This window comes from Emticicia agri (assembly GCF_004168285.1).
GTDB classification, from domain to species: Bacteria; Bacteroidota; Bacteroidia; order Cytophagales; family Spirosomataceae; genus Emticicia; species Emticicia agri.
In genome coordinates this window covers 1-230,686 of the sequence record NZ_SEWF01000004.1, presented here as the reverse complement: position 1 = coordinate 230,686, position 230,686 = coordinate 1, and the positions used below count along the sequence as shown (strand labels likewise).

Annotated in this window: 186 protein-coding genes and 2 tRNA genes (1 of these 188 cut by a window edge); 118 read left to right on the top strand and 70 right to left on the bottom strand. The window is 40.0% G+C overall.

Annotated elements, in window-relative coordinates:
* Positions 1–2,152: the 5' portion of an ELWxxDGT repeat protein gene (locus EWM59_RS04185; protein WP_130019691.1), read on the bottom strand. It extends 1,823 nt beyond the left edge of the window; the window shows 2,152 of its 3,975 coding nt (coding positions 1–2,152); its start codon is at positions 2,150–2,152; its stop codon lies beyond the left edge, outside the window.
* Between the two features lie 781 nt (positions 2,153–2,933).
* Here EWM59_RS04185 and EWM59_RS04180 point away from each other — a divergent pair.
* Together EWM59_RS04180 and EWM59_RS27540 are read left to right on the top strand one after the other, a co-directional pair.
* A tRNA-Arg gene (locus EWM59_RS04180) sits at positions 2,934–3,007 on the top strand.
* A 16-nt stretch (positions 3,008–3,023) separates the two neighbouring features.
* Positions 3,024–3,126, top strand: a tRNA-Arg gene (locus EWM59_RS27540).
* 73 nt (positions 3,127–3,199) lie between these two features.
* Here the strand turns inward: EWM59_RS27540 and EWM59_RS04175 are convergent.
* Complete coding sequence (locus EWM59_RS04175) at positions 3,200–3,760, bottom strand: dihydrofolate reductase family protein (protein WP_130019690.1); 561 nt, start codon at positions 3,758–3,760, stop codon at positions 3,200–3,202.
* Between the two features lie 64 nt (positions 3,761–3,824).
* The gene (locus tag EWM59_RS04170; protein ID WP_130019689.1) at positions 3,825–4,331 is read right to left on the bottom strand and encodes a VOC family protein; all 507 of its coding nucleotides are present in this window, start codon (positions 4,329–4,331) and stop codon (positions 3,825–3,827) included.
* Positions 4,332–4,548: 217 nt separating this feature from the next.
* On the opposite strand from EWM59_RS04170, the gene EWM59_RS04165 reads away from it, so the two are divergent.
* The 6 genes from EWM59_RS04165 (at position 4,549) to EWM59_RS04140 (ending at position 8,542) form a co-directional block, all read left to right on the top strand.
* Complete coding sequence (locus EWM59_RS04165; RefSeq protein ID WP_130019688.1) at positions 4,549–5,058, top strand: SRPBCC family protein; 510 nt, start codon at positions 4,549–4,551, stop codon at positions 5,056–5,058.
* Between the two features lie 201 nt (positions 5,059–5,259).
* A complete protein-coding gene (locus EWM59_RS04160; RefSeq protein ID WP_229239272.1) occupies positions 5,260–6,297 on the top strand; it encodes a proline iminopeptidase-family hydrolase in 1,038 nt (345 codons plus the stop codon).
* Positions 6,298–6,506: 209 nt separating this feature from the next.
* Positions 6,507–6,827: an ArsR/SmtB family transcription factor gene (locus EWM59_RS04155; RefSeq protein WP_130019687.1), complete on the top strand. Its 321-nt coding sequence runs from the start codon at positions 6,507–6,509 to the stop codon at positions 6,825–6,827.
* Position 6,828: 1 nt separating this feature from the next.
* Positions 6,829–7,296: an SRPBCC family protein gene (locus tag EWM59_RS04150; RefSeq protein ID WP_130019686.1), complete on the top strand. Its 468-nt coding sequence runs from the start codon at positions 6,829–6,831 to the stop codon at positions 7,294–7,296.
* Positions 7,297–7,306: 10 nt separating this feature from the next.
* Positions 7,307–7,684: a DoxX family protein gene (locus EWM59_RS04145; protein WP_130019685.1), complete on the top strand. Its 378-nt coding sequence runs from the start codon at positions 7,307–7,309 to the stop codon at positions 7,682–7,684.
* Positions 7,685–7,972: 288 nt separating this feature from the next.
* Positions 7,973–8,542, top strand: a complete 570-nt coding sequence (locus EWM59_RS04140; protein WP_130019684.1) for a DUF4256 domain-containing protein — start codon at positions 7,973–7,975, stop codon at positions 8,540–8,542.
* 217 nt (positions 8,543–8,759) lie between these two features.
* On the opposite strand, the gene katG is transcribed toward EWM59_RS04140, so the two are convergent.
* Positions 8,760–11,036, bottom strand: coding sequence for a catalase/peroxidase HPI (gene katG / locus EWM59_RS04135; protein WP_130019683.1), 2,277 nt, complete (start codon positions 11,034–11,036; stop codon positions 8,760–8,762).
* 513 nt (positions 11,037–11,549) lie between these two features.
* Here katG and EWM59_RS04130 point away from each other — a divergent pair.
* The 4 genes from EWM59_RS04130 (at position 11,550) to EWM59_RS04115 (ending at position 14,101) form a co-directional block, all read left to right on the top strand.
* The gene (locus EWM59_RS04130; protein ID WP_130019682.1) at positions 11,550–12,884 is read left to right on the top strand and encodes a serine hydrolase domain-containing protein; all 1,335 of its coding nucleotides are present in this window, start codon (positions 11,550–11,552) and stop codon (positions 12,882–12,884) included.
* Between the two features lie 84 nt (positions 12,885–12,968).
* A complete protein-coding gene (locus tag EWM59_RS04125; RefSeq protein ID WP_130019681.1) occupies positions 12,969–13,307 on the top strand; it encodes a potassium transporter KefB in 339 nt (112 codons plus the stop codon).
* Positions 13,308–13,364: 57 nt separating this feature from the next.
* Positions 13,365–13,571: a hypothetical protein gene (locus EWM59_RS04120; protein ID WP_130019680.1), complete on the top strand. Its 207-nt coding sequence runs from the start codon at positions 13,365–13,367 to the stop codon at positions 13,569–13,571.
* Positions 13,572–13,762: 191 nt separating this feature from the next.
* The gene (locus EWM59_RS04115) at positions 13,763–14,101 is read left to right on the top strand and encodes a potassium transporter KefB (RefSeq protein ID WP_130019679.1); all 339 of its coding nucleotides are present in this window, start codon (positions 13,763–13,765) and stop codon (positions 14,099–14,101) included.
* Between the two features lie 108 nt (positions 14,102–14,209).
* On the opposite strand, the gene EWM59_RS04110 is transcribed toward EWM59_RS04115, so the two are convergent.
* The 3 genes from EWM59_RS04110 to EWM59_RS04100 all read right to left on the bottom strand — a co-directional run bounded on the left by EWM59_RS04110 (position 14,210) and on the right by EWM59_RS04100 (position 18,824).
* Positions 14,210–14,620: a hypothetical protein gene (locus tag EWM59_RS04110; protein WP_130019678.1), complete on the bottom strand. Its 411-nt coding sequence runs from the start codon at positions 14,618–14,620 to the stop codon at positions 14,210–14,212.
* 44 nt (positions 14,621–14,664) lie between these two features.
* Positions 14,665–18,180: a DEAD/DEAH box helicase gene (locus EWM59_RS04105; RefSeq protein WP_130019677.1), complete on the bottom strand. Its 3,516-nt coding sequence runs from the start codon at positions 18,178–18,180 to the stop codon at positions 14,665–14,667.
* Positions 18,181–18,278: 98 nt separating this feature from the next.
* On the bottom strand, positions 18,279–18,824 hold the full coding sequence (locus EWM59_RS04100; RefSeq protein WP_130019676.1) for a DNA-3-methyladenine glycosylase I: 546 nt from the start codon (positions 18,822–18,824) through the stop codon (positions 18,279–18,281).
* A gap of 273 nt (positions 18,825–19,097) precedes the next feature.
* Between EWM59_RS04100 and lepB the strand changes: the two genes are divergently transcribed.
* Both lepB and EWM59_RS04090 read left to right on the top strand, forming a co-directional pair.
* Positions 19,098–20,258 carry a signal peptidase I gene (lepB, locus tag EWM59_RS04095; RefSeq protein WP_130019675.1) on the top strand — a complete coding sequence of 387 codons (1,161 nt, stop codon included), beginning with the start codon at positions 19,098–19,100 and terminating at the stop codon, positions 20,256–20,258.
* Between the two features lie 474 nt (positions 20,259–20,732).
* Positions 20,733–21,464: a hypothetical protein gene (locus EWM59_RS04090; RefSeq protein ID WP_130019674.1), complete on the top strand. Its 732-nt coding sequence runs from the start codon at positions 20,733–20,735 to the stop codon at positions 21,462–21,464.
* An 87-nt stretch (positions 21,465–21,551) separates the two neighbouring features.
* Here the strand turns inward: EWM59_RS04090 and EWM59_RS04085 are convergent, their stop codons facing one another.
* Positions 21,552–22,244, bottom strand: a complete 693-nt coding sequence (locus tag EWM59_RS04085) for an NUDIX hydrolase (RefSeq protein WP_130019673.1) — start codon at positions 22,242–22,244, stop codon at positions 21,552–21,554.
* A 169-nt stretch (positions 22,245–22,413) separates the two neighbouring features.
* On the opposite strand from EWM59_RS04085, the gene EWM59_RS04080 reads away from it, so the two are divergent.
* The 8 genes from EWM59_RS04080 (at position 22,414) to EWM59_RS04045 (ending at position 33,301) form a co-directional block, all read left to right on the top strand.
* Positions 22,414–24,003: a carboxylesterase/lipase family protein gene (locus EWM59_RS04080; RefSeq protein ID WP_130019672.1), complete on the top strand. Its 1,590-nt coding sequence runs from the start codon at positions 22,414–22,416 to the stop codon at positions 24,001–24,003.
* A 194-nt stretch (positions 24,004–24,197) separates the two neighbouring features.
* Positions 24,198–25,799, top strand: a complete 1,602-nt coding sequence (locus EWM59_RS04075; RefSeq protein WP_130019671.1) for a carboxylesterase/lipase family protein — start codon at positions 24,198–24,200, stop codon at positions 25,797–25,799.
* A 306-nt stretch (positions 25,800–26,105) separates the two neighbouring features.
* Positions 26,106–28,079 (top strand): alpha/beta hydrolase domain-containing protein, encoded by a 1,974-nt coding sequence (locus EWM59_RS04070; RefSeq protein ID WP_130019670.1) that lies wholly within the window; start codon positions 26,106–26,108, stop codon positions 28,077–28,079.
* 88 nt (positions 28,080–28,167) lie between these two features.
* On the top strand, positions 28,168–29,463 hold the full coding sequence (locus EWM59_RS04065) for a CitMHS family transporter (RefSeq protein WP_130019669.1): 1,296 nt from the start codon (positions 28,168–28,170) through the stop codon (positions 29,461–29,463).
* Positions 29,464–29,473: 10 nt separating this feature from the next.
* Entirely contained in the window at positions 29,474–30,796 is a 1,323-nt protein-coding gene (locus tag EWM59_RS04060; protein WP_130019668.1) for an acyclic terpene utilization AtuA family protein, read from the top strand.
* 126 nt (positions 30,797–30,922) lie between these two features.
* Positions 30,923–31,222 carry an AtuA-related protein gene (locus EWM59_RS04055; RefSeq protein ID WP_130019667.1) on the top strand — a complete coding sequence of 100 codons (300 nt, stop codon included), beginning with the start codon at positions 30,923–30,925 and terminating at the stop codon, positions 31,220–31,222.
* 62 nt (positions 31,223–31,284) lie between these two features.
* Positions 31,285–32,634: an AAA family ATPase gene (locus EWM59_RS04050; RefSeq protein WP_130019666.1), complete on the top strand. Its 1,350-nt coding sequence runs from the start codon at positions 31,285–31,287 to the stop codon at positions 32,632–32,634.
* Between the two features lie 4 nt (positions 32,635–32,638).
* Positions 32,639–33,301, top strand: a complete 663-nt coding sequence (locus tag EWM59_RS04045) for a hypothetical protein (RefSeq protein WP_130019665.1) — start codon at positions 32,639–32,641, stop codon at positions 33,299–33,301.
* Between the two features lie 6 nt (positions 33,302–33,307).
* On the opposite strand, the gene EWM59_RS04040 is transcribed toward EWM59_RS04045, so the two are convergent.
* A complete protein-coding gene (locus tag EWM59_RS04040; protein ID WP_130019664.1) occupies positions 33,308–34,261 on the bottom strand; it encodes an aldo/keto reductase in 954 nt (317 codons plus the stop codon).
* Positions 34,262–34,555: 294 nt separating this feature from the next.
* On the opposite strand from EWM59_RS04040, the gene EWM59_RS04035 reads away from it, so the two are divergent.
* From EWM59_RS04035 to EWM59_RS03965, 15 genes are all read left to right on the top strand, one after another.
* Positions 34,556–35,089 carry a dihydrofolate reductase family protein gene (locus tag EWM59_RS04035; RefSeq protein ID WP_130019663.1) on the top strand — a complete coding sequence of 178 codons (534 nt, stop codon included), beginning with the start codon at positions 34,556–34,558 and terminating at the stop codon, positions 35,087–35,089.
* Between the two features lie 438 nt (positions 35,090–35,527).
* Positions 35,528–36,073 (top strand): RNA polymerase sigma factor, encoded by a 546-nt coding sequence (locus EWM59_RS04030; RefSeq protein WP_130019700.1) that lies wholly within the window; start codon positions 35,528–35,530, stop codon positions 36,071–36,073.
* On the top strand, positions 36,048–36,905 hold the full coding sequence (locus EWM59_RS04025; protein WP_130019662.1) for a HEAT repeat domain-containing protein: 858 nt from the start codon (positions 36,048–36,050) through the stop codon (positions 36,903–36,905). The genes EWM59_RS04030 and EWM59_RS04025 overlap by 26 nt, the downstream gene beginning before the upstream one ends.
* A 17-nt stretch (positions 36,906–36,922) precedes the next feature.
* Complete coding sequence (locus tag EWM59_RS04020) at positions 36,923–37,789, top strand: DUF4097 family beta strand repeat-containing protein (protein WP_130019661.1); 867 nt, start codon at positions 36,923–36,925, stop codon at positions 37,787–37,789.
* A 2-nt stretch (positions 37,790–37,791) separates the two neighbouring features.
* On the top strand, positions 37,792–38,622 hold the full coding sequence (locus EWM59_RS04015; RefSeq protein WP_130019660.1) for a DUF4097 family beta strand repeat-containing protein: 831 nt from the start codon (positions 37,792–37,794) through the stop codon (positions 38,620–38,622).
* A gap of 246 nt (positions 38,623–38,868) precedes the next feature.
* Positions 38,869–40,287, top strand: coding sequence for a serine hydrolase domain-containing protein (locus tag EWM59_RS04010; RefSeq protein ID WP_130019659.1), 1,419 nt, complete (start codon positions 38,869–38,871; stop codon positions 40,285–40,287).
* A gap of 77 nt (positions 40,288–40,364) precedes the next feature.
* Positions 40,365–40,853, top strand: coding sequence for a CAP domain-containing protein (locus EWM59_RS04005; RefSeq protein WP_229239271.1), 489 nt, complete (start codon positions 40,365–40,367; stop codon positions 40,851–40,853).
* A 306-nt stretch (positions 40,854–41,159) separates the two neighbouring features.
* A complete protein-coding gene (locus EWM59_RS04000) occupies positions 41,160–42,089 on the top strand; it encodes a sugar phosphate isomerase/epimerase family protein (RefSeq protein ID WP_130019658.1) in 930 nt (309 codons plus the stop codon).
* 142 nt (positions 42,090–42,231) lie between these two features.
* Positions 42,232–43,086: a sugar phosphate isomerase/epimerase family protein gene (locus EWM59_RS03995; RefSeq protein ID WP_130019657.1), complete on the top strand. Its 855-nt coding sequence runs from the start codon at positions 42,232–42,234 to the stop codon at positions 43,084–43,086.
* A gap of 12 nt (positions 43,087–43,098) precedes the next feature.
* Entirely contained in the window at positions 43,099–44,484 is a 1,386-nt protein-coding gene (locus EWM59_RS03990; protein WP_130019656.1) for a glycoside hydrolase family 88 protein, read from the top strand.
* Between the two features lie 19 nt (positions 44,485–44,503).
* Positions 44,504–45,955, top strand: a complete 1,452-nt coding sequence (locus EWM59_RS03985; protein ID WP_130019655.1) for an oxidoreductase — start codon at positions 44,504–44,506, stop codon at positions 45,953–45,955.
* Positions 45,952–46,722 (top strand): 3-ketoacyl-ACP reductase, encoded by a 771-nt coding sequence (locus EWM59_RS03980; RefSeq protein WP_130019654.1) that lies wholly within the window; start codon positions 45,952–45,954, stop codon positions 46,720–46,722. The genes EWM59_RS03985 and EWM59_RS03980 overlap by 4 nt, the downstream gene beginning before the upstream one ends.
* A 283-nt stretch (positions 46,723–47,005) precedes the next feature.
* Positions 47,006–48,304 (top strand): Gfo/Idh/MocA family protein, encoded by a 1,299-nt coding sequence (locus EWM59_RS03975; RefSeq protein ID WP_130019653.1) that lies wholly within the window; start codon positions 47,006–47,008, stop codon positions 48,302–48,304.
* 95 nt (positions 48,305–48,399) lie between these two features.
* Positions 48,400–49,638, top strand: a complete 1,239-nt coding sequence (locus tag EWM59_RS03970; protein ID WP_130019652.1) for an MFS transporter — start codon at positions 48,400–48,402, stop codon at positions 49,636–49,638.
* A 232-nt stretch (positions 49,639–49,870) separates the two neighbouring features.
* Positions 49,871–50,215 carry a hypothetical protein gene (locus tag EWM59_RS03965; RefSeq protein WP_130019651.1) on the top strand — a complete coding sequence of 115 codons (345 nt, stop codon included), beginning with the start codon at positions 49,871–49,873 and terminating at the stop codon, positions 50,213–50,215.
* A gap of 24 nt (positions 50,216–50,239) precedes the next feature.
* On the opposite strand, the gene EWM59_RS03960 is transcribed toward EWM59_RS03965, so the two are convergent.
* Positions 50,240–51,430, bottom strand: coding sequence for a PD-(D/E)XK nuclease family protein (locus tag EWM59_RS03960; RefSeq protein WP_130019650.1), 1,191 nt, complete (start codon positions 51,428–51,430; stop codon positions 50,240–50,242).
* Positions 51,431–51,513: 83 nt separating this feature from the next.
* On the bottom strand, positions 51,514–53,994 hold the full coding sequence (locus EWM59_RS03955; protein WP_207219936.1) for a DUF5916 domain-containing protein: 2,481 nt from the start codon (positions 53,992–53,994) through the stop codon (positions 51,514–51,516).
* Between the two features lie 344 nt (positions 53,995–54,338).
* Between EWM59_RS03955 and EWM59_RS03950 the strand changes: the two genes are divergently transcribed.
* Both EWM59_RS03950 and EWM59_RS03945 read left to right on the top strand, forming a co-directional pair.
* Positions 54,339–54,914, top strand: a complete 576-nt coding sequence (locus tag EWM59_RS03950; RefSeq protein ID WP_130019649.1) for an SMI1/KNR4 family protein — start codon at positions 54,339–54,341, stop codon at positions 54,912–54,914.
* Between the two features lie 181 nt (positions 54,915–55,095).
* The gene (locus tag EWM59_RS03945) at positions 55,096–55,494 is read left to right on the top strand and encodes a hypothetical protein (protein ID WP_130019648.1); all 399 of its coding nucleotides are present in this window, start codon (positions 55,096–55,098) and stop codon (positions 55,492–55,494) included.
* A 273-nt stretch (positions 55,495–55,767) separates the two neighbouring features.
* On the opposite strand, the gene EWM59_RS03940 is transcribed toward EWM59_RS03945, so the two are convergent.
* The 3 genes from EWM59_RS03940 to EWM59_RS03930 all read right to left on the bottom strand — a co-directional run bounded on the left by EWM59_RS03940 (position 55,768) and on the right by EWM59_RS03930 (position 61,573).
* The gene (locus EWM59_RS03940) at positions 55,768–58,212 is read right to left on the bottom strand and encodes a glutaminase family protein (protein WP_130019647.1); all 2,445 of its coding nucleotides are present in this window, start codon (positions 58,210–58,212) and stop codon (positions 55,768–55,770) included.
* A gap of 172 nt (positions 58,213–58,384) precedes the next feature.
* A complete protein-coding gene (locus EWM59_RS03935) occupies positions 58,385–60,649 on the bottom strand; it encodes a carbohydrate binding family 9 domain-containing protein (protein ID WP_130019646.1) in 2,265 nt (754 codons plus the stop codon).
* Between the two features lie 93 nt (positions 60,650–60,742).
* Complete coding sequence (locus tag EWM59_RS03930; RefSeq protein ID WP_130019645.1) at positions 60,743–61,573, bottom strand: LytR/AlgR family response regulator transcription factor; 831 nt, start codon at positions 61,571–61,573, stop codon at positions 60,743–60,745.
* 423 nt (positions 61,574–61,996) lie between these two features.
* On the opposite strand from EWM59_RS03930, the gene EWM59_RS03925 reads away from it, so the two are divergent.
* Positions 61,997–65,491 carry a 3-coathanger stack domain-containing protein gene (locus EWM59_RS03925; protein WP_130019644.1) on the top strand — a complete coding sequence of 1,165 codons (3,495 nt, stop codon included), beginning with the start codon at positions 61,997–61,999 and terminating at the stop codon, positions 65,489–65,491.
* Positions 65,492–65,760: 269 nt separating this feature from the next.
* Here EWM59_RS03925 and EWM59_RS03920 read toward each other — a convergent pair whose 3' ends face one another.
* Positions 65,761–66,315: a hypothetical protein gene (locus EWM59_RS03920; RefSeq protein WP_130019643.1), complete on the bottom strand. Its 555-nt coding sequence runs from the start codon at positions 66,313–66,315 to the stop codon at positions 65,761–65,763.
* A gap of 219 nt (positions 66,316–66,534) precedes the next feature.
* Between EWM59_RS03920 and EWM59_RS03915 the strand changes: the two genes are divergently transcribed.
* From EWM59_RS03915 to EWM59_RS03905, 3 genes are all read left to right on the top strand, one after another.
* A complete protein-coding gene (locus EWM59_RS03915) occupies positions 66,535–68,088 on the top strand; it encodes a serine hydrolase (protein WP_130019642.1) in 1,554 nt (517 codons plus the stop codon).
* Between the two features lie 73 nt (positions 68,089–68,161).
* Positions 68,162–69,001 (top strand): maleylpyruvate isomerase N-terminal domain-containing protein, encoded by an 840-nt coding sequence (locus tag EWM59_RS03910; protein WP_130019641.1) that lies wholly within the window; start codon positions 68,162–68,164, stop codon positions 68,999–69,001.
* A gap of 149 nt (positions 69,002–69,150) precedes the next feature.
* Positions 69,151–70,686 (top strand): M28 family metallopeptidase, encoded by a 1,536-nt coding sequence (locus EWM59_RS03905; protein ID WP_130019640.1) that lies wholly within the window; start codon positions 69,151–69,153, stop codon positions 70,684–70,686.
* A 258-nt stretch (positions 70,687–70,944) separates the two neighbouring features.
* Here the strand turns inward: EWM59_RS03905 and EWM59_RS03900 are convergent, their stop codons facing one another.
* Complete coding sequence (locus tag EWM59_RS03900) at positions 70,945–73,578, bottom strand: cation-translocating P-type ATPase (RefSeq protein ID WP_130019639.1); 2,634 nt, start codon at positions 73,576–73,578, stop codon at positions 70,945–70,947.
* Between the two features lie 354 nt (positions 73,579–73,932).
* Here EWM59_RS03900 and EWM59_RS03895 point away from each other — a divergent pair, with 354 nt between their 5' ends.
* A complete protein-coding gene (locus EWM59_RS03895; protein ID WP_130019638.1) occupies positions 73,933–74,127 on the top strand; it encodes a hypothetical protein in 195 nt (64 codons plus the stop codon).
* A 220-nt stretch (positions 74,128–74,347) separates the two neighbouring features.
* On the opposite strand, the gene EWM59_RS03890 is transcribed toward EWM59_RS03895, so the two are convergent.
* The gene (locus EWM59_RS03890; RefSeq protein ID WP_130019637.1) at positions 74,348–77,059 is read right to left on the bottom strand and encodes an alpha-L-rhamnosidase; all 2,712 of its coding nucleotides are present in this window, start codon (positions 77,057–77,059) and stop codon (positions 74,348–74,350) included.
* A 101-nt stretch (positions 77,060–77,160) separates the two neighbouring features.
* On the opposite strand from EWM59_RS03890, the gene EWM59_RS03885 reads away from it, so the two are divergent.
* Positions 77,161–77,799: a LuxR C-terminal-related transcriptional regulator gene (locus EWM59_RS03885; RefSeq protein ID WP_130019636.1), complete on the top strand. Its 639-nt coding sequence runs from the start codon at positions 77,161–77,163 to the stop codon at positions 77,797–77,799.
* On the opposite strand, the gene EWM59_RS03880 is transcribed toward EWM59_RS03885, so the two are convergent.
* Positions 77,778–79,685, bottom strand: a complete 1,908-nt coding sequence (locus EWM59_RS03880; RefSeq protein WP_130019635.1) for a sensor histidine kinase — start codon at positions 79,683–79,685, stop codon at positions 77,778–77,780. The genes EWM59_RS03885 and EWM59_RS03880 overlap by 22 nt on opposite strands.
* 125 nt (positions 79,686–79,810) lie before the next feature.
* Here EWM59_RS03880 and EWM59_RS03875 point away from each other — a divergent pair, with 125 nt between their 5' ends.
* Both EWM59_RS03875 and EWM59_RS03870 read left to right on the top strand, forming a co-directional pair.
* Complete coding sequence (locus EWM59_RS03875; RefSeq protein ID WP_130019634.1) at positions 79,811–80,716, top strand: DUF6588 family protein; 906 nt, start codon at positions 79,811–79,813, stop codon at positions 80,714–80,716.
* On the top strand, positions 80,713–81,339 hold the full coding sequence (locus EWM59_RS03870; RefSeq protein WP_130019633.1) for a hypothetical protein: 627 nt from the start codon (positions 80,713–80,715) through the stop codon (positions 81,337–81,339). Before EWM59_RS03875 ends, EWM59_RS03870 begins: the two co-directional genes overlap by 4 nt.
* A gap of 73 nt (positions 81,340–81,412) precedes the next feature.
* Here EWM59_RS03870 and EWM59_RS03865 read toward each other — a convergent pair whose 3' ends face one another.
* The 10 genes from EWM59_RS03865 to EWM59_RS03820 all read right to left on the bottom strand — a co-directional run bounded on the left by EWM59_RS03865 (position 81,413) and on the right by EWM59_RS03820 (position 93,440).
* Positions 81,413–83,143 (bottom strand): ATP-binding protein, encoded by a 1,731-nt coding sequence (locus EWM59_RS03865; RefSeq protein WP_130019632.1) that lies wholly within the window; start codon positions 83,141–83,143, stop codon positions 81,413–81,415.
* Positions 83,144–83,252: 109 nt separating this feature from the next.
* A complete protein-coding gene (locus EWM59_RS03860; RefSeq protein ID WP_130019698.1) occupies positions 83,253–84,386 on the bottom strand; it encodes a universal stress protein in 1,134 nt (377 codons plus the stop codon).
* Positions 84,387–84,517: 131 nt separating this feature from the next.
* A complete protein-coding gene (locus EWM59_RS03855) occupies positions 84,518–85,576 on the bottom strand; it encodes a porin (protein ID WP_130019631.1) in 1,059 nt (352 codons plus the stop codon).
* A gap of 138 nt (positions 85,577–85,714) precedes the next feature.
* A complete protein-coding gene (locus EWM59_RS03850) occupies positions 85,715–86,275 on the bottom strand; it encodes a K(+)-transporting ATPase subunit C (protein WP_130019630.1) in 561 nt (186 codons plus the stop codon).
* 7 nt (positions 86,276–86,282) lie between these two features.
* The gene (gene kdpB / locus EWM59_RS03845; protein WP_130019629.1) at positions 86,283–88,325 is read right to left on the bottom strand and encodes a potassium-transporting ATPase subunit KdpB; all 2,043 of its coding nucleotides are present in this window, start codon (positions 88,323–88,325) and stop codon (positions 86,283–86,285) included.
* Between the two features lie 8 nt (positions 88,326–88,333).
* Complete coding sequence (gene kdpA / locus EWM59_RS03840; RefSeq protein ID WP_130019628.1) at positions 88,334–90,061, bottom strand: potassium-transporting ATPase subunit KdpA; 1,728 nt, start codon at positions 90,059–90,061, stop codon at positions 88,334–88,336.
* Between the two features lie 5 nt (positions 90,062–90,066).
* Positions 90,067–90,144, bottom strand: coding sequence for a K(+)-transporting ATPase subunit F (kdpF, locus tag EWM59_RS03835; RefSeq protein ID WP_130019697.1), 78 nt, complete (start codon positions 90,142–90,144; stop codon positions 90,067–90,069).
* Positions 90,145–90,563: 419 nt separating this feature from the next.
* On the bottom strand, positions 90,564–91,901 hold the full coding sequence (locus EWM59_RS03830) for a sigma-54-dependent transcriptional regulator (RefSeq protein WP_130019627.1): 1,338 nt from the start codon (positions 91,899–91,901) through the stop codon (positions 90,564–90,566).
* Between the two features lie 18 nt (positions 91,902–91,919).
* Positions 91,920–92,669 (bottom strand): ThuA domain-containing protein, encoded by a 750-nt coding sequence (locus EWM59_RS03825; protein ID WP_130019626.1) that lies wholly within the window; start codon positions 92,667–92,669, stop codon positions 91,920–91,922.
* Positions 92,670–92,675: 6 nt separating this feature from the next.
* A complete protein-coding gene (locus EWM59_RS03820; protein WP_130019625.1) occupies positions 92,676–93,440 on the bottom strand; it encodes a ThuA domain-containing protein in 765 nt (254 codons plus the stop codon).
* A 143-nt stretch (positions 93,441–93,583) separates the two neighbouring features.
* Between EWM59_RS03820 and EWM59_RS03815 the strand changes: the two genes are divergently transcribed.
* The 8 genes from EWM59_RS03815 to EWM59_RS03780 all read left to right on the top strand — a co-directional run bounded on the left by EWM59_RS03815 (position 93,584) and on the right by EWM59_RS03780 (position 107,169).
* Positions 93,584–94,585, top strand: a complete 1,002-nt coding sequence (locus tag EWM59_RS03815; RefSeq protein WP_130019624.1) for a YitT family protein — start codon at positions 93,584–93,586, stop codon at positions 94,583–94,585.
* Between the two features lie 65 nt (positions 94,586–94,650).
* A complete protein-coding gene (locus tag EWM59_RS03810; RefSeq protein ID WP_130019623.1) occupies positions 94,651–95,169 on the top strand; it encodes a gamma carbonic anhydrase family protein in 519 nt (172 codons plus the stop codon).
* Between the two features lie 153 nt (positions 95,170–95,322).
* The gene (locus EWM59_RS03805; protein WP_130019622.1) at positions 95,323–95,898 is read left to right on the top strand and encodes an RNA polymerase sigma-70 factor; all 576 of its coding nucleotides are present in this window, start codon (positions 95,323–95,325) and stop codon (positions 95,896–95,898) included.
* A gap of 357 nt (positions 95,899–96,255) precedes the next feature.
* On the top strand, positions 96,256–97,323 hold the full coding sequence (locus EWM59_RS03800) for a FecR family protein (RefSeq protein ID WP_130019621.1): 1,068 nt from the start codon (positions 96,256–96,258) through the stop codon (positions 97,321–97,323).
* Positions 97,324–97,670: 347 nt separating this feature from the next.
* A complete protein-coding gene (locus EWM59_RS03795) occupies positions 97,671–101,132 on the top strand; it encodes a SusC/RagA family TonB-linked outer membrane protein (RefSeq protein ID WP_229239270.1) in 3,462 nt (1,153 codons plus the stop codon).
* A gap of 36 nt (positions 101,133–101,168) precedes the next feature.
* Positions 101,169–102,806, top strand: coding sequence for a RagB/SusD family nutrient uptake outer membrane protein (locus EWM59_RS03790; protein WP_130019620.1), 1,638 nt, complete (start codon positions 101,169–101,171; stop codon positions 102,804–102,806).
* A 445-nt stretch (positions 102,807–103,251) separates the two neighbouring features.
* Positions 103,252–105,114: a heparinase II/III domain-containing protein gene (locus tag EWM59_RS03785; RefSeq protein ID WP_130019619.1), complete on the top strand. Its 1,863-nt coding sequence runs from the start codon at positions 103,252–103,254 to the stop codon at positions 105,112–105,114.
* Between the two features lie 120 nt (positions 105,115–105,234).
* On the top strand, positions 105,235–107,169 hold the full coding sequence (locus EWM59_RS03780) for a heparinase II/III domain-containing protein (RefSeq protein WP_130019618.1): 1,935 nt from the start codon (positions 105,235–105,237) through the stop codon (positions 107,167–107,169).
* Between the two features lie 211 nt (positions 107,170–107,380).
* On the opposite strand, the gene EWM59_RS03775 is transcribed toward EWM59_RS03780, so the two are convergent.
* A complete protein-coding gene (locus EWM59_RS03775; protein WP_130019617.1) occupies positions 107,381–108,538 on the bottom strand; it encodes an MFS transporter in 1,158 nt (385 codons plus the stop codon).
* 545 nt (positions 108,539–109,083) lie between these two features.
* Here EWM59_RS03775 and EWM59_RS03770 point away from each other — a divergent pair.
* The 10 genes from EWM59_RS03770 to EWM59_RS03725 all read left to right on the top strand — a co-directional run bounded on the left by EWM59_RS03770 (position 109,084) and on the right by EWM59_RS03725 (position 126,243).
* Positions 109,084–109,641, top strand: coding sequence for an RNA polymerase sigma factor (locus EWM59_RS03770; RefSeq protein WP_130019616.1), 558 nt, complete (start codon positions 109,084–109,086; stop codon positions 109,639–109,641).
* Between the two features lie 42 nt (positions 109,642–109,683).
* Positions 109,684–110,706 carry a FecR family protein gene (locus EWM59_RS03765; protein ID WP_130019615.1) on the top strand — a complete coding sequence of 341 codons (1,023 nt, stop codon included), beginning with the start codon at positions 109,684–109,686 and terminating at the stop codon, positions 110,704–110,706.
* A 568-nt stretch (positions 110,707–111,274) separates the two neighbouring features.
* Positions 111,275–114,385, top strand: a complete 3,111-nt coding sequence (locus EWM59_RS03760) for a SusC/RagA family TonB-linked outer membrane protein (RefSeq protein WP_207219938.1) — start codon at positions 111,275–111,277, stop codon at positions 114,383–114,385.
* A gap of 20 nt (positions 114,386–114,405) precedes the next feature.
* Positions 114,406–116,289 (top strand): RagB/SusD family nutrient uptake outer membrane protein, encoded by a 1,884-nt coding sequence (locus EWM59_RS03755; RefSeq protein ID WP_130019613.1) that lies wholly within the window; start codon positions 114,406–114,408, stop codon positions 116,287–116,289.
* An 86-nt stretch (positions 116,290–116,375) separates the two neighbouring features.
* Positions 116,376–119,783, top strand: a complete 3,408-nt coding sequence (locus tag EWM59_RS03750; RefSeq protein WP_130019612.1) for a VCBS repeat-containing protein — start codon at positions 116,376–116,378, stop codon at positions 119,781–119,783.
* Positions 119,784–119,846: 63 nt separating this feature from the next.
* Complete coding sequence (locus tag EWM59_RS03745; protein ID WP_229239269.1) at positions 119,847–121,148, top strand: vanadium-dependent haloperoxidase; 1,302 nt, start codon at positions 119,847–119,849, stop codon at positions 121,146–121,148.
* Between the two features lie 115 nt (positions 121,149–121,263).
* Positions 121,264–122,976, top strand: coding sequence for a GMC oxidoreductase (locus EWM59_RS03740; RefSeq protein ID WP_130019611.1), 1,713 nt, complete (start codon positions 121,264–121,266; stop codon positions 122,974–122,976).
* Positions 122,977–123,014: 38 nt separating this feature from the next.
* Positions 123,015–124,055 carry a glycoside hydrolase family 2 TIM barrel-domain containing protein gene (locus tag EWM59_RS03735; RefSeq protein WP_130019610.1) on the top strand — a complete coding sequence of 347 codons (1,041 nt, stop codon included), beginning with the start codon at positions 123,015–123,017 and terminating at the stop codon, positions 124,053–124,055.
* A gap of 150 nt (positions 124,056–124,205) precedes the next feature.
* Positions 124,206–125,678, top strand: coding sequence for an arylsulfatase (locus EWM59_RS03730; RefSeq protein ID WP_130019609.1), 1,473 nt, complete (start codon positions 124,206–124,208; stop codon positions 125,676–125,678).
* 253 nt (positions 125,679–125,931) lie between these two features.
* Positions 125,932–126,243 carry a LytR/AlgR family response regulator transcription factor gene (locus EWM59_RS03725; RefSeq protein WP_130019608.1) on the top strand — a complete coding sequence of 104 codons (312 nt, stop codon included), beginning with the start codon at positions 125,932–125,934 and terminating at the stop codon, positions 126,241–126,243.
* Positions 126,244–126,537: 294 nt separating this feature from the next.
* Here EWM59_RS03725 and EWM59_RS03720 read toward each other — a convergent pair whose 3' ends face one another.
* Both EWM59_RS03720 and EWM59_RS03715 read right to left on the bottom strand, forming a co-directional pair.
* Entirely contained in the window at positions 126,538–127,335 is a 798-nt protein-coding gene (locus tag EWM59_RS03720) for a LuxR C-terminal-related transcriptional regulator (RefSeq protein WP_130019607.1), read from the bottom strand.
* 32 nt (positions 127,336–127,367) lie between these two features.
* The gene (locus EWM59_RS03715; protein ID WP_130019606.1) at positions 127,368–128,153 is read right to left on the bottom strand and encodes a helix-turn-helix transcriptional regulator; all 786 of its coding nucleotides are present in this window, start codon (positions 128,151–128,153) and stop codon (positions 127,368–127,370) included.
* Positions 128,154–128,573: 420 nt separating this feature from the next.
* Between EWM59_RS03715 and EWM59_RS03710 the strand changes: the two genes are divergently transcribed.
* The 3 genes from EWM59_RS03710 (at position 128,574) to EWM59_RS03700 (ending at position 131,827) form a co-directional block, all read left to right on the top strand.
* Positions 128,574–128,900 (top strand): LytR/AlgR family response regulator transcription factor, encoded by a 327-nt coding sequence (locus tag EWM59_RS03710; protein ID WP_130019605.1) that lies wholly within the window; start codon positions 128,574–128,576, stop codon positions 128,898–128,900.
* A 229-nt stretch (positions 128,901–129,129) separates the two neighbouring features.
* Entirely contained in the window at positions 129,130–130,821 is a 1,692-nt protein-coding gene (locus tag EWM59_RS03705; protein ID WP_130019604.1) for a S8 family peptidase, read from the top strand.
* Between the two features lie 19 nt (positions 130,822–130,840).
* Positions 130,841–131,827: a hypothetical protein gene (locus EWM59_RS03700; protein WP_130019603.1), complete on the top strand. Its 987-nt coding sequence runs from the start codon at positions 130,841–130,843 to the stop codon at positions 131,825–131,827.
* A gap of 160 nt (positions 131,828–131,987) precedes the next feature.
* Here EWM59_RS03700 and EWM59_RS03695 read toward each other — a convergent pair whose 3' ends face one another.
* The 4 genes from EWM59_RS03695 to EWM59_RS03680 form a co-directional block, all read right to left on the bottom strand.
* A complete protein-coding gene (locus EWM59_RS03695) occupies positions 131,988–132,635 on the bottom strand; it encodes a DedA family protein (protein WP_130019602.1) in 648 nt (215 codons plus the stop codon).
* A 34-nt stretch (positions 132,636–132,669) separates the two neighbouring features.
* Positions 132,670–133,122 (bottom strand): VOC family protein, encoded by a 453-nt coding sequence (locus EWM59_RS03690; RefSeq protein ID WP_130019601.1) that lies wholly within the window; start codon positions 133,120–133,122, stop codon positions 132,670–132,672.
* Between the two features lie 87 nt (positions 133,123–133,209).
* On the bottom strand, positions 133,210–135,084 hold the full coding sequence (locus EWM59_RS03685) for an ABC-F family ATP-binding cassette domain-containing protein (RefSeq protein ID WP_130019600.1): 1,875 nt from the start codon (positions 135,082–135,084) through the stop codon (positions 133,210–133,212).
* Positions 135,085–135,135: 51 nt separating this feature from the next.
* Complete coding sequence (locus EWM59_RS03680; RefSeq protein WP_130019599.1) at positions 135,136–135,429, bottom strand: hypothetical protein; 294 nt, start codon at positions 135,427–135,429, stop codon at positions 135,136–135,138.
* A 362-nt stretch (positions 135,430–135,791) separates the two neighbouring features.
* Between EWM59_RS03680 and EWM59_RS03675 the strand changes: the two genes are divergently transcribed.
* The gene (locus tag EWM59_RS03675) at positions 135,792–136,391 is read left to right on the top strand and encodes a porin family protein (protein ID WP_130019598.1); all 600 of its coding nucleotides are present in this window, start codon (positions 135,792–135,794) and stop codon (positions 136,389–136,391) included.
* A gap of 233 nt (positions 136,392–136,624) precedes the next feature.
* Here the strand turns inward: EWM59_RS03675 and hemJ are convergent, their stop codons facing one another.
* A complete protein-coding gene (gene hemJ / locus EWM59_RS03670; protein ID WP_130019597.1) occupies positions 136,625–137,167 on the bottom strand; it encodes a protoporphyrinogen oxidase HemJ in 543 nt (180 codons plus the stop codon).
* A gap of 90 nt (positions 137,168–137,257) precedes the next feature.
* Between hemJ and EWM59_RS03665 the strand changes: the two genes are divergently transcribed.
* The 7 genes from EWM59_RS03665 to EWM59_RS03635 all read left to right on the top strand — a co-directional run bounded on the left by EWM59_RS03665 (position 137,258) and on the right by EWM59_RS03635 (position 144,580).
* On the top strand, positions 137,258–139,132 hold the full coding sequence (locus tag EWM59_RS03665) for an OmpA family protein (RefSeq protein WP_130019596.1): 1,875 nt from the start codon (positions 137,258–137,260) through the stop codon (positions 139,130–139,132).
* Positions 139,133–139,419: 287 nt separating this feature from the next.
* Complete coding sequence (gene trxB, locus EWM59_RS03660; RefSeq protein ID WP_130019595.1) at positions 139,420–140,361, top strand: thioredoxin-disulfide reductase; 942 nt, start codon at positions 139,420–139,422, stop codon at positions 140,359–140,361.
* A gap of 91 nt (positions 140,362–140,452) precedes the next feature.
* On the top strand, positions 140,453–141,574 hold the full coding sequence (locus EWM59_RS03655; RefSeq protein WP_130019594.1) for a M23 family metallopeptidase: 1,122 nt from the start codon (positions 140,453–140,455) through the stop codon (positions 141,572–141,574).
* A 195-nt stretch (positions 141,575–141,769) separates the two neighbouring features.
* The gene (gene bshB1 / locus EWM59_RS03650) at positions 141,770–142,489 is read left to right on the top strand and encodes a bacillithiol biosynthesis deacetylase BshB1 (protein WP_130019593.1); all 720 of its coding nucleotides are present in this window, start codon (positions 141,770–141,772) and stop codon (positions 142,487–142,489) included.
* 32 nt (positions 142,490–142,521) lie between these two features.
* Positions 142,522–143,382, top strand: a complete 861-nt coding sequence (locus tag EWM59_RS03645; RefSeq protein ID WP_130019592.1) for a motility associated factor glycosyltransferase family protein — start codon at positions 142,522–142,524, stop codon at positions 143,380–143,382.
* A 151-nt stretch (positions 143,383–143,533) separates the two neighbouring features.
* A complete protein-coding gene (locus EWM59_RS03640; RefSeq protein WP_130019591.1) occupies positions 143,534–144,004 on the top strand; it encodes an RDD family protein in 471 nt (156 codons plus the stop codon).
* 174 nt (positions 144,005–144,178) lie between these two features.
* Positions 144,179–144,580, top strand: coding sequence for a DUF2752 domain-containing protein (locus EWM59_RS03635; protein ID WP_130019590.1), 402 nt, complete (start codon positions 144,179–144,181; stop codon positions 144,578–144,580).
* Between the two features lie 128 nt (positions 144,581–144,708).
* On the opposite strand, the gene EWM59_RS03630 is transcribed toward EWM59_RS03635, so the two are convergent.
* From EWM59_RS03630 to EWM59_RS03620, 3 genes are all read right to left on the bottom strand, one after another.
* Positions 144,709–146,985, bottom strand: coding sequence for an NADP-dependent malic enzyme (locus EWM59_RS03630; protein WP_130019589.1), 2,277 nt, complete (start codon positions 146,983–146,985; stop codon positions 144,709–144,711).
* 119 nt (positions 146,986–147,104) lie between these two features.
* The gene (locus tag EWM59_RS03625) at positions 147,105–148,415 is read right to left on the bottom strand and encodes a cation:dicarboxylate symporter family transporter (protein WP_130019588.1); all 1,311 of its coding nucleotides are present in this window, start codon (positions 148,413–148,415) and stop codon (positions 147,105–147,107) included.
* A 12-nt stretch (positions 148,416–148,427) separates the two neighbouring features.
* Positions 148,428–148,919 (bottom strand): YybH family protein, encoded by a 492-nt coding sequence (locus EWM59_RS03620; RefSeq protein ID WP_130019587.1) that lies wholly within the window; start codon positions 148,917–148,919, stop codon positions 148,428–148,430.
* Between the two features lie 276 nt (positions 148,920–149,195).
* Between EWM59_RS03620 and EWM59_RS03615 the strand changes: the two genes are divergently transcribed.
* The 8 genes from EWM59_RS03615 (at position 149,196) to EWM59_RS03580 (ending at position 156,305) form a co-directional block, all read left to right on the top strand.
* The gene (locus EWM59_RS03615) at positions 149,196–151,028 is read left to right on the top strand and encodes an ABC transporter ATP-binding protein (protein ID WP_130019586.1); all 1,833 of its coding nucleotides are present in this window, start codon (positions 149,196–149,198) and stop codon (positions 151,026–151,028) included.
* Between the two features lie 111 nt (positions 151,029–151,139).
* A complete protein-coding gene (locus tag EWM59_RS03610; RefSeq protein ID WP_130019585.1) occupies positions 151,140–152,207 on the top strand; it encodes an AAA family ATPase in 1,068 nt (355 codons plus the stop codon).
* A 5-nt stretch (positions 152,208–152,212) separates the two neighbouring features.
* Positions 152,213–152,869 (top strand): DUF4276 family protein, encoded by a 657-nt coding sequence (locus EWM59_RS03605; RefSeq protein ID WP_130019584.1) that lies wholly within the window; start codon positions 152,213–152,215, stop codon positions 152,867–152,869.
* 28 nt (positions 152,870–152,897) lie between these two features.
* Positions 152,898–153,371 carry a YdeI/OmpD-associated family protein gene (locus tag EWM59_RS03600; protein WP_130019583.1) on the top strand — a complete coding sequence of 158 codons (474 nt, stop codon included), beginning with the start codon at positions 152,898–152,900 and terminating at the stop codon, positions 153,369–153,371.
* Complete coding sequence (locus EWM59_RS03595; protein WP_130019582.1) at positions 153,368–153,724, top strand: VOC family protein; 357 nt, start codon at positions 153,368–153,370, stop codon at positions 153,722–153,724. Before EWM59_RS03600 ends, EWM59_RS03595 begins: the two co-directional genes overlap by 4 nt.
* 122 nt (positions 153,725–153,846) lie before the next feature.
* The gene (locus EWM59_RS03590) at positions 153,847–154,524 is read left to right on the top strand and encodes a hypothetical protein (protein WP_130019581.1); all 678 of its coding nucleotides are present in this window, start codon (positions 153,847–153,849) and stop codon (positions 154,522–154,524) included.
* Between the two features lie 236 nt (positions 154,525–154,760).
* Complete coding sequence (locus tag EWM59_RS03585) at positions 154,761–155,441, top strand: hypothetical protein (protein ID WP_130019580.1); 681 nt, start codon at positions 154,761–154,763, stop codon at positions 155,439–155,441.
* A 183-nt stretch (positions 155,442–155,624) separates the two neighbouring features.
* Positions 155,625–156,305, top strand: coding sequence for a hypothetical protein (locus tag EWM59_RS03580; RefSeq protein ID WP_130019579.1), 681 nt, complete (start codon positions 155,625–155,627; stop codon positions 156,303–156,305).
* A 28-nt stretch (positions 156,306–156,333) separates the two neighbouring features.
* Here the strand turns inward: EWM59_RS03580 and recQ are convergent, their stop codons facing one another.
* A complete protein-coding gene (recQ, locus tag EWM59_RS03575) occupies positions 156,334–158,475 on the bottom strand; it encodes a DNA helicase RecQ (protein WP_130019578.1) in 2,142 nt (713 codons plus the stop codon).
* 139 nt (positions 158,476–158,614) lie between these two features.
* Between recQ and EWM59_RS03570 the strand changes: the two genes are divergently transcribed.
* The 22 genes from EWM59_RS03570 (at position 158,615) to EWM59_RS03465 (ending at position 183,593) form a co-directional block, all read left to right on the top strand.
* A complete protein-coding gene (locus tag EWM59_RS03570) occupies positions 158,615–160,231 on the top strand; it encodes a M28 family peptidase (RefSeq protein WP_130019577.1) in 1,617 nt (538 codons plus the stop codon).
* A 371-nt stretch (positions 160,232–160,602) separates the two neighbouring features.
* Positions 160,603–161,430 (top strand): MotA/TolQ/ExbB proton channel family protein, encoded by an 828-nt coding sequence (locus tag EWM59_RS03565; protein ID WP_130019576.1) that lies wholly within the window; start codon positions 160,603–160,605, stop codon positions 161,428–161,430.
* A gap of 55 nt (positions 161,431–161,485) precedes the next feature.
* Positions 161,486–162,091, top strand: a complete 606-nt coding sequence (locus EWM59_RS03560; protein WP_130019575.1) for an ExbD/TolR family protein — start codon at positions 161,486–161,488, stop codon at positions 162,089–162,091.
* A gap of 33 nt (positions 162,092–162,124) precedes the next feature.
* Positions 162,125–162,676, top strand: a complete 552-nt coding sequence (locus EWM59_RS03555) for an ExbD/TolR family protein (RefSeq protein WP_130019574.1) — start codon at positions 162,125–162,127, stop codon at positions 162,674–162,676.
* Between the two features lie 27 nt (positions 162,677–162,703).
* Positions 162,704–163,531, top strand: a complete 828-nt coding sequence (locus EWM59_RS03550; protein ID WP_130019573.1) for an energy transducer TonB — start codon at positions 162,704–162,706, stop codon at positions 163,529–163,531.
* A 2-nt stretch (positions 163,532–163,533) separates the two neighbouring features.
* Complete coding sequence (locus EWM59_RS03545) at positions 163,534–163,776, top strand: hypothetical protein (protein WP_207219935.1); 243 nt, start codon at positions 163,534–163,536, stop codon at positions 163,774–163,776.
* A 149-nt stretch (positions 163,777–163,925) separates the two neighbouring features.
* On the top strand, positions 163,926–164,816 hold the full coding sequence (locus EWM59_RS03540) for a PstS family phosphate ABC transporter substrate-binding protein (RefSeq protein ID WP_130019572.1): 891 nt from the start codon (positions 163,926–163,928) through the stop codon (positions 164,814–164,816).
* Between the two features lie 314 nt (positions 164,817–165,130).
* Complete coding sequence (locus EWM59_RS03535; RefSeq protein WP_130019571.1) at positions 165,131–166,798, top strand: tetratricopeptide repeat protein; 1,668 nt, start codon at positions 165,131–165,133, stop codon at positions 166,796–166,798.
* Positions 166,799–166,979: 181 nt separating this feature from the next.
* The gene (locus tag EWM59_RS03530; protein ID WP_130019570.1) at positions 166,980–167,558 is read left to right on the top strand and encodes an adenylate kinase; all 579 of its coding nucleotides are present in this window, start codon (positions 166,980–166,982) and stop codon (positions 167,556–167,558) included.
* A 189-nt stretch (positions 167,559–167,747) separates the two neighbouring features.
* Positions 167,748–168,743: a GTPase ObgE gene (gene obgE, locus EWM59_RS03525; protein WP_130019569.1), complete on the top strand. Its 996-nt coding sequence runs from the start codon at positions 167,748–167,750 to the stop codon at positions 168,741–168,743.
* Positions 168,744–169,048: 305 nt separating this feature from the next.
* The gene (locus EWM59_RS03520; protein ID WP_130019568.1) at positions 169,049–171,766 is read left to right on the top strand and encodes a sialate O-acetylesterase; all 2,718 of its coding nucleotides are present in this window, start codon (positions 169,049–169,051) and stop codon (positions 171,764–171,766) included.
* Positions 171,767–171,879: 113 nt separating this feature from the next.
* Positions 171,880–174,828 carry a T9SS type A sorting domain-containing protein gene (locus tag EWM59_RS03515; protein WP_130019567.1) on the top strand — a complete coding sequence of 983 codons (2,949 nt, stop codon included), beginning with the start codon at positions 171,880–171,882 and terminating at the stop codon, positions 174,826–174,828.
* A gap of 155 nt (positions 174,829–174,983) precedes the next feature.
* Complete coding sequence (locus EWM59_RS03510; protein WP_130019693.1) at positions 174,984–175,361, top strand: NADH-quinone oxidoreductase subunit A; 378 nt, start codon at positions 174,984–174,986, stop codon at positions 175,359–175,361.
* A 252-nt stretch (positions 175,362–175,613) separates the two neighbouring features.
* Positions 175,614–176,156 carry an NADH-quinone oxidoreductase subunit B gene (locus tag EWM59_RS03505; protein WP_130019566.1) on the top strand — a complete coding sequence of 181 codons (543 nt, stop codon included), beginning with the start codon at positions 175,614–175,616 and terminating at the stop codon, positions 176,154–176,156.
* Between the two features lie 113 nt (positions 176,157–176,269).
* Positions 176,270–176,770: an NADH-quinone oxidoreductase subunit C gene (locus tag EWM59_RS03500; protein WP_130019565.1), complete on the top strand. Its 501-nt coding sequence runs from the start codon at positions 176,270–176,272 to the stop codon at positions 176,768–176,770.
* A gap of 159 nt (positions 176,771–176,929) precedes the next feature.
* On the top strand, positions 176,930–178,168 hold the full coding sequence (gene nuoD / locus EWM59_RS03495; protein WP_130019564.1) for an NADH dehydrogenase (quinone) subunit D: 1,239 nt from the start codon (positions 176,930–176,932) through the stop codon (positions 178,166–178,168).
* Positions 178,169–178,183: 15 nt separating this feature from the next.
* Positions 178,184–178,681, top strand: a complete 498-nt coding sequence (locus EWM59_RS03490) for an NADH-quinone oxidoreductase subunit NuoE family protein (protein ID WP_130019563.1) — start codon at positions 178,184–178,186, stop codon at positions 178,679–178,681.
* Between the two features lie 62 nt (positions 178,682–178,743).
* A complete protein-coding gene (gene nuoF / locus EWM59_RS03485; RefSeq protein WP_130019562.1) occupies positions 178,744–180,078 on the top strand; it encodes an NADH-quinone oxidoreductase subunit NuoF in 1,335 nt (444 codons plus the stop codon).
* Positions 180,079–180,114: 36 nt separating this feature from the next.
* Positions 180,115–181,209, top strand: coding sequence for an NADH-quinone oxidoreductase subunit G (locus EWM59_RS03480; RefSeq protein WP_130019561.1), 1,095 nt, complete (start codon positions 180,115–180,117; stop codon positions 181,207–181,209).
* Between the two features lie 10 nt (positions 181,210–181,219).
* Entirely contained in the window at positions 181,220–182,401 is a 1,182-nt protein-coding gene (gene nuoH / locus EWM59_RS03475; protein ID WP_130019560.1) for an NADH-quinone oxidoreductase subunit NuoH, read from the top strand.
* A gap of 59 nt (positions 182,402–182,460) precedes the next feature.
* Entirely contained in the window at positions 182,461–183,015 is a 555-nt protein-coding gene (locus tag EWM59_RS03470) for a 4Fe-4S binding protein (protein ID WP_130019559.1), read from the top strand.
* A 32-nt stretch (positions 183,016–183,047) separates the two neighbouring features.
* On the top strand, positions 183,048–183,593 hold the full coding sequence (locus tag EWM59_RS03465; protein WP_130019558.1) for an NADH-quinone oxidoreductase subunit J family protein: 546 nt from the start codon (positions 183,048–183,050) through the stop codon (positions 183,591–183,593).
* A 117-nt stretch (positions 183,594–183,710) separates the two neighbouring features.
* Here the strand turns inward: EWM59_RS03465 and EWM59_RS03460 are convergent, their stop codons facing one another.
* Positions 183,711–184,091, bottom strand: a complete 381-nt coding sequence (locus EWM59_RS03460) for a hypothetical protein (RefSeq protein WP_130019557.1) — start codon at positions 184,089–184,091, stop codon at positions 183,711–183,713.
* A gap of 206 nt (positions 184,092–184,297) precedes the next feature.
* Between EWM59_RS03460 and ade the strand changes: the two genes are divergently transcribed.
* Positions 184,298–185,944 (top strand): adenine deaminase, encoded by a 1,647-nt coding sequence (gene ade, locus EWM59_RS03455; protein WP_130019556.1) that lies wholly within the window; start codon positions 184,298–184,300, stop codon positions 185,942–185,944.
* A 140-nt stretch (positions 185,945–186,084) separates the two neighbouring features.
* Here the strand turns inward: ade and EWM59_RS03450 are convergent, their stop codons facing one another.
* From EWM59_RS03450 to EWM59_RS03425, 6 genes are all read right to left on the bottom strand, one after another.
* Positions 186,085–187,032: a threonine ammonia-lyase gene (locus tag EWM59_RS03450; protein WP_130019555.1), complete on the bottom strand. Its 948-nt coding sequence runs from the start codon at positions 187,030–187,032 to the stop codon at positions 186,085–186,087.
* A gap of 17 nt (positions 187,033–187,049) precedes the next feature.
* Positions 187,050–187,490: a DinB family protein gene (locus EWM59_RS03445; protein ID WP_130019554.1), complete on the bottom strand. Its 441-nt coding sequence runs from the start codon at positions 187,488–187,490 to the stop codon at positions 187,050–187,052.
* Between the two features lies 1 nt (position 187,491).
* Positions 187,492–189,039, bottom strand: a complete 1,548-nt coding sequence (locus EWM59_RS03440; protein WP_130019553.1) for a putative maltokinase — start codon at positions 189,037–189,039, stop codon at positions 187,492–187,494.
* Between the two features lie 239 nt (positions 189,040–189,278).
* The gene (gene dapF / locus EWM59_RS03435; RefSeq protein ID WP_130019552.1) at positions 189,279–190,055 is read right to left on the bottom strand and encodes a diaminopimelate epimerase; all 777 of its coding nucleotides are present in this window, start codon (positions 190,053–190,055) and stop codon (positions 189,279–189,281) included.
* Positions 190,056–190,259: 204 nt separating this feature from the next.
* Positions 190,260–190,613, bottom strand: coding sequence for a 50S ribosomal protein L19 (gene rplS, locus EWM59_RS03430; protein WP_130019551.1), 354 nt, complete (start codon positions 190,611–190,613; stop codon positions 190,260–190,262).
* 256 nt (positions 190,614–190,869) lie between these two features.
* On the bottom strand, positions 190,870–191,919 hold the full coding sequence (locus tag EWM59_RS03425) for a VOC family protein (RefSeq protein WP_130019550.1): 1,050 nt from the start codon (positions 191,917–191,919) through the stop codon (positions 190,870–190,872).
* Between the two features lie 224 nt (positions 191,920–192,143).
* Between EWM59_RS03425 and EWM59_RS03420 the strand changes: the two genes are divergently transcribed.
* The gene (locus tag EWM59_RS03420; protein WP_130019549.1) at positions 192,144–193,661 is read left to right on the top strand and encodes an NAD(P)H-hydrate dehydratase; all 1,518 of its coding nucleotides are present in this window, start codon (positions 192,144–192,146) and stop codon (positions 193,659–193,661) included.
* Positions 193,662–193,749: 88 nt separating this feature from the next.
* On the opposite strand, the gene EWM59_RS03415 is transcribed toward EWM59_RS03420, so the two are convergent.
* Positions 193,750–195,021, bottom strand: a complete 1,272-nt coding sequence (locus tag EWM59_RS03415) for an OmpA family protein (RefSeq protein WP_165372093.1) — start codon at positions 195,019–195,021, stop codon at positions 193,750–193,752.
* A gap of 167 nt (positions 195,022–195,188) precedes the next feature.
* Here EWM59_RS03415 and EWM59_RS03410 point away from each other — a divergent pair, with 167 nt between their 5' ends.
* Complete coding sequence (locus EWM59_RS03410; RefSeq protein ID WP_130019547.1) at positions 195,189–195,680, top strand: peptide deformylase; 492 nt, start codon at positions 195,189–195,191, stop codon at positions 195,678–195,680.
* Positions 195,681–195,762: 82 nt separating this feature from the next.
* Positions 195,763–195,942 carry a hypothetical protein gene (locus EWM59_RS03405; protein ID WP_130019546.1) on the top strand — a complete coding sequence of 60 codons (180 nt, stop codon included), beginning with the start codon at positions 195,763–195,765 and terminating at the stop codon, positions 195,940–195,942.
* 110 nt (positions 195,943–196,052) lie between these two features.
* On the opposite strand, the gene EWM59_RS03400 is transcribed toward EWM59_RS03405, so the two are convergent.
* From EWM59_RS03400 to EWM59_RS03370, 7 genes are all read right to left on the bottom strand, one after another.
* Complete coding sequence (locus tag EWM59_RS03400; RefSeq protein WP_130019545.1) at positions 196,053–196,955, bottom strand: flavin reductase family protein; 903 nt, start codon at positions 196,953–196,955, stop codon at positions 196,053–196,055.
* Between the two features lie 6 nt (positions 196,956–196,961).
* The gene (locus EWM59_RS03395) at positions 196,962–198,128 is read right to left on the bottom strand and encodes a cation:proton antiporter (RefSeq protein WP_130019544.1); all 1,167 of its coding nucleotides are present in this window, start codon (positions 198,126–198,128) and stop codon (positions 196,962–196,964) included.
* 61 nt (positions 198,129–198,189) lie between these two features.
* On the bottom strand, positions 198,190–199,416 hold the full coding sequence (gene fahA / locus EWM59_RS03390) for a fumarylacetoacetase (protein WP_130019543.1): 1,227 nt from the start codon (positions 199,414–199,416) through the stop codon (positions 198,190–198,192).
* 32 nt (positions 199,417–199,448) lie between these two features.
* The gene (locus tag EWM59_RS03385; RefSeq protein ID WP_130019542.1) at positions 199,449–199,880 is read right to left on the bottom strand and encodes a MarR family winged helix-turn-helix transcriptional regulator; all 432 of its coding nucleotides are present in this window, start codon (positions 199,878–199,880) and stop codon (positions 199,449–199,451) included.
* 158 nt (positions 199,881–200,038) lie between these two features.
* Complete coding sequence (gene phhA, locus EWM59_RS03380) at positions 200,039–200,770, bottom strand: phenylalanine 4-monooxygenase (RefSeq protein WP_130019692.1); 732 nt, start codon at positions 200,768–200,770, stop codon at positions 200,039–200,041.
* A gap of 16 nt (positions 200,771–200,786) precedes the next feature.
* Positions 200,787–201,917 (bottom strand): 4-hydroxyphenylpyruvate dioxygenase, encoded by a 1,131-nt coding sequence (gene hppD, locus EWM59_RS03375; protein ID WP_130019541.1) that lies wholly within the window; start codon positions 201,915–201,917, stop codon positions 200,787–200,789.
* A 27-nt stretch (positions 201,918–201,944) separates the two neighbouring features.
* A complete protein-coding gene (locus EWM59_RS03370; protein WP_130019540.1) occupies positions 201,945–203,105 on the bottom strand; it encodes a homogentisate 1,2-dioxygenase in 1,161 nt (386 codons plus the stop codon).
* Between the two features lie 272 nt (positions 203,106–203,377).
* Here EWM59_RS03370 and EWM59_RS03365 point away from each other — a divergent pair, with 272 nt between their 5' ends.
* Positions 203,378–203,620: a hypothetical protein gene (locus tag EWM59_RS03365; protein ID WP_130019539.1), complete on the top strand. Its 243-nt coding sequence runs from the start codon at positions 203,378–203,380 to the stop codon at positions 203,618–203,620.
* 11 nt (positions 203,621–203,631) lie between these two features.
* The gene (locus EWM59_RS03360; protein WP_130019538.1) at positions 203,632–204,231 is read left to right on the top strand and encodes a class I SAM-dependent methyltransferase; all 600 of its coding nucleotides are present in this window, start codon (positions 203,632–203,634) and stop codon (positions 204,229–204,231) included.
* 98 nt (positions 204,232–204,329) lie between these two features.
* On the opposite strand, the gene acs is transcribed toward EWM59_RS03360, so the two are convergent.
* The 12 genes from acs to EWM59_RS03305 form a co-directional block, all read right to left on the bottom strand.
* Positions 204,330–206,231: an acetate--CoA ligase gene (acs, locus tag EWM59_RS03355; RefSeq protein WP_130019537.1), complete on the bottom strand. Its 1,902-nt coding sequence runs from the start codon at positions 206,229–206,231 to the stop codon at positions 204,330–204,332.
* A 215-nt stretch (positions 206,232–206,446) separates the two neighbouring features.
* The gene (locus tag EWM59_RS03350; protein WP_130019536.1) at positions 206,447–207,499 is read right to left on the bottom strand and encodes an acyltransferase; all 1,053 of its coding nucleotides are present in this window, start codon (positions 207,497–207,499) and stop codon (positions 206,447–206,449) included.
* On the bottom strand, positions 207,496–207,729 hold the full coding sequence (locus EWM59_RS03345; RefSeq protein WP_130019535.1) for a DUF6814 family protein: 234 nt from the start codon (positions 207,727–207,729) through the stop codon (positions 207,496–207,498). Before EWM59_RS03345 ends, EWM59_RS03350 begins: the two co-directional genes overlap by 4 nt.
* A gap of 13 nt (positions 207,730–207,742) precedes the next feature.
* Positions 207,743–209,305, bottom strand: coding sequence for an MFS transporter (locus EWM59_RS03340; RefSeq protein ID WP_130019534.1), 1,563 nt, complete (start codon positions 209,303–209,305; stop codon positions 207,743–207,745).
* A gap of 250 nt (positions 209,306–209,555) precedes the next feature.
* On the bottom strand, positions 209,556–209,978 hold the full coding sequence (locus EWM59_RS03335) for an IS1/IS1595 family N-terminal zinc-binding domain-containing protein (RefSeq protein WP_130019533.1): 423 nt from the start codon (positions 209,976–209,978) through the stop codon (positions 209,556–209,558).
* 734 nt (positions 209,979–210,712) lie between these two features.
* Positions 210,713–212,032 carry a hypothetical protein gene (locus EWM59_RS03330; RefSeq protein WP_130019532.1) on the bottom strand — a complete coding sequence of 440 codons (1,320 nt, stop codon included), beginning with the start codon at positions 212,030–212,032 and terminating at the stop codon, positions 210,713–210,715.
* Positions 212,033–212,162: 130 nt separating this feature from the next.
* On the bottom strand, positions 212,163–212,837 hold the full coding sequence (locus EWM59_RS03325) for a carbonic anhydrase (RefSeq protein ID WP_130019531.1): 675 nt from the start codon (positions 212,835–212,837) through the stop codon (positions 212,163–212,165).
* On the bottom strand, positions 212,803–214,386 hold the full coding sequence (locus EWM59_RS03320; RefSeq protein ID WP_130019530.1) for a SulP family inorganic anion transporter: 1,584 nt from the start codon (positions 214,384–214,386) through the stop codon (positions 212,803–212,805). The genes EWM59_RS03325 and EWM59_RS03320 overlap by 35 nt, the downstream gene beginning before the upstream one ends.
* 191 nt (positions 214,387–214,577) lie before the next feature.
* Positions 214,578–214,883 (bottom strand): hypothetical protein, encoded by a 306-nt coding sequence (locus tag EWM59_RS27535; RefSeq protein WP_165372092.1) that lies wholly within the window; start codon positions 214,881–214,883, stop codon positions 214,578–214,580.
* A 160-nt stretch (positions 214,884–215,043) separates the two neighbouring features.
* On the bottom strand, positions 215,044–215,262 hold the full coding sequence (locus EWM59_RS03315; RefSeq protein WP_130019529.1) for a hypothetical protein: 219 nt from the start codon (positions 215,260–215,262) through the stop codon (positions 215,044–215,046).
* Between the two features lie 9 nt (positions 215,263–215,271).
* Entirely contained in the window at positions 215,272–215,583 is a 312-nt protein-coding gene (locus EWM59_RS03310) for a hypothetical protein (protein WP_130019528.1), read from the bottom strand.
* A gap of 34 nt (positions 215,584–215,617) precedes the next feature.
* Positions 215,618–217,078: an alpha/beta hydrolase gene (locus tag EWM59_RS03305; protein WP_165372091.1), complete on the bottom strand. Its 1,461-nt coding sequence runs from the start codon at positions 217,076–217,078 to the stop codon at positions 215,618–215,620.
* Between the two features lie 279 nt (positions 217,079–217,357).
* Between EWM59_RS03305 and EWM59_RS03300 the strand changes: the two genes are divergently transcribed.
* The 6 genes from EWM59_RS03300 to EWM59_RS03275 all read left to right on the top strand — a co-directional run bounded on the left by EWM59_RS03300 (position 217,358) and on the right by EWM59_RS03275 (position 227,211).
* The gene (locus tag EWM59_RS03300; protein ID WP_130019526.1) at positions 217,358–218,548 is read left to right on the top strand and encodes a THUMP-like domain-containing protein; all 1,191 of its coding nucleotides are present in this window, start codon (positions 217,358–217,360) and stop codon (positions 218,546–218,548) included.
* Positions 218,549–218,767: 219 nt separating this feature from the next.
* Positions 218,768–219,439 carry a hypothetical protein gene (locus tag EWM59_RS03295; RefSeq protein ID WP_130019525.1) on the top strand — a complete coding sequence of 224 codons (672 nt, stop codon included), beginning with the start codon at positions 218,768–218,770 and terminating at the stop codon, positions 219,437–219,439.
* A 3-nt stretch (positions 219,440–219,442) separates the two neighbouring features.
* Positions 219,443–220,039, top strand: coding sequence for a MiaE family protein (locus tag EWM59_RS03290; RefSeq protein ID WP_130019524.1), 597 nt, complete (start codon positions 219,443–219,445; stop codon positions 220,037–220,039).
* Positions 220,040–220,200: 161 nt separating this feature from the next.
* Positions 220,201–222,873, top strand: coding sequence for an MGH1-like glycoside hydrolase domain-containing protein (locus EWM59_RS03285; RefSeq protein WP_130019523.1), 2,673 nt, complete (start codon positions 220,201–220,203; stop codon positions 222,871–222,873).
* Between the two features lie 386 nt (positions 222,874–223,259).
* The gene (gene amaB / locus EWM59_RS03280; protein WP_130019522.1) at positions 223,260–224,786 is read left to right on the top strand and encodes an L-piperidine-6-carboxylate dehydrogenase; all 1,527 of its coding nucleotides are present in this window, start codon (positions 223,260–223,262) and stop codon (positions 224,784–224,786) included.
* A 361-nt stretch (positions 224,787–225,147) separates the two neighbouring features.
* The gene (locus tag EWM59_RS03275) at positions 225,148–227,211 is read left to right on the top strand and encodes an LruC domain-containing protein (RefSeq protein WP_130019521.1); all 2,064 of its coding nucleotides are present in this window, start codon (positions 225,148–225,150) and stop codon (positions 227,209–227,211) included.
* Between the two features lie 65 nt (positions 227,212–227,276).
* Here EWM59_RS03275 and EWM59_RS03270 read toward each other — a convergent pair whose 3' ends face one another.
* From EWM59_RS03270 to EWM59_RS03260, 3 genes are all read right to left on the bottom strand, one after another.
* On the bottom strand, positions 227,277–228,596 hold the full coding sequence (locus EWM59_RS03270; protein ID WP_130019520.1) for a hypothetical protein: 1,320 nt from the start codon (positions 228,594–228,596) through the stop codon (positions 227,277–227,279).
* Between the two features lie 200 nt (positions 228,597–228,796).
* Positions 228,797–229,378: a hypothetical protein gene (locus EWM59_RS03265; RefSeq protein ID WP_130019519.1), complete on the bottom strand. Its 582-nt coding sequence runs from the start codon at positions 229,376–229,378 to the stop codon at positions 228,797–228,799.
* Positions 229,379–229,492: 114 nt separating this feature from the next.
* Positions 229,493–230,605 carry an IS4 family transposase gene (locus EWM59_RS03260; protein ID WP_130019099.1) on the bottom strand — a complete coding sequence of 371 codons (1,113 nt, stop codon included), beginning with the start codon at positions 230,603–230,605 and terminating at the stop codon, positions 229,493–229,495.
* Between the last annotated feature and the right edge of the window lie 81 nt (positions 230,606–230,686).

Sequence of the window (230,686 nt, the reverse complement as noted above, 5' to 3'; positions counted from 1 at the left end):
CTATGTACCAGGTAATGGTTCCGACAGCACAAGTGGCAGTAAGTATAACAGGTGTTCCACTGCAAACAGCCGTGGCACTGACAGCCACACCTGTAGGCTCTGTAACTGTAAGACTATTGATGAAAAACCCACCGAATCCGGTAGTGGCAAAACTGACTTCCCAACGGTTAGCCGTACTATTCCATACAATATCTGTATCTTCAGGATTAATCGAATGGATGCTACCATTGTAAGTACCAGGCAGGCCTGTTCCATCAGATGAGTAACCCCTTCGTCTTTCAATCAATAAATTGCCAATGCCTGAGGCATCGCTGCTATTAACCGGAAGTTTAAAGGTATAGGCTGAAGTGGCTGCATTGTAGGCATCAAATTCAGCCTGGGTGAAGTACAGCGTTACAGTACCAGTAAGTGTAGTATCAGCAGATTCTGGTTTAATTTCATAATGGCGTTTCACATAAGTGGCCGGTGTGGTCGGCTCAATCCAGACAGCAGTTTCAATGTTTCCGTTTACAGGATTTGTGCCCGTTGCATTGACTTTGCTGATAAGATTATTGAATATATCACAATTGCAGGTTGTGGTGGTGTTATGAACCTGAGAATTAAACGTACTTGTTTTGTTTGTTTTGCTCACAGCAGGATTTGTATCGATACAGTTTCCAATACTCCAGAGCTCATTGCCATACGAAACGTTGTCTGCCACGCCACTGGCAGTGAAATATAGTTTACCATTGATATTAACAAACTGATTGGGCATGGAACTCGGAAGCCCCGAATTAATATCCTTCAGTAGTTTGGTACCAGCTGTTGTGCCATCACTTCTCCATAATTCAGAGCCAAGGGAACTGTCATTTACAGCCAAATACAACTGGCCATTGCCGCTGTCTGAGTCTTTAGTCAGCAATTCTATGCCCGGATAAAAATCTTTAATCATGACCGTTCCGGACAGGGTGCCATCTGTTTTCCACAAAGCTACCCCACCATTATATTCAGCCGTAAAATATAAAATATTATTCAGGATTGTCAGATAAGCCGGATTTGAGCCTGTGCTTCCATCAAAAATGTCTTTTACAATTGTTGTTCCGGTACTATCGCTTTTCCATAATTCACGGCCACTGGCAGGGTCATAAGCCACAAAGTACAAAGCCTTTTTGAAGACCGTAAAATCTGAGAGGTCTGCGCCGCCCGTACCTACATTTATATCTTTTACCAATACTGTACCAGGCCCTGTACCATCGGTTTTCCATAGTTCAAAACCATGCTCATTGTCATCAGCAATAAAATACAAATCATTATTCATAACCGTAAAACCTGATAATTCTGTGCCAGTAGTAGTACCTATATCTTTTAGCAGACTTGTACCTGTGCTATCGCTTTTCCACAATTCATAACCATGCACGCCGTCATCAGCCGCAAAATACAAAGCCTTTTTGAAAACGAATAAACCAGATGGGTTAGAGCCAGCGCCAGGTATTGAATTAATGTTTTCTACCAGCACTGTACCGGGCGCTGTGCCATTTGTTTTCCATAATTCATATCCATACTGATTATCAGTGGCAGAAAAATATAAAGTATTATTTAAAATCGTAAAACCATTAATGTTTGAATCTCCATTAGAATTAATATCTTTCAATAGTTGGGTGCCTGATGGCGTGCCATCACTTTTCCATAATTCAGCCCCATTTACCCCATCATTGGCTCTAAAGTAGATATTGCCCTCATAAACACTAGGACTGAATATATCTGCATCACCGGAAGGATTAATATCTTTTACCATATAGGTGCCGGTTGGTGTGCCATCGCTTCTCCATAATTCGCTCCCATTTGTTCCATTATTGGCTCTGAAATACACAATGCCATTATTTTGTAATAGAATTGTAATCTGAGAACCACTACTTCCCGGAAAAATATCTTTTATCAGTACAGTCCCGGTTTCAGTACCGTCAGATTTCCATAACTCTTCTCCATAATTTACTGTTTCAGCAGTAAAAAATAGCGTTCCATTTACATTTATCTGATTATTGATATTGGAAACAGCAGAACCTTCAAGAATGTCTTTAACCAGATAAGGTACCTGAGCAACAGTAAGGTGAGTAGCGAGCAGACAAAAGGCAACAGCAAGGCTTTTAGATAAGCGGGATAGAGGTTTTATCATCGGAGGATAGAATAGGTTTACAAAGACGGATATTAAAATCTAATTTTGTCCCATAAGGGTACTTATATAGTTTTACAGCTAAAATCAGCCCTAAAGATAATTAATTTCAGCACTATTTCATTCAATAAAAACTCTTATTTTTCTTTGGAAGAAGAATAATTTTTTTCAATAATAGAATTTATATCGAATAAGAGTTTATAGCATATGAATTTGAAAAAGCAGGCCGTATTCAATCAATTTTTAAGCAATTTACTCCGTAGATAAAATACAATTAGCTTATAATCAACACCTATTTAAAATCATCGGTTAGAGTAAATTTGAAATCTAGCTACTAAAATCTTATTCGATATAAACTCTCATAACAGCATCTTAATTTTTGTTATTAGATACGGATACACTATAATAAAATCCTTATTCTTATACTATATTAAAAGATCAGGAAAAGCATTAAGCTTCTATTTCCAAAGGAGTTGACAACAGTTTTACTATTATTCCTGATAGAGCGAGTTACCATATAAGATGCTAAAAGCCCTAGGTAAATCCTGTGCAGATAAAAAAACACTTACAAGAAAAATATAAGTGCTTGATTATCAGGTGCCCCCGGAGGGGCTCGAACTATCGACCCATTGATTAAGAGTCAATTGCTATATGAGGTTCATAGGTTCGAATCCTGCCGGGTTCACAATAAGCTCATGCAAAATTCATATTTTTTTTTAACGAGTTTTGAATCATAAAATGAAACTACTATATTTGCACCCACATTCGGGAAAACAACCGAAACGGATCCGTAGCTCAGCTGGATAGAGCAACAGATTTCTAATCTGTGGGTCGCAGGTTCGAATCCTGCCGGGTTCACAAGCCTTCTTATTGAGAAGGCTTTTTTTATGCCCAAAAGCAACAGATTTCTAATCTGTGGGTCGCAGACGGTCGGCCGCAGAACGTCTGCCGCTGCCGTTCGAATCCTGTCGGGTTCACAAAAGAGGTAGTCAAAATCAAATATGACTACCTCTTTTATTTGATAAATATTTCTAATCTGTTCCTCCAATCTCATTCCTTCACATACCGAAGCACAACACAGCCCGATGGGAAAACCTTTGATTCAATCAGATTTAATTGTAATGTCTCAGGTAAGCTCATGGTATCAAACAAACGTCTTCCTTCTCCGGCAACGAGTGGCTGAACAACCACAATAAATTCATCAACTAAACCGGATTCTACCAGTTGAGAAGGCAAATCAACCCCACCTAATAAAATATTCCCTCCTTCTTCCTGTTTTAATCGGCTGATTTCTGCTTGTGGGCTGGTGCGGACAATGGTCGTTTTTTCTCCATAGGCTTCCTGCAAGGTATGCGAAAAGACCACAATTTTGCCAACAGAATCAAATGCCTTGGCAAAATCGTTCATTTCTTGGGTGTCTCCTGACTGATTTTTTGCCATATCAGGCCAGAAAGGAACCATCAATTCATAGGTTTTACGACCATACACGAGTACGTCGGCCTCCTGCATGAGTTGGGCAAAAAATACATGGACATCTTCACCGCCTGTCTGTTTGGTGTGGTCGCAACAACCATCTATAGAAATATTTATTCCAAAAATTACTTTTCTCATATAGTTTCGAAGTTTTGATTTTCTTTCAATTGATAATTTTTAAAGTGTTGGGGGGTGATGCCTATCAGCCTTTTGTCATTTGCTCAATGGCAGCCCAGCCCTTTGGCGTAACACCCATAATTTCGGTGGCAACCCCTAATTTCTGATAGGTATCAAAAAATAGCATACGGGCAATCGGATGATCAACTTCACTGATAACTTCAAAGCCTTTTTCATGCAGACTACTCACCACTTGCTCAAAACTACTGATTGGTAAACGGTAAGCAAGGTGCTGTGTGCCACCTGTGGGATATTTAGCCAGATAATCGTGAAACATACTTTGGCCTGAAAGCGGCTGAATGAGCTCAACAAAAGTATGGCCGTTATAGGTTTGTGTAGTCAGCCAGTCGGCTTCTACAACCTTACCATAATAGCTCATGTTCAAATCCTGTGCTTTGATATATTCGGGCGGAGGGAATCCGGTTATGCCTAAAGTACCCGAAAGGAGTTTTACTGCGGCATCAATATCTGGAACTACCCAGCCAATCTGGGCAAGTTCAAGTCCGGCTGTGGGATTGTTATTGGTAGGCATATGTGTGTATTGAGTGTATATACAAAACTAAAACGCATGCCAAACTTATACAAGGGGCATTTGCGCCAACCTGAAGGTAATTTGAGACGCATTTTATAGCCTTACCTGACTGATTGCCTATAATATTCCACAAACCAATAGGGAATGATTACAGTGGTATAGTTTTTTGATCAGCTAATACAACAAGACCTTATTGTTAAACTAAAAACTTAAGAAAATGACAAAGGACTTAATATTTGACTTTACGGTAAATGAAGAAAATAATACCGTGAGTGTACAACGTGAATTTCCGGCAAATCTTGAGACAGTTTGGGATGCCTGGACAAAAGCCGGAATTCTGGATCAATGGTGGGCACCACAGCCCTGGCGTGCACAAACTAAACATTTTAATTTCAGCGAAGGAGGCATGTGGCTCTACGCCATGATTGGCCCTGAAAACGAAAAGCACTGGAGTAAAGCAGAATACGATAAAATTAAAGAGAAAAGATTTATTTCGTGGTCAGATGCCTTCTGTGATGAAGACGGAAAAGAAAACCCTGAAATGCCTCATTCTTTCTGGACAATTATTTTTAGCGAAGAAAACGGGCATGGAATGGTTGATGTTACCGTTCAGTACGAAAGTTCAGCAGATATGGAAGGGCAGTTGAATATGGGCTTTAAAGAAGGCTTTACGATGGGATTGGATAACCTCGAAGAAATGTTGAAGGAAAAAGATCCTCAATTTTAATAAAGGAAAACTACTTATAAGTCGCCAGTCATTGGCGACTTTTTTGTTTAAATAGCTATCTGAATATTACTTAGTGAATATGTATTGTTATATGTGTATAGCTGTTCCGGCACGCCTATATTGATATTTGAATAACCTATTCTTTGCAATGATTGTAGTGGTTTTTTATATATTTGTATCATTCAACCAAACGCTACCACTATGATAAAAAAACTCCTGTTTCTTACCTTATTTGTTTGTATGGCAGTTTATTTAAGCAGTTGCCAGAATCATACCTCAACGCAGGATCATATCTTAACGCAATATTTTAAAGATACTACTTCTGGTATTAAATCGGGGGGTATTCAGATGGTTACAATTAATAGCCCTAAAGGGAACTTTAAGGTCTGGACAAAGAGAATTGGCAATAACCCAAGCATTAAACTATTGGTACTTAATGGCGGGCCGGGTGGTACCCATGAATACTTTGAGTGTATGGAGAGCTTTTTGCCTGTTGAGGGTATCGAACTGATTTACTACGACCAATTAGGGTGCGGAAATTCTGATAACCCCAAAGATACAACTTTCTGGCAATTGCCCCGCTTCGTAGAGGAATTAGAACAGGTACGGCAGGCATTAAAATTAGACAATACCAATTTTTATCTCTTGGGCCATTCGTGGGGGGGTATCTTAGCAATGGAATACTCGCTGAAATATCAGCAACACATCAAAGGACTGATTATCTCAAATATGATGAGCAGTTGCCCCGATTATGGCAAATATGCAGACAGTGTACTGGCTCCGCAGTTCGACCCGAAAATACTTGCCCGTATCCGTGAGATAGAAGCGAAAAAAGATTTTACAAACCCTGAATATATGGAGTTACTGATGCCCAATTTCTATGCCAAACACATCTGCCGGATGCCGGTTGACCAATGGCCGGAGCCCGTAACACGAACATTCGGCAAGATGAATAATTCGCTGTATGTAACCATGCAAGGGCCAAGCGAGTTTGGGATAGGAGGGAATCTGGCAAACTGGGACCGTAAAGCCCAACTGAAAAATATTACGGTGCCTACATTGGTGATTGGTGCCAAGCATGATACGATGGACCCTAACCACATGCAATGGATGAGTACACAGGTGCAGAATGGTAGTTACCTTCTCTGCCCTAATGGCAGCCACATGGCTATGTGGGACGACCAGAAAACTTATATGGAAGGACTTATTAAATTCCTGAAGGCGACAAGCGACGGATAGAAAAAAGTGTCTTTGTAGGTCATCTGGGTTTCTGATACAGCTTAGGTCAAAAAGCCTTCTCAGAAATGAGAGGGCTTTTTAATTTTCTTTATAACCAAGAGAACAAAATTAACTGATTCCAGAAAAATCAATAAAACTTCAAAAAAAACTGCTGAAAAATTTGCGTAGTTAAATGGCTACATATATATTTGTAGTCAAATGACTACATAATGAATTTAAGACGAGACGTTTTTCAGGCAATAGCAGACCCCACACGCAGGGCTATTATTTTATTAGTGGCTTCGCAGTCTATGACCGCAGGAGCCATAGCCGCTAACTTTGATACAGCAAGACCTACGGTATCGAAACATTTACAGATACTTACCGAGTGCGAACTGCTTCAGCAGCAGCCAAATGGCAGAGAAATGTATTATCATATTAATCCTGAAAAAATGAATGAGATAGCTGACTTTATTGAGGCGTTCCGCAAGCTATGGGATGACCGATTCAACAAACTGGAATCTATCATGAAAAAATATAAAAACAGCTAATATGGAACGAAAAACAAAAATACAGGCTGAAGATGGCAAACAGGAACTAACCATTACAAGGGAGTTCGATTTGCCTTTAGCGTTACTTTTCAGAGCTTATGTAGAACCCGAAATTGTGGAACAATGGATGGGAACAAAAGTGCTGAAATTAGAAAATAAAAAGCATGGCAGCTGGCAGTTTCAGACCAGCGATGCGCAGGGAAATGTGCTATTAAGGTCAGGAGGGGTAATTCATGATTTTGTTCCGGATAGTAGAATTGTGCGGACATTTGAAATGGAGAATACTCCTTTTGATGTTCAGCTCGAATTTCTGGATTTTGAGAAACTCACCGACGATACCTGTAAACTCACCATGCACGTGGTGTATAAATCGGTTGCCATGCGTGACCAGATGCTGAAATTGCCCTTTTCGCAGGGTATCAATATGGCGCATAACCGTTTACAAAATGTAGTAAGTAAACTAATCTAATCAACATCTCATGACAAAAACACAAAAAATTACCTATTGGGTTGCCACCGTCTGGTTGGCGTTAGGAATGGCCTCAACCGGAGGCGTTCAGCTTATTCATCTGAAAGAAGAAACAGAGATGATGAACCGCCTCGGGTATCCTGTATATTTTTTGACACTATTGGGCATCTGGAAATTGCTGGGTGTAATAGCCGTGCTTGTTCCTAAGTTTGCATTGGTAAAAGAATGGGCTTATGCAGGTTTTTTCTTTGCCATGTCAGGGGCAGTGTATTCTCACATTGCTGTTGGCGATACTGCTAAAGAGCTTTTCGGACCGTTGTTATTAATTGTCCTGACTGCGGTCTCGTGGTATTTCAGACCAGCCGACAGAAAACTTAGCCCTCAATAAAATGAATCCTAAAGTTGATTTCTTTTTTTATGAATTCATGCCAGTACAAACAATTATAAGAGTATGTTTAAATTTTGTTTTTCTGACCGCGCGGCGGCCGCCGAAAGAATAAGATTTTTTAGTTAGGCAAGGCGTATTTTGCAGATGTAGCCATCGGACCGCCGAAGCGGCAGCTACATCGAAAAAATGCAACGCAGCATAACTGAAAAAGCGGACGCCGCGCGGATATTCTTGTAGGTCGAACAATAATTTTTAAACATACTCTAAACCATTCAACACAATAAACTGATGAAAAATACGAATAAACAGGAGCTATCAACAGAAGAGCAGGAAGAATTACTGAAAACTTTGAAAACCCGTTTTGAGAAAAACATGAAACGCCATGCAGGTATTGAATGGATGAAAGTACAGGCAAAACTGGAAGGCAATACAGAAAAACTCTATTCTATCAATGAAATGGAAATGACCGAAGGAGAGCCGGACGTAATTGGCTATGATGAAAAGACCGGAGAATATCTTTTTTGTGATTGCTCGCCCGAAAGCCCCAAAGGACGCAGAAGTATTTGTTATGACCATACAGCATTGCAGGCAAGAAAAGAACATAAACCGGCAGATAGTGCTATGAACATGGCAGCCGATATGGGCATTGATTTGCTGACAGAAGAACAGTATAAGGCTTTACAGGAACTCGGAAGTTTTGATTTAAAAACATCAAGTTGGATACAAACCCCTGCTGAAATCAGAAAATTAGGTGGTGCCCTCTTTTGTGACCGTCGGTATAATCACATATTTACCTATCATAACGGCGCCGATTCGTACTATTCTGCCAGAGGATTCAGAGGTATGTTGAGGGTTTGAGTTGGTGGGAGGAGTTAAATAAAAGGAGGTTGTCTCAAAAGTTTACCAAGCCAAATATTATTTGGTAAAAAATTCTCCTCACCCTCTAAATCTCCCTCTCCCACGGGAGAGGGAGACTTTTAGCCCCTCTCCTTTTCCAGGAGAGGGGTTGGGGTGAGGGTCTTTTCCAAACAATATTTGGTGCAATTTCCTTTTGAGACACCATTCTGATTCCTTATCAAGCTAAATCAAATCTGTCAAGATTCATTACTTTGGTCCATGCGGCTACAAAGTCTTTCACAAATTTTTCCTGTGCATCAGCACTTCCGTAAACTTCGGCAATGGCTCTTAGTTCTGAGTTAGAACCAAATACTAAATCTGCACGGGTTGCTGTCCATTTTTTCTCTCCGGTGGCACGGTCGGTGCCTTCATACAATTCTCTGTCTTGCGATGCCGCTTTCCATGCAGTACTCATGTCGAGCAGATTGACAAAGAAATCGTTACTAAGCACACCAGGGCGAGAAGTAAAAATACCATGCTGAGAACCATCAAAATTAGTATTCAAGGCACGCATACCACCTACTAATACCGTTAATTCAGGCGCAGTTAAAGTAAGCAATTGCGCTTTGTCTATCAATAATTCTTCGGTCGAAACACGAATCTGTGATTTGCGGTAATTGCGGAAACCATCAGCTAATGGTTCTAAATACCCTACTGATTCCACATCTGTTTCTTCCTGCGAAGCGTCCATACGTCCGGCAGTAAACGGAACCGTGATTTCCTGTCCGGCATCTTTGGCTGCTTTTTCAATACCTGCGGCACCTGCCAGCACAATCAGGTCGGCTATCGACACTTTTTTGCCATCGGCCTGTGCACCGTTAAATTCTTTCTGAATAGCTTCTAATATGCCCAATACTTTTTGTAACTGTGTCGGGTTATTGACACGCCAGTATCTTTGCGGAGCCAGACGAACACGGGCACCATTAGCACCTCCACGTTTGTCAGACCCACGGAAAGTAGAAGCTGATGCCCACGCCGTAGATACCAGTTCTGAAACGCTCAACCCTGATTCAAGTATTTTGGCTTTCAAAGAAGCCACATCGGCATCGTCTACCAATACGTGGTCAACCGCAGGAATCGGGTCTTGCCATAGCAATACTTCTTCTGGTACATCAGGACCCAGGTAACGGGCACGAGGACCCATATCACGGTGAGTTAATTTAAACCAGGCACGGGCAAAGGCATCGGCAAAGGCATCAGGGTTTTCAAGAAAACGTCTTGATATTTTTTCGTAAACCGGGTCGAATCTTAACGCTAAGTCGGTGGTAAGCATGGTTGGTAAATGCTTTTTGGCACCATCATACGCATCAGGTATAATGCTATCTGCATTTTTGGCTACCCATTGGTGCGCACCTGCCGGACTCTTGGTGAGTTCCCACTCAAAACCGAAAAGGTTTTCAAAGAAATTATTACTCCATTGAGTTGGCGTAGTGGTCCAGATTACTTCAAGCCCACTGGTAATGGTATCAGCACCTACACCAGAACCATAGCTGTTTTTCCATCCAAAGCCCTGCAATTCAACATCGGCAGCCTCCGGCTCTTTGCCTACGTGCGACGACGGAGCAGCACCATGCGTTTTACCAAAGGTATGTCCACCGGCTATCAGGGCAACGGTTTCTTCATCATTCATGGCCATACGCCCAAAAGTATCACGAATGTCTCTGGCAGCCGCAATAGGGTCAGGGTTTCCGTCCGGGCCTTCAGGGTTTACATAAATCAAACCCATCTGTACGGCTGCCAATGGTTTTTCTAAATTACGGGTATGCATATCTCCATCAGCATTATCATCTGACGATACTACGCCGTGCTCTTTCGGTACACCATCTGAACCATGCGCATAACGCAAATCACCGCCTAACCAGGTTCTTTCTGAGCCCCAGTACACATCTTCGTCCGGCTCCCATGCATCGGCACGCCCACCTGCAAAACCAAAGGTTTTAAAGCCCATTGATTCTAAAGCGATATTACCTGTAAGAATCATTAAATCTGCCCATGAAATTTTACGGCCATATTTCTGTTTGATAGGCCACAGTAAACGGCGGGCTTTGTCAAGGCTTACGTTATCAGGCCAGCTATTCAGCGGAGCAAAACGTTGTTGCCCAGAGCCACCACCTCCACGGCCATCAGTTACCCGATACGTACCTGCACTATGCCAGGCCATACGGATAAACAAAGGGCCATAATGCCCGAAATCGGCAGGCCACCAGTCTTGAGAGTCTGTCATCAACGCATGAAGGTCTTGTTTTACTGCTTCAAGGTCAAGGCTTTTAAAGGCTTCGGCATAGTCAAAATCGGCCTCCATCGGATTTGATTTTGAAGAGTGCTGGCGCAGAATATTCAGTTTAAGCTGATTAGGCCACCAGTCACGGTTTCTGGTGCCGCCACCACCCGTATTGCTTGTCATGGTACCGTTATGAAACGGACACTTGCTGATATCGCCTGATTCTTTTTCCATTTTTCGTAAGAAAGTTTATAGATTTTGTGAATACTTAAGTTGTACTAAAAGTCTGAGGGTGTAAAGGTATAATCTTAGGTATAATAATCAAAATCGAATAATTCTATAGTTTGATAGATGAAATCTATATTTAAGACCCCTCTTATGATTAACGACAGATTTGTAAAGGTATATTTACTTCAGATGTATTCTTATGACTATACGCATGAAGGCATCTATAATAATTCTGACTCAAGATTTTAACAGCAAATAATTGAAAAACTAAATCTTTAAAATAAAGCAGTAGAGACAAATTGAAAATAGTTGAAAATTTTTTCTCAAATTACTTTTAAATACAAAGTACTTTCAATTACCTTTGTCCTGTCATTCAACAGATAGGAGAGTAAGCGGAATAAAAGAGAGAAGGAAAGCAGAGAGAAAAACAGATTTCAGACCCAAAGCATTCATATAAAAAAGCATTACAGTACTTTAAATAAAGCTCAAACGCTGCCTGTCAGCAGTTTATCTCAAATTATGAAAAAGCTATTTTTTACCATTTCTCTGACCATGCTACTTTGCAACCTGACCTACGGGCAGTCGTTCGACAAAGCAAAACTCGACCAGTTTTTTGACCGTCTTGCCGAAAAAAACAAGGCTATGGGTACTTTCGTGATTGCTAAAAATGGCGAAGTACAATATAGCAAGGCTATTGGCTACAGCCACATTAATGGCAATGAAAAGAAACCTTCAAGCCTTCATACACGGTATAGAATTGGTTCGATAACCAAAATGTTCACGGCTGCGGTGCTTATTCAGCTTGTGGAAGAAGGAAAACTAAAACTCACCGATACTATTGATAAATTTTTTCCACAGATTCCCAATGCCCAGAAAATTACCATTCTGCAGATACTCAGGCATCGCAGTGGTATTCCGAATATCAAGCGTGAACAGAATGCAAAGGAAAATGTGAATACAACACCGATGACCAAAGAAGAAATGCTTGCGCTCATCACCAAAGCCACGCCTGATTTTGAACCGGGTACTAAACATGTGTACAGTAATTCGGCTTATCTGGTTTTAGGACTTATTCTGGAAAAGGTAACGGGCAAACCCTATGCAACCCTTGTTGAAGAAAGAATCTTTTCAAAAATCGGTCTAAAAGATACTTACATCGCTACCGGAAATATTGATGCCAGCAAAAATGAAGCACTTACTTACATGAACCTTGGGGGCGAATGGAAACCGGTAGCCGAAACTCATCCGAGTATTTTATTCAGTGCAGGAGCTATTATCTCTACACCAGTCGACATGGCAAAATTCATTCAGGCATTGTTCGATGGTAAAATAGTATCCAATGAGAGTCTTGAACAGATGAAAACCATTGTAGATGGCGATGGCTTGGGCATGGAGCCTTTCACCTTTGCCGGAAAGACTTTCTATGGACATACAGGCGGTGCCGACAACTATGGCGCATGGCTGGCTTATCTACCCGAAGAAAAACTGGTGGTGGCCTACGCTACTAATGCTAAGGTTTATCCGGTAGGCAATATCATGAACGGAGCAACAGATATTTATTACAATAAACCATTTCAGATTCCTGCGCTCGAATCAGTCTCAGTCAGCCGTGAAATACTTGAAAAATATGCCGGAGTATATGCAACACCGGAAGCCCCTGTGAAATTTACCGTTACTACAGACGGCACTACTTTGTTCTTTCAACCACCCAACTCAACCGCTGTGGCGCTTGAAGCCGTAACACAGGAAAAATTTCAGATTGAGGGGGCGGTAGTAGTAGAATTTGACCTTGCCAAAAAGCAGATGACAGTAAAACGCCGTAACGGAGAAAGAGTTTTTACAAAAGAAAATTAAGTAAAACGGATTGTTAATCCGTTGCGTTTAAAGTTCGATTTAAGTACTGGAAAATTTACAAATCAAATATAAACTTACAACATTATGACAGCGAAAAACAATTTAACAGCACAGCCATCTAATTCGGCTTTATTAATCAAACGGGTATTAACTGGAGCCGCAATCGGTTTGGCCTTAATTGCGCTATTTATATTACCCATTAAAACACCACATCCTGAATGGGGACCGTATTGGATGGTAAGACCCTTTATTGTTACACCATTGGCTGGTGCATTGGCCGGGTTATGCAACCATTTGCTCGATTTTCTTCGTAACCAGGGTGGGTCAAAAAAGATATTGGCTAATGTTTTAATGGTTATTATTTACCTGATTGGTCTCTGGATGGGCATGGTAGCAGGGCTTGACGGTACTTTATGGGATTAATCACTGTGTCAATAAATGATATAAATCAATGGTTCAATCTTTAAAAAAAATACAATTATGAAAAACATGGCAGGTAAAATCACAGGATTTATTATCGGAATGGCCGGGTTTCTGTTTCTGTTCAAAATATTAGTTATCGACAGAACATCGCCTGATGACGAACTGGCACCCGGTGCAGTAGTTATTATTTCGGTTATCAGCGGTTTGTTATTTGGGTTTGTAGGTAATCTAATACAGAACTACTTCAGAAAAAGCAGAGTTTGATGCCTACAAATATTCAATAGAGTTTAAAGACAATCAACCAGATAAAAACATGTATACTACTATACAATTTTAATAATAGGACTAAACAGGAACGCTTAGTTAATTTTTCACTTTAACAAATTGTGTAACATTGTGACTTTTGTGTACATCGTGGCAAAATTGTATAGTAATATAAAAAACATTATAAAATTATGACAGCGAAAAACAATTTATCAGCACAGAATTTTAATACCCCATTGTTAATCAGGCGCGTACTCATTGGTACTGCTATCGGGTTGGCCGTAATACTTTTTTTTGTATTAAGAGTAAATCCGAATCATCCTGACTGGGGACAATACTGGTTAGTTCAACCCTTAATTGTTACCCCTTTGGCAGGAGCGGCCGCAGGTGTATGTAATCATTTTCTTGATTTTCTTCGTGTTCAGGGAAGCACCCAAAAAATAATAGCCAATATACTGGCAGTGCTTATCTATTTAGTAGGTTTATGGATGGGCATTGTTTTAGGTTTGCATGGCACTATGTGGAATTAATGCGGTGGTTCTGTAGTTTAAATCCAGTCGTATCAGCTCTTTCAGCAATGGGAGGGCTTTTTTTGTTAGTTAACTATGGGAAATTTCTAAAAATAAAAAGGTTGTTTATCAAGTACTGGCTGATAATAACTGGTAGGTCTTATATTCAATAATAGACAAACATACAATCACCACAATTTCTAAAAGAAAATAAGAAATACCCAAAACAGTCAGGTTTCCGTAAAAATAACAAACCAAACCAAGAGTGAGGCAAGAGTAAAAGATATTGGCAAAAACAATGAGTTTTAAGAAAAGCCGATAATGGTTTGTGATGAAAAAATAACAGGCAAAAGAATAACACATATACACCAAACCGATTGCTGCTAACACATAAACTATGTGCCTAGGCATGGCAAAGTATGCCTCAAAATTTGCCAGAATAGTAGCTAAGATAAGTGTAGTTAAAAAGCCTCCGACACTGTCTATCAGAAAAATCTTTTTAGGTATGGCAGATAGTTTTGCAGCCAGTAGTTCAAACATACTATTTATAGTTAAGGCATAAACTTCACTCAATCAGAAACAAATTATCCGTTCATCTTAAACAAATCCTTGATTTCCTTATTACTCAGGTTGCCTATCCAGCTTTCGCCTGTGGCAACTGTCATGTCGGCAAGGGCTTTCTTGGCTTGAATCATTTCATTGATGCGCTCTTCAAAGGTATTTTTAGTAATAAGCCTATGCACCATGACATTACTTTTTTGTCCGATACGGTAAGCCCTATCGGTAGCTTGTGCCTCCACAGCCGGATTCCACCACAAGTCATAATGAATGACATGGTTGGCAGCAGTCAGGTTTAAGCCTGTTCCGGCTGCTTTTAAAGATAGTACAAAGATTTTATCGGCATGGTTGGTCTGAAATGCCTCAACCATTTCTTTTCTTTCTTTGATGGTATTGCCTCCATGATAAAACAGGGGTCTTTCAGCATACCGTTCTTCAATAAAATGTCTGAGCATTTTACCCATTTCAGTAAACTGACTAAAAATCAGCACCTTTTCATTGCTTTCAACAATGCTGTCGAGTTTATCAAAAAGAAGGGCTAATTTGCCACTTTGTGAAGAATCCCACTGCTTGTTTTTTAAGAATTGTGCCGGATGATTACAGATTTGTTTCAACGCCAGAATCATCTGTAATACCAGACCCTGACGCACAAACAAGCCTTTTTTATCTGAATCATCAATCATCTCAATTTCTTTCATGGCTTCTTCCACCGTCTTTTCATAAAGGCTTGCCTGCTCTCTGGCCAAGGTGGCAAAACTGTCAATCTCTATTTTATCCGGTAAATCGCTGATAATGGTTTTATCTGTTTTCAGGCGGCGCATCATAAACGGAGCCGTCACTTTTTTCAGGGTTTCGGCTACATCGGTATCATTATAAACCTCAATAGGCATACCATAGGTTTCCTGAAACTCTTTCTGATTGCCCAGTAAACCACGGTTACTAAAATCTATAATGCTCCAGAATTCGCTCAGACGGTTTTCAATGGGTGTTCCGCTCATGGCAATAAAACTGTCGGCACCAATACTTTTAATGGCTTTTGCCTGCGCAGTATCCTGATTTTTTATGTGCTGTGCTTCGTCTATGACTAACGAATGCCACGACTGTTTTTTCAGCAGGGTTGCTTCGGTTCGGGCAATGCCATAAGACGTAAGCAAGATGTCAAAGTTCTCTCCGATTTTCCGGTTAGTGCCATGAAAAACCTGAACCTTTAGCATAGGGGCAAATTTCTCTATCTCGGCCTGCCAGTTAGTCAGCAATCCGGTTGGCGCAACCACCAGTACTTTTTTCCCATCAAGCAAGCCTTCTTCCTTGTATTTCAGCAAAGTCGTAATTACCTGTAAGGTTTTACCAAGACCCATATCGTCGGCAATTACAGAGCCAAACCCAATCTGTGCATTTCTATACATCCAGGCAAATCCTCTTTCCTGATAAGGTCGCAGGTTGGCGTTTATATGTTTAGGCAATGGCACTTCTTTTACCTCTGATAATTCTTTGATTAAAGCACTTACCTCGTCTGTCAGGCTTATTTTAGCCCCATAATACTCTCCACTTAAAGCTACACGCAGCAGTTCAAAAGCAGATAACTCTTTATCGGCATTGAAATGTTTGTAGAGTTTTTCAAGGTCTTCTTTGCCGGCATAGACATACTGCGATTTGTATTTGATTAAGGTGTCTGATTTTTTCAGCAGTTTTTTAAATTCTTCCTGACTCATGAAAGTATCTCCGATTGCTACCTGCCAGTCAAAATCGAGTAACTGGTCTAACCGCAGGAATGACCTGCCTTTTTTCGCTTTCAGTTGCAGGCTTACCTTAGGTTTCAACAATTCTTTCAGCGACTTTGGCAATAGTATATCAATAGCTAACAGCTCAATAACCGGAATCATTTTCAGCAAAAAAGGCGTAAAAACCTCATTTTCCATGAGGATAGGTTGTTCGCCCTGACTATTAATATACGCATCAAGCCCCTTTATAAATGGGCTGAGTTGGGTAATTCCCTGTAAGATTTCAAACCGATGCTTGTCGAATTTTTTAAGTGTCAGAATCTGGTGCAGAGATACTGCTCCGTCCCACAATTTATCGGTAGAGTCAACATTGATACTAACCCTGAAACGGTCGCCGTTGGTTTCTTCAACTACGAGTTGAAGTTTATAATTACCCGATGATAAATAATATTTTTGCAGCCATGCCTGTATTCCCCCACTCAAAGCCTCCTCGCCAGGTTTTCTGAAATCATACCTTTTTCGTTTAAAGAAAAGATTTATGTATAAATCGTCAGGGATTTTATCAACCAGAACCGAGATTAAATCGGTGATAAAAACAGAAAGCAGATTGAGAGAAAGGTTTTTGCTGATACCTTTTTCGTTGGTTTTATCCTGCCATACAAAAATATCAGGCGGGGTAATGTGTTCGACTTTTTCTATCAATGTCCGAACCTCTTTGTTAAGCATGGCAGGCAACCAGCGTATCAGGTATTGCTTGTCAGACAGTTGTAGAATCTGCGGCACTACTGCTCCATTACTTATCAGATGCAGCGCCAGTTGAAAATACGTATGAAGCGCAGCTACAGATGGCTGGTAGTCAGGAATCTTGTTAGCCGGAATCTGCGAAAGGGGTGTCAACAACTGATAAAAAATAAAAGCATGATTGTTGAATAGTGCTTTAGGCTGATGGTCGGTATCAATCCTGATTTCAATACGGGTATGCTTGTCAATGGCAAGTGGTGAGGCTGTTCTGAAATGGCGAATCAAGTCGTCCATTTCCAGTTTACCTTGCAATAGTTTCTGGGCATTTTTAATGGCATACCCTAAATTAACTCTGTATTTTTCTTTAAAATCAGTTTTTTCGGTATAAAATACGGGATTATCTGAAAGCAGTGTCAGCAAAGGCTCATGCACAGATGGAATGGTGCTGTAGGCAAGTTTCTGATACGCATTTTCAGCATTGAAAACAGGTTTCTTTGCTTTTTTTACATTTTTATCAAAATACAGGCTTTCAAGTGTAGAGATGGCTACATTGTCTTTCGAAACAAAATTGCCGAGTTTATTCATTTCGGCAAGCAAATCCATGCCATGCAACTCAAATATAACAAAAGGGTTATTGTCTATTTCAACACTCGTTTTAAAGATAACAGCCGCCAGATGCTTACACGGAACAGCCGAGTCAGGACAACTGCACTGCATTTTTAGGTCAGACCATTGTCTCGGAAAAACCTTTAACCCTAATCGTTCGGCAATAGCCAATACTTCAGGGTCTAATTCACGATTGAGTAGTTTTGAGATAATAACAGGTCTTAGAGCCAGTTGCTCCATGAAAGACCGCCGTTGCAAATCAGTAAAAGGTGGCAGAACAATAGCTATGTTGTAAGGCTTTGGGCGACTACCCTGTACTTTGGCAAAAATCTGGTTATCAACCAGTTCAATTTTTTTAACTGAACCATTGCGGGCATACGTGCTACCCCGTGGAATCCGGTTGCCATAATCAATATTTTTTAAAGAGTTAAGCCATTGCTGTCCCCACCAGGTTTTTCCGAATGTCTGCGCCATACTGAAATGCTAAATGCCCTTATTTTGAGAAAGGTTTTATCGATAATAATGGGGCGCAAATTACCAATTTTTCAGCGTAGGGCAAATCATCATTCGCTTTATGTACTCCAGAGCGGCTTCTCTGCTAAAATCTTTTCATGAACAGGGCAGGAGGCGGTATGGGCACCCGGCAGATAGCCGATGCTCATCAGGAACTCGTTCACTATTTCGCCGCCTGTGAATCTGAAAGTTTTCTTAAACAGTTTTACCCATTCATCTTTGCTGCGGGGATGGTTGGCTTCCAGCCATTTTTCAAACGAGCCGTGCGATTGCTGTAAGGTCAGAATGGTTCTGGCGTTTTCAATAGCGGCATTGATTTTCAATCGGTTTCTGATAATTCCGGCATCAGCCATCAGTCTTTCACGGTCGGCTTCGGTGTAATTAGCTACCATTTCAATATTGAAATTATCGTAGGCAGACCTGAAAGACTGTTCTTTACGTAGAATGGTCTCCCAACTCAAACCTGCCTGATTGATTTCTAATATCAATCTGCCAAAAAGCTCGTTATCATCATGTATCGGGAATCCGTAGTGATTGTCGTGGTAGTTTTTATGTAATTCTTTCTGCGCACCACTCATGCGCTCAATCGCAAAGCAATAAGACATTTGTGTATAAGGTTTTAGCAGGCAAAAATAGACAGAATAATAGCATGATAGCTACACAAAATGTGGAGAATTATTGACATCCGCCCCATCAGGTCCAGAAACCTTTGTACCATTTGGTTTCTTAATGATTGCTTTATCCTTAAAAACGCATTGTTATTCTACAGTAGAGTTGTTATTGAATGGTTAAATATCAGCCCGTTAATAATATTTTCTGCGCAACTAAACCATTCAGAAGGTTGGCTGTCAAAGCCAGACAATCTTATTTAAAAGCGAATGACCGACAAGACCTCTACCGCAGAAATTCCAAAACCGCCTGTAAAAGCACCCAAAAAGAAAACCCCATTCAGAGAGTGGCTCGACTCCGTTGTGTTTGCCGTAGTGGCTGCCTCGCTCATCAGATGGCTGTTATTTGAACCTTACACCATTCCAAGTGGCTCAATGGAAGGTACCTTGCTGACCGGAGACTACATTTTTGTAAGTAAATTTCATTACGGCACCCGTACCCCAAAAACCATTTTACAAGTTCCGCTTACCCATCAGAAAATCTGGTTTACAGAAATTCCTTCTTTTCTTGACTGGATTCAGTTACCCCAATACCGCTTACCCGGTTTTACCAAACCCAAAAATGGCGATGTAATTGTTTTCAATTATCCGGGTTGCCCCGAGAGGCCTGATGAATTTGGCGGTTATGATAAGTATCCTGTTGATTTGCGAACCAACTATATCAAGCGTTGTATCGGTACGCCCGGTGATGCTGTTGAAATGCTGGAAGGTCAGGCCTATGTAAATGGAAAGGTTTTCAGTAATACTGCCGGAATGCAGATGGAGTACGAAATTGAAACCAATACACAGGTAAACGATAAGGTCTTTCAGAAATACGGCATTACCGAATTTGGTCAGGAGATAAGCGCAGAAGATAAAACCATTTATCTGGTAAAAGCCACCGAACAAGCTGTAAAAGACATGAAAGGACTGGACTTTGTGAAGAACATCAGTCCGTTGGTGCAAGCCAAAGCAGATACTACTAATCCCAACTACAATACTTTTCCTTATAACTCACGCCTGTTCCCATACAATCGTGACAATTTCGGGCCTATCATAGTGCCGAAAGCAGGTGTTACGATTCAGTTAGATGAAAAAAATATTGCCATGTATAAGGGCATCATTACAACGTTCGACGGTAACGATGATGCCAAATACCTCAACGGGCAGATTGTGCTCAATGGCAAACCTATTACTTCTTATACCTTTAAGCAGAATTATTATTTCATGATGGGCGATAACCGTCATGGCTCTGACGACTCCCGTTTCTGGGGCTTTGTACCCGAAGACCACATTGTAGGCAAAGCAGTTTTTGTCTGGATGTCGATTGACAAAGATGGTACTTTTCTGAATAAAATCAGATGGAAGCATTTGTTTAGCATTATTCGTTAGTCAGAAAATTTCACAAGTGTGTTTCAAAGTGGATTGAAACACACTTGAGAAATATAATCTCTTATCGTTCGGCTGAATATATATCCGTAACGGAGTTATCAGTCGTTGTGTCAGTCGGGGGCGCCCAGCCGGGGGCGCCCAGCCGTTCTCTGAACGGTATCTTCTAACTAAACCTGATTTTGACCGAATTATAGCTAATGTCTCATCAGCTTTTTTGATGACAATTTTAGGAAATTTCCATGATTATAATCGTTTTTTACCGTTCTTTTACTGCATCTAAGAAAATTAATTTGTTTAAATGTTTACTTTTACGTATAAAGAACGACTAACACTACGATTGATAACCCAAGAGATAGTTAACAGATCCAAAGCCACAATCCCTCTTCCAAAATTATCTCTTTTGCCTTATTCTGTAATAAAGAATAGAATTATAAAAAATACTTTTAGAACATTAACTGCCAAACAACATATACTATGCTAAAAAGAATACTCATTGTTTCATTAATTGCCATTTCCTGCACAGAAGAAGTAGAACCTTTAACTATTTCTGACATTGAAGTAGAACTACATCATGACGAAAGCCATCAGTTTAATCTGAAAAGAGGAACAGCACTGGTAGATGCCACAGAAATTGAATGGTCTTCAGGGCATGAAAAAATTGGAAAAATTGATGCAAAAGGTAAGTATAGAGCCCGCAAAGTCGGCCTTAGCCATGTAACCGGTATCTCAAAAGGGCAGATATTACAGGCGAGCATTAATGTTATTCCGTATAGTGATATACTCACTGAACCTATTGCTGAATTTGGGGCAAGTAAGGAGTTTGTGAAATCAAAAGAGAGAAGAAAATTCTATAAACAACTGGATAACAACACAATTGCTTACGAAGGCGAAAATGAGGCTATCAGAACGGTATTATATAGTTTTGAAAATAACAAATTAGAGGCCGTAACTGTAGTTTTTACTTCGAATACTGCTGTGGCAGGAGAGGTAGGAACATTTTATAGAGAACGCTATCCTGAGTTTAAGATTAAAGACCCTTATGTTTTTTGTTTTGATGATGATAAAGTCAAAGTAGTTGTTCTTTCAGTAGTTTCAGGAGTCGGCCTGTCTGCTATATATATTCCTTATACAACCAATCTGCGAGTAGATAATACAGCAGATATTTTTAAGGGAACTAAATCAAGAATTTCTCTTTTAGATAAATGATATTAACTCGATAGCAGTATTGTTCGATTGAATCTTAATATATTCAGCCGAACATTAACTGATAGCTTCATTACAAATTACCCGCACTCACTGCTTAAAACTATACAGATAAGGGGCTTTGTGGGCTTTGCCTGAGTACTGTTTATCGTGGCGTTGCAGAAAATTAAGACTCAGCATTTTACGCTGGAAAGTAGTTCTTCTCAGTTTCTCACCTAAAATTGCCTCATACACTTTTTGCAGTTCGTTCATCGTAAACAGGGGAGGTAAAAGATTCACACCCACCAGTTTACGTTCAAGGTTATCTCGCAGGGTTTGCAAGGCTTTTTCTACTATTAATCTATGGTCTTGCATTAAGGGAGGCAATTTGTCAAGTGCATACCAGTCGCACGAATCCGAGAGGGCATCGGGTGTAGGTACCACTTTATCATAATTGATTAAAGCATAATAAGCTATTGAAATAAAACGGTCAAGCATCCAGTGATTTTCGGGTACGCTATAACCATTGGCTTCTAAAATAGTTTTCATTACTCCGGATTGGTAACGAGCCACATCGCCGAACGTATAAAACTGCTCTAAATAGATATTATCTAAGCCTGTTCTTTCTTTCAATCCTCTTCTCACGGCGGCATTCAGGTCTTCATCCATCTTCACAAAGCCACCGGGCAAGGCAAATAAACCTGTATTATGGTATTTCATAATCAGAATTTTAAGTTGATTACCCGAGAAACCAAAAATAACCGAGTCGTAGGCAATATGAGGCAAATATCTTTTTTCTTCCACTTCCCTGAGGTGCGTTTAAATCCGGTGCAAATATAAATTTTTCAAAAATAAGTATGATTATTTCAAAAAACCAATTATTATTGTCACAAATTGAGACAATAACTAAATTTTATCAAAAAAATGAAAAAAATATGCTATTTGATTAGCCTTTTTTTTTGCGTGTAACCTCATGGCACAAGCACAGAACAACAATGCGTTTGCCGTTCAGACCACTATAGAAAACGGTATAATTGAAGGAAATTACGATACTAAAACGGGTATTCAGACCTATTTCGGAGTCCCGTTTGCCAAACCACCCGTAGGAAATTTAAGATGGAAAGCCCCTCAACCTGTTGATAACTGGAAAGGCGTAAAAGAAACCAAAAAATTTGCTGCAAGACCTATGCAGACTGTAGTTTTCGGCGACATGAATTCCCGTTCGAATGGTGTGAGTGAAGATTGTCTTTACCTCAATGTATGGACGCCAGCCAAACGCAATACCAAAGACCTGCCTGTATTAGTGTATTTTTTTGGAGGTGGATTTGTAGCAGGAGATGCCTCTGAGCCACGTTATGATGGCGAAGCAATGGCGAAAAAAGGAATTGTGGCCGTTACGGTAAATTATCGTTTAAATATCTTCGGCTTCTTTGCGCACCCCGAATTAAGTGCCGAAGCGCCTTACAAAGCCTCAGGCAACTATGGCTTATTAGACCAGGCTGCTGCCTTGAAATGGGTACAGAAAAATATTGCTGCTTTTGGCGGAGACCCAAAGAAAGTAACTATTGCCGGAGAGTCAGCAGGTTCTATCTCTGTAAGTGCGCAAATGGCATCGCCGTTATCAAGAGGATTGATATCAGGCGCCATTGGTGAAAGTGGTGCGGGTATCAATCCGACCTTAGCTCCTGTACCGTTAGCCGAAGCTGAAAAAGTAGGGGCAGAATTTGCTAAAAATGCAGGGTATCCGACACTGGCAAAACTAAGAGCCTTAAGCACCCGTGAAGTGTATGAGATTTATAACGAATCAAAAAGATTTGGTTTCCCGACTGTGATTGACGGATATTTCTATCCTAAAACAATCCCTCAGATTTTTGCAGCCAAAGAGCAGGCACAAGTACCCTTGTTATTAGGCTGGAACTCAGCCGAAATTCCGGGAGCAGCTTTTATGTTCGGCCCCAACTTTAAAGACGACGCTTATATAGCCCGTGTGAAAAAAGAGTATCCGAACGATTATGAAGAAGTATTAAAACTCTACCCGCATGGCTCAGAAAAAGAAATTGAGTTGTCGGCTACGGCCTTAGCTTCCGACCGTTTTATTGCTTATAGTACCTGGAAATGGTTCGACCTGCACCGTAACAACAGCAGTCAGCCTGTGTACAGATATTTATACAGCAAACTTCGTCCGCCGTTGGTTGACCAATCTTTGGCATCAGGTTTAGCAGGTGGTACTGTGCGAAAAGATGGAAATACGCCTAAAATGCCTGAACCAGTGGGAGCTCCGCATGCCTGCGAAATTGAGTATTGCATGGGCAATCTGCATCTGATTAAAGAGTATGCCTGGACAGCAGACGATTACAAAGTATCGGAAACTATGCTGAACTATTTTGCCAATTTTATCAAAACAGGAAATCCGAATGGCGCAAAATTACCTGACTGGCCAGCCGCTAAAGCAGGTGATGCCACCCCTCCGGTGATGATTCTGAACACAGAATCGAAAGCAGAAAACGCCAAAGACGACGCCCGATACCTGTTTTTAGACAAGGCTTATGGGAATAATAAATAACGAATGATTGTCTTGAACTCTGATTTAACTGATTGACCTGATTTCACTGATATATTCATTGAATTAACTTTATCCTATGATAGCATGTTTCTTGATTAATCAGTTTAATCATCAAATCAGTTAAATCAAAGTTCAGACAATCAATCATTCACTCATTCAAAATATCAATATCTATCCCAATCTATCCTTATTCAATGAAAAAAATCATCTTATCGCTTTTAGCATTCTGCTTTGTGGCAAATGCTTCGGCACAATTACTAACCGGAGAAGACGTAGCCGTAACTAATACCGATGCAGGTAAAGTGCGTGGCTATGTGCATAATAGCATCTATACCTATAAGGGTATTCCGTATGCAGAAGCCAAACGTTTCGAGTCTCCGCAAAAACCTAAACCGTGGAATGGGGTTCGCAGTTCAATGACGTATGGCCCTGTAGCCCCATTAATGACCCCCACTACTACCGTGCAGGACGAATCAGAGTTTGTATTCCATCACGACTGGGGTTATACCAGCGAAGATTGTATGCGCCTGAATGTTTGGACTCCGGGTATCAACGACGGGAAAAAAAGACCCGTATTATTCTGGATTCATGGCGGTGGTTTCACCGCAGGTTCATCGCAGGAGTTACCTTCTTATGACGGCGAGAATCTGTCAAAAAAAGGTGATGTGGTAGTCGTATCTATTAATCACCGTCTGAATATCTTAGGCTATCTTGATTTATCAGCCTATGGCGATAAATATAAACAGTCGGCTAACCTGAGTATTGTTGATATGGTGGCGGCTTTGGAATGGGTAAAAACCAATATCACCAACTTTGGCGGAGACCCTAATAATGTGATGATTTTCGGACAATCGGGTGGGGGAGCCAAAGTAAATACTTTAATGGCTGCGCCATCAGCTAAAGGTTTATTCCATAAAGCTGTTAATCAGAGTGGTGCATTCCGTACTACCCTTTTAGAGAAATCAGATACCCAGTTGATTGGAGCAGAGGTATTAAAAGCCCTGAACATAGAGCCGGGACAAATTGATAATATTCAGAAAGTGCCTTATGCTGAACTGGTAGCTGCAGGTAACAAAGCTCTGAAAATTGTAGGTGATAAAATGAAAGCTGAAGGAAAATCAACAGGTGCATTTGGTGTAAGCTGGGGCCCGAGCCGTGATGGTACTTTTTTGCCTTATCAGTTTACTGACCCTCAGGCTGTTGAATTATCTAAAAACATTCCGTTGCTGATTGGTACCGTGAAAAACGAATTCATGGCTTCTTTATTCAGTAATATGAGCAATGCTACTGAAGACAAAGTAAACGGCTTTTTGAAAAACAGATATAAAGATAAAACAGATGCGTATATAGCCGCAGTAAAGAAAGCGTTTCCGAAAGATACCAAACCTTCTGATTTGATGGATGTGGATTTGATGTTCCGTCCGGGTGCGGTTACACAGGCTAAAGCCAAATCTACTGCAGGTGGTGCGCCTGTGTATATGTATCTGTTCTCGTGGCAGTCTCCGGTATTAGGTGGTAAATACAAAGCCATGCACTGTATGGAACTCCCGTTTGTGTTTAACAATATTGCCCGTTGCGAAGAAATGACAGGAGGAGGCAAAGAGGCACAGGCATTGGCTGATAAAATGAGTCAGGCATGGATAAACTTTGCCAGAACAGGCAATCCGAATGCCAACGGACTACCAAAATGGGAGCCATACACAGTAGAAAAAGGAGCAACTATGTTCTTTGATAACACCAGTACCATCCGTTACCACCACGATAAAGAATTATTAGAGGTAGTAGCGCAGCCGTAATCGTCTTGAACTGTGATTTAACTGATTTAATGATTGAACTGATTTGCTGTTTTCATTAATGAAAACATAATTATTCTCAATTGATAATCAGCGAAATCATTTAATCAGTTAAATCACAGTTCAAGAATAATTCGCAATTAAACATGTTTCATACGCTTGGTTGATTAAATATGATTGATAGGATTCTGTCGGTTAATATTTTGGTTTCTTATTTTCAGCAGATATATTCGCTGATTCATTCTTTAATAACTCTCTGCTAATAGTATTGGTCAGAGAGTTATTTGTTCAAAACTATTTTACCTGACCATGAAAAAAACACTACTGCTTCTATTTTTCCTAAGTCTTTGGGCATTTACCAGCGAAGCCCGTATTATCAGAATTGTGATTGATAAAACCGAACTCTATGCTAATGGCAGGCAGTTTGGGAGTGTAGGCCAATACCAACGCTTGACAGGCAGAGCTTTTGGAGAAGTGAATCCGGCGGATACACATAATACCATCATTCAGGATATTGCGCTGGCACCTCGCAACGAAAGAGGAATGGTAGAGTATGAAATGGAATTTATCATGCTGAAACCCCTTGATTTAAACAAGAGTAATCATCTGCTTTTTTATAATGTGCCCAACCGGGGTAATGTATTTGGAGCAGATACTACCTTAATGAAAAGAGGCTATATATATCTGTGGAGTGGCTGGCAAGGAGATATTTTTGGCGATAATAAACTCAAAATTAAGGTACCTGTGGCTACCGAAAACGGCAAAGAGATTATAGGGAAACTCCATGCCGAACTGATAGTGAGTGAAAATACGCCCACACAAAACCTGAGCGGAGGAGCATTCAGCGCCCAGTTTCATAAGGCTTACGAAACGGTTTCTTTAGACAATGCTACTGCTACACTAACGAGACGCATTCATGCGGCTGACGAACCTGAAAGAGTCCCCAATACAGACTGGGCTTTTGCCGATTGTACCAAAGAGGCTTTTCCGGGTAAACCCAGCACTACCCAGATTTCGGTAAAAGGTGGGTTTGACCCCAACTATATTTATGAATTAGATTATACAGCCAAAAATCCTTTGGTTTTGGGTTTAGGTTTTGCCGCCACCCGAGACATAGTCTCGTTTTTCAGATATGCGCAACAGGCTGATAACCTGTTAATGAATCAAACTAAAGCTGCCATAGGGGTTGGGGTATCGCAATGTGGCAATTACCTGCGCAGTTTTCTGCATTTAGGCTTCAATGCCGACGAAGACAACAAACCTGTTTTTGAGGGAGTAAATGTACACATCGGCCCGAGAAGAATTACTTTAAACGTACGTTTCGGCCGTCCGGGTGGGGGGGGAATGCAGCACGAAGAGATATTTTTCCCGGGCAATGAGCCTCCTTTTACATGGTCTAATACCTTAGACCCGCTTTCGGGTATTGAGGGCGGTATGCTCGATGCTTGTCAGCAACAGGGCTTTCTGCCTAAAATCATGCACACGCTAAGCTCAACCGAATACTGGCAATCTCGTATGTCTTTGCGTACAACCGATGTGTATGGTTCAAAAGACCTTTCGGTACCGGATAATGTAAGAATCTATCTTTTTTCGGGTACCCAGCATACTCCTGCATTCAACACCAATGTTAATAAAATGACAGGCTTTATGGGTAACTCCAATTCCTATACTGATGTCTGGAGAGCCTTGCAGATAGCCTTAGAAAAATGGGTACTGGAAGGCACTAAACCCCCTAAAAGTATGTATCCCACCGTCAGGAGCAAAACATTAGCTAAGGCCCATGAAATAGGCTGGCAAACGATGTTCAATGTACCTTTCAGAGGATTAGTAAACGGATTGAAGGTAAGAGATTTCGGCCCGCAATTCGATGAAAAAATGATGACTGGTATTATTGGTGAAAACCCAACGGTGAAAAAAGATAAGTCGTACACGGTTTTGGTGCCTAAAGTCGATGAAGATAATAACGAAACAGGAGGACTGGAAACACTCACCCTGAGAGTGCCATTGGGTACTTACACAGGCTGGAGCCTGCGCAAAGCAGGGTATGGCGAAGGAGACCTGGCCGTTTTAGAGGGTATGTATATCCCATTTGCTAAAACAAGAGCCGAAAGACTGGTAAACAGCGATACCCGACTATCATTGGAAGAACGCTATCAGTCGCATGAGAATTATGTAAAGAAAGTTAAGAAAGCGGCTAAAAAAATGGTCAAACAACGACTGATGCTACCGGAAGATGCAGAAAGAGAAATCAGAAAAGCAGAGAATATGACGAATTTGTTTTGATGAACTTCTGCAAGTGGCTTCGACCGTGCGACGTCCGCTTGCAGAAGCCTGTAAAATCTATTCATTAACCTAATCTATACCCCATTGTATGCTTGCCCTATTAGGATTTGCCACCATTGTTGTTTTCTTGTTTCTTATCATTACCAAGCGATTATCTGTTATCACTGCTTTGGTGATTGTACCTATTATATTCGGCTTATTAGCAGGCTTTAATCCGAAAGAATTAGGCGAAATGATGCTGGCAGGTATCAAACAGGTAGCACCCACAGGCATTCTGCTCATGTTTGCTGTATTGTATTTTGCCACCATGCTCGATGCAGGACTTTTCGACCCCGTAATTGCTTTTATCATCCGCTCCGTAAAAGGCGACCCCTTAAAGGTGATTCTCGGAACGGCTATTCTTACCATGATTGTGCATTTAGATGGCGATGGTACCGCAACATTTATGATAGTCCTGTCAGCATTTCTGCCCATCTACAAACAACTCAAAATCAATCGGCTGATACTTTCCGGTATAGTCGCTTTGAGTGTGGGTCCTTTGCATCTGGTGCCTTGGTCGGGTACTTCGGCGAGAGCTATTTCTACCCTTAAATCAGATGCCGTGCATCTATTCAACCCGAATATTCCGGCCATTGCGGGCGGCATTGTATGGGTGCTGTTTGTGGCGTATATTTTTGGTAAAAGAGAACGCAAACGTCTGGGCATACTCGATTTTCAATATAACCATCAGGAAAACCTGAGTGAAGCACAACGAGAATTAAGACGGCCAAAACTGATATGGGTGAACGCCATTATGACCCTTGCTCTCATTGTTACGCTCATGAAAGGCTGGATTCCTGCGCCTGCTTTATTTGTCATTGCCAGTATGATTGCCCTGTTGGTTAATTACTTTAAATTAGCCGACCAGCAAAAAGTACTCAAAAGTCACGGAACCAATATCTTTATGGTATCAAGCATGATATTTGCCGCAGGTATTTTTTCAGGAATCCTGACAGGCTCAAAAATGATTGAGGCGATGGCTACTACACTCGTTTCGTTTATCCCCGAGAACCATGCAAGCTGGTTGCCCACGCTGACAGCCCTTACCAGTATGCCTGCCAGTATGCTTTTTACACCCGATGCCTATTATTTTGGTGTAGTACCTATTCTGAGTCAGACAGCTACCCAATTCGGCATAGACCCTTTAGAAATCGGTCGTGCGGCTTTACTCGGACAAATGACCGTAGGTTTTCCGTTAAGCCCGCTTACGGCTTCTACCTTTTTGCTCATAGGCTTATCAGAAGTTGATTTGGGCGAGCACCAGAAGTTTGTGTTTAAATGGGCTTGGGGTACTACCATTGTAATGACAATTGTGGCACTATTAACAGGTTCATTGCATATTTAAACCGATAGCTATGAAACAGAAAATAAGAATAGGTTGTGGGGCAGGTTTTTCAGGCGATAGGCTCGAACCTGCCATTGTATTGGCCGAAAAAGGCAATTTAGATTACCTGATATTAGAGTGTCTGGCCGAGCGCACCATTGCCTTAGCCCAGAAACGCAGATTGCAAGACCCCACCAAAGGCTATGACCCCTTGTTGGAACGAAGAATTGAAAGCCTTTTACCTCTATTAATCAAGAACAATATACGCCTTATTACCAATATGGGCGCAGCTAATCCGGTAGCCGGAGCGAAGAAAATCATAGAAATTGCCCGAAAACAAGGCGTAATTGTAAGCGTAGCCGCTGTGTATGGCGATGATGTTTTTACGCATCTTTCACCCGATACTGAGGCTATTGAAACCGGAAAACCTTTACAACAAAGCGGAGAATTGATTTCGGCCAATGCGTATCTGGGTGTAGAAGGTATTTTATCAGCTTTACAGGCAGATGCACAAATTATAATTACAGGACGTGTAGCTGACCCGTCGTTGTTTTTAGCTCCTATGATACATGAATTTGGCTGGACGAATAATGATTATGATTTAATGGGCAAAGGAACGGTGATAGGGCATTTGCTTGAATGTGCAGGACATATTACAGGCGGCTATTTTGCCGACCCGGTAAAAAAGCCTGTAGCAGATATGGATAAACTCGGGCACCCATTTGCTGACGTGTTTGAAGATGGTTCGGCCATTATCAGTAAGGTAGAGGGTACAGGTGGGGTAGTAAATCTGCAAACAGCCAAAGAACAATTGTTGTACGAAGTCATTAATCCGCACGAATATTACACGCCTGATGTGATAGCAGATTTTACGACGGTCTTTCTGAAAGAAACAGGAGAAAATCAGGTATTAGTTACGGGAGGAACGGGTAAAACCAAACCGCAGACCTATAAAGTAAGTGTAGGTTACAAAGCCTTTTATCTGGGTGAAGGAGAAATAGCCTACGCAGGTGCCTCAGCTTTGGCACGTGCACAGTTGGCAGGCGAAATCATAGAAAAACGTCTGAAACCCCAATTCCCTGATTTAAGAATTGATTACATCGGTAGCAACGCCATTCACCGGACTAACTTTGGAGATACCTCAACCCCTTATGAAATCCGACTGCGGGTAGCGGGCAAAGCCACAAACGCAGCAGATGTCGCTATCATAGGCGAAGAAGTAGAAGCCCTCTACACCAACGGCCCGGCCGGAGGCGGAGGCGTAAGAAAGTATGTAAATGAGGTAATTGGCATCGTTTCAACCTTAATAGACCGCCAAAACATCCAACCCCAAATCCAGATTTTTGAATCGTAGCTATAAAGAAAGAAGTAATTTGAATAAATCATTGTGCGACAGCCATTCATTCACTAATTCGCTAATTCACCATTCACAATTAATCACTCATTCACTAATTTACCATTCGCTAATTCGCAATTATCCATGAAGCTCTACGAAATAGCCCATAGCCGTGCCGGAGACAAAGGCAATACACTCACACTCTCATTGATTCCGTATGATGAATCAGATTATCCAATGCTTTGTTCTGCCGTAACGGCTGATAGCGTTAAACAGCATTTATCCGCAATTGTCTCAGGCGAAATCATCAGATACGAGTTGCCTAACATAGCTTCTTTACTTTTTGTCTGCCAGCATGCTCTTTTAGGAGGCGTTACTACTTCATTGGCTATAGATACGCATGGCAAGGCTTTGAGTTATGCGTTGTTGGAAATGGAGGTATAAGAAATTGCAAGGATGATTTCTATTCATTAGGTTTGCATAAAAGAGCATTTTCATTTAAAGATATGAAGATTACTAAAATAGAAATAAAAGACTTTCATCAATTTAAAGATTTCTCTATTGATTTAACTTATCCAAAAGGGCATGAGAAAGAAGGGCAACCATTGGATAAGGTCTGTTTCATTGGGCAAAGTGGGACTGGGAAGACAACTTTGCTAGAGTTGGTACCAAAATTTTTATGTTTTTATGAAACCAATCTCCTAGAAAAGATTGGAGAGGATAGTATAAAGGATAAAATTTCTTTTAATATTTTATTTGGTCTTTCGAATGAATACTCTTCAAATTTGAAATTTACACTTTCAAAAGCTAAGTTATTTATTAGGAATTGGACTGAAGTAAAGCTTAATAATGTAGAGTATACATTAAACCGAGAAATTTGGGATATTTTTCAAGACGATTGGCAAAATAAAACTTCCACTAAACTTATTTATTTCCCCGCGAATTTAAATTATAATTTGGATATAGAAAGTGAAGAAGAATTAGAAGAAAAAGAGATAATAGATTTTAGCCAGGATAAAATTTCAACAGTTTGGAATATTATTTTAGAAAAAATTCAAGGCTATCAAGAGCAAGAACTAAAAATTAGACAAGATATTTCAAAAGTTGTTGAAAAATCTTCCAGTGATATAAAAGCAATTCAAAAGGCGTTAAAAAAATTAGAAAGTTGGAAAGCAAATGAGTTTAACCCAATTCAAGATATTGCGGATAAATGCCTTAATCCATTACTAGCGCACTATAAACTGAAAGTAAAAACAGAATTAGATTTTAAAACTAAGGAAGATATTGGCTTTATTAAGATAGAAGATTTTACAAATAACGAAATTCCTCATGGATTATGGAGTACAGGTACTAAACAAGTAGTATTAAGTGCGTTACCACTATATCTACTCAAGCCAAAGCATACAGTTATTTTATTTGATGAACCCGAGCGTTCTTTATATCCAGATTTGCAAAGAACCATTATAGATTATTATTCTACTTTAACTGAGGACTGTCAATTCTTTTATTCTACTCACTCACCTATTATTGCTTCCAGTTTTGAGCCTTGGGAAATTGTTGAATTGAAATTTAATAGTGATGGAAAAGTTTACAGAGAACTCTATTATGAAGGAGAAAATCATGTAGATAATTATAAATGGAACCCTAAGTACATGCGTTGGGATGATATACTACAACGGATTTTTGATTTAGAGGATGATGGTTCGCCTGAGAGAAAGACTAAGTTAAATGAATTGGCTACTTTAAATGTAAAATATAATAAGCTAAAAAAACAAGGAAAAGAACAAGAGCCGGAAACATTAGAAATCATTGAAGCAATTAGTAAACTTTCAAAAGAACTTTCTAAATGGGATTAGGCAAATGCAAAAGATAGACAAGAGTTATGATTCTATTTTTTCAACTAAATATAAAGAGTGGGTTGATAATTTAGAGAAAAAAAATAAAAAACACCCTGATTCCAGAACTTATTATGATGATATAGTTATGGAGTTGCACAGATGCCAGAAAGGAGTTTGCGCCTATACAGAAATCCCAATCTGCATTCCCGAATTATATCAACAAGAAAACTGGCAAGATGGAAAGTATGATATTTCATCAAAAGAGTATAAAAGAACCGACCATTTTGGAGAATTAGAACATTTTAACCCCGATTTGAAAGAAAACCAATATTGGCTTTGGGACAATCTTTTTATGATTCACTCTACCATCAATAGCAGGAAGTCAGACAAAACTGTTATTACCTATTTAAAACCTGATTTAACAGATTATTCTCCCGAAAAATATTTTGAGTATGATGATGTAACGCATCGTTTTGTTCCAAATACCGATATTGAAGATGAAACGCAGATAAAAGAAATTCAATACATGATTGATGAAGTTCTCTATCTCAATCATGGCGTGGTAAGAAAAGAACGTGAGAACTTCATCAAAGAAATATTACAAAAAATCAAGTTCAATCAAACATACATAGTAGATAGATTCTTTACTGCTACCAGTTGGTGTTTAGAAGAGATTGAGCAATAAATGCTCTCACTCATCCCAAAGATTCGCTAAAGTATAATCACTACCCTCCAGACACCAGAAATCGCCTTTGATGAAGCGGTAATGCTTGTCTAAGGCATCCATTCTTTCCATTTGCCCGGCTGAAAGGACTATATCTGCTGCTTCTAAATTGTCTTTCAAACGAGTAGGGTTCACCGATTTCGGAATAACCGAGGTACCTCTGTTGACTGCCCATGCCAGCATCACCTGTGCAGGCGAACAGCCTTTTTCCTGAGCAATGTTCAGAATCGTTTTGTTTTCAAACAGTTTAGGCTCATTGGGTGAAACCCGACTGGCCGGGCGGTCAGCCGAACCTAACGGACAAAAACCTGTAATAGCTATATTATTCTGTTTTGTAAACTCTACCAATGCTTTTTGCTGATGGAAAGGCTGTAATTCTACCTGCAAGGCTTCCGGTAAAACGCCCGTTTCATCTCTTAACTGACTGATTTTCTTGCTGCTGAAATTAGAAACGCCAATATGTCTAACTAAACCTTTCTCTTTCAAGGCAATCATCGCCTGCCATGTTTCACTCAATGGAAGCTCATTCAGGCTAATTAAATCCTCCGCTTTTTGCGGATAATTAACTCCATATATCAGTGCTACAGGCCAATGAATAAGGTACAAGTCGAGATAATCTAATTGCAGATTTTTTAAAGAGGCTTCCAATGCAGGTTGCGCATCTTCTGTGCGGTGGCGGTTATTCCAGAGTTTAGAGGTAATCCAGAGGTCTTCTCTTTTTACCTCATTATTTTTAATGGCATCATGAATAGCTTGCCCTATATCGTCTTCATTGCCATACATAAAGGCACAGTCAAAATGTCTGTAACCAATCTCAATGGCTGTTCTGATAGTCTGATAAATTTCTCCTTTGGCCGATTTCCAGGTGCCAAGTCCCAAAGCAGGCATTAAATCACCATTACTGAATTGCAGATACCTCATTAGATTTGGTTAGGTTTAGATTTTTGCGAAAATACAGAAAAAGTTCCCTTTTTTCCATACCTTTGTCTCAACAAATCTCGCATAGAGCCAATCATGGTAACAATCGCCTGAGTTTGTCGAAACAGACAAACCTCTTACAACTCTTCAATTTTTTAGCATAAAAGAGCAAAAACCTCTTTTAGCTCAATTAATCATTTATCAAATAAATACCCTTTTTTCGACTATAATGAGTCTTACTTTATTGTAGACTTTGTGTAGTTATTCCCCTTTAGGGGTTAGGGGTGGTTTTAGCTTATGAAAAAAATAACATATTATGTAGCAGTATCCGCAGATGGCTTTATCTCCGGACTCAATGACGATATTTCAGGTTTCGTTCAGCAAGGCGAAGGTGTCAATCAGTATTTCAAAGACCTACAAAGTTTTGACACCGTAATTATGGGTCGGAATACCTACGAGTTTGGCTATAAATACGGTATGGAACCCGGCCAGCCGGCTTATCCGAACATGAAACACTTCATTTTTTCGGATTCGCTGAAATTGGAGAATCCTCACCCGGATGTAAAGGTGCTGAATCGTGATTTGAAACACATCGAAGCCCTGAAAGCCGAATCAGGAACGGATATTTATCTATGCGGTGGCGGAGCATTTGCCGGATGGCTATTAGATAATCAACTGATTGATGTGCTGAAAATCAAAGCCAATCCCTTGATTTTAGGCGAAGGGGTAAGGCTTTTTGGTTCTTCCAAAACACAAGTACAACTCAACCGTATTGACTTACAAAGCTATGATAATAGCTTGCAGGTGGTTACTTATGAGGTTAGTTATTAGTTTAGCAAAACAGTAAGGGCGATACATAGGTGTCGTCCTTATTTAAAAATAAAATCACAACTAAAAATTGTAACCTTAAAACATCATTTCCTGTTTGAGTACGATTAAAAAACGTGGAAAAAAACACTGATATAGGGAAGGATTTGTCAGTTTTTTAATTGTACGAGTTTAAATGATGCCTGCTTTTTTGTTTACTTTTTTTCAGGTAAAAAAAGTAAAGACCCGCCAACGTGGCATTTTGAAGAAATATATTTATGGCAATTAAATATAATTTCTGCATCTAATTAGTTAGTTATCAGTTAATTATATTAACTTCAATAAAATTTTATATTTTTTTTCAAAATTCTCTGTAACCTTCTTTCCATTACGCGGTTTCCACTTCGAATTTGATAACCAACATACATTCTTAAACGTGTGAATACACAAGATAATCTACTAATGCTCCAGGTAAAGGCCGGCGACCTCGATAAAATGGGTCTGCTGTTTGAGCGGTATCACCGCCCTTTGTTTGGGTTTCTGTATCACATGACAGGCGATACCCAGACAAGCGAAGACCTGGTGCAGAATGTATTTTATCGGATGTTGAAATACAGACATACTTTTACGGCAGAGGGCGAGTTTCATACCTGGATGTATCATCTGGCACGCAATGTAATCAATGATTCGTACAGACAGAACAAACATTCTATGCAGCATTATGCCATCGAAAATTATGCTGAAAGAGTAGGCGGAGGCTTAACAGCCGATGAGGAACTGGAAAAAAAACAGGAAACAGAAATGTTGCAACGGGCCATAGATAAACTAAGCCCCGAACATAAAGAAGTGCTCATTATGAGTAGATATCAGGAATTGAAGTACGAAGAAATAGCAGCGATTCTGAATACTACCGAGGGAGCCATAAAAGTAAGAGTACACCGTGCCATGAATGAATTAAAAAAACACTTTTTAAAAATTGAAAATGGAAGCAAAGCTCATGAATTGTGAACACGCCAGTGAAATGATGGTAGATTGGTTGAATAACCAGATGCCTGCATCGGAGAGGGCAGCTTTTGAAGTCCACTTAAACGAGTGCCCCGATTGCCAGAAAGAATTAAAGACTACCCGTCAGCTTTGGGAAGTAATGGGAAACGTAGCCTTATCTGTACCCAAACCAAGCGATAACCTGCCGATTCAGTTTTATACCATGCTTGAAACCTTTAAGGGAGCCGAGAACAAGAAAGTAAAGAAAACGGCTTTCTGGGATGATTTGAAATACAGATTGGAATCGTTTTTTACGCCAAAATTGTTGTTAAGAGTCTCTTATAGTATGTGTCTGCTTCTGATTGGTTTAGGCGGAGGCTATTTACTGAGCAGACAGCAAACGCCGGATTACCAGGGGCAGATAAAAGAATTATCTACGCAGGTTCAGGAAATGAATGAGAAGATGATGCTGACTTTATTGGAGAAAGAGAATTCTTCTGCAACCGAACGTATGAAAGCCGTAAGTTATTCAAAGGATATTGAGAGTGTTGATGGAAAAGTACTTGAAGCCCTGCTTAGCACACTGAACAATGATGAAAACGTAAACGTACGTTTAGTTACTTTAGAAGCATTGGCTCAAATGGCCGATAACCCGAAAGTAAGAGAGGGACTGGTGCAGTCTATCTTAAAACAGGATACCCCACTGGTGCAAGCCGCTTTGGCTGATGTAATGGTGAAACTGGAAGAAAAACGTTCTATTAAGCCATTGCAGCGATTGTTGGAAAAAGATGATACCGATGTCATAGTTAAAACCAAAATCAAGGAAACGCTCAAGGCTTTATCTTACAGAGTATAAAATAAATAGACAAAATTATGAAACAGTTGTTAATCCTACTTTTAGCAGGAGTGGTGTTCGCTTGTGCCCCTGCTACGGCTCAGAAGCCGGAATTTAAAGAACACATCAGTAAACAATTCGACCTGAAAAAGCCAGCAAGCCAGACAGTACTGGCCGTCCGCAACATTGATGGATTCATCAAAATAGAGAGTTATTCGGGCAGTAAAGTAATGGTTGAAATTGATAAGACCATTTCGGGCAAAACACAGGAGATTGTAGAGCAGGGCAAAGAAGAGTTTAAATTAGAGTTTGAAGAAACAGGCGATAGTATTCTCATTTATATTGAAGAACCCTGGTACACAAGACCGCATGAAGAAAAAAGAAACCGCAACTGGAACCGCAGAATTGAGTATCGGGCTAACCTGAATTTTACAGTAAAAGTGCCGGCCGATATTAATCTCTATGTGTCAACGGTCAATAACGGAGATATTGATGTGAAAAATGTAACAGGGTCTATTAAAGCGAATAATGTGAATGGGGGTATTGAATTAGTGAATGCCAAAGGAGCTACCGATGTGCATACCATTAACGGCGATGTAACCATCAATTACTTGGCAAGTCCTCCTGAAAAATCGTCTTATTATACCCTCAATGGCAATATCCGTGTAACTTATCCGGCTTCTTTCTCAGGCGATTTGCAGTTCAAGAGTTTTAATGGTGAATTCTTTACAGATTTCCCTGATACGCAATTACTGGCACCTGAAGTTACCAAAAATATAGAGCATAAAGGCGATGGAACTGTTTATAAGCTCGACAAAAAGTCTTCAATCCGCATAGGTAATGGAGGCAGAAAATTCAAATTCGAAACGTTCAACGGAAACATTTATATTAAAAAACAATCGTAACAATGAAAAATAGTAAAGCAATTATCGCAGTCTTAGTGCTTATGACCATTAGTATAATCACCCCAGCATTTGCGCAGAACGAAATCAAAGAACAACTGGTGGTGCCACTAAGCGACCCGGCCAAATCGGGAACATTACATGTAGGATTAATTAACGGGTCTATCAAAGTAACAGGATATGCCGGAAAAGAGGTGGTGATTGATGCCGAAACCACTCCGGTTACTAATAGAAAAGAGAGAGTTGACGAGTCGGCTTCAGGCATGAAACGCATCACGCCACGGGGTGGTCTTGAATTATCAGCCGAAGAGAAAAATAACAAGGTAAATGTAAATTCGAGCAGCCACCGCCAACCTGTTAATTTATCTATCAAGGTTCCTCAACAATTCTCTTTAAAAGTAAGCACGGTCAATCATGGTGATATTGTGATTGAGAATGTAACCGGAGAACTGGAAATTAATAATGTGAATGGTGATATTACCATGACCAACGTAGCAGGTTCGGCCGTTGCCAATACAGTAAATGGTGTCATAAAAGCCAATTTTAAAACAGTTACCGACTCGCCAATGGCTTTTACAACCCTGAATGGCAACATAGATATTACTTTCCCGACTACGGTTAAGATGAATGCAAAAGTAAAATCGGATCGTGGTGAAGTATACAGCGATTTTGATATGGATATTGACAAATCAGCTCCTAAAGGTGTACGCAGTAACCAGAATGGCATGTACAAAGTAAGTATCGACGAGTGGATTCAAGGCAAAGTAAATGGTGGCGGTAGCGAAGTTATGATGAAAAATATGCACGGAAATATCTATATCCGTAAAGCGAAATAATACAGCGTCAAGCTGCTCTTTACAAAATTATGAAAAAGCACAATCCGGCATTAACTATGCCGGATTGACTATTACAAAGATTTTTTATTGGTTTATGTCTGCACAACTTATTTTATTAAACGCAAATTAAATCCTACCCATTCAGTATTCTCAAAGCTGTGTCTAACTTTGTGAATCAGATTTTAACCTAAACACAGAACCGCTGTTCAGATTACCTTCTATCAGACATTGTTCAGTTACCCGAAAATGAGAAAAATACTAATCATTCTTACTGCTGTTGCAGGCATTGGTCTAAGTGCCCTGGCTCAGAAAATACCCAGCAAAAGCAAACAGATTAATACTTTTATTTCTACTATCAGCAGAAACGGACAGTTTTCGGGCGGATTACTGGTGGTAGAGAAAGGGAGACTTATTTATAAAAAAGCCTTTGGTTATGCCAACCGCCAGACCAAAGAACTGTTTACCACCGAAACCCCATGCTATATAGGGTCGGTAAGTAAACAATTTACGGCAATGGGTATCATGCTTTTGCAGGAATGTGGAAAATTAGACTATACCCAATCCATCCGCACTTATTTTCCGCAGTTGCCTGAGTTTATGCAGCCTGTTACCATCTTACATTTATTACATCATACCTCAGGACTGGCATTATTCGGCGATTTTCCGGATATGAACGAAAAAGATGTTTTTAATATATTGCTCAAACAACCAAGCCTGCATTTTGCTCCCGGCGAAAAATTTGAATACTGCAACGCCGGATACACCTTATTAGGGATGCTTATAGAAAAAGTATCGGGCGAAACCCTCAACGATTTTCTGACACAGCATGTGTTTATTCCTTCAGGTATGAAAAACACCTATGTAAACAGTGCGTCCTTACGGAATAAAAAACGGGCGGTTGGCTATTACCTGTTTGGCGATGAATATAACTACGATACTTTTATAGGCGGTGCGGCTTCGGTAGTGTCCACCATAGACGACCTCTATCAATGGGATAAAATGCTCTATGCGCCGTCAATTATTTCGAAAAAAACCTTAGACAGGGCATTTCAGGCAGATAAGTTAAAGAACGACGATGAAATGTATGGAAAAAAAGCCTACGGTTTCGGCTGGTTTGTGTCAGAAAAAAACGGCAAAAAAATCATACAGCATGATGGAGGTTTTGGTGGCTTCCGTTCTTATATCGAACGTCAGCCTGAGCAGTACAATACCATACTGTTTATCAGTAATGTGCGTCATTCCATCACCGGAGAATTACGTGAAGGTATCAACAATATTTTAGAAGGGAAGCCATACAGGATTCCGAAAAACTCGTGGGCTAATAAAATTATAGAAGAGTCCAACACGCTTGGCATGACACAGGCTATTGCCAATTATAAGCAAATCAAAGATACAAAAGACAATAACCGTTTTTATTTCAGCGAAAGCGAATTTAACTCTCTGGGTTATTATCTGCTCAATAACAAGCGTCTGAAAGATGCCATTCAGTTTTTTACACTTAATGCAGAAGAACATCCCAAATCGTCTAATGCCTTTGATAGTTTAGGAGAAGCCCATATGATAGCAGGCAATAAAGAATCGGCCATCAGCAATTATAAAATTTCATTGCAGCTAAACCCCCTCAATGACAATGCAAAGCAGATGATTGAGAAACTGAGCAAATAGGTACTGAACAAAACTTCCCATCAGACAATAATTTTACCCTGTTGTAACGTTAATATCCGAAATTAATCAGGGGAAAAGTGAAAACTAAACGTATGTTATTTATCAGGTTAATGGTTATTTTGTTAATAACCTATACCATGCCTGCCTGTGCGCAAAGTAATACTTCTGACGAAGATTTTACTGCAATGGAGCAATCAATTCTGGAAGAAGTGAATGCTTACCGGGCAACTAAAAAACTGAAACCTATGCAGATGATGCCGCTGATTACGGAAGCAGCTATGAAGCATAGCAAAGACATGGGTAGGGGTAGAGTTCCGTTTGGGCATGACGGCTTCGACGACCGTATGGATAAAATTATGCGCAAGATTGATAAAGCCAATGCCTGTGCCGAAAATGTGGCTTTTGGCAAATTTACAGCAAAAGAAGTGGTAAAAAGATGGATACAAAGCCCCGGCCACCGGAAGAATATTGAGGGTAATTATAACCTGACAGGTATAGGGGTTGTAAGAGGAAAAGACGGCTATCCTTATTTCACCCAGATATTCATCAATCAACGGGCTATTTGATATTATTATGCTTCACCAATAAACGTCCTTATGTATCACGATTTTTCAAATCGTTTTCCGGTATAATGCGTAGCTATCCAAGTTTGATGATAACGATAAAATCCTGCCGAATTTTGACGATTTAAAAAATCATCATACAAATTTTTGAGAATAGTTATTTTTCTAACCTTAATAATATTCATTATAGCTTGTCATTGCGATAAATCCCTGCCGGAAACGGTGGGGATTTTTTTGTTGTGCGTATTTCTTTTAATTTTTCAGCCTTTAAATTGTACTTCTATCAGAATTATTTTACTAATTTTAAGCATGAACAGACGACATTTTATAGGTACAGCTATAACTGGTAGTATTTTAGCAAAAAATAATATTGTTTTTGCAAAACCAGCCAATGAGATGAAAATCAGCGTATTTTCAAAAACTCTCCATTGGATTCCTGACTACAATAAACTGGCCGAAACCGTAGCCGGAATCGGTTTCGATGGCATTGACCTGACGGTTCGCCCTGACGGACATGTACTGCCTGAGCGGGTAGCAGACGACCTGCCAAAGGTTGTTGAAGCCTGTAAAAAGGCGAATATAAGTGTACCCATGATAGTAACCAATATACTGGAAGCCAACCCGATTACTGAACTGGTATTGAAAACGGCTTCATCGTTGGGTATCAAACACTACCGGATGGGTTGGTATGGCTTCGACCTTAAAAAAGATATTCTGACTCAGGTAGCTGCCTTTGAAGAGAAAATGAAAGGAGTAGCAGCCCTGAACAAAAAATACAATATTTCAGGCGAATACCAGAATCACGCAGGTTTGTTTTTAGGCGCTACTGTCTGGGATTTTGAGCCTATCCTCAAAAGAATCAATTCGCCTTTATTGGGTTGCCAGTATGATGTGCACCATGCCACACACGAAAGTGAGACCTCTTGGGAAATTGGTTTCAGAATCATAGAGCCTTATATCAAATCAATAGCCATTAAAGATTTCAGAAGAGTTTTAAAAGATGGTAAACTCCAGAAAGAAGGCTGTCCGCTTGGACAAGGTGTAGTCAATTATGGCAAGTATCTGGCCTTATTAAAGCAATATAATATTTCGGTACCTGTTACCATGCACTTTGAATATAAATTAGGCGGTGCAGAAAACGGTGCCAAAACCATTACAATTGACCCTAAAGAAGTTACAACAGCCATGAAAAAAGACCTGACTGTCTTCAAAGGCTGGCTGAAAGATACTGGTTTGTAAACACATTTACCCCACTCCCTAAATCCCTCTCCGCGCGGCGGTCGCCCCAACAGTGGGGAGAGGGACTTCTAATTCCCTCTCCACTGTTGGGGAGGGTTAGGGTGGGGTTCAAGATATATTCAACCCCCAAAAAACCTCTGCTATGAATAAACTACTTTATTCTGTACTCTTGCTTGTTGTCAGTTTTAGCCCCCTGATGGCGCAAAAAAGTAAACTAATTTTCCCTGACAAACCCGGTATGGTTTCTTATACCTATCGCAAAAGTCTGGCAAAAGATGCGGCTGCTACTTTAGATACTATCAAAAATCTCGGCATTACCGATATGGAATTTTCAAGCCTGTTTGGTAAAACAGCGCAGGAAATGCGTCAGCTTTTAGATGTCCGAGGCATTAAATGTTCTTCTTATGGAGTAGGCTATCCTGATTTGCAGAATAAAATGGCCGAGGTAGCACAAAATGCTAAAACTTTAGGCGCCTCGTTTGTTCGGGTAGCCTGGATACCTCATCAGGGAGATTTTACGCTCGCAATGGCACAAAAAACAGTTGAAAATTTCAACAAATTTGGCAAAATTCTGAAAGACGAACATGGGCTTACTTTCTGCTATCATAATCATGGCTACGAGTTTCAACCACACGAAAACGGCACTTTGTTCGATTACATCGTTCAGAATACTGACCCTAAGTATGTGAGTTTTGAAATGGATATATTGTGGACTTTCTTTCCGGGTCAGGATCCCGCTGCCTTACTCAATAAATATGGCAATCGGTTTAAACTGATGCACCTGAAAGACCTGAAAAAAGGGGTTCAAGGCAATATGTCAGGCGGTACATCGCCTGAAAATGATGTGCCTCTTGGAACTGGGCAGTTAGATATACCTGCTATTCTGATAGCGGCCAAAAAAGCCGGAGTAGAACACTATTACATAGAAGACGAAAGTTCGAACATTGCCACACAGGTACCACAAACCATTGCCTACTTAAAAAATCTGAAAAAATAAAAATTAGCCCTGATGATTCGTATTAATTACCAACTCAAACCTACCGACTTAGCTGATAAACTGAAAAGATTCTGGGAACTTTCGGGTGAGAAAATTTCCTCAATCGAACAAAACTATGATGTTGCCAAAGGCTCACCCGTTTTTACGGCTGCCGGAAAATACACCACCCGGGGCTGGACAGAATGGACACAAGGTTTTCAGTTTGGTTCAGCCATCTTACAATTTGATGCCACAGGCGAAACTAAATTTTTAGAAATGGGTCGTCAGAAAACCGTAGAAGTAATGGCTCCGCATATCAGCCATATAGGCGTACACGACCACGGTTTCAATAATGTAAGTACCTATGGTAATTTGTTGCGGTTGATGCAGGAAGGTAAAATTGAACCCAATAAATGGGAAAAGAATTTTTACGAATTAGCACTGAAAATATCAGGATCCGTACAGGCAAGCCGTTGGACACCCATTAAAACAGGGGGATTTATTCATTCATTCAACGGGCCTCATTCCTTGTTTGTCGATACCATCCGCTCGTGTAGGGCTTTGATGCTGAGTTATAAATTAGGTCATGTTTTTCAGGCAGAAGGCGATGCAAAAATCAGTTTGCTTGAAAGATCCTTAGCACATATCAAAGCTACTGCCGACTATTCGGTGTTTTATGGAGAAGGTCGTGATTCTTACGACATCTGGGGGCGAACAGCTCACGAGAGCATCTTCAATACCAAAGACGGCAATTTCCGTTGTCCTAATTCTCAACAAGGTTATACAGGTTTTACTACCTGGACACGTGGTTTAGCCTGGGCTATCTGTGGTTTCCCCGAGGAATTAGAGTTTTTAAGCATTTTAAAAGATGAAGAATTAGAGCCATATGGCGGACGGATAGTGATTGAAAACTATATGTTGCGGGCTGCCCGTGCCACCTGCGATTTTTATATTGAACATACGCCTGTTGATGGCGTACCTTACTGGGATACAGGGGCACCCAATCTGCATAAATTAGGTGATTACCTGAGCAAACCTGCCAATCCTTACAATGAGTATGAGCCTGTTGACAGTTCGGCTGCTGCCATTGCCGCACAGGGGCTTCTGCGATTGGGCAGATACCTGATAAATAAAGGAGAAACAGAAGCCGGAGAAAAATACTGGCAAACTGGCTTAACGGTATTGGATGCCATTTTTCAGGAACCGTATCTGAGTACCAGTCCAACCCATCAGGGTATTTTGTTGCACTCAATCTATCACCAGCCCAATGGTTGGGATTATGTGCCTGCGGGTAGCCCGATTGCCTATGGAGAATCGAGCATGTGGGGCGATTACCATGCCCGTGAAGTAGCACTTTATTTACAGAAAATTATCGACAACGACACCTATTATACTTTTTACAACTGTTTAGACAGATAAAAAATTTACGACATACACTATGAGTGCCAAGTTTAAACCAAAATATACACGGGTAGCACAATTAAAAACTGCCGCAGATTTAAGAAAATATCTGGAAGACGGGCAGGTAGATTTAGGTTTTGATGATGAACTAACAGATGCCGCAGAATCGCCGTTTGCAGAAAAATTAACTTTAAAATCGGGTAAACTGATTGGAAATCGTTTCTGTATTCTTCCGATGGAAGGATGGGATGGCACAGAAGACGGCAAACCCAGTGAATACACCAAACGCCGCTGGGAAAATTTTGCGATTAGCGGTGCTAAATTATTATGGGGTTGCGAGGCAGCGGCGGTACGGCATGACGGGCGTGCAAACCCCAATCAGTTATTAATCAGCGAAGAGAATCTTGCGGCTTTTGAAGAACTCTACCAGTTGGTAATGAGCAAACATGCCGAGAAATTTGGTAATATTGATGATTTGGTGGTAGGCTTGCAACTCACACACTCAGGCAGATTCTGCAAACCCAATAGCCATACCAAATTTGAGTCGAAAATCCTTTATAATCATCCGATATTAGATGCCAAATACCATTTAGGTGAGAATTACCCCTTGATGACCGATGATGAGATTGATGCACTGGTAGAAGATTTTGTAAAAGCGGCTGTTCTGGCACAAAAAGCAGGTTTCCATTTTGTTGATTTAAAACATTGTCATGGGTATTTAGGGCATGAGTTCCTGAGTTCGTTTAACCGTGAAGGAAAATATGGCGGTAGTTTTGAAAACCGTACCCGATTCCTGAGAAACATTGTAGAAGGCATCAAAAGAGAAGCACCGGGTTTAGAAATGGGTATCCGCCTGAGTGCGTTCGACTGGGTACCATTCAAAAAAGACAGCGAAGGACAAGGCGAACCTGATTATTCGTCAGGTGAAAAATACAATTATGCCTTTGGCGGTACAGGACAAGGTACTACCATTGATTTGGAAGAACCTAAAGCTTTTTTAGCCTTAGCACAGGAATTAGGTATTCAGTTAATCTGCATTACTGTAGGGAGTCCTTACTATAATCCGCACCTGATGCGTCCGGCAACTTTTCCGCCTTCTGATGGATATTATCCGCCGGAAGAGCCTTTTTTAGGTGTTGCCAGACAAATCAATGTAACACATGAGCTAAAACAGGCATTTCCAGAACTGGTAATTGTAGGCTCGGCTTATTCTTATTTGCAGGAGTGGTTACCGAATGTAGGGCAGTATGTACTCAGAAACAACATGGCCGATTTTGTAGGTTTAGGCCGTATGGTATTGTCTTACCCAACCTTGCCCGACGATGTGCTGAACAACCGACCCATGCAACGCAAATTGATTTGCCGCACGTTTTCTGATTGCACAACTGCCCCAAGAAACGGCCTGATTTCAGGTTGTTTCCCCTTAGACCCTTTGTATAAAAATTTAGATATAGCAGATAAATTAAAAGAAATAAAAGAGAATCAGTGAGAAAAGTAGCGTTCATTACAGGCGGTAGCAGAGGAATAGGCCTGGGCATTGCCGAACATCTGGCAAAGGCAGGATTCAATCTGGCTATTAACGGAATGCGCCCTGAAGAGGCTGTAAAAGATGTAATGATAAGTTTGTCGAGAATGGGGGCAGAGGTAATTTATTGTCAGGGCGATATAGCTTCAACCCAGGACCGACAGGCAATGTTAGAAAAGATAAAGGCCCATTTCGGGCACTTGCACGTATTAGTAAATAATGCCGGAGTAGCCCCTAAGGAACGGAATGATATTTTAGCAGCCACCGAAGAAAGTTTTGACTATGTGATGTCAACCAATCTGAAAGGTACCTACTTTCTGACACAGGCAGTTGCCAACTGGATGATAGCGCAAAAAGCGAATGATTTTACATTCGGGAGTTGTATCATCAATGTTTCGTCTATTTCAGCCACGATTGCTTCTGTAAACCGGGGGGAGTATTGCATATCAAAAGCCGGATTAAGTATGGCAACCCAGTTGTTCGCCGTTCGTTTGGGAGAATACAACATTCCGGTATATGAAGTACGCCCCGGTGTCATAAAAACCGATATGACCGCAGGAGTAACCGCCAAATATGACCAACTGATTGAAAATGGTTTGTGTGTGCAAAAGCGGTGGGGTTTCCCTGATGATATAGGCAAGGCGGTAACAGCATTAGCCAAAGGAGATTTTCCATACTCCACCGGGCAGGTAATCATGGTAGATGGCGGCATGACATTGGGGAGGCTTTGAGGATTTAGTGAATGAGCGATTTAGTGAATGAGTGATTAGTTTTGAACTTTGATTTAGCTGATTTATGGATTAAACTGATTTGAAACTAACTAATTACAAAATGTTGTGTCAGCCAAATCAGGTTAATCAGGTAAATCAAAGTTCAGACAAAATAATCAGTGCAATCATTTCAATCAGTTAAAACGGTCCGCCGTCGCGGCACAGTTCAAGACTAATCACTCAATCGCTCATTCACACAATCACTCAATAAATTTTACTTTTCAACCTTTTAACTTTTTATACTATGAAAAATTTTTCCAGACGAGACGTGCTCAAGACAGCCCTTCCGGGGTCTTTGGCGGTCATGTCTTTGCCAACTATCATTCCCTCGACGGCTTTCGGCGCTAACGACAGGCTTCGGGTGGCTGTAATCGGTATTAACGGCCGTGGCAAAGACCATATCTCAGGTTTCATGAAGCAGGAAAATGTAGAAGTAGCCACCCTCTGCGATGTTGACAAAGTAGTATTGCAGGAAAGAGCGACTGACTTTGAGAAAAAATACTCGAAGAAAGTACAGATGGAGCAGGATTTAAGAAAGGTGTATGAAGACAAAACCATTGATGCCGTAAGTATTGCTACCCCCAACCACTGGCATGCACTGGCAGCTATCTGGGCGTGTCAGGCTGGAAAAGATGTGTATGTAGAAAAACCTGCCTGTCATAACCTGTACGAAGGCCGCAAACTGGTTGAAGCGGCCACCAAATATAACCGCATTGTACAGCATGGCGTGCAGTTAAGAAGTTCTGCCGCTATTCAGGAAGCTATCAAGCATTTAAGAGATGGCCTTATCGGAAAAGTATATATGGCGCGTGGTACGGTGTATAAATGGAGACCGGATATTGGCAACCTCGGCCCATCGCCTGTACCCGAAGGTTTAGACTGGGATTTGTGGCAAGGCCCCGCTCAGGTTAGAGAATTCAGCAAAAACTATGTACATTATAACTGGCACTGGTTCTGGGATTATGGTAATGGCGACATCGGGAATCAGGGGGTTCATGAAACCGACCTTGCCATGTGGGGGCTTGATGTAGGTTTGCCGGAAGAAATTACCTCGGCAGGTGGTAAATACCTTTGGAACGACTGTAAAGAAACGCCTGAGGTATTAACTTCAACCTATAATTATCCGAAACAAGGCAAAGTGATTCAGTTTGAAGTACGTCCGTGGATGACCAATAAAGAAGATGGGGTAGAAGTAGGAAATATTTTCTATGGCGACAAAGGCTATATGGTTATCAACGGGTATAACGACTATAAAACTTTCTTGGGCAGAAACCGTGAACCCGGCCCTGCAAGAAATGCCGGAGGCGACCACTACAAAAACTTTTTAGAGGCAGTAAGAGCCAAAAATAAAGCCTTACTGAATGGCCCAATTGAAACCGGACATCTGGCTGCCAGCATTGCGCACTTGGGAAATATTGCCTATCGCTTAGGCAGAACGCTGAAATTTGATCCTAAAACAGAAACTTTCCCGGGTGATAAGGAAGCCAATGCGATGTTAAGCCGCAAATACCGTGCACCTTACCTGATTCCTAATAAGGTGTAAATTCCTTTCTGTATCTATCTTTAACCTCGTGCCAACTCCTCTCCTACAGTGGAGAAGAGTTGCCACGAGGTTTCAACCATCTATAAAACCTATTCATGACCAATTCTACGTCTAACTCGCAAAATACACTTAAACAACTTTTACAATTGCCTGTAATGGTAGCCGCCCTGGGTTATCTGGTAGATATGTATGACCTCTTTCTTTTTAATATTGTAAGAGTTCCCAGCCTGAAAGAGTTAGGTTTTGAAGGCAAACAATTATTTGACGAAGGAGCTATGCTCATTAATACACAAATGGCCGGACTCCTCATCGGGGGTGTTATCTGGGGGGTGATGGGCGATAAAAGAGGACGCTTATCAGTACTTTTCGGGTCAATTATTATTTATTCGCTTGCCAATATTGCCAATGGCTTTGTCAATACCTTACCCCAGTATGCCGTTTGTCGCTTTATAGCAGGCGTGGGTCTGGCAGGAGAGTTAGGCGCAGGCGTTACACTGGTAACAGAAATATTACCACGACAGATAAGAGGTTACGGAACCACTATAGTCGCAACGCTGGGTCTGGTTGGGGCCATAGCCGCCTTTTTTGTGGCCGACCTTTTTGACTGGCGTGTGTCTTATTATGTAGGTGGCGGTATGGGATTATTATTATTGATTCTACGGGTGAACATCTTTGAATCTAAAATATTTGTGGATGCCAAAAACAAACATATTGCACGGGGAAATCTGTTGATGCTGTTTACTAACAAAACCCGTTTTTTTAAATACCTGATGTCGATACTGATAGGTTTGCCTATCTGGTTTGTGGTGGGTATCCTCATTACCTTCTCACCCGAATTTGCCAAAGCGGCCGGAATTGCCGAACCTATCAATGCAGGTAAAGCAGTTATGATTACCTTTACCGGACAGGTTTTTGGCGATATTGCCAGTGGTTTTTTAAGCCAGTATCTGCAAAGCCGCAAAAAGGTGATTCTGTTGTTTATTCTGCTTTCATTGACTTTTGTGCTGGTATATTTGTTGGTGCCTGTCAGCAGTTCATTCAGTTTTTATTTAATATGTGCCTTTTTGGGGTTCTGCAATGGCTACTGGACACTCTTTATTACCATTGCTGCCGAATTGTTTGGTACAAACCTGCGTGCTACTGTAGCTACCACTGTGCCTAACTTTGTACGTGGCGCTACTATTCCTCTACTGGCACTCTTCAAATTTCTGGAACCTGATATGGGTGTGATGTATGCGGCTTTAGTGATAGGTGTCTGTACTTCAGCTATTGCATTGATAGCACTCTGGAACATTGATGAAACCTTTACGAAAGAAATGGATTATGTGGAGTAGGTTGGTGAAAATGTTGGAGGAGAACTAACTGACAACCATATTCTTCTTTTCAATTCAATACGGAATTTTAACAATCTATCCTTTATAAATGAGTGCCTGACCAACTTTAATTGAAAAAAGGTCAGGCATTCGTTTGCTTGTCTGAAATGCAGGGCTAAATTTGTTGTAGTTTAAGAAACTGATTTTATTGATAACTTATCAGTAAAATGAATGACTAAGTCCGGTTTAGCTAATGAAAAAGATTGTATTACTGATAACGTTGTTGCTGATGGGAGGTGCATTGAGCGCACAGGAGAAAAAAAAGAAACTCTTTGTAGCAGAAAAAGTGAATTATGATGCCAAAACTGCCAAAGAAAACAAAGAAACTGAAGATGAACTGAAAGATGAAATGACCAATTTTCTGGGTTTTGGTTTCAGGTTATCTATCACCAATATGGAAGAAAAATTAGAGGACAGAAAAGACAAAAAGAAAGTAGGTTTACGTTTTCAGATAGGTTTTCAGATGCCTCGTTTCATTAAAACAGACCCTCCACAAAAACTCTTCAAAGCCGGTATGGATGTGGGGATAGTGAAGTAGTAGATACTATTTCACTATTTGAAATTAAGAAATTATGGTTTTATTAATTTTTTGTAATTCTAAAATTTCATCTCTTAATGGTAACCAATCTTTTACGAAAATATTCTTGAAATAATTTTCGAAATCATTTAAATCATTAAAGGTTACATTATAAACTTTTGAGCCTATTTTTCTCCATATATTTCTATCATTACTACCACTCGAAGTCTTTACAGAAATACTTGAACTTTGGGCAAGCTCTAAGTATTTTTTTAATTCAACTTCTGAGAGAGATTTCCAATGATTTACAGCACTGTTATTTTGTTGAATCCATAAATCAATTGTAAAAGTTTTTCCATAAACTATATCTTCAAGATATATCCACCAACCTATTGAAGAAGCTTCTATTCCAAACACAGATGTTTTTTTTGCAGAACTTCTTTTTGTCATAAGGTCAAAGTGTAAACTTAAAGCTACTTGTTCAATAGTCTTATTCAAATAAAGTAAAAAATTGTTATACTCCTCAAAGAGTTGTTTTACCTTATTTCCATTGTTGAAAAAAAAATCTATATGTTTTTCTATCTCTAATTCCATTTGCTGATTTCTATAAAAAGATTGAAGATTTCTAATAAAGTCTTTAAATATTGCAATCTGACGCTCCGATACAGATAAAAGGTAATTTAAACTTTGTCTCGTAACCTCATTTAAAAGTTCATTATGAGTAATACAAACATATTTATTATTTTGTAGCTTAATTGACTTTAATGTTAACACAACACCTATTTTATTTCCACATTTAACAAAATCATAGTAATCATTTAAATCATTATAAACATCTGCATACATTTTATTTTCAATTATTATTGCAGATTTACTTTCATCAAAATTATCTCTAAAATTAGGTTTATCATTCTCTTCTCCTTCGAGTAAAAGTATGTCAATGAGATTACCTTTATTTGTTCTTACTTCTCTATGGGAAGTAAATAATCTATTATTAAAATCAAAGCCTTCATTTTTTGCATACTTTTGATTAATCAAATTAAGGAGCGAAGTAATAAATAAATCTTCAAATCCATGTGGTTGAGATAAGTCAAAATAATAATGATAAAAATTGCTAATAACAATTTCATAATGAGGAAAACCAGCAATTTCGAAAAAAGTAGGTTCTTCAATTTTTTTAGTCTTATTTAGCTCACTCCATTGAATTAGATTTTCAAAGTCTTTCCAATCTATCATTTATAATAAACAATTTGTAAATTATTGGTCAGTTATTTTAATGGGATTCCTGATTTAATATTCAGTATTTTTCTACAAAAATCCTACACTTTTCTCTTCAATTTCTTCAATTGCAGATAATCTAAAAAGTAAATTACTTTTAAAGAGAAATTATTGTTTTGCTCGGTCTGAAGGGTGTTCTGTAAATTATCTAAATAATTGTTGGTAGCCAGATTAGAGTCCATAATACTGGCTTCTTTCCATACAATATTCAGGAAACTACCCGGAGCAAACTGCCAGGTATATACCATGTCAATATTAAAGAAATTTACATTCCGGTTCAGGTTCTCTGTTACATCAGTTTTGGGCTTCAATGTACCATCATTATTAAGCGTGAAAAACGATCTTGTTTTTACCACACTGGCATAGTGTCTGGCTCTGAAAGTCAACCCCATTTTATTGGTAAAGTTATATTTCAGAAATAACACATGGTCAATAGAATTTACGTTTCTGAGTGCAAACAATGGCGTATTATTGGCTAACAAAGTAGAAAAACCAAGTCCGGTTGGTCTGCCCTGATACTCAACCGAATGTCTGATTGAGAACTTACTGTTGAATCGGTACTGATGTGAGAAAAACACATCCATGCCATTCACATTATAGAAATTCAGAAATACCCGCTCTGCTATCTGTGCATTAACCGAATATTTTTTGGCATAATTACTTTCTATCCAGGCACCTGCCATAATACTGGTACCCCTTTTAAATACTTTTCCTGCTATGCGTGGCTCATAGAAATCATTTTGTTTAGGTGTAAAATTGGTAAATATCCCGAACCAGTGCAGTTTTTTCATCTGGGCATTAAGATTTATATTGATATTGGCTTGCTGGTATTTGGTTTGAATATCGCCAATAGGAGAGTAAAGCGAACTAAGAGTCGCATTGAAATTATAGAACAATCGGTTGTACCATTTTTTAGGCTCGGTATAGCGATAGCCAACATACAAATTATGGTCAATGAAATTGTTATTGGTAAAGTACCCTAAATCATTGCTGGTATATTTGGTATCTGTCAGGTTCTGGCCGATACTGAAATTAAAACGCCCACTGCTTTTGGCAAATCCAAACGAGTGGCTGTATCCGGTGGTATGTTTTTTATCGGGTATCTTATAAGTCAGGTTGCTGATAGCTACGCTGCCCGTCCAGTTATAAGTATTCTTTTTATCGAAAAAACTAAACAATCCCGAACTTACATTGGCATTGTAGTTATTGTTTCCCCGCAGTACACTTGTATTCACAAAACTCACGCTTGAATTGTGTTTCAGGGTCTGGTCAAGTACTAAAATATTGTAGTTGGTAGTGGGGTCAGTTTCAACTTTTCGTGTTTCTCCGGTCTCTGTATTTTCAATAATCGCATATTGCGGACGTGTAATGGCATTCAGAATCCCGATACCCAGACCGCCTTTCATACGTCCCGAAATCTTGGAGGCATTGATTAATTTTGATTCTGTCGGATTTGAAACCACTCTTTCTTCGGGTTTCAAATCGGTATAGGCGAGTCCTGAGTTAATAGGAGCCCCACCAATGCGCCGAGAATAAAACAGATTCCCTTTATTAAATAACTCGGTACCTTCTGTGAAAAAGTTACGGTTTTCGTTAAACTTTACCTCAAAAGGCGTCAGGTTCAGTACCCGGTTATCGCTCTGCACCTGTCCGAAATCAGGAATCAAAGTTGCATCTAAGGTAAAAGCCTGACTTAAACCCAATTTTAAATCTAATCCACCCGAAATCTGGTTAGTCCAGTTTTTCTGGTCGGCCTGATTCACAGGGAAATGATTGGCATAGACTGAAAAATAGGGGGATAATTGCAAACGGATAGGGGGTTTTATATCGGCAATACCTGTCCACAAGCCCTCTTGAGTAAGAAATCCATTCACATTGGGGTCAATGGCACTCCACGTATTCTGCTGCTCGGTTTTACGTCTCCGCCGTGTTACATTTACCCCCCAGTCCTGTATTTTATCTTTACTGAACCTGATAGCCGAATAGGGGAGGAATATCTCAAACGACCAGCCTTTGTCGTGAATAATCACGGCACTTTGCCACACGGCATTCCAGCTAAAATCTTCACCACCATTGTCGCTATTGGTGTTCGAGGTCATTTTGGCATCCCATTGTTCGCCTAATGGGGTAATAAAATACTCAAAGCCGTTGAGTTTATCATTGTAGGTATCAAATATAATCCCGATGTAATCATTGGCTCCAAAACCATCACGACCTACCAGTTCTTTCGAAATACTATCCAAGCTGCGTTCATAACAGGTGCCGCCAAAATAAATTCCGGCATCGTCATACATCAGATAGGTCTCTGTACGGTTTGCATAATCCTCTTTCCGACCTATTACCGGACGAAATTCTGTGTAATCATCCAACAGGGAAGCATCTTGCCAGGCGGGTTCATTCAGTCGGCCGTCAATGGCCACAGGTTTGTTGGTTCGTTTGGCTTCCAACCGCTTGGGTACAATCTGGGCGTAGAGGGAGGTATAACCGACAAAGGTTAAAGTCAGTAGTAATAGCTTTTTCATAAAGATTAATCATACGTTCAAATCCACTGCAAATTTATAGTAATTTGCAGCAGCCCACCATTAAAATATGTTAAATGGTGGATTTTTATATTTATCAAGAGAAGTAATAGCGATGAAAAGACACAGGAAAAATGAAGATGTTGCATAGGACGGATTTTTTTTGAATGCAAGAAAAGAAGGGGGTCGGCTGAATTTTACCCATACCTGAGTTATCTGTCGCAGTGTAATAGTTTCTCTGAACGGCAAAAAAACTATTCAAAATAATTAGTTTTATATAATTGCTGCCCAAAAAACGGCTGACACATCAACTATATCACTATTAAGGCTTAGATTTAGGTAAGAAAATGCCGTTCAGAGAACGGCTGATACAACAAGATTTTAGTGGCGTAGGATTTGCAGAAAATAATCATTTTGGGCATAACAAGATTAACCCAAATAGTTTCTTACGTATTAAAACTTATTATAATATGAAAGGTATTGAACTATTTATTAAAAGAGAATCCCCAATAGATTTGTCAGTATTTGATAACATTGAGAAACATTTACAATGTAGTTTACCATATGATTTTAAACTTTTCATGTCAGAGTATTTGCCTGAACCTCAAATGGATGAAGTGTCATTATTGATAATTTTGTTGCCTCGTAAAGTTGATGGTAGAGAATATGCCCATTTTTATGGTTTAACTACGATAGAATTTATCTCTAACTATGATAGATTTTCTATTCAAGAGCCTTTGGATAGCTTTCTTTTCGTTGGCATTTCTATTCCTGAAGGCGGAATTTATTTAAAACTTGAAGGTGAAGATAAAGGAAGTGTATATTATTTTGATTTTAGCGTTTATGATTTAGAAGAAGAATCAACTAAAATCGCCAGTAATTTTATTGAATTTATAGAATCAATAGAATTTGAACCTAGTTGAAGATATTAAATTTTTCTTATTTAGAAACTATTTATAAAAGCATTGCAAATGCGACTTGCCCGTTCTTAGAACGGCATTAATTTAAATTATGTATCACGATTTTCGTAATGACGAACCATGAAGATCTTGATACAAGCCCTTGTCCGGCTAAATCATTTAGCAATTAAACAATCATAATATTATGATAAAATTGGAATCAATTAAAAATGAAATACTATCAATAGGAGACATTAATTCTTTTTGTATAAAGGCTCAAATAGAGGTTTATACACGAGAAGACGGGAGTGGAATTAGAGGACAATGCTTTGATAGTGAAGGAAAAAAAATCTCTTCCTTAAATGTGTCTAAGTTAAGATTGGAGTTTGATAGGTTAGTTTCAGAATGGAATGCTTTAACTTCCTCAAACGATAACAAATGGAATAAGGCTGAACTTTCAATATATAGAAATGGGAATTACGAGGTTACGACTTGGTGGGATACAGAAATCTTTGTACGGTACAGAAGATTAGGTTTTAACCTTTGGTTTTATACCTATGAGCTTATAATGATAAAGAAGGATGTTGTTCTGAGTCATTATTAGGATAAGTATTTTCTCAAAAAAAGAAATTAATAAAAAATGTTCAAAACCCTGGAGTGTCTGGCATTCTTTAAAGTATGTATCACGATTTTTAAATCGTTTTCTTTTGACGATTTGAAAAATCGTGATACAAGAACCAGGAGTTTCCGCCGTTCTCAGAACGGCCTAACGTTTCTAATGACTAATTGTTCTTACAATTTAGTCGAAATTAGAGAATGCCTGTTGCCTCTTGAATGGGTGTTCCAGATATTAGCCCAATAAGCATTTCCCTCACCATCACTTCCCTTTCAACTTATCCTCCAAAACCTTCATAAAATATCCGCCTACTACACTTCTTGCCTGAAAGCCGACCTGTTTTCCGGTGGTGGTTTCATGCCAGTCGCTTATGGGTACTCTTGACGTAGTTTGTGTAGCGTAGATGTACATAGGGGCTACAAGGGCGTTAAAATCCTGTGATCTGCTTGCCAGTACCGCCGTCCAGATTATCCAGTCCGATTTGGTATAGGTTTTACGGCTGTCTAAGGGTAAGCCAAAAGCATTTTGTTTGGTCAGGTAATAAGCTATTTCTTTTTCATACACTTCTTTCGGGAATAAATTCATTTTCAGGAGCTTATCCCAAATCAGGTTATACTTCTGGCTCCAGGTGCCTTTATCATTAAAAGTGAGTGCATAATGGTCGCCATCGGCCGCTAATTCCATCCATTTTTTTACCATGTCTTTGGTCAGGGCACGGTATTTCTCTGCCGTTTGTTTTTCGCCTAATTGTTCTGCCAACTGCACATAGCCACCTAAAGCCACAATCGCTTTTACAGAAAGGTTGGCATTACGGGCTAAATGACCTGCAAAATCATCGGTACATAATTGCAAGGCAGGGTCAAAACCCTCTTTGCTCAGGTAGTCGGCCCAGATAGATAGGGTTTTCCAGTGTTTTTTCGCATACAAGGCATTGCCTTCTATCTTGGCTAAGGCGGCTGTCAGGGCAAGCATATTGCCACATTCTTCTACGGGCATATCTTCTCCGTATGTTTGCCCGTTGGCTATCGGATAAGTACCCAAATCGTGTGCGGCAAAAGGTTTGGGCCATTTCCCGCTTTCGCTATAATAGAAAATACCATTCATCATCCCTTTCAGTAAGGCAGGATTATAAGCCAGGAATAGGGGTGCAGATGGATAGGTAATATCAACGGTATTGATAGAGCCATTGCTAAAATTCTCTTTTGATAAGAACAATAACTCTCCCGATGGACTTTTTACGAGTTTATGAGCCGCAAGACTCTGGCGATAGGCTAATTCGCACAGACGGGCGTATTCTTCTCCTCCGGCCTTAAAGGCATCGTTATAAATCATCTGGTTAAGTGCCTCACATTTTTTGATAGTAACCGGATAATCTTTTAATGCCTGAGCCAGTTGCCCTTCGATGGTCGCACCTTTGGTGAGTCTCCACCAAGGAGAAAGATTCGTCTGAAAATACTGTACCGACTGAATATCGTCGTAGCCAATCAGAAAAAGCTGCTCTTTTACTGTATTGCCTACTTTACCTGTATTCACCAACGTATTCAGCATCAGATGTTTGCCACCTAAATTTGTATTCGATACATACCCGAAAGTATCATCGGTGCTTTTGGTAATAGATTGTATCAGGTTGCCTTTAGGTACTGCTATGTACATATAACCCCAGTCAATCCGCACATCATCGCCTTTCAGTTTCAGAATATTCTGCGAAGTGGTACCTGCTTTTAATATATCCAGCCCGTTGGCTGAGTATTTGGTAGCTTTTACTTCTTGTGCCGGAGTGTTGGTTGCAATATCGGTTGATGCCCCTAAAAATATCCGTACATCGTGCAGCAGATTATCAGTCGCTTTCATTTTGGCACTGATATAAGAGACCGGACGAGCCAGTATATTCAAATCATTAATCAATAGCGGAGAGGTGAATGTAAGCGTGAGGTCAATTTTGCCGCAGGTAAAATTATAAATGGTTTGTGTAGCATTGAGTTTCAGCGAATTCTGCACGGCCATCTGTAATTTCGGATTCGGTTTTTCAATCACTTTTTCTACAATTCCGGCGTCTAAAATAGCCCCACCCACATTGTTAATCACATGTATTGCCAATAGGTTTTCTCCGGTTTTCAGTTTGCTTCTGGCAGCATCTGGTATGGGTACATAAATATATTTATTAGTCCAGCCTTTTACTTTATAAACCTGTTCGCCATTCAGATATACTTCTACATCATCGTCGTGGTTCAGTTTCAAGTACAATGCCTCAGAATTCAGGTTTTTCAGTGTAAATTTTCTTCTTACCCATATATCTTTGGTATTCCATTGGGTTTTTGCCATAGTGGGATTATTGCCAAACGGTGCTATGCCTTTCTGCCATTGGCTATCGTTCAGGTCTGGGTTCATCCAGTTATCTCCCGGATTGGTTTCTGTATAGACCGCCTCATAATTCAGTTCGTCTCCGGCAGGAGCAATGGTTTCGTAGTTATCGCCTTTTTTGCCTAAAAAATGATAAATCATACCATCAACCTCAACCATTCCGATTAATGAATGGTCGGCACCTGTCCAGTGTTTGGTAGGAGAGGCAGTAAGTTCATCGGTTGTTGACCAGATACTGAAATAAGGGTCGTGTGTAATGAGTGGATAAGCGGGGGCTTTACTGTTTTGCCCGAAAAGCAGGTGGAAATTGAAAAATACAAGTACGCCAATAAATGTGGTTTTCATGATTAAAAGGTTAAATAAGAGTAGTCGCCGGGCGACGAATGAGATGAGCAGGCAATTTATAAAAAATACGGGGTTTTGGCTAATGTGGCAAATAGTTTTGTGGAATGGCAGTTGTGTAGGGGTTCAGAATTCTGAACCCCTACATAATTGCTAAATATAGAGTCATCTGATATTACCGCTTCAAAGGCAAAAAGGTATAGTAGTATTTTATCAGCAAAACCTGTTGTTCTGACCGTGGTCGGGCAAGGGATTCATTAAAATAGTTTCGTTCCGAAAAGAAGTTTTCGTTCCATACCAGGTATAAGTCATGTCCGTCGGCAAAATTATAACGTAGCCGGGCATTATTGAAAAACCGCTTTTCATTGCTATTGTATTGAATATTGAAACTGGCAGAAAAATGTAAATCAAAGGCATAATTGACTGATAGTTTTGCCAGATGAATAGGATAGTAGGTATTTTCTTTCGTAAAACGCAGATAAGTAAAGCTATAATTAGCTTTGAGGTCTAAGTGTTTGCCCAGGTTGAGGGTGGGGCTGAGGCTTGTATAAAACTGTTTGCCCTGATAAAAATACCCTTCAGACAGGGTAACAGGCATATTGAAATTTTTATAAACAGGCGGTGTGAAAATTAACCACAGACTGGGTGCATGGTAGCTGCCTGATTGAATAATAAGCCCGTTGCCAAAGTTAAGCGGTGTAGCCAGGTATTCATAATTATTGGCCAATTGCAGACTATACCGCATACCCTTGATAGTATTGCCACGCCAACCAATTCCTGTCTCCATGCTTTCCAGTTTGCCGCTTTGTGCATTCCAGTAGGCCAATATTCTGGCAAGTGTGATGCTCTGATACTGAAAAATGGCTTTTTTGTTTCGGGCAAAGATGCCATACGACAAAATGCCGTTGACATGATGAAAATCAGAGCGGTCGAGAAATCCTACTTTAGGGTCAAAATTCTTGCCCGAATAAGTATAACCTGCCGAGTAGTAGAGGCGGTCGGTTTTGCGTAACTCCCAGTTGACCGAAAAACGGGAAGCATCACCCCGCAGAGGCGTTGATACACCCGGCATCACATCAATAGAATTGGCGAAAGCTGTTTTGAGGTAATAATTGCCTTTAGTGTTGATGATGGCATCAAAACCCACCTGAAAATTCTGATTCAGGCTACTGATACGTGAAGTGATAATGGTACCAATAAAACTCCGGTTATTCAATACCTTCCTGCGCAGACGAAACACACCAAAATTCTCGGTCGGGAATCTGAACAAACTATCAATATTGGTTGGTACCGACTGGATATTTATCAGACCAATATCGGTTTTGGCGTCTAATTTGCCTGTCAGCCTCACTCCACCGTAAACAGGTGTCAGCCTGCCGTTATTAATGCCAATCCGTCGGCTGTAAAATACCTGTGCAGTACCACCCAGCCCCACTTCAAACAACCCTGCCTGCTCCTGAAAGAAAAGCCTTTTCTCGGGAAAAAACAAACTGAACCGACTCAGATTTACCTGTTGGTTATCGGCTTCTGCCTGCGAAAAATCAGGATTGACAGATACATCTAAAGTCAGGTAAGATGAAATACCAATTTTGGCATCAAGACCTGCCTGAAAACTGTTTTTAATGACAGGACTAACGGTGTTGTTATTCAACTGATAACTCCGCTCACGCCCTGCCGAAACATAAGGCGTAAGCAAAAAGAGCTTTGATGCAGGAAGTTTCTCCAGCAAAACAGGTTGTTTAACAGAAGGACGCTCGATATAATCGGCTGTATTTCGGGGAATCGCCGGAAACTGGTGGTATTCCTGCTTATACTGAATGGCTCTTGTGAAACTGACAGCCATTTTTACATAACCATTCGTATCTTGTTTATAACGCAGGTTATAGAGTGGAATCCTGATTTCAAAAAACCAGCCATCCTTGTTAATCTTGGTTTTAGCTTCCCAAATCATGTTCAGTGCCGGGTTAAAGGTCGAGTTCCCTAATTCAATAGCATCGTTAGAGGTGGCCATATCAAAACGGCTTCCTAACGGATAAACAGAGAAAACCAACGCATTCTGCCTGTCAAAACGGCTGTCAAACTGTATACTCACCCAATCGTCTCCCCGATACCCGTCTCTCACTAAGTTCCGGGCTACAATGGTCGTAGAATCTTTGGTAAAGCATCGGCCACTTATATACAGGTAGCGCTCGTCGTAGGTGAGTCTGATGTCGGTTTGCTCGGTAGGTGTTACACCCCACACAGGTTCAAAGGCAATGTAAGGCAAAGGTGCAATACTGCTCCAGGCAGGTTCATCAGGTGAGCCGTCTAAAGTGATTTTTCCTGATAAGCGTTCAATCAGCAAAGGGGCTTTGCTTAAATAGGTAGTATCCTGCGAAAAAACGGAGAGATAGGGGAGTAATAGCAAACACGAAAGACCTGAAATTTTTTTGCGAATCATAATTTTGGTTTTTGTCGCAAAAAACTTCAGAAACTTCTCATTCTACAAAAGCAACAAGGCAAGCTGCGAAAAAACAAGGGCAAAATGAGGTGCCTACTGGAGGTTTGTCCCGTTATTGAACTGGGCTTTATAATGGCGGCTCATTTTCAGTTCTTCACCATTGTCTAAAGAGACAACTGCATCTCCTGACGAAAGACTTCTGATTTTTTTGATGTATGTTTTATTGACAATGGTAGAGCGGTAAATGCGGCCAAATAATTCGGGGTCTAATTGAGTCTCTATTGATTTAAGTGATTGGTAACTGATAAATTTACCCATTTGGGTTTTGAACTCAATGGTATTATCATCGGCTTCGATTGCATAAATTTTCTCAACCGGAATGAGTGTAGTAAGGGTGCCGTTTTTAACAGAAACGTTTTTCAGATAATTTATCTGAGCAGTAGCAAGGTTCTTGTCTGGCTCAGGAGTAGTCTTTTTATTCAAATTAGTAAAATATACGCAGCCAACAATGAGTGAAAAACTCAGTACTGACATCAAAATATTATTCTGCAACACCAAAGGAGGAATAAAATCCAGCTTGAGGCAATCATAAAAAGTGCCTATTATGCCCACCCATGCCAGCACTACCAAAGCCTGATTCAGACAAACGACTGTTGCGCCAAAAATTACCATTTTACGCCAGTTTGTCTGGAAAAGTGCTACCCGTTCAATCATAAATGGAAATGCTCCCATCCAGAATAAGGCGTTGGTGCAAAAAATGATGACTAACTTTAAATAACAGAGGTGGCACGAGGCAAAATCGAAAAGATAGGTAAGCAATACCGACAGCGTATTCAGCAGAAAGATGGCTTTCAGTGCGGTGCGGTACAGTTTATTGCCCGAAAGTAGCGTATAATGTGGCGCAAAAGCAGTAAGTGTTTTCATAAAAACAGGTCTTTTTCTGGTTGGCAAAAATACATAATTAAAATAGCTGTACGCTTACCGTTCATACTATTTCATTTATAATTACAATTTTATCCGAAACTCCTTGCTTAGGTGTCAGTTTTTTGCCTAATTTTGACAAAGAAGCTGTTTAAACCGTTTCTATACTTATAACTTTGCTCGCAAATAAGAGATTTCTATTTTCTGCACTCAACCATCTATCTGTTGTCATGTCAAACTGCAGATACTTATTGTGTAAAGTGTGTTTTTAATTAAGTCAGGTACAATTCCAAAGAAAATCAATGCCGGAGACGCAAGTCTTGTGCCTTTGGTATATTTAAACTATCAAACTGCTTCATAACTGATTTCTATTTTTTTACAATCATTGTAAAACTCTATATTTTTACACCTAATATTACCTTGCTTATGAAAAATCTTTACCAGCCACTCTATCAGAAAATCTTATTTTTTTGTAGTCTGCTGCTTATTAGTCAATTAACTTTTGCCCAGACACCTGCACCAACAGCAGTAACGCCCAACCAGGTAGTATGCCACAATACCGCCATGAGCTTAACGGCTACTTGTTCTAAAGGTATGACTAAATGGTACAATGCCTCAGATGTTTTTCTGGCCAACGTAGCCTATAATTATAATGCCACTCAAACGGCCACTTATACCGTAAAATGTGTATATAATGCAGTGCCGAGTACAGGTGTCCCGGTAACTATTACAGTCAATAAACCCTATAATGTAACACGGGAGCAATCTTTATGCCATTGCAATGAACTTGATCTAAGGGCAAGCTGTCCGAGTGGTGATGTAATCTGGTACGGAACAGATACCACCACGCCTTTGGCCTCTGCAAACACTTTTCATATTGCGCCTTCAGTTACCACTACCTACAATGTGCAATGTGTAGATGAGGCGGCTGATATACCCTGTGTGAGCCCGTTTGAAGAGGTTACAATTCATGTCTATTCTACCTTAGACGACGCCCCAACGGGGGTAACCACCAGTCCGGAGGTTTGTTTAGGTGGTAGCCTCACTTTAGATGGTAGCTGTACAGGCACAGCACAACCTTTCTATTTTCTGAGTGACGGGGTTACTGAAATAGACCCTAACCTCACAAACCTGACCACCAGTGCCACTTATAAAGTAAGATGCGAAAGCCTTGATTTTTGTCCGAGTGGTTTTACAGATATTAATGTTTCTGTGGTTGCAACCACCCCACCTATCATTGATTTGCCAACCATTACTACCTTCTGCAAAGGCTTGCCCACTGTTTTCAGTGCTTCTTGCGATAGCGGATTTGAGTCTGTCTGGTACGAGAATGATGAGGTTACTCGCCTGATAGGCGATGTATCAGTATCATACCCTCTGGTGATATTTACCCCCAGTGCATCGGGTACTTATAAAGTCAGATGTGAACCACTATCAAGCGGTTGCAACAGCACCTTTGAGAGTGTAACCATTATCCTGACTTCTGATATTACCCAACAGCCTGCCTCGGTATTGGCTTGTTTGGGCGATAAGGCTGCTTTTGGTGTTCAGGTAACCGGAACCCCGACTTTTCAGTGGCAGAAAAAGCAGGACAACGGCACTTTTATGGATATAACCACCATAGCTTCGGCAACAACTGATACACTTAAAATTGACAGCACTACCATTGCTGATCGTGGTATTTACCGATGTCATGTTATTGGAAGCTGTGATTTTTATACCGAAGAAGTTTTCCTTTCATTCCCTCAGACAATCATCAGCAAAAATAAATTAGTACCAACCAATGTTACCATTTTAGATGAGTTTGGCAATGCCTCTGCTGTATCTGATAGTCTGGCGGTTGTAGGGGCTTGGGCTAAAGCAGCTGACCAGGGGATGGCTTTTATTTACAGACTCAACCCCAACGGTAAATGGTCGCAGGAGGCACAGCTTAGTCCGGCAGACCTTACGCCCCATGACCTTTTTGGGGCAGCAGTAGCTATTTCGGGCGATACCGTTTTTGTAACGGCACCGGGTCAGGATAGCGATATGGGCGCAGTCTATATATTTGCACAGGAAACAGATGGTTCCTGGATTCAGTTAGATAAGATTACCTCGCCTAATGGATTATCCGATGACTATTTTGGAGGTTCTATCTCGGTTTCTCATGGCCAAATGGCTGTTGGTGCCGATGGCTGGGAGTCGGTGTTTATTTTCAAAAGAGACGAAATGGGCGTTTGGAATTTAGAAAATGAAATTTTCGAGAATGTGGCTACATACTATGGCTATTCGGTTGGGCTTTCCGGCAGAACCTTGGTAGTAGGTGCACCCGAAGAAGGTTCTTCCGGAGAGGGGGCTATTTTCATTTATGAGAAAGATGATTTTGATATATGGCAGCGAAAAGGACAATATACGCCTGACGATTTATCAAGCGGTGCCGCTTTTGGTTTTGCTGCGGCTATCAGCGGTAATACAATTATTGCTTCGGGCTATGTAGACCCTACCGGAGAAAGCGTAGTGCAGGTATTTGAAAGAGATGTGGTAGGCAACTGGTTTCCGAAAACCAAACTCAGTTCGCCCAGCGTAAGCGATGAAGCAGGACTGGGCTTCTCATTAGCTATTCTCGACAATGTGGCGGTCATAGGCGCACCCGGAAATTTTGTGGGTAAAGGTGCCGTTGTAGTCTTTGAAAAAAATACTGCCGGCAACTGGGTTGAGAAAAAAACGATTATTCCGACCGGACTGGTAGTAGGAGACTTGTTCGGCACCTCAGTAGCTATCAGTAAAACTACCATACTGGGTTGTGCTTCGTTTTTATCATCTCCTTTCCCACCTGAATTGAGCAAAGGGGGCGCTTATTTCTATCAACGATTCACCTATCCGGTTCCGGTAATAGCAACGGCTACTCAGGCAGCCGCAGTTTGCCCTACCTTGAAAGGTACTTTCAACCTGACAGGTATCCCAAGTGTGGACCCTTATACCATTACCTATAAAGTTGATTCGACAGGCACAGAAAAGACAGCCATCGTAACGCCGGATTCGCTGGGTAATGCTTCATTCACAGAAACCCTCGTATGGGCTAATAATGAAAGACATATCTTTATCACCAAAATAAAGAATAATACTACCAATTGCCAGCATGTAATTAATGTACCTGCGGCCATTACCCTGAAAGCACCTACCGAGATTACCGACCCTCCGGTGCTGCAAACCGTTTGTGTAGGAGAAACCGCTGTCTTTATGACCGAAGCAACCGGAGAAGGGATACTGACATTCCAGTGGCAACGACAGGCACCTGCTACAAGTGGCTTTAGTACTCCGCTCAATAACGGATTTTCGGATATTTCAGTACTGACACTGCCCAACAGACCTTTGTCAGACAACGGTGCCAGATACAGGGTGAAAGTAACAGGCGAGTGCGGTGTGGCTACCTCAATAGAAGCCGTGTTGACTGTATTGCCTAAAGCAGTTGCCAGTATCTCAACCGGGGGGCCTATCTGCTCAGGAACAGCCGGAAGTCTGATATTTATCGGCACACCTCATGCGCAGGTATTTTATCAGTCAAATGGAACAACGGCCTCTACTATCCTCGATGCCAATGGCGAATCTGTGGTTAGCTCAGGCGTTCTGACAGAAGAAACATCGTTTACATTGGTGAGTATCAATATTGGTGGTAAATGTGATCAGGTAATAGCAGGAACTGCTAAAATTGAAATACTGGCTTCGGGTACAAATCCTCCATTGGTGCTCGTGAGTCCTACCCATGATGTATTGGCCAATGGTGTGCAGACCCATACGGCAGAAACCATTCAGGCTTCCAATAAAATAGAATCAACCGGAAAAACCACTAATATCGGTAACAAATATGTATTAATGAAACCGGGCTTTGAAGCCAAGCAAGGCAGTACCTTTACGGCTAAAATCACAGGTGCTTGTATATAGGGTTGAACAGATATAGAATAGAGGGCGTCTCAAAAGAAAACCGCAAAAAATATTATTTGGCGCAGCCTCTCCGCGCGGCGTCCGCTCTAAATCTCCCTCTCCTGGAAAAGGAGCGGACGTCGCATGGAGGGAGACTTTTAGCCCCTCTCCCGTGGGAGAGGGGTTGGGGCGGCCGCCGCGCGGTGAGGAAAAATTCCAAACGGTTCGCCGTAGCGATATTATTTGGTGTGAAAAACTTTTGAGACGCCCTCTTTTTCTATGAAAGGGCCTTATTCCACAAGTACAAACGATTCAATTTCTACTTCTAAAGGAAATCTGAGCTTGTTCAGAAATGCTACATAGGGTTTTCTGTACCAGTCAAGATGGCTTTTAAATACCGTTATACTGACTTTTTTATCGAGGTTAACAGGTGTTTTTTTATAATAACTATCTGGCGTATATTCCCGGAAAGAAGCTCTGATTTCAGAGTCATAAGATTTAAACGAAATATCAGGATATTCTTTCAGTTCAAATTGAACATATCTGTAGCTATTATGTACTGCCGATATTTCCCCTTCTACGGTAATCTTCTCTGATGAATTGTTCCGGACAGTATTTACATAGAGTAGTGTAAAAATGAATATAGAAATCAGGATGCTGAAAGTATATAGAAAATACCTTTTGCCTATATAATCATCAAGGAATTTACTGATACCAATCATGAAAAAGAAGCCCATTACTAACGATAACCATTCACCCCTTAAAATCACAAACCCATAAATCAACAAAAGCACCAATATCATAAAAATCAGGGGAATCAAGGCATTTTTACGTCTTCTTCTCATAGGGTTTCAGGTTGGGGTTATTGATTTGACTAAATAATATTAGTGAATTATACAATGGACAATTAAATGATTAATTTACAGATTCTCTGTGAGTTCTTTTAGCGCAATATGAAAATCTTTAGCCTTTACCCTCATTTGCTTGCTATTTAGCCTGTTTTCGATAATCTTTGTCATTAAAGATAATGCACTTCTCAAAAACCTTCAAACGCTTTGTTTTTTATGAAAAGACCTCAACTACTCCTGACACTTTTTTTATCCTTGTTTGTCTGTCTCAGCAACAGTCAGGCGCAGGTAATTACTTCAGCCGAAATTGATAACCTTGTTGAAAGAACCCTTAAAACTTTTGATGTACCGGGCATTGCGGTAGCAGTAGTAAAAGATGGCAAGGTGATTCATGCCAAGGGTTATGGGGTACGGTCGCTCAATACCAAACAGAAAGTAGATGAAAATACTTTATTTGGCATTGCTTCCAATAGCAAGGCATTTACTTCTGCCGCATTAGGGATGCTGGTTGACGAAAAGAAACTGAAATGGGACGACAAAGTCCGTGATTTTATTCCGGAGTTTAAGCTATATGACCCTTTCGTAACTGAAGAGTTTACGATTAAAGATCTGCTTACACACAGAAGTGGTTTAGGTTTGGGTGCCGGAGACCTCATGTTCTGGCCTGATTCTAATAATTTCAGTAAAAAAGACATTATTCATAACCTGCGCTATCTGAAACCTGTGTCGAGTTTCAGAACCAAGTATGATTACGATAACCTGTTGTATATAGTAGCCGGAGAAGTAGTAAAACGGGCATCAGGCATGGAATGGGAAGATTTTATTGAGCAACGCATCATTCAGCCTTTAGGCATGACACAAACGGCTACTTCGTTCCGCCGATTAAAAGATAAATCGAATGTAATTGACCCGCACGCACCTGTTGATGGGGTAGTAAAAGTAATCAGAAGAGACTGGAGCGAGGTGGCCAATGCAGCAGGTGGGTTGTATAGTAATATTACGGATATGAGTAAATGGATAATTATGCAGATGGATAACGGGAAATACGGCAACGGCAAACAATTATTCAGCGAAGAAGCACACGACGAAATGTGGACACCACAGACCATTCTTCCGGTACGGGGTACAAATTCATATAATACACATTTTTCAAGCTATGGGCTGGGCTGGGGACTGAGCGATGTGAAAGGCTATAAACAAGCTACGCATACAGGTGGGCTGGCTGGTATTGTAACGCAGGTAACGCTGATACCCGAAATGAAATTAGGTATTATTGTTTTTACGAATCAACAGCAAGGAGCGGCTTTTGTTACTATTACCAATACCATTAAAGACAGTTATCTGGGTGTAAAGGGGATTGACAGACTCAAAGAAAACAGCGATAGAGTAGCACAAGGACTGGCCAATGCCAAAAAAATTACTGACGGAATCTGGAAAGATATTGAGGCTCAGCAAAAAAGTGCTGTAAAGGCAGACAACAGTCTGTTTACAGGTACTTATCATGATAAATGGTTTGGTGATGTAGAAATTGCCATGAAAAACAGCAAATTATGGTTTACCTCTAAACGCTCACACCTACTGAATGGCGAAATGTTCCCGTACAAAGGCAATATCTATATTGTGAAATGGGTTGACCGTAGCCTTGATGCCGATGCCTATGTAATGTTTGACCTCGATAATAATGGCAAAGGTTCAGGATTCAGAATGAAAGCCATTTCTCCCCTTACTGATTTCAGCTTCGATTTTCAGGACTTAGATTTTTCGAGATAGAATAGAACATCTACATAATTTGTACCCATGTAGGGGTTCGAAATTTTGAACCCCCACTGAATCTATTTACGACATGACTCCTTTAGCACCCATTTTTATTACTGACTTATTCTATAAAGTTGATGAAAAACTGATAGAGGTTTTACAATCGCTATCAGACGAGGATTGGAATAAACGAACCATTGCGCCACTCTGGACAGTAAAAGACATAGCCGTTCACTTGTTAGATATCAATATCCGTACGCTTTCTATGGCAAGAGACGGGTATTTTGGGGTTCAGCCTGAAAACATTCATTCGTATCAGGATTTAATCAATTATCTGAATAAACTCAATGCCGATTGGGTAATAGCCATGAAAAGAATGAGCCCGAAAGTTTTAACAGAATTATTAACCTCTACCGGAAAACAATTCTGCGATTATATAAGTACGCTGAATCCTTTCGATAAGGCTATCTTTTCAGTAGCGTGGGCAGGTGAAGAAGAATCTGAAACATGGTTTCATGTGGCTCGGGAATATACCGAAAAGTGGCATCATCAACAGCAAATCAGACTGGCTGTGGGCAAGGAAAACGAACTTTATACCAAAGAATTTTACTGGCCACATCTTGAAACCTCCATGCGGGCCTTGCCCCACCATTACCGCAATGAAACAGGGAGCGAAGGCGATATGATTCAGTTTGAAGTAACTGGAGACGGTGGGGGAGTATGGAACCTGTATCATAATGGCAACCAATGGCTTTTAGTACAGGAAAATGCGGTTGAACCACTGTGCCAAGTAACCATTAATGGTGACATTGCCTGGCGATTGCTTTCCAAAGGCATTTCGAAACAGGAAGCCCGAAACCATGTAACCATACAGGGAAAACAGGTAACAGGGGAAAAAATATTTGATATGCTGGCGGTGATGGCCTGATAGTACTTTTTTCTATATCAGTTATTAAGCCTGATTAATCGCATATTATGCTACATTAATCTCAATATTTTGTGTAGAAGTGTAGTAATATTTATATTTAGGCATTCCAAAGCAAATTGTAATAACTCAAACAAACTAAACATCTCCTCATGAAAAAATTACTTCCAGTAATTGCCCTCTTCTGTATTTCCCTGGGGCTTAGCGCTCAGGATGAAAAAGTTGACCTCGAAATGGTGAAGAAAATCCGTCAGGAAGGCTTAAACAATTCTAAAGTAATGGACATCGCTTTCAATCTTACCGATGTAAGCGGCCCAAGACTACAAGGCTCACCGGGTTTTATGCGTGCCGCCAATTATGCTAAAGGTAAACTAACTGAATGGGGCTTGACTGACGCCAAACTGGAACCGTGGGGTGAATTTGGTAAAGGCTGGGAATTAGAAAAAAGCTACCTTGCCATGACTGCACCTTATTACCGCCCGTTGATTGCTTATCCTAAAACATGGACAGCCGGAACCAAAGGTAAACTAAAAGAAGCCGAAATCTTTTTGATTGACGAAACCGACACCACAGCCCTTGAAAATTACAAAGGCAAACTGAAAGACAAGATTATTTTATTATACAAAAGCGATAAAATTACGCCATCGTTCAAAGCTGATGCAAGCCGTTATACAGATGAAGAGTTGGAGAAAATGGCCAATGATGCACCTCAAACCCGTTCTCAGCCTGACACCGCTTTCAGAAGCATGATGGCCGCTATGCGTAGAAGCACGCTGCTTTCGACCAAAACAAAAGAAATGGCGAAGAAAGAGGGTGCTTTGGCCTTGTTAAGCATGAGCAACAGGGGTAAAGACGGTACTTTGTTTGTATCGGGCGGTGGTTCTTATAAAGCATCAGATCCTGAAAACCTGTTAGATATTATGTTAGCGGCCGAAGATTATCTGTCGCTTTGCCGATTAGCTAAAGCGGGTATTCCGGTGAAAATGGAGATTGATGTTAAAACCAAATTCTATACGCAGGATTTACAAGGCTATAATGTAGTGGCTGAAATTAAAGGTACTGACCCTGCATTGAAAGACGAAGTAGTAATGTTAGGTGCGCACCTTGACTCATGGCAAAGTTCTACCGGAGCTACCGACAATGCAGCAGGTTCATCTGTAATGCTTGAAGCCGTGAGAATCCTGAAAACTTTGAATATTCAACCTCGCAGAACCATTCGCATTGGTTTATGGAGTGCTGAAGAACAAGGCTTGCATGGTTCAAGAAACTATGTGAAAAACCATTTTACAGACCCTACTACAAAAAAGAGTAATGCAGAAGGTGATAAAGTAGCTGCTTATTTCAATATAGATAATGGCACAGGAAAAGTAAGAGGTATTTATCTGCAAGGCAACGAAGCCTGCCGTCCGATTTTCACCAAATGGTTTGAGCCTTTCCATGATTTAGGTGCTAAAACAGTTACTATCCGTAATACAGGCGGTACCGACCACCTGGCTTTTGTAGGCGTGGGTATTCCGGGCTTCCAGTTTATTCAGGATGAAATCGAATACAGCACCCGTACACACCATACGAACATGGATTCATACGACCACCTGCAAGGCGATGATTTGAAACAGGTAGCCACCATTGTCGCTTCTTTCGTTTACAATGCTGCAATGCGTGACGAAAAATTACCGAGAAAGAAGTAAGAAAGTGGACAAAATTAGCTGATATGATTAACCACGGAGTTTCACTGAGTGAAATTCACCGAGTTACACAGAGTGCCTTAAACATAATTTAGTTATAAGTACTCTGTGAAACTCAGGGCAAAACACAGTGAAACACCGTGGTTTAAAGTTTTATATAGCTGTTATTATTTTCTCTTTACTCAATACAAATAGATTGATAAAAAAGAATCCCTGTTGATGATGTCTCAACAGGGATTTTATTTGACAGCTAACCCTACCCTAATTTTTGTCCTTTATATTCGGTGTTTCAGGTTTAATATCAGTTTGTGGTTGCTTCACAAACAAAGGTTTAATCAGTTTCTCGGCTTCTACGGCTATAAATACTACGGAGGCCATTCCTATACAAATACCCACTTCCTGAAGCGATAAAGGCTGGGTTTTAAAAGCGGTATTCATAAATGGAATATAGACTACAGCCAATTGTAAAAGGAGTGTCAGCAATACTGCTCCGATTAATGGCAGGTTAGAAAACAAGCCTTTCTGCTGAAAAACAGACCTGTCGCTTCTGATACCAATCACATGCCCCAACTGGCAGATACTTAACACTGTAAATACCATCGTTTGCCAATGCTCAAGCTTATGGCTGAGTGCCCAAGCCTCAGTGCCGAGCGTAATAGCCGCCATCAATATACTCATCCAGATAATATGGTAGCCTACACCGTCGGCAAAAAGACTCTGGTCGGGGTCTCTTGGTGGTCTTTTCATTATATTAGCTTCGGCTTTTTCATTCGCTAAAGCCAATGCAGGTAAACCATCAGTTACCAGGTTAATCCACAAAATATGAATCGGTAGTAAAGGATTTTCCAGGCCTAAAAAAGGCGCAATGGCAATCACGAGTATTTCTGCACTATTGCAAGTCATAATATACTTGACAAACTTGCGGATATTGTCAAATATCCGGCGGCCTTCTTTGATTGCCTTGACAATGGTAGCAAAATTATCATCTAACAAAATCATATGCGCCGCTTCTTTACTTACATCAGTACCATTAATTCCCATCGCTATACCGATGTTGGCAGCCCTTAAAGACGGTGCATCATTCACCCCATCTCCGGTCATGGCAGCAAAATGCCCCTTTGTTTGTAAGGCTTTCACAATGCGCAACTTCTGGTCGGGCGAAACACGGGCATATACCGCTGTTTCTTCTACCTGCGACAAGAATTTTTTCTCCGGTAGTTTCTCTAATTCAACGCCTGTAAGGGCAAATTCACCTTCATCTAATATACCTAATTCTCTGGCAATGGCCTGTGCAGTAGCCGGATGGTCTCCGGTAATCATTACAGGCCTGATGCCGGCCGTTTTACACTCGGCAATTGCCACTTTTGCTTCCTCACGTGGTGGGTCAATCAGTCCGGCTAATCCTGCAAAAATCAGGTTTTTTTCAATGTTCTGAGGCGTAATTTTCTCAGGCAGTTTATCTAAAATCTGATAGGCATAGGCAAGTACCCTCATTCCTCTCTGCGCCCATTCTTCCGAAATCTTTTTCAGTATTTTCTCGTCTTTTTTATCAGGTATAATCTCGGCAATGGCTTCACTGGCACCTTTACTGATAACCAAATATTGCTTATCATACTGATGGATGGTAGTCATACACTTACGTTCCGAATCAAATGGAATCATACCTACCCGCTTGTATTTCTTGAAAAGCTGATTAAAGGTTTTATAAGACAACTCTTCGACGATATGCCCTGTTAAGGCCAGTTCGGTAGCTTCGCCAATCGGTTTATCTTCTTTTTCAAATTTTACTTCATGGTTGAGTAACATCCCTAATTTCAGCATCGACAGACCTTCTTCCGGCGTTTCAATTTCCTGCTCATGTTTTTCAGACAGGTGCATTTTATTTTGCGTCAGCGTTCCGGTTTTATCGCTACAAATAAAGGTAACCGAGCCCAATGTTTCTACCGCAGGCAGTTTTCTTACCAATACGTTCTGCTTGGCCAGCCTTGAAGCCCCTCTTGATAATGCTACTGTAATAAGGGCAGGCAGGGCTTCGGGTATGGCGGCCACGGCAAGGCTTACCGACAGAAGCAGAATTTTGAAAGGCTCTTCGCCACGTATCAGCCCCGAAACAAAAAGTACTACACAAATACCCAGAATAATATAAGACAGGTTTTTGCCGAATTTGGCCATACGTGCCTGCAAAGGTGTAACGGCCTCTTTTTCTTGCAAAAGCCCTGCTATTTTGCCCAGTTCGGTATTCATCCCTGTACGCACTACCAGTCCTTCGGCCTGACCATTGGTAACCAGTGTTCCCTTGAAAGCCATATTTAACTGGTCGCCCAAGGGAATATCGCCCTTTTTTAACTCGTTTATTTCTTTATCTACCGGAACCGATTCGCCCGTTAAAGATGATTCATCAATGCGCAGGGCATTTACCTCAAAGAGTCGTATATCGGCAGGGACTACATTGCCTGCTTCTAATACTACTATATCGCCCGGTACTAATTCTTTCGACTCAATTTCGTGGGGTTTGTCGTCCCGGATAACCTGTGTTTTGGTAATACTCATTTTTTTCAGGGCTTCCATCGCCTTTTCGGCCCTGAATTCCTGAATGAAACCCACTACGGCATTGAGGATGATAATCACAAAAATGATGATGGTATCGGTTAAATCGCCAAAAGCTCCCGATAAGATGGCTGCCGCCGCCAGCACAACAATCATAAAATCTTTGAACTGATTCAGAAAAAGTACCCAGGGCGGTGTTTTCTTTTTCTCTTCTAATTCGTTGTAACCGTTAGTCTGTAAACGATTACCTGATTCTGTGGCTGATAAGCCGGCTTGTGAAGTGTTAAATTGTTTGAAAAGTGCATCTATGCTCTCCCGATAGAACAGAACTTCATTGGTTTTTTTCATAAAAGTTAAGCGTGCTTAAATTGGAATTTTATTGACAGCAGTAGGTATAGGTGTGTTTCAATATTGTAAGCGTGAATATACAGTATATACGCTGAATGTATAAGAATTGTTAAAGTAATTTGCGGGAATTTAGATACAAACCCGGAAGAAGAGACTAATGCGCTGAGACTTTTGAGATAATTTTATACAGACATGAAAATAACAATAGCGTGGCACACTTTTTTTAGGTTTTTACTTGCAAATAATAGATAGGTCTTTTATATGTGCCTGTTCAATATGTACAACTATAGAAAACGTATGATAACCAGAGTTATCAGGCTATTTATTACCACATAATCTTTAAAATTTAAATATATGAATCTTAAAAGAACTTTTGGCGCATTGCTTACTGTGTTAGGCATTGTTGGGCTTATTTATGCAGCAGTTATTTTTGTAAACGCCTCGGGCGGTGCAAAGAATATTAAATCACTGATTATTTACGGCCTTCTTGGTCTGGTCTTTTTTCTATCAGGTATCAATCTGGTGCGTACTACTAAAGATGAGGCGTAAGTAGACGTTTCAAAAGTTTTTCGCACCAAATAATATCGAAATTGCCTCACCTTTAGAAAATACCCCACCCTGACCCTCCCCAACAATGGGGAGGGAATGAATAAAGTCCCTCTCCCCACAGTTGGGGAGAGGGATTTAGGGTGAGGGGTTGAGCTGGCAAAAGCCTTATCAAATGACTATTTATTGCCATTTAATAGCTTCCACAAAACCATTAAACAACCTATTTTATCTCAAACCCATAAGCCCCAGCCTGCAATATAAACACCACTGTCTTAGTATTACCATCTTCGCCCTTAATTACACTTCCTCGGACCTCTTTCCCATTTTCATACACCTGCTGACTGGTGGCAATATTTAAACGCAAGGTGGCAGTCGCATTGGGTGGAACAGTAAAATTGTAAGCAATGGCATTATCGGTTCTTTTCCATGCGGAAACGATTGTGCCGTATGGGCTATCATGTCTGGCTTCAAAACTTGCCAGGTCTTTCACAAAATGGGGTTCTAATAATACGTTCTTAAAACCCGGCATTCTTTCGTCCGGTTTAATGCCGCCCAATGCTTTATATATCCATGCGCCAACTTCTCCAAACATGATGTGGTTCATCGAAATATCTGATTTCGCATCTATCGGCCAGTTTTCGTAGAGGGTAGTTGCCCCGTTTTTAATCCACCAGCCCCACGACGGAAACGTCTCTTGTGAAGCAACCGTGTAGGCCAAATCAGCGTAACCGTTTTCACTCAGGGCATTCAAAATAGCTTTTGTGCCCAACAAACCTACATCAATATGGTTATTGTCTGCTTTTACTTTTTCGGCAAGGCTGGCGGCTACTTTCGCTTTCATATCATCAGGCACAATGCCCCATTGTAAAGGCACACTTAGTTCGGTCTGAAAACCACTGCCGTAAATGCCTTTATCTTTGTCTAAATATTTTTCATTAATGGCGTTTCTGATTTTCTGCGCCAGCCCTGCATAATATTCGGTATCGGTGGTTTTGCCTAAAAGTTTAGCTGCTTTGGCTACAATACTGGCATCAACAAAATAATAAACCGACGAGGTAAATTCAACAGGTGTTTTTGACTTTACAGGTACCCAATCGCCCAGGCCCCAGGTGGTAAGGTATTTTGGCGCAATAGTCTGAATATAATCTACATAGCGTTTCATGTTCTCGTAGTTATCAGCCAGTATTTTTGTATCGCCATAAAACAGATAAACATTCCACGGAATTATGGCAATCGTGCTTGTCCAGTCGGGACCATTTCCCCATTCATACCCCCAACCACCTGTCGGAATAATCGACGGCAAAACGCCATTTGATTGCTGTTCGTCCCGATGGTCGGCCAGCCATTTTTCATAAACCGTAATGCCATCAAAATTATACAAACCTGTTTCACTCGCTATGTGTGCATCGCCTGTCCAGCCGTTTTTCTCGCGTTGAGGGCAATCGGTAGGGTAGCCGAACAGGTTCGATAAATAGGCATTATTGGTAGCCCACCAGATTTGATTCATGGTAGGGTTTGAGGTAGTAACCTGTCCTACAGGTGCTACATCGCTGTGCATAAAATAGCCTGTCAGACTTTCTTTGGTTAATTCAAGCGGTTGAGCACAGGTTAATTCAACATACTGGAAACCTTTGTAATTGAAATGCGGCATAAAGGTTTCTTCACCTTTGCCACTCAGGGTATATACATCTACCTGAAAAGGGTCCTGGTTATCAGTAGGGCGGTAGTGAATATCAATATTCGACATATCAGCCGAGCCGTTCGAATATAAGCGTTCGGCATGTTTCAGGCGCACTACAGTACCTGCCGCTCCTTTTACTTTTAATTCGCTGACACCTGAAATATTGCGACCTAAGTCGAACAGGTAAGTAGTGTCATTGAGCTTTTTCAGGCTTTGGGCAGGTATTTTCTCTACATTTCTTACCGGAACCATTGCCTGCGCTACCACATTCTGCGAGGGCGACGTTCTGAAAATTACATCAGCCCAGTCTTTATCGTCATATTGCGGGGTATTCCAACCCTCTTTGGCCAGCCGTGCATCCTGATGTTCGGCTGTGTAGATACTATTAAAAATAACCGGACTTAGTGCGGTTTTCCAGCCTTTGCCACTCGAAACCACTTCCTCGGTTCCGTCTTCGTAAGTAATGCGTAAATCAAGACAAAAAGTAGGGCGGTTTCTCCACGGTGCTTCATGAAAATACCATACGGCTGTTGACTGGTGGTTATACCAGCCATTGCCCAGCAATACCCCAATAGCATTATTGCCACTCTGCAAAGCCGCAGTTACATCATACGTTACATACAACGTACGACGGTCGAAACGGGTGTACATCGGGTCAAGGCGGTGATTGCCGATTTTCTGTCCGTTCAGGTATAATTCATATAATCCGGCGGCCGCTATATAAGCCCGTGCCGATTTAATTTTTTTATTGGTAGTGAATGTTTTTCTGAAATAAGGGGCAGGTTTAACTTTTACATCACGGCTATCGCTTATCCAGGCACCTTTCCAGTTTTTCATCTCCATCATACCCATTTCAAAACTGTTTACAGGCGCTTTTGCTGCTTTTGCCCCGTCTTTATCCCACACAATCACTTTCCAGAAATATTTGGTAAATGGCTGTAATGCCTTTCCTTTATACACCACCAGATTGTTGTCAGAAACTATTTTACCTGTGCTCCATTCTCCGGCCATTTCGTTCACTACTTTCATTGAATCAGTATCTATCAATACCTGATATGCCGTTTGTCTGGCACCTTTCCGGTTATCGGTTATCAGCCATGTAAAGCGTGGTGCAGGGTTATCAATACCCAACGGATTTATAAGATATTCGCATTTTAAACCCTCAGACTGAGCAGGTGAGGCAGCCAGGCAATCGGGGATTGAAAGAGATAAAAAAACAAGAAAAAGAATAGCGGTCAGGGTATATTTCATAAGAAAGCGGTTGATTGAGAAATTGTGTTTATATTGGTGTAAAAATAAAGAATGAAATCTGGAAATAGAAATTATATCATACCACCTCTTGCTATTTATCTATGCCAGCACCTGTCAGAATTGTTATAGCCGACGACCATCCCGTTGTATTTGATGGGGTAAAACTGCTCTTTAGCCAGTTACCCGACTATGAAATTGTTGGTGTAGCGGTTTCAGAGAAAGAAATCATTACGGTATGTATGCACACACAACCCTCTATTCTGATTTTAGATTTGAATTTAGGTGGGAAGAATAGCCTGGATAGTGTGCCTGAACTGAAGAGCCGGTTCGAGCACCTGAAAATTCTTATTTTTTCGTCTTACCAGACCGCAGTACTGGTAAAAAAAGCCATAGAAATGGGGGTAGATGGCTATTTACTAAAAGATGCTACGTTGATAGACTGGTCGGAGGCATTGAGTGCCATTGCAGAGGGGAGTATCTATTTAAGTAAATCTATCAGAAAAAATCATAAGATTGTTGCCTTTGAAACCGATAATTTCTCTCAATTAGCTTCTTTGTCAGAACAGGAAAAACGGGTAATGCAACTGATAGTAAACGGGCTGATAGAAAAACAGATAGCAGACACTTTAAATATCAGCAAGCATACGGTTCATTCGCACAAAAAAAATATTCTGAAAAAACTTAATCTACATACCAATGCCGATTTGGTACGTTTTGTTTATGAAAACAGTTTGGTCTGAACCGGAATCTGAACCGTGTGCAACATTCCTTTTTTCTGACGACTGATAATAAATCTTCCATTCAACGACTGGGTGCGTGCCCTGATGTTCTGAATACCAATACCCCCCGATTTACTGGTGGTTTCATAACCCAGCCCATCATCGGCTACTTTCAATACTATCTGATTTTTGTTGGCATGCAGGCTAATCTGGGCATGAGTAGCCTGTGCATGTTTAAGCGTATTATTGAGTAATTCTAAAGTAATCTGATACAAGGTCTGGCTGATTAAGGTCGGCAAAACGTTTTCGTCACTCAAATCGTGTGAGAATTCTATTTTCACTTTAGACTGACTGGTTTTTGTGGCTTCTACCAACTCTTCAATGGCATGTGTAAGCCCATACTTCTCTAAGATAACAGGCGAGAGTGCCTGTGAAAACTGCCGCACATCCTGCCCCACTTCTCCAAGTTTCTCAACTAATTCACTCATTTCAGGTGATGGATTTTTCTGGGTCAGTATCGAAAGCCGGAGGCGGATATTGGCTAATATAAGGCTGATGCCATCGTGTAGTTCCTGCGATAAACGCCTGCGCTCAATCATTTGTCCTTCCAATAGCTGAATGGCATTCTTCTGTCGCTGGTCTGCCAGTTCCGAAGTAATCCTGCTATTGTCTTTGTGTACGTTTCGGTAACGGTTTGCCAAAAGCACCGACATAATAGTGATTTCTAAAGGATTAGCAACAAAAAACAGATTATGCGTAATAAAGTTGTCGGGCAATAAGCCCAAAAAAATAAATATCCCAACCGTACCGCCGACAAAAATCATGGAATAGGCAAAGGTAAACCATAAGTTCTCAGCTTCACGTGTGCGAACGTAGAAATAAATACCAATCCCGATAATCCACCAGAGAATAATTAAAATGAGTATGGTAAGCGATTTGATTGCGATGAGTAAATCATGGCCTTCATAATAAACAGGATTATACCAATGATTTTTGAAAAGCCCTAATGCCGGATTTTGTGAAAGAAATAGCAGCAGAAATACACAAAGCAAGATAATAAACCCTTTGGTGGTTAAATCTAAAAAACGGATTCTGCGTAAATCAGGATAAAACTGCCGGGTGAAAAGCAATGAAAAAATATAGAAAAAACTAAGGGTAGTCGGGCGAGCCGTACTCGTCCACCAGGTGGCTTCCGGCCATACATACTGGAATCCCAGACCCGGTTGTGCTATCATAAAAATCCACATGGAGAGGGTATATAGCCAGTAGAAAAGAATGATTTTCTGACGAAAGAAAACAAAAAGAAAAAAACTGACGATGACAAATAAACCTGTAATGCCCAGCATCAACCCAAAGAAAATAAAGAGCTTGTTGGAATAATCCTGAAAATGCGCCTCTGAATGTAACTCTAAAGGAATTTGTATCTGCTCTCCATGTTTATCAACCCATAAATAATATTCTGCTGTTTCCTGACTTGCCAGTTTAACAGGAAAAACAAAATGCGGATGATTGACAGGTCTTTGTTTAAACGGGTAATGGTCGCCCGTTAATAGATATTGCCATTTACCATTACTGTTTTTATAATAGAATTTAATCCGGTTCAGGTGCACATTAACAGATTCCAATAAGAGAGAAAGGGGAATGGAATCGTTATTTTTCAGGCGAAACCGAATCCAGTAATAGGCATTCGTAAACCCATAATTGATTGATTCTTTGGTATGAGTTGTGAATTTCTGTTGAGGAATTTGCTCGAAGGTGAGTTGTTTACTTTTATCTTCTACTATTTCTACTTGTGGGCTCAGGTTCAGGTACCTGAAATTTCTGTCAACTGCTATTTCCTGTGCTTTGGCACTGGACGAAACCCAAATGAATACACCAATACAGCAGTATTTTAGCAGTAGTTTCATTTATATGGTATAATAGGTATTTGGCAATGGAGACATACACTTGTCAAATATACTAAAAAATCCCCTCCAAAGGGGATTGCCCCTGCTTTTTTATCCTGATATTTTTGTTGAAAACATTGCTTATTATGAAATACAGATTTATGCTTCTTTGCCTGCTTGGCCATGCAGCTTATAGTCAGCAGGTAAACAGTTTTTTTGATGCCTACATAGGTACCAATGCGCAAGGGTATCTGCAACCGTTGGCCGATATGACCATCACTGGATTGAATACTGGTATTCAACCTTCCATCAGAATTGGAGACAAATTCAATGTTCGCCTGAGCCTTCATACGGCACATATATTTCCTGACAAATCTCAGAAAACATTTATGGCAGACACGCCCGACTCATTTGACCCAAAAACTACCGTAGAAGTGCCAACCATTGTGGGTAATGCTTCCAACGTAAAGGTAGCAGGGGTCAATGGTACCAGTTATGCTTTTTCAGGAGGGTACAATATCACACGTCTGAGTTGGGCAACCCCACAATTAAGTATTGGTGGTTTTTATGGTACTGATATTTCGCTTCGGTTTATGACTTTGGGTAAAACCGATACCGATTTTGGTAAATTCAATCAGATAGGAGTAGGGCTGAGGCACTCTGTCAGCCAGTATTTTCTGAAGAAAGATAGCCCTTATGTGATTAATATTGGGTATCAGTTCAACAAAGCAGATATTGGCAGGTATATTCAACTACAAAGCAATTACGCATACCTGCAAGCAGGTGTTACCAATAAAAATATCGGCTTTTTTGCCTTTGGAGGGTATCAGATGGGCACTTTCGATGTCTCTTATACCTACAAAGAAGATAATACTGATAAAGCCCAGACTGTAAACCTGAAAAACCAGTTTCCGGTGCTATTGGGTATTGGTACACATATTCAGTTAGGTTTTTTCTCGCTTACTTTAGGGGCAAGTGGCATGAAACCACTCATTGCCTTTGGTAATATAGGATTCAGATTTCAATCAAAAACAAAACAGACAAAACCATGAAAAAACTATTATTACTTGCGGTTCTTTTTTCAGTTTTTGCCATTTCCTGTGGTCGTGTGCCATATATTTATGTAGAAAAGAGCATTAGCCATACTAAAGACCTGGTTTATACTATTAATACCACCGGGAGCATCAATCAGACTTCCTATTTGAGTATGGATGAGTTAGTCAGAACACTAACAGAGGGTTTAGATGGTCAGCTCAACAAGCGAGATTATACCATTAAAGAATTGGTAGTTCAATCAGCAGAGATAAAACTGAAAAGAAATACGGGCAATACAGCCCTAAGCATGAATATTTCATCGTTGGTTGCTAATAATGAAGTCAGTGTTTCGCCAAAAGTCCCTTTATTGAGAGAATCAAATATAGAAATTAATGAAGTTACCGTGGCAGGCGCTAATTTTTCATTTATGAACGATGGGCTTGACAAAATTAATAATACATTAGCTAACGCCATTAAAAGATTGTATCGTGGTTCTACTTTAATTATTGATATTAAAGGGAGCCCGCTTCCGGTTACAGCAAGAGTAGCTGTAACCCTAACATTAAGCATTACTTTTAATATGCAGTACAGCTATTGTGAGGAATCACTCTTTGTGATAGACGGTAAAGTATGCCCTTAAGAGTTATCAATAGCACCTATTTATATAAACAAGAATAGCGGAAGAAGATAAAGCCTGTAACCAAAATCAGGCTTTATCCTACGCCTAATTTGAAAAAGAAACTACTGCCCATGCCGATTTCGCTTTCAACACCGATAGTGCCGTTTTGAGCCTCTATAAATTCTTTGCTGATGGCAAGGCCTAAACCTGTACCTGATTTGATACTGCCCGGCACCTGAAAATACTTGTCGAAAATTTTGTCTTTGTACCGTTTTTCGATGCCCTTGCCCTGATCAGTTACCGAAAAACTGACCAATTGTTCTTCCTGCTTAATGCTGATGGTAATTTTACTTAGTTCGGGCGAGTAATGAATGGCATTTGTGAGAAAGTTGATGAGTACCCATGCCGTTTTTTCTGTATCTGCCTTTACATCGGGCAGGTTCTCTTCTACATCAGTCAGCAGTTGAATTTGTTTTTGTTCGGCCTGTACTTTCACGGCTTCCTGCGCATATTTCAGAATCTGATAGGGGGTGCTTTTCTGGATATTCAGTTGAATATTTCCGGTTTCCACCTGCGATAGGTTCAGTAATTCACTGGTTATTTTTAATAATCGCTGGCTATCGTCTTTTATACTGTCAATCAATTGTTTTTGTTCTTCGTTAATGGTGCCTGTTTTTTGTTTTTCCAGCAATTGCGTACTCATTTTGATGGATGAAATAGGTGTTTTCAGTTCGTGCGAGATAGTAGCAATGAAATTGGTTTTGGCAAAATCTAATTCTTTAAATGGTGTAATGTTTTTCAGCACTATCACGTGTCCGATATGCTTTTTTTGTTTTTCGCCTGTGGGTACAATGGCAATATCTATAAGTTCTTTTTCAAAATAACTTTCTTTACTGTTGGCAAAAATCTTAATCGGTTGCTTTTTATCCGAATTATTCTTTTCTGGCACTATTAAATCTTTTATGAGCGAGCGCATCAGGTCGTTTATTACTGATACATCTTGTGCCTGTTGTCCTATCAGTTGTTCGGCTTTCAGCCCGGTTACTTTCAGCGCTTCATCATTGGCAAACAGTATTTTCTTGTTTTCATCAAGCCCGATTACCGGGTCGTGCATATTATTGATAAGCGTTTCGATACGCTTTTTCTCGAAGAGTAATTGAGACAGGTTGCTATTATTGTATTCTTCCAGTTTTTCTGCCATCGTATTAAACGACCTGGCCAACTCGCCGTACTCGCTATGGTCCTGAAAATAGACCCTTTGCGAGTAATCATTGGCGGCAATCTGTTTGATACTTTCAGTCAGTTTTTTAATTGGGCTGGCAATATTGCTTGGCAGGTTAATTAGTAGGGTGAATGCTATCACAAAACAGAGTGTACCTGTAATAGCAATCCAGATGGTTGAAGAAGCCGCTGTCTGTTTGGCTACATCGCTTTTTCTTTGAATCGCCTCCATATTCAAGCGCATAATTTCGGCAATATCTTTGCGTATCAGTAGGTGAATTGTGTTGTCAAAATTATTCATCTTCAACTGTGCCAGGTGTTTGCGAAGTTGTTCAGTAGCTTCTTTCTCTCCGATTTCGGTGATATTAGCCTGTTGTTTAGCAAGATTTTCTTCTATTTTGCGTATAGCCCCTTTATCTGTAGAGAGGTCGTCAAGTGCCATCAACATATTCCGCGCATATTCGAGCGTGTTGTAATTGGCAACCAATATATTCTCGGTATCGTTTTTCAACGCATTAATAGACTTTGCGCCAACGTAGGTCAGCAAAGTGATTAGTATAAATAGCAGACCTACACCAAGGGTCAATTTAGTTCTTATTTTCATTGTATTTTTTACCTCACCCCCCGGCTCCCTCTCCTGTTGGAGATGGGGAGTGAAGGCAGTTTTTTTTAATTATTCCCCTTCAGGGGCGGTCCGCCGCGCGGTTAGGGGCTTACGACAATATCACCACATCAATGTCTGCAAACGATAGTTTCTTCAGTAGCTCATTAAAAATATTGGTCGATAGAATCACATTCAAAAGGTTCAGGTGTGGCTTGCCAATGCAAACTGTAGTAATTTGTCTTTGCTCGGCTACTTCCATAATACTTTTTGATATATTACCGCTTTCAACCCTGATAATTTCTGCGCCTGATTGAGTGGCTAATTTAAAATTATTAATCAGATGTCTTTGTTTATCTAAAGCAATTTTATCCGGACTTTCTTTAGGAGTCTGTACATAAAGTACATACCATTTGCTATTGTAATAACTGGCCAGCCGTGCCGTTTTTCTGATGACTGTCTTTGCCGTTTGTTCATTACTACTGATGCAAGCCAGAAATTTCTCGTGCCTGATAGCCGTAGTTCTCGGAATTTCTGTTTCTACTTTTCTTTCTACCTGACTGGCTACTTCTTTCAATGCCAACTCTCTTAACTGCAATATCTGTTCCGATTTAAAAAAGTTATTGAGTGCCATCTGTATTTTGTCGGCTGTGTAAATTTTGCCTTCTTTCAAACGGGTAATCAACTCATCGGCCGTAAGGTCAATATTTACTACTTCATCGGCAATGGCTATAATACTGTCGGGGATTCTTTCTTTTACTTCAATGCCCGTAATCTCTTTTACTTCTTCATTCAGACTTTCGATGTGCTGGATATTTACCGCACTGATAATATTAATCCCTGCTTCGAGAATCTCTAATACATCTTGCCATCGTTTTTCGTTTTTGCTTCCCTCAATGTTGGTATGCGCCAGTTCATCAATAATGACCACCTCCGGACGAAGGTTAATGACTGCCTGTACATCTAATTCTTCTAATTCTTTACCTCGGTAAAAAATCTTCCGACGAGGAATAATCGGCAGACCTTCCAATAAATCATGCGTTTCTTTACGAAAATGTGTTTCAATATAGCCTATTTTTACATCAATACCATTCCGTAACAAAGCGTGTGCTTCCTGCAACATACGAAAAGTTTTACCTACACCGGCACTCATACCAATATAGACCTTAAACTTTCCTTGTCTCGATTTTTTGATTAAATCTAAAAAATGCTGTACGTTTTCTTCTTTGTTATCTGGTGTTGACATCATTGTAAGACTGTTGATTATTTTACCCCGGTGTTTCACAGAGTTAGGCACGAAGTTACACGGAGGATAAAAAACAGTGCTACTCCGTGCCTTAACTCAGTGTTACTCCGTGGTTAATTCAATTGTTGAAATTAAAAACTAAAACAAAAAACACTGGTTACATAGAAATTCTGGTTTTTATCGGCAAATATTTTGTCTTTGCTGTCTAAAATTCTGCCTTCTGCACGCCATAATAAATTGTCGATAATGGCATAATCAAGATTCACAGAATAGCCAAATGTCTGAAAACCATAGGGTGTTCCGGTGGCAATAATCACCCCGTTTGTATCCTGATAATATTCTGCTCTTGCGGCAATTCTGAATTTATCGGTAGCTGCATAGCGGGCAATTAAAATGGGTGTCAGCCATACATTATAGGCAGTACTTTTATTAGATTTTTGTTCATAGCCAAAATCAAAACCTGCGGTCAATCCAAATTTTTCATTCAATTGAAACTGGCTATAAAGATTATTAAAATATCTCCATTTACTTGCACTGTCAGGTTGCTCGTTGCCTACATAGGTACTCCAGTTAAGGGTTACGTTCGAATTGGGTTTGTAGGTCAACTGTGTACCAAACGCAGGTGTCTGGTTTCCCGGTACTCGCTGAATACGTTGCCAGCCATTAAGAACCAATCCGGCCAGATACCATTTTTCATTGGCTGATGTATAAGAAACTCTTACACCTGATTCATAGTAGGGAGAGTTTTCGGCTAATAAACTCCTTGTTAGATTCCATGAGTCTTTACCGATGGCACTTTCGAAACCTATATGAGACGGCATCACGCCTGCATCAATCCAAAGATTACTTTTTCTTGAAATTTTTACCCCGATATTGGCTTCATACAAATTCTTTAAAAGCCCCTGTTCGGCAGCCAGATTGTACTGGGCATAAGTACCCAACATAATCCCTAAATTGGCTCGCATTTTATCGGTAGTATAGTTTGCTTTTAATAACCCTAAATTCAGATTCAACTCATTGTGTCGATTGTGATTATACAAAAAAAACGATTTTTCGTGATTTGCGGGATTACTGAAATCGTAACTATAATACGTTTCTACATAACCCGAAAATGTCAGTGGGTTTGGTGTTTCCTGAGCATTTGCTTTCAAAATCATGAACACAAATGCCGTTAAAAGTAGTTTTTTCATTTTTGTTGTACTTAAATATTTTTTGAATTTAACCACTGAGTATCCTGGAGGTAGGCACAGAGTTTCACAGAGATATTTAATTTAACTTAGTGCAAGTCCGTGCCTTAACTCCGTGTTACTCCGTGGTTAAAAATTAACTTACTTCAACTCATCTAAACCCACATTCAATTCCAGTACATTAATGGTTTCTGTACCGAATAAGCCTAACAATGGTTTTTGTGTATGTGAGTCAATCAAAGCTAAGATTTTATCTTCTGAAATTTTTCTTGTATCTGCAATGCGTTTTACCTGAATTCTGGCCGATGTGGGAGTTATATCAGGGTCTAAACCACTGCCTGAAGCCGTAACCATTTCTGAAGGAATTTGTGATTTGACCACTTTCGGATTATGAACCAGAAAAGTATCAATTCTTGCCTGCACAGTTGCCAGATAATCCGGATTAGTGGCTCCCTTATTGCTTCCGGCTGAACTTGCTGCGTTATATCCGGCAGCCGACGGACGGCTCCAGAAGTATTTATCGGCTGTAAAAGACTGTCCTATTTTCTGATAACCAACGGTTTTGCCATTTATTTCTATGGTTTCTCCTTTTCCCTGATTAGGTGCCAGTTGGGCAATACCTGTAATGAGAAGAGGGTAGATGACTGCGAATAGTACCATACTTACCAAGGTAAGTCTGATAGCTGAAAATAATGTTTTCATAATTGTATTAGATAAAAAGTGATACGGCAAGGTCGATGATTTTAATACCAATGAATGGCACAACAATACCGCCCAGACCATAAATTAACAAGTTGCGGCGAAGAATGGCGCTTGCACCAATAGGTTTATACGCCACACCTTTCAAGGCCAGTGGAATGAGTAACGGGATAATAATTGCATTGAAAATGACCGCCGAAAGAATGGCACTTTCAGGGCTATGCAGATTCATGATATTTAAACCCTGTAAGGCAGGTATGGTAGCAATAAACAAGGCCGGAACAATGGCAAAATATTTGGCTACGTCGTTGGCGATAGAAAAAGTGGTCAAGGTTCCACGAGTCATTAATAATTGCTTGCCAATTTCTACAATCTCAATCAGCTTGGTTGGGTCATTGTCAAGGTCAACCATGTTACCAGCTTCTTTAGCCGCTTGTGTTCCACTATTCATAGCTACTCCCACATCGGCTTGGGCAAGGGCAGGGGCATCATTTGTGCCGTCTCCCATCATGGCCACTAATTTACCTGATTGTTGTTCTTTGCGGATATACTGCATTTTGTCTTCGGGTTTGGCTTCGGCAATAAAATCATCAACTCCGGCTTTTTCGGCAATGTATTTAGCGGTTAGTGGGTTGTCTCCTGTTACCATCACGGTTTTTACACCCATTTTGCGCAAACGTTCAAACCGTTCCTGAATCCCTGTCTTGATAATATCCTGTAACTCAATTACGCCCAATACTTTTTCATTTTCTGAAACTACCAGTGGAGTACCCCCATTGCTTGAAATACTCTTTACTCTTTCGCCTGTTTCAGCCGGGAAAACATTTCCGGCTTTTTCAACTAATTTTTTAATGGCATCATAAGCTCCTTTGCGGATTCTTATATTTTCAAAATCAACACCCGAACTACGGGTTTCAGCAGTGAATTTGATAAAAACAGGCTTGCTGATTTTATAGCTTGATGGATTTACATCAGCCAGTTCAATGATTGATTTCCCTTCAGGCGTTTCATCAGCCATCGAACTCAATACTGCGGCTTTGATAAAATCCTGTTCGTTTACACCTTTGGTTGGATAAAAGTGAGTGGCTTTGCGGTTACCGATGGTTATGGTTCCGGTTTTATCTAAAAGCAGCACATCAATGTCTCCGGCAGTTTCTACGGCTTTACCTGATTTGGTAATCACGTTGGCACGTAAAGCTCTGTCCATACCCGCAATACCGATGGCAGACAGCAGCCCACCAATGGTAGTAGGTATCAAACACACAAAAAGTGAGATAAAAGCAGCAATGGTGATAGGTGTTTGCGCATAATCTGCAAAAGGTTTCAGCGTTACACACACAATGATAAAGATGATGGTAAAGGCAGCTAACAGGATTGTTAATGCAATTTCGTTAGGTGTTTTCTGACGGCTTGCTCCTTCAACCAGCGCAATCATTTTATCTAAAAAGCTTTCACCGGGTTGGGTAGTTACAATTACCTTGATTTTATCAGACAATACTTTTGTACCACCGGTTACACTACTTTTATCACCACCTGCCTCACGAATCACCGGAGCAGACTCACCTGTAATGGCACTTTCGTCAATCGTTGCCAAGCCTTCAATAATTTCTCCATCAGTCGGGATAATATCTCCGGGTTCGCACACAAATACATCTCCTTTTCTTAATAAAGATGAGGGAACCATCTTTATCTCATTCAGATACATTTCTCCGACAGTCTGAATCACTTTGGCAGGTGTTTCTTCACGGGTTTTGCGTAAACTATTGGCTTGTGCTTTGCCACGGGCTTCGGCAAGAGCTTCGGCAAAGTTGGCAAAGAGCAATGTAATCAACAGAATTAAAAAGACAATAACATTGTAAGCAAGACTACCTTGATTGGTAGCACCTGAAAAGATAGCAATACAAACAATCAACATGATAACGGTTCCGATTTCTACTGTAAACATAACCGGGTTACGAAACATTAATCGGGGATTGAGTTTGATAAAAGACTGGCCGATAGCTTCTTTTACCAATTGACTGTCAAATAGCGGAATTTGATTATTTCTGGTCATGGAAATTCTTATTTAAATAGCTTAAAATGTTCTGCTAACGGGCCTAAAGCCAGCGCAGGGAAAAATGATAAGGCAGCAATAATGGCTATTACGGCAAAGGTCATAATGGCAAAGGTTGAAGTATCAGTTTTCAGGGTTCCTGCACTTTCAGGGATATACTTTTTACTTGCCAGCAAGCCTGCAATAGCTACCGGGCCAATGATTGGTAAATAGCGGCTCAATAAAAGCACAATACCTGTAGTAATGTTCCAGAATGGGTTATTGTCGCCAAGACCCTCAAAACCACTGCCATTATTGGCAGCACTTGAAGTATATTCGTAAAGCATTTCAGAGAAGCCATGATACCCCGGATTATTCAGCCAGCCTGTGGCGTTTCCATTAAACCACCAACCCATTGGGGCATCTCTGGCAGCTAAATAAGAAGACAAAGCTGCACCAACTAAAATCAAAAATGGGTGAAGGATAGCTATGATAGCGGCAATTTTTACCTCTCTTGCCTCTACTTTCTTGCCTAAAAACTCAGGTGTACGACCTACCATGAGTCCGGATATAAATACGGCCAGAACGATGAAAATGAAATAGTTCAAGATACCTACGCCACAACCTCCGTAAAAGGCATTAATCATCATGGCTAATAATTGCATGGCGCCTGAAAGCGGCATACTGCTATCGTGCATACTATTAACCGAACCGGTAGAGATAACCGTAGTAGCAATGCTCCAGTAACCGGAGGCAGCCGTACCAAAGCGGGCTTCTTTGCCTTCCATGCTTCCGTTAGGTTGCACAACTCCTAAATGGGCTATTGCCGGACTACCGTTCATTTCAGCAATAACTGTTGGTATAGTAAGCGACAAGAAACCTACGGTCATTACGCCAAAAATTGTCCAGGCAAGTCTTTTTCTGTTCAGGTAATAACCCAGGGCAAAAATGAACGCAAAAGGAATAAGCATCTGTGTAATCATTTCTATTCCATTAGTAAAGTAGCTGGGGTTTTCAAATGGGTGAGCAGAGTTGACCCCAAAGAAACCACCACCATTGGTACCCAAGTGTTTAATGGCTATAAAAGCCGCAGCCGGACCTCTGGATACCTGAACTGAATCTCCTTGTAAAGTAGTGATGGTGTCTTTACCCTCGAATGTCATCGGAGAACCATTAAAGACCAACAATGAGGCTACAACCATTGAAACAGGTAAAAGAATACGGGTGCAGCTTTTTAGGAAATAATTATAAAAATTACCTAATTTTTCAGCCTGACGCTCACGCAGGGCATTGAAAACAATGGCACAAGCGGCCATACCTGTTGCGGCAGAAACAAAGTGCAGATACATCAAACCCACTAACTGGGTAAGATAAGAGGCCCCAGTTTCACCTGAATAGTGTTGCAGGTTACAATTGACTATAAAAGAGATAGCTGTATTAAAAGCTAAATCAGGCGACATACTTGGGTTGCCATCAGGGTTCAGGGGCAACCAACCCTGATTCATCAGAATGAACATACTTAGAAAGAACCAGATAAAGTTGATGCCAAGCATAGCAGTCAAATGTTGTTTCCAGTTCATTTCCTGCGTAGCATCAATACCACTGATGCGATAAAAGAGCTTTTCTACAGGATTGAAAACAGGGTCTAAAAGAGTTTTTTCGCCTGCGTAAACCTTGGCTATGTATTTGCCGAAAGGGATGGCTAACAGTACCGTAGCCACAAATAAGGCAATTATGCCTGATATTTCAGTGTTCATAAGATTTAGAATTTTTCAGGTTTAAGCAATACATACACGAGGTATCCGAAAACGAGAATCGATAAAATGAGTAAGGCTGTCATGGGTTTATATTTTGTCAAAAAAGTGAATGGATTGATAGCATATTCCAAACAGGACTACACCAAGAAGAATTAAAATGACTGTTACCATCGTTTTTAAAATTTAGTTCTGATTGCTATATGCCAATGTTTGTGCCGTTTAGAGAAGCAGATTTATAAGTAATTGATTATGAGGAGAATGTGGTTGAGATGCCAGAAAAGAGTCATAAAAAAGCCTATCAAAATGATAAGCTTTTCTCAAAATGGAGTAGGGGGAATTTGCGGTTTTAGCAAAAAGAATTTACCACGGTGTGACACAGAGTATGGCACTGAGTTTCACGGAGTTTTTTAATAGTCTCTGTGAAACTCAGTGCCTAACCAGTCGTCGGTCGCTTTGTGATACTCCGTAGTAAATTAAATAATTTATTATTGAGGGTGATTTATTACAACCCATACTCCTCAATCTTCCTATACAAGGTAGCAATTCCAATTTCTAACAATCTCGCAGTTTCGGCTTTGTTGCCTTTGGTGTAGTTGAGTACTTTCTGTATATGCAGTTTTTCTACGCTTGCCATAGAAAAGGCAGAGAGTGTGCCTTTATTTGGTTGGCGTGGTTGCTGAATATCGACTGGGAGTAAGTCAGCAGTTAAAGTGTTGGTATCAGCCAGAATAATCGCTCTTTCGATGATATTTTTTAACTCACGGATATTGCCTACCCATTCATAGCTTTCTAATTTTTCCAGACATTCGTCTTCAATTTTTTCAACACGTTTATTGGTCTTTGCCGAAAACTGTTGCATAAAATGACGAGCCAGTAATTCAATATCTTTTACTCTTTCCCGTAAAGGCGGCAGGTGAATCTCAAACACACTTAATCGAAAATATAAATCAGACCGAAAATGATTGGCTTCATACTCGTGTTTTAAATCCCGGTTGGTAGCAGCTATTAATCTGAAATCTGATTTGGTAGGTTTGGTATCGCCTAATTTGATAAACTCACTCGTTTCTAATACCCGCAACAATTTGGCTTGTAATTCCAGTGGCATTTCTCCGATTTCATCTAACAGCAAAGTGCCTCCGTTGGCTTCTTCTATCAGTCCTTTTTTATCTTTTATGGCTCCGGTAAAAGCACCCTGTTTATGCCCGAATAATTCACTTTCAAGTATATCTTTACTGAAAGTGCTACAATTGAGAGTTACAAAACTTTTTCCGGCTCTTGAACTTGCCTGATGAATACCCTGAGCAAATACCTCTTTCCCTGTTCCGGTTTCACCTGTCAGCAAAACAGTTGTATCAATAGGTGCTACTTTTTTAGCTAAATCTATGGCTTGCTGAATAGGTTTTGATTTGCCGATAATGGCATCGAAAGAAAATTTTTCACCAACCCGTTTTTCAAGGTCTCTTACTTTTGTTTGTAATTGTACTTTTTCAATAGCCCGATGGAGTAGGGGGATAATCTTTTCATTATCATCGCCTTTTACGATATAATCAAACGCCCCGTTTTTCATGGCCTGAACTCCATCACTGATATTTCCGTAAGCCGTCAGCAAAATTACCTCTACCAATGGGTGAGCCGCTTTGATTTTAGGCAATAAATCTACCCCATTGCCATCAGGTAGTTTTACATCAGAAAGTACCACATCAATTGCAAACTGCTCTAACTTCTTCAAGCCAGACCTGCAATCTCCGGCCTCTATCACTTCAAAACCTTCTGACTCTATAATACGAGCCAGCAGGTTTCTGAGTTTCTCTTCATCATCTATAATGAGTATTGTTTTCATGCTTGATTCACTATCGTTTCATTTACCTGCTGCCCAGAAAATGGCATTTCTGAACAGGGTTTTGTAGGCTTCATTGGCAAATAACTCAGGAGAATGTCCCATAAATATATACACATTCCGTGCTTTTACTTTTTCGTTTGTCCACACCACCGGATGGTCGCCCATTTTTATTTGGGTATCAGGCGTATAAGAGTTTTCATCTACACTTGCCAGCACACGTACATTAGGTCTGGGGCTTTTGTTATAGGTGTACCATTCCTCTTTATTAATTAGAAAGGATGTCGGTACTCCTTTCATAACCGGGTGTTGTTGGTCTTCAATACTCACTTTTCCGGCTACAAAAGTAGCAATGTAATTGGTATAACGAATGCTCCCCATAAAATCGGCGAACCATTGCCACATCGGGAAACCATCAAATTCGCCTAACAAGGTAGCATGATGAAAGCCAATCCAGCCACCTTTCCCTTGCTCAATATATTTAATAAATGCCTGTGCCGCTTTCTCTTTCCAGCCATAAGGTGGGTAGTCTAACTGGATAAAAAGTTGATACTGATTGAGATACGCTTCATCAATCGCATCGGTGTTCTGAATATAGTCAATGGCAAAACTGCTATCAGCCGCTAACTGGTTAAGCCAGACCTTTGCACGTGTAGAATACTGAATATGATGCCCACCATTTTCCGCCAACGCCAAAACTTTAATTTTGGTTTGGGCATGGGTAGCAAGGCAAAAACAAACGAAAGAGTAAGATAGAAGTAAATTTTTCATTGAATTTTATTTTTTAGCCCCAGCCCATACAACCGCATTACGCACTAATAATGTATAATCTTTATTATCGCAGAGTGAAGCATCATGCCCGATACCGATGTAAATAGTACGTGGATACTTTTCATTACACCAGATTATCGGGTGGTCGCCCATAGGTTTATTCTGGGTATAAGTCGATTCATCAGCCGTGGCCAATACCCTTACATTACCTCTCGGACTTTTGTTAAATTCATACCATTCGTCCGTTACCTCTATTCGCCTGGGTAAGTGTCTCGTAGCCGGATGTTTAGTGTCTTCTATCACAAAAGTGCCTTTCTGAAATTTAGGATGAGGCGAGTAAGCAATACCCCCCATAAAATCTTCGAACCATTGCCAATAGACTCGTTTGGGCGATTTAAACATATCTCCGGTGAGTCCTGCGGCATGAATACCCACCCAGCCACCGCCATTCTCTATATACTGTTGTAAGGCCGCCTGTTGTACAGCCGACATATCAAAAGGTGCCAGATGCAACTGTATAAACACTTTGTACTGTTTCAGATTGGCTTCATTTACCAGACTGGTATCGTCGGTAAATTCAAGGTCGAAGTTATTTTCTGAAGCCATTTTTTCAAAAAAAGGCCTGGCGGCAGCAATCATCTTCAGATGGTCTTTGGCACGGGAGGCTACCACTAACGCTTTAAACTGTGGCTTAGGATAGGCAGAGATAAAAATAATGAAAACAGCACCTGAAAGTGCTACAAAACAACACAATTTTAACAGGCGATTCATAGGTTTTTTGGTCAAATTAAGCTATTTTATAGAGATAAAAATATACGTATAGGCTGTTTTTTTAAGGAATTATTAATTCTGTGGCTGTAGCAAAATTCCCTGAAAATGATTAACTTCGCTTTTACCCACCAAAGATAGAACTTATGCGAAAAGAAAAAGAAAATGTTTTACTCCGATTACCCAAAATTATTTTAAATGCACTACTAAATCTACTCAGAGACGAAGATGAAAAACATACAGACCGTTCCAAATACCAGATTGCCAAAGAAATACGGGAAGTAAAAGTTACTGTCAGAAGACTTATCAGAGACTTTTTCTTAATCGCAATTGGTGTAGTTTCTGCCGGATTTGGATTGGACGGCTTTCTCTTGCCCAATGAATTTATAGACGGTGGGGCAACCGGTATCTCACTTCTTATTACTGCCACTCAGGACGTACCACTCTCTTTAATGCTCGTCATTGTAAATATACCTTTTATCATTATAGGTTTAAAAGTAGTAGGCAAAGAATTTGCCGTTAAAACTGCCATTGGTATTACGGCTTTAGCAATAGCAGTAGCAACCATACCTTACCCTGAAATTACGCACGACAAATTACTGACTTCTGTATTCGGTGGATTCTTTTTAGGCCTCGGCATTGGAATGGCCATGAGAGGCGGGGGAGTGATTGACGGAACAGAGGTACTTGCCATTACTCTTAGCCGCAGAATGGGTCTTACTATCGGCGATGTGATTCTCGTAATCAATGTGATTATATTCTCGGTAGCAGCCTATGTACTGTCTATCGAAACAGCACTGTATTCAATGCTTACGTATCTTTCAGCCTCAAAAACCGTTGATTTTGTCATTGAAGGGATTGAAGAATATACAGGCGTTACCATTATTTCACTCAAAGCCCTTGAAATGAAGAGGATGATTATAGAGGAGATGGGAAGGGGCGTAACCGTGTATAAAGGTGAAAGAGGGTATGGCAAGACAGGCTATACAGAAGGAGAAATGAAAATAGTTTATACCGTTATAACACGTCTCGAAGTAAGTAAACTAAATTTAGAGATAGAAAAAATAGACCCCAATGCCTTTGTGATTATGACCAGTATCAAAGATACCAAAGGTGGCATGATTAAAAAACGCTCTGTGCCGCATTAAAAGTTCAGGACATTATTCTTTACTTTTGTGCAGGTTTCTATTCATGCACATTATTTTCAATTCAAATGGCTCTTATTTTACCTGTCAAGGGAATCAGCCCAATCTGGGGCGACAATTGCTGGTTTTCGCCCAATGCGACTATTGTAGGCGATGTAACTATGGGGAAAGATTGCACAATCTGGTTTAATGCAGTCGTAAGGGGTGATGTCAATTCAATTATTATCGGAGATAGAGTCAATATTCAGGATGGTGCTGTTATTCATTGTACCTATCAGAAAACCAAAACAACCATCGGGAATCATGTAAGTATAGCCCACAATGCCATTGTGCATGGCTGTACCATCGAAGACAAAGTGCTTGTTGGCATGGGGGCTATTATTATGGATGGGGCTGTGATTGGAACAGGTTCAATTATTGCTGCGGGGGCAATTATTACCCAGAATACTATTGTACCACCCAACTCTATTTATGCCGGAAATCCGGGTAAATTTCTGAAGACCGTTACCCCTGAATTAGAAGAGGTATTTATGCGTACAGCCAATAACTACGTAATGTATGCCGATTGGTTTAAAGTGTCAGATTGACAGGATTAAAGCTGTTTTCAGGCTAAATCGGTTAACTATGCAATTTTTGATTGAATTTGATACAAATCGTTCAAAATAGTTTAAAATCGCCTGTTTTTTGTCTTGTTTCTCGTTTAAAACCCTATATTTGCCCGTAAAAAAAGGCTCAAACAGGTGGAGTACGCAAGTTTAGGAGATGACATACTGGTCAAACTGATGAGTTTGGGAGATAAGGAGGCTTTTGGTGAAATTTATCGTCGGTACTGGCGTAAATTATTTCAGAAAGCCCAGCGAAAAATCTATGCAAAAGAGATAGTTGAGGAGTTGGTACAAGACCTCTTTGTAACGCTTTGGGAAAGGCGGGCTACGCACACAATCCAGACCTTGGAGCCGTATCTTTTTATGGCACTCAAGTACCAGATTATTACGCATATAAAGAAACAGGTAATGGAAGAAAAGTACGTTGCCTATACCACTACCGAAAGCGAAGAAGAAGAAAACAGTCTTGAAGAAAAAATTGCCTACGATGATTTAACGCAGTCTATTGAGCAAGCCATTGAGCAATTGCCTGAAAAAACACAGCATATTTTCCGCCTGAACCGATTAGAGGGCAAAAGCACCAAGGAAATTGTTCAGATGCTGAATATTCCCGAACGAACGGTTGAATATCATATTTCCCAGTCTCTAAAATTTATGCGAGAACACCTGAAAGAGTTTCTGACCTGGGCAATGCTGGTGTTTTTGAATTGATGGAACAAGCAGAAAGGAACAAGGAGAACGGAGCTTGTGCAATTGTGTAACATTGAGTACATTGTGGCAACAAGTATTTTTTGATTCAATGTTTTCCTTTTGCTATACTTTCACCCAAGATTTATAAAATCCAGCCGGATTTTGGCGATTTACAAAATCGCCATACATAATTCCTTTTTCGGTTTTACATTTTACATTTTTCGGTTTTACATTTCAAAGCTCCTTTCTCCATTTTCCGTTCTCCGTTTTTCATTGCATTTTTCAAAGAACTTTTTATAAAAAGCTGTTTTTTGTGGTATTTTTCAAAGAATTTACAAAACTATTTGCGGTTTTTGGTGGGTTTGTCAGACATAGTTAATGAAAAGACAAGAAACGAGACACTATCTGATGAAAAGCCGTAAAGCATTTGGGAAACTTCTCCAGAAATACTTAGAGGGAAAATGTAGTGAGTCTGAAAAGCATTTGGTTGAGCAGTGGTACGAACTGATTGATGAAGAGCCCAGACAAAACTATACCGAAAGAGAATGGGAAGCATTAGAATATAAATTATGGCAAAAAATTGAAGAAGAATCTCTTAAAACTGACGATATTTTTACCGAAACGTCATCAACTTTTGGTTTTTGGCGTTCTTATCGGGTAGGTATTGCGGCGTCTGTAACCGTGTTATTAAGTTTCGGAACCTATTGGTACCTCCATCAAAAACAATCTAATCAGCCTGCTATTGTATCTGCACAACAACCAAAAAATGAGTTAACCGTAATGGATAATACCTCTTCCAAGCCTGTCAGGATAAATCTGGAAGATGGAAGTACCGTAACACTAAGTCCACACAGCCAACTTCAATACCCCAACCATTTTGCTGCGAATAAAAGAGAAGTACAACTCACTGGCGAAGCCTTATTTGAAGTGAGTAAAAACCCCGAAAAACCCTTTTATGTGATGACGGATAAACTTGTTACCAGAGTATTAGGTACCAGTTTTTATGTACGCACAGTTGAAGCTACCAAAAAAGTAGAAGTAGAAGTACTGACTGGTAAGGTATCAGTCTATGAAAAGGAAAAAGTAAACAACCAGAACAGGGGCGTGATATTAACCCCCAACCATAAAGTTACTTTTTTTACAGCCGAAAAGCATTTTATAACCGGATTGGTTGACAAACCATTACCGCAGATTAAGCCTATTACCAGTAAACCCGAAACCTTTAAGTTTGATGATTTACCTATTGGTGAGGTTTTAAGTAAATTAGAAAGAGTATATGGAATTGCGATTGAGCTTGAAAACGACAAACTAAGCACTTGTCCGATTACAGCCGATATTACACAGCAACCATTATACACCAAATTAGATATTATATGTGCCACCATTAATGGCAAATATGAAATAAAAGGAACGACGATTCTGATAAGTGGAAAAGGATGTGAGTAACAGAATTGCCATACCAGATAAACAAACGCATCTATTCAACCCTTAATAAACTAACCCTCTATTCAATCCGGGGAGTATGTTTAAATGTCTATTCAGACAAGCGAGCATACTCCTTATTTAACAGTGCATCTATTTAACCTTAATAAATATATATCAGAAGACCGCCAGTCTGTTCAACCTTAACCCTGTTGTGTGTATATGATAAAAAAATAGTGATTATTAATTAAAAAAAAAGCTGACAATGGTACCAGCATTGTCAGCCTACACGCCCTGAAAACTTTTCGCTGCACGTGAAAGACAGGGCTTCTTTTGTCAAATTCTTACCTCTAACAAAATTTTTCAAATGTATGAAAAAAAGATTACAAACAAGTAAAATCTTGCTACTTGCTATGAAAATTTCTGCTGTTCAGCTTGTATTGGCAATGATTTTCGCTACTGTTTCGTATGCTTATGATACAAGAGCTCAGGAGTTCTTGAATAAGCCCGTTTCAGTAAAAGTCGAAAACCAGAGCCTGCGTGCCGTGTTGAGTATGATTGAAGGGCAGACCGATGTGAAATTTGTGTACAGCTCAAAAGCCATTCATGCCGACCGCAAAGTAAATTATACAGCTTCTGAACAAAAACTATCTGATGTATTAGTGTCTTTACTCAAACCAATGAAGGTGAATTACCGGGTCATTGGTGGGCAGATTATTCTCAGTTGGGAAGACAAACAGGCCCTTTTAGAAACAATACAGGCTCCCTTAGTAACCGGAAAAGAAAATTTAATGCTGGTAATAGACCAGCCTGTAAAGGGTAAAGTAATCGACAAAGATGGCGGAATAGGTTTGCCAGGTGTGAGTGTAACCATTAAAGGTACTACCCGTGGCGTAACAACTGATGGAGAAGGAAACTATTCCATTACGGTGCCTACTACTCAATCGGTGTTGGTATTCAGCTTTTTAGGTTATGAGAAGCAGGAAATTACGGTTGGTACTCAAACAACGATTGATATTGTGCTGGCCTCTGACTTGAAAACCTTGGAAGAGGTGGTTGTGGTAGGGTATGGTACGCAGAAAAAAGCCAATATGACAGGGGCTGTATCAAGCATTGATGCAGCAGCTATCGAAAACCGTCCGGCAAGTAACCTTGCTACGGCTATGCAGGGAATGAGTCCGGGATTGATTATCACCCGTACAAGCGGCCAACCCGGTAGCGAAGATATTGGTATCCAGATTCGTGGAGCCACCACAGCCAATGGTTCGGTAAGCCCGTTAGTGGTTTTAGATGGAGTGGCTGTACCAAGCAATACCTTACAAACCATGAATCCGAATGATGTAGAGAGTATCAGTGTACTGAAAGATGCTGCGGCTGCTGCTATCTACGGCGCACAGGCTGCGGGTGGGGTTATTCTCGTTACTACCAAAAAAGGAAGAGCAGGTAAAGTTACTTTCGATTATCTGGCACAACAAGGCACCGACTGGTCTATCAATGTACCGGATAGAATGACCCTGTTGGAAGAAGCAGAATTTGCTAATCTTTCTCGTGCCAATTCGGGTAGTGGTCCTGAGTATTCGGCTGAGGATATTCAACGAATCAAAGATGGAATTCCGTATGTGATAAATCCTGTAGATACAAGTACATATCTTTTCTATAATCAGATCCCATTAGCAGACCAGATTCTGAAAAAATACTCTTCTATGCGTACCCACAACCTCACAGTAAGAGGCGGAACAGAAAAACTGAATTTCTTACTATCAGGTGGTTATTATGGCAAAAATGGAATTTTTAAAGTAGGCCCTGATAGTTATAATCGTTATAACCTTCGTTTGAATCTCGGCGCACAAATAAATAAGGTTTTCTCTATTGATTCCCGTCTATCTTATACCAATGATAAGCAGGAGGCATCTTCTGCCGGATTGAACGGCCAAGGGTTGATTTATCAGATTTATCGATTGCGCACTCGTACGCCATTCTTTACGCCGGAAGGACGTTACAACGGAGCAGGTTCTGCTGCTACCGCTTATGCTTCCTTAGAGTCTGGTGGCTATAATGATTACAAGCGCAATTATTTTGATGGGGTTTTTACACTGAAAGCTGCTGATATTATCAAAGGCCTGAACCTGAGAGCCGTTTTAGGTACCCAATATCGCCGTGGTGACAGGGAAACTTTCTTTCGTACTGTACCACTTTGGGGTAAATCAAGAATCTTGAGTTATCTGAATCAGATTAATTCTTTCCAACTCTTTAACGAGTTAACAACTAATACAAACTTACAGTTTCTGGCTAACTACGACAGACAATTTGGTAAACATACACTTGGTTTATTTGCTGGCTATCAATGGGAAGATTTCCGTTACTCTTCTTCCTCTACTGGTGCTACTAATTTAGTAAGTAACGATTTGCCTACTTTAAATCTGGGTGATGACAGAACCAAAACAAATAGCCAGAATATTTATGCTTATGCGTATCAATCGGTATTTGGCAGAGTAAATTATAGTTTTGCAGACAGATATCTGATTGAAGGTACTTTGCGTTCTGATGAAAGTTCGAGATTAGCCCCGGGTTATCGTGTAAAAGTATTCCCTTCGGCCTCGGCAGGTTGGAATGTGCATCGTGAAGCATGGTTCTCAAACTCACTGAAATTTATTTCTGAGTTAAAGCTAAGAGCTTCATGGGGTCGTTTAGGAGGTGCTTTAGGTAATACCTTAGGCTATTACGATTACCTGAATCAGTTGGTTCGTAACAACAACCTTGTTATAGGCGATTCACGTACTTCTTACATTTATCAGAGTGCCATTCCTTCTGCCCAATTATCGTGGGAAACCATTGAGACATCAAACATTGGGGCTGATTTTGGTTTCTTCCAGAATAAATTACAGGTAACAGCCGATTATTACGTGAAGTATAACCGCAATATGCTAACACCTCAGCAATTACCGGCGGTAGTGGGTATAGGTACCCCTCGTAAAAATAATGGTGAGTTGAAATCGTGGGGATGGGAATTAGAAGCGCGTTATCGTGGCACAATCGGTTCTGATTTCTCATACAATATTGCAGCAAATTTATCTGATAACCAGAATAAATTAATCAACTTCTCAGGGCGTAGAGTGATTAATGCCGGATCGAATGGACTGATTGAAGGCTATCCGCTTAACACCATCTGGGGTTATGAGACCGCAGGTTATTTTACAAGTGCTGATGAAGTAAAAGCATGGGCTTTTCAGGATAACCGGACTGGTGCAGGTGATGTGAAATATATTGACAAAAATGGTGATGGCAGATTAACTATCGGTAATGGTAATATCGATAATCACGGTGACCTTGTACTGTTAGGTACTAATCAACCTCGTTATCTGTTTGGTGTAACATTGGGTTTCCAATGGAAAAATATTGATTTCTCTGCTTTTGTGCAAGGCGTAGGCGAACGCAGTTACCGTCCGGCAACGGAAAATATTGCGCCATTACTGGTAACGTGGAAACAGCCATTAGGTGTTCACAGAGACTACTGGACTCCCGAAAATCCGAATGCCCTATATCCCAGACCTTTTGTAGGTGCAACCCACAACTATGTTTCATCTGACAAATGGGTATTAAATGCAGCTTATGCACGTATGAAAAACCTGCAGGTAGGCTATACGCTTCCAACAGCCTGGACCTCTAAAATCAATGTGTCAAGAGCAAGATTCTTCTTCTCAGGCCAGGATCTGTTCACTATATCAGCTTTAGGTAAATTTAAAGGTTTATTTGATCCTGAAACCCGTGATAATGCCGACAACGACTATCCATTCTTTGCCACGGCATCAATTGGCTTAAATCTTTCATTCTAATCAGGGTATCAGTTTAATTATCCAAACGAATATTATATGAAATCATTCATAAAACATATAACCTTAGGAGTCGCTGTTTTGGTAGGAGTAACCGCATGTGATGTGAACCGACTTCCCGAAACAAATATCAGCGACGAAACTTTCTGGCGTTCAGAAACTGATTTAAAGTCTGCTGCCAATTATTTATATACTTTTTTACCACCTTTTGCCATTCCTGGTGGCAATAGTACAGAAGATGTATGGTCTGATGACGCAGTTGGTCTGGCATCTAATAACATCAGCGATGGCTCCCGTCTGGCACCAGCCACCGATGCCAACAATTATAATACACCTTACCAGCTTATCAGGGCGGCAAACAATATTATTGAAAAAGCACCACGGGCTACAGGCGCAGGGCAGACCGCAATCGATCGCTATATTGCAGAAGCACGTTTCTTTCGTGCCTGGGCTTATTTCTCGTTGGTTCAGAAATTTGGTGATGTACCTTTGATTCTGAAAACATTAGATGATACTTCACCCGAATTAATGGCTCCTGCCGCACCAAGAACAGAAATCTATGCGCAGATATATCAGGATTTAGATTTTGCTGCAACCAAATTACCAACGCCAACAGCATTAGGAGCTGCCGATTATGGCCGTATCTCTACTACTGCAGCTTTGGCTTTCAAAGCCAGAGTAGCACTTTTTGAAGGTACCCGTGCTAAATTTCATAAATATGGTGATGCGAATGCCCACCTTACTTTAGCTGTAAATGCTGCCAAAGCTGTAATGGATAGCAAACTACACGACCTGTTTGCCAATTATTTCGGTATGTTTCAATACGAAGGCGAAGGCCGTCAGAACCGTGAAAATATCCTCGTAAAACAATATGGTGTTTCTACAACAGAGCGTGTACTTACACATCCATATTTCAGAAGTAGTCTGGAGAACGGAAATGTTAGCCCAACCAAGAGTCTGGCTGATTCTTATCTGTTAAAAGATGGCCTTCCAATCACTAAATCACCTTTGTATAAAACGCCTGTTGTTTCATTGGATGTATTTGCTAACCGTGACGAACGTATGTCGGCAACTTTTATGAAAAGAGGCGATGCCTACATGGGTACCAAACCAGTATTTGATATTGCACCTTTGGTATTTAATAAATCCGGGTTTACATTCCGTAAATATTCAAATATTGACGACTGGACAACACAGGCCTCTACAATGGATCGTATTATTTTACGTTATGGCGAAGTATTATTAACGTATGCTGAGGCAAAATATGAACTGGAAGGACAAATCAGTGATGCAGATTTAGACATATCTATCAACCTGTTGCGAAACAGAGCAAAAATTGCCAGGCTTACAAATGCCTTTACAACAGAAAATGGTCTGGATATGCGCGAAGAACTCCGTCGTGAGCGTCGTGTGGAATTAGCACAGGAGGGTTTCCGTTACTGGGATTTGATTCGCTGGAAAACTGCTGAAATTGAATTGCCAAAACCTGTTTTAGGTAACTTCTTCTTCAAAGATGAGTTCGGAACAGCTACCACTGTAAACCTGACACCTGAAAATTTCATATTGGTACAGAATGCATCTTTCCGCAAATTTGACCCTGAAAAAGACTATTTGTGGCCTCTACCCATCAATGAAATTTCATTAAACGGAAATCTGAAGCAAAATCCTAAGTGGTAATATCATATTTGCAATAATCCCGAAGCAATTCGGGATTGTTGTTTTGGATATGTTTTAAATGTCAGAATTAAAGATTTAAATTGTCTTTCTGAATGCCACGTTTGGTGAGGGCGTCTCAAAAGTTTTTCACGCCAAATAATATCGCTACGGCGAACCGTTTGGAATTTTCCCTCACCGCGCGGCGGCCGCCCCAACCCCTCTCCCACGGGAGAGGGGCTAAAAGTCTCCCTCCGTGCGACGTCCGCTCCTTTTCCAGGAGAGGGAGATTTAGAGGGTGAGGAGAGTTTATACCAAATAATATTCTGTAAAAAAAACTTTTGAGACAGCCTCACTTTGCACATATTTGGTGAGGGTTTTATCAGCAATTTAATTATTCTATCTCTACAAATAATATTACTACCACACCCCATAAAACCATCATATTCAACCCTTATAAACCAAGCCAATGGAGAAAAAACTTTTTATTTTGTTGGTTTTATTCCTCTTTGCAGGTAACGCCCATGCACAGTTGGTTTACCTGAAAGAAGGTGCAAAAATACCCAATCATCCACGTATTCTGCTGCTGCAAGACGAAGAGAAAACTATTCTTAAAAACATTACTTCAGACCAGAACTGGAAGAAAATCCATCAGGTGATTCTGACTGAAAGCGACCGTCTTATTAATCAACCAGTCTTAGAGCGGGTACAGATTGGTCGCCGATTGCTGGCAACTTCCAGAGAGTGTCTGCGTCGTGTCTTTTATCTGGCTTATGCCTATCGAACTTCAAAAGATAAAAAATACCTGAATCGGGCAGAACAGGAATTGGTAAAAGTTTCACAGTTTACAGACTGGAACCCAAGCCACTTTTTAGACGTGGCCGAAATGACTATGGGCGTAGCAATTGGCTACGACTGGCTCTATGCCGATTTACCGCAGGCATCAAAGGCTATTATCAAAGAGGCTATCCTGAAAAAAGGGATTGAACCATCGTTTAATAGTAAATATAATTACTGGCTGAAAGTATCAAACAACTGGAATCAGGTATGTAATGCCGGAATGAGTTATGGAGCATTAGCTATTTATGAAGAGAACCCAACTTTAGCCCGACAAATTATAGATAGAGCTATCGGTTCTATTCAAATTCCGATGGGTGATTACAAACCCGAAGGAGCTTATCCGGAAGGATACAGCTATTGGGGCTATGGAACCAGTTTCAATGTGCTATTTATCAGTGCTGTTCAGAAAGTATTTAATACTGACTTCGGTTTATCTGAATCAGAGGGCTTTTTAAAAACCGCCGGATATTTTCAGCACATGGTAGGTACATCGGGCAAAAACTTCAATTATTCAGATGCCGGAGGCGGTGCCAGCCTGAGTCCTGCTATGTTCTGGTTTGCCGACCGTAATAAAGACAATGGCCTTTTATATGCCGAAAAAAACTACCTGAACGAAGAAAAATCGATGAGTAAAGACCGATTGTTGCCTGCTGCCATGATATGGGGTAAAGATATGTCGCTTGCTCAAGCAAATACGCCCAAACAACTCATGTGGGTAGGACAGGGTAAAAATCCGGTAGCGATGATGCGTACTTCCTGGACAGACCGAAAGGCTATTTATGTGGGTTTCAAAACAGGTTCTCCTTCGGTTAGTCATGGACACATGGATATTGGCTCGTTTGTGATGGATGCCAATGGCGAACGCTGGTCGATGGATTTTGGCATGCAGGAATATGAGTCTCTTGAGTCGAAAGGTGTAAACCTGTGGGACATGAAACAAAATTCTCAGCGCTGGCAGGTATATCGTTACAACAATCTGGCACATAGTACACTCGCCTTTGATAACGAGTTTCAGAAAGTAGAGGGTAAGACAGCTATTCAACAATATACTACCAAACCTCAGTTTCTGAGTGCTGTCAGTAATATAACGGATGTGTATAAAGGCAAAGTCAGTGAAGTGAATAGGGGCGTAGCCATTATTAACCAGCAATACGTAGTTGTCAAAGACGAAGTTACTACTAACGAAAACGCAACAACCGTTCGCTGGGCAATGCTTACACCTGCCGAGGTAACGATTGAGGCAGATGGAACGGCAACACTTACGCAAAACGGCAAGAAATTGCAGTTAAAAGTAGCAGAACCTGCCAATGTAACACTAAAAACCTGGTCAACACAAGGCACACATGACTATGATGCCGCAAATCCGGGCACTATTCTGATAGGTTTTGAAGCCATGCTTCCGGCTAACAGCAAAAATAACCTGACGGTTTTATTAATTCCCGAAGGCGCAAAAACAGAACCAACCATTCCGGTATTGAAAGACTGGAAATGAAATAAATTGCGAATTAGCGAATGGTGAATTAGTGAATAATTATACTATCAAGCCGATTTTTATTCTTAAATTCCTATTATTCACTAATTCGCAATTCACCATTCACTAATTTTTACATCTATGAAAACCCTCCTCACCTTATCATTGATATGCCTTGTCGTGCTTTGTCAGGCACAGGTAACACCCAGAAATATTATCAGCACTAAGTATTCAACAGAATCTTACAGGGCTAATATCATTCCTAAAAGCCAGTGGAAACCGTACCCTAAAACTCCCGAGGAGTGGAAAAAGGCTTTGCCTGATTCCATCATTCAATCGATTATTAAAGCCGGAGAAGCTACGGCAAAGAAAGAAATGCCACAAATGTCGGCTTCAATTCTGATGAACTATGTACGTTCAGGCGACCGTGAGGAACATTCAAAAATATCGTTCGGTCGTCGGGTTAATCTCATGGATTTGGTATTGGCTGAATCCGTGGAAGGGAAAGGGCGTTTTACAGAAGACATCATGAATTATGTATGGGCTATCTGTGAAGAAACCTACTGGGGTGTTCCGGCACATTTAGGTGTACAGAAAGCGAAAAGCGGCTTACCTGATGCCGAAGACCCGACGGTTGATTTATTTGCTGCCGAAACCGCCTCGGTTTTAGGATTGACCGATTATTTTGTAGGCGAAAAATTAGATAAGATTTCGCCACTTATCCGTAAGAGAATATACGCCGAAACCAACCGCAAAATTTTTGAACCCATCAAACAGGTAGAACGCTATGGGTATTTAAGCAAAAAGAATCCGGTTAATAACTGGAACCCGTGGATTGTGTCAAACCTGTTAATAGCAGACCTGTTTCTTGAGACTGACGAAAGTAAAAGAGTAGCCAGTGCCTATACTTATTCGACATTGATGGATGCTTACCTGAATAGTCTGGGTGATGATGGGGGTTGCGACGAAGGCCCAAGCTATTGGTTTGCCGCAGGTGCCTGTGTGTTTGATGCCCTTGAAACGCTGGCAAGTGCTTCAAATGGAAAAATAAATATCTACGACCAACCGATTGTACAGAAACTGGCCGCCTATATTTATAAAACCCATATTGCCGATGATTACTTTGTGAATTTTGCCGATGCTGACCCGAAGCTCCGTCCTGACGGCCTGATGTTGTACCGTTTCGGGCAGACCTTGAAAGACGATAAACTCACACAATTTGGCCTGTGGGCATTCGACAGATTTCCGACTACGGCTACTTCAAACGGCAGCTTTCATCGGATGCGTAGAATAGCCAATATTCTTACCTTAAAGCAGATGCCTAAAGCTACTACTACCTATGTGCCTAATACTGATGCCTGGTTTCATGATATTCAGGTACTTACCACACGTGCATCAAACGGATTTTATCTGGCTACACACGCCGGACACAATGCCGAAAGCCATAACCACAACGATGTGGGCGATTTCCTGCTATATGCCAATGGTGAGCCTGTCATTATTGATGCCGGACGTGGCAACTATACGGCCCGTACTTTTTCGTCCAGACGTTATGAATTATGGTTTACGCAATCGCAGTACCATAACCTGCCTATTATTAATGGCAAAGGACAATTGGCCGGACGTAAGTATGAAGGCATTAATGTAAAAAGCACAGTAAACGATAAAGAAGCCACCTTGAACATGGATATTGCTCCTGCATACGACAAAGAAGCAGGTGTGCAAACATGGAATCGCACGGTAAAACTGAATAAGGCCAAAAATCAGGTAGAAATTACTGACGATTATGCTTTAAACCAGAAACCGGGTTCTTTAGAACAGGTGTTTATGACCGTATGTGAAGTCAATACTGATACACCGGGCAAAATTGTACTGACTACGCCAAAGAAACAGAAAGTAACGCTTGCATACGAAGCTAAAAACTGGACAGTCTCAACCGATTTGCCATCAACGGAAGGGATGGAGTACAAAAGTTTTAAAACCAAATGGGATAATCACCCGGTTCGTCGAATTATTTTAACGAACAAGAACTTAACACAAAAAGGTAAAAATGCCTTTACTGTGGTGATGAATTGAGAGTTGTTTGAAGTTTGATGTTGTCTGAACTTTGATTTAACTGATTAACCTGATTTCACTGACTGTCTGAACTTTGATTTCGCTGATTAACCTGATTTCACTGATTTACTAATGGATAATGGAGTAATCTTCATAGTTGTTATACCTAATTTCAGCGAAATCACATCAATCAGTTAAATCAAAGTTCAGACAATCAATACAAAACACACATCTATTTCTCATTAAAAGTAAAAGCCACTATCAGCAACAGAATACTAACTAAACCCAACGCCAATGGGAGCGAGGTTAGCTCGGCTATAAAACCTAAGAGGGCAGGCCCGGCGAGTTGTCCGATATAACCGAGCGTAGTTACTCCGGCAATAGCCGCACTGGGAGCCATATCGGGCAGGTTTCCGGCAGTACTGAAAAATACCGGAACAATATTGGCACAACCAATGCCTACCAGTACAAAACCTATGATAGTCGCTATGCCATACGGAATAAGGATAGCTGCAAAAATACCTATGGCTGCTAAAACAGCCCCATATAATACTACTTTCTGTGAACTGAACTGATTAATGATTTTATCGCCTGAGATGCGCATAATAGCCATAGCTACCGAGAAAGCAGCAAACCCTACCCCAGAGGTAGATGCCGTAAAGTTGCGATGAAATTGCAGAAACACCGCACTCCAGTCAAGAATGGCTCCCTCTGCCAGAAATGCCACAAAACACATCAAACCAAGAATCAGCACACGGCCTTTAGGAATAATAAGTGTGGCTGTTTCTACCTGTTTTTCTTCTGAATGTGGTAATAAATGCGTGTATTGGCTTACAGAAATGAGTGCCAGTAAACCAGAAATTGAAAAAATGGCTACCGTAGAAGACAAACCTAAACCCAAGAGAAAACCTAATCCTAACGAGCCAATCAGTCCTCCAAGGCTAAAGAACCCATGAAACGAAGACATAATATATTTTCCGGTTCTTTCCTGAATAATTACTGCCTGAGCATTCATCGAAACATCAATGGCTCCTATACCTACTCCAAAAATATACAGTGCAACAGCCAGCATGACACTTGTACTGGCAAATAAGAGCAAGGGTAGAATAGCGGCAATCAGAAGTGCGGCTATCAGCATAATTAATCTGCTGCCAAACTTATTGATGAGCGAACCCGTAAAAGGCATAATAGTCATGGCACCTGCGCCGAGGCAAAGCAAAATCAGGCCAAGTGATGCATCATTCAACTGCAATCTGATTTTGGCTAATGGTACCATAGGCACCCAGGTAGCTAAACCAATGCCACAAACCAGAAAAATCATTAAAGTAGAAATGCGGGCTTTGCGGAGTTTTTTGTGAGTGGATAAATCGTCGGTTACTAAAGTAGTCATAAAAACGGGATATAGTTAAAGTATTGATAGCCCAAAGAAATGAACATTTTGAGAAACTAAGGTATATTTTAAAAAAAAATATTAATTGCTTTTTAATCTTTAAGAATATTCTCAATTTTACAGATACAATAATACCCGTGAAACCTGATTAACCCATCCGGTAAAATTTCTTTTTCTGACTTTCCCAAAAAGTTATTACACAAAATTCTTCCTGATTTGCATTAGTACCAATCAGAAGAATATCCGTTACCAGTATCCGGTTGAATAGGACAATTTTAAGAATTATTAAAATTTTTTAAAAATATTTTCCCTATTCTTACCCGGTATTCTGATAAAAGCTAAGTCTTTGATTTTTAGAGGTTATCTGTTTGTATGCACCTTGATTGTTTGCATTTTTTCTGTTGAAAAATACAGATGAAGCGGATTTGCTAAACCGTTTTTATTTGTATTTTTTAAAGAATATTTAAAATGATTTAGGGATTTTGCCGAGTTAATTGACTATATTTAGTAAGAGTTCATATGTTTTGAAAACTAACCTACCTATAATGAAGTACCAGGATTTTAGTGATGATGAATTGGTTAATTTCTTGAAAAGCGATAATGAAACTGCTTTTGAAGAAATTTATAACCGGTATTGGTACAAGTTGTTTGGCGTAGCTTATCATGAGGTGGGCACTAAAGAAGAGGCCGAAGAATTGGTGCATGATTTATTCGAAAGTCTCTGGAACCGGCGTCAGGTAAGTATTATCAAACATTTAAGTTCTTATCTCGTGGTTTCCATCAAACATTTGTCAACCAATTACATTAAATCGCAGATTACACATCGGAAATTCCAGGAGTATCTGATATTCAACCAGATACAACAATCATACTCAACAGACGAAATTGTTCATTTTACTGACCTTTCAAAGGCAGTAGAAGAAGCAATGAAAAAGCTCCCCGAAAAGAGCAGTGAAATTTTTAAGCTAAGTCGTTTTGAAAATCAGTCAGTAAAAGATATTGCCAGCAAAATGAATCTTTCTGAGAAGGCAGTAGAATATCATCTGACCAAAACCCTCAAAGTCTTGAAAGAACACCTCAGAGCCTATCATACTGATAACTAATTTTTTAAAATTAAAGACCCCGTTATTTACGGGCAAAGGTCTATGAACCAACACGAATTCGACAAACTCTTAGAAAAATATTTAGCAGGTGATGGTGACGCTGAAGAAGAAAAACTGATTTGGGAATGGCAGGATAATATGCTTAAAAACAGTCGGGTACTCTTAAATTCAGATGAAAAAGAAGCCATTAAAAACCGCCTCTGGAGCCGTATTTACAACAGTACTATCGGTCATGGCGAAGAAGAAACCACCGTTGCATCAGGCAAAGGACTCACCATTCTGAAATGGGGCATTGCAGCCCTATTGGTAATGGGTTTAGCCAATATTTTTCTGTTGCTAAAGGATAAAAAAACTGAGACAGTAGCAGATGCTGCAACTGTGGCACAGGCAAGCGATATTGAAGTAAAAAACACTTCGACCAGCGATAGCGAAATAAAATTAGAAGACGGTACTGTGGTAAGGCTGAAAAAAAACAGCAGCATCAGTTATCCAAAACACTTTGGTAAATATACCCGCAATGTTTACCTGAAAGGAGAAGCCTTTTTTAAAGTAAAAAGAGACCCTAATGCACCATTTATTGTGCATACGGGCGATCTGGTTACAGAAGTATTAGGTACCAGTTTCAATGTGAAATCGTATGAAAACTCAAAGGCCATTGAGGTTTCGGTTACATCGGGTCGGGTATCTGTTTATGAATTAACAGAGAAGGCATCAGATAAGAAAAATGGTGTCATACTGACACCAAACCAGAAAGTGGTGTTTGATAAAAGTTCAAAGAAAATAACACCTGGTATAGTGGCAAACCCTGTTGCTCTCAGTAATGCAGTTACCAAAATAGACTTTGTATTTGAAGATACGCCTCTGCCTGTCGTATTACAGAAGTTAAAAGATGTATATGGCATTGAAATTATTATGGAAAACCAGGATTTGAATCAGTGTGCCATTACGGCCGATTTGAACGACCTGCCACTATTTACCCAGTTAGAGTTAATCTGTAGAACAGTTAATGCAAGATTTGAGCAGAGAGGAACCAGTTTTTTTGTGAGTGGCGAAGGGTGTAAATAACAATGACCCCATCTATCAACCTTAATAAATCATAACAATTACCAAAACTTTAAAAACAAAACCTGAATGAAAACATGAAACAAAAAAAGCCGACAATGTTACACATCATCGGCCTCGTAAAACTCTCAACCGAACGGCAATTCGGTATCTGAGAGCTGAGTTTTTACCTATCACAAGTATAAAACAACCTAAATGTATGAAAAAAGACGTACGTAGAAAAAATTTTTTGCTCAAAGCAATGAAAATTACGTTTACTCAACTCTTGATGGTTACCCTCTTTAGCGGACTTTCCTATGCCCACAAAGTGAACGGACAGGAGGTACTCAAAACAAAAGTTTCGTTAAAGATAGAATCACTTGAAGTTAAAAAAATTCTGAGCCAGATAGAAAAACAGGCTGATGTAAAGTTTGTGTATAGTTCTAATACTATACGACTGAATCAGAGAGTATCTATCGTGATAAGCAATAACTTGTCAGAGGTACTTAGTGATTTATTTACACCCCTACAGATTTCCTATGAGGTTATCGGAGACCGCATTTTACTGCGAAAAAAATCTCAATTGAAGAAAATGTCCCATATCGACGAACTGCGATTGGAAAACGGAGAAATCATTGAGCAGACAGTGAAAGGAAAGGTAACCGAGGCTGATAAGAATGAAGGCTTGCCGGGTGTAAGTGTATTGATAAAAGGTACTAATAAAGGTACAACTACCGATGCCGACGGTAATTACTCTTTAGTTGTGCCTGATAATCAGGCGGTGTTGGTTTTTAGTATTGTAGGTTTTGAGCCACAGGAGGTAATTGTGGGCAACCGTACTACCATTGATATTGCCTTGAAGACTGATGTAAGGTCATTAGGTGAGGTGGTAGTAGTAGGTTATGGTGTTCAGAAGAAAGAAACTGTAACAGGCTCGGTGGTAAGTGTAAAAGGTGCTGATTTGGTAAAATCACCTGCCGTAAACCTTAGTAACTCATTAGCAGGTCGTTTGCCGGGTGTGGTTGCTGTGAACAGAAGTGGTGAGCCTGGTTATGATAACTCTTCTATTCGTATTCGTGGAGCCAATACATTGAATAATAGCGATGCCCTGATTGTAATTGATGGTATCCCTAACCGCTCCGGTGGTTTGTCTCGTTTAAACCCTGCCGATATCGAAACCATTTCTGTATTGAAAGATGCCTCTGCCGCTATTTATGGTTCTCGTGCGGCCAACGGGGTTATCCTGATTACCACCAAAAGAGGTAAGACAGGTAAGCCTGAGCTATCTTACTCGTTTAACCAGGGTTGGGCAAGACCAACCGTTGTACCTGCTTTGGCAAACGCTTCACAATATGTGCAGATGCTGAACGACCTCGATATTTATCAGTTGCCGGTAGGTGAATGGTCTGCTGCCAATCAGGCTTATAAAACCAATGGTTCTTATACAAGACCTAACGGTGAAATAAGAAAGGCTCCTTTCCAACCTGCTGAAATTCAGAAATATGCCGATGGTTCAGACCCTTGGTTATATCCGAACACCGACTGGTATGCTGCCACCCTGAAAGACTGGTCTCCACAATCACGTCATAATGTACAATTGACAGGTGGTACTGAAAACATCAGATATCTGACTTCATTAGGGTATCAGAATCAGGATGCGTTCTATAAAAAATCAGCTACTGCGTATGAGCAATATGACATCAGAATAAATCTTGACGCCAAAATCAATAAATATATCAATCTTCAGGTAGGTTTATTAGGCCGCGAAGAATTCAGACGTTTCCCTACCAAGCCTGCAGGTGCTATCTTCCGTATGCAAATGCGTGGTAAACCGCATCAGCCGGCTTACTGGCCAAATGGCTTACCGGGTCCTGATATTGAAAACGGCGAAAACCCTGTGGTAATTACAACCAACCAGACAGGATATGAGCATGACAGACAGGATTATTTCCAGACCAACGGACAGATTGACATCAAAATCCCTGGTATTGAAGGACTTAAATTTACCGGAACAGCCGCTATTGACAAACGTATCCGCTCAACCAGACGTTGGGAAACACCTTGGACACTTTATGAAAGAGGGGTAGGTTTTGAAGCCGATGGCACCACTCCTAAATTAAGCCCAAGTAAACGTGGCCCGGCTGAACCTCGCCTGACCTTAGGTAACGAAACTCAATTAAATATTTTGTTGGGCGGTATTGCTACTTATGAGCGCAAATTTGGTGATCATGGTCTTACGGTTTTGGCTGGTACTAACAGAGAAACCATTGAAGGTTCAAACTTCAACGCCTTTCGCCGCTACTTTATCTCTACAGCTATTGACCAGTTATTTGCCGGTGGTGACTTAGAGAAAAACAACGGAGGGGGTGCTTATAAAAGTGCACGTATCAATTACTTTGGCCGTGCTGCTTATAACTTCAAGGAAAAATACCTTGCAGAGTTTTTGTGGCGTTATGATGGTTCTGATATTTTCCCTCCTGCCACTCGTTATGGGTTTTTCCCTGGCTTTATGTTGGGTTGGGTAATGTCTGAAGAAAACTTTATCAAGAAGGCTTTACCTGCTATCAATTACCTGAAATTGCGTGGTTCATGGGGACAGATGGGTAACGACCAGATAGCCACCTATCAATATCTTTCAACTTACGGATTCCGTAGTTATATCATTGGTAATGTTGAAACCAAAACTTTGTTTGAAACCCGTATTCCGAATACAAATATTACCTGGGAAGTGGCCAATAACTCCAATCTTGGTTTAGAAGGTCAGCTGTATAATGGAAAAATATTCTTCGAATTTGATGTTTTCTCAAACAAACGTACCAATATTTTGTGGACAAGAAATGCCTCAGTTCCGCAATCAACCGGATTGTCTCTTCCTGCTGAAAACATTGGTGAAGTATCAAACAAAGGTTTTGAGTTTAACATAGGTTACCGTAGCCAGGCCAACGACTTTAAGTATAGCATCAGCGTAAATGGTGGTTATGCCAAAAACAAGGTTGTTTTCTGGGATGAAGCACCGGGTGCGCCTGAATGGCAACGTACTACCGGAAAACCAATGTACACTTACCAGGCTTATTTGTATGATGGTGTATTCAAAGATCAGGCAGAAATTGATGCCAACCCGATTAACTACAAAGCTATCGTAAACCAGTTACGTCCGGGTGATATGAAATACAAAGACTACAATGGTGATGGTAAAATTACACCAGACGACCAGGTTCGTACAGACAATACAAACTTGCCGTTATTCCAGGGTGGTGCCAATATTACTGCATCATACAAAAACTTCGACCTGACTGTCTTGTTCCAGGGTGCAGCAGGTGCCAAACAATACGTAAGTGCGGGTGAGTCTGGTAATATCGGTAACTTCTTGTTAGATATTTATGAAAACCGCTGGACAATAGATAACCCAAGCAGTGTACACCCTCGTATTGCTAACCGCAGCGACCAGTACTATTCAAACGGTAATACCTACTGGTTAAGAAGCACAGACTATATCCGTCTGAAAAACTTCGAGTTAGGTTATACTATTCCAAGTGCTTTGGGTTCAAAAATTGGTTTAAATAATTTTAGAGTTTATGTAAATGGACTAAACATGTTGACATGGGATAAACTGAAAGTGTATGACCCTGAAACTGATAACTCAACAGGTCAGTACTATCCACAGTCAAAAATCATTAACGTAGGTCTAACAGCAACATTCTAAAAAAATTAAATTAAACAGCAATGAATAAATTTAAGAAAATATTAGTCGCAACCGCTATAGCAGGATTTGCTGTAACCAGTTGTAATGATGACTTTGTAAATACCAGTCCGCTTGACCAGGTATCAGAGACTGCTGTTTGGTCAGATGCGGCCTTGGCTGAGGCTTTTGTAACTGAGCTATATGCCAGTTTGCATCAGGGTGGTTTCAGCGAGGAAATGCAGGCATCTTTAACCGATGAAGCGTCGTTTACTCACCCGGGCCGTGGGATTACCACCATTACAGAAGCCCGTTCAAATCCGGCTGATATTGGTTGGGGAAATAGTACCAATACTACGGGTAACAACCGTAGCCAAAGCTGGGGCCAGATGTATATCCGTATCAGGGCCTGTAACCTCGCACTTGCCAATCTTGAAAAAGTAACCTTTACCAACACCAATAAAATAGTTGAGCGTCTGAAAGGTGAAGCTACTTTTATGCGTGCGTATCTATACCATCAGTTGGTACGTAACTATGGTGGCGTACCTTTAGTGGATCGCCCGTATGCTTTGGGCGAGGCCGACTATATGGCACCTCGTAATACAATGGAAGAGTGTATCAATTTTATTGTAAAAGATTGCGATACCGCCGCAGGTTTACTTGATGGAATGACTTTAGCCAACGGACGTGCCTCAAAAGCAGCAGCATTGGCACTTAAAGCTCGTATTTTAACTTATGCAGCCAGCGATTTGTATGATGCAAATACTGCCAAAGCAAAATCTTCTGCAATGGCGGCATTCAGCAAACCTGAGGTACTGGCCATGACAACGGGAAGCCGTGTGGAACGTTGGACAAAAGCCAAAGCAGCCGCTAAAGCGGTATTAGATTTGCCCAACTATGGTGCTATGCTTAATTTGTCTGCTCCTGTATCGAAAGAAGAAGGAACAACCAATTATATGAATATCTCGCTTTCAAGAAACGGGGGTGAAAGAGATATGATTTTTGGTCGCTATTTCATCAATGCCAAGCAGGAAGATGGTGGTCGTCAGGGTTTATTCAATGGCCCGAATGGGTATCATAACTGGGCAGGTAATGCCCCTATCCAACACTTTGTAGATGACTATGAAATGATGGACGGAACCAAGTTCGACTGGTCTAAAACTGAACATGCCAGCCAGCCTTATGTAGGTCGTGACCCACGTTTCTATGCGTCTATTCTCTATGATGGCGCTCCGTGGAAACCACGTACGGCTGACGTAGCGGCTAAAGACCCTGCTAACCAGATTCAGACCGGACAATATGAATTGGGCAATGGCTCAGGTGCTAAAACCCCATACTTCGGTTTAGATACCCGTAAGAGTTCGGTTGAAGACTGGAATGGTAGCTATACCGGTTATTATATGCGTAAATTCATTGACCCGAATCCGGCTATTGTTGACCAGAATACATGGCAACAAGTACCTTGGCCAGCTTTGCGATTTACAGAAGCTGTATTTAACTATGCAGAGGCTTGTATTGAGTTGGGCGAAGATGCCGAGGCTCGTACATGGTTGAATAAAATCCGTTTCCGTGCAGGTATGCCGGCTATTACAGAGTCAGGTGATGCTTTACGTCAGCGTTACAGAAACGAACGTCGTATCGAAATGGCGTTTGAAGAACAACGCTATTATGATGCCCGTCGCTGGATGATTGCACCGACTACTTTAGGTAGAAAAGCCAATATTATTACTGTATTAGGTACATTGAAACCGGGTAAAACGGTTACACTCTACAAATATGACCCAACCAGTTATGATTATCAGTATAAAGTAACCGAGTTGGATCCTGGTAAAGAAAACCGCACATGGTTAGATAAAATGTATTTCTTACCTATCCATCGTGACGAAATGAACCGTAATAAAAACTTAGTACAAAATCCAGGGTACTAATTGAAATGTTAATAAATTGGGTAGTTGAGTGCCTTACGGGTACTCAACTACCCAAAATTTTTGTTATTGAAGCCCTAACCTATCTGATGAAATCCCTGAACCTTGTTACACGTTGCTCTGCTTTAGTATTTCCGGTATTATTATTACTGGCTTGCGAGAGTGATAAGAAATCTGCTGAAAACCCTGCGGCTGAATCTTCAGACGAACCTCAGCTTTTTACATTATTAGCTCCCGAGAAAACCCATGTTGATTTTCAGAATATCATCAATGAGGGCCTCAATACCAATGTGCTGATGTATGAATACTTCTATAATGGAGGTGGTGTGGCCGTAGGCGATTTGAACAACGATGGGTTAGATGATATTTATTTTACAAGCAATATGCAGTCAAACCACCTTTACCTCAATAAAGGAGCCATGGTTTTTGAAGACATTACTACTGCCGCAGGCGTAGCCGGACGTGAAGGCCCCTGGAAAACCGGAACAACAATGGCAGATGTGAACGGAGACGGCTTATTAGATATTTATGTTTGCTATTCGGGAAATTTGCCTCCCGAAAAACGTACTAACCAATTATTTATCAATCAGGGTAAAAATGCCAATGGCATTCCGACATTTATCGAAAAATCACACGACTATGGCTTAGACAGCCCATCTACCAGCACACAAGCTGCTTTTTTTGATTATGACAAAGACGGCGACCTGGATATGTTTCTGCTCAACCACAATCCTAAATCGTTACCCGTTTTAGATGAAGCAACTACCGCTGAGATTTTAAAACAAGAAGACCCCGACAACGGTATGCGTTTTTTCAGACATGACAAAGGAAAAAACGGAGAACCTGTCTTCAAAGATATTACCAAACAAGCCGGACTGTTGAGCTCGGCCTTATCGTATGGTTTAGGGATAGCCATTGCCGATTATAACAACGACGGCTGGCAGGATATGTATGTATCAAACGACTATACCATTCCTGATTTTCTCTATATCAACAATAAAAAAGGTGGGTTTACCAATCAGATAAGTGAGGGGATAGGTCATTTTTCACACTTTTCGATGGGTAGCGATGCTGCAGATATTAATAACGATGCCCTGACAGATATTTTTACCCTTGATATGTTGCCGGAAGACAACCGCAGGCAGAAATTACTGATGGCACCCGACAATTATGAAAAATTTGATTTCAACCTGAAAGTAGGTTTCGGGCACCAGTATATGCGTAATATGTTGCAGTTGAATCAGGGTGTACTCAATACCAACTCCGCCACTAAATACCCTCAGTTTTCAGAAATCGGGCAGTTGTCAGGTATATCAAATACCGACTGGAGCTGGAGTGCGCTATTTGCCGATTATGACAACGACGGTTGGAAAGACCTCTACATTACCAACGGCTACCTGCGAGACTATACCAACATGGATTTTCTGAAATATATGAGCGATTATATTCAGAATAACCAGGCCAATATTCAACGCCAGAATGTATTAGATTTGGTGATGAAAATTCCTTCGTCGAATTTGACCAACTATATGTACAAAAACGGACAGAATTTACAGTTCAGCAATGTAGTCAATAGTTGGGGTATGAGCCACAATGCCAATAGCAATGGGGCGGCTTATTCAGATTTGGATAACGACGGCGACCTCGATTTAGTCATCAACAATATCAATCAACCTGCTTTTATTTATCAGAATGACGCCGACAAACACCTGAAAAACCATTATTTAAAACTGAAACTCAACGGAGAGGGAATGAATAAAGTGGGTGTAGGAGCAAAGGTTTCGTTGTATAAAGACGGTAAAGTACAATATCTTGAACAAATGCCAACCCGGGGGTATCAGTCGAGTGTATCGCCTGTGTTGCATTTTGGTTTGGGTAGCCAGTCAGCCATTGATTCAATCAGAATTGTCTGGCTTAGTGGTAAACAACAATTACTGACCAAAGTAGCGGCAGATAAATTACTGATAGTAGAAGAAAAAGATGCCAAAGTTGCCAGTCAGCCTATACAATCGGTTCAGCCTTTGCTAAAAGAAACCAATGCAGGTATTAAATATATCGCCGCAGGCGACGCCATTAATGATTTTAAAAGGCAAACCCTGCTCATTAATCCTTTATCTTTCAGTAGCCCTTGTATGGCAAAAGCTGATATTAATAGCGACGGACTGGAGGATATTTTTGTAGGAGGTGGCAGCGGACAGGCGGGTACTCTGTTTATACAGGCAAAAGGTGGAAATTTTTCAGCTAAAGCACAGCCCGCATTGGAGACTGATAAAAAATGTGAAGATACAGATGCCCTATTTTTTGACGCCAATGGCGATACTTTCACTGACCTGTATGTATGTAGTGGTGGATATGGGTCGTTAATGCCAGACGACGCCCTCTTGCAGGATCGTCTTTACCTGAATGACGGCAAAGGTAATTTTACGAGAGTAGCTAATGCTTTGCCACCGATGCTGGTGAGTAAAAGCTGTGTAAGGGTGGCAGATATTAATCAGGACGGCAAACCCGATTTGTTTGTTGGCGGAAGAGTAATTCCGGGACGTTACCCTGAAACACCTCAGAGTTATATCCTGATTAATGAGAGTAGCGGGGGAGTAATCCGCTTTGCTAACCGGACGGATAATATTGGGGCTGCTATCAAAAACATAGGCATGGTAACCGATGCCGCCTGGTATGATTTGAATAATGATAAAAAAGCCGAATTAATAATAGTAGGGGAATGGATGCCGATTCAGGTATTTGCAGTAAATGAAGGTAAATTAACCGATGTTACCACTACTTATTTTGCAAAAAATTATGCTGGTTTATGGAATAAACTCTTGCTCGATGATTTTAATGCCGATGGCAAGGTAGATTTACTGGTTGGTAATTTAGGCTTAAATTCTCAACTGAAAGCCAGCGAAAAAGAACCAGCCGAGTTGTTTTACAAAGATTTTGATGATAATGGTTCAGTTGACCCGATTCTGTGTTTCAGTATTTTAGGTAAAAGCTATCCGTATGTTACCCGTGACGAACTGCTCGACCAGTTGAGTATCATGCGTACCCGTTTCCCTGATTATAAAAGCTATGCCGATGCAGGTATCAACGAAATATTTACGCAGGAAGAAATGAACAACGTAAAAAGACTGACTGTTAATACGCTCAGAACAACTTTGTTTATAGCAGATGCCCAAGGCAAGTTTCAGGAAAAAAGCCTGCCTTTAGCCGCACAGTTTTCACCTGTTTTTGCCATGTCAGCCATTGATGCTGATGGTGACGGAAAAAAAGACCTCGTACTTGCCGGAAACATGAACCGGGGACGTTTGAGATTTGGTAAATATGATGCTAATTTAGGACTTGTATTAAAAGGCGATGGAACAGGTCAATTTGCTTCGTTAAGTCAGCAGCAATCAGGCTTAAACCTGAAAGGAGATGTACGCAGTATAATGTCTGTCAATAATCTGTTGCTATTTGGCGTTAATCAACAGGCATTAAAAGCGTATGCCTTTAAGAAGTAAGTGTTTTTAGTTACCTACCTAAAACACTATCTTCAAAACCAACCTTAACACTATTTTACACTAATGAGATTTTTCATAGTATTACTAAGTTGTATCTGTGTAATGATTGGTTGCACCAGTAAGCCTGAACAGTTGCCTAAACTGAGCAGTAAGGAGGTAAGCAAAGTGATTGACCGCATGACCGAAATCATGATACACGATGTATCTAATCCACCCCTGGCTTCACGTTTTTTTTCTTATGCCTGTCTGGCAGGTTATGAAGTAATTTCACAGAATAACGATTCTATTCCTTCGATGCAAGGGAAACTGAATGAATATCCTGCCATAAAAAAAACTCAACTTTCAGGCGAATTTTCTGCTGAGGCAGCCGCTATTTTAGCCATGATGGAAATATCCAAAAAAATGCAGCCTTCTGGTAAAATGATGGCCGACTACCAGAAAAAATGGATAGATTCCTGCCAGACCCTTGGTTTTTCGAAAGAAGTGATGGACAATTCGTTAGCGCATGCGCAAGATATCAGCAAGCAGATATTAGCTTATGCCAAGGCTGATAAATATAATAAAATCAGTAATTATCCTCGTTATACACCCGGCGGTAAAGATGGCGACTGGTTTCCGACACCACCTGCCTATTTCCCACCGGTAGAACCCTATTTTCATACAGTCCGTTCTTTTACGCTAGATTCTGCCAATCAGTTTGACCCCATTAAACCTATCCCTTTTTCAACTGATAAGAAATCAGAATTCTACCAGTTGATGCTTGACCTGTATCAGAAACCGCTTTCGCCGGAAGATAGAGAAATTGCCGCTTTCTGGGACTGCAACCCATTTGCTTTACAAGACAACGGGCATTTGATGGTGGGCGTAAAAAAGATTTCGCCGGGTGCGCACTGGATGGGAATCGTAGGCATTGTATGCCAGCAAAAGAACCTGGACCTTGCCCGAACCCTACAGATACACACGGCAGTTGCCATAGGTTTAATGGACGGTTTTATAGGTTGTTGGGGAGAGAAATACCGCAGTAATCGTGTTCGTCCCGAAACGGCCATCAGAAAATTCATAGACCCTAACTGGCGACCTATACTGCAAACACCGCCATTTCCTGAATATTTAAGTGGACATTCTACTATTTCAACTACCTCGGCAGTGATTCTTACCCATTTTTTAGGAGAGAATGTGGCTTATACCGATACCGTAGAAAAACGATATGGTTTACCACCACGTGCTTTCCCGTCATTCAAGGCAGCGGCAGAAGAAGCGGCCATTTCCCGTTTTTATGGAGGCATACATTTTATGGATGCCATCAAACATGGACAAACCCAGGGTACCAGAGTAGGGCAGCAGGTATTGAAGCGTTTGAATTAAAATAGAATATTTACAAGAAAAAATATTGACCTTTTGGTTGATTTTTAGAATATTTACAGAGTAAATACGTATTATAGGCGTAATTAATCTTTTGAACCTAACAAAAAATTCCCTGATGTCTTATTTGAATATAGATAGTATCAATGAACGCACTTTTGATGCTATCGTGATTGGCTCTGGTATGAGCGGCGGTTGGGCAGCCAAAGAACTTACCGAAAAAGGACTGAAAACCCTTGTTTTAGAGCGTGGCCGGAACATCGAACACGTAACGGATTATCCGACCACTTTGAAAAATCCCTGGGAACTTGAGCATTTAGGGCAGGTACCTACTGCCCTTAAAAATGAATACAAAATTGCTAGCAGACATTATATATTCAGTGAAGCCACCACGCATTTTTTAGTAAAAGATGCCGAGCAGGAATATATTCAGGAGCAACCCTTTGATTGGATGCGTGCCTATCAGGTAGGGGGGCGGTCTTTGCTTTGGGCACGTCAGACCCAACGCTGGAGCGATTTTGATTTTGAAGGGCCTGCCCGTGATGGCTATGCTACCGACTGGCCTATCAGGTATGCCGACATTGCACCCTGGTATAGCTATGTAGAAAAATTTGCCGGAATATCAGGCAACCGAGATGGCGTGCCTACCTTACCTGACGGAGAGTTTTTACCACCTCATGAAATGAGTTGTGTTGAAAAACATTTCAAGCAACAGATGGCAACTCATTACAAAGACCGCTATGTGGTAATTGGCAGAGCCGCTCACCTGACTCAACCGAAAGACATTCATTATAAACAAGGGCGTGCCCAATGCCAGAATCGGGTAATATGTGAGAGAGGATGCCCGTATGGGGGCTATTTCAGTAGTGTGGCGGCTACAATTCCGTGGGCAAAGCGTACAGGTAAACTTACACTCCGTCCACATTCGGTAGTACACTCGGTTATTTACGACGATAAAAAGCAAAAGGCAACAGGTGTGCGCATAGTAGATGCCAATTCCAGAGAAATGATTGAGTATTACGCAAAAATCATTTTTGTGAATGCTTCAACTGTCAACTCCAACCTGATTTTGCTGAACTCTATCTCCAACCGTTTTCCGAACGGTTTGGGCAATGACAACGAAATACTGGGTAAATACATGGCCTTTCATACGTTCAGAGGGCGTATTACTGCCGAGTATGATGGCCTGTTAGATTCTACCGTAGAAGGCAAACGCCCTAACAGCAGCTATGTACCCCGTTTCCGTAATGTATATAAACAGGAAACCGACTTCTTGCGTGGGTATGCGGCAGGTTTCAGCACCTCACGTGGACTGGAGCCTAAAGGTACTGGTATTGGCGAAGACCTGAAAAGTCAGCTAATGCAACCAAAATTAGGCTTATGGCAGATAAACTCTCACATGATGGGCGAAACCATTCCGAAAGAGGCAAGCCGGGTGTGGTTAGATAAAGATTTGAAAGACAAGTACGGCATTCCCCAGTTGCATGTTTCGGTGAAGTATGACGACAACGATGACAAGATGCTGAAAGATTTCTGGGAGCAGTTTTCAGAAATGTATTCCAAAGCCGGATTCAAGAATATTCAGGTTTCGGATACCAAACGGAATCCGGGTAGCGAAAATCATGAAATGGGAGGGGTGCGCATGGGTAAAGACCCTAAAACATCAATGCTTAACAAGTGGAATCAGATGCATACCTGTAAAAATGTTTTTGTAACCGATGGTGCCTGTATGCCTTCTACTTCTACCCAGAACCCATCATTAACCTATATGGCACTCACGGCCCGTGCGGTTGACTACGCCGTAAAAGAAATGAAAGCACATAGATTATAAATTTTTAAACGCTAACCAGATAAAGTATTCGTATCCTCATGAAAAAAAGCCTTTTAGTAGTATTAGTATGTGTATCTTTTTTTGCTAACGCACAACGATGGACAGTAGAAAAAGCCAATGCCTGGTATGCCAAGCAACCTTTATATGTGGGTGCTAATTTTATTCCAAGCACGGCCATCAATGAATTGGAAATGTGGCAGGCAGAAACTTTTGACCCGGCAACGATTGATAAAGAATTAGGATGGGCAGAGAGCCTGGGCATGAATATGATGAGAGTGTTTCTGCACAATATTCCGTATGATACCGACAAAGAGGGTTTTATCAGCCGTATCAACCAGTTCTTGACCATTGCTGACAAACACCATATCAAAATTATGTTTGTATTATTTGATTCCTGCTGGAACGATAACCCGAAAGCAGGCAAACAAATGGAACCGATTATCGGCAAGCATAACTCAGGTTGGGCAAGATGTCCCGGAACAAAAATGTTGTTCGATTCAAGAACATGGGGCAGCCTTGAAGCCTATACCAAAGGAATTATCAGTAAATTTGGCAACGACCCGAGAGTTGCCGTATGGGATTTATTCAACGAGCCGAGCAATTCAGGCTATAATGATGCGGTAATGCCTCTATTGAAAAAATCGTTTGAATGGGCAAGAGCTGCTAAACCGTCTCAACCGATTACGGCAGGCTGGTGGACTGACCATCCGATGAGTAATGAATTTATGTTCGCTAATTCTGACATCATTACTTTTCATAATTATAAAGACCCTGAGAACCTTGAAGCACAGATAAAAGACTTACAAAGCAGATTCAAAAGACCGCTTATTTGTACCGAATATATGGCTCGCAAGCATAAAAGTACCTTTGAAACCTGTTTACCGATATTTGCCAAATATAAAGTAGGCGCTATTAACTGGGGGCTGGTAAAAGGCAAAACCAATACCATTTATGCGTGGGATGAACCCATGCCTGAGGGTGGAGAGCCAGCCTTATGGTTCCACGATATTTTCAGACCTGATGGTTCGGTTTACAAGCAAAGCGAGGTAGATGCCATTAAAGCAGTTACCAAAAAATAAATTTGATTCTAATACTCATATTTCAGGCACAGCGTATCAATACTCTTCTTTTGATGATACGCTGTGCTAAATTATCGACGGTTAGGTAGTATTACTCCGTAACAAAATTTTCTCTCTGTAATTATCCACTCATACCGCCCACCAATTGTTATGAGAATCAACCTGATTATATACTTATTCTTTTATTGTTCAGGCGTTTTTGCCCAAAAAGCTAAAAAGCCTAATGTAATCTATATCTATGCCGATGATTTAGGCTATGGTGAATTAGGTTGTTATGGACAGACCAAAATACGAACCCCAAATCTGGATAAACTGGCTGTAGAAGGAATACGGTTTACACAACACTATACCGGAGCACCCGTTTGTGCCCCTGCCCGTACTATGCTCATGACAGGCAAGCACAGTGGACACTCGTATATCAGAGGGAATTATGAATTGGGGGGCTTTGAAGACCACAAAGAAGGTGGACAAATGCCATTGCCCGAGGGAGCTTTTACCATTGCTGATTTGATGAAAAAAGCAGGCTATACCACAGCCGCTATTGGCAAATGGGGGTTGGGCATGAGTAACACTACCGGAGACCCGAACAAACACGGCTTTGATTATTTTTATGGCTACCTTGACCAGAAACAGGCGCATAATTTTTATCCGACACATCTCTGGGAAAATGGACAATGGGATACCCTGCGCAATGCTTATATAAAGGTGCATGAGGCATTGCCCAAAGACGAAACAAATCCGGCGGCATTTGAGAAGTTTAAAGGCAAGGATTATTCGCTGACTAAAATGGCTGAGAAAACCTTAGCCTATATTCGTCAGCATAAAGATGGGCCTTTTTTCTTGTATCTACCCTATACCGGGCCTCATTTATCGTTACAGGCACCTGATGAAGCTGTAAACGAATACATTGGTCAGTTTGAAGAACAACCTTATCGGGGCGAAAGAGGTTATGCTTCTACCTTATACCCAAGGTCAACTTATGCAGCTATGATTACCTATATGGATAAGCAGGTAGGGCGAATTATGGCTTTATTAAAAGAATTGGGTCTTGATGAAAATACATTAGTAATGTTCAGCAGTGATAACGGTGCTACCTTTGATGCCGGAGGAGCCGATACCCATTTCTTTAACAGTGTAGCTGGTCTAAGGGGGAGAAAGCAGGATTTATATGAAGGAGGTATCAGAGAACCATTCATTGCCCGATGGCCTAAGAAAATCAAGGGCGGGCAAACAACTGATTTGGTAAGTACGCAGTATGATTTGATGGAAACCCTGGCCGAACTTACCGGAATCAAAGCTCCTGCCAATGATGGTATCTCGTTTCTGCCGACTTTAACAGGCAATAAAACCCAACAGAAAAAACATCCTTACCTTTATTTTGAATTTCCTGAGAAAGGAGGTCAGGTGGCTGTACGAATGGGCAACTGGAAAGGCGTGAAAAGTAATATGAAAAAAGATAAGGATGCTAAATGGGAAATTTACGACCTGAAAACTGACGAAAAAGAAACAACCGATGTCAGCAGTCAGCACCCTGAACTGGTTAAACAATTTGAACTTATCTTAAAAAAAGAACACCAGTCGGCTCATATAAAAGAATGGGAGTTTATAGACCCTAAATTCTGAACAACTTTGCTGATATTGACCTGCAACTTCTGATAGGCTATTTTTATATTTCTTTAACACTTTATCTACTGTTTTGACAGTAGATACCCCCCTTAAAAATACCCCTTTTTCGGTATTTTCTAACTATCGGTTTTTATAGAACTTTGCTATCGCAAGAGGAACTAACGGAATACGTAATTCTCTCAACAGATTAGCTGCTATTTTCCTGCATACATTACAGAAATTAACCTCTGATTACCCTAAAACCCTGGTTATGTTAAAGGATTATCACTTCTATTGGCAGGATATAGTGTATCTGAAGGCAGATGCTAACTATACGCAGTTTTACCTGAAAAACGGAAAGAAAATCATATCGGCTTTTACGCTCAAACGCCATGAAGCCGACGAGCGACTCAAAGGCTTTTTACGGCTGAACAAGTCTTATCTGGTTAATCAGCAATATATCAGCCAGTATAGTACACAGCTTAATCAGATAACCGTTTACCTCACTAATGGTTGTGAAATAAAAGTAGCCAGACGAAGACGCCTGGCAATTAAAAAAGCATTAGAGGATTCTTCTGATTAATAAGTAACAATTATGAACCTGTTTAAACTTTTTATTTCATGCGGCCGCCGCGCGGACGAAAATGTGAGATTTTTTGATTAGACGATGGAAAAAGGAGTCCGCAATGGAACTGACGTAGTAGAACTACGGACGAAATTTTTCTCTGAAGTATAATTGAAAAAGCGCCATTTGTAGTCGAAAGAAATAAGTTTAAACAGGTTCAATATCAAACAAGCAAATATGTAATTTGCTGTGACTAAAAAAATAAGGTTTTGCCGGGGCTATTAATCAATAAAGTTTTTCACACCGGGTTTATCAGGTTAACCGATAAACCCGGATGAAATTCAGGAGTTCAGTAGTATCTGTCAATTCCAACTTCCGTAACATATTCTGCCGATGGGTATTGACAGTATTGACACTGATAAAAAGCTTTTCAGCAATTTGTTCGCTTGTAAACCCCTTACCAAGTAATGCTGCTATCTCTAACTCTCTTTTACTTAAATTAGTAAGGGTAGATATAGTGTTGGTCTGGTTATCAAGCACTACTAATTGATTATTATCTCCACCACTCATGTATAGATGTTGTTTACCTTCTCTTTTAAAAGGCGTAATATCATACACATAGGCCATAAAATAGGTGATATTACCATCTGCATCGGTTCTTAGGGCAATACTATCCTGACAGATTCGGTTGACTGTACCATCTTTTCTACGAAAACGATAGTCAAAAGTATATCTGAACTGTTTAGCTTGGGCAATACTTAAATAAGGCTGGTAATCGTTGATATATTTTGAAAACTCTCCCATACCCATCGCATCTTCGGGTAAGAATTGTTTGACATATCCTTCTACCCCTACCTCATAAAAATACTCAGTTGGCCAGCCGCAGACTTTTTCTACATCGCCCAGAATAATCGGATAGGTCATTGCTCTGATATCTAATATAGCAAAGGCGTGTCCTTGCATTCTGAGTGTCTGGTCCAATAAAGGATTAAATTTAAGCAGGTTTTTAAGAACGCTATCGTTATCGTCAGTTTCAGCATTACTATCTGTTCTCCAGGTCTTTTTAAAATCGTTAAAATCAAAGGGGCATGCAATAATTTTAGACATCATTATATAAAATTTGTGAGTTTTAGTTATTCTATTCAGAGTAACCGATAGATTTTAATAAAATTCATTAATTCAGTAGTGTCCATAAGTTCAAGTTTCCTGAGCATATTCTGTCGGTGAGTATTAACTGTATTGGTAGTAATAAATAGCTTCTCAGCTATTTGCTCGCTGGTATGCCCCATACCCATTAACCGGGCTATTTCTAATTCTCTTTTGCTTAGTTGCGTAAGGGGTCGGATAGTACCTGAAGCATTGTCTATGGCTGCCAGTAGATTTGTGTCTCCACCCATCAGATGCATATGTTGTTTACCCTCCCGCTTAAAATGAGTAATATCTGAAACATATATCATAAAGTAAATGATATGCCCATCAGCATTGGTTTTTAAGGCAGTACTTTCCTGACATATTCTGGTAGTGCTACCATCTTCCCGATAAATACGGTAGTCGTAAATGGCTTTAAAATCTTTTACCTGTTCAACACGCAAAGTAGGAAGATAAGTACTCAGTTGTTTTGAAATCTCCCCTAATCCCAAGAGGTCTTCGGGTAAAAATTTTTCCAATAATCCATTGACCCCAGTCTGATAGAAAAACTCTGTCGACCACCCGCATACTTTTTCTACATCACCCAAAAGAAGTGGGTAAGTCATGGTAGTAATATCCATTACAGCCATTGCATGGCCTTGCATTAAAAGAGTTTCATGAAGTAAAGGATTGTTTTTTACTAATTCTCCGACGACATCAATATCCTCATTTAAGCCGCCTGAGTTCCATATTTTTTTAAAGTCATTGAAATTGAAGGGACATGTGATCAAAGAAGACATAAAGGTTTGGTTTTAGTAAGTTAAAAGGGTTATAGCCGGTAAATTACTGATTAATCAGTATTGTAAAAATGTGCCTACAGGAAGATATTTGCAAAGAAACTCTATTTAACGGTAAGCGTTTTTTTAAAAACTACCTTCCTGTATAATTTATAAGGTCTTAACAGACAATTCTACACAAAAAGCAATAGAATTCCACACCACTAAAAAAGATTTTTTAACCGATAATTATCCAAACCCAATGAAGATAAAAACTTATTCTTTGACAATTTCAGTTTTGCCGCCTCTCCCTACCTGCCGATTCGATATTTTAGCCTGAGCTTCTGTTCTTAAAAAATCTGAGTCTTAAAAGAGATATAGCCCACAACTGTAAGGAGTGAATATTAGCTATTTATTATAAAAATTAACCCAAAAACCTTTGTTATGCTAAAAAATCATACGCTTTTTTCTCAGGATATTCTATATCTGAAAGCAGACATTAACTACACCGAATTTTATATGAATAACGGAAAGAAGTTTACTTCTTCTTTTACGCTTAAACGCTATGCAGAAGATGAACGATTGAAAGACTTTCTGAGAGTGAATAAGTCTTATCTCGTAAACCGCAAGTACATTGAAGACTGCCGTTGCCGCTACAAAGACCTCAGAATTTATCTGACCAACGGCGATGAAATCAAGGTTTCAAGGCGTAGAAGAATGGCGGTTCAGGAGAGCCTTCAAATTAACACTTCGGTAAGCCTGGTTGATTAAATGTATTTCAGACAAAAATCGCAGGTGCTTATGGTTTAAATCTACAATAAGAACATGATAAGAATTTTTTGATGACAGATGTGGGATATGTTTATCAATCCCGACAACTAACCAAAGGTTTTTTAGTGTAGTGGTTATTGACTTTACCCGATGTTGATAATAGAATGGGTAGAGAATTATGCTGATTTATTCAATCTTTAGCAGACTTTAAATTTACCTATAATTAACAATGAAAAAAAATAGAATAATAAAGCCATTACAATTGATTATTCTGCTTATCCCCCTGATTTATTCGTCGATAGCAAATGCTCAGAATGACGATACGCTTTTTGTTAAAGATGAGCTATATGTAAAACTAAAAGATTCGCAACCTTTTCAGCAGACACTTACCAGTAGTGTAATGGTTTCTTCTGTAAGTTTCTTGCAGAAAAACAGTCTCTCTTCAATGGTCAGCAATGCTGAATTACCTTTCTATTTTTCTAATAGTCCCAAACTTTTGCGGACTTACAGGCTTAAAATTTCTGAGCCGAAGAATATAGATAAGATTATCGCAGAATTAAGTAAAGATAGTGCGATAGAATATGCAGAGAGAATCCCTAAAGTTTTTCATAACGATTGGCCAGATGATACTGATGCTGATCAAAATGTTTATTTTTCTGCTATTCAAATGACCGACGTCTGGGAGCATTACAATTTTATACCCAATCAACCTGCAAAAGTAGCTATCGTTGATGATGCGGTTCAGGTAACACACCCTGATTTGAGTGCAAATGTAGATTCCGGTTGGGATGTGGCAGATCATGATAATAATCCCAATCCTCCTAATGGGATTCTTGATCATGGAACCCATGTAGCAGGAATTGCAGGAGCGGTAACTGACAATAATACAGGCATGGCCTCAATAGGTAATAATTTAGTAAAAATCATTGCCGTGAAAGCCTCATTTAATACTACTACTACCAAATCAATCGACAGAGGATACGAAGGAGTAGTGTGGGCGGCTAATAGTGGGGCAAGCATTATTAACTGTTCCTGGGGCAATTATATTTTTAATCAGACTAATAACAACATCATTCAGGATGCCATAAACAAAGGAATATTAGTTATTGCTGCTGCCGGAAATGACGACACTTCCAACCCTCATTATCCATCCTCTTACCCAGGTGTGTGGTCAGTGGCAAGTACTAATCCGTATGTGAAAAGTGATTTTTCTAATTACGGCTCAAGAATAAATATTTCTGCACCGGGAAACGGTATTTATAGTACTATTCCTATGAACGATTATGAATGGAAGGGAGGAACATCAATGGCTTCTCCGATGGTGGCCGGGTTAGCAGGACTTTTGAAAGGTATCAAACCGAGTTTAACCGCCAGTGATATTAAAAATATTATTGCTTCTACAGCAGATAATATAGACATTTATAACCCCGGCTATATTGGTCAGCTTGGAGCAGGGCAGATAAATGCGTTTAAGGCAGTAAAAACACTTTGCCCTGAACTCTCAACCATTTCTTATGTTGATACGCCTGCTGCCTGTATTACACTCACTACCAATACCTGCACGGGTTGTAGTTTTTCGTGGAAGAAAGACGGGAATAATATTGGAACAAACTCAAATTCATTTGTGGCAACTCAATCTGGTATTTATACAGTCAGAATAAGCAAAAACAACTGCTACTCGGAGGGAGAAGATACGGTTGAACTTACTATTCCAACCAATTCACCTGTGGCTTCAGTACAGAATGGAAACTGGAATACTGCAAGCACCTGGCAGTGTGGCATTATTCCTGACCTTACAAGAGATACTGAAATCAATCATGTAATTACCATTAATGGAATAACTGCACAAGCCAATAAGCTCATTTATAACGGGGGTACCCTTAATATGGTTAATAACGGCTTACTCAGATTAAATAATTGAATATTTTAAATAAAACGATATGAAAAAAGGTTTCCTATTTCTTCTTTTTGCCATAGTTTCTACGGTGGCTCAAGCACAGGATTTAATAAAAATCGGAGCAGATAAATTCCTGCATGTTACAGGTGTATGGAATACGTCTCTCGGCCAGTACGCAGGCAACTCTATTTCGACAGGTAATTCCAATACATTTATAGGCATCACTTCCGGTAACCAGAACACTACCGGAACCGGAAATACTTATCTGGGTGCTGTAGCAGGTAGATTAAATGTGGTGGGCAATGAGAATGTAAGTATAGGGCTTGCAAGTGGCTATAACAATACTGCGTCTAATAATACTTTTATGGGCGCATATAGTGGCAATAGAAATACTTCCGGCAATACCAATACCTATATTGGCTCATTATCGGGATATAATAATTTAACAGGCTCAAATAATGTGTTTTTAGGAGCAAATGCTGATGGTTACGGAGCAGATTCTTCAAGGTTGCAAAGAGCAGTAGCTATTGGTTATAATGCCAAAGTTTCTATTAACGATGCCATCGTTTTAGGAGATACAGAAAATTCGGCTATTAAAGTAGGGATTGGTGTGCATAATCCGCAGTATAAATTAGATGTAAAAGGAGTGGTAAATATGAGAATTGCCCTTAATAGTCCGGCATTGAAATTAAATGGTAATGAATTTTTAGCTACCGATAGTAACGGAGATTTTATACTCTCTTCTTTTAAATTCAGGTATAAAACCGAAGCAGAATGGTCAGATAAGGTCTTTGAAGAAAACTATCCTTTAATGCCTTTTGATAAGGTGATAACCTTTGTGAAAGAAAATAAGCATTTACCTAATATCCCGGGTGTTAAGGAAGTAATACACAATGGAATAGATGTTAAGGAACAACTTTCTAAACAATTAGAAAAAATTGAAGAACTGTATTTATACCTGAACGAATTGAAAGAAGAAAATAAAGCACTCAGAAAAGAAATTAATGAATTGAAGAATAACAGGAAGTAATTCTTTCTTAGTATTGCATCACTAAAAGACCAGTTTTGAAAACTAACTTCTGTGATTACTTTAAGGCGTTCAAGTATAATTTTAATGCCCAGGTCGGAGGGTGTAGCTAAAGAAAACAAAAAAATCCCACTGAAACCTCAGAGGGATTTTTTTATTAGTGTCATTGAGACTCTTTGCTTTCATTCAGTTCTTTCTTGGCATTGAGGTACCCTCTCACCACGGTAAAGGTGGTTACAGCCAGAAAGAAAATGATGATGTATTCTACATAGTTGATAATACCAGGGAATTTTTCGCCAAAATAAAAACCACCTCCTACAAGCGACAATACCCAGATGGCACCGCCCAATATATTAAAGGTTGTAAATTTATAGAGTTGCATTTTTACGATTCCGGCTAAAATAGGGGAGAATGTACGCACGACCGGTAAAAAACGGGCAATGATTAAAGTCTGACTACCATATTTGGCAAAGTATTTACGGGTGCTATCTATATGTTTTTTCTTGAAAAACAATGAATCGGGTCTTGCCTGTATGCGGTCGCCGAAATACCAGCCTGAAAAATAGCCTACAAAAGACCCTATTACGGCAGCGAGAAAAATGCAAAGCATTAATAAGGGAAGTGGAACATTCAGGATTTTGGTGCCACAAAAAACACCAGAAAGAAACAGAAGATAGTCACCAGGCAGAAAGAAGCCAAAAAAGAAGCCGTTTTCAATGAAAATAATCAGCGTAATAGCCACCAGGCCACCCGTTCGGATTAGCTCCTCCGAATCCATCAAATATTGAAACCACCCGTTTACCTGTTCCATTGGAATATCTTTTAACTTTTACTGAATAGATGTTTTATTGTACTTTTGGTTCATTCAGTTCAATTACATACCCGTCAGGATCGGTAATATAAATCTGATAGGCACCGTCAAATCTTTTCTGACGATGATAAGGTACTCCTTTCTCTTTTAAATAAGCCTCAATGCTATCGGCAGAGTTGGCAGGTATCGTCCACGAAAAATGTCCGCCGTTTTTATCATTATTGGTAACAGGGTCTTTTCGTCCTAAGAGCAGGTGAAGTTCCTGACCCGGTGCAATCTGAAACCAGCGACGAATAGCTAATAGATTATCAGGCACATTCAGCGGTGATAAACCTACAATTTCACGATAGAATTTAGCACTTGCCTGCAGGTCTTTTACATACAAGCCCACATGGTTATAAGATTGAATAGGAATACCCTGTGTTTGCGCAAAGCTATTGACAGAGATACCTAACAGAAGAACAACAATACATTTAGAAAAATTCATAGGTGCAAGGTTTATATAAAGGTTGAAAATGTTTTTAATAAATTATTAATTCATTACACAAGAGGTAAATAACCGCTATATAATGCCTTATGCCAGTTCAGACAATTCAAGCCAGCGCATTTCTTTTTCGGCAATAGCCTCATTTATCTGCTCAAATTCTTTTGCCCATGCAGCCAGTTCTTCGTGCGAGCCATTGCCCGAATTCATTTTTTCAAGCAACTGGTTTTTGGTGGTTTCTAATTTTTCAATGTCTTTTTCCAGACTTTCGTACTCCTTTTGTTCTTTAAAACTCAGTTTCCGTTTTGTTTCCTGTTTAGGCACTTGCGGAACAACAGGCTGTTTATCGGTTGAAGCCTCCTGAGTACTTCCGGTAGTTTGCACAGGCTGTTCTTCTCTCCAGTTGCGGTAGTCGGTATAATTACCCGGAAAATCTCTGATGTAGCCGTTACCCTCAAAAACAAACAAGTGTTCTACCATTTTATCCATAAAATAGCGGTCGTGAGATACCACTAACATACAGCCACCGAAACTAATCAGAAAATCTTCCAATACATTCAGCGTCGAAATATCCAGGTCGTTGGTAGGCTCATCTAAAATCAGAAAATTGGGGTTTTGCACCAGTATTTTCAACAATTGCAGACGTCTTTTTTCGCCACCGCTTAATTTATGAACAAAGCTATATTGCATAGCCGGAGGAAACAAAAAAAGTGTCAGAAAATTAGAGATAGAAAGTTCGCTGCCATCGGCCATTTTTACATATTCTGCAATTTCTCTCACCACATCAATTACCCTTTGCCCATCTTCAAAATCAAGCCCTTCCTGCGAGTAGTAGCCTATTTTAATAGTTTCACCTTTCACTACCCTGCCCATATCGGGTTTGGTTTTCTCGGTAATTATTTCGAGCAGGGTTGTTTTACCCATGCCGTTTTTGCCCACAATACCTATTCTGTCGCCTCTTTTAAAGGTATAAGAAAACTCGGAAATTACTTTCTGAATATCAAACGCTTTGCTGATGTGCTGAATCTCAATGATTTTGCTACCCATTCGCTCCATCTTCATGCTTAGTTCCAGTTTTTCTTCCGGACCTTTCTTAATCGTTTTGCCTTTTAAATCATAGAAAGCATCAATCCGGCTCTGCGACTTCGTTCCACGGGCTTTAGGCTGGCGGCGCATCCATTCCAGTTCTTTTCTGAGCAGATTCCGGTAGTTTTTCTGTGTAGCGGCGTTCACAGCCTCCTGTGCTTCTTTCTTTTCGAGATAGTAATTATAATTACCCGTAAATTTATAAATCTGGTTATCGGCCAGTTCAAGAATACGATTGCAGACTTTATCTAAAAAATAGCGGTCGTGGGTAACTAACAATAAGGTAATGTTTGAAGAAGACAGATACCCCTCCAGCCACTCAATGGTATCTAAGTCAAGGTGGTTGGTAGGCTCATCTAAAATCAGGAAATCAGGCTCTTCAATCAGTACCCGTGCCAATGCTACCCGTTTCTGCTGCCCACCAGATAGATTGCCTATCAGCTTATCAAAATCAGTAATGCCTAATTTGCCTAATATCTGTTTTACTTTTACTTCATAATCCCAGGCTTTCAGCGAATCTACTTTTTCAATAGCATCGGCCAGTCGTCTGTCGTCGTGCAGATTCAGGGCAATTTCATATTCCTTGATGGCCAATGTCAGGGCATTTTCTGAGGCAAATATGGTTTCTAATACGGTTTTGCCTGCAGGTAAATCAGGATTCTGGTCAAGATACCCCATTCTGATGTCTTTGCGGATACTTATTTCACCTGCGTCTACATCTATTTTACCCACGAGCATATCAAGCAACGATGATTTCCCCGAACCGTTTGAGCCAATTAAAGCTACTTTTTCTCCTTGTAATATGCCAAAAGTGAGATTTTTAAAAAGCCAGCGTTCTCCTAAATTCCTTCCGATATTTTCGGCTGATAAATAATTCATAAGTTATGATAGATAATCCCGTTTGCCGTGTTTTGTAGGGCAAAAATACATTTAATTTTTGGTTAATCGCTCGGCTAATTGTTCCCATTCTTCATCTAACGAAACTTTGGGCATGGTTTCTCCTGCACGCCTGTACCAGTAATTGGCATTCCATTGGTCGCCCTCTTTCCGATGCAGGTAAGCGTGTAGCCTGTCGTATTCTTTGGTACCTTCTTTGCTTTGGGCAATAGTATGTGAGGCTTCCCAGTCTCCGTTGTAATCGTGCCAGAGGGCTTGCAGTAAAGGAGATATATCTTGTGGAACTTGGCTGGCCGAAAGTGTACTTTTAAATGTCTGGAGGTTCATATAAGCGTTTTTTTACAAAGATTCTAACAGGCAATACAGCGTACTTTTAAAGCGTAATTTGTCTCAAATCTACAAAACTACTACGAATTTTTACAGCTAATCAGCTAACTTCTCATGGCATAGCAGAGTAATGCCCTATACAGATAAACTATCCTGATGTATTTTCTCTGTGCTGTCAAGCTGGGAAATTAGCAAAAAACAGTTGAAGCAAGAGAGAAATAGTTGATTATCGTGGAAAAATTTCCTCAACTTTTTGTTTTACTTTACCACGGCAGCTATCGATTAGCCTGTTTTTGCTTACTGGAATGGTATTTTATGATTGATGGTCGTAAACATATTTAAATCACACAAAAACCATTATCATGAAAACCAAATTGTTTTTATTAGGTGCTTTACTTTCTATGTCATTGGCAAGCTATGCTCAACCAACCACTTCGTGGGGGCCAAAACTGGGTATCAATTTTACCTCATTTGCACCTAAAGCTGAGAGTTTTGATGTCTTAACTGGATTAAATGCCGGTTTATTTTTAAACCATAGCATTAACAGCAACTTTGGGGTAACAGTGGAGGGTAATTATTCACAAATGGGTACAAGAGTTCAGAATGGCGGTAATATCGAACGTATTCATTACATTCAGGTTCCGGTATTGGCAGTCTATTATTTCGGTCAACAAGGAGAGGCTTTTCGTCCTAAACTTTTCGCCGGGCCTTATTTAGGTATCTTGATGGCTTCAACCGACAAAGGTGGAAATGAATTGTCGAATGGCCAGCAGGTTTATAATACAGCCGATGTAGGTGGCCAGATTGGTGCAGGATTTAATTTCCGAATCAAACGTGAAACCTGGTTGAATACCGATGTAAGATATATCCGTGGCTTTGGCGATATTACGAAAGAACCAAGCACAAGCTACCAGAACGCAGGGGTCAACATCAATGTAGGTGTTAGTTTCCCAATCAGATAATAATCAAACCACAGAAAAATTTTAAGGGATTCACCTCCCTTCCTAAATCCCTTTCTCATATTATGTGGGAGAGGGATTTCTGGTTGCGCCCCTAACCGCGCGGCGGACCGCCCCTAAAGGGGAACTGAAAACAAATTTGTCGCAATAAAATTGACAAAATTTAACCAAGTACATGGTAGCAAAACTAAACGGCTGCGAATCTGTAGTTCCCCTTTAGGGGTTAGGGGTGTGTTTTATTTCCTTTCTCTATGCTTACGATAGGCTCTTGCGGCCAGAAACAACAAAAATCCAAAGGCAATGATTCCTAAAAAAAGATAAGCAAAATTTATCAGGTTTTTTACTACTGCTAATAATACAATAGAAATGAGAAATAATGTGGGTAATTCGTTTAACAATCTGTATTGAAAAGAGTTAAATACCATATATTTTTCGCCTCTTTCTAATCGTTCGATGGTTTTTTTGCAGAAAATATGGTAGCCTGTCAGTAATACTAATAGTACTAATTTTACATGAAGCCAGCCCTGTTGCAGAAAATAAGGAGAATTAACCAGCATCAGTATGCCGAATGTCCAGGTAATCATCATGGCAGGATTGCAGATAATTTTATAGGCTCTTTTCTGCATCAGCAGGTAGTCTTTTTTAAAGGCTTCCCGCAGATGTTCGGGTTTTTGTTCGGCTTCGGCATAATAAACAAATATACGCACCAGATAGAATAATCCGGCAAACCACGATACAAAACCTACAATATGGAGAGATTTAAGATAGAGATGAAGCATGCAGTTGAAATTTAAAAACAGGCGTATTTTATAAGCCCTCAAAAATAAGCAACAAAACCATACGTTAAACTATAAAAATTGATTTTTAAAATGAATAAGCTGTTTTCATTATTTTTATTTATCTGCCTATCAGCTATTGTACAAGCACAAGACCCCAAAGCCAAAGAGTTTTATGACAAGGGTGTCAAGAGTTTTGTAGCCCGAAAATCAGACGATGCTACCGAGAGTTTATTAAAAGCTATTGAGAAAGATTCAACCTATGCCGATGCGTATTTCAAATTAGGGCAGATGAATGAAACTGCCCGAAACGAAGCCAACGCCCTGAAATATTATGCAAAGGCTATTCAGTTTAAACCCAATGCGCCTGATTACCGCCAGGCTTATACCTATATTGGTACCCGTGCTTTGCGTGCCGGAGAATATGAAAAAGCCAAACCGTTGCTTGAGTTTTCGCTCAAAAATTCATCACCAAATAGTATGATAGTGAAACAATTGACCCGACAACTGGAAAGTTGTAATTTTGCTATTGAAGCCCGGAAGAAAAAACTCAGTTTTGATGCCAGCGATATGGGAGAGGTGATAAATTTTAAAACGAACCAGTATTTTCCGGTGCTGACAGCCGATAATGAAACCCTTATTTTTACAGCCCGCTCGGAAGAAGGTGATGAAAACCTGTTTACTTCACAATTAAAAGATGGTAAATGGACTAAACCTCAGTCCATTTCGGCCAATATCAATACGGCGGCTAATGAAGGTACTTGCAGTATATCAGCCGATGGCAGAACACTTGTGTTTACCAGTTGTGATGCCAAAGACAGTTTCGGAAGTTGTGATTTATATATCTCGCATAAAGTAGGCGACGAGTGGAGTGCCCCCGAAAACCTCGGTGCCAGTATCAATACCCGTGAATGGGAATCGCAACCAAGTTTGTCAAACGACGGACGTGTATTGTACTTTGCCTCAAAACGTCAGGGTGGATTCGGAGAGAAAGATTTATGGGTGAGCGAACTGAAAAACAACCAATGGATGCCTGCCTTAAATCTGGGCAACACCATTAATACCCCAAAAGACGATATTTCGCCGTTTATTCATGCCAATGGGCACACGCTTTTCTTTGCCTCTGACGGACACACCGGACTGGGAGGTTTTGATTTATATATGACCGAGCAAAAGCTCAGTATTTTCTCGAAACCCGAAAACCTTGGTTACCCCATCAATAATCATGAAGACCAGGTGGCCTTATTCGTTACTTCTGATGGAAAAAAAGGGTATTATTCGTCGGATACCAAACAAAGTACCCGTTTGTATGAATTTGAAATTCCCAAAGAATTAAGCAGTCGTTTCAGTCGTGTAAATTTTGTGAAAGGAATCGTACAAGATGCCCAGAGCAAGCAAAATATAGCAGCTGATATTGAACTGATTGATTTAAAGACAGGCCAAACCATAGAAAGTGTCAGGTCTGATGCCAAGACCGGAGAATACACCGCTGTGTTGCCCAATGGTAGTCATTTTGGGTTATTCATTAATAAGCAGAACTATTTCAATAAAAGCCTTTCATTCGATTTTTCTGAAAAAACTGATGTCAACGGCAAAGTGGTAAACGTAGCCCTGGAGCCTATCAGAAAAGATGTAGATATTGTGCTGAATAATATCTTCTTTGATTCGGGTAAATCTGATTTACGACCGGAATCATTCACAGAATTAGATAAACTACAAAAACTGCTTTCGCAGAATAATACGCTTAAAGTAGAGATTTCAGGCCATACCGATAATGTGGGCAAAGACACCGATAACCTCGGCTTATCGCAGAAAAGAGCCGAGGCTGTGGTGAATTATCTGATAAGTAAAGGAGTAAACGCCACCAACGTAAAAGCAGTAGGGTATGGCGAAACCCGCCCCATTGCCAGCAACGAAACCGACGAAACCCGCCAGTTGAACAGAAGGATTGAAATGAAAATCTTCTAAGAGTTTGTTTAATGATTATTTTTCTGTTCTAAAAGAATAGATTTTTTGTTCAGACAAGCAGTGTTTTGCAGGCGTAGCAGGCAGCTACGACGAAAAAACACAGCACAGTATGAACGAAAAAGATTTCTTTGCAGGACGAACAATAATTTTTAAACAAACTCTAATTTGTCTATCCCGCCAAATTTGATGAACTTTGTGCCTCTGAAACTATGTTCATTTATCAGCAAGGTGCTGTTTGTAACAGTTACCGAAGATAATACATTATTACATTCACGATTATCAATATAATGGCACAAGAAAAAGTAGAAGTGTTGATTTTGGGCTCAGGTCCGGCTGGCTATACAGCGGCAATTTACGCAGCAAGAGCAGGTTTAAAACCGGTAATGTATCAGGGCGGCCAACCGGGAGGACAATTAACTATTACCACCGACGTTGAAAATTTTCCGGGCTATCCAGATGGAATTATGGGCCCTGAAATGATGGAAGACTTTAAAAAACAAGCCGAACGTTTTGGCACTGACAATAGATGGGGAATGGCTACGAAGGTGGATTTTTCGACCCCGTTGGCACACAAAGTTATTATTGACGATACACACGAAATCATAGCTCAAACCGTTATTATTGCTACGGGTGCATCGGCCAAGTGGTTGGGTCTTGAATCAGAACAACGCCTGAACGGATATGGGGTTTCTGCCTGTGCCGTTTGTGACGGATTCTTTTTCAGAGGGCAGAATGTAGCCATAGTAGGGGCAGGAGATACCGCTTGCGAAGAGGCACATTATTTATCGAAGCTCTGCAAAAAAGTATATATGCTGGTGCGTAAGGGAGAGTTCAGAGCCTCGCAGATTATGCAGAAACGTGTAGAAAATACACCTAATATTGAGATTCTGTACCATACCGAGACCATGGAAGTGTTGGGAAGTGAGGGCGTAACGGGTGTCAGAATTAAAAACAATATCACAAACGAGGAGTCGGTTTTAGATGTAACCGGATTTTTTGTAGCTATCGGCCATCAGCCTAATACCCAAATCTTTGAAGGATTTTTAGATATGGACGAGGCTGGTTATCTTGAAACCATCAAAGGCAGCTCAAAAACAAACGTAGAAGGTGTGTTTGCCTGCGGCGATGCGCAGGATAAAATCTACCGTCAGGCGGTTACAGCAGCCGGGTCGGGTTGTATGGCTGCTTTAGATGCAGAACGCTATCTGGCAGAGAAAAGCTTGCATTAGACAATAAAAATGACTAATATTGTTATAAGATTGTGTCAGGTTGCTCGGTCTTATATATTTTTATAGAGCAACCTAAAATCAAAAATACAAAATGAGAAAGGCTTTATTTACCATTATTGCTTTGTTTTTTCTTGTAAGTGCTGGCTATGCTCAGGCACCCAAAGAAAGGGGCGTAAGATTGAATAAACCAACTATTCCTTCGACCCAGAAAGAAGCGAAAAACAAAAACCTTAATAAACCTCAGAAACAGGACGACGAGTTTAGTTTTGAAGAAGAGCCTAAACTGCGTTTTATTAATGAGTTTGAAGCACCCAAAACCGAGAAAAGCTCAGGATTGAAAATTGAGCCTATCAAAGAGCTGAATGCTGCCGTGCATGAAGATACTTCTTCTATTGATGAAGGAGAAATAGAGATTGTAGAAATTGAAGAGGTAGCGCAGTTTGCAGGGAGCGACGATATGGTAAAAATTGCCAGTTATTTTTCTGTATGGAATACCGATGTAATTGACCCCTACGGCATTGATGCCAAAGATTATGAAGAAGTAGTGCCGATTCAGCTATATGATATTTCGCAAGGCAGATACTGGTCAGGACCTATGGCTAAAGGGGTTACCAACTCTCAGTTTGGCTGGAGATGGCGCCGCTGGCATACGGGTATTGATTTAGACCTTGATACAGGCGAGCCAATTTATGCCGCTTTCGACGGCATTGTGCGTGTAGCAGGGGTACATGGGGGCTATGGCCGTTGCGTGGTAGTAAGACACTACAATGGGCTGGAAACACTTTATGGGCACTTGTCGAAAATTAATTTTGAAGCCAACACGGTAGTAAAAGCCGGAGAAGAAATAGGAAAAGGGGGTAATACCGGAAGAAGTTCAGGCCCTCACCTGCATTTTGAAACCCGTTACGAAGGTAATCCGTTTGACCCGAAAAACATTTTTACTTTTAATCCTGAAAAAATTGACATCAATGCCGCCGAATTTACCATGACCTCACGTGTGTACGATTACCTGAGAGGTGGCGCAAGTAAAGGCGATTTTGAGTTTGATGAACCACAGGTAGTAACTACCAAAAAATGGATAAGAGTTCGCTCAGGTGATACTCTTTCTGAAATTGCAGACCGCTGGCATACTACAGTAGGTAATCTGGCAAAAATGAACCGTATCAGAACCAATACCAAACTTCGTCCAGGTTATCGTTTAAGAGTCAAATAATAGTGCAAAAATATATTTTAATAGCGACGTGAAACTATTTACGTCGCTTTTTTTTTATAAATATATGAAGAATTAGGCGGTCGTTGTAGTTGCGATTATTTAATTAAAGTACTGTAAACGCAAAGAATAAAAATATTCACTAATTCACAATTCGCTAATTCGCCATTCATTAAATAATTCATTCAAAAATTATATATGAAATTAGATATATTGGTAATGGCCGCCCATCCTGACGATGCAGAAATGTCGTGCGGTGGAACGATGGCTATGGCTATTGAAAAAGGTAGAAAAGTAGGCATTGTAGATTTTACCCAGGGAGAATTAGGAACAAGAGGAACACCCGAAATAAGGGCATCAGAAGCAAAAGCGGCTTCTGATATTTTAAAAATCTCAATACGTGAGAATCTTGGTTTCAGAGATGGTTTTTTCAAAAATGATGAAGAACATCAGATGAAATTAATCACGGCTATTCGTCGCTATCAGCCTGATATAGTATTGGCTAATGCCATAGAAGACCGTCATCCTGACCATGGCAAAGGAGCTGCCTTGGCAGTAGATGCCTGTTTTTTATCGGGTTTACGTATGATAAAAACCTATCATGAAGATGGTACTCCACAGGCCGCATGGCGCCCGAAATTTTTATATCACTACATACAAGACCGTTATATCAAGCCTGATTTGGTGGTGGATATTTCTCAGTACTGGGATTTGAAAGAGGCATCTATCCGTGCTTATAAAAGCCAGTTTTATGACCCTAATAGTGCTGAACCTGAATCGTACCTTACCAGCCCTGAGTTTTTAGAGTTTTTAAAAGCCCGCTCGCAGGAAATGGGACACGCTATCGGTGCCAGATTTGGCGAAGGCTATACCAAAACCAAAATGCTGGGTGTAAAAGACCTCTTTGATTTAATATAAGATTAGGTTTATTTTGTCGAAAACCCGTTTGTATGATTAACTTCTTATTGGCTGTACAGCAAGCCATCAGTCTGTTTATAAATAGTAGTATCTCGGTTATAAAAGTACTTTTTTTATCTAAGTTTTCAGTGAGAAAAGTTAGGGCAGGTAGCCCGTATTGCGGAGTTTTAGGGAATGGGCCATCATTAAAAACCTCGTTGCAGAAAGACCTTGCCTTTATAAAAAAACTTGAATTGTTTGCGGTTAATCTGTTTTCGGTTACACCTGAATATATAGAGCTAAAGCCAAAAAATTACTTGATTTTAGATATGTCGTTTTTGAATCCGGCTCATTCCTGTCAGGATGGATTGAAGGCGATGGCAAATCTGACAACCTGGGAAATGAATTTGTATGTGCCATATCAAATGCTGAAATCAGCGTTTTTTGTGAGCCAGTTCAGGGCTAATCCGAACATCAGATTGATTCCTTATAACTATACTATTGTTACGGGTTACCGATGGCTTGCCTACTGGTTTTTCAGACGGGGTTTAGGTATGCCGCAATGCCAGAATGTACTGGTGGCTACTTTGTTTTATGCCATTAACATGGGTTTTAAAGAGATTTATCTGTTTGGGGCCGACCATTCGTGGCATGAAATGATAAAGCTCGACGAAAACAATAATATGGTGGTAAGCGACAGCCATTTTTATCAGCATAAAGATATTGATATAGCTGTCAAAGAAAATTCGTATATGAGTCAGCAGTTGTTTTCATTGCACAAGGCATTTTATGGGTACGAGGTCTTAGGCAAATATGCCAAAAGCCTTGGAATAAAAATATACAATGCCAGTGCCAAAAGTTATATTGATGTTTTTGAAAAAGTAAAAGTTGCCGATTTGCCAGAAAAACGGTGATTGCCATTTAATAAAAAATAATTACGCAAGTGTTTGATTAGTAGGATATTTTAAGGGTAAAGTTTGCATTTGTCTGGAAATATTTTTTAGATTTGGTAAAGTTTATTCATCTAAACCATTCTCATATCTAAACCTCTAAACAAATTCAATTATGAACAATTACCGCATGGCCGGCTTCGGCAAACGTTTTCTTGCTTATATTATTGATGGTATTATTCTTGGTATTGCTTTTTCTCTAATATTGATTCCTTTTGGGGGAATTTTTGCTTTTTTAGGTTTAGGAGGTGGCAGAGACCTCACTGATGGCGAAGCCGCCGCAATGGCTGTAACAGGCGGAATAAGTATTTTCGGGATAATACTCATTGCTATGGTAGCACCGATTATTTATGATGCGTTACTCACCGCCTCACCAAGACAAGGCACACTTGGCAAAAGTATCATGAAAATAAAAGTAGTAAAAGAAAACGGCGAACAACTGACAACAGGCGACGCTTTCATCAGAGCATTGGTAAAATACGTGTCAGGTCAGTTCTGTTTTCTATTATTAATGGTATGTTTGTTTAATAAAGAAGAGCAGAATTTACACGATATGGCGGCTAAGACATTTGTTATTGAAGCATAGAACCTGTTTAAACTTATTTCTTTCGACTACGAATGGCTATTTTTCAATCATATTTCACTTATTTATTTCGTCCGTAGCTCTGCTACGCACTCAACAAATAATCTCATCTGATTAAAAAATATCACATTCTCGTCAGTAAATAAAAAGTTTAAACAGGTTCATAAAGATAAGCTTATGACTCATAAGTTATTTTATAAAATATTGCTGGCGGTAATAGTACTCACTATTACCGCTTATTATTTTTATTTTCCATCGTTAGGTTTTTTGCCCAATATGCAGTGTATATTCAACAAAACAACGGGCTTACATTGTCCGGGTTGTGGTGGGCAACGGGCTTTTCATGCCTTATTGCACGGACAAGTAGCCTACGCTGCACAAAATAACTTCCTGATTTTTTTGGTACTACCCGTTGCAGGCCTCAAACTGGCAGAAGAATTAAGCGGTAAAAAAATCTTTCCTGCTGTATTTTACTCACGTAAGGTAGTGTTATCCATCTTAGTATTGGTTATTCTTTTTTCAGTTCTGCGGAATATCCCCATTGAACCTTTCAGTTATTTGATACCTCCCAGCATTTAAAGAGTTCATCTTTTAATGTTCTGAGAAATATTAATATAAAGTTTCACGAAGTAAGTACTACTACATCGGTATAAAAAAAAGGCATCAGCCTTTACAGCCAATGCCTTTCTGAAAATAGTCAATATCTCTTATTTTGCATGCGCATCTACCACAGCAATAGCCACCATGTTTACAATTTCTCGCACAGAGCTACCTAACTGCAATACGTGAACAGGTTTTTTCATACCTAATAGTATTGGGCCGATTTTTTCGATATTGGCTATTTCTTTTACCAGATTATAGGCAATGTTCGATGCTGATAGATTAGGGAAAATTAGGGTGTTGGCTCCACCATCTATCAAATCGCAGAACGGGTGATTTTCACGCAATAAATCCAAATCAAAAGGTAAGTGCGCCTGCATCTCACCATCAACAATCATAGTAGGGTGTTTTTCTTTCAGAATTGCTACCGCACGTTGCATTTTCAGGGCATCTTCACCATCGGCACTGCCAAAGTTAGAGTAAGTGAGTAAGGCAATACGTGGTTTGATATTAAATTTCTCCACCTCTTTTGCGGCTAATTCAGTAATCTCTACAATTTCTTCGGTAGTCGGGTTGAAATTAACCGTGGTATCGGCTAAGAATAAAGGGCCGAAACGACTCATCAGGATATACATACCTGATACTTTCTTTACACCCTCCTGACGACCGATAATCTGTAAAGCAGGACGAATGGTTTCAGGATAATTTCGGGTCATACCACCAATCATGGCATCGGCTTCTCCGGTTTCTACCATCATTGCCCCAAAGTAATTCCGGTTAAGCATTGATATCCTGGCCTCAAATTTATTAAGACCTTTACGTTTACGCTTTTCGTAAAAAATATCACCGAATTTCTGCAAACGTGGTTCTTCCTTGTGTGAACGAGGGTCTATAATTTCAACCCCGGCCACATCAATATGATTCTCATATACCAGTTGATTGATTCTGTTTTCGTTACCTAACAGAATCGGAATAGCAATGCCATCATCAATTACCTGTTGAGCCGCCTTTAACACCGTTAGGTTCTCAGCATCGGCAAAAACCACACGTTTCAGGTTCTGCTTCGCTTTGGTAATAATTACTTTGCTGAGTGTATTGTCTTGTCCTAATCGTTTCGATAATTGCGTGTCGTACGCTTCCCAGTCAATAATCGGGAATTTGGCTACACCTGTATCCATTGCCGCTTTTGCCACTGCCGGAGCAACCGTAGTTAGTAGGCGTGGGTCAACCGGTTTCGGAATAATATATTTTTTGCCGAAAATCATATTGTTTTCGCCATACGCCAGATTCACAATATCAGGCACAGGTTTTTTAGCCAGTTCTGCCAATGCTCTTACCGCAGCTAATTTCATTTCTTCATTAATTACCTTCGAGCGCACATCTAAGGCTCCTCTGAATATATAAGGGAACCCTAAAACATTGTTTACCTGATTCGGATAATCTGAACGTCCGGTAGCAAAAATAATGTCCTCACGGGCGGCCATCGCTTCGTCGTACGAAATCTCAGGGGTAGGGTTTGCCATGGCAAACACAATACAATCTTTCGCCATCGACTGCACCATTTCCTGTTTCAATGTATTGCCTTTCGATAAACCGATAAAAACATCTGCGCCAGCCAGCGCATCAGCCAGCGTAGTTTCGGCAGGCAGGGCATCATTGGCAAACTCTATTTTTTTTCCGTCTAAATTCGTGCGGCTTGGGTGAATAAGCCCCTTGCTGTCGAACATAAAAATATTTTTTTTCTGTGCGCCTAAAGAATTGTATAAACGGGTACACGAAATAGCCGAAGCTCCGGCACCGTTAATCACGATTTTTACATCTTCAAATTTTTTGTTTACCAGTTCAAGCGCATTCAACAAAGCCGCCGCCGAAATAATAGCGGTACCATGCTGGTCGTCGTGCATCACCGGAATATTCATTTCAGCTTTCAGCCTTTCTTCTATTTCAAAACATTCCGGTGCTGAAATATCTTCTAAATTTACTCCGCCAAAAGTGGGTTCAAGAATCTTTACTGTTCTTACAAACTCATCTACATTTGTTGTATTGAGTTCAATGTCAAATACGTCAATATCGGCATATATTTTAAATAAAAGCCCTTTTCCCTCCATTACGGGTTTACTTGCTTCTGGCCCTATATCACCCAGACCCAACACAGCTGTGCCGTTTGAAATCACCGCTACCAGATTACCCTTGGCGGTATATTTATAAACATCTTCAGGGTTTTCAAAAATGGCCATACAAGGGTCGGCAACTCCGGGCGAGTAGGCTAACGTTAAGTCTCTTTGAGTGGCTGTTTCTTTCGATGGAATCACCTCAATTTTGCCCGGTCGTCCCTTGGCATGGTAATATAAGGCTTCTTCTTTCAGTGTTTTCTTCGTACTCATTTCGAATAAGTTTTGTTTCTATGCGCAAAGGTAAGCATAGAAAATTGTTAGATAGAAAGAAAATGTTGTTTTTAGCCGATAAAACAGGCTATGATGATGGTGTAATTAATGAAAGGTAATCAGTTTTTAATATTGTCGGTGATAATATTCTCTGTAGCTTCAATATGTTTAAAAGCATAATTCATTTTGTTGCGGTCAAATTCATTCTCGTTGTTCGATATCCAGACTGTTGCCACACCATTGCCGATAAAATTGGTAATGGCACGGGCTTCAGACATGAATCTGTCAACGCCCAGCAAGAGCGCAAGCCCCTCTACCGGAATCACTTTAATGGCTGTCAGGGTAGAAGCCAGTACAATAAACCCACTTCCGGTTACGCCTGCAGCGCCCTTAGATGTTACCATCAGAATGCCGATAATGGTCAGAATCTGCTGAATATCTAAGTGCACATTGAATACCTGTGCCAGAAAAATAACCGCCATAGATAGATAAATAGTAGTACCGTCGAGATTAAACGAATACCCTGCCGGAACCACCAGACCCACCACTGATTTGGAACAACCCATTTCCTCTAATTTTTCCATCAATGAAGGCAGTGCAGCCTCTGACGATGAAGTGCCCAGCACAATCAGTAATTCTTCTCTGATATATTTCAGAAACCCCCACAGACTGATTTTATAGTAGCGTAGAATAAAATAAAGCACTACAAAAATGAAAAGAGCCATGGTAGTATAAACCGTACCCATCAGTTTTGCCAATGGCAACAGGGTTTTGATACCATATTTGGCAATGGTAAAAGCCATACCCCCGAAAGCACCGATGGGTGCCAGCAGCATGACTTTATGCAAAGCCCAGAAAACTTTCTTGGAAATAGGAGAGAGGAAATTGACTACTGCCTGACGACCGGAATAATTGCTCAGAGCAACGCCTAAAACAATAGCTACTACCAATACCTGTAGGGTTACATTATCCCAAAAGAATTTAACCCAACTGAACTGCTCGGCACTCTGGGTATATTTAGATATATCGCCGCCTTTAATATCCTGCGTAACTACCCCATCACCCGGACGTAAAATATTCGCTACTAAAATGCCTATAATTAATGCAACGGTGGTTACTATTTCAAAATAAATGAGGGCTTTGGCACCTACCTTACCCACCTTTTTCAGATCGCCCATCGAAATGATACCGAGGGTGATGGTAAGAAAAATGATAGGATTAATAAAGAGTTTTACAGTACTGATAAAAATACTGCTCAGAAATTCGCTGAATGTGGTTTTTATTTCAAATTCTGAAATAAAAAGATTGAGCTTGACCCCCTTTTCGAGAATAGGTTTTAAGGCAAATTCAGGATTGTAATGACCCAATAGAACACCTAAGATAATGGCAGTTAATACCCAGAAAGTAAGGTTGGTAAAGAGTTTTTTCATGCTGTGTTCAGGCTATAATTTTTTTCCTTTCAGGAACATAGACTCTGTTATATTTTTGCTGGTATCGCTATCGAGAACTATTTTCCATCGGTCGTCAGTTTTTCTGAGCACTACCGTGAATTTTCCATAAAAAGTACTCGACTTCCCGTTGGAATCAGTCGAAGTTACTTTATAATAGCCGGTTTCAAAAGCAGCGGTTTCGTTATGCACCCGCTCTTCAAAACTGAACTCAATGGTTTGATGTCTTTTATGTCTGAAATTATATTCATTGCTCTGCTGGTTATTCAGGCTATATTCTTCGTAGTTATAAATCTTTTTAGAATCGACAGGCACACGCAACAAATCTCTTGAATGAAGATTCATAAAACCTATGGCATCCATACTACTATAGGTCTTGATGAATGGCAACCACACCTGATTATTGATTTCGGTCTCTATATTATCGGTTTGGGCAACAACGGTAAAAAAACTACACATCAGCAAAGCGCAGAGAAGAATTTTCATGTGTTTGATGACAAAATGATAGATAATTAGGTTTAAAAGCAAATGTAGTAATTTAATTCTTCTGCGTAAATGAATGGACTTTTTTTCTTTAAAATGTACAAAATTTAAGCCACGGAGCGTTTCAGGGTTATTCATTGAGTTGAACAGAGTTCCTCTGTGTAAATCTGTGAACCTCAGTGGTAATATAATTGTATAAATTTTGATTAGTAATTGAAAAAAACAATTGAACCTAAACTAACCACATAGCTGTTTATCACACAAACGATACGACAGAAAATGGCCAGAACCCCGAAGGAAGAAAAGGAAGATAAAGTAGATTTACGACAAAGGCTGAAAGCGCTCAATAACCTGCCCACTTTTATTAAAGAAGTTTACCAGACTTCGCCTGCACTGGCATCAGGAAACATACTGTTAAGGCTTATCCGTTCCTTTATTCCTTTATTGGTTTTATACACAGGCAAACTGATTATTGACGAAGTAATATTGCTGATTGATAAAAAAACAGCTGATTACAATCATTTATGGGTTTTAATTGGTTTGGAGTTTGGCCTGGTTATCATCAGCGATTTACTGGCCAGAGGCATTAGTCTGACTGACAGCCTCCTCGGCGATATGTTTGCCAATAAAACGTCTGTGAAACTGATGGAACACGCCGCCTCATTGGATTTGGCTCAGTTTGAAGATGCAACCTTTTACGACAAACTCGAAAGAGCGAGACAACAGGTATCAGGCCGGACTGCTTTATTGTCGCAGACATTGGCACAGGGGCAAGATGCCATTACTATGGGTAGTTTACTGGTTGGTTTAGTAGCGTTTAATCCCTGGTTAATATTGCTGTTACTGGTAGCTGTAATTCCCTCTTTTATCGGAGAACTACATTTTAATGCCCGAAGCTATTCGCTTCAACGGGGTTGGACACCCCAGCGTCGGGAGCTTGATTATTACCGATACATAGGTGCAAGCGATGAAACCGCCAAAGAAGTAAAACTATTCGGCCTGTCGGGTTTTCTGATAGAGCGTTTCCGAAATTTATCTGACCGTTATTTCAACGAAAACAAAAAGCTAACCATTCAAAGGGCATCATGTGGGAGTCTTTTAGTGGCTATCGGTACAATCGGCTATTTTTCGGCGTATAGTATCATTGTGTTTGAAACTGTAAAGGGTGTGGTAAGTATTGGTAGCCTTACGTTTCTGACAGGCTCTTTCCGGCAATTACAATCTTTATTAGAAAGCCTTTTAGGGCGTTTCAACAGTATTTCACAAGGAGCTTTGTACCTCAATGATTTATTTGACTTCTATAAAATAACCCCCGGCATTGTTTCTCCATCTAAACCAAGACCTATCCCTAACCCCATTCAAGAGGGTTTTACTTTTGAGAATGTGGGATTCAGATATCCAAACTCGGAACGATGGGCTAACCGACACCTGAGCTTTACTTTAAAAGTAGGTGAAAAACTGGCATTAGTAGGAGAGAATGGCTCAGGCAAAACCACTTTGGTAAAACTCTTAGCCCGACTATACGACCCCGACGAGGGTAGAATCTTGTTAGATGGCTATGATTTGAAAGAATATGACCTGACAGAACTACGTCAGCAGATGGGCGTTATTTTTCAGGATTTTCAGCGTTTTCAGTTTACGGCAGGAGATAATATTGCGGTGGGCGATATTGACTCATTGGATAAACCCAATCATCTGGAACGGGCAGCAGCGCAAAGTCTGGCAGATAGTGTGATTGAAAAACTTCCTTTGAAATACAGCCAGCCACTTGGCCGACGATTTGCCAAAGGGGTTGAATTATCGGGTGGGGAATGGCAGAAAGTTGCCCTTGCCCGTGCTTACCTGCGTGAAGCCAATGTCATTATTTTAGATGAACCAACCGCCGCCCTTGATGCCCGTGCTGAATATGAGGTATTCCGCCGCTTTGCCGAACTTACCAAAGGCAAGACAGCCGTGCTAATCTCTCACCGATTCTCAACCGTAAGAATGGCCGACCGTATTTTAGTATTAGACAAAGGCGAGTTACTGGAAATCGGAAGCCATGAAGAGTTACTGGCAAAAAAAGGCCGATACGCCGAATTATTTTATTTGCAGGCGGAGGGGTATAGGTGATGAGAAAAGATATAACTTTAAGTTATAAAGCATTATACAATTTATTGCTAAAAGCTATATTTATTTGTTGAATTTATATCTTTGTTAAATCAACAGTATTTGAAGAACAATATGGAAAGAATAGAGATTAAAGGGTATAAATCAATAAAGGAATTGGATTTGCCACTAAGACCAATCAATATTCTTATTGGGGCTAATGGAAGTGGCAAAAGTAACTTTCTTTCTTTTTTTGATTTCCTAAAACAAATATATAGAAGAAACCTTCAGGAGTTTGTAGCTCTTAAAGGTATTGATACTTTTTTGCATAAAGATGACAAGATAACCAATGAAATATCATGCCATTTGTATTTTAAAAGTACTAATGGGTATTCATTTGTTTTAAAAAAGGGAGATGTTAGTTTTATATTTATACATGAAGGAATGTGGTATAACAGATTCTATGAGCCAACAATTGAAATAGCATCTTTTGGTACCGAATCGGTTTTACAATACCAGTCATTACCCAGAGCAAAATATATAATTGATTACCTAAAGCAAGTTATCAAATACCATTTTCATGATACAGGTGAAAATTCTCCTTTTAACAAAGAATCAAATATAGAAAATGACAAATTTTATCTGTATGAGAAAGGTAGCAATTTAGGGGCATTCTTATTTAATATTTCTAAAGAGAATCCTAAAGTTTATAACCTGATAATAAAAACAATACAATCGATAGCTCCTTATTTTTTAGGTTTTTTCCTAAGACCGGAAGCGAATGGAAATATAAAATTACGATGGCAGAGTAAATATACTTCAACCGTCTATGGGGTTAATGATTTATCAGATGGTACTATCCGGTTTATTGCACTGACAGTTCTTTTTATGCAGCCTGATTTGCCTGAGACTATTATTATTGATGAACCAGAATTGGGGCTTCACCCAACAGCTATTGCAAAATTAGCAGGACTCATCAAATCTGTTGCTGCAAAGGGTTGTCAGGTAATATTAGCTACGCAATCTACTGATTTAATTAGTCATTTTGAACCGGAGGATATAATTACTGTTGACCAGATAAATGGAGAAAGTATATTTAAAAGACTAAATTCAGAAACCCTTCAACTGTGGTTAGAAGATTATACAATTGATGATTTGTGGAAAAGAAATATTATTAATTCTGGTCAACCTAATTTTATTTGATGGTTATGAAAAGAATTATTATAATTTGTGAAGGTGAGACTGAACAAACCTTTTGTAATAGAGTCTTGCAACCTTATTTTCAAGAAAGAAATATTCATATTCAAGCAGCTTTAATTAAACGTTCTAAAGGAGGCATTGTAAGTTGGCCGATTCTTAAAAAAGAAATAGAAATCTATTTAAAATCAGATATATTCGCCATAGTTACTACATTTATTGATTATTATGGTCTGTTTACGAAACTTAGCTTTCCTGAATGGAAAACAACGGAGAAAATAGCTGACCCGAATGCCAGAATGGATTCGTTGGAAAGCAATATAAAAAAAGATATTCATATCGACTTGAATGATAGATTCATTCCGTATATTCAATTACATGAATTTGAAGGGCTATTGTTTAATGATATTCATATTATTTATGAGCAGATTCCAATTGAAGACATTGTTAATAAAAAAGAACTGGAACGTACTTTCAAAGATTACGATAATCCGGAAATGATAAATACTAATAGAGAAACTTCACCATCTCATCGTCTTGCAAGAATTATTAAAGGATATGATAAAGTAGTTTATGGAGACATTCTTTCGGAAGCTATCGGATTACATAGAATAAGAAATAAAGCTCCAAGATTCAATGAATGGATTTCAAAGTTAGAAAATATTTAAACCGAAATAAATTAGATATTTCTTAACAATGCCTCACCGATTCAAAGCAAAAATATACCAGACCGGAATCAATTGGGCTGTTGATGTACCGGAGGAAATCACGGCGCAATTGCTTAAACAAAAAGGTTATATCAAAATTAAAGGGAAGATAAATGGTTTTGATTTTACGCAAACTTTAGTGCCTGTCAAAAATGCCCCTTATCGGCTTTTTGTCAATTTCTTGATGATGAAAGGAGGGAAGACCGCTATGGGTGAGGTTGCTGAATTTATAATTGAACAGGATACCATAACTGAAGACAAACGTTATCCGATGCCGGATTTATTAGCAACTGCCTTGCAAGTAAATAATCTGGAGGCTGCATTTGACAGCCTGACGGCTTCCCGTAAAAAAGATATTCTGAAATACCTGTCTTATGTAAAAACAGAAGAAACCATGCAAAGAAATATAGCCAAACTGATAGCTCAACTGAAAGATAACGCCAAAGATGTGAGAATACCATGAAAGTTAAACTGATAGTGATTCGTACACAAGACCCCAAAAGATTAGCAGATTTTTATAGTCTTTTAGGCTTGTCATTCGGGTATCATAAACATGGTAAATCGCCCTATCACTATTCTGCTGATATTGATGGATTAATTTTTGAAATCTACCCATTGGCCAACAATCAGACCGAAACAGATAAATATGTAAGATTAGGGTTTGAATTAGATACGTTTGATGAAACAATAGAAGTATTAAGAAATCAAGGCTTTTTGCTGGCTGAACCAAATGAGACTGATTTTGGCCTCATAGCTATTGCTTCTGATTCTGATGGCAGGAAGATTGAACTCTATAAAAAAGCCGAAACTGCCTGAAGAAACTTTTCCTTTCGATTAAAAAAATCTACCATTTAATAGTGCCTTTTATCCTCTAATTGAGGAATTTTTGTGAATGGTTTTCTGGTGTCATAGTTTCGTTTCATCATTTAAACAATTTTATGAAACGAACAATCTTTACAATCTTTTTTATGGGCTGCCTCACAATCAGTTTTGCCCAATCGGTTACTATCGAGCCAAATACCATTCAATTACCACAGGTTTCTGCTAATCCTACCTGCGCCAGTTCAGAGAAAGGTAAAATGATTTATAATACTGTAACAAATAAAGTACTTTATTGTAATGGCACCAATTGGGTAAGCAACCAGGTAGAAGGAGAAACAAGTGTAATACCAGCTTTTCAGGTAAACAGTTTTTTAAGTAAAATTTTGACAAGCAATGAGTCAGAAGTTGAAATGTCTTCTAAAATCTATGATCTTACCAATAGCGTAACTCTTAAAAATGATGAAGATTTTCCCAACAGATTTACTGTGCCAACCAATGGAATTTATTCAATTAAGGTTTATGGAGATCTGGAGTTGACAAGTTATACACCTAAATCTACCACACGGGTATATTTATCGATTGTAAGAGAAGGAAATTTTGGTACCTATCATTATTCATCTGGTTTCCCAATTTATGCTAATGATAATTGGAAGCATTTACTGGCTGCAAAGGATTTTAATTTAGTGGCAGGAGAGCGAATTCTTGTAAAAGTACACGTATTTGATCCACCCGCAACCGGAACCCTAAGAATACATAAGGTATATTTTGAGGGTCATTTAATAGCCAAGCAATAAATTAACCATTTAAATAGGGTCTCTGTTAAACAGAATTGGCAGAAGACCTTATTTATGAAGTTTATTCAGTTTAGCCGGATAAAGTAAAATACTTCTGTATTTTCTTCAAATTAACTAATTCCACTCAACTCATTGTTCAATACCATTCACAAATAAATTCCTGCCAGTCAATGAGCCTTTTTTGTGGACGATTCTGAATTGACTTAGCTTCGTTTCATCAATTAAACCAAAATAGCATGAAACGTACATTTTTTACTTTAATTCTGATAATAGGTTTTTTCGCACAGAGTTTTGCCCAGTCAATCACATTAGAGCCTGATGGCTCACAATTGCCTCGTTTTGCCACTAACCCCGCTTGTACGGTGGCCGATAGAGGTAAACAGGTTTATAATACAGTTCAGAATAAAATTTATTATTGTAATGGAACATCGTGGATAAATTCTGAAACCGGTACGCCTTTTTCCCCTACGCCTGCATTCAGGGCTACCAATGGTTCAGGATTCTCATTAACCAACACTTTTCAAGCTGTTCCATTTACCTTTTTAACTTATGATTTAGCAGGTAATTTTAAACTGAATTATAGTCAGGATTTACCAAATACTTTTATTGCCCATGAAAATGGTGTTTATGAGTTTAAATTAAAGGCAAGAATTTCTTTAAATAGTTTTACTCCAGCCCCCTTAACCAAGATTACATTCGTAGTTTTTTCTGGCGATGAAGAAGGAGCAGGGGAAACGTATTATTTTACCACTCCGGTAACCACTCAATCTAACGGAGAAGATATTTCTCTGGGTATCAGCCTGAAACTGGTTACAGGGAGAATAGTTAAGTTTTCTGTTAAATATGATGGTGGAGGCTCAGGTACGCTATACCTGAATAGCGTAGTTGCAGATGGACATTTGGTAGCGAAATATTAAATTTGTTTATAGATAGGTTTGAGTTCAGTCTTTATTTAATGTTATAATAAGGACTGAATTTTTTATTATACTCTCGTTTTAAGCCGCTTTACATCAGAAAATCACGGTTTACCGTGATTGACTTTGAAATCTTTACCCTGTTTCTTTGAAAGAAAATTGAGCTATTTAAATCCTCAGACTTCTATGAAACAGATACTTTATATATTTTTTTTTATAATTTCTCTTACTCATACTTTCGGGCAGGCAGTTACCATACAACCCAATACTTTTCAACTACCCAAAGTAAGTACAAACCCTGCCTGTACGGTAGCAGATAAGGGTAAAGTAGTTTTTAACACTACTCAGAATAAAATACTCTATTGCAATGGCTCGGCATGGATAGACCCTGAAAGCGGAACAACCATGCGCACTACACCTGCTTTTTCGGCTGATGGCAACTCACAGGCAGTAAGGTCAGACCAATTCTACTCTGTCACTTTTAATTTTGAATTTTTTGATTTAAGTAATAATTTTAATCTCAATGATGCTGCCACTGATCCGAATAAATTTATTGCTCCTGATAATGGGATTTATGAAATTGATTTTAATACCAAGTTTGATATGTACTCATTTTCTCCAGCCGAGGATACGCAGATTGTTTTTAAACTTAGCGAGAGTATGCCAAATCAATACTACAGGAGTTATAGTTTTGTATTTCCTGTCAGAGATAACGCTCACGAACATGCTATACAATTTTCGAAAGTATTAAAACTGGCTCCAGGAGCGAGAGTGAGTGTAGAAATGAAATTAGAAAATCCTCCTACTTTTGGGACACTACGAATTGGTAGACCCTACTTTTCAGGGCATTTGGTATCCTGGTTATAAGTTGGTCTCATAAGTCAGATGCTTTGCTTTAGTTTCCTTCCCACATAGCCAGAGCAATTCTTAATTTACCGTAATCATACAAACCCTCCAATTCATCAAAAAGTGGTTTCAGGGCATCGCCTTTTTGCATGTTCAGCCGCATGGCAGTCGCTATTATCTGGTTATACTCATAGCTTGGTAGCAGGTCTTTCAGGTTAATATCGTTTCCTTCTTCTTTGAGCTTTATCAAATGGCTGATAATGGTTACAGGGCTCAGGTTTCTTCTCTGAGCAATTTCTTCTATGGCCAATCCTTTATTATAAAGGTCTAAAGTCTCAACATAAGTAAATCCTTTTACCACTCTGGTTTTGCCCGGTTCGGTATTTTCTCTGGCAAAGTCTAAAATCTCATTGATAAATCGCTCACCAAACTGTTTGAATTTCTGCTCACCCACACCAGATACCGCCAGCATCTGAATCTTGTTGATAGGTTTTTTCTGTGCCATGTCTGATAGCGTAGCATCAGAGAAAACCACAAAAGGAGGGAGGTTCAATTCATCAGCAATTTTCTTGCGTAGTATTCTCAGTTTATCAAACAAAGCATCTTTGATAACTTCTTTCTTCGATTTCTCTTTCGGAGCCGCCTCTTCCTGACGAGCTTTTTTTACTTCGTATGGCTCAAATTTAACCAACTCTACTTTTCTTTCACCTTTTAAAACTTGCCACGACAAAGTATTTAGTTTCAGCGAATGTCGTTCATCATAAGCAATATCTATAATCCCCGAGTTAAGCATCTGGGTAATATAATCAGCCCATTCTTCATAGCGTAGTTCTTTGCCTACGCCAAAAGTTTTCAGGGTGTGGTAATTATGCTCAAACACATTCCGGTTCTGCGCACCTCTCAATATATCTATCAGTAAACCCATAGCTACTTTTTCATCGGCACGGGCAATGGCCGATAAAGCCTTTTGCGCAAAAATAGTCGCCTCAAATTTTACTGGCGGATTCTGGCATACATCACAATTGCCGCAGTCGTTCTGGGCTTCTTCATTAAAATAACTCAGCAATACCCGTCGGCGGCAAATCTCTGTTTCGGCATATTGTTTCATGCGGTCGAGTTTAGCTAACTGCACCTCTTTCATTTCAGGGGGCAACTCCGACTTGTCAATCATGTCCTTACGGGTAACAATATCGGCAAAGCTATAAAACAGTAGCGTATCTGAGGGCAAACCATCACGTCCGGCTCTTCCTATTTCCTGATAAAAACTTTCTACATTTGAGGGTAAACTGTAATGCACTACAAAACGCACATTCGATTTGTCGATACCCATGCCAAAAGCAATAGTGGCTACTATTACCTGAATCTCATCTTTTATAAAAGCGTCCTGTACTTCCGAGCGGGTCTTGGCATCAATGCCTGCATGGTAGTGCATGGCTGCAATACCTAATTTTCGCAGCCCTTCGGCAACCTCTTCGGTATTCTTCCGGCTCAGACAATAAATAATGCCCGAATCTTTGGGACGTTGGGCTATGAACTGATGAATGATTTTTAAGCGATTTCGTCCCGGAGAAACCGCAAGTTTGAGATTAGGTCTATCAAACGATGAGATAAAAACTTTTGCATCGGGTACACCCAATTGCTTCAGAATGTCTTTTCTGGTTACCCTGTCGGCGGTAGCTGTAAGTGCTACCATAGGTATATCAGGAAACGCCTCTTTCAAGACATATAACTGCGTGTATTCAGGTCTGAAATCGTGCCCCCAGGTAGAAACGCAGTGCGATTCGTCAATCGCAATCAGCGAAATTTTTAGTGTTTTTATAAAGTCGAGATAATTCGGTGTCAGCAGTTTTTCAGGCGAGACATACAGCAGTTTCAATTCTCCGGTGCGGCATTGGGTTTCAATAGTTCTCTGCTCATTGGCCGATAAAGTACTGTTGATAAAAGCTGCCGGAATACCATTGGCCTGCAAGGCTTGCACCTGGTCTTTCATCAGCGCAATGAGAGGTGAGATAACCAGCGTAATACCTTCAAGCACCATCGCAGGCACTTGAAAACAGATGGATTTGCCGCCACCCGTAGGCATCAGCACGAGGCAGTCCTGCCTGTTTAAAATGGTATCTATTATATCAGATTGAAGTGGGCGGAATGTGTCGTAACCAAAGTATTTTTTAAGAACCTGTTCTTTCGTCATTCGTAGTTTAATGCAATTTTTAACAAAATAATAAATAATTCTCCTATCTCCATAAAATCCTTTTAATTTTACACAGAAGTTATCAGAGGATAATTCTGAGTAACTATGTTAGTATAACTCAACAAACCTAAAGTATCGTATGAAAAAAAGCTTCTTAGCCTTTGTTTTTTTTAGTTCCTGTTCTTTTGTTTATGCCCAGAGCAGTACTACTGCCGAAAAATTAAACCAATATGCTGCTACTATCTCTGCAGACAATCTTAAAAAAGACCTTACCTATATTGCTTCTGATGAACTCGAAGGCCGTGATACGGGTTCTGAAGGTCAGAGAAAAGCCGCTGATTTTATTGCTAAACGTTTTGCCGATTTAGGCTTACAACCGCTGGCATCTGATGGAAAAGGCGGTAAAGGCTATTTTCAGTTTTTTAACCTTTACAGAAAAGGCTGGAAAGATGCTTATATTAAAATAGGCAATAAGAAAAAAGAATTTTTCAAGGATTATTACCCTAACGGACTCACCAGTATCCCACAGGAAGAGTCATTGAAAGTTATTTTTGCAGGGTACGGTATCGAATCAGATACTTACAGCGACTATAAGGATATTGACGTAAAGGGTAAAGCAATAGTTATACTTGACGGTGAACCCAAAGATGCCTCGGGTAAATACTATATTACTAAAGAAGGTGGCAAATCTGACTGGGAAGAGAAAACCGGATTGCAGAAGAAAATGAACATAGCCCTGAATAAAGGCGCAAAAATGTTTTTTGTAGTAACTGATTCAGACGAATCGCAGTTCAAGACTTTAGCGGCTGAAAGAAAAGCCGTGCTGTCACGTTTCAACCGTATGTCGTTCAATGAAGCTGCCAGTCCTGAGCAGGCTACTTCTAACCCGACTTTTTATATTTCGAAAGAAATGGCTGCCGAAATGCTTTCGACAAAGCCTAAGAAATTTAATAAACTGGTGAGTAAAATTTCTGCTACAGGTAAAAGTACCGCAGGAAGTGCGAAAGAGTCAACCGTTTCTGTAAAAGCCGAGAGGGGAGAAGTGCCTGTAGAAACCCAGAATGTTTTAGGTTTTTTAGAAGGAACCGACAAAAAAGAAGAAGTAATATTGATTACTGCTCATTATGACCACGTTGGTATTCAGAACGGACAGATTCATAATGGCGCAGATGATGATGGCTCGGGAACATGTGCGGTATTAGAATTAGCGAGAGCTTTTGCACAAGCTAAAAAAGAGGGCAACGGACCACGCAGAAGCATTTTGTTTATGACCGTAACCGGAGAAGAAAAGGGCTTATTAGGCTCGCAATACTATGCCGACAAAGCGCCTATCATTCCATTAGACAAAACGGTTTGCGACCTGAATATTGACATGATTGGCCGGATTGACAAAGAACATGCCCCTAAAGAAGATTATGTGTATCTGATAGGTTCTGACAAATTATCTTCTGAATTACATAAAATAAGCGAAGAAGCAAACAATAATTCGGTGAAATTTCAGTTAGATTATACATACAATGATCCTAAAGACCCTAATCGTTTTTATTATCGTTCAGATCATTACAACTTCGCAAAACATAAAATACCTGTTATCTTCTACTTTACAGGAGTACATGCCGACTACCATCGTCCGGGCGACGATGTGGAAAAAATCCTTTTCCCTAAGTACAGGCAGATAACTCAATTAGTGTTTCATACAGCGTGGGAGGTGGCAAATCGGGAAGAAAGAATCAAGGTTGACAGCAATAAGCCTTGATTATGCGTATTTATTGAAAAAAAACGCACTTTTTTTGAAGAAGTGTTTATGAACGAAGTTTTTAGTTATAGATAACAAAGCTGATTATTTAACTATCTGATAATGAAAAAGTTATGTTTTCAGACCTGACATTAAAAATAAATAAAGAATCTTAAAAAAGTCCAAAAGAAAAATCTGTAAACAAAAAATTATCAGGTCTCTTATTTTTTGTTTCGCCGATTTTGCTTAAACTTGTCCCACGATTGAAAAGAATACTTAACAGGTTTTAGCAAAATTTTCTTTTACTAATATTCTTTCTTTTAAAATTTTCACTTTTATTTACCAAAAAATTCATTTTTTCATTTTTTAAAACCCTAAAATTTTCAAAGCTAATGGAAAAAAAGACTACAGCCCCAGCAGCAAAACCAGCAGCCCCTAAGTCTTCAAGTGGTGGATTGAATCCAGCGTTCGTTATCCCAATTTTACTCGTTATCGGTTTTTGTTTATGGTACTTCATCTTAGGAGACCCTTCAAACTTCTCTGACCCTGAAACTAAACACAAACCAACTACTGCTATGGGTATAGTTTATTCAGGTGGTATCATTGTACCTATCCTATTAACATTCATGCTTTCAGTATTAGTTTTCTCTATTGAGCGTTTCATTACTATCAACAAAGCTTCTGGAACAGGTGATTTAGATGCTTTTGTACGTAAAGTACGTTCATTAGTTGACTCAAACAACATTGCTGATGCGATTAAAGAATGTGACAAACAAAAAGGTTCGGTAGGTAACGTTACCAAAACTGCTCTTGAAAAGTACAGACAATTAGCCGGAGACGACACAATGGCTAAAGACCAGAAATTGGTTGCTTTACAAAAAGAAGTAGAAGAAGCTACCACCTTAGAACTTCCAATGCTTGAGAAAAACCTTACTATTCTTTCAACACTTGCATCAGTATCAACCCTTGTAGCCCTGTTAGGAACTGTAATCGGTATGATTCGTTCATTCTTTGCGCTTGGTTCTGGTGGTGGTGCCCCTGACGCATCTGCGCTTGCAACTGGTATTGCTGAGGCCTTGATTAACACAGCCTTAGGTATCGGTACATCAGCAATCGCTATTATCATGTATAACTTGTTTACCTCAAAAATAGATACGCTTACTTACAAAATTGACGAAATCGGAATGAGCCTTCAGCAAAACTTCGCTGCTCATCACTAAGATAAAGCAGTAAAGTAAATAGTTTGTTTAAACATTTAAACTTTCAAACAAAGCTATGGCAGCACCGAAACCAGCCAGAAAAAGTCCATCAATGGATATGACTGCGATGTGTGACGTTGCGTTCCTACTTCTTACATTCTTCATCATGACTACCCAGTTCAAAAGTCAGGAGTCTGTAACAGTAGATACGCCTTCATCAATCTCAGAAATTAAAGTTGACGACAAAGATGTGGCTACAATTACCATTGACAAAGACGGCAAATATTATTTTGGCGTTACGAATCCGCTTGACAGATACACACTTATTCAGAAAATGAATGAAAAGTATGGTGCGGGACTTTCAGATGCAGATCAGAAAAACTTTACGAAATTAGCTGAAACTGGTGTTTCAATTACTTCGTTAAAACAATATCTGGCATTATCTGAAGCTCAGAAAGGACAAGTGAAAATTCAGGGTATCCCGAATGACAGTACCAAAAGCGAATTGGTTGACTGGGTTAAAACTTATTTGACCGACATCAACAAAAAAGCGAAACTGGCTGTTCGTGGTGATGTGCAAACACAATATCCTGCAATTAAAAAGTTGTTTGCTGAATTAGGAAAAAATGAAATCAACAAATTTCAGTTGATTACTGATTCAGAAAACAAAGAAGATAAGTAATATTCATTGAACCCTTAAATTACCAGATAAAAAATGGCTGAAATACAGGAGTCCGGTGGTGGTGGTAAGAAAGGTGGCGGTAAGGTCCGGTCCAAGAAAGCAGGTGGTAAACCTGATATGACACCAATGGTGGACTTGGGCTTCTTGCTTATCACTTTCTTTATGTACACCACGACGTTCGGCAAGCCCAACATGATGAAGTTGAACATGCCTGATAAACCAAACCCTGATGATCCACCACCACCAGAAGTAAAGGTAACCAATACCATTACTGTTCTGATGGGTAAAGATGACAGAGTATTTTGGTATCAGAAACCTCTTCCAGAGCTAACAATTGCTGATATAAACGAAACAGACTACTCACCAGAAGGTATCAGAAAATCTGTGTTAGTAAAAAAAGCAAATGCACTTGATATAAGCAAGTTTACAGTAATCATTAAACCAAGTGATGAAGCAAACTGGAAGAATACAGTAGATATTCTGGATGAAATGGCAATTACAAAGTCTGACCGCTATGCAATTGTTGATTTAACCCCGAAAGAAAAGGAACTGCTTGACCAAAAGCTGGCGGCTCCCAAACAATAAGTAATCTAAGGAAAAACAAACAAAAAAATGGAAGCAAAAAATGCTAAAAACATCACCTTAGATGAAATCGTATTCGAAGGACGTAACAAGGACTACGGTGCATATTCATTAAGGAAAAATTACTCAAAATACCTTACCAGAGCTGCTCTGATAGGTATCGGGTTATTTGGTGGAGCATTACTGGCAGCCTGGAGTTTCAATAAATTCGGCGGTAATAAAGAAGAAGATCTTCAAAGCGTTGAAATTGACCTCTCTAAGTTGAAGGAAGAACAACCGGAAGAAAAGAAACCGGATATTCCTCCTCCGCCGCCAGAACCGGAACCACCAAAGCCGGAAGTAGCTCAGATTAAATTCATTCCGCCAGAACCAAAAGCTGACGAAGAAGTGAAGAACGAAGAACCGCCACCAAAAGTGGAAGAGGTTGAAAATAAAGTTATCTCGAACGTAACCAAAGAAGGTATCGAAACTGAAGAAGTAGCTGCGGCTCCTCCTCCGGTGGAAGCACCTAAACCAGCAGAGATTGAACAACCAAAAGAAGACGAAATCTTTACAACGGTTGAGCAAAACCCTGAGTTCCCGGGTGGTATCAAGGAAATGTATGCTTACATTGGTAAAAACCTTAAATACCCATCAGCGGCACAACGTGCAAACGTATCAGGAAAAGTATTTGCCAAATTCGTTGTTGAAAAAGATGGCCGAATCGGTGATGTTCAGATTCTGAAAGGAATTGGTTTCGGTTGCGACGAAGAAGCGCAACGTGTAATTAAGTCGATGCCAAAATGGAATCCGGGTAAACAAAATGGTCGTAGCGTTCGTGTATTCTTCACGATGCCGATCAATTTCCAACTTGAGTAATAATGGCAACACGACGTAATTCATCAGATAAGCAGCGTCAGGTATTTCAAAGAGTCCTGCAATTATCTATGGGTTTATTCGCCTTGGTATATATTGTATTAGGATACTTTGTAATCAAATTGAAATGGTTGATGGTGCCTCTCTCTGATACACTTGCCTATGCTATGGGTGCATTGCTCATTGTCTATGGTATTTTCAGAGGTTACAGAGCCTATCTTTCAATCAAGGATACGATGAATGACTGATTTTATTTTTTCGATACAAACATGCCACTTTGTAACACAGGGTGGCATGTTTTTTAATTTTTTTTTAATATTATACTGAATCACTTGACTTTATCGTTTACTAATACCTATTTTTACATTGTTCAAATTAAACTTAACCAATAACTACCATGAGAAAATTCATTCTCTTGATAACTTGTGCTTTGCTTTTTTTTAAATGTTCCAAGCCAGACAAGCCCGATTTACCCAATGACGGCGAGATAACGATTGCAGCCGACGAATCACTAAAACCTATTGTTGACGCTCAGGTAATGGCCTATAATGCGCATTATCCTAAAGCTATTTTGCACGTAAAATATATGCCCGAGCAAAAAGCAATGGCATTGTTGATGCAAGACTCGGTAGATGTGGCCATAGGCACACGTGAGGCAACAGATAACGAAAAAGCCATTTTCACCTCTCGAAAAATAGCTTATCTGCCTGCAAAAATGGCGTTGGATGGCGTAGCACTGATAACTAATCTGAGTAATCCGTTAGAGAATATTTCTTTAGGTGAACTAAAAGAAATATTTGACGGAAAATCGTATACAGATTATAAACTGGTTTTTGATAACAGTAATTCAAGTAACCTGAATTACATGATTCAGAAACTAAACATAAAGGATTTGAAAAAGGCTAATATTTTTGCTGCCGATGGTAATAAAGATGTAATTGATTATATCGAGAAGAATCCGAAAGCCATAGGAATGATTGGCGGTAACTGGATTAGTGATTTAGATGACCAGAACAGTCGTACTTTTATCAGCAGAGTAAAAGTTTTAGGCGTTTCAGCAGCCGGGCAAAAGGCCTATTATAAGCCTACTACCGAGGCACTAAGAGCAAGAAAATATCCTTTAGAAAGAAGGGTGTATTTACATACGATGGACCACTACGGCCTCACAAAAGCGTTTATCCGTTTTTGTTGTGCCCAGATAGGTCAGTTAGTGGTAGAGAAGTCCGGATTGATTCCTTATTTCATCTATGAAAAGGGGGTAATCATCAACACTGAACAACCAAAATAGGATAATATGGCAGAGAAATAGAACAATACAAGCAAAATATTTGTTCTACTGATTTGACCCTTGAAAAACGAGCATTAACAATTGATTAATAAACCTCAGATAAAAGATTTTGTCTTAATCAGTAAAAGCAAAAGATTTAAAAAGTTTATACCAATAACAACAAATTTTTTTCTGTTTAAGATACATTTTTTAACTTTGCTTAATTTTTTTTTAATACAAGAATTGTAAACCTAACTTTCAGAGTGAAAATGAACAAGATTTTGAGATCTTTGTCAGTATCAGCGGTGGCGGTGCTGGCGTTGACGTTCCACACTATGGCACAAACAGTGCAGGATGGATTGAGAAATTTGGATGCCGAGCGTTACAACGCTGCTGGTACAGTTTTCAATCAATTAGTAACTTCTGCACCAACAGAAGAGAATTATTTCTATCAGGGCTATTATTATCTGAACCTGCCTGAGCCGGATTTAGCTAAAGCAAAAGAGGCTTTCACGAAAGGTTCTACAGTAGATAAAAAACCTGACCCACTCAATCGTGTTGGTTTAGCAGCAGTAAAGTTACTATCGGGAGATAAAGCAGGCGCAAAAGCAGATTTTGATTTAATTAAAAAAGATACTAAAAATAAAAATCCTGAAGTATTATTCAGAATCGGCGAAGCCTATGCAATCTCGGAAGACCCGAAACTGAACGACCCTGCAGAAGCAGTATTGAATATTCAGGCTGGTTTAGATGTATTAAAAGTGAAGAACAATCCTGATTACTACATTGCTTTGGCAAAGGCCTATTTATGGAAAAACGATGGCGGTGGTGCGATGACTGCCCTTGAAAATGCCTTAAATATGGGACAAAAGGCCGCTGTTATCCGTACTTTAATGGGTAGAGTATGGCTGCAAGGTAAAAACTATCAAAAAGCTCAGGTAGAGTTAAATGAGGCAATTAAGGCTGATGCAGAACATGCACCTGCTTATTATTACCTGAGTGTTTTGTTTCAGATTTTTGGTAAATATGATTTAGCAGCTAAAAATGCAAAATTATATTTGGAGAAAAGCGAACCAACAGATGCCGCTAAATTGAGATATGTAAAATTAGCCTTTACTTCTAAAGACTATGATGGCGCTACACAGGTTTTGAATACAATTTTCGACAAAATTCAAGACCCGGTTAAATTCCGTTTAAGAGGTTATACACAAGTAGAAAAAGGGGAGTGCGCTGAAGGTGTGAAAAATGTGCAGGAGTTTTTGAAACAAGCACCACAAGACCGTCATTTAGCTACTGACTATGGTACTATTGGCCGTGGTTATATCTGTATCAAAGACGATGCAAACAAAGCCGCTAACGATTCGATTGGTATTACTTATATGGAGAAAGCCATGGAAATGGGCGATACCCTGACTAACTATACAAACGATATCGTAAATGTTTATAAAGCAGCTAAAAGATGGGATAAACTGGCGGTTGTATATGAAAAATCGATTGAAAAAGAAGGCACTAAAGCCGATGGTGCAGATTACTATAACTTGTCAGACGCCTATATCCGTACCAAAGATTATGTAAAAGCAGATTCAGCTTTATCTAAAACAATTGTATTGTATAAAGATACCTGGTTGACTCCATACATTCTGAAAGCACGTGTAAAACAATATGCGAATCCGAACGATTCGACCTTTATGGCGGCTCCGATTTATGAAAAATATATCTCTTTAGTACCAGAGGCTGAAAAGTCGAAAGACCTTACCAAGAAATACCTGGCTGAAGCCTACGGTTATTTAGGAATTAAAGCTTTATTGTTGGATAAAGACACAGCTAAAGCAAAAGAATACATGAACATGGTATTGACTTTTGACCCGGCTAACCAACAAGCATTGAAAGTATTGGAAAGCATCAACGGAACAGGAACGGGTACTACACCTACACCCAATGGTACAGCAACTCCTCCGGCCAACAACAATCCTTCGGGAAGTAGCGGTGGCCCTAAAGGTTGATAAAACCTTGATGGGTTTAAATATAAAAACAGCCTGATTCAGTCAGAATCAGGCTGTTTTTTTTACCATTAGATAAATTATTTGCCTCGGAATCGTACAAATTATAAATTTTGATTTTATTTTTGCCGACCTGCTCATATCAGAATGCTATGAGAGAAGGAATTGACCTATCATTTTACTTATGTTTAATCTTGTAATATTTGGACCTCCAGGTGCCGGAAAGGGTACTCAATCAGCTAAAATTATTGATAAATACAAATTGGCTCATATTTCTACAGGCGATATGTTCAGAATGCATATCAGTCAGGATACCGAGTTAGGGAAACGTGTAAAACAAATCCTTGCCGATGGTTTATTGGTTCCTGATTCGATTACGATAGATATGCTGGAAGAAGAAGTACAGAGAAACCCCGATGTGAGCGGCTTTATTTTTGATGGATTCCCACGTACCGTAAATCAGGCAGAAGCCCTGGATACTTTTTTAGAAGGTAAAGGAGAAAAAATAGACCTGGTTTTACAATTAGACGTAACAGAGGCAGAAATCAAAGACCGTATTGCTGAAAGAAAAAAAGTAAGCGGCAGAGCCGATGATGATGAAGATAAGCTATTAAAACGCATAGATGAGTATTTCAGCAAGACTATTCATGTATTACCATTTTACCAGAATCAGGGAAAAGTGGTAAAAGTAAATGGCATTGGACAGATTGATTTAATATTCGGCACGATTTGTGAAGCAATAGATAATGCAAAGGTAGATTAGTTATTGAGTGATTTAGTGAATATGTGATTGAGTGATTATTCATGTTTACTAATAATTCGCTTATATAAATAATAATCAATCGACAATCTAAAATAGCTCTAAATAAGTGTAATTATAAATTTTGTAGAGGGCGATAAGGATAATAATCACTCATTCACTCAATCGCTCATTCACTCAATTCAAAAGCTTATGACAAGCAATTTTATAGATTATGTAAAAATAAATTGCCGTTCGGGCAATGGTGGGGCTGGGTCAAAGCATTTTCGTAGAGAAAAACACGTACCGAATGGCGGGCCTGATGGTGGTGATGGCGGTAGGGGAGGCCATGTGATACTGAAAGGGAATTCGCAACACTGGACACTTCTGCACCTGAAATACCGCAAGCACATTAAAGCGCAGCACGGTGTAGCTGGAGAAGGCGGAAGAAGAGCGGGCGCACAAGGCCATGACGAGATTATAGAAGTACCGCTTGGCACCGTAGCGAGAGATGCCGAAACAGGCGAAATCATTGGTGAGGTAACACAAGACGGAGAAAAAATAGTTTTATTATCGGGCGGAAGAGGTGGTTTAGGTAACTACCATTTCAGAAACTCAACCAATCAGGCACCTGAATATGCTCAACCCGGCGAAGAAGGAGAAGAAGCCTGGATAATTTTAGAATTAAAAGTATTGGCAGACGTGGGGCTTGTGGGCTTCCCGAATGCCGGCAAATCAACACTATTATCGGTTGTTTCGGCGGCAAAGCCTGAAATTGCCGATTACCCTTTTACCACTCTTACGCCTAATCTGGGCGTAGTGGCCTATCGTGATTATAAGTCTTTTGTAATGGCCGATATACCGGGTATTATTGAAGGTGCATCTGAAGGAAAAGGCCTTGGACTACGTTTTCTTAGGCATATCGAACGAAACTCAATACTGCTGTTTCTGGTTTCTGCCGATAGTGAAAATCCTGCAAAGGAATACAAAACCCTGCTCAAAGAATTAAAACAGTACAACCCGGAACTGCTCGATAAAAAGAGAATTTTAGGTATTTCGAAATGTGATTTGGTTGACGAGAAGCAAATCGCAAAAATTAAAAAGAAAATTCCACAGGATTTACCTTTTCTGTTCTTCTCTTCCTATGCAAATCAGGGAATAGACGAATTGAAGGATTTAATCTGGGAAAATATTCATGCGGCTAACTGATAAATAACATTATCAGGGGCAAAGGAGTTTAATAGCAAAAGGCTATTAGCAGAAATTTTCCTTCAATGACAGATTAATAAAATTTAATCTGAAGCGTGAATTAAAATAATTAATTTCGGAATAACTAAAGATAGCGCATTCCATGCCGGATATGCCTTGCCATTATGCGTATGTGTAATGGATATATATGTTATTGATTTATTTGTAGTACGATGTGACTGATAAATAAGCAAAAATGGAAAAGTATATTTTATTCCACAACACTAACTATTGATTGAGTGAACCTTTACTATTTAACTAAGACCATGAAGAAAATACTTGTGGGCTTATTCCTCTTGGCAAATTCAAGTGTTTTTGCACAGCTCATGATTACTTTCCCGATGAATCGTGCTGTTTTTCAGCGAAATAACTCGGGCGGCGGTGTTATTCCTATTGCCGGAACTTTCCAGACAAGAGTTGACAGAGTAGATGCGCGGCTGATCTCAATCAAAGGCGGCTCATCTGTTGACTGGATACCCATTGCTGTTAATCCGAATTTTGGCAGTTTCTCCGGTGGTATTTATGTAACCGGAGGTTGGTACAAGTTAGAGGTAAGAGCCATTCGTGATAATAATATAATTCAAACAGTTTCTTTAGAGAAAGTGGGGTTAGGCGAAGTGTTTCTTATTGCCGGCCAGTCTAATGCCCAGGGCTACGAAGGCCGGGGTAATCCTCCGGCACTTGACGACAGAGTAAATGTCATTACAAATTTCTACTCTTTTGGTCAGATTAACGACGTCCCTTTTCCGGTAGTGGGGCATCTTGACGAAAATATTAAACTGGCTCCATTAGGGAATGGTTCCTGGTGTTGGGGCAAATTAGGTGATTTACTGGCTGCAAAGTTAGATGTGCCCATCATGTTTTTTAATGCGGCTTTTGAGGCGCTTGGCGTAGAAGAATGGAGTAAAAGCGCAGATGGCGAAAGTGGCCGGGATTTTTATTCAGGCAATTATGCAAGGCCGGGCTATCCGTTCGAAAACATCAGGAAATCGATGCACCATTATTCCAATATGTTTGGGGTACGGGCTATTTTATGGCATCAGGGCGAAACCGATAATGACAAAGGAACCAGCTTTGATGTGTATAAAAATGCCTTGCAGTATGTAATTCAAAGAAGCAGAAACGATAGTGGGCGAGATATAAGCTGGATGGTAAGTAAAGTTTCACGCACTCGCAGAGGCACTTCTCAGACAATTGTTGAAGCTCAAAGAGCCGTTATCAGAGAATATCCCAATGTATTTAATGGCCCCGATACCGATGATATTCTGCATCGTTCAGATGGGGTACATTTTGAAAGTTTCAGTTTAATTCAATTAGCTGAAGCCTGGAGCGATAAACTCAATCAGGATTTCTTTATCAGGTCTAACCCGATTCCGGCCTCTACTCCCTTATCTTTTCAGATGTATTGCAGCCCTGATAACGCAGGTGCGCCTTTGTCAGTTTTTATGCCTGAGGGCTTTAAAGAGTATCGCTGGACAAATGGTTTTGGAGATTTAAACAGCAGTTCAATTATTCAGATAAAAAACGGGTTTTTAAGAGGGAAAGCCATTGATTATCTTGGAAATGTGTATTATACCGCAGGCGTGAACTATACAGGTGAGGTAATACCCGAAAAACCTTTTCTGACTGCCGAAAGTGCCACCGATTTTTGTCAGGGTGGAAGCGTTCGGCTAACCTCTTCTACCGACCAGGAAATATCATGGAGCACAGGCGAGGGCGGAAAATCAATTGTAGTTTCTCAGCCTGGTTATTATGCAGTAAACAAGCATAATTATTTAGGGTGTTTCAATACCTCTAATGGGGTTAATGTAACAGTTTATCCCAATCCGGAGGCCAAAATTGTGGCCGAAGGCCCTACTGTTTTTTGTCAGGATAAATCAGTAAATCTCCGCTCTACCAATCAGTCAGGCAACTTATGGAATACCGGACAAAGCAACCAGAGCATTACGGTTGACCGGACAGGAGAATTTTTTCTGAAAGTAAAAAATGAGTTTGGTTGTGAGAGTACCTCAGAGAAAGTAATAGTAACGGTGAATCCTAAGCCTCAGAAACCAAGAGTAACAGCCGACGGACCGATAGTTTTCTGTGCTGATACCAGTGTACATATCGCCTCTGATGTAACCAGTGAAATTGTGTGGAACACCGGACAAACCGACCCTCGGTTGAGAATCACTAATAGTGGTGATTTCTTTGTAACGGCTACCAATCAGTTTGGTTGTCAGGAAATATCCAATTCAATTACCATTAAAGTAAATCCGATTCCTGCAAAACCGACCATTACACCAAGCGGCCCGACTATCTTCTGTCTGGGCGATAGTGTTACCTTATCGGCTACCCAAAGTACAGGATATATCTGGAATAACAACCGCACATCGCAGAGCTTCAATGTAGGGTTGTCAGGTGTATTTTCAGTAAAGATTCGGGATCAGAATGGATGTATCTCACCTGTTTCTGACGAAGTAAGTGTTGATGTAAAAGATAATCCGATTGGTCTTACTATTTTGCAGTCAGGCCCTTATACCCTTGAAGCCGTAACCACCGGGATATTCGACTCAAAATTTGAGTGGTATAAAGAAGGTGTGAAAATACCTAAAGAAGAGGCCATTATTAAAGCCAAAGAGGCCGGAACCTATACGCTCAGAGGTTCTATTTACTATGTATTGAAAGATGGCAATTCAATCAGGTGCTATTCAAAACTTTCAGAGCCACACATTTTCGTGATTGACCCATCAGACAACGGTGCCAGAATATTTCCTAATCCGGCTATAGATGACGAGGTGAATATTGAAACCCTTGAAGACCTTGAAGAGGTACAGATAACTTTCTACGATATGAAGGGGGCAATTGTGAGAGAATATACTGTTTATAAGTTTGATTCGAGGAAAACGCTGAAGCTACAAAACCTACCGATGGGTAAATACATTGTTACTTTGCGTAACAAAGATTATCATGTACTTAAACGGGTTTTTGTTGAACAAAAATAATTTTCTTGCCATTAAATAAAATTTTCATACTATTATCAGCCTTACCTTGTTGTTAATGATTGAGGGCATTTGTAAATTTGTTTCTCCATGCAATAATTTTAACCTCGGTAAGTATGCGTACAAAAAAATGGTTGGTAATGGTGTTGAGTATTATTGCTTTCAATACATACTCACAGATACAAATTACCTTCCCTGTTTCGCGAATGGTTTTTCAGCGAAATAATGATAACCATGCTAATGTAAATATCACTGGCAGTTATTTTCAGCAATTAGACCGTATTGACGCCCGAGCATTTCCGGTATACCCTGGCCAGGGCAATGAAGTCGGCTGGACTACCATTCAGGATTTCCTGACTACTGGTATCTTCAATGGCTTTCTTCATTTAAGTGGTGGCTGGTATAATATCGAAGTAAGAGGAGTGTTGAACGGGCAGGTGGTAACCTCAAGTGTGCTTGAAAGAGTGGGGGTTGGCGAGGTATTTATTGTGGCCGGGCAATCTAATGCACAAGGCGATCCCAGCTATGCAGGGGGTGCCATTGGTGCCAATGATGACCGTGTTTCTACCATTAATTATTATAATGCCGCACTCAACGAAAACCAGTTGCCTTTCCAGTTTTCGCATATGGGCAACTTCTCCAGTATTGCACCTTATAATTATGTTCCGTGGTTCTGGGGGCGTTTAGGCGATAAACTGGCGCAAAGATACAATGTTCCGGTATTGTTTTATGGGGCAGCATTAGGGGGCATCGGCGTTAGTGCCTGGCAGCGTTCATCAAACGGAGAAGATTTACGGAAAGAATTACCCTCTTTTATTGCAGTGCCGGGTATGCCTTACAGGGCCTTAAAAGCAGCTTTGCAACACTATGTAACCCGTACAGGTGTGAGAGCCGTACTCTGGCAACAGGGCGAAAGCGACGATAATACCTCTTCTAATGCGTATTTCAATAACCTGAAAATAGTAATCGAACAAACCCGTAACGACTCAGGCAAAGGAGATCTGGCATGGGTAGTTGCCCGTTCTTCACGAAATCCTCAACCACATCAGAATGTAATTGATGGGCAGAATATTACGATTGATAATGTGCATAATGTTTTCAGAGGGCCCAATACCGATGAAATAGTAGGGGCTAATTTCAGGGCTGATGGGGTTCACTTTCATAATGAAGGCTTAAACCGGGCGGCTGAATACTGGGATGCTGCTTTAAACGATGGCTTTTTTTCAAGCTCTCAACCATTAGAGTCGAGGGGATTGGTAAATGTCAGCCTTTCTTGTAATCCGGCCAATCCAAATAACAAATTTACTATACAGGTAAATGGCGATTACAGAAGTTTTAACTGGAGTAATAGCAGTACAGACCGTTCAATTACTGTAAATAATGGTAGCTATACAGTCAGAACTACTGATTGGTCAGGTAATACGTTGTATTCACAGCCTATTCCAATCTCACCCAACAACCCGATAGTTAATCCTTCTATTAATATAAGCGGACCTACCACTTTCTGCGATGGTGGAAGTGTGGTGTTATCTTCGAGCGAAACAGGTGGCAATGTCTGGAACAATGGTGAGCGAGGGCAGACCATTGTTGCCCGAACCTCCGGCTCTTTTGTGCTTACCAATTACAGCCTGAATGGTTGTCCGTCGGTCTCAAGTGCGGTCAATGTCAATGTGAATCCTTTACCCCGTAATAGCATTATTGCTACCAAAGATTTACCTATCTGTCCTGACGATAGTGTATCTCTGGTAACAAACAATTTTGATGATAAAATCAGTTATGAATGGAGTACAAGCTCGAACGGACAAAAAATTGTTGTAAGAAATGCCGGAACTTATAGCTTGAAACTGAGAGACCAGAATGGCTGTGAATCTACGAGTTTTATAGATATAGCCCTTCGGAACCGTCCGGTTACCAGTATAGTACCTGATGGACCTACTGTTTTTTGTCTGGGCAAGAGCGTGAACCTGAGAGCAAATGACGATTTTAGTGGTTATTTCTGGAGCAACGGAATCAGCACTAAATCGAACAATATTAATCAAAGCGGAGAGTATTCTTTGACAGTAAAAGACGGTTTTGGCTGTTTTTCTCTTCCGGTTTCCCAGCGTGTAACGGTTAATCCATTACCTACTGTTGAAATAGCCGCCACCGGATTAGAGCAGTTCTGTCCCGGTAATGTAGTAAACCTTGAAGCAGCGTCTAACGAGAACTTTGTGTATATGTGGAGCACCGGAGCTGCCTCTAAAGCGGTAACTATTGCCAATCCGGGTTTATATACTTTAAGAGTCAGAGATGTCAACGGTTGTGAATCGACCGCCGATTCCATCAGTCTCAGTTTCATCCCACCGCCATCGGTTTCTATTTCAACTATTGATAATATCAACACTATCTGCGATGGGCTTAGTGTAACGCTTAACGGGAGCAATGCCGTGAGTTATGCCTGGAGTACAGGTGCTACCTCAAAAGACATTGTTGTGCAACAGGCTGGTAATTATACACTTAAAATAAGAGACGATAAAAACTGTGAATCTGACCCTGTGTCTTTTCAGGTATTTGTAAAAGATACGCCACCTGCACCCACTTTAGAAAAAGATGGGGCTTATCAGGTAGTGGCAGTTCCGGCTACCACCATTCCCGGTCATTTCTTTAACTGGAAATTAGATGAAACGGCACTAACTGATACAACCGCTATTCTGAAAGTGCCACGTCAAGGTAATTTTGCGGTGCGAACCGCTTTAAGATACAATAATACCAATAATGGTTCTCTGGTTTGTTTCTCCCCATTCTCACAGTTACTCAACTTCCTGATTCCTGAAAATGACAATGGATTGCGGGTATATCCGAATCCGAACCCAACTGGATTATTTACCATAGAGACTTTTGGCGATAATCCGAATGCCAGAATAGATGTATTTAATATGCGTGGTGCCAATGTTTTTTCGGGTACACTGGCCGAACTCAAAGAGAAACGGGAATTGAATCTCAAGTCGCTTGAACCCGGTATGTATATCATCCGGCTTACAAGCGGGGAATTTAGAGCAACACAAAAACTTTTCATAAAATTCTGAATGGGTTGAATATTCAACCCTTTTTTATTTTGTTTCTAAACTTTACTTAGTAATTTTGACACGCAATTTATTTGCAACTAAACGAAGCATTTTATTGTTAGTAATAGAGGGAATAAATGCCTGAAAACTCTCTGTTGCTGATTACTATTACAGTTATTATGAAAGAATACTTGCCTTCTGATTTTCTCCCGATTCTGGTGCAGTTAATCGCTGCTATTGGTTTTATCATCTTTACAATGATTGTTACCCATTCAATCGGGCCTAAAAGACACAGTGTAAAAAAAGATGACCCTTTTGAGTGTGGTATTGAGGCGCAGGGAGACGCCAGAACACCGATTTCGATCAAATACTTTCTGATAGCTATTTTGTTTGTGCTTTTTGATGTAGAGATTATCTTTATGTATCCGTGGGCAGTAAACTTTATGAAATTGGGATGGTTTGGTTTTGTTGAAATGATAGTCTTCCTGGCATTGCTGATGTCCGGCTTTTACTACATCATTAAGAAAGGTGTACTAAGCTGGGAAAAGGAATAAGCATCCGTCGGATTAGTACAATCCGACAATTTTGTTTTATGAGAATTGAGTGAATTAGTGATTAAATAATTTATCGCTGATTTGTTTTTTCAAGTTAATTTACAAAGTTAAGAGACTTAAAAAACTCTAATCACTCAATCACTAATCACTCAATCACCGAGCGACGGTCGCTCAATATTTCTTACAGATTTCTAAAAATTGTTTAGGCTTAAAAAAAGTTTTAGGTCTTTCAGACAAGTACAGATAACACATATGAGTTCAGTAAAAATGGTGGAAGCACCGGAAGGGTTAGAAGGAGCAGGCTTCTTCGCTACTTCATTAGATAAAGTTATTGGTATGGCACGTAGCTATTCGCTATGGCCTTTGCCATTTGCCACTTCGTGTTGTGGGATTGAGTTTATGGCAACCATGGGGTCGCACTACGACATCTCACGTTTTGGCTCAGAAAGACCAAGTTTCTCCCCTCGTCAGGCCGACCTGCTGATGGTAATGGGCACCATTGCCAAAAAAATGGGTCCGGTTGTCAAACAGGTATATCTGCAAATGGCAGAGCCTCGTTGGGTAATAGCCGTAGGTGCGTGCGCTTCAAGTGGTGGAATTTTTGATACCTATTCTGTATTACAGGGTATCGACCGCATTATTCCGGTTGATGTATATGTGCCGGGCTGTCCGCCACGTCCTGAGCAGATTCTTGACGGACTGATGCAGATTCAGGAATTAGCCAAAAACGAATCGCTCCGTAGAAGAAACACCCCTGAGTATTCAGCTTTATTAGAATCATATAATATTCAGTAAAAAATTTAGTGAATGAGCGGTCCGCCGCTGCGGTGATTTAGTGATTGAAATTGTAAGTAAAATAATCACTAAATCGCTAAATCACTCAACAGAACTATCACTAAACAGAATCCATGTTAAGTAATCAACAAATAGCAGAAGATATATTAGCTCATTTTGGTGAGAATGTTAAGAATTTCGAAGAACCATATGAGTTGCTTACCTTTACTACCAATCGTCAGAACATCATCAATCTGCTGGTATATCTTCATAAGCACGAAACTTTCCGTTTCCGTTTTCTTACAGATATTTGTGGTATCCACTTGCCCGATAATGCCGGCGAAGAATTTGGCGTAATTTATCATTTGCACAGTCTGGAAAACAATAAGCGTGTGCGTATCAAGGTTTTCCTTTCGGCTGATGACATTCATATTCCAACGGCTACCACGCTCTATGCCACTGCCAACTGGCTGGAAAGAGAAACCTATGATTTTTATGGTATTATCTTCGACGGTCATCCAAATCTGAAACGCATTCTGAATATTGAAGAGATGGACTACTTCCCGATGAGAAAAGAATATCCACTGGAAGATGCCACCCGTAATGACAAGATTGACGCGCTTTTCGGAAGATAGTATCACGGATTGCTAATCCGTGAAGCGTAATACGGATTGTCAATCCGTCTTTTATATGGAGTTAAAGTGGAAAATATGTATCATTCGATACTTAGCAATAAATTTGACAATTAGCATAACGATACCAAACTATTCGAGGTTAATTGAAAATAGTACACAATGGCAGAAGAACTGATTATCCCTAAAAACACCACTGATGCATTGGCCTTGAACAGGCCTATTGTTGAAGACACAGAATATACTACCCTTAATCTGGGGCCTACTCACCCCGCAACACATGGGATCTTCCAGAATGTGTTGAAAATGGACGGCGAAAAAATCGTGTCAGGCGAACAAACTGTCGGATACATTCACCGTGCCTTTGAGAAAATCGCCGAACGTCGTCCTTTCTATCAGATTACTACCCTTACCGACCGTATGAACTACTGTTCGTCGCCTATCAACAATATGGGCTGGCACATGACCGTAGAAAAACTGTTGGGCGTAACTGTACCTAAGCGTGCGCAGTATATCAGGGTAATTATGATGGAACTGGCACGTATTGCTGACCACCTGATTTGTAACTCCATTCTCGGTGTGGACACAGGAGCTTATTCAGGCTTCCTGTACCTGTTTCAGGAAAGAGAAAAAATATACGAAATCTACGAAGAGATGTGCGGTGCCCGTCTGACTACGAACATGGGTCGTATCGGGGGTATGGAGCGTGATTTATCACCAACTGCACTCAAAAAAATCAAGCAGGCTGTTTATCATGATCTGCCCAAAGCCTTGGCTGAATTTGAAAAACTCTTCAACAGAAACAGAATATTTATCGATAGAGTAGTAAATGTAGGGCCTATTATGGCAGAACGTGCCTTGGAATACGGTTTTACAGGCCCCAATCTACGTGCGGCAGGTGTTGACTACGATGTGCGTGTAATGGAGCCTTACTCATCATACGAAGATTTTGACTTTGATATTCCGGTTGGCCACAATGGCGATACTTATGACCGTTTCATGGTGAGAAACCAGGAAATGTGGGAGAGTATCAAAATCATTAAACAGGCGATTGAAAACCTGCCCGAAGGCCCGTACTATGCCAATGAAGACCATTACTATTTACCGCCTAAACAGGCAGTATATAGCAATATGGAAGCTCTTATCTATCACTTCAAGATTGTGATGGGTGAAATTGATGCTCCCGTAGGAGAGGTCTATCATGCAGTAGAAGGGGGCAACGGCGAATTAGGTTTTTATCTGGTAAGCGATGGTGGTCGTGCTCCGTATCGTTTACACTTCCGTCGTCCTTGTTTTATTTATTATCAGGCTTACCCTGAAATGTGTAAAGGTGTTGCCATTTCAGATGCCATCGCAATTATGAGTAGCCTCAATGTAATTGCCGGAGAATTAGATGCCTAAATTTGATTACACAAAATGATTGAACTTACAAATACAATAGCTTTTACACCTGAACGGTTGGCCATAGCCAAAGAAATGATAGCCCGTTATCCGGAAGGAAAACAAAAGTCAGCTTTAATGCCTATCATGCACTTAGCTCAGGAACAATTTGCCTGGATGAGCCAGGATGTAATGGATTATGTGGCTTCATTGCTGAATATTTCTCCTGTTGAAGTATATGAAGTGGCTACTTTTTATACCATGTTTCATTTAGAGCCTGTAGGCAAACATGTGATAGAATACTGTCGCACAGGCCCATGTGTATTGATGGGTGGCGAAGAAGTATATGCACACCTGACACAAAAATTAGGTATCAAAAAAGGTCAGACTACTTCTGATGGTATGTTTACTTTGAAAGAAGTGGAGTGTCTGGCTGCTTGTGGATGGGGACCATGTTTCCAGATTCGTGAAAAATATTACATGAATCTGACCAATGATAAAGTTGACGACATCATAAGAGAATTGTCGAGATAATGCCGTTGTTTCGTAATGGGAGCAGCAATCAATAAAAGTTTTTGATTTTCTAATATAGAATCATGAAGATATTAACCGAACATATTAATACCCCGGGAATTGAAACCTTTGAGGTTTACCGCAAAAAAGGTGGCTATACGGCTGTTGAGAAAGCAATCAAGACAATGAGTCCGGAGGCAGTAGTGGAAGAAGTAAAGAAATCGGGTGTGCGTGGTCGAGGAGGAGCCGGTTTCCCGATGGGTATGAAATGGTCATTTTTGGCAAAACCTGAGGGTGTGCCACGTTATTTAGTGTGCAATGCCGATGAGTCAGAGCCGGGTACTTTCAAAGACCATTACCTGATGAAAAACCTTCCACATTTATTGATAGAAGGAATGATTATTTCAAGCTATGCTTTGGGTGCTAATAAATCGTTTATCTATGTAAGAGGTGAGTTAATGTACGTGATTCGTATTCTTGAAAAAGCCATTGAAGAAGCCAAAGCGGCAGGCTTTTTAGGTAAGAATATTTTAGGTAGTGGTTATGATTTAGAACTGGTTGTTCATCCGGGAGGTGGCGCTTATATTTGTGGCGAAGAAACAGCCTTGTTGGAGTCTCTGGAAGGTAAAAGAGGGAATCCAAGAAACAAACCACCGTTCCCTGCTGTAAAAGGCTTGTATCAATGTCCGACTGTGGTAAATAACGTAGAGTCTATTGCCACTACTTCATGGATTATCAATAATGGTGGTGAGGCTTACGCCACTTACGGTATTGGCAAAAGTACAGGTACTAAATTAATTTCGGCATCAGGTCATATCAATAATCCGGGTGTATATGAAATCAATCTTGGATTATCGTGTGATGAGTTTCTGAACTCTGATGAATATTGTGGTGGTGTACGTAAAGGCCATACGCTGAAAGCAGTAGTAGCCGGTGGCTCTTCTGTACCGATTGTTCCCGGTCATTTATTCCTGAAAACGGCCAATGGGGAAGACAGATTAATGAGTTACGAATCATTATCAGACGGTGGTTTTGCTACCGGAACTATGTTAGGCTCAGGCGGATTCATCGTTTTTGACGAAACTGCTTGTATTGTACGGAATACATGGAATTTTGCCCGTTTCTATGAGCACGAATCATGCGGACAATGTTCGCCTTGCCGTGAAGGAACAGGCTGGATGCAGAAAGTATTGAATCGTATTGAACACGGAAAAGGCTCTATGCACGATATTGACTTACTGGTTGATATTTCGAAAAAAATAGAAGGGAATACTATTTGCCCGTTAGGTGATGCGGCTGCATGGCCTGTTGCCTCGGCTATCCGCCATTTCCGTGATGAATTTGAGTGGCATATCAAACATCCGATAGAGGCCACAAAACCAGGTGCCGTTTATATGAAAGAAAGTGTGTTGGCATAAGCCGCCTGTTTTAATTGAATTAAGAAAATTGACTTTATGGAAAATACAGCCCCTCAATTATTTAAAGTAACCATTGATGGTGTGGAGGTTGAAGTACCACCGGGAACAACCATTTTGCAAGCGGCACGTAAAATCGGCCCTGAAGTTGCTCCACCAGCCATGTGTTATTATGAGCCTCTGAAAGGTTCGGGCGGAAAATGCCGTGCTTGCCTTGTGAGAGTTTCTGCTGGCTCAGCCAAAGACCCTCGTCCGATGCCTAAACTGGTAGCTTCTTGTATCACACCTATTCAGGACGGAATGGTGGTAGAAAACTTTACCAATCCGCAGGTAGTAGATGCAAGAAAATCAGTGGTTGAATTCCTGTTAATCAATCACCCGCTTGATTGCCCTGTGTGCGACCAGGCCGGAGAGTGCCACTTACAGGATTTCTCTTACGAACACGGTGTTGGTACTACCAGATACGAAGAAGACCGCCGTACTTTTGAGAAAGAAGACATTGGTCCTTATATTCAGCTACACATGACACGCTGTATTTTGTGTTATCGTTGTGTATATACTGCCGACCAGATTACAGACAAAAGGGTACATGGGGTAATGAATCGTGGAGACCACGCTGAAATCTCAACTTATATCGGGCAGGCTATTGACAATGATTTCTCAGGAAATGTAATAGATGTGTGCCCTGTGGGTGCCTTGACTGATAAAACCTATCGTTTCAAAAACCGTGTATGGTTCTCGAAACCGGTTGATGCTCATTGTGAGTGCGAGAAATGTAGTGGTAAAGTACAATTGTGGTACCGTGGTGATGAGGTAATCCGGGTTACCGCCCGTAAAAACGAATGGGGTGAAGTAAATGACTTTATCTGTAATACCTGTCGTTTTGAAAGAAAACAAACCAGCCAATGGACCATTGAAGGCCCGACTAAGGTGTCGCGTGCCTCTGTTATCTCGGCTAATAAATACAGTAAAAATTTAGTAACGAAACCTGATTTTGCTTTAAAATTAGCTGAATCACAATACAAAAAAATTGATGACGACCGCCCATATCTACATGAAATGAGCGATATTCAACAATCGGAAGATTATAAAGCCTTAATGGCGAAAGACGAAAAATATTTTGGGCATAAGTAATTGATTAGCTATGAACGGATTTATGCAGTGGGCAAACGAAACCATGTTTCTTTGGAAGGCCCTGATTATTTTAGTGATTTTTGCAATTACCCTCGGCATTGCGGCCTACTCAACCTGGGCAGAACGTAAAGTAGCCGGCTATATTCAGGACAGAAGTGGTCCGAACCGTGCCGGATGGGGTGGTTTGTTACAACCATTGGCCGATGCAGGTAAAATGTTCTTTAAAGAAGATTTTATTCCGGCGCAGGCAGATAAATGGTTATTTATTTTAGGCCCTTGTTTGTCAATGCTTACCGCTTTGATGTCAAGTGCTGTTGTACCTTTCGGTGATTCATTCTTGATTGATGGCAAAACAGTAACCGTACAGGCTATCGAGATCAACATTGGTATATTGTATGTATTTGGTGTGGTTTCTTTAGGTGTGTATGGCGTAATGATAGGTGGATGGGCATCTAACAATAAATTCTCTTTATTGGGTGCTATTCGTGCCGCCTCACAGAACATCAGCTACGAATTAGCTATGGGTATGTCAATCATTGCTATTCTGATGTTATCGGGTTCATTGTCGCTACGTACCATTGTTGAGCAACAACACGGATTCCTTAACTGGAATGTATTCTATCAACCGTTAGGCTGCCTTATTTTTATAGTGTGTGCCTTTGCTGAATGTAACCGTACACCATTTGACTTACCTGAGTGTGAAACCGAGTTAGTAGGAGGGTATCATACTGAGTATAGTTCAATGAAATTAGGATTCTATCTGTTTGCTGAATACATTAATATGTTTGCTTCATCGGCTGTAACCGCTTGTTTGTTCTTTGGTGGTTATAACTATCCTTTTATGGATAATGTGCAGGCGGCATTGAATTCGGGTTTGGGACAAACGGTAGGTCATAACGTAGGTACTGCAATCGGTATCCTTGTGATGTTTAGCAAAATTCTTTTCGGAATCTTCTTCTTTATGTGGGTTCGCTGGACAGTTCCACGTTTCCGCTACGACCAATTAATGAATTTGGGTTGGAAAGGCTTGATTCCGTTAGCTGTCGTAAACATGATTATTACCGCAGTATCCATGCTTTCAGGGTATAAGTTAGCTATAGGCATGTGGGTGGGGCTGATCGTATTTGTTGTGATATTGTCTGTTGTCTGGGCCATGCGTCCAAGAAAAAAGGCGGCAATTTTAGGTGCTTAAAATATGGCAGGCCATCAGGTTTGATACTGTTAGATGGCTTGTATTGAAATATTAAAATTATGCAATTAACTAATAGAGCTAAAAAAACTGATAAGAGTGAGCTGAGTTTATTTGAACGCAGCTACTTACCATCTTTAGCAACAGGTTTAGGAATTACGATTCGTCACTTTTTCATGAAAAAGCCTACGATTCAGTATCCTGAGCAAAAAAGATATTTAGGGCCTGTTTTTCGTGGACACCATATTCTGAAGAGAGACGAAGAAGGACGTGAGCGTTGCACAGCCTGTGGTTTGTGCGCAGTGGCTTGTCCGGCTGAAGCAATCTCAATGGTAGCACAGGAAAGAAAAAAGGGTGAAGAACATCTGTATCGTGAAGAGAAGTATGCGGCAGTGTATGAAATTAATATGCTTCGCTGTATTTTCTGTGGCCTTTGCGAAGAGGCTTGTCCTAAACAGGCGGTTTATTTACGTCATGATCAATTTGTGCCTGTATTTACAGAGCGTGAAGATGTGATTTATGGCAAAGATAAACTGGTAGAAGACCCTAACAACCGCTACCGCCGCGATGCCTGGACAAAAGAAGATGCAATGAAACTCTGGAAAAATAATGCGTAACTCAAATACGTACAATTTGAGACAAAATACCTATGGAATATTTTAAAAACATACTGAGCCTTCCGCCTATCTATTACACGTTTGCTATTTTATCGGTGCTGACTCTTTTCGGTGCATTAGGTACCGTTATGTCTCGCAACCCTGTGCATAGTGTCATTTATATGATAGTTACTTTCTTTTCACTATCAGCACACTATATTCTGCTGAATGCACAGTTTTTGGCGGCTGTAAATATCATTGTGTATGCGGGAGCTATCATGGTCTTGTTCCTGTTCGTTATCATGTTTCTGAATATGAAACAGGAAAGCGAAGAAATGAAAAAAGACAAAATTATTATCACTGCAGTAATTACGGCGGTTATTTTAGGAGGAATATTAATTATTTTCTTGCGCAGAGCCGAACGTGAACCTGTGAATCCTTTGACTTATAACTCGCAGAGTGGTATGATTGAGGTATTGGGTAAATCGCTTTATGGCGAATACCTGTTGCCATTCGAACTTATCTCGATACTGCTTTTAGTGGCTATGGCCGGAGCCGTAATGTTGGGTAAAAGAGAAGCCGGAGAAAGACATTTCTGATATTTTTGCCCATTTATGACAAATAAAAATCCCTTTCTTACACAGGAAAGGGATTTTTATTTGTAGCAACAGGTAGTCTGTTGCTTTTACAGGGATTCAATCATCACATTATTGTTCTTACACCGGAACAACAATATTTTTATTATTTTTCTTATTATATTTCTCTGCAAATTGCTCCCACGTTTCTTTTTTCTTGAAAATATAACGGTATGCCCACAAAACGGTAGCCGTTGGAATAATATCGGTAAAAGGAATAATCTCTTCTATAAACCCGAATATGGCTCCAAAAGTAGTGCGGTGTACAGAATAAATAAGGGCAGCAATTACCGGAGCCAAAACTAAATCGAAGCTTTCGCCCAGGGCAGGTAACAGAAAAGTTGACATACCAAGCGCATCGATGGCTAAACTGGCCATTAAATCGAAGCGACGTCTTTCTGCAAACTTTTCGTTCAATTCTACGTTGTTTTTGTTCATTTCAAATACTTTTGATTTATTCATACATTTAAACGTAAAATCATTCAAAAAGTATCAAAAAAATAAATGTTTTTTTGAAAAGCGCACGTTTGATAAAAAAGTAATTATTTTTAAGGCTTTCGTTGGCTCAGATTAGCCTTTTTTGAAAAAGAATGATAACTTCATTTTTTAAACAGATAACCAACCTATCAGCATAGCTATTTACCCTATAAAATTAAGTTTTAGAGACAATGACGACCTATACAGCCAACCTTGTAAATGTGTTTGACGGAACAATTGAATATGGAGAAATAACAGTAGAAAACAGAAGAATTCAGCATATAAAATATATGGGTGAAGAAAGGGCAGAGGAGCAGTATATATTGCCGGGTTTGATTGATGCACATATTCATATAGAAAGTTCAATGCTTACACCAGCCCAATTTGCAAGACTGGCCGTAGTACATGGCACCATAGGAACTGTCTCTGACCCTCATGAAATTGCCAACGTATTGGGTGTAGAGGGCGTAAAATACATGATTGAAGATGGCCGGAAAGTACCCTTCAAATTTTGTTTTGGAGCACCATCCTGTGTTCCGGCTACCACTTTTGAAACAGCAGGGGCTACTGTAACTGCCGAAGATATTGCGCAATTGTTCACTTACAAAGAAGTAGGCTATCTGGCTGAGATGATGAACTTTCCGGGTGTGTTGAATGAAGACCCGGTTGTGATGCAGAAATTAGCTTTAGCCAAAGCCTTTAATAAACCCATTGACGGACACGCTCCGGGTTTGAGAGGTGCCTCAGCCAAAAAATATGTTGAAGCGGGTATAGAGACTGACCACGAATGTTTTACCAAAGGAGAGGCATTAGAGAAATTAAAATTAGGCATGAAAATCCTGATTCGGGAGGGGAGTGCTGCCAAGAATTTTGAAGAACTGATTCCATTGGCGGATACCTGGTATTCAGAAATGATGTTCTGTTCTGACGATAAACACCCGGATAACTTAGTCGAAGGGCATATCAATCAACTCATCAAACGTGCCATTGCCAAAGGAATTGATAAGTTTAAAGTACTACGCATGGCAACTATTAATCCGGTTTTGCATTACCGGATGAACGTAGGTTTATTGAGAGAAGGAGACTGGGCAGATTTCATCATCGTAGATAATCTTGAAAACTTTGAAGTATTGGAAACTTATATAGATGGGGAAAAGGTAGCTGAGAAAGGTACTTCGTTTATAGAAAATCTGAAAAGCGAAGTAATCAATAATTTTAACTGTAAGTCGCTTGACCCACAGGATATTGTCGTAGTTGCTCCGCCCAAAGGGAATCTGCTACGAGTAATACAAACCATAGACGGGCAACTGATTACGAAAGAGCTTTTGGTAGAACCGAAAATTGTCAAAGCTAAGGTTGTAACTGATACTGTGAATGATATACTGAAAGTAGTGGTTTATAATCGTTATTCAGAAGCCAAACCTGCCATTGCATTTATCAATAATTTCGGTTTGAAAGAAGGAGCGATTGCTTCCTCAGTGGCGCATGATTCGCATAATATCATTGCCGTAGGTGTTGACGATGAATCTATTTGTGAAGCAGTAAATCTGATTGTAAGAGAAAAAGGAGGCGTATCGGCTGTAAGTAATCTGAAAAAAGGAGTCTTAGCTTTACCTGTGGCAGGATTAATGAGTAATGAAGACGGTTATAAAGTAGCTGAAAGCTATACCATGATTGATAAATTTGCTAAAGAACAGTTGGGCAGCACGCTTATCTCTCCATTTATGAGCTTGTCGTTTATGGCCTTATTAGTAATACCCTCATTAAAACTAAGTGATTTAGGGTTGTTTGATGGGAACACGTTTAGTTTTACGGATTTGTTTCAGGCGAAGGAGTAAAGGTATAAAATAAGAATTTTTAACCACGGAGTAACACAAAGTTTACCACGGAGGTACACGAAGTTTAAACTATTTCTCTGTGCAACTTCGTGCAAAACTCAGTGCCACTCCGTGGTAAATATGTATATCAATTTTAACCCTCAAAACGGCAATTTGCCCAAATCTACATTCCCACCAGTCAAAATAATCCCTATTCTTTTGCCTGCAAAGCGTTGATTTTCTTTCAATAAGGCTGCAAATGGTACTGCCGAAGAAGGCTCAATCACAATTTTTAATTGCTCCCACACCAGTCGCATAGCCGCAATAATCTCTTCTTCGCTAACAGTAATAATATCTTTCACATAAGTGCGGATAATCTCTAAAGTCTTATCTCCCAAGTTTGTCAATAAACCATCAGCAATGGTCTTGATATAAGGAGCTTTTTCTATTTTCCCACTTTTGAATGAGCGTATGGCATCGGCTGCGCCTTCCGGTTCTCCGGCTATTACTTCTGCATTGGGCATTAAATAATGTGCTGCTAAGGCTGTACCACTCAACAAGCCACCACCACCAACCGGAGCCATGATTACGTTTAATTCGCCTGCCTGTTCTATGAGTTCAATAGCCGCAGTGGCTTGTCCGGCTATTACATCGTAGTTATTGAAAGGGTGAACAAATGTGGCGCCTTTTTCATCAATTATCTTTTGCACAGTGGTTTCTCTCGCTTCTAAGGTAGGCTCACATTCAATGATTTCGCCACCCAGGTATTTTACCCCGTTTTTCTTGATTTCGGGGGCATTGTTAGGCATGACAATATAAGCCTTTGTACCAACAGCTTTGGCAGCTAAAGCAATGGCCTGTGCATGATTTCCTGACGAATGAGTAGTAATTCCTTTTTGCTGTTCTTCTTTACTCAACGACAATACCGCATTCATTCCACCACGTGCTTTGAAAGCCCCGATTTTTTGTAAATTCTCGCATTTAAAGAATACATAGCAACCTGCCAGTTCATTAATAGCATCTGAACTTAATACAGGAGTTTTATTGATGTAAATACTAATTCTTTCGTGGGTTTCTCTGATGTCGTCGAATGTAGGTATATGATTCATTTGAATGTTGAGTCGATTTAACGGTAATAAAAAATATAGTCAGTAGCCGGAAGTTTCTCTACCTGACCTTTGATTAATAAAATGATTTGTCCACGATGATAAGACGCATGCAAAGCCATGTGTGTAAGTATATCGCTGAGAATACTACTATGGTGTTCGCCTCTTGAATTGGTATAATGTACCACACGGTCAAAATCTTCGTTGTCTATAAGTGCTTGTAAAGCCTGATAATTGGCATCAAATAACCCTTTCAGGGTTTCTTTTTCATAAACCGACCAGACCTTTGTATCAGAGGTGATACCATTCATGCGCTCTATCCAGATGGTCTGAGCTGCGGCCATGTGCGAAATTATCTCATGTGTGCGGTCTGACACCTGTCTTGCTTCTAAAAATGTTTCTAAAACCTTTACATTTGCCCAATGCTCATGTTCAAAAAGTTTCTGAAAATAGGCTTTCATATCAACGTCGTAGTTTTTCTATTTCATTTATTACTTCTACAATTCCTTTCAACGGAATTTTTACCCAGGTAGGTCTGTAATTTACTTCATAGCCCAATTCGTAAATGGCTTTTTCTAATAAATGGAACAAAAGTAAGTAGTTTACCTCGTTGGGGTCTTTGAATAGGGGATGAGGTGAGCCAAACATCGACAGGTATTCTTCCAGATAGGTATCCTTGATTAATTTATACCAACGGTCGGCTGCTCTTTGTAAGACAATCGTTTCTCTGGTACTTGTTTCTGCAGAGTTGAACAATTTGGCCGAAACAGCATAATGATACGAACGAATCATACCTGCCACATCTTTGAGAGGCGAATGTTTAATTTTCCGCTCGGTAATACTGCTTTCCGGCTCTCCTTCAAAATCAATAATCACTAAATCGTCGTTAGTAGCTAAAATCTGCCCTAAATGATAATCGCCATGAATACGGGTACGGAAAGAAGATAACGGACGGGTAAGTATCTGGTCAATAAAGTCAAGAATGAGGTCTTTAGCCTCCATGAATGTCCAGGCAAGATTTTGTGCCTGTTCGTCTAATTTCAGGTAATTGTCTGTCAGAAGTGTATAGCGACGCTCTAATAAATTCTCAAATTTTTCGTGCAGATACCTTCTATACTGACGGTCGAAAGGCTCTGCATTGAAATTATCAGCCCCACGTAAAGCAAACAAAGCTAAGTGCATTTGCGCTGTACGATGGGCTAATTGGGTAACTTTATCAAAAACTGATTCTTTTATCTGAAAATTACCTTCAACAAAGGCTTCTAAAAAGTCATTCAGGTAATCGCCTGTCATGCTCCAGTCGTCTTTGATATTTTCTACTACCTGTACCATTACCCCGAAAGTAGTAGCAGCTTCATCTTTGCGATTCCAGGTAATGCTTCCTGCAAATAACGGGATATTTCTAAACTCTGAATACTGCGTGATAAACTCAACCATTTCAACCTCGGGATTGGTTTCAGAAAAAAGTTTCCGGTAGAGTTTCAGAAAGTATTTTCCGCCAAAAATCATGGCAGAGTTCGATGAATCAATGTCAGGCAGATAAGAATCTATCTCAGCCGATTCTTCTTCAAATGCTTTACCTTTGGTAAAGGTCAATAAATCCTGGTTATACTGGCGTATCTGCGACTGATTGAAAATAGACCGGTAAATAGCACTCCGAAAATTAACATCATAAATCGCATCAACCAGATGCCCCGTTTTGTCGTCCATCGCAGCCTTGCTCAGAATACCCTTTGCCGGAATATCCTGCGTATTGTCTTCAATAAAGGAAAGGGGTAAAAGGTATAATTCGGCATCATTTTCTTCGTAGCGGGCTTCAAACATCATGAAGATAAATTCTTCAAAATGTACCACGTGCCTGACCTTTAACTGTTTAATCTTACGGGCTTTTCCGGCAAACCAGCGGCATTGCCTGATATATGGGGGCAGAATATTGTCTTCTAAAACTGTATGAACATACTTATCTTTCTCAAAACCTTTCCATTCAATGGTTAATGCGAATTCGGTCATTGCAGTATATGGTTAAAGTAATAGTTGCGAAGATAGTATTTAGCTATTCAATTTTTTAACAATTTATCAATTTTCATCTTTTATTAATAGATGATGATAACAATGCAAAAAGAAGAACTATCAATAACAAAAAAACTTTTGTTGGTTTTCAAAATCTCCTGTCAAATTAAATTCAATAGGTTGGATAATCCTGTGGAGACGCCAGCATGTCGTCTCTTCATTACATAGCTGACCGGGATTTATAATTTCCCACCAAATACCCTGATCGCCGGGCCAATCAGATGTATGTTCTGAAAATCTTTATCAAAAGCTACCTGTAAATTTCCGCCATTGGTAATAATTTTTACAGGGCTTTGCATACCGTGTTTCAGATGTGCCGATAAAGCACAGGCGGTTACACCCGTACCACACGAATAGGTTTCATCTTCAACACCTCTTTCGTAGGTGCGAACATAAATAGTTTCGTCGTCAAGCACCTCTACAAAGTTTACATTCGTACCTCCACGTTTGACCCAGTCATCGGCATACCTTACTTTTTTGCCTTCGTTCACTACATCAAAGTTTTTAATGTCAGAAACGTATCTCACATAATGCGGCGAACCAGTATTCATAAAATCATAGTCGTCGTGGTGTTCAATGCCATGCACTTGTCCCATTTTTAAGGAGATAACTTCTGAACTTGCTGAGGCTTCGTGTTCACCATCAACAGCAATAAAAGTAGTATTGCCACTAAAAATGCCCAAGTCTTCAGCAAAACGTACTGTACATCGTCCACCATTGCCACACATACTGCCCTCGCCTCCATCGGCATTAAAGTACACCATCCTGAAATCATAGTCAGGGTCATTCTGTAATAAAATCAATCCATCTGCCCCGATTCCAAAACGACGGTGGCAAAGATGTGCTATATAAGGCTGGCTGACAGGAAATTGTCCGTCACGGTTATCAATCATCACAAAGTCGTTGCCTGTGCCCTGGTATTTATAAAAGTTTCCTGTATATGTCTGGTCGTTCATATTTGCTCAACAAATTCGTCACAAACTTAATTCTTTTCTTTATAAAATTAGTGTCTTTAAATTGAATAATACAGAGGGGCATAAACAAAAAAAGCCGCTTCAAAGAAGCGACCTTTTCCCATACAAAATTATGAAAAAGCTATTACTTTTATCTTTAGACATCTGAAAACCTGAATAGTTTAACTATTACTGGTTTGATGTACATTATTTCTTTAATTCTTTGATACGAGCAGCTTTACCTTGTTTTCCACGTAAGTAGAACAATCTCGCACGACGTACTTTACCATGACGTACTACCTCAATTTTATCAATACTTGGCGATAAAATAGGGAAAATTCTCTCAACACCTACGCCATTTGATATTTTACGAACGGTAAAACTCTCACCATTTGTACCAGCATTACGACGCTGAATAACTGTACCGGTGTAAACCTGAATACGCTCTTTGTTACCTTCTTTAATTTTAACGTGAACGTTTACGGTATCACCTGCTTTAAATTCCGGTTGATTTTCTCTTTTGCCAGTAAATTCTGACTCAACCAATTTAATCAAATCCATTGCTTTGTTATTTACTTGATTATTAATTTATACGCTTAGTGAAGCGGCTGAACCGTACAAACCCAGCATTCTCCTAATCGGACTGCAAAATTAATAATTTTTACTGTAAAATCCAAAAAACGTCAGGATTTTTCATTTGTTGTATTTATTGGTGCTAATATATAAAAAAAAATTACTTGGGTAAAATTTGATTGAAAAAAAATTTAGATTTTTTTCAATTTCGTATAAAAATATTCGTTACCCCTGCTAAACCCCTTTAATCCTTCGCTTTTACTTTGCCCCAACCCATCGTGGCAACCATCCAGTCAGGCAAAGGTTTTTGCGTTTTTCTTTTTTTAAGGTTCAGATACCAGCCGATTTTTTTTAAAATTGGCACTCTATGTGTTTCAACGAACTCTATCAGCGTACCGTCAGGGTCTTCTATATAAGTAAATCTGCCACCTGCTTCGCCCATATCGAAGGTATCGCTACTATCTACTGTAAAAGGAAAACCATTTTTCTGGCAAAGTTGTTTCAAATTATCCATATTTAATGTGTCGAAACACAAATGAATAAATCCTAAGTCGCCCCAACTACGTTTTTCAAAGATTTTTCTTGGCTTGGCGTCCGCTTCAAGATTCTGTACTAATTCTATCTCTACATTGCCTAACAATCGGCTGAAAGCCCCGTTGTTATTCATGGCTTTGCGCAATAATACCCTTCTGAATTTTACATTGCCTTTGCCCAGTGTAGCAAAATCTTCAAATTTTCCGCTTTTGTCGTAAGCCACTTCACTGATGCCCAAAGTATCTTTATACAATTTCAGTGCTTTGGCAATATCGCTTACGCCAATAATAACCCCGACTACACCTCCGGTAAGGCTACTATTAGGCTTAAACCATGAATTATCAGCTACAATCTGCAACTGGTTTCCGTAAGGGTCTTGTAACCAGCTATGATTTTTGTTTTCAGGCGAAGTTTCTACTTTTAAATTTTGCGTTCCGGCAAATTGTTTTACGTCTGAAGATTTAATCTTGAGCGCAAAAATGCCATAGTCGCCCAGTTCAGGCATAAATTCCGGTGCAACAGGCTCAGGTCGGTTCGATTGCCAGATTTCAGCACCACCACCACCGGCCATATTGAGAGCAAGAATGGCACGACGTTGCCTGATAATGCCATTGGTGTGTGGGGTCATGAGTTTGGCTTCTGCCACATCATCAAAAAGCGGGACATTCAGTCCTAAGGTTCTATTATACCAATTGAAGGCTTCTGCTGCATCTCTCACACCAATTCCTACTTGCTGAATGCCACTGATAAATTCTGACATGTTAAAAAAATAATTTAGTGATTAAGTGAATGTGTGATTGAGTGATTAATTTTGATTAGTATTTTTTAATTAATATGAACTAATTTTATCTGATTAATAAAGAGCAATTCATAAATTGTTTTAATAGACTTTGCAATGCTTATTAAAACAATCACCGCACCAGCGGCAGCTAAATCACTCATTCACTAAATCGCTAAATCACTCAATTTAATTACACAAAGTTGATGAAAATTTTATTAACAAGAAAGCAGACAAAGGCAGGCAATTATATATCTGAGATAAAAGAAGCCGATGAATATACTATTGTCCATGAACCGATTGCCTCTATTGACCTCATGGAGCGTGCCTCACGTGCCTTTGTCAGTATTTTTATCAGGCATTTTCCGGTTTCCTACAAAAAAATACTCGTGTTGTGTGGTGTGGGTGATAATGGTGGCGATGGACTGGCTATTGCACGAATGTTGTATGCCTTAGGGTATGACCTTGAAATTTATATTATCAATCATAGCACTAAACAATCGGCCAACTTTAAGAAGAATCTTGAAAGATTACAAAATAAAATTCATCCGGTAGAAATTAGTGAGATTGATGAAATTCCTGATTTTAATAAAAATGATTTGATAATTGATGCCATGTTAGGCGCAGGACTCTCAAGACCGTTGGAAGGATTAATTGAATCGACAGTTGAAAAGCTGAATGAATCGGAGGCAGAGATAGTGGCGGTGGACATACCCACAGGTTTATTCGCTGATTCATTAAATGGGGATAAGGATATAATCCTGAAGGCTGATTATACTATCACTTTTCAAACACCCAAATTAGCTTTTGTATTACCACAGAATGGTGATTTTGTAGGTAATTGGGAAGTGGTAAGCATCGGGCTTCATGAAGAATTTATCGGGAAGTTGGAAAGCCGGTATTTTTATACAGATAGCCAAATCGCCGAAGCATTCATTAAACCCCGTTCGAAATTTGCCAATAAAGGCCATTTCGGTCATGCGTTGATGATGGCAGGCAGTTATGGAATGATAGGAGCAGCAGTACTATCAACCCGGGCTTGTCTGAGGTCAGGTGTGGGTAAAATAACCGTTTATGCACCGGAATGTGGCTATGCAATTCTTCAGACAGCTATTCCGGAAGCTATGTGTCTAACGGATGCAAACAAGGCGTTTTTAGAAACATTACCCAAACTGGATAATTATCAGGCAATCGGGATAGGCTGTGGTATAGGAACTGCGCCTAAAACTGCCGGACTGATAGAAGAAGTATTGAAGCAAGTGAAAGTACCTATTGTTATTGATGCCGATGCGCTGAATATTATCGCCTCTGATAAGAAATTACTGGCATTATTACCGAAAGGAGCTGTTTTAACCCCTCACCCTAAAGAGTTTCAACGGCTGATAGGCAAAAAGTGGGAGAATGATTATGAAAAATTAGCATTGCTTGAAGATTTTGCAGTCAGTCATCAGTGTATCGTTTGCCTCAAAGGCGCATTTACAGCAGTGGCCTTGCCTGACGGCACCATTCATTTTAACTCGACCGGAAATGCAGGCATGGCTAAGGGTGGGAGTGGAGATGTGCTCACTGGAATGATACTGGCACTATTGGCACAAGGTTACAAACCCGAAGAAGCCGCTCTATTGGGCGTATATGAACATGGATTGGCCGGAGACAGAGCCGCCCAATTGAAAGGCACAACCGCCATGATAGCGAGTGATATTATTGAAAGCATTAGATTCTGAACAATAAAAAACGGCGTTTCACTAAGTTTGCAGAAAGCATCATGGTACTGTACTGCTTAAATAGTGAAACGCCAAGATTATCAAATAGTTACGGGTTCAGAATCACAAATTCTACTCTTCTGTTCAGTTTCTTTCCACTTTCTGTGGCATTGTCTGCAATGGGTTTGGTATCGCCATAGCCCTTAAACTGGATACGTTTGCCTGCAATTCCTTTTTTAATCAGGTATTCTCGTACATTAAAGGCTCGCTCTAACGACAAACGTTTGTTTTGAGTGGGGTCGCCAATATTATCTGTATGCCCTTCAATAATAATATTCATGGTCGGGCTGTCTTTCATCATTTTCAGTAAACCATCTAACTGGTCATACGACTCGGGCAGTAAACCTGATTCACCTGTATTAAAATACACTTTATCCAGCCTGAATTTATTTTCCTCTACTTTTACCGGAGCGGCTTCTTCTTTAGGAGGAGCAACGGTAGTGGTATCTATTACCGGAGGTTCTACTTTAGGTTTCTCGATTATTGGCGGGTCTTTTTTAGGCGTTTCTTTAGGTGCTGGCTTGGTCTCGGTCTTTTCAACGGCCTGAGTCAGATAAATATTTTGTGTAAATTGTTGGTTACGTTTAATTTTCGATAAGTCTAAACGAGCCTGCTCGGCTTCATAGCCTTTGGCTGTGGCTGTGAGCGTATAGGCATCAGGACTCAAGGCAAAAGTATAATCTCCGTTAGCAGATACCAGAACCGACCCGGTTTTGGTGGCGTTTTTATCAAACTGATACACTACCTTGCCTGCAATGGGTTTCTGAGTTTTAGCATCTAATATTTTCCCTTTGATGGTTAATGTTACCGGCTCTGTGGGTGTAGTTGGTAGTTTTCTTAATGGGTTTTTGATATGCACACCGTAGAAATTCCAGAATTGTAAAGTCTGTTCAGGAGAGTTTTTCCCTTCTATGAGGTTAAAAAGTTCAATGCCGGGGTCTAATCTTTCATAATAAACCGTAAAATTATAAACCTGACCGGGCGAAACAGGCTTAGAATCGGGTAATTCAGGAATTCCTGTTGATTTGATATATTTAAAACGCTTGCCGTTTCCGTTCAGATAACTTTTAGGATTGATAGAAATGGTAGCCGTAGAAGTCTGCCTTTGATTAGGCAGAGGAATCGGGAAATTATAATTCTGGCTTCTTCGGTTGCTGTATTGATAACTGAAAGAAATAATGGTAAATTCGTCCCGAAGCTCTACTTTAGTAATATCGGTATCATACGTAACCTGGTCATCAATTTCCGGCGTATAGGTAATGGTCTGACCAAAACTATGTATCGCACAAAACAGGAAGATTAGCAGATATATTCTTTTCATGGGATTAAAATTTATTTCACAGGCTTTAACGAAACTCATACGCTACTTAGTTTAACACCATTCGTTAAAATTTGTTAAGCCCGGAGTCGGATATATTACGAAACATACCCGAAAATTAGTATAAAATTTATTGTATAAACAAAAATACAATTTCCCCCAGGGATTATATGAAACACTTAGAAGATTTAGTTTTATTGGGCGACCCTCGCCTGTATGAAATCTGTGAGCCTGTTGCCCAAGGAGAATTACCACAGGTGAAAGAATGGGTAAAAGATTTACACCATGTGATGGAAGAAATACGGGCAAAATACCACTTTGGCAGAGGCATTGCCGCCCCACAATTAGGTATTATGAAAAGACTGATTTATGTGAATATAGATAAACCTGTGGTGATTATTAATCCTGAATTGGAAGATACAAGCACCGAAATGTTTGAACTATGGGACGATTGTATGAGTTTTCCGAATCTTTTGGTGAAGGTGAAAAGGCATAAGAGCCTAATAATGAAATATTTAGACGAAAACTGGCAGGAGCAAAGATGGGAGGCAACAGATGCGTTGTCTGAATTATTACAACACGAATACGACCACCTGAACGGAGTTTTGTGTACGATGCGGGCTGTTGATGCCCAATCGTTCCGCTGGAGACCTACACTATAGCCTGACGGCTGATATTTTTAAAATGGCTGGCACGGTTTTTTAGGAATTAAAATTACTTAATTCACTAAAACTTTTAAAGGCCATGAAATTGATAAATTATCTTTTAGTTATCTGCTTTGTGTTGATTATTTCATCATGTGATGCCATTGCAGGCATTTTCAAAGCTGGTTTTAATACAGGTATTGTAGTAGTGATAATTGTTATTGTATTGGTTATAGTAGGTTTATTCAAGATGTTTGGCGGTGGTGGTAACAAAGGCTGATACAATTATCTTACTACTCAATTTAAGCTATCCTTATAGATTTTATCCCTGTCCTTTAAGTCGTCAGATTTGCTGATTTGAAGGATGGGGCTTTCTTTATCCGGTCATTTTTAATTTTTTGTCATAAACTCAGGTTGGCTTTGCAAAAGTACCAGCCATGCTTCTTTTACCTTATTCTGCGCCAGAAGTCGCTGTGCTTCATCGTGTAGCAGGTTATCCAGATACGCACAACCATTCATCACCTGTTCAAAAATATTCTGCATCGTTGATGTCTGCCTGAACGCCAGCACTTCCTCTTTGGTTGGCATTGCTTCTATATTACCTAATTGCCCCAAATGGTTACCTGTCAGAATTTTTGAGAGTCGGATACTTTCAGGAATAGCATCGTAACCTATACCGATTTTCGTATTGGGTTTCTCTACTTCAAACATGGTGCTTTCGCTTATGTGTGCATACCAGTCGGCACCCATGCGGGCTACCCAATCAGTTTTTTTCTGGTCTATTTTTCCGTTTTCTCCTACGATTTTCTCCGAAAAATGTGCCATCACTATCTGGCAGATGTAAAGATTCATGGTACCTATTTCCCGTACTTCCAACACTTTACATTCAAACTGCGCAGGCGATTCTTTTACCCTTGGCGGTGTAACCAGCACCGAGGGTTCGGGTGTAAAGCCCGATTTAATAAATTCATTGATACCCCGTGGAAACTCAACACTTGCCAGCGACATCTGATGTACCATAGCGTAATCAACCATATTTATCACCACTTCCGGCACTTCGCTGATATTAAGCGTAGTGTCTTTTTTAGAGCCATCTCTGCCCCGGTTATTCGGTGCAAATACCAATAAGGGCGGATTAATGCCCATGATATTAAAAAAACTGAAAGGGCTTAGATTTACATTTCCCGGTACATCTATACTGCTCACAAAAGCAATTGGGCGAGGGGCTACTGTACCTGTGAGATAACTATAAAAAGTCCTTGGGTCTAAATCTTCGGGGTTGAGCGTAAGCATAATACATTAAGCAGGTTTTTTATGCCGAATCATTCCAAACATCATCACAAAGGCAGTCAGGAATATGACTTGTGTCAGCAAACCTTTGTTGACTTCTAAAATCTGATGGGATTCCGGAATAGCTAAAAACAATAATATGGTAATCAGCCCACGGGGGGCAATATAAAGCAACGGCTCGGTTTTGATTTTTAATAGCAGGAAAATCAGGTAACGACCTGCAAAAATAAATACCAGTATCAGGAGGGCATTCACAAAATCAGACAGGCTCAGGAGTGCTTTCAGGTCGGTATAATACCCGAACATAATAAAAAAGAAAGACCTAATGACAAAAGTTACCTCTGCAATCAGATGTTCGAACGAATTAACTTCGGCTTTGATGGTTTCAGGGTTTATCCATTTTTTTACAAAATCAAACTTAATCAGATGAACGTTATTCAGAAATAACCCGAAAATCAAGACAAGCATTAAAGAAGGAAGATGATAAATTTTTGTAATGACATACAACAGAATGAGAATGGTAACAATAGGAATATACTTGATATGATGATTCAACTTGCTAATCATACTTCCCAAACCTATACTTGCTACAATAGATAAGGCAATGATAATGACAATATCAAACAGAAAAGACGAAAAAGTAATCAATCCGAAATAATCATGAAGTACCAGAAAATTAAAGAAAATAATTCCTAAAATATCTGAAATGGAGCTTTCGTAAACCACAAATTCACGGTTATGGGGAGTCAGGTTCTTTACACTGGGTATAGCAATGGCGCTGCTGATAATGCCCAATGGAATGGCATTGACCAAACAACTCAAAAAAGGTTTGTCTGTCAGATAGTACAGACCTACAGCTAATACAGCACTAAACAGAAAAAGACCGAAAAAAGCACTTTTTACAGTTGAAACAAATAGATTACGTTTCTGTAATTCAATTTCTAATTCAAGTGAACCTTCAAGCACAATCAGAATCAAGCCTATGGTACCAATGACAGGCAGATACGGCTCTAAATTAGGTACATGAAAACCAGTATAAGTAGTAATAAGCCGGGCAATTATCCCTACCGTAAGCAGTAATACAACGCCGGGTATTCTGGATTTTTTGGCCGAAATATCAAAAAGATAAGCAATAAGTATAAGCGAACAAATGATGATAATAATCGTATTTGTCATAAGGATAGTGGTGATTAGCAATTTTGATGCGAGCCATTACTGGCGTTAAATTACAAAAAAATCAATGACTCGCAACTATCTTGCCGCTTACTTCGCCAAAACCTACTCTTATGCCCTCTTTCTCGCAGTAGCCTTCAATAATCAGAGTATCGTTATCTTCGAGGAAAGTTCGTTGAAGTCCGTTTCCCGCATCAATGGGTTGTTTTCCGCCCATACTTAATTCAAGCAGGCATCCATTACTACCTGCCACAGGGCCGCTGATAGTACCCGATGCCAGTATATCCCCGATTTTCAGGTTACAGCCGTTTACCGTATGATGGGCTATCTGCTGCGCCAGATTCCAGTACATATACCTGAAATTGGTTTGTGAAATGGTATGCGAATGGGTAGCATCGATATTAAGCCGAACGCTCAGTTCAATATCAAAATTCTTTTTCCCTTCAAAAGCCAGATAAGGCAATGGCTGAGGGTCTTGCGGTGGTGTTTCGGTTCTGAAATGCTCCAAGGCTTCCATCATAACCACCCAGGCAGAAATTGAAGAAGCAAAGTTTTTGCCTAAAAAAGGCCCTAATGGCTGGTATTCCCACCGTTGTATATCTCTTGCTGACCAATCGTTAAAAAGGACTAAGCCAAACAGATAACTTTCGGCCTCGGCTGTGCTGATGCTTTCACCTAATACAGAATTTTTGCCTATAATCGCACCAATTTCCACCTCAAAATCCATTTCTTTCGTAGGAGAGAAAATAGGTGTAGGGCTATCGGCAGGTTTGATTTGTCCTTTAGGCCGGATAATGGGTGTACCTGAAACCACTATAGAACTTGCCCTACCATGATAGGCTATAGGCACATGTTTCCAGTTGGCTACCAAAGGATTATCAGGACGGAAGAGCTTACCTACATTGGTGGCGTGTTCAAGGCTTGAATAAAAATCGGTATAATCGCCTACTTTGACAGGCAGGTGCATTTTTACTGATTCGATAGGGTAAAAAGCCTGATTGAAATACTTTTTTAAAGGAGATTTCTCCTGCACCAGCCAATCCTGCAATTGCAGTCTGATAGCACTGGTTTTCTTTTTGCCTAAGTTGATAAAAGCATTCAGAGATGCCTGATTGCAAACATTGCGGGGAACTGCCAGCAAGCCAAACTTTCGTAATTGTTCTAAATCTATCACAAAATCGCCAATACGGACACCCACCCGTGGGGCTTTTTTACCAATGCTGAATATACCAAAGGGAAGATTATGGATAGAGAAATCGGAGTCTATAGGAATAGTAAGCCAGGAGTTCATCAGGTTCTGAAACAAGTTAAAATAGCTTTGTGTTAACTCACGTTTTTGTGAATGGTATTCATGATTCGTACCAATTCATCGTAATCATTATCTGTTAGCCCGTCCCATGATTTCATTCTTATTTCGCCAATTACTTCCAATGCTCTGGTGTGTAACTGTTCGCCTTCTTCGGTCAGAAATATATTAAACTTTCTTCGGTCGTCGTCGGCCATCTGGCGTCTGACCAACTTTTTTTCTACTAAAAGGTCTAAGATTCGGGTTACAGTAGGCGCATCTTTGGCTGTATCAACCGCTAAATCGTTCTGACTAATGCCCGGTTTGGGCTTAATATGGTCAAGCACCACCCATTGGTCAACAGTCAGGTCTATACCATTATCCGTGAGACCCTTTTGCATAAAACTACGGATACGTTTGATAGTGGTATCTATTTTAAAAAAATAAGAGCGTTGATCAGAGTGCGTCATCTTTTATTGTTGGTCAATTCTTTTGTAAAATACGGAGTTAATGGCCGCTATTGTCATAAAATATAAATCTGATATTTATATCACAATACTTAAAAGAATGTTCTGTTGTAATACTTCTAAGTTGCAAAATATTTTACAAAAGTAGAAAAAACCTTCAATTATTGACATACTAATAATTGTTGCTCCAAAACTTTTTCAAATTCAGGTAACGAATGAAACAACTGTTCGTACGAGTCAATGATGAAATACTTTTTCTGGTATTCATCAATTTTTACTTCGGTAGCAATAATTTCTTCCATATTGTAAGGTACTCTCGCAGGCACATCGCTGTGCAGGCTGTACTCGCTCTCTCCGCTCGACGACAGAATACCGCCACCATAAATTTTCAGCTGATTATCTTCCCTTACCAATCCAAACTCAACTGTGTACCAATATAACCGTTGCATCATGCTTACGGCGGCTTCATCTTCAATATATTTAAGCGAAATCTTGCTGAATTCAGCCAGAAAATCACAAAAAGCCTTATTGGTTAATAAAGGCACGTGTCCAAATGTGTCGTGAAACATATCCGGTTCTTCCAGATATTCTAACTGGTCACGGCGACGCAGCCAGGTAGAAGCCGGAAATTGTCGGGCGGCCATTAACTCAAAAAACTCTTTGATAGGCACCAGTCCCGGCACACCAATAACCGACCAGCCTGTCAGGGCTTGCAATCTGGGGTTCAGTTCCTTCTCGAAATCAGGTATATGGTCTGCGGTGAAACCGGCTTTTTCAATACCTTCGAGATAATCTTTACTTGCCAGACCCGGCAATTTTTCTAATTGTCTTTCAAACAGCAACCGCCACACTTCGTGGTCGTCGGCTGTATAAGATTTATATGCTTGATTCATCATTTTTTCAGGTTTATCACAAAGTGCCTCTCAACACCTGCTCTCTTTCAATGGCTTCAAAAAGTGCCTTAAAATTTCCTTTGCCAAAAGATTTGGCCCCTTTTCTCTGAATAATTTCAAAGAACATAGTAGGGCGCGGCTCAATGGGTTTGCTGAAAATCTGCAACAGGTAGCCTTCCTCGTCTCTGTCAACCAGAATACCCAACGATTGTAACTGCTCTATTTCTTCGTCAATATCTCCGATACGGCCTTTCAGTTCCTCGTAATAATTGTCAGGTACACGTAAAAATTCTACGCCTCGTTCGAGCAGATGGGTTACGGTTGTAATAATGTCGTCGGTAGCTACTGCCAGGTGTTGTACACCTGCCCCTTCATAAAAATCGAGGTATTCTTCTACCTGAGATTTCTTTTTACCCTCGGCGGGTTCATTAATCGGAAACTTGATTCGGCCGTTACCGTTTGACATCACTTTGCTCATCAAAGCCGTATATTCGGTCGATATATCTTTATCGTCGAAACTTACCAACTGGTTAAAACCCATTACGTTACCATAAAAATTTACCCATTCATTCATTTCGTTCCAACCCACATTTCCTACCATGTGGTCAACGAATTTTAATCCTACCGGAGACGGGCGATAGGTGGGTGTCCAGGCACGAAAATTCGGGAGAAATACCCCATGATACTGACTTCTTTCTACAAAAATATGCACGGTGTCTCCATAGGTATGAATACCCGAACGTACCACTGTGCCATGTTCGTCTTTTTCTTCTACAGGCTCCATATAGGGTTTAGCACCGCGTGAAATAGTTTCATAATAGGCATCACGGGCATCGTCCACCCACAGGGCCACTACCTTTACGCCATCACCGTGTTTGTCTATATGTTTGCCTATTTCGGTACCTCCATGCAAGGGTGAGGTAAGTACCAGGCGGATTTTACCCTGTTGCAGAACATAGCTCTCACGGTCTTTCAATCCGGTTTCAAGCCCGGCATAGGCGAGTGGCTGAAACCCGAAAGCAGACTGGTAATAGTGGGCAGCCTGTTTACAGTTGCCCACATAGAGTTCAAGGTAATCGGTGCCATTAATCGGTAGAAAATCGGTGTTTTCTGCCTGATTGATGATATTTGATGGTTGATGAAGCATAATTGCGTTAGTTTTTTGTGGAATTTCTCAATCTATCCAGCTTTGGAAATACTTACCGTCGTCGAGTTTCAAGGCTTCTTCTGTCAGTTGTAATGGTCTGAAAGTATCTACCATAACAGCCAGTTCCTGCGTTTCTTTTTTACCTATACTGCGCTCCATAGCTCCGGGGGCGGGCCCGTGTGGAATACCGCCGGGGTGTAAGGTAATATGTCCTTGTGCAATATCATTCCGGCTCATAAAATCGCCATCTACATAATAAATAACCTCGTCTGAGTCGATATTAGAGTGATTATAAGGGGCTGGAATCGCTTTTGGATGATAATCGAACAGCCTCGGACAGAACGAGCACACCACAAACGCATCGGTCTGAAAGGTCTGATGGACCGGTGGCGGCTGATGAATGCGCCCGGTGATAGGTTCAAAGTTATGTATCGAAAAGCCCCACGGATAATTGTATCCGTCAAAGCCTACCACATCAAACGGGTGGTATTGATACACAAGGCTGTGGAGTTGCTGTTGTTTCTTGATTTTTATGATAAATTCTCCCTTCTCATCATGCGTTTCAAGATTTTCAGGCAGTTTGTAATCACGCTCGCAGTAAGGCGAATGTTCCTGTAATTGCCCGAAATGATTGCGGTATCGCTTGGGGGTATAAATAGGGGCATGCGACTCAACATAGAAAATCCGGTTATCTGCGGTATCAAAATCTATCTGATAAATCATCCCTCTCGGAATAACCAGATAATCGCCATATTCAAAGGTAATATTTCCTAATTGTGTACGTAGCGTACCCGAGCCTTTATGAATAAACAGCAGTTCGTCCGAGTCAGCATTTTTATAGAAATAATCCCGAAGTGATTTCTGTGGAGCAGCCAGCCCTATGATACAATCTTTGTTGACTAACAAAGGCACCCGACTCTCTATAAAGTCTTCTTTAGGCTGTACATTAAACCCAATCAGCTTGCGCATCATTAGCTGGTGCGTGTCGGCTATTTTAGGCCTCATGTCTTGGCTATCTAATAGCTGCATTACCTGAGTAGGGCGATGTAGATGATACATCAACGAAGCCATGCCATCAAACCCGATTGTACCGAAGAGTTGCTCATAATACAATCCGCTTCCATCGGGTTTTTCAAATTGTGTATGGCGTTTAGCAGGTATTTTCCCTAATTTATGATAGATAGGCATATATTTGCTATAACAATTATTGTTTAGCAAAGTAAATAAAAATAATTGTTATGACAAATAATTTTATCAATATTTTTTTATGGAATAGGATTTAACATATAATTAACGGTGAATATGTGTGCATATAAACAAGTTAAGAATGAGAGTCAGCTTTTGAGATAAAACCTGATTTTAATTTTGGGTAGGGTATGAACTTTTTTAATTGCAACAATGTTGCATGAATATCTTTTAGAAGATACTATGGTGTATGTACAAAATTTTACTACCAACCAATGATAGAAGTTTTTACTACTGATGTGAGAACCCGAATGCAAGCCGATGTGCTGCTGAAAAATCTTACAAATGCCTTTACGGGGTTAAAGTTTAATTTTGACCTCGCAGATACAGAGGTGTCTTTTCCATGTGTACATAGCATCTTGCGTGTAGAAGGTGCTATGATTGAGGCAAAAGATATAAAGGCAGTTATGAATCAGGCAAAGTTTCAATGTGAAGTATTAGAAGATAAAGTATGTTAATGACAAATACTATGACGGAATTCTGGGAAGCTAATTTTATTGAAAAACAGGAGATGTGGGGTTTTGAGCCTGCTTATTCGGCTGTATTGACCAAGGATTTTTTTGTTGAGAAATCTATCAGGCATATCCTTATCCCCGGTTTTGGGTATGGCAGAAACGCCCGGGTTTTCAGAGACAATGGTATAGCTGTAACAGGAATCGAGATTTCTAAAACGGCTATTGAAATGGCAAGAAAACACTACGGGTACGATATGACTATCTATCATGGCTCGGTAGCAGATATGCCCTTTGATTCTCAACAATACGATGGTGTGTTTTGCTATGCACTCATTCATTTGCTCGATACCCACGAAAGGCAGAAACTTATCAGCGATTGTTATCAACAACTGGCATCAAATGGCTATATGGTTTTTACGACTATTTCTAAAAAAGCACATACGTATGGCAAAGGTCAGTTAGTCAGTAAAGACCGTTATGAAGTATTTGAAGGCGTAAAAATGTTTTTTTATGACCACGACTCAATTCAGGAAGAGTTTGATAACTATGGCTTGTTTGAAATTGCAGAAATTGAAGAAAATTATCCGTTTTACCTGATTAAGTGCAGAAAGTAGGAAATCCATAAAAAGTAGTAGTAGCAAAAAATAAAAAAGCCATACAGACCTCTGTGAAATGTCTATATGGTTTTTAAAGTAAACAAAATCCCCAAACCCTATCTCATTTGTTGCGCCCCATTCTTAATTTCTTCCACCACATTCGGGTCGAGCAGGGTAGAAGTATCTCCTAAATTAGCCGTTTCACCTTCGGCAATTTTACGCAAAATCCGGCGCATGATTTTGCCCGAACGGGTTTTGGGGAGCCCGCTTACAAACTGAATTTTATCAGGCTTGGCAATAGGGCCAATCACCCTTGATACGGTGGCTAAAATATCTTTTCTGGTCAATTCCAAATCATTGGCATGGCTCTCGCAGATTACATAGGCATAAATTCCCTGCCCTTTAATATCATGCGGATAACCAACCACAGCCGATTCAACCACGCCCGTGTGCATATTAATGGCATTTTCAACTTCAGCCGTACCGATTCTATGTCCTGATACATTCAGTACATCATCTACCCGGCCTGTGATTCTATAGAAACCATTCTCATCTCGCATGGCACCATCACCTGTAAAATACAGATTCGGATAAGCGGCAAAATAATTGGTACGACAACGCTCATGGTCGCCCCACGTAGTGCGGATGGTGGCCGGCCACGGAAATTTGATACATAAATTGCCACTTACATTGCCACCTGTAATCTCTTTGCCGTTTTCATCAACCAATAACATTTGTACACCCGGTAATGGGAGTGAAGCCCATGCTGGTTTCAGTGGCGTAATACCTGCTAATGCCGAAATCAGGATGCCTCCGGTTTCGGTCTGCCACCAGGTATCTACTACCGGACAATTATCTTTACCTATATTTTTGCTATACCAATGCCATGCCTCTTCGTTGATAGGCTCACCTACCGAACCTAATATTTTAAGCGAACTTAAATCTTTGCCTTCAACATATTCTGTTCCGAATCCCATCAGCGAACGGATGGCCGTTGGTGCTGTATAGAGAATATTAACCCGATGTTTTTCAACAATTTCCCAGAAACGCCCGGCATCCGGATAAGTAGGCACACCTTCAAACATCAATGAAATAGCACCGCAAGCCAATGGCCCGTAAACGATGTAGGAGTGCCCGGTTATCCAGCCAATATCGGCCGTACAGAAATGTATCATGCCCGGCTTGTACTGAAATACATTCATAAAGGTATAGGCCGTATAAACCATATAGCCTCCGCAGGTATGTACTACGCCTTTAGGTTTTCCGGTAGAACCAGAGGTGTAAAGGATAAACAATGGGTCTTCCGAGTCCATTTCTTCTGCCGGACAGTCAGAATTAACGAATTTTACTTCTTCTTCCCACCACACATCACGCCCTTTAATCATGCTGACTGGCGTACGGGTACGGGTAGCTACAATCACTTTCTTTACGGTCGGGCAGCCAATCAGAGCATCATCAACCGTGTCTTTCATCGGTATAGACTTATTGCCACGCACAGCTCCGTCGGTGGTAATTACAGCCACACATTGCGAATCATTGATGCGGTCGGCAATTGAAGAAGCCGAAAACCCCCCGAACACTACTGAGTGAATAGCACCTATGCGTGCGCAGGCTAAGGTAGCAATAGCCAGTTCGGGAATCATAGGCATATAAATACAAACCCTGTCGCCTTTTTTTACGCCGTTGCGTTTCAGTACATTGGCAAAACTACATACACGGTCAAACAACTGGCGGTACGTAAGCGTAATGCTGTCTTCACCGGGGTCGTTGGGTTCCCAGATAATGGCAGGCTGATGCGGTTTGTCTCTTACATGGCGGTCGAGGCAGTTTTCAGTTATATTGAGTTTGCCGCCTACAAACCATTGTATTTTTGGTTCTTTAAAATTCCAGTCTAATACTTTTGTCCAGGGCTTTTTCCATTCAAAATTATTGGCAGCAATTTCTGCCCAGAAGCCTTCAGGGTCTTGCACACTTGCCTCATAGGCTTTTTGATACTCTTCGTAGTTTTGAATAAGCATGATTGAATAAGAGGGTAATTTGAATTATAATGGTACTCCAAATAATGTATAATATTTATTATCAGCGAATGAATTCGCCGTCTAAGTTAACAAAGGTGTTTTTATCAACACGGCCGACTTAAGTCGGCCTTTACATTAAAAATTTACCTTTGTTATTTTAGCCACCGAATTCATTCGGTGAATTAAGGTATTTTGCTCACAAATATCGCAGATAATTAGCCTACAATCCAACTACCGACTTTAGGAATTTTGCTGATTATTTTTACAATCAGATAGCTGATAAGTGCCGTTATCAGAAAATGCGTGGTAATGCCTACTAACGGGTGAATCCAGGTAAAATTTATCCGGTATTCACGAGATAATATCCGTAATATAAGGGCATGAACCAAATAAACACCGTAACTGGTAATATCTAATTCTTGCATCACTTTTGGCATAAAATCAACATCACAAGCCTTCTGGAATAATAAAAATATGGTTACCGACATGCCCATAACAGGTAAACTCAGGTAATCGGTATAATCGTACACATATTTACCTGCCTGCCACGAAACTACATAGCAAATGTAGGCAGTAAGCCCCCAAAATGCTAAAAATAAGAGGATAAGTGTGCTTTTTGAGAGTTTTGTGCCTGTATTACCCAGATAATAGCCTAATACAAAATAGCCGACAAAGCCTGTAAAATACCTGATGTCAAATTTAATTTCGAAGCCAAACCATTTATTTATTAAGGTATAAACTACATTCCCTACTACCCATAAAGCGATAAAATACCAGACTTCATTCCGTCGGGTATTGGGTAGTGGACTGTTCTCCGTACCTTTTATCCATCGGCTGATAACGGGCGTAAAGGCATAAATCCCCAGTAGCATATATACAAACCAGAGGTGTCCTGCCCCACCGCCACCACCTGCTAAAATTTTCTTTACAAAATCCCCGACTGTCCAGGGGGTACGTTCATTGGCTAATCCTTTGAAATTAGACCAGATGAGATAAACCAGGCTCCATATCAGGAAAGGGACAAAGATGCGTGTAAATCTTTTTTTAAGAAAAGTGCTTAACTCTTCATATTTACCAATGAGTAAATAGCCTGAAAGCATTACAAATACCGGAACAGCGAATCGGCCAAATACATTAATAATATGGCAAATCCACCAGTCTGAATAAGCTATTTTCTTTACATGCAAAGAGCCAAACCCTGCCGCATGCAACAAAATAACCGAAATAGTAGCTAATACTCTCAGGTTAGTTACCCAGTATTTTTTCATAGCTTTTCACCATTCTTTGTGCTATAATCTCCCTGCAAAGCATAGTAACCGAAAATAGACATACCCAGAGTAATGATAGGCGCTAAAATAAAGGTATAAATAATGGCAGGTACCAAATCATTGCCTCCGTTTAGCCAGAGGGGCACTGCCTGAAAATAGATAAGGTATATTCCGGCACTTACGCCGATGAGTATCCACAAAATACCTAAAACTTTTCTGATTGCGTTCATAATGGTAGGTTGTTTAGTCGTGAATATTTCTGTCTTTTCCATTGATATAAATCAGCCCGATTACAAAACAGATACCTGCAATAATAATAGGGTAGTAGAGACCTTGCAGATAAGGCTTATCGAAAACAATGGCTTGTCCGGCACTTTTGGCTTTGGCATTTATATCATGGGCCTGTGTAGCTAAAAAAGTAGCAATGGCAGGCATCAGGCCACCAAATACCCCGTTGCCTATGTGATAAGGCAAAGACATAGACGAATACCTGATTTTGGTCGGGAACATTTCAACTAAAAATGCGGCAATAGGGCCATAAGCCATTGTTACAAATATAATCAGGCTGAATACCAACCATACCAATGTCCATTTATCTTTACTGCCAAGGGTTATGGTCTTTTTCACCTCGGGCTTAGGCACAGTAACCGATTTATCGGCCAGATTGGTGGTTTTTACTACTTCGCTCATAATGGTTCCGTCTTCGTAGTCGTGCATGGTTGTGGTAGTAACTACCGAATCGGCAATGCTTTTGGCTATCAGTTCTACCTGAACGCTTGTTTTGTCGGTGGTATTAATTTCTACTTTATTGGCTACATTGGCCGTCTGATATATCTTCTCAAAAATAGGTCTGTAAAGCAGTATCGCTAATAACATTCCGGCAAGCATGATTCCCTTCCGACCTATTTTATCAGATAATGCCCCAAAAACAATAAAGAACGGTGTACCCATCAACAAGGCCCACATCATAATTGTATTGGCCTGCACATCATCAATATTACAGGTTTTGAGCAGGAAACTCTGGGCATAAAACTGACCCGTGTACCATACTACTCCCTGCCCCATAGTAGCTCCAAAAAGCGCCAATAGTACAAATTTGAAGTTAAGCCTGTTGCCGAATGATTCTTGGAGAGGGTTTGTCGAGGTTTTGCCTGCTGCCTTTGCTTTCTCAAACAGGGGAGACTCCGACATATTACGGCGAATCAGAAACGAAACAAATACCATCAGAATAGAAACTAAAAAAGGTAAACGCCAGCCCCAATCATTAAAAGATTCTTTCGACATAGAGGTGCGGGTAATCATGATTACACCCAATGAGACAAATAGCCCTACGGTAGCCGTGGTTTGTATCCAGGATGTCCAGTACCCTCTTTGATGTACAGGAGAGTGTTCGGCAACATAAGTGGCTGCTCCACCATATTCTCCACCCAGGGCTAATCCTTGCAGAAGCCTTAAAAGGAGTACAAGCACAGGAGCCAGCGCACCGATGGTCTGATAACTGGGTATCAGGCCGATAGCAAAGGTGGCACCACCCATGAGCATAAGCGTAACCATAAAAGTATATTTGCGTCCGATTAAATCGCCTAATCGGCCAAAAACTAATGCACCGAATGGCCGTACCACAAAACCTGCCGCAAAGGTGGCGAGTGTATTTAAAAAGCCTGCAGTGGGATTATCGGTGGGAAAGAATTTTGAGGCTAAAACTGTGGCAAGACTGCCGAAAATATAAAAATCGTACCATTCTATAAGCGTACCCACCGACGATGCGCCGATGATGTAGCCTAAACTTTGTTTTTTTTCAGACATTACTAATAGTTTTTAGGGAATAGATATTATTTATAAGAGTATGTTTAAAGATTATGATTCGACCTTCAAAGCCATCTTTTTTGGCTATACTGCGTTGCATTTTTTCGATCGCGCGGCGAACCGTGTAGCTGCCGGCTACATCTGCAAAATGCGCCCGCGCGGCGTCCGCTTGTTTAGCCAAAAAATCTGTGCTTTTCGGTCAGAATAATTATCTTTAAACATACTCTAAAGGTGATGGTTGATTACTAATTTATTTTTTGGTGCGCTCCCATTTAATGAGCATAAACTTATCCTCTATTTCGGTAACTGTAACTCCTATACCCCGCAGGTTTTCACGGTTGGCATAAAACTCAATGAGTTCGGCATAAGTCAGAATCAGGGTAGTGGGTTTATAATGATTCTTGCGGCCGGGTATCACAATGTGGTACTTTTTTACCCAATTCATTACAGAAACATGGCTGATGCCCAGAAGTCGCTCAATTTCTCTGAAACTGAGGCCTTCGAGGTATAATTGCAGGGCTTTTGTAACAAAAAAACTCTCGATATTTTTACCTGGTTTATCTACCGTAAAATTATATCCACAGTCTTTGCATTTATAGCGTTGTTTTTCCTTGATTATTCCATTGCGGGAAATATGGTTAGAATCACATTGAGGGCAATGAGCAAGTTCCATTGTGTTCTATAGTTTTTTAGCAAATATAGATTTTTTTAAGAGCATACAACTATTTGAGTAGAATATTAAATTATTACGTGAATTTTATGATTGTCAGGGTTTATAAAGGCTCAGGAAAAAACGCTTAAAAAGGTAAGTAAAAAACTGCCATGAATAGTATGGATACTTACCTATAATTGACACTTTTTACCTCAAATGAATGGCCTATTCAACTTTTTGAAAATATTCTTTTAATTTTAAATAGTTGATAATGAATTGTTTATGTTTCTGTTGAAAAAAATAGTAATTTTTTTTACTAATCTTTAAATCCGTCTTTCTCTGATCTCCGTAAATATGTTTGATTAGGTAATCAACTTTATAGATAAAAACTTATATAGTCATTAAAACTAAGGTCAAAAGAAGTCTTTAATAGTAGTTTACTACTATTAAAGACTATTTGAGCATTCAAACATTATTTAAAAACAATTAAGCTATGATTTTACACTTTTGTGCATTTATCGACTTGTGCGAAAAAGTTTGTATCATTTAAGTAGCATAAGCAGCGTGCAATGGTGAAAGAAGTGAGTAACAACTTTTGCTAATAATGAAGAGCTGCCAGCGTATTAGCCTGTTAGAAATGTGTAGAAAATGATAAAAATAATACCTTAGTGCAGTGCATTTGGGTTCGTAATCCACGAAGTAAAAAGCCCTGAAGAGCAATTTTCAGGGCTTCTCATTTTTTATATTAGCCGGAATCAGTTAAAGAATGCCTGATATTGAATAATGAATGAGCCTTTTCTGTTATTGATTTCGCCTTTATTATTACCATCGGTCAAGAAAACAGGTCTGTCCTGATAAGCCAGGGTTAACTTTGAATTATGACCGCTTAACAGCCACACCAGACCCAAATCCCAGAAATCCATTCCCTGATTCAATCTTTCATAATTGGCATGTTGCAAAGATACGTAGGGTAGCAAAGTAGTTTTACCAACCAGGTTATCTTTTAGTTTATAGCCGATTTGCGTATAAATGACATTTCCGGTTCCATAGGCCGGAAAACCATTGCCCGAACCATTGATTACATCTCTTCGTGTACTCCCGTTAGCAGGATTCATTACAGCCAAATTACGCAGGTAATTTTTACCATAATCAAAGTACCCGACCGAGGCATAAGCACTGATGGCCTGCCCGTTGGTTCCGATGGGGGCATCATAATAGGCGTCTAATGCCAGTTGAACCATATTGGTTTCAACGGTATCTACCTTATTGGCGGCCAGTGTCCACATGGCATCAGGCTGATACACAAATCCGGCACCGATATTGAAAACCTTTTTCTTACCCAGATAAGTACCTGTCATATAGGGGGTCAGGTTACTTTCCTGGTCAAAAAATTGCCATTGAAAGTATCCATTCCATTGAAACTTGGGAGGTTTTGAAGAAAAATTGGCAATCTCGGTACTTAAAACACCGCTGTAAGAAGCAGCTTTCTGAAAAGCCATTGGGTCTGCCAACGCAATGCGGTAATCAAATTTCCCTAACTTACCTTTGGCATACACTGATAATTTTCTCAGAAACTGGTCGGTAATATCGTTAGTTGATTGTTGGTATAAGGGTGCATCTACTCCTAAAATACTCCCAACAGAAGGCGAGGCAAAACGAGCCAGTCCACTCCAGGCAGCCAGCCCGCCACCTAAGGAAAGTTTATTTTTTACGATAGCAAATTCACCTAAAGCATCATGAATAAAAAAGCCGAATTTACGATCTGAAATGCCATTGAAATTATTTTCTCCAATCTGGCTGTAAATAAATACTCTGTCTGTCAACTGCCCGTAAAACTGTATTCTGAAACGCCTGATTCCAATATCCCAACGGTTGTTTTTGGCATAACCAAAAATAGTTGACCCTTCGTTTAAAGTTGTGTTACGCAACCAGGCCTGATTCACCATCGTGAATTTTACATAATGCGACCCATCTTCGTTGAGTGTCAGTTTACCGTCTTTTAATACCTGTGCCTGTGCAAAAATTGATAAAGTAATAAAAATGAGTCCATTCAGGGTTATTTTCAAAGATTTCATAGGATTAGATTTTTAGCGTAAGTATTCATTATTTGTGTGAATAAGTGTAAATAAATAAAGACGCCTATAAGATAAGTGATGTAACACCTATCTATAAGCGCCCTATCTGAAACAAACGCAAACTGTAAGATTAATGTCTTACCTCTTCAACTTTTTTAGGTTTCTTTTTATTGAAATCGAAGTTGTAAACGTCTTCTAACGCATCGTCGTTTTTCGAGTCAATTTCAATAATGGGCTTTATGTGTCCGGTGTGCAAATCAAGTACCCACCCGTGCAACATCGGATATTCTCCATTATTCCAGGCGTTCTGTACAATGGTAGTTTTTGCCAGATTTTTCACCTGCTCTATTACATTTACTTCCACCAAACGGTCGAAACGTTCTTTTTCATCGTCAATGCCTTGCAACTCGTCCTGATATTTGGCATACACATCTTTAATATTGCGTAACCAGTTATTAATCAGACCGTAGTCATTGTTGGTCATAGATGCTTTTACACCACCACACTGGTAGTGCCCAACCACCAGAATATGTTTTACTTTCAATACTTCAACGGCATACTGTAATACACTCAGCATACTCATATCGGTGTGAATAACCAGATTGGCCACATTGCGGTGTACAAAAATTTCACCCGGTTGTGTGCCTGTTACCTGGTCTGAAGGTACACGGCTGTCCGAACACCCAATCCACAAAAACTCGGGTTTCTGGTCGGCTGCTAAATTGGTAAAGTAAGAGGGGTCTAACTGTAATTTTTCGGCCGCCCAGGCTTTATTCGCTAATAAGAGTTTTTGATACGATTCCATCGCTTTTTCTATAATTTAATTTTCTTCTTTTAATATTTCTGAATTCAATATTGATATGTCTTGCCTTGGCTTCTGCCTGAAACTCTTCTAAGGTCAGGAATATATCATGGTCAATAAACGTAGTTTTACTACCATCTACTAAAACCTGGTCTCCCGATTTCAGGGAAGACAGATTCTGCATCAGTTCCGCTTTGTTGAAGTAAAAAATGTCTTTATTAAAGGTAATAAGTACATTTTTATCCTGTCTTACTACAGTCATGGAGCCTTTGTAGTTGGTATAAAGAATATACACCATCGCTACTGCTACACCAATGCCAATGCCTGTAAGCAAATCTGTAAACACAACTGCCAATACTGTTACAATAAAGGGTACAAACTGGTCTGGCCCTTCTTTGAACATCAGTTTAAACATGGTTGGTTTTGCCAGTTTATAGCCAACCATAATCAGGACTGCCGCTAACGATGCCAACGGAATCAGGTTAAGTAAACCCGGAATGCTGAGTGTACAAACCAATAAAATAATACCGTGAATAATAGCTGATAATTTTGATTTATTGCCAGACTGGATATTGGCCGAACTACGAACAATGACCTGCGTAACCGGAAGCCCACCTAATAAACCAGAAACGATATTGCCAGAACCTTGGGCAATTAATTCACGGTTGGTTGGGGTAATCCTGCTTTGAGGGTCTAATTTGTCGGTAGCTTCAACCGATAAAAGGGTTTCAAGGCTGGCAACTATGGCAATCACAAAAGCTGTTTTCCAGATGAGTGGATTGGTAATAGCTGAAAAATTGGGAAAGACTAAGAAATTGGAAAACTCAGATAATGAATTGGTAACAGGTAAACTTACGAGATGATTGTTTTGTAAATGAAAATTAGCGGGTAAAATGCTCAGACCACTATTGAGAAAAATGCCTAATAGCACCGCAAGTAAAGGGCCGGGGATAATACTCAGAAATCTGTTTCTTTTGATAAAATCCATATCCCACACTATTAAGACAATGATGGATATGACACCAATAATTAATGCACCTTCATTGAAGCGTTCGGTGATGTTCAATAATTCTGAAAAGGTATTTTCACCGTCTTTCTGTACAAAACTTTCATCGCCTTCATAATCCTGGTCTATACCAAATACGTGAGGAATTTGTTTCAGAATAATGATTATACCAATGGCGGTTAGCATACCTTTAATAACCGACGAAGGGAAATAATAACCAATTACCCCCGCTTTTACTGCGCCGAGAATAATCTGGATGAATCCTGCTAAAACCACAGCCAATATAAAGGAGTCGAAAGCCCCTAATTCAGTAATCGCATTGAGTACAATAACTGTAAGCCCTGCTGCCGGACCTGCTACGCCTACCTGCGACCCGCTGATGGCTCCTACCACTATACCACCCACAATGCCCGCAATAACCCCGGAAAGTAATGGTGCTCCTGAAGCTAATGCGATACCCAGGCAAAGTGGGAGTGCTACCAGAAAGACCACAAGCCCGGCTGGTAAATCATGTTTCAGATTTGAAAAGTTTAATGTTGATTTCATTGATTTATATAAGATGAATTATTCAGAAATTCCACAATCTATTTAGGTTTAATATTTCAAAATTTTAAAATATCAAAGAAAATACAATACAGAATAGCCGATAAAAAGAAGAATAGACTATACTATTCTTTAACAACCAGGTGTTTTACTGAAAAAATAACTGTATTGGTTATGCCAATAGCATGTAGCATTTACGCTTTGGGAGGGGGTGATTGTATCAATTGTATGGGAAACGGCTCGGAAGATTGTGTGAACAGGTAAATACTTTTCTTAGACGAAAAATATTTGAATGTGAAATTCAACCCAAAAAAAGACATCAGATACTTATTCGTTTCGCTTTTTTTTTCCTGATTTTCATTCTCGCATTCACTTTCATCAGTTTCACAGGCATCTAAACTGCATGAGATTACTTCGCCAAAGAAATCTTTGACGTATTCGCTGAAAGTTGAACATTCAATAATCAGAAACAGAAATATGACTGCAATCCTTTTAATCATAAAAGCAATAATAGGCTTTTTATTTGAAGCATTAACGAAAAAGCCCAAATTTTTGTTCAAAGATACAAAGTAATACCATCAATAAATATACCTGTGAAGATTTTATTTAGAATTTTATTTTGTAGGGTAGTTTAACAAGCAAGCATTTCAATTCTTTGTTTTATGGCTTCAATAGGGTCAGGAGCAGGAATAGGATAATGCTTTTTTTTTCATATTCAATGGCTAATGTGGTAATGGCAGCTAAAATCTCTAATGCTTTTTGTCTTTTTTCTACATCTTCAATCATATCGGCATCAATCAAAGCATCAATAATTTTACTTGCGGCTTTATATTCCGACTCATTAGTAATCGGCTTTATTTTAATCTTTTCTTTATTCATTTTCTTATTCTATTTAGTTGTTAAGCATAGAAATTGCCTGAGTGTTGAAATAAGCTCAACCTCATTTATGCCCTGCACATCTTTAATTATATTCAGCTTTTGGGTCTCTACCAATCTATCAATTTCTAAGCTATAATCATATTTAAGATTTTCTTCTTTGAGATAAGCGTAAGTACTGATATATACCAATCTTTCTTGTCTTTTTAACCCAATCGCACATAAATCCCCATCCCAATAATCTACAAACTCAACCGAAGACATTTCGAAAAAAGTCTTTAGCCGATTCATCAGGTTTATGATAGTTTTATCTTTTTCTACCATCAATCAGTAGTTTTTAATATGAATTATAAAAGCATCAATACCCCAACTTCTCCAGAAACTTGCTTCTGGCCTTTGCCATTTTATCGGCTTGGCGTGAGTCAAACCAGATAAAATGCCCTGACCCTGTCAGCGGCTGAAAAACCAGATTATAGTTTCCTATAGTTACCATGTCTTCACCAAATTTTCGGGCGGTTATATATGGCACATTTCTATCTAATGTACCATGAAAAATAAGCGCCGGAGGGAAATCTTTTTTAACCAGATAATTAGGTGATATTTCTTTAGTAAGGTTCTTGTCTTTTAAATCTTTTCTTATCCAGGCTGTCAGGTCGTCTGTTAAATCATATACCCCTGCATTGATAATCAGGGCATTGGGTTTGGCACTGAATGCCAGATTATCCGTCTTTTCGTTCCAGTTATCGACTAATGCAGTTGCCAGCGCCAGATGTCCGCCTGCCGAATTTCCGGTAGCTATCATCTTGGTAGTATCTATTTTATAAGTGTCCGCATTTTGCCGGAGCCATCTCATGGCCGACTTAGCATCCATCACAGCCTCAAATGGCAGTGTGCCATGCCTGCCATAAGTGCGGTATTCTACTGCACAGGCTACCCAACCCCGCTGGGCATAGTCCTGACAAGTAGAGAAAAACCAGTCAGGTTTACCTTCCGACCAGCTTCCTCCATGAAAAAATACGATAGCAGGTCTTTTCTCAGGTTTATCAGCAGGTTCAAATAGATGTATATCCAGTGCATAAGGGCCGACAGTCTTGTAGGTTTTTATCAGATGTCCTTTTTTCCCGGCTACATCTTCGGCATAAACTTTATTGACTTTATTCAGAAAAACCGTGTCTTTGCAGGTAGTATTAAACTCTTTCACCATTGCATCAATGTTTTTAATGCCATTGTTATCAATCTGATTAAACAGATACTCGTATTGCCAGTATTCCCGACACTTCCGATTCATTACATATTTCGGAATCAGTTTCCATGCTGCCTGAAAATGCTGATTATCCTGATTTTTAAAAGCGCCTCTTTTAAGTTCAAGATAGGTTTGTAACGATAAAAACGCCTTGAAATAACTGATAAAATCGGTATTGGTTAACAATTCAGGTTTATTAAAGTCAGGCAGATTCGTCTTTAACCGTTTAGGTATCCCGGAAGCAATGGCTAAGGCATTATTGACGTATATCTCATGAGTAAGTGGATAATCAATCAGCAGTTTATCAAAATAATATTTAATTTCTGCTCTTTGTCCTTTCACATAAGATGCGTCAAGGCCGGGCTGATGTTTGGTAAGCGTAGCATCAAAAGCTGTTCTTGCTGAATCAATTTTGGTGATAAATGTTTTTTCTGGCAAAGCATAAATACGGCTATAGGCCGGATAAAAACCATCGCTGAATGTCTTGCCCAATGTTTTCAGTTCTGTTAAATAGCTTTGCTGGGCAGCACTAATTGCAGGTTTCGATTCCTGTGCGCTTATTTGTAAAACAAGCATTAAAAGTAAAAATGTTAATGGCTTACGCATAATCATTTCAGAGGTATTAGTGGTCGTGAGGTTCGATGAAGCAATTTACTTTTTTATTTTGAGTAATTTCATTCAACAGAAGAAATCATAGAACACTATTTCCAATTTAACAAATTCAACTATATCAAACATTGTGAAACATCGTGTAAAATTGAGTACTTTGTGGCGGATAATTTCGTAGCCACAAAGTACTCAAAAGCACAAAGTTTCACTATATTAATTACTGAAATATCCATACTATTCTTTTATATGGATTTAGAAATATTAAAAAAAGCAAGAGACACCGCCTATCAGATTCAGGAATCGGATATTCAGACCTATATTCTGAAAAATCAGAAAAAGATGGATGCCCAGTTTTTGCGGTTAGTGGCCGACCAATGGATAGCCCGTCAGAAAGCTAAATACAAGCTGCCTACCTGGTTTGCCAATCCTGACATCATTTATCCGGCACCCTTATCTGTAGAGCAATCTTCTTCCGAAAAAACGGCTGCTTATAAAACCGCACTTTTTGTTCCGCCAAATTATCAGAAACTCATAGACTTAACTGGAGGAATGGGGGTGGATACCTCCGCATTTGCCCAGCACTACAAGCAGGTAATTTATGTAGAAAGAAATGAAATGCTTGCCAAAATAGCCCGGCATAATTTTGATGTATTGGGTTTTAAAAATATAGAAGTTGTCAATAATGAAGCCGGAATTTTTCTGAATTACACCAAGATAGAACCAGATACCAATTGCTATATTGACCCTGCCCGTAGAGATGCCGCTAAAAACAAAGTATTTAAGATAGAAGACTGTGAACCCGATATACTCAGCATCAGACCGCAGTTGGGCAATTTTCTGATTAAATACTCGCCCATATTAGATATAAAGCAGGCTATAGAGCAACTGAAACCGATTTCTAAAGTATTTGTAGTAGCGGTTGAAAATGAAGTAAAAGAGCTTTTGTTTTTAAAACAGCATGAGGTGCCGGAACCTGTGATTGCCTGTACCAATTTCCAGATTGAGGATTCTTTTCAGTTTTTTAGATTTACGTATGAGACAGAACAAGCCACGCAGGTTCGTTACAGTAATCCTCAGAAGTATATCTATGAACCCAATGCCGCCATTCTGAAAGCGGGGGCATTTAAGCTGGTCGGACAAGTGTTTAAGGTAGAAAAACTGGCACCTAATAGCCACCTTTATACATCAGAAGAGCTAAAGACCAATTTCCCCGGTCGTAGCTTTATCTGTGAAGCCGTGTGTAAATTTGATAAGAAAGAGATTTTGTCAAAACTACCGGGTAATCAGGCCAATGTTTCTACCCGCAATTTTCCGATGAAACCCGATGAAATCAAAAAGAAATTAGGTATAAAAGATGGGGGAGATATATATCTTTTTGCTACACAAAACCATCAGCAACAGAAAATAGTTTTAATTTGCAGAAAGGCTATTGGCTGACCCGAGACTCCTCAAGTGTCAGCGACTGAAACGGTCCGCCGTGCGGTCGCCGTCTAAGATAACAAAGCGGACGTCGCATAGGTATTTTTTGCATACATAAGCGGACTTAAGTCCGCATAACACTATTAAAGACACTTCGTTTGTTATTTTAGCCACCGAATTCATTCGGTGAAAATAATTCCAGAATGATTTGTAAGTCAAACAATAAAAACAATTGAAATGAAAAAAATAGCAATTTTAGCAATAGCACTATTGGCTCATCAATGGCTTTTTGCTCAGACAATTCTGAGTGGCTCTGAGCTTTTTGGCAAAGACCGGAAAGAAGGGTTTTATATGACACTCAGTATAGAAAAGAAATTTATAGAAAAAGACTGGCCTTTGTTTCTGGCAAAATATGGCAGTATAGCCGAAAACAGAGATACTTATAACATTGCTTCTGCCAGTATTCCTGACCTGACGTCAGAGCCTGTGAACCTGATGACCAAAATTATAGCTGACCAGAAATCGAAAACTAAAATCTTTGCATCGTTTGATATTGGCGGTACTCCGGTTTCGAGTAGTTCAAGCAGTTATTACGAAGTCGAGAAATTTATGAAAGAATTTTATGCCTATGCCATGCAGAATGAAGATGTGCGCCTGGCTGAAAGAGATGCGGGCGAATCGGAGAAAAATCTGGAAAGAGTTGAAAAAACAGGAAGAAGAATTGTAAGAGATATTGAGAGAAACAAGCGCGAAAAAGAAACCTTATTGCGCAAAATTGAAGAAAACAGAGTGGAGTTAGAAAAGCTGCTGCAAGAGGAAATTGCCAATAAGCAAGACCTTGAAAATGCAAAAATTGCGCTGGAAGAAAAACAAAAGTCGTTGAGTACCGTAAAAACCCGAAAACAGTAGTTCATGTCGTCGATTACCACTCTTGGGCTCAAACTGCCAAGCGACCCTCGTTGGGTTAATATAGCCGAAATGAATCTAAAAGATATATTGGTAGACCATGCTTTTTGTGAGCAGAAAGCGGCCTCTTCATGTATTTCATTAATTGTGCGCTATCCTGATAAAGAGAAACTGGTAGAAACACTCACCCCGGTAGTAGCCGAAGAATGGGGGCATTTTCAGAGGGTCTTGAAAGAAATGCGCAAGCGAGGCATTAAGTTGTCGCATAAAAGAAAAGATGAATACGTTGAAAAATTACAGCATTGCCTGCAGAAAACCGATGACTACAATATCCGTCTGATGGAGCAGTTGTTGCTTTGTGCTTTGATTGAGGCACGTTCTGCCGAGCGGTTTAAGTTACTTTCGGAGCATATCTCTGACGCAAGTCTGAAAAAGTTTTACCACGAACTCATGATTTCAGAAGCAGGACACTATCGCAATTTTATTGAACTCGCTGAAGAATATATGCCTCAGGAAGTGGTAAGAAAACGGTGGACAAAGTTTTTAGAACAGGAGGCCGAAATAATGAAAAATTTAGAGGTGCGTAAAGACAGATTCCATTAGGGTATCTTTTTTGTTTTAACTCTTAAGTTTAATGATTAATCAATCAAATTCTATTGTATTATAACAACAAGTTTTTTAATTTTTACAATTGATTAGATGCACACTATTTCTCGGTGTGCATTTTTTTCTATTTTTGCGATAACCACCTAAACAAAACTCTTATGACAGAATTGGCGGAGAAGATAAGACTTAACCTGAGAAAAGATAATAAAGGATGGAAAAGATGGGGGCCTTATCTGTCTGAACGACAATGGGGTACCGTGCGTGAAGATTACAGTGTGTATGGCAGCACCTGGGACTATGTGTCGCATGATATGGCTCGCTCATGGGCATACCGTTGGGGTGAGGACGGAATAGGTGGGATTTCAGACAATAAACAGTTCATGTGTATTGCTTTTTCGTTCTGGAATCATCAGGATAAAATCGTTAAAGAGCGTCTGTACGGCATGGCCGGGTCGGAAGGGAATCATGGGGAAGATGTGAAAGAATTATACTACTACCTCGATAGCACACCTACCCACTCGTATATGAAGATGTTGTATAAATATCCGCATAACGAGTTTCCGTATAAAAAAATCATTGAAGAAAATTCGAAACGCTCCAGAAAAGACCCTGAATTTGAAATTCTGCAAACAGGTGTTTTCGATAACAACGAGTATTTTGATATTTTTATAGAATATGCCAAAGCCGACGAAACCGATATATTAATAAAGGTTACGGCGCATAACAGAGGCAAAAAAGCGGCTCCGCTTACTATCTTGCCTACAATCTGGTTTCGTAATACATGGTCGTGGGGGTATGAGAATTTTAAGCAAAAACCCATGCTCACAGGCATAGCTAATTCTCAGATTGATGCCAGCCATCATCTGGTAGGCAAATACAAATTCTACATTGAAGATGCCGACGAACTCCTGTTCTGCGAAAATGAAACCAATATGGAGCGGGTTTTTGGTAAACCCAACAACTCTATGTATGTAAAAGACGGTATCAGCAATTATGTGATTACCGGAAAAGATAAATATATAAATCCAAACCGGATTGGGTCAAAAGCAGCCGCTAAGTTTACCAAAAAGGTGCCTGCTGAGGGTTCTGTTACTGTTCGTCTGAGATTTTGCCAGAATAAAGTAAACAAGCCTTTTGAGAATTTCGACGATATATTTGCCGCGAGAATACAGGATGCAGAAGATTTTTATGCCGAAGTTCAGAAAAACGTTCAGAACGAAGAACTCAAAAAAATTCAGCGTCAGGCATTTGCAGGCATGATGTGGAACAAGCAGTTCTACTATTATAATATCAATGAGTGGACAAACGGCGACCCCAAAATGCCGTTTGAATTCAAAGGCCGTGCCTACCAGCGGAACAATACCTGGAAACATGCCTATATGGCCAATATCCTGTCGATGCCCGATAAATGGGAGTATCCGTGGTTTGCCGCCTGGGATTTGGCTTTTCACACACTCACACTGGCACGTATCGACCCTGATTTTGCCAAAAGACAATTAGCCGTTATTCTTCGTGAGTACTATATGCACCCCAACGGACAATTGCCTGCCTACGAATGGAATTTCTCTGATGTAAATCCTCCGGTACACGCATGGGCTACCTGGAAAGTGTATGAAATAGACAAAAAGAATAATGGCAAAGGCGACATCTTGTTTCTCGAAAAAGTATTCCATAAGTTGCTCATGAACTTTACGTGGTGGGTAAACCAGAAAGATGAAGAAGGGAATAATATCTTTGGCGGTGGATTCTTGGGACTGGATAACATTGGGGTATTCGACCGTAATACACAGATTCCGGGCGTAAAACTTGAACAGGCTGATGCTACGGGCTGGATGGCAATGTACACCCTGAATATGTTGCGCATTGCCTGCGAAATTGCGCTCGAAAGACCAGTTTATCAGGATATGGCCTCCAAGTTCTTTGAACACTTCCTGCATATTGCCGGGGCAATCAATAAACCTATTAAAGGAAATGACTTGGGTTTATGGGATGAAGGCGACCAGTTTTATTACGATAAACTGCATGCCCCTAATGGTGAAACTATCTTCATGAAAATCCGCTCTTATGTAGGTCTTATTCCGCTTTGTGCAGTTGAGGTATTGAATGAAGAAACTCTGGAAAAATTGCCTGATTTTAAAAGACGGTTGGAATGGGTATTGAATAACCGCCCTGATTTGGCTTCTTTGATTTCGCGCTGGCACGAACCGGGTAAGGGAGAAACCCACTTACTATCGTTGCTGAGAGGGCACCGGATGAAAATGGTGGTAAAACGAATGTTTGATGAGGCAGAGTTTTTGTCTGATTACGGTCTTCGCTCTTTATCGAAATGCCATGATGAAAACCCGTATAAATTTAATATGCAGGGTGAAATTCTGAGCGTAAAATATACGCCGGCAGAATCTGATTTGAGTATTATGGGTGGCAACTCCAACTGGCGCGGGCCTATCTGGTTTCCGATTAACTACCTGATTATTGATGCCATGCTCAAATTTTATGAATACTATGGCGATGATTTTGAAATAGAATACCCCACGAACTCTGGCAATATTATGTCAATCAAAGAGGCTACCATGATGGTTGCCCAGCGATTGATTAATATTTTTGTCATGACAAAAGACAAAGTGCGCCCGGCTATGATAGGCATTGATAAGTTTGATAAAGACCCTCATTTCAAAGATTTATATTTGTTCTACGAATATTTTAATGGCGACAATGGCGCAGGTTTGGGTGCCGCCCACCAATGCGGCTGGACAGGTCTCGTAGCCGATTTAATAGAAGCGGTTAGTGAGAATAGCCTTCTTGGTGCCGACTCAAACAGAAAACCTGTATAAAACTTTGCTGCCAAATATTATTTGGCTATAATTGATATTATTCTTTTGCCTTTCTTTCTAACTACTGGAAGAAAGGCTTTTTTGTATCTTCGCTACGGTCAGGGAGGGCAAGGGTATGGCCTGTTTCCAAATAATATTTCGTTCATTTTTCTTTTAAGGCGGGTACTTTTGTATCTTTGTTCTATTAGAAACTGTTTGAGTTAAATTTTGAAAATAAAAAAGAGCGATTTTTGATTCAAGACAAGATTTAAAAACCGGAGTTTAGCAGCCGCAGTGGAACTGAGCTAAATGACGGGTTTTAAAGCGCAGTATTGAACAAAAGTCGACTTTTTTAATTCAATAAGATTAACTCAAACAGTTTCTTAATCCAACAAACAAAACCATACATGAAAAAAGTATTAAAAGCATTACAAATAAAGAATATTAATAACGGAGTAAGCACAGGTGTTGACAGCTGGGCAGGAAGCGGAAAAGTATTGAGTTCCTATTCACCCGTTGATGGCGAGCTTATCGGCAAAGTGCGTCAGGCTACCAAAGACGATTACGAAAAAGTAATTACCAAAGCCGAAGAAGCCTATAAAATATGGCGTGAAGTGCCTGCCCCCAAGCGTGGCGAAATTGTAAGACAGATGGGAGAGGCTTTGAGAGCCAACAAAGATAATTTGGGCCGACTGGTAAGCTATGAAATGGGCAAAAGTTTGCAGGAAGGATGGGGCGAAGTACAGGAAATGATTGACATCTGCGATTTTGCCGTAGGTCTGTCTCGCCAGTTATATGGCCTAAGCATGCACTCAGAGCGTTTGCAACACCGCATGTATGAGCAATGGCATCCATTGGGCATTGTGGGTATTATATCTGCCTTCAATTTTCCTGTGGCTGTCTGGTCGTGGAATGCCATGTTAGCCTGGGTTTGTGGAGATGTATGTGTCTGGAAGCCCTCTGAAAAAACACCACTTTCAGCCATTGCCTGCCAGCATATTATTCAGGCAGTTTTAAGAAATAACAATGTACCGGAAGGCATTTCTGGCCTGATTGTAGGTGATAGGGAAGTAGGAGAGTGGTTGTCGAACGATACGAGAGTTCCATTGGTATCTGCCACAGGCTCTACTCGTATGGGTAAAGCAGTAGGGCAGGCGGTAGCAGGTCGTTTAGGCAGAAGCCTTTTAGAGTTAGGAGGGAACAATGCTATCATTGTAACTGAAAATGCCGATTTACAGATTGTGATTCCTGCGGTGGTATTTGGTGCTGTAGGTACAGCCGGACAAAGATGTACCACTACCCGACGCCTGATTCTGCATGAAAATATTTATGAAGATGTAAAAAATCGTCTCGTGAAAATTTATTCTCAGCTACGCATTGGCGACCCTTTGGATACCAACAATCATGTAGGTCCTTTGATTGACACCGATGCAGTCAACAACTATCAGACAGCCATAGAAAAAGTAAAAGCCGAAGGTGGAAACATACTTTTCGGCAATGAGGTACTGAGTGGAGAAGCCTACCAGTCGGGGTGTTATGTAAAACCAACCATCGTTGAAGTAACTACGCAGACCCCAATGGTGTGCCATGAGACTTTTGCCCCGATATTATACCTGATAAAATACAGCACTCTTGATGAAGCCATTGCCTTACAGAATGGCGTACCGCAGGGGTTATCGTCGGCTATTTTTACACTTAATATGCGTGAGGCCGAGCAGTTCTTATCTGCTAATGGCTCTGATTGCGGCATTGCCAATGTAAACATCGGAACCTCAGGTGCAGAAATCGGTGGAGCTTTTGGCGGTGAAAAAGAAACCGGAGGTGGTCGTGAAAGCGGATCCGACTCATGGAAAAACTATATGCGTCGCCAGACAAATACCATCAATTACAGCACGCAACTACCTTTGGCACAAGGTATTAAGTTTGATATATGACGATTTAGTGAATTAGTGATTGAGTGAATGTGTGATTGAGCGGCCGCCGCTCAATCACACATTCACTCAATCACTCAAAACAAAAAAGCCGATGTTAGCAATAACGTCGGTTTTTTTTTAGACATCTATGCTGTTTTGAAAAAAATTGTGCCAATTTTTTCTTTGCTACCTTTTGATAATTTTAAAAAAGCCAATTTTTTTTTTGCTTTTTTGGCTTAACCTGAAAATTCTACCAAATACCCCTCATTTTCGTCTGAATATCGAAATACTGGTTTTTTTAGCTACGAATGCCGCAACTTTGTAGTGCAAAATGGCTTGAAAATTGCTCAATTTTTTAAGAATTATCTAACATTTATTCAAAATGAGAACCAGATTTTATCAATTATTAACTGTAACTTTTGCTTTATTACTGAATGCCTGTGCACCGGATATTGTTGACTTAGTACCAACGCCGGGAGGCAACACTTCCAATACAAAAATGGAAAAACTGAATATTCCGGCTAATTTTAACTTTACTACAAGTGGAGAAGTTAAGTTTGACATTGGCACATTCGATAATGCAGATAAAGCAATTAAAGGCGTAGTTATATCGGTATATAGCTACCCAGAAGATAAATTATTACTCAAAGGCATTACCTCAACCACAGGTATGCTGAGTATCAGCCAGAAAATACCTACTTATGTAAAACAGGTAGCTATCAGACCAAATTATATTGGTTTACCAGCACAAGTGATTGTTGAGATTGCCAATAACAAAGTCCAATTAAATTTAGGTGGTAAAAACCCACAGGTAACAGGGTATGTTGTAGAGCGTAATATGCCAGTTGCTCCATCAGGAGCCAGAGCAACAGCACAAGATTACCCGCCAATTTCTTACATGGGTAGCTGGGATAGCAATGGTGTACCAAAGTATCTTGAAAGCACAAGAGATGCCGTTTCATGGAGCTTTCTTGAAAAAATAAACGCCAGTGTACCCGAAGGCCAACCTGTACCTTCTGCGCACCCTGATTTTCTGAATACGGCTAACCGTAACTATCTCGTTATCAAAGAACAATCTGATGTTTGGATAACATTTGTACACGAAGGGGCTGGTTGGCAAAATACTTTGGGTTACTATACTTTTGACCCTGCGGCTCCTCCGACTAAACCAACCGATATTTCAAAAATTAATATTATTTTCCCGAACGTATCTTACAAAGGTGATGGTGGCGGACTGGTAACGGGTGATAAAGTAAAAATAGGAAGATTTAACGCCAATACAGCTATCGGATTTGTTCTTTTGGCCAATGCGTATAGCAATGGTACAGTAGGTAAAGGATACTATGCACATTATAGCCAGGATGCCCTTAATATAGAAACTGTGAGCAATCTTCGTCGCCACCTGATTGTGTTAAACGACCCTGAAACAAACCGCATGGTATTAGCTTTTGAGGATGTCAGCCGTCAGAACACACCAATCAATTGTGATAACGATTTCAACGATGCTATTTTCTTTGCCACTTCAAATCCGGTAAAAGCAATTGCTACTGATAACGTTCCGGTAGTAGATACAGCAACTGATACAGATGGTGATGGTGTAGGTGATACCCGTGATGAATATCCGAAAGATCCGGCCAGAGCCGTAAATAACTATACGCCAACTAAAAATACTTACAGTACGCTTGCTTACGAAGATTTGTGGCCATTCCAGGGAGATTATGATTTGAATGACCTTGTAGTAAACTATCAGTTCCAGGAAGTATTAAACGCTTCAAATCAGGTAGTTGAAATGAAAGTAAAAGCGTACGTAAAAGCCATAGGCGCATCTTTCCCAAGTGGTTGGGGCTTCCAAATGCCAATTGACCCATCGCTTGTAAAATCTGTAACCGGTGCACAGCTGACCGAAGGGAAAATAAAAACCTCAGCCAATGGTACAGAAGCCGAGCAGAAATATGCAGTCGTGATAGCCTTTGATAATGCCTTTAAACGAATGAAGTCGTATAACGGATTTGTGAATACAACCCAAGGCTCTACCATTATTGCACCGAAAGATACATTGAATCTGAATATTGTCTTTACAAGTCCGGTAAACAAGGCTACTTTAGGTAATGCACCTTTCAATCCGTTCAGCTTTAAGTCAGACGAGAGAGGAAAAGAAATTCACTTGCCAAACATGGTTCCTACAAGCAAAGGAGATGTAGCTTTATTCGGTACTGGTAATGACCAGACCCAGCCAACCAAAAGTATCTATTACAAAACAGCTAAAGGTTTACCGTGGGCACTTGATTTCACCTCAGAATTCAGATACCCGGCAGAAACCCAGGCAATTATAGATACTTATCTGAAATTCGGACAATGGGCTGAAAGTGGTGGGGTTTCTTTCCCGGACTGGTACTTGCAGAAAACGGGATATACTGACGAAACAAAAGTGTTTTCAGGGAAATAATTGATAAAAATTGTGTGATGTGGAATAGCTGTCGTCAATTGACGACAGCTATTTTTTTACAAACATTACTGGGCAGTTTTAAGCAATTCAGCCGGACGTACCTGATTGCTCAGTAGCCATCCGAACAATTCCCAGCGTTTACTTTCATTGCTGGGGGTGCCACCGTTTGATTCGATATAGTCTTTCACAATATCCAGCCCGTAATTATAATTAATCACATAGCTACGGTATTTTTTAATAAAATTGATGTCTTTACTGGCCAGTGTTTTTTCCCGCAAACCATAGTTGGTCAGCCATTTAGCTACATCGGTTTCGCTCATGGTATTGTTGATAATACCCCGGGCTACCTCATTGCGTGCATAGGCTAATTTGCCTTTGATAGCTAATGCCTGAAAATATAAATCTGTGTTGGCAGTATTTAGTCCTGCCAGCGGCAACAAAACTTCTTTTACAAACTTGTTCTTTTCTGTACCCGGGAAAGCCATTTCAATCCCATAATTGGCACTACCCTCGGCAATTAACGATTGCGGACTAAATAAGGGATACAATGAAATCTCAACCTGACCTTTGTCATGATAGAGGTTCTTTTCTAAAAGCATATTATAGACATGATGCCCCGGATAGCCCTCATGGCAGGCAAGGTCAATGGCTCGCTCAATAAAAATAGGCATATCAATACTTATCTGTATTTTGCTCTGATAATTGCCCTGATACCAGTTATAACCCGACCACGGTTTGCCAGTTACGTATTCCAGCGTAAAGTTTTCGTTGGCAGGTAGCTGATAATGCGCTAATGTCCGTTTACGGGCTTCGGCAATGGCAGTTTTAAAAACAGTATCTATTTTCGCTTTAGGAATAATAAACTCATTAGCTAATTTCTCAAATCGGCTGTTAATAGTACCTGTGCCGGGTAATAAGCTATCCAATTGGGCTACCAAAGTCTGGTAGTGACTTTCAGAATAAGAGGGGGCTACTGCTCCGAACAAATCTTTCGACTCTTCATCGAATGCCTGGTATTTTTGCGTGTAAATATTAATTCTTCTACCATAGGCAATCAACTGGCTCGACATCCACTTGGCCCTCTTGTTTAAAGTATCGTTAGTAACGGTGTTGTTAAACTCAATTAACTGTCCGATTAAGCCATTGACGGTTGCCAGTAAACTATCTTTTGGGAATTTAGGCTTTGGTTGGGTCTGGGGTTTCAGGGAATCAGGGCCGTAATAGGCATCTACAAAATCGGCATCATACTGGCCGATAGTCAAGCCTAACCTGATGTACTTTTCAGCTAACTGATTAAGTTTAAGCTGTGCATCGTCTGATTGACTGTTTTTTTCCTGGCAGGCTATGGCACAGAGGATGAGTAATGATACAAATACTTTTTTCATAATTATTAGAACAGGGTATATAAAGCATGAAACAATTGGTGAGGCAAAGAAATTAAAAAATATTCAGAGCCATTTAATTTTTGTTAATATTCTTTGCTTGCTGGTATCTAAGTATGAATCTGGCAGAATGTATTTTACCAAAAATATTCAAATAAAGATTTTATATAGGCCATTATGTCTCAAAAGCCCTTTTGACATTATTATCTGAGTTTATAGTTTAAACCTAATTCAAGAATAAAGTACCCAATTCCTTTTTGTTCTTTCATCTTAGCAACCATTAGATGTGGTTTAATGAAAATCTCTAAAGGAATCTTATGTTTTTTACTTAAATCTTTTCCCCAGGCAATGTAATAATTGCTTACTAAATAGTTATTTCCGGCCTTAATTTTTCTGATATTGGTATCATTATCAAGTTCATATACCGCCGGAATAATAGTTCTCATATATCCGACACCAACGCCTATAGCAGTGAAACTTCCTCCTTGTTTTTTCCATGTAAAACTGAGTTCAGGCAATGCAAAAATGCCTGTCTGATAAGATTTATGGTAGTAGAACCCAATGCAAGGTTTAAAGTCTATACTATAGTCAATTATTTTTTCGGCACCTTTATTGTTTTTCTGTCTGTCCCATTTGAAGAATGAATAGTTAAGTCCGATTTTCATTCCCGGGTGAGTAATGGCTTCACCTATATAAGCAATGCTGACAGACTGTGGTTTCAGTATTTGAGCATTAGTAAATACTGATACACATACGAATGAAATAATGATTATGAGTTTTTTCATTTAATAAATTGTTTGATTGTTGTGGTGAATTCTTCTTTCTGATGCAAAAACATTTCATGCCCGGCGTTGTCAATGATTTTGATTTTTTTATTAGGTGAGCTAATCTGACTTACTCTACCCGAAGATTTTTGTTAATTCCTTGTGATAGATGAATTGTAAATGAATCCACCTCAAAAAATCATATACAAGCATCTGACAAGTAGCTATAAAATTTTGTTTTTGTCTTTTTAGATTTACTCTGATATAATCTAAACCCTTTCTAAAGAAGCTATTAGCTTTATATCCATGTTTTTTGACTTTAATCATCTTTACTTTTTGATGGAGATATTGACCTGTTTTCAGTGCTATAGCTACAGCAATACTAACAAAAACCAACAATTTACTAAGTTTTTCGTTTCCTTTAATATGAGTAGTTTCTAAATCAAAGCCCCTTTGTTTGAAAGTTTGAAACAGAACTTCGATACACCACCTATGTCGGTAAAGATTTCCTAACTGCTTGGCTGGCAGATTACCTATCAGAAACAAAAAGTCTTTATTATCTAATTTCTTTAGCATAGTATTGCACCAGATTCCATCGACCAAACATGTTTCAAAGTAACGCTCCTGTTGATGGGACAATAAGTCGTTTATTGAACAAACAGCCCCATTCTTAAGTGTTATCAAATGGTTTTTAGGTAATCTCATACAGAAGTTTATCTGCCTGTCTTTTAGATACTTTAGCCATTGAATACCAATAAATTCCCTATCTCCAACTATCAAACCGATTCTATCCAAACCTATCACATCTACAATTGATTGTAATAAGTCACACCTGTCTTTACAATTACTATTACCTGAATTATTATCTAATAACTCCCAATACAATGGAATCCCTATTGAACCATTTTTGGCAACTATCATCAAAATATTGCATTGATAAATGCCGAAGTCCCATTCGGTTCTATCTATTGATAATTGAAGTTTACCTTTAGGTAAAAACATTAATAGTAAGAGACATACTTGCCTGTAATCGAAATCATAATCCTTAAAAAATGCCTGTATTCTACGTTCAACTGATTCTAATGTAGCTTCACTCTCAATGTGCAAGGCTATTTCTTTAAATTGCACCTTCCGGCTTTCGAGCATCCCTATCAGAAAATCACCAATGAATTTTTTCCTTGATAGATTCTTAGCAAGAGGTATTTTATCAAAAATCTTTATAATTTCGTCCCTAATGAGTTTTCTCATTCTAAAAGGTTGGTTTTGTTTGCTTGGTCGCTACAAAATTCAGCCTTTTTGTTTATAAATTAAAAATCTTCGGGTAGAGTA

Coding starts and splice junctions, on each gene's coding strand:
- EWM59_RS03490 (WP_130019563.1), top strand. CDS start 178,184: ATGATTGAACTTACAAATACAATAGCTTTTACACCTGAACGGTTGGCC.
- ade (WP_130019556.1), top strand. CDS start 184,298: ATGACGACCTATACAGCCAACCTTGTAAATGTGTTTGACGGAACAATT.
- EWM59_RS03640 (WP_130019591.1), top strand. CDS start 143,534: ATGAACAATTACCGCATGGCCGGCTTCGGCAAACGTTTTCTTGCTTAT.
- EWM59_RS03900 (WP_130019639.1), bottom strand. CDS start 73,578: ATGAAAAAAACCAATGAAGTTCTGTTCTATCGGGAGAGCATAGATGCA.
- EWM59_RS04045 (WP_130019665.1), top strand. CDS start 32,639: ATGCAAAAGATAGACAAGAGTTATGATTCTATTTTTTCAACTAAATAT.
- trxB (WP_130019595.1), top strand. CDS start 139,420: ATGGCACAAGAAAAAGTAGAAGTGTTGATTTTGGGCTCAGGTCCGGCT.
- EWM59_RS03295 (WP_130019525.1), top strand. CDS start 218,768: ATGAAAAAAATAGCAATTTTAGCAATAGCACTATTGGCTCATCAATGG.
- EWM59_RS04035 (WP_130019663.1), top strand. CDS start 34,556: ATGAAAAAAATAACATATTATGTAGCAGTATCCGCAGATGGCTTTATC.
- fahA (WP_130019543.1), bottom strand. CDS start 199,416: ATGAACTCCTGGCTTACTATTCCTATAGACTCCGATTTCTCTATCCAT.
- hppD (WP_130019541.1), bottom strand. CDS start 201,917: ATGCTTCATCAACCATCAAATATCATCAATCAGGCAGAAAACACCGAT.
- EWM59_RS03935 (WP_130019646.1), bottom strand. CDS start 60,649: ATGATTCGCAAAAAAATTTCAGGTCTTTCGTGTTTGCTATTACTCCCC.
- EWM59_RS04110 (WP_130019678.1), bottom strand. CDS start 14,620: ATGTTTGAACTACTGGCTGCAAAACTATCTGCCATACCTAAAAAGATT.
- EWM59_RS04090 (WP_130019674.1), top strand. CDS start 20,733: ATGCTAAAAAGAATACTCATTGTTTCATTAATTGCCATTTCCTGCACA.
- nuoD (WP_130019564.1), top strand. CDS start 176,930: ATGGCAGAAGAACTGATTATCCCTAAAAACACCACTGATGCATTGGCC.
- EWM59_RS03885 (WP_130019636.1), top strand. CDS start 77,161: ATGCCAGCACCTGTCAGAATTGTTATAGCCGACGACCATCCCGTTGTA.
- EWM59_RS03270 (WP_130019520.1), bottom strand. CDS start 228,596: ATGAAAAAAGTATTTGTATCATTACTCATCCTCTGTGCCATAGCCTGC.
- EWM59_RS03665 (WP_130019596.1), top strand. CDS start 137,258: ATGAATAAGCTGTTTTCATTATTTTTATTTATCTGCCTATCAGCTATT.
- phhA (WP_130019692.1), bottom strand. CDS start 200,770: ATGAATCAAGCATATAAATCTTATACAGCCGACGACCACGAAGTGTGG.
- EWM59_RS04155 (WP_130019687.1), top strand. CDS start 6,507: ATGAATTTAAGACGAGACGTTTTTCAGGCAATAGCAGACCCCACACGC.
- EWM59_RS04060 (WP_130019668.1), top strand. CDS start 29,474: ATGAAACAGAAAATAAGAATAGGTTGTGGGGCAGGTTTTTCAGGCGAT.
- EWM59_RS03555 (WP_130019574.1), top strand. CDS start 162,125: ATGGCTGAAATACAGGAGTCCGGTGGTGGTGGTAAGAAAGGTGGCGGT.
- EWM59_RS04050 (WP_130019666.1), top strand. CDS start 31,285: ATGAAGATTACTAAAATAGAAATAAAAGACTTTCATCAATTTAAAGAT.
- EWM59_RS03680 (WP_130019599.1), bottom strand. CDS start 135,429: ATGAACCTCCAGACATTTAAAAGTACACTTTCGGCCAGCCAAGTTCCA.
- EWM59_RS03635 (WP_130019590.1), top strand. CDS start 144,179: ATGACTCATAAGTTATTTTATAAAATATTGCTGGCGGTAATAGTACTC.
- EWM59_RS03645 (WP_130019592.1), top strand. CDS start 142,522: ATGATTAACTTCTTATTGGCTGTACAGCAAGCCATCAGTCTGTTTATA.
- recQ (WP_130019578.1), bottom strand. CDS start 158,475: ATGACGAAAGAACAGGTTCTTAAAAAATACTTTGGTTACGACACATTC.
- EWM59_RS03480 (WP_130019561.1), top strand. CDS start 180,115: ATGGAAAATACAGCCCCTCAATTATTTAAAGTAACCATTGATGGTGTG.
- EWM59_RS04115 (WP_130019679.1), top strand. CDS start 13,763: ATGACAGCGAAAAACAATTTATCAGCACAGAATTTTAATACCCCATTG.
- EWM59_RS03970 (WP_130019652.1), top strand. CDS start 48,400: ATGACCAATTCTACGTCTAACTCGCAAAATACACTTAAACAACTTTTA.
- EWM59_RS03335 (WP_130019533.1), bottom strand. CDS start 209,978: ATGGAACTTGCTCATTGCCCTCAATGTGATTCTAACCATATTTCCCGC.
- EWM59_RS03540 (WP_130019572.1), top strand. CDS start 163,926: ATGAGAAAATTCATTCTCTTGATAACTTGTGCTTTGCTTTTTTTTAAA.
- EWM59_RS03610 (WP_130019585.1), top strand. CDS start 151,140: ATGGAAAGAATAGAGATTAAAGGGTATAAATCAATAAAGGAATTGGAT.
- EWM59_RS03875 (WP_130019634.1), top strand. CDS start 79,811: ATGAAATACAGATTTATGCTTCTTTGCCTGCTTGGCCATGCAGCTTAT.
- EWM59_RS03445 (WP_130019554.1), bottom strand. CDS start 187,490: ATGAAAGCCTATTTTCAGAAACTTTTTGAACATGAGCATTGGGCAAAT.
- EWM59_RS03715 (WP_130019606.1), bottom strand. CDS start 128,153: ATGTCTTCTTTGATCACATGTCCCTTCAATTTCAATGACTTTAAAAAA.
- EWM59_RS03800 (WP_130019621.1), top strand. CDS start 96,256: ATGAAAAGACAAGAAACGAGACACTATCTGATGAAAAGCCGTAAAGCA.
- EWM59_RS03870 (WP_130019633.1), top strand. CDS start 80,713: ATGAAAAAACTATTATTACTTGCGGTTCTTTTTTCAGTTTTTGCCATT.
- EWM59_RS03275 (WP_130019521.1), top strand. CDS start 225,148: ATGAGAACCAGATTTTATCAATTATTAACTGTAACTTTTGCTTTATTA.
- EWM59_RS03550 (WP_130019573.1), top strand. CDS start 162,704: ATGGAAGCAAAAAATGCTAAAAACATCACCTTAGATGAAATCGTATTC.
- EWM59_RS03790 (WP_130019620.1), top strand. CDS start 101,169: ATGAAATCATTCATAAAACATATAACCTTAGGAGTCGCTGTTTTGGTA.
- EWM59_RS03810 (WP_130019623.1), top strand. CDS start 94,651: ATGGCTCTTATTTTACCTGTCAAGGGAATCAGCCCAATCTGGGGCGAC.
- EWM59_RS03410 (WP_130019547.1), top strand. CDS start 195,189: ATGAAACACTTAGAAGATTTAGTTTTATTGGGCGACCCTCGCCTGTAT.
- EWM59_RS03560 (WP_130019575.1), top strand. CDS start 161,486: ATGGCAGCACCGAAACCAGCCAGAAAAAGTCCATCAATGGATATGACT.
- EWM59_RS03545 (WP_207219935.1), top strand. CDS start 163,534: ATGGCAACACGACGTAATTCATCAGATAAGCAGCGTCAGGTATTTCAA.
- EWM59_RS03830 (WP_130019627.1), bottom strand. CDS start 91,901: ATGAAAACAATACTCATTATAGATGATGAAGAGAAACTCAGAAACCTG.
- EWM59_RS03760 (WP_207219938.1), top strand. CDS start 111,275: ATGTCCCATATCGACGAACTGCGATTGGAAAACGGAGAAATCATTGAG.
- EWM59_RS27535 (WP_165372092.1), bottom strand. CDS start 214,883: ATGATTAAAAGGATTGCAGTCATATTTCTGTTTCTGATTATTGAATGT.
- EWM59_RS03750 (WP_130019612.1), top strand. CDS start 116,376: ATGAAATCCCTGAACCTTGTTACACGTTGCTCTGCTTTAGTATTTCCG.
- EWM59_RS04170 (WP_130019689.1), bottom strand. CDS start 4,331: ATGCCTACCAATAACAATCCCACAGCCGGACTTGAACTTGCCCAGATT.
- EWM59_RS03945 (WP_130019648.1), top strand. CDS start 55,096: ATGATAAAATTGGAATCAATTAAAAATGAAATACTATCAATAGGAGAC.
- EWM59_RS03700 (WP_130019603.1), top strand. CDS start 130,841: ATGAAAAAAGGTTTCCTATTTCTTCTTTTTGCCATAGTTTCTACGGTG.
- EWM59_RS04055 (WP_130019667.1), top strand. CDS start 30,923: ATGAAGCTCTACGAAATAGCCCATAGCCGTGCCGGAGACAAAGGCAAT.
- EWM59_RS03345 (WP_130019535.1), bottom strand. CDS start 207,729: ATGAACGCAATCAGAAAAGTTTTAGGTATTTTGTGGATACTCATCGGC.
- EWM59_RS04040 (WP_130019664.1), bottom strand. CDS start 34,261: ATGAGGTATCTGCAATTCAGTAATGGTGATTTAATGCCTGCTTTGGGA.
- EWM59_RS03520 (WP_130019568.1), top strand. CDS start 169,049: ATGAAGAAAATACTTGTGGGCTTATTCCTCTTGGCAAATTCAAGTGTT.
- obgE (WP_130019569.1), top strand. CDS start 167,748: ATGACAAGCAATTTTATAGATTATGTAAAAATAAATTGCCGTTCGGGC.
- EWM59_RS03450 (WP_130019555.1), bottom strand. CDS start 187,032: ATGAATCATATACCTACATTCGACGACATCAGAGAAACCCACGAAAGA.
- EWM59_RS03305 (WP_165372091.1), bottom strand. CDS start 217,078: ATGCTTGTTTTACAAATAAGCGCACAGGAATCGAAACCTGCAATTAGT.
- EWM59_RS04080 (WP_130019672.1), top strand. CDS start 22,414: ATGGCACAAGCACAGAACAACAATGCGTTTGCCGTTCAGACCACTATA.
- EWM59_RS03915 (WP_130019642.1), top strand. CDS start 66,535: ATGAAAAGACCTCAACTACTCCTGACACTTTTTTTATCCTTGTTTGTC.
- EWM59_RS03735 (WP_130019610.1), top strand. CDS start 123,015: ATGAAAAAAAGCCTTTTAGTAGTATTAGTATGTGTATCTTTTTTTGCT.
- EWM59_RS04025 (WP_130019662.1), top strand. CDS start 36,048: ATGGAAGCAAAGCTCATGAATTGTGAACACGCCAGTGAAATGATGGTA.
- EWM59_RS04160 (WP_229239272.1), top strand. CDS start 5,260: ATGATAAAAAAACTCCTGTTTCTTACCTTATTTGTTTGTATGGCAGTT.
- EWM59_RS03865 (WP_130019632.1), bottom strand. CDS start 83,143: ATGAAAATAAGAACTAAATTGACCCTTGGTGTAGGTCTGCTATTTATA.
- dapF (WP_130019552.1), bottom strand. CDS start 190,055: ATGAACGACCAGACATATACAGGAAACTTTTATAAATACCAGGGCACA.
- EWM59_RS03590 (WP_130019581.1), top strand. CDS start 153,847: ATGAAACGAACAATCTTTACAATCTTTTTTATGGGCTGCCTCACAATC.
- EWM59_RS03820 (WP_130019625.1), bottom strand. CDS start 93,440: ATGAATCGCCTGTTAAAATTGTGTTGTTTTGTAGCACTTTCAGGTGCT.
- EWM59_RS03690 (WP_130019601.1), bottom strand. CDS start 133,122: ATGAATTTTTCTAAATGTATTGTTGTTCTTCTGTTAGGTATCTCTGTC.
- EWM59_RS03850 (WP_130019630.1), bottom strand. CDS start 86,275: ATGAAAACATTATTTTCAGCTATCAGACTTACCTTGGTAAGTATGGTA.
- EWM59_RS03465 (WP_130019558.1), top strand. CDS start 183,048: ATGGAATATTTTAAAAACATACTGAGCCTTCCGCCTATCTATTACACG.
- EWM59_RS03370 (WP_130019540.1), bottom strand. CDS start 203,105: ATGCCTATCTATCATAAATTAGGGAAAATACCTGCTAAACGCCATACA.
- nuoF (WP_130019562.1), top strand. CDS start 178,744: ATGAAGATATTAACCGAACATATTAATACCCCGGGAATTGAAACCTTT.
- EWM59_RS03655 (WP_130019594.1), top strand. CDS start 140,453: ATGAGAAAGGCTTTATTTACCATTATTGCTTTGTTTTTTCTTGTAAGT.
- EWM59_RS03625 (WP_130019588.1), bottom strand. CDS start 148,415: ATGAAAAAACTCTTTACCAACCTTACTTTCTGGGTATTAACTGCCATT.
- EWM59_RS04075 (WP_130019671.1), top strand. CDS start 24,198: ATGAAAAAAATCATCTTATCGCTTTTAGCATTCTGCTTTGTGGCAAAT.
- EWM59_RS03580 (WP_130019579.1), top strand. CDS start 155,625: ATGAAACAGATACTTTATATATTTTTTTTTATAATTTCTCTTACTCAT.
- EWM59_RS03720 (WP_130019607.1), bottom strand. CDS start 127,335: ATGATGTCTAAAATTATTGCATGCCCCTTTGATTTTAACGATTTTAAA.
- EWM59_RS03985 (WP_130019655.1), top strand. CDS start 44,504: ATGAGTGCCAAGTTTAAACCAAAATATACACGGGTAGCACAATTAAAA.
- EWM59_RS03920 (WP_130019643.1), bottom strand. CDS start 66,315: ATGAGAAGAAGACGTAAAAATGCCTTGATTCCCCTGATTTTTATGATA.
- EWM59_RS04000 (WP_130019658.1), top strand. CDS start 41,160: ATGAACAGACGACATTTTATAGGTACAGCTATAACTGGTAGTATTTTA.
- EWM59_RS04145 (WP_130019685.1), top strand. CDS start 7,307: ATGACAAAAACACAAAAAATTACCTATTGGGTTGCCACCGTCTGGTTG.
- EWM59_RS03860 (WP_130019698.1), bottom strand. CDS start 84,386: ATGTCAACACCAGATAACAAAGAAGAAAACGTACAGCATTTTTTAGAT.
- acs (WP_130019537.1), bottom strand. CDS start 206,231: ATGCTTATTCAAAACTACGAAGAGTATCAAAAAGCCTATGAGGCAAGT.
- EWM59_RS03400 (WP_130019545.1), bottom strand. CDS start 196,955: ATGCTTACGCTCAACCCCGAAGATTTAGACCCAAGGACTTTTTATAGT.
- EWM59_RS03630 (WP_130019589.1), bottom strand. CDS start 146,985: ATGAGTACGAAGAAAACACTGAAAGAAGAAGCCTTATATTACCATGCC.
- EWM59_RS04065 (WP_130019669.1), top strand. CDS start 28,168: ATGCTTGCCCTATTAGGATTTGCCACCATTGTTGTTTTCTTGTTTCTT.
- EWM59_RS04175 (WP_130019690.1), bottom strand. CDS start 3,760: ATGAGAAAAGTAATTTTTGGAATAAATATTTCTATAGATGGTTGTTGC.
- EWM59_RS03745 (WP_229239269.1), top strand. CDS start 119,847: ATGAGATTTTTCATAGTATTACTAAGTTGTATCTGTGTAATGATTGGT.
- EWM59_RS03285 (WP_130019523.1), top strand. CDS start 220,201: ATGACAGAATTGGCGGAGAAGATAAGACTTAACCTGAGAAAAGATAAT.
- EWM59_RS03405 (WP_130019546.1), top strand. CDS start 195,763: ATGAAATTGATAAATTATCTTTTAGTTATCTGCTTTGTGTTGATTATT.
- EWM59_RS03470 (WP_130019559.1), top strand. CDS start 182,461: ATGCAATTAACTAATAGAGCTAAAAAAACTGATAAGAGTGAGCTGAGT.
- rplS (WP_130019551.1), bottom strand. CDS start 190,613: ATGGATTTGATTAAATTGGTTGAGTCAGAATTTACTGGCAAAAGAGAA.
- EWM59_RS03725 (WP_130019608.1), top strand. CDS start 125,932: ATGTTAAAGGATTATCACTTCTATTGGCAGGATATAGTGTATCTGAAG.
- kdpA (WP_130019628.1), bottom strand. CDS start 90,061: ATGAACACTGAAATATCAGGCATAATTGCCTTATTTGTGGCTACGGTA.
- EWM59_RS03705 (WP_130019604.1), top strand. CDS start 129,130: ATGAAAAAAAATAGAATAATAAAGCCATTACAATTGATTATTCTGCTT.
- EWM59_RS03855 (WP_130019631.1), bottom strand. CDS start 85,576: ATGAAAAAACTACTTTTAACGGCATTTGTGTTCATGATTTTGAAAGCA.
- EWM59_RS03360 (WP_130019538.1), top strand. CDS start 203,632: ATGACGGAATTCTGGGAAGCTAATTTTATTGAAAAACAGGAGATGTGG.
- EWM59_RS03420 (WP_130019549.1), top strand. CDS start 192,144: ATGAAAATTTTATTAACAAGAAAGCAGACAAAGGCAGGCAATTATATA.
- EWM59_RS03350 (WP_130019536.1), bottom strand. CDS start 207,499: ATGAAAAAATACTGGGTAACTAACCTGAGAGTATTAGCTACTATTTCG.
- EWM59_RS04020 (WP_130019661.1), top strand. CDS start 36,923: ATGAAACAGTTGTTAATCCTACTTTTAGCAGGAGTGGTGTTCGCTTGT.
- EWM59_RS03605 (WP_130019584.1), top strand. CDS start 152,213: ATGAAAAGAATTATTATAATTTGTGAAGGTGAGACTGAACAAACCTTT.
- EWM59_RS03265 (WP_130019519.1), bottom strand. CDS start 229,378: ATGAAAAAACTCATAATCATTATTTCATTCGTATGTGTATCAGTATTT.
- EWM59_RS04100 (WP_130019676.1), bottom strand. CDS start 18,824: ATGTCTTATTGCTTTGCGATTGAGCGCATGAGTGGTGCGCAGAAAGAA.
- EWM59_RS03365 (WP_130019539.1), top strand. CDS start 203,378: ATGATAGAAGTTTTTACTACTGATGTGAGAACCCGAATGCAAGCCGAT.
- EWM59_RS03950 (WP_130019649.1), top strand. CDS start 54,339: ATGCCGTTCAGAGAACGGCTGATACAACAAGATTTTAGTGGCGTAGGA.
- kdpB (WP_130019629.1), bottom strand. CDS start 88,325: ATGACCAGAAATAATCAAATTCCGCTATTTGACAGTCAATTGGTAAAA.
- EWM59_RS03425 (WP_130019550.1), bottom strand. CDS start 191,919: ATGTCAGAATTTATCAGTGGCATTCAGCAAGTAGGAATTGGTGTGAGA.
- EWM59_RS03460 (WP_130019557.1), bottom strand. CDS start 184,091: ATGAATAAATCAAAAGTATTTGAAATGAACAAAAACAACGTAGAATTG.
- EWM59_RS03940 (WP_130019647.1), bottom strand. CDS start 58,212: ATGAAAACCACATTTATTGGCGTACTTGTATTTTTCAATTTCCACCTG.
- EWM59_RS03320 (WP_130019530.1), bottom strand. CDS start 214,386: ATGAAATCAACATTAAACTTTTCAAATCTGAAACATGATTTACCAGCC.
- EWM59_RS03880 (WP_130019635.1), bottom strand. CDS start 79,685: ATGAAACTACTGCTAAAATACTGCTGTATTGGTGTATTCATTTGGGTT.
- EWM59_RS03315 (WP_130019529.1), bottom strand. CDS start 215,262: ATGAATAAAGAAAAGATTAAAATAAAGCCGATTACTAATGAGTCGGAA.
- EWM59_RS03775 (WP_130019617.1), bottom strand. CDS start 108,538: ATGACTACTTTAGTAACCGACGATTTATCCACTCACAAAAAACTCCGC.
- EWM59_RS03765 (WP_130019615.1), top strand. CDS start 109,684: ATGAACCAACACGAATTCGACAAACTCTTAGAAAAATATTTAGCAGGT.
- EWM59_RS03300 (WP_130019526.1), top strand. CDS start 217,358: ATGGATTTAGAAATATTAAAAAAAGCAAGAGACACCGCCTATCAGATT.
- EWM59_RS04120 (WP_130019680.1), top strand. CDS start 13,365: ATGAAAAACATGGCAGGTAAAATCACAGGATTTATTATCGGAATGGCC.
- hemJ (WP_130019597.1), bottom strand. CDS start 137,167: ATGCTTCATCTCTATCTTAAATCTCTCCATATTGTAGGTTTTGTATCG.
- EWM59_RS03955 (WP_207219936.1), bottom strand. CDS start 53,994: ATGAAAAAGCTATTACTACTGACTTTAACCTTTGTCGGTTATACCTCC.
- EWM59_RS03825 (WP_130019626.1), bottom strand. CDS start 92,669: ATGAAAAATTTACTTCTATCTTACTCTTTCGTTTGTTTTTGCCTTGCT.
- EWM59_RS03440 (WP_130019553.1), bottom strand. CDS start 189,039: ATGACCGAATTCGCATTAACCATTGAATGGAAAGGTTTTGAGAAAGAT.
- EWM59_RS03395 (WP_130019544.1), bottom strand. CDS start 198,128: ATGACAAATACGATTATTATCATCATTTGTTCGCTTATACTTATTGCT.
- EWM59_RS03960 (WP_130019650.1), bottom strand. CDS start 51,430: ATGATAGATTGGAAAGACTTTGAAAATCTAATTCAATGGAGTGAGCTA.
- nuoH (WP_130019560.1), top strand. CDS start 181,220: ATGAACGGATTTATGCAGTGGGCAAACGAAACCATGTTTCTTTGGAAG.
- EWM59_RS03675 (WP_130019598.1), top strand. CDS start 135,792: ATGAAAACCAAATTGTTTTTATTAGGTGCTTTACTTTCTATGTCATTG.
- EWM59_RS03500 (WP_130019565.1), top strand. CDS start 176,270: ATGTTAAGTAATCAACAAATAGCAGAAGATATATTAGCTCATTTTGGT.
- katG (WP_130019683.1), bottom strand. CDS start 11,036: ATGGAAAAAGAATCAGGCGATATCAGCAAGTGTCCGTTTCATAACGGT.
- EWM59_RS04030 (WP_130019700.1), top strand. CDS start 35,528: ATGCTCCAGGTAAAGGCCGGCGACCTCGATAAAATGGGTCTGCTGTTT.
- EWM59_RS03260 (WP_130019099.1), bottom strand. CDS start 230,605: ATGAGAAAACTCATTAGGGACGAAATTATAAAGATTTTTGATAAAATA.
- EWM59_RS03695 (WP_130019602.1), bottom strand. CDS start 132,635: ATGGAACAGGTAAACGGGTGGTTTCAATATTTGATGGATTCGGAGGAG.
- EWM59_RS03515 (WP_130019567.1), top strand. CDS start 171,880: ATGCGTACAAAAAAATGGTTGGTAATGGTGTTGAGTATTATTGCTTTC.
- EWM59_RS03730 (WP_130019609.1), top strand. CDS start 124,206: ATGAGAATCAACCTGATTATATACTTATTCTTTTATTGTTCAGGCGTT.
- EWM59_RS04165 (WP_130019688.1), top strand. CDS start 4,549: ATGACAAAGGACTTAATATTTGACTTTACGGTAAATGAAGAAAATAAT.
- EWM59_RS03530 (WP_130019570.1), top strand. CDS start 166,980: ATGTTTAATCTTGTAATATTTGGACCTCCAGGTGCCGGAAAGGGTACT.
- EWM59_RS03755 (WP_130019613.1), top strand. CDS start 114,406: ATGAATAAATTTAAGAAAATATTAGTCGCAACCGCTATAGCAGGATTT.
- EWM59_RS04105 (WP_130019677.1), bottom strand. CDS start 18,180: ATGGCGCAGACATTCGGAAAAACCTGGTGGGGACAGCAATGGCTTAAC.
- EWM59_RS03685 (WP_130019600.1), bottom strand. CDS start 135,084: ATGAATTATTTATCAGCCGAAAATATCGGAAGGAATTTAGGAGAACGC.
- EWM59_RS03310 (WP_130019528.1), bottom strand. CDS start 215,583: ATGGTAGAAAAAGATAAAACTATCATAAACCTGATGAATCGGCTAAAG.
- EWM59_RS03710 (WP_130019605.1), top strand. CDS start 128,574: ATGCTAAAAAATCATACGCTTTTTTCTCAGGATATTCTATATCTGAAA.
- amaB (WP_130019522.1), top strand. CDS start 223,260: ATGAAAAAAGTATTAAAAGCATTACAAATAAAGAATATTAATAACGGA.
- EWM59_RS03615 (WP_130019586.1), top strand. CDS start 149,196: ATGGCCAGAACCCCGAAGGAAGAAAAGGAAGATAAAGTAGATTTACGA.
- EWM59_RS03895 (WP_130019638.1), top strand. CDS start 73,933: ATGAATCTTAAAAGAACTTTTGGCGCATTGCTTACTGTGTTAGGCATT.
- EWM59_RS03330 (WP_130019532.1), bottom strand. CDS start 212,032: ATGAAATCTTTGAAAATAACCCTGAATGGACTCATTTTTATTACTTTA.
- EWM59_RS03535 (WP_130019571.1), top strand. CDS start 165,131: ATGGCACAAACAGTGCAGGATGGATTGAGAAATTTGGATGCCGAGCGT.
- EWM59_RS03595 (WP_130019582.1), top strand. CDS start 153,368: ATGAAAGTTAAACTGATAGTGATTCGTACACAAGACCCCAAAAGATTA.
- EWM59_RS03795 (WP_229239270.1), top strand. CDS start 97,671: ATGAAAAAAAGATTACAAACAAGTAAAATCTTGCTACTTGCTATGAAA.
- EWM59_RS03780 (WP_130019618.1), top strand. CDS start 105,235: ATGAAAACCCTCCTCACCTTATCATTGATATGCCTTGTCGTGCTTTGT.
- EWM59_RS03785 (WP_130019619.1), top strand. CDS start 103,252: ATGGAGAAAAAACTTTTTATTTTGTTGGTTTTATTCCTCTTTGCAGGT.
- EWM59_RS03415 (WP_165372093.1), bottom strand. CDS start 195,021: ATGAAAAGAATATATCTGCTAATCTTCCTGTTTTGTGCGATACATAGT.
- EWM59_RS03910 (WP_130019641.1), top strand. CDS start 68,162: ATGACTCCTTTAGCACCCATTTTTATTACTGACTTATTCTATAAAGTT.
- EWM59_RS03325 (WP_130019531.1), bottom strand. CDS start 212,837: ATGGAATCGTATCAAAAACTCTTATTAGCGAATAAAGCCTGGGCGGCC.
- EWM59_RS04130 (WP_130019682.1), top strand. CDS start 11,550: ATGAAAAAGCTATTTTTTACCATTTCTCTGACCATGCTACTTTGCAAC.
- bshB1 (WP_130019593.1), top strand. CDS start 141,770: ATGAAATTAGATATATTGGTAATGGCCGCCCATCCTGACGATGCAGAA.
- kdpF (WP_130019697.1), bottom strand. CDS start 90,144: ATGACAGCCTTACTCATTTTATCGATTCTCGTTTTCGGATACCTCGTG.
- EWM59_RS03620 (WP_130019587.1), bottom strand. CDS start 148,919: ATGAAAATTCTTCTCTGCGCTTTGCTGATGTGTAGTTTTTTTACCGTT.
- EWM59_RS03925 (WP_130019644.1), top strand. CDS start 61,997: ATGAAAAATCTTTACCAGCCACTCTATCAGAAAATCTTATTTTTTTGT.
- EWM59_RS03890 (WP_130019637.1), bottom strand. CDS start 77,059: ATGAAATATACCCTGACCGCTATTCTTTTTCTTGTTTTTTTATCTCTT.
- EWM59_RS04015 (WP_130019660.1), top strand. CDS start 37,792: ATGAAAAATAGTAAAGCAATTATCGCAGTCTTAGTGCTTATGACCATT.
- EWM59_RS03930 (WP_130019645.1), bottom strand. CDS start 61,573: ATGAAAACACTTACTGCTTTTGCGCCACATTATACGCTACTTTCGGGC.
- EWM59_RS04125 (WP_130019681.1), top strand. CDS start 12,969: ATGACAGCGAAAAACAATTTAACAGCACAGCCATCTAATTCGGCTTTA.
- EWM59_RS03905 (WP_130019640.1), top strand. CDS start 69,151: ATGAAAAAATTACTTCCAGTAATTGCCCTCTTCTGTATTTCCCTGGGG.
- EWM59_RS03740 (WP_130019611.1), top strand. CDS start 121,264: ATGTCTTATTTGAATATAGATAGTATCAATGAACGCACTTTTGATGCT.
- EWM59_RS03965 (WP_130019651.1), top strand. CDS start 49,871: ATGAAAAAGATTGTATTACTGATAACGTTGTTGCTGATGGGAGGTGCA.
- EWM59_RS03565 (WP_130019576.1), top strand. CDS start 160,603: ATGGAAAAAAAGACTACAGCCCCAGCAGCAAAACCAGCAGCCCCTAAG.
- lepB (WP_130019675.1), top strand. CDS start 19,098: ATGACCGACAAGACCTCTACCGCAGAAATTCCAAAACCGCCTGTAAAA.
- EWM59_RS04150 (WP_130019686.1), top strand. CDS start 6,829: ATGGAACGAAAAACAAAAATACAGGCTGAAGATGGCAAACAGGAACTA.
- EWM59_RS03995 (WP_130019657.1), top strand. CDS start 42,232: ATGAATAAACTACTTTATTCTGTACTCTTGCTTGTTGTCAGTTTTAGC.
- EWM59_RS03770 (WP_130019616.1), top strand. CDS start 109,084: ATGAAGTACCAGGATTTTAGTGATGATGAATTGGTTAATTTCTTGAAA.
- EWM59_RS04010 (WP_130019659.1), top strand. CDS start 38,869: ATGAGAAAAATACTAATCATTCTTACTGCTGTTGCAGGCATTGGTCTA.
- EWM59_RS03975 (WP_130019653.1), top strand. CDS start 47,006: ATGAAAAATTTTTCCAGACGAGACGTGCTCAAGACAGCCCTTCCGGGG.
- EWM59_RS03340 (WP_130019534.1), bottom strand. CDS start 209,305: ATGTCTGAAAAAAAACAAAGTTTAGGCTACATCATCGGCGCATCGTCG.
- EWM59_RS03600 (WP_130019583.1), top strand. CDS start 152,898: ATGCCTCACCGATTCAAAGCAAAAATATACCAGACCGGAATCAATTGG.
- EWM59_RS04070 (WP_130019670.1), top strand. CDS start 26,106: ATGAAAAAAACACTACTGCTTCTATTTTTCCTAAGTCTTTGGGCATTT.
- EWM59_RS03815 (WP_130019624.1), top strand. CDS start 93,584: ATGCGAAAAGAAAAAGAAAATGTTTTACTCCGATTACCCAAAATTATT.
- EWM59_RS03570 (WP_130019577.1), top strand. CDS start 158,615: ATGAAAAAAAGCTTCTTAGCCTTTGTTTTTTTTAGTTCCTGTTCTTTT.
- EWM59_RS03385 (WP_130019542.1), bottom strand. CDS start 199,880: ATGACGCACTCTGATCAACGCTCTTATTTTTTTAAAATAGATACCACT.
- EWM59_RS04140 (WP_130019684.1), top strand. CDS start 7,973: ATGAAAAATACGAATAAACAGGAGCTATCAACAGAAGAGCAGGAAGAA.
- EWM59_RS03990 (WP_130019656.1), top strand. CDS start 43,099: ATGATTCGTATTAATTACCAACTCAAACCTACCGACTTAGCTGATAAA.
- EWM59_RS03290 (WP_130019524.1), top strand. CDS start 219,443: ATGTCGTCGATTACCACTCTTGGGCTCAAACTGCCAAGCGACCCTCGT.
- EWM59_RS03585 (WP_130019580.1), top strand. CDS start 154,761: ATGAAACGTACATTTTTTACTTTAATTCTGATAATAGGTTTTTTCGCA.
- EWM59_RS03505 (WP_130019566.1), top strand. CDS start 175,614: ATGAGTTCAGTAAAAATGGTGGAAGCACCGGAAGGGTTAGAAGGAGCA.